At 73.8% G+C, this 228,011-nt stretch carries 212 protein-coding genes and 1 tRNA gene (1 of these 213 cut by a window edge); 94 read left to right on the forward strand and 119 right to left on the reverse strand.

Going from position 1 to position 228,011, the window contains the following annotated elements:
- Positions 1-147: the 5' end (the start) of an SDR family NAD(P)-dependent oxidoreductase gene (locus FHR78_RS05040; RefSeq protein ID WP_166759348.1), read on the reverse strand. The gene continues 645 nt to the left of window position 1, outside the view; the window shows 147 of its 792 coding nt (coding positions 1-147); its start codon is at positions 145-147; its stop codon lies beyond the left edge, outside the window.
- 85 nt (positions 148-232) lie between these two features.
- Between FHR78_RS05040 and FHR78_RS05045 the strand changes: the two genes are divergently transcribed.
- The 4 genes from FHR78_RS05045 to FHR78_RS05060 all read left to right on the forward strand — a co-directional run bounded on the left by FHR78_RS05045 (position 233) and on the right by FHR78_RS05060 (position 4,766).
- Positions 233-1,054, forward strand: coding sequence for a hypothetical protein (locus tag FHR78_RS05045; protein ID WP_166759349.1), 822 nt, complete (start codon positions 233-235; stop codon positions 1,052-1,054).
- Positions 1,051-3,450, forward strand: coding sequence for an SDR family oxidoreductase (locus FHR78_RS05050; RefSeq protein WP_166759350.1), 2,400 nt, complete (start codon positions 1,051-1,053; stop codon positions 3,448-3,450). The genes FHR78_RS05045 and FHR78_RS05050 overlap by 4 nt, the downstream gene beginning before the upstream one ends.
- Positions 3,451-3,472: 22 nt before the next feature.
- Positions 3,473-4,300 (forward strand): ferritin-like domain-containing protein, encoded by an 828-nt coding sequence (locus FHR78_RS05055; protein WP_166759351.1) that lies wholly within the window; start codon positions 3,473-3,475, stop codon positions 4,298-4,300.
- Between the two features lie 118 nt (positions 4,301-4,418).
- A complete protein-coding gene (locus FHR78_RS05060; RefSeq protein ID WP_123546825.1) occupies positions 4,419-4,766 on the forward strand; it encodes a helix-turn-helix domain-containing protein in 348 nt (115 codons plus the stop codon).
- A 46-nt stretch (positions 4,767-4,812) separates the two neighbouring features.
- On the opposite strand, the gene FHR78_RS05065 is transcribed toward FHR78_RS05060, so the two are convergent.
- The 5 genes from FHR78_RS05065 to FHR78_RS05085 all read right to left on the reverse strand — a co-directional run bounded on the left by FHR78_RS05065 (position 4,813) and on the right by FHR78_RS05085 (position 9,613).
- Positions 4,813-5,151: a hypothetical protein gene (locus FHR78_RS05065; protein ID WP_166759352.1), complete on the reverse strand. Its 339-nt coding sequence runs from the start codon at positions 5,149-5,151 to the stop codon at positions 4,813-4,815.
- A gap of 651 nt (positions 5,152-5,802) precedes the next feature.
- Complete coding sequence (locus FHR78_RS05070; protein WP_166759353.1) at positions 5,803-7,011, reverse strand: GAF domain-containing protein; 1,209 nt, start codon at positions 7,009-7,011, stop codon at positions 5,803-5,805.
- A gap of 125 nt (positions 7,012-7,136) precedes the next feature.
- On the reverse strand, positions 7,137-7,775 hold the full coding sequence (locus FHR78_RS05075; RefSeq protein ID WP_166759354.1) for a hypothetical protein: 639 nt from the start codon (positions 7,773-7,775) through the stop codon (positions 7,137-7,139).
- 146 nt (positions 7,776-7,921) lie between these two features.
- On the reverse strand, positions 7,922-8,500 hold the full coding sequence (locus FHR78_RS05080; RefSeq protein ID WP_166759355.1) for a type 1 glutamine amidotransferase domain-containing protein: 579 nt from the start codon (positions 8,498-8,500) through the stop codon (positions 7,922-7,924).
- Between the two features lie 150 nt (positions 8,501-8,650).
- Entirely contained in the window at positions 8,651-9,613 is a 963-nt protein-coding gene (locus FHR78_RS05085; RefSeq protein ID WP_166759356.1) for a sugar-binding transcriptional regulator, read from the reverse strand.
- Positions 9,614-9,747: 134 nt separating this feature from the next.
- Here FHR78_RS05085 and FHR78_RS05090 point away from each other — a divergent pair, with 134 nt between their 5' ends.
- Together FHR78_RS05090 and FHR78_RS05095 are read left to right on the forward strand one after the other, a co-directional pair.
- Positions 9,748-11,505: a glycerol-3-phosphate dehydrogenase/oxidase gene (locus FHR78_RS05090; protein ID WP_166759357.1), complete on the forward strand. Its 1,758-nt coding sequence runs from the start codon at positions 9,748-9,750 to the stop codon at positions 11,503-11,505.
- A gap of 248 nt (positions 11,506-11,753) precedes the next feature.
- Positions 11,754-12,500 (forward strand): GntR family transcriptional regulator, encoded by a 747-nt coding sequence (locus FHR78_RS05095; protein WP_166759358.1) that lies wholly within the window; start codon positions 11,754-11,756, stop codon positions 12,498-12,500.
- A 13-nt stretch (positions 12,501-12,513) separates the two neighbouring features.
- Here FHR78_RS05095 and FHR78_RS05100 read toward each other — a convergent pair whose 3' ends face one another.
- The 4 genes from FHR78_RS05100 to FHR78_RS05115 form a co-directional block, all read right to left on the reverse strand.
- Positions 12,514-13,554, reverse strand: coding sequence for a hemolysin family protein (locus FHR78_RS05100; RefSeq protein ID WP_166759359.1), 1,041 nt, complete (start codon positions 13,552-13,554; stop codon positions 12,514-12,516).
- Positions 13,551-14,999 carry a hemolysin family protein gene (locus tag FHR78_RS05105; RefSeq protein ID WP_166759360.1) on the reverse strand — a complete coding sequence of 483 codons (1,449 nt, stop codon included), beginning with the start codon at positions 14,997-14,999 and terminating at the stop codon, positions 13,551-13,553. Before FHR78_RS05105 ends, FHR78_RS05100 begins: the two co-directional genes overlap by 4 nt.
- Before the next feature lie 174 nt (positions 15,000-15,173).
- Entirely contained in the window at positions 15,174-15,413 is a 240-nt protein-coding gene (locus FHR78_RS05110; protein WP_166759361.1) for a helix-turn-helix domain-containing protein, read from the reverse strand.
- A 3-nt stretch (positions 15,414-15,416) separates the two neighbouring features.
- A complete protein-coding gene (locus tag FHR78_RS05115; protein ID WP_166759362.1) occupies positions 15,417-16,100 on the reverse strand; it encodes a hypothetical protein in 684 nt (227 codons plus the stop codon).
- A 122-nt stretch (positions 16,101-16,222) separates the two neighbouring features.
- Between FHR78_RS05115 and FHR78_RS05120 the strand changes: the two genes are divergently transcribed.
- Positions 16,223-17,017, forward strand: coding sequence for a hypothetical protein (locus FHR78_RS05120; protein WP_166759363.1), 795 nt, complete (start codon positions 16,223-16,225; stop codon positions 17,015-17,017).
- A gap of 54 nt (positions 17,018-17,071) precedes the next feature.
- Here FHR78_RS05120 and FHR78_RS05125 read toward each other — a convergent pair whose 3' ends face one another.
- From FHR78_RS05125 to FHR78_RS05140, 4 genes are all read right to left on the reverse strand, one after another.
- Complete coding sequence (locus FHR78_RS05125; protein WP_166759364.1) at positions 17,072-17,383, reverse strand: putative quinol monooxygenase; 312 nt, start codon at positions 17,381-17,383, stop codon at positions 17,072-17,074.
- A 325-nt stretch (positions 17,384-17,708) separates the two neighbouring features.
- Entirely contained in the window at positions 17,709-17,987 is a 279-nt protein-coding gene (locus FHR78_RS05130) for a GlsB/YeaQ/YmgE family stress response membrane protein (RefSeq protein WP_166759365.1), read from the reverse strand.
- Positions 17,988-18,091: 104 nt separating this feature from the next.
- Positions 18,092-18,916, reverse strand: coding sequence for an ammonia-dependent NAD(+) synthetase (gene nadE / locus FHR78_RS05135; RefSeq protein ID WP_166759366.1), 825 nt, complete (start codon positions 18,914-18,916; stop codon positions 18,092-18,094).
- A gap of 209 nt (positions 18,917-19,125) precedes the next feature.
- Entirely contained in the window at positions 19,126-19,908 is a 783-nt protein-coding gene (locus FHR78_RS05140; protein ID WP_243862009.1) for an esterase/lipase family protein, read from the reverse strand.
- Positions 19,909-19,998: 90 nt separating this feature from the next.
- Here FHR78_RS05140 and FHR78_RS05145 point away from each other — a divergent pair, with 90 nt between their 5' ends.
- From FHR78_RS05145 to FHR78_RS05155, 3 genes are all read left to right on the forward strand, one after another.
- The gene (locus FHR78_RS05145; RefSeq protein ID WP_166759367.1) at positions 19,999-20,967 is read left to right on the forward strand and encodes a helix-turn-helix transcriptional regulator; all 969 of its coding nucleotides are present in this window, start codon (positions 19,999-20,001) and stop codon (positions 20,965-20,967) included.
- A 94-nt stretch (positions 20,968-21,061) separates the two neighbouring features.
- Positions 21,062-21,502, forward strand: coding sequence for a hypothetical protein (locus FHR78_RS05150; RefSeq protein WP_166759368.1), 441 nt, complete (start codon positions 21,062-21,064; stop codon positions 21,500-21,502).
- 165 nt (positions 21,503-21,667) lie between these two features.
- Positions 21,668-22,984: an MFS transporter gene (locus tag FHR78_RS05155; RefSeq protein WP_166759369.1), complete on the forward strand. Its 1,317-nt coding sequence runs from the start codon at positions 21,668-21,670 to the stop codon at positions 22,982-22,984.
- 401 nt (positions 22,985-23,385) lie between these two features.
- On the opposite strand, the gene FHR78_RS05160 is transcribed toward FHR78_RS05155, so the two are convergent.
- Complete coding sequence (locus FHR78_RS05160) at positions 23,386-23,961, reverse strand: TetR family transcriptional regulator (RefSeq protein ID WP_166759370.1); 576 nt, start codon at positions 23,959-23,961, stop codon at positions 23,386-23,388.
- A gap of 135 nt (positions 23,962-24,096) precedes the next feature.
- On the opposite strand from FHR78_RS05160, the gene FHR78_RS05165 reads away from it, so the two are divergent.
- Both FHR78_RS05165 and FHR78_RS05170 read left to right on the forward strand, forming a co-directional pair.
- Positions 24,097-24,993 (forward strand): SDR family oxidoreductase, encoded by an 897-nt coding sequence (locus FHR78_RS05165; protein WP_166759371.1) that lies wholly within the window; start codon positions 24,097-24,099, stop codon positions 24,991-24,993.
- Between the two features lie 182 nt (positions 24,994-25,175).
- Positions 25,176-26,012: an alpha/beta fold hydrolase gene (locus tag FHR78_RS05170; RefSeq protein WP_166759372.1), complete on the forward strand. Its 837-nt coding sequence runs from the start codon at positions 25,176-25,178 to the stop codon at positions 26,010-26,012.
- Positions 26,013-26,104: 92 nt separating this feature from the next.
- On the opposite strand, the gene FHR78_RS05175 is transcribed toward FHR78_RS05170, so the two are convergent.
- From FHR78_RS05175 to FHR78_RS05190, 4 genes are all read right to left on the reverse strand, one after another.
- The gene (locus tag FHR78_RS05175) at positions 26,105-26,632 is read right to left on the reverse strand and encodes a hypothetical protein (RefSeq protein ID WP_166759373.1); all 528 of its coding nucleotides are present in this window, start codon (positions 26,630-26,632) and stop codon (positions 26,105-26,107) included.
- A gap of 135 nt (positions 26,633-26,767) precedes the next feature.
- The gene (locus tag FHR78_RS05180) at positions 26,768-27,655 is read right to left on the reverse strand and encodes an NAD-dependent epimerase/dehydratase family protein (protein ID WP_166759374.1); all 888 of its coding nucleotides are present in this window, start codon (positions 27,653-27,655) and stop codon (positions 26,768-26,770) included.
- Positions 27,656-27,775: 120 nt separating this feature from the next.
- Positions 27,776-28,975, reverse strand: a complete 1,200-nt coding sequence (locus tag FHR78_RS05185) for an ATP-binding protein (protein WP_166759375.1) — start codon at positions 28,973-28,975, stop codon at positions 27,776-27,778.
- 90 nt (positions 28,976-29,065) lie between these two features.
- Complete coding sequence (locus tag FHR78_RS05190) at positions 29,066-30,151, reverse strand: AraC family transcriptional regulator (RefSeq protein WP_166759376.1); 1,086 nt, start codon at positions 30,149-30,151, stop codon at positions 29,066-29,068.
- A 312-nt stretch (positions 30,152-30,463) separates the two neighbouring features.
- On the opposite strand from FHR78_RS05190, the gene FHR78_RS05195 reads away from it, so the two are divergent.
- Entirely contained in the window at positions 30,464-31,849 is a 1,386-nt protein-coding gene (locus FHR78_RS05195) for a protein kinase domain-containing protein (protein ID WP_243862010.1), read from the forward strand.
- A gap of 78 nt (positions 31,850-31,927) precedes the next feature.
- Here the strand turns inward: FHR78_RS05195 and FHR78_RS05200 are convergent, their stop codons facing one another.
- Positions 31,928-32,422 carry a MarR family winged helix-turn-helix transcriptional regulator gene (locus FHR78_RS05200; RefSeq protein ID WP_243862011.1) on the reverse strand — a complete coding sequence of 165 codons (495 nt, stop codon included), beginning with the start codon at positions 32,420-32,422 and terminating at the stop codon, positions 31,928-31,930.
- Positions 32,423-32,477: 55 nt separating this feature from the next.
- Between FHR78_RS05200 and FHR78_RS05205 the strand changes: the two genes are divergently transcribed.
- Both FHR78_RS05205 and FHR78_RS05210 read left to right on the forward strand, forming a co-directional pair.
- Positions 32,478-33,665: an FAD-dependent monooxygenase gene (locus FHR78_RS05205; protein WP_166759377.1), complete on the forward strand. Its 1,188-nt coding sequence runs from the start codon at positions 32,478-32,480 to the stop codon at positions 33,663-33,665.
- Positions 33,666-33,759: 94 nt separating this feature from the next.
- Complete coding sequence (locus FHR78_RS05210) at positions 33,760-34,527, forward strand: CorA family divalent cation transporter (RefSeq protein WP_208392757.1); 768 nt, start codon at positions 33,760-33,762, stop codon at positions 34,525-34,527.
- A 19-nt stretch (positions 34,528-34,546) separates the two neighbouring features.
- Here the strand turns inward: FHR78_RS05210 and FHR78_RS05215 are convergent, their stop codons facing one another.
- Genes FHR78_RS05215 through FHR78_RS05235 form a run of 5 tightly spaced genes read right to left on the reverse strand, consistent with a single transcriptional unit; the run spans position 34,547 to position 41,606 of the window.
- On the reverse strand, positions 34,547-37,048 hold the full coding sequence (locus FHR78_RS05215; protein ID WP_166759378.1) for a DUF4118 domain-containing protein: 2,502 nt from the start codon (positions 37,046-37,048) through the stop codon (positions 34,547-34,549).
- On the reverse strand, positions 37,048-37,653 hold the full coding sequence (kdpC, locus tag FHR78_RS05220) for a potassium-transporting ATPase subunit KdpC (protein WP_166759379.1): 606 nt from the start codon (positions 37,651-37,653) through the stop codon (positions 37,048-37,050). The genes FHR78_RS05215 and kdpC overlap by 1 nt, the downstream gene beginning before the upstream one ends.
- Before the next feature lie 28 nt (positions 37,654-37,681).
- Positions 37,682-39,841 carry a potassium-transporting ATPase subunit KdpB gene (kdpB, locus tag FHR78_RS05225; RefSeq protein ID WP_166759380.1) on the reverse strand — a complete coding sequence of 720 codons (2,160 nt, stop codon included), beginning with the start codon at positions 39,839-39,841 and terminating at the stop codon, positions 37,682-37,684.
- A 2-nt stretch (positions 39,842-39,843) separates the two neighbouring features.
- The gene (gene kdpA / locus FHR78_RS05230; protein ID WP_166759381.1) at positions 39,844-41,517 is read right to left on the reverse strand and encodes a potassium-transporting ATPase subunit KdpA; all 1,674 of its coding nucleotides are present in this window, start codon (positions 41,515-41,517) and stop codon (positions 39,844-39,846) included.
- Entirely contained in the window at positions 41,517-41,606 is a 90-nt protein-coding gene (locus FHR78_RS05235) for a potassium-transporting ATPase subunit F (protein WP_166759382.1), read from the reverse strand. Before FHR78_RS05235 ends, kdpA begins: the two co-directional genes overlap by 1 nt.
- Before the next feature lie 471 nt (positions 41,607-42,077).
- On the opposite strand from FHR78_RS05235, the gene FHR78_RS05240 reads away from it, so the two are divergent.
- Positions 42,078-42,626, forward strand: coding sequence for a hypothetical protein (locus FHR78_RS05240; RefSeq protein ID WP_166759383.1), 549 nt, complete (start codon positions 42,078-42,080; stop codon positions 42,624-42,626).
- Positions 42,627-42,714: 88 nt separating this feature from the next.
- Here the strand turns inward: FHR78_RS05240 and FHR78_RS05245 are convergent, their stop codons facing one another.
- On the reverse strand, positions 42,715-43,776 hold the full coding sequence (locus tag FHR78_RS05245; protein ID WP_166759384.1) for a YdcF family protein: 1,062 nt from the start codon (positions 43,774-43,776) through the stop codon (positions 42,715-42,717).
- A 99-nt stretch (positions 43,777-43,875) separates the two neighbouring features.
- On the opposite strand from FHR78_RS05245, the gene FHR78_RS05250 reads away from it, so the two are divergent.
- On the forward strand, positions 43,876-44,520 hold the full coding sequence (locus FHR78_RS05250; RefSeq protein ID WP_166759385.1) for a TetR/AcrR family transcriptional regulator: 645 nt from the start codon (positions 43,876-43,878) through the stop codon (positions 44,518-44,520).
- A 58-nt stretch (positions 44,521-44,578) separates the two neighbouring features.
- Here FHR78_RS05250 and FHR78_RS05255 read toward each other — a convergent pair whose 3' ends face one another.
- Together FHR78_RS05255 and FHR78_RS05260 are read right to left on the reverse strand one after the other, a co-directional pair.
- A complete protein-coding gene (locus FHR78_RS05255; RefSeq protein WP_347878058.1) occupies positions 44,579-45,583 on the reverse strand; it encodes an alpha/beta hydrolase in 1,005 nt (334 codons plus the stop codon).
- A complete protein-coding gene (locus FHR78_RS05260) occupies positions 45,576-47,162 on the reverse strand; it encodes an MFS transporter (RefSeq protein ID WP_347878059.1) in 1,587 nt (528 codons plus the stop codon). The genes FHR78_RS05255 and FHR78_RS05260 overlap by 8 nt, the downstream gene beginning before the upstream one ends.
- Before the next feature lie 264 nt (positions 47,163-47,426).
- Here FHR78_RS05260 and FHR78_RS05265 point away from each other — a divergent pair, with 264 nt between their 5' ends.
- The 4 genes from FHR78_RS05265 (at position 47,427) to FHR78_RS05280 (ending at position 49,745) form a co-directional block, all read left to right on the forward strand.
- Complete coding sequence (locus FHR78_RS05265; protein ID WP_166759386.1) at positions 47,427-48,005, forward strand: hypothetical protein; 579 nt, start codon at positions 47,427-47,429, stop codon at positions 48,003-48,005.
- Positions 48,002-48,547: a sigma-70 family RNA polymerase sigma factor gene (locus FHR78_RS05270; RefSeq protein ID WP_166759387.1), complete on the forward strand. Its 546-nt coding sequence runs from the start codon at positions 48,002-48,004 to the stop codon at positions 48,545-48,547. Before FHR78_RS05265 ends, FHR78_RS05270 begins: the two co-directional genes overlap by 4 nt.
- A gap of 76 nt (positions 48,548-48,623) precedes the next feature.
- Entirely contained in the window at positions 48,624-49,187 is a 564-nt protein-coding gene (locus tag FHR78_RS05275) for a GrpB family protein (protein ID WP_166759388.1), read from the forward strand.
- A 60-nt stretch (positions 49,188-49,247) separates the two neighbouring features.
- Positions 49,248-49,745: a hypothetical protein gene (locus FHR78_RS05280; protein ID WP_166759389.1), complete on the forward strand. Its 498-nt coding sequence runs from the start codon at positions 49,248-49,250 to the stop codon at positions 49,743-49,745.
- A gap of 18 nt (positions 49,746-49,763) precedes the next feature.
- Here the strand turns inward: FHR78_RS05280 and FHR78_RS05285 are convergent, their stop codons facing one another.
- From FHR78_RS05285 to FHR78_RS05305, 5 genes are all read right to left on the reverse strand, one after another.
- On the reverse strand, positions 49,764-50,615 hold the full coding sequence (locus FHR78_RS05285) for a hypothetical protein (protein WP_166759390.1): 852 nt from the start codon (positions 50,613-50,615) through the stop codon (positions 49,764-49,766).
- Complete coding sequence (locus FHR78_RS05290) at positions 50,612-51,166, reverse strand: GNAT family N-acetyltransferase (RefSeq protein WP_166759391.1); 555 nt, start codon at positions 51,164-51,166, stop codon at positions 50,612-50,614. The genes FHR78_RS05285 and FHR78_RS05290 overlap by 4 nt, the downstream gene beginning before the upstream one ends.
- Positions 51,163-51,666, reverse strand: a complete 504-nt coding sequence (locus tag FHR78_RS05295; protein WP_166759392.1) for a YbaK/EbsC family protein — start codon at positions 51,664-51,666, stop codon at positions 51,163-51,165. Before FHR78_RS05295 ends, FHR78_RS05290 begins: the two co-directional genes overlap by 4 nt.
- Positions 51,656-52,210 (reverse strand): helix-turn-helix domain-containing protein, encoded by a 555-nt coding sequence (locus FHR78_RS05300; RefSeq protein WP_166759393.1) that lies wholly within the window; start codon positions 52,208-52,210, stop codon positions 51,656-51,658. The genes FHR78_RS05295 and FHR78_RS05300 overlap by 11 nt, the downstream gene beginning before the upstream one ends.
- 101 nt (positions 52,211-52,311) lie before the next feature.
- The gene (locus FHR78_RS05305; protein WP_166759394.1) at positions 52,312-53,595 is read right to left on the reverse strand and encodes an MFS transporter; all 1,284 of its coding nucleotides are present in this window, start codon (positions 53,593-53,595) and stop codon (positions 52,312-52,314) included.
- A gap of 63 nt (positions 53,596-53,658) precedes the next feature.
- On the opposite strand from FHR78_RS05305, the gene FHR78_RS05310 reads away from it, so the two are divergent.
- On the forward strand, positions 53,659-54,252 hold the full coding sequence (locus FHR78_RS05310) for a CGNR zinc finger domain-containing protein (protein WP_166759395.1): 594 nt from the start codon (positions 53,659-53,661) through the stop codon (positions 54,250-54,252).
- A gap of 30 nt (positions 54,253-54,282) precedes the next feature.
- Here FHR78_RS05310 and FHR78_RS05315 read toward each other — a convergent pair whose 3' ends face one another.
- The 7 genes from FHR78_RS05315 to FHR78_RS05345 all read right to left on the reverse strand — a co-directional run bounded on the left by FHR78_RS05315 (position 54,283) and on the right by FHR78_RS05345 (position 61,314).
- Entirely contained in the window at positions 54,283-55,530 is a 1,248-nt protein-coding gene (locus tag FHR78_RS05315) for a hypothetical protein (protein ID WP_166759396.1), read from the reverse strand.
- Between the two features lie 52 nt (positions 55,531-55,582).
- A complete protein-coding gene (locus FHR78_RS05320) occupies positions 55,583-56,113 on the reverse strand; it encodes an RNA polymerase sigma factor (RefSeq protein ID WP_208392990.1) in 531 nt (176 codons plus the stop codon).
- A 103-nt stretch (positions 56,114-56,216) separates the two neighbouring features.
- Complete coding sequence (locus FHR78_RS05325; RefSeq protein ID WP_166759398.1) at positions 56,217-58,316, reverse strand: acyltransferase family protein; 2,100 nt, start codon at positions 58,314-58,316, stop codon at positions 56,217-56,219.
- A 159-nt stretch (positions 58,317-58,475) separates the two neighbouring features.
- Positions 58,476-58,811: a DUF3140 domain-containing protein gene (locus FHR78_RS05330; protein ID WP_166759399.1), complete on the reverse strand. Its 336-nt coding sequence runs from the start codon at positions 58,809-58,811 to the stop codon at positions 58,476-58,478.
- Between the two features lie 52 nt (positions 58,812-58,863).
- Positions 58,864-60,390: a SulP family inorganic anion transporter gene (locus FHR78_RS05335; RefSeq protein ID WP_166759400.1), complete on the reverse strand. Its 1,527-nt coding sequence runs from the start codon at positions 60,388-60,390 to the stop codon at positions 58,864-58,866.
- A 154-nt stretch (positions 60,391-60,544) separates the two neighbouring features.
- Positions 60,545-60,910 carry a DoxX family protein gene (locus FHR78_RS05340; protein WP_166759401.1) on the reverse strand — a complete coding sequence of 122 codons (366 nt, stop codon included), beginning with the start codon at positions 60,908-60,910 and terminating at the stop codon, positions 60,545-60,547.
- The gene (locus FHR78_RS05345; RefSeq protein ID WP_208392758.1) at positions 60,907-61,314 is read right to left on the reverse strand and encodes a nuclear transport factor 2 family protein; all 408 of its coding nucleotides are present in this window, start codon (positions 61,312-61,314) and stop codon (positions 60,907-60,909) included. Before FHR78_RS05345 ends, FHR78_RS05340 begins: the two co-directional genes overlap by 4 nt.
- Positions 61,315-61,438: 124 nt before the next feature.
- Between FHR78_RS05345 and FHR78_RS05350 the strand changes: the two genes are divergently transcribed.
- Complete coding sequence (locus tag FHR78_RS05350; RefSeq protein ID WP_166759402.1) at positions 61,439-62,035, forward strand: TetR family transcriptional regulator; 597 nt, start codon at positions 61,439-61,441, stop codon at positions 62,033-62,035.
- Between the two features lie 55 nt (positions 62,036-62,090).
- Here the strand turns inward: FHR78_RS05350 and FHR78_RS05355 are convergent, their stop codons facing one another.
- Together FHR78_RS05355 and FHR78_RS05360 are read right to left on the reverse strand one after the other, a co-directional pair.
- The gene (locus FHR78_RS05355) at positions 62,091-63,158 is read right to left on the reverse strand and encodes a spore photoproduct lyase family protein (RefSeq protein WP_347878060.1); all 1,068 of its coding nucleotides are present in this window, start codon (positions 63,156-63,158) and stop codon (positions 62,091-62,093) included.
- A 114-nt stretch (positions 63,159-63,272) separates the two neighbouring features.
- Entirely contained in the window at positions 63,273-63,692 is a 420-nt protein-coding gene (locus FHR78_RS05360; protein WP_166759403.1) for a winged helix-turn-helix transcriptional regulator, read from the reverse strand.
- A 116-nt stretch (positions 63,693-63,808) separates the two neighbouring features.
- Between FHR78_RS05360 and FHR78_RS05365 the strand changes: the two genes are divergently transcribed.
- On the forward strand, positions 63,809-64,675 hold the full coding sequence (locus FHR78_RS05365; RefSeq protein ID WP_166759404.1) for an oxidoreductase: 867 nt from the start codon (positions 63,809-63,811) through the stop codon (positions 64,673-64,675).
- Between the two features lie 51 nt (positions 64,676-64,726).
- On the opposite strand, the gene FHR78_RS05370 is transcribed toward FHR78_RS05365, so the two are convergent.
- Positions 64,727-65,548 (reverse strand): AraC family transcriptional regulator, encoded by an 822-nt coding sequence (locus tag FHR78_RS05370; RefSeq protein WP_166759405.1) that lies wholly within the window; start codon positions 65,546-65,548, stop codon positions 64,727-64,729.
- Positions 65,549-65,597: 49 nt separating this feature from the next.
- On the opposite strand from FHR78_RS05370, the gene FHR78_RS05375 reads away from it, so the two are divergent.
- Both FHR78_RS05375 and FHR78_RS05380 read left to right on the forward strand, forming a co-directional pair.
- On the forward strand, positions 65,598-66,020 hold the full coding sequence (locus FHR78_RS05375) for a DUF2000 domain-containing protein (RefSeq protein ID WP_166759406.1): 423 nt from the start codon (positions 65,598-65,600) through the stop codon (positions 66,018-66,020).
- Positions 66,021-66,278: 258 nt separating this feature from the next.
- Complete coding sequence (locus tag FHR78_RS05380; protein ID WP_166759407.1) at positions 66,279-66,419, forward strand: hypothetical protein; 141 nt, start codon at positions 66,279-66,281, stop codon at positions 66,417-66,419.
- 26 nt (positions 66,420-66,445) lie between these two features.
- Here FHR78_RS05380 and FHR78_RS05385 read toward each other — a convergent pair whose 3' ends face one another.
- Entirely contained in the window at positions 66,446-66,916 is a 471-nt protein-coding gene (locus tag FHR78_RS05385; protein ID WP_166759408.1) for a MarR family winged helix-turn-helix transcriptional regulator, read from the reverse strand.
- A 133-nt stretch (positions 66,917-67,049) separates the two neighbouring features.
- Between FHR78_RS05385 and FHR78_RS05390 the strand changes: the two genes are divergently transcribed.
- Positions 67,050-67,808 (forward strand): SDR family NAD(P)-dependent oxidoreductase, encoded by a 759-nt coding sequence (locus FHR78_RS05390; RefSeq protein WP_347878061.1) that lies wholly within the window; start codon positions 67,050-67,052, stop codon positions 67,806-67,808.
- Positions 67,809-67,865: 57 nt separating this feature from the next.
- On the opposite strand, the gene FHR78_RS05395 is transcribed toward FHR78_RS05390, so the two are convergent.
- Positions 67,866-68,453, reverse strand: a complete 588-nt coding sequence (locus FHR78_RS05395; protein ID WP_166759410.1) for a DUF1349 domain-containing protein — start codon at positions 68,451-68,453, stop codon at positions 67,866-67,868.
- A 24-nt stretch (positions 68,454-68,477) separates the two neighbouring features.
- Between FHR78_RS05395 and FHR78_RS05400 the strand changes: the two genes are divergently transcribed.
- From FHR78_RS05400 to FHR78_RS05415, 4 genes are all read left to right on the forward strand, one after another.
- Complete coding sequence (locus FHR78_RS05400; RefSeq protein ID WP_166759411.1) at positions 68,478-69,071, forward strand: sugar O-acetyltransferase; 594 nt, start codon at positions 68,478-68,480, stop codon at positions 69,069-69,071.
- Positions 69,068-69,649, forward strand: coding sequence for a TetR family transcriptional regulator (locus tag FHR78_RS05405; RefSeq protein WP_166759412.1), 582 nt, complete (start codon positions 69,068-69,070; stop codon positions 69,647-69,649). Before FHR78_RS05400 ends, FHR78_RS05405 begins: the two co-directional genes overlap by 4 nt.
- 110 nt (positions 69,650-69,759) lie before the next feature.
- A complete protein-coding gene (locus tag FHR78_RS05410) occupies positions 69,760-69,933 on the forward strand; it encodes a hypothetical protein (RefSeq protein ID WP_166759413.1) in 174 nt (57 codons plus the stop codon).
- 116 nt (positions 69,934-70,049) lie between these two features.
- On the forward strand, positions 70,050-70,256 hold the full coding sequence (locus tag FHR78_RS05415) for a hypothetical protein (protein WP_166759414.1): 207 nt from the start codon (positions 70,050-70,052) through the stop codon (positions 70,254-70,256).
- A 29-nt stretch (positions 70,257-70,285) separates the two neighbouring features.
- Here the strand turns inward: FHR78_RS05415 and FHR78_RS05420 are convergent, their stop codons facing one another.
- On the reverse strand, positions 70,286-70,717 hold the full coding sequence (locus tag FHR78_RS05420) for a VOC family protein (protein WP_208392759.1): 432 nt from the start codon (positions 70,715-70,717) through the stop codon (positions 70,286-70,288).
- Between the two features lie 48 nt (positions 70,718-70,765).
- Here FHR78_RS05420 and FHR78_RS05425 point away from each other — a divergent pair, with 48 nt between their 5' ends.
- The 3 genes from FHR78_RS05425 to FHR78_RS05435 all read left to right on the forward strand — a co-directional run bounded on the left by FHR78_RS05425 (position 70,766) and on the right by FHR78_RS05435 (position 73,634).
- Positions 70,766-71,167, forward strand: coding sequence for a hypothetical protein (locus tag FHR78_RS05425; RefSeq protein ID WP_166759416.1), 402 nt, complete (start codon positions 70,766-70,768; stop codon positions 71,165-71,167).
- A gap of 211 nt (positions 71,168-71,378) precedes the next feature.
- Positions 71,379-72,875 carry an amidase gene (locus FHR78_RS05430; RefSeq protein WP_166759417.1) on the forward strand — a complete coding sequence of 499 codons (1,497 nt, stop codon included), beginning with the start codon at positions 71,379-71,381 and terminating at the stop codon, positions 72,873-72,875.
- Positions 72,876-72,971: 96 nt separating this feature from the next.
- On the forward strand, positions 72,972-73,634 hold the full coding sequence (locus FHR78_RS05435) for a TetR/AcrR family transcriptional regulator (protein WP_166759418.1): 663 nt from the start codon (positions 72,972-72,974) through the stop codon (positions 73,632-73,634).
- 90 nt (positions 73,635-73,724) lie between these two features.
- On the opposite strand, the gene FHR78_RS05440 is transcribed toward FHR78_RS05435, so the two are convergent.
- The 3 genes from FHR78_RS05440 to FHR78_RS05450 all read right to left on the reverse strand — a co-directional run bounded on the left by FHR78_RS05440 (position 73,725) and on the right by FHR78_RS05450 (position 76,089).
- Complete coding sequence (locus FHR78_RS05440) at positions 73,725-74,273, reverse strand: hypothetical protein (RefSeq protein WP_166759419.1); 549 nt, start codon at positions 74,271-74,273, stop codon at positions 73,725-73,727.
- Between the two features lie 110 nt (positions 74,274-74,383).
- Positions 74,384-74,611, reverse strand: coding sequence for a hypothetical protein (locus tag FHR78_RS14825; protein ID WP_208392760.1), 228 nt, complete (start codon positions 74,609-74,611; stop codon positions 74,384-74,386).
- A 734-nt stretch (positions 74,612-75,345) separates the two neighbouring features.
- On the reverse strand, positions 75,346-76,089 hold the full coding sequence (locus FHR78_RS05450) for an SDR family NAD(P)-dependent oxidoreductase (RefSeq protein ID WP_166759420.1): 744 nt from the start codon (positions 76,087-76,089) through the stop codon (positions 75,346-75,348).
- 77 nt (positions 76,090-76,166) lie between these two features.
- On the opposite strand from FHR78_RS05450, the gene FHR78_RS05455 reads away from it, so the two are divergent.
- A complete protein-coding gene (locus tag FHR78_RS05455) occupies positions 76,167-76,766 on the forward strand; it encodes a TetR family transcriptional regulator (protein ID WP_166759421.1) in 600 nt (199 codons plus the stop codon).
- A gap of 308 nt (positions 76,767-77,074) precedes the next feature.
- Here the strand turns inward: FHR78_RS05455 and FHR78_RS05460 are convergent, their stop codons facing one another.
- A complete protein-coding gene (locus FHR78_RS05460) occupies positions 77,075-77,977 on the reverse strand; it encodes an alpha/beta hydrolase fold domain-containing protein (RefSeq protein WP_166759422.1) in 903 nt (300 codons plus the stop codon).
- Positions 77,978-78,225: 248 nt separating this feature from the next.
- Positions 78,226-78,822 carry a TetR/AcrR family transcriptional regulator gene (locus FHR78_RS05465; RefSeq protein WP_166759423.1) on the reverse strand — a complete coding sequence of 199 codons (597 nt, stop codon included), beginning with the start codon at positions 78,820-78,822 and terminating at the stop codon, positions 78,226-78,228.
- Positions 78,823-78,877: 55 nt separating this feature from the next.
- Between FHR78_RS05465 and FHR78_RS05470 the strand changes: the two genes are divergently transcribed.
- Positions 78,878-79,657 carry an oxidoreductase gene (locus FHR78_RS05470; RefSeq protein ID WP_166759735.1) on the forward strand — a complete coding sequence of 260 codons (780 nt, stop codon included), beginning with the start codon at positions 78,878-78,880 and terminating at the stop codon, positions 79,655-79,657.
- 117 nt (positions 79,658-79,774) lie between these two features.
- A complete protein-coding gene (locus FHR78_RS05475; protein ID WP_166759424.1) occupies positions 79,775-80,539 on the forward strand; it encodes an SDR family NAD(P)-dependent oxidoreductase in 765 nt (254 codons plus the stop codon).
- Positions 80,540-80,705: 166 nt separating this feature from the next.
- Here the strand turns inward: FHR78_RS05475 and FHR78_RS05480 are convergent, their stop codons facing one another.
- Entirely contained in the window at positions 80,706-81,284 is a 579-nt protein-coding gene (locus FHR78_RS05480) for a TetR/AcrR family transcriptional regulator (RefSeq protein WP_166759425.1), read from the reverse strand.
- Positions 81,285-81,383: 99 nt separating this feature from the next.
- On the opposite strand from FHR78_RS05480, the gene FHR78_RS05485 reads away from it, so the two are divergent.
- Positions 81,384-82,265: an NAD-dependent epimerase/dehydratase family protein gene (locus FHR78_RS05485; protein ID WP_166759426.1), complete on the forward strand. Its 882-nt coding sequence runs from the start codon at positions 81,384-81,386 to the stop codon at positions 82,263-82,265.
- 79 nt (positions 82,266-82,344) lie between these two features.
- Here FHR78_RS05485 and FHR78_RS05490 read toward each other — a convergent pair whose 3' ends face one another.
- Entirely contained in the window at positions 82,345-82,812 is a 468-nt protein-coding gene (locus FHR78_RS05490; RefSeq protein ID WP_166759427.1) for a hypothetical protein, read from the reverse strand.
- A gap of 368 nt (positions 82,813-83,180) precedes the next feature.
- Between FHR78_RS05490 and FHR78_RS05495 the strand changes: the two genes are divergently transcribed.
- Positions 83,181-83,981, forward strand: coding sequence for an alpha/beta hydrolase (locus FHR78_RS05495; protein ID WP_166759428.1), 801 nt, complete (start codon positions 83,181-83,183; stop codon positions 83,979-83,981).
- Positions 83,982-84,214: 233 nt separating this feature from the next.
- On the opposite strand, the gene FHR78_RS15065 is transcribed toward FHR78_RS05495, so the two are convergent.
- The gene (locus tag FHR78_RS15065) at positions 84,215-84,715 is read right to left on the reverse strand and encodes a VanZ family protein (protein ID WP_166759429.1); all 501 of its coding nucleotides are present in this window, start codon (positions 84,713-84,715) and stop codon (positions 84,215-84,217) included.
- On the reverse strand, positions 84,712-85,428 hold the full coding sequence (locus tag FHR78_RS05505; RefSeq protein WP_166759430.1) for a TetR/AcrR family transcriptional regulator: 717 nt from the start codon (positions 85,426-85,428) through the stop codon (positions 84,712-84,714). Before FHR78_RS05505 ends, FHR78_RS15065 begins: the two co-directional genes overlap by 4 nt.
- A gap of 95 nt (positions 85,429-85,523) precedes the next feature.
- Between FHR78_RS05505 and FHR78_RS05510 the strand changes: the two genes are divergently transcribed.
- From FHR78_RS05510 to FHR78_RS05520, 3 genes are read left to right on the forward strand one after another with little or no spacing between them, the layout of a single operon-like run.
- A complete protein-coding gene (locus FHR78_RS05510; protein ID WP_166759431.1) occupies positions 85,524-86,264 on the forward strand; it encodes an SDR family oxidoreductase in 741 nt (246 codons plus the stop codon).
- On the forward strand, positions 86,264-87,166 hold the full coding sequence (locus tag FHR78_RS05515; RefSeq protein ID WP_166759432.1) for an SDR family oxidoreductase: 903 nt from the start codon (positions 86,264-86,266) through the stop codon (positions 87,164-87,166). The genes FHR78_RS05510 and FHR78_RS05515 overlap by 1 nt, the downstream gene beginning before the upstream one ends.
- A gap of 38 nt (positions 87,167-87,204) precedes the next feature.
- Positions 87,205-87,411: a tautomerase family protein gene (locus tag FHR78_RS05520; RefSeq protein WP_166759433.1), complete on the forward strand. Its 207-nt coding sequence runs from the start codon at positions 87,205-87,207 to the stop codon at positions 87,409-87,411.
- A 95-nt stretch (positions 87,412-87,506) separates the two neighbouring features.
- Here the strand turns inward: FHR78_RS05520 and FHR78_RS05525 are convergent, their stop codons facing one another.
- Positions 87,507-88,133, reverse strand: coding sequence for a TetR/AcrR family transcriptional regulator (locus tag FHR78_RS05525; protein ID WP_166759434.1), 627 nt, complete (start codon positions 88,131-88,133; stop codon positions 87,507-87,509).
- 51 nt (positions 88,134-88,184) lie between these two features.
- Between FHR78_RS05525 and FHR78_RS05530 the strand changes: the two genes are divergently transcribed.
- Both FHR78_RS05530 and FHR78_RS05535 read left to right on the forward strand, forming a co-directional pair.
- Positions 88,185-89,063 carry an SDR family NAD(P)-dependent oxidoreductase gene (locus FHR78_RS05530; RefSeq protein ID WP_166759435.1) on the forward strand — a complete coding sequence of 293 codons (879 nt, stop codon included), beginning with the start codon at positions 88,185-88,187 and terminating at the stop codon, positions 89,061-89,063.
- Entirely contained in the window at positions 89,060-90,004 is a 945-nt protein-coding gene (locus FHR78_RS05535; RefSeq protein WP_166759436.1) for a hypothetical protein, read from the forward strand. The genes FHR78_RS05530 and FHR78_RS05535 overlap by 4 nt, the downstream gene beginning before the upstream one ends.
- Positions 90,005-90,160: 156 nt before the next feature.
- Here the strand turns inward: FHR78_RS05535 and FHR78_RS05540 are convergent, their stop codons facing one another.
- Positions 90,161-91,123 (reverse strand): LacI family DNA-binding transcriptional regulator, encoded by a 963-nt coding sequence (locus FHR78_RS05540; protein ID WP_166759437.1) that lies wholly within the window; start codon positions 91,121-91,123, stop codon positions 90,161-90,163.
- A 243-nt stretch (positions 91,124-91,366) separates the two neighbouring features.
- On the opposite strand from FHR78_RS05540, the gene FHR78_RS05545 reads away from it, so the two are divergent.
- The 8 genes from FHR78_RS05545 (at position 91,367) to FHR78_RS05580 (ending at position 99,231) form a co-directional block, all read left to right on the forward strand.
- Positions 91,367-92,191: an ABC transporter permease gene (locus FHR78_RS05545; RefSeq protein ID WP_347878062.1), complete on the forward strand. Its 825-nt coding sequence runs from the start codon at positions 91,367-91,369 to the stop codon at positions 92,189-92,191.
- Entirely contained in the window at positions 92,188-93,135 is a 948-nt protein-coding gene (locus FHR78_RS05550; RefSeq protein ID WP_347878063.1) for an ABC transporter permease, read from the forward strand. Before FHR78_RS05545 ends, FHR78_RS05550 begins: the two co-directional genes overlap by 4 nt.
- Complete coding sequence (locus FHR78_RS05555; RefSeq protein ID WP_347878064.1) at positions 93,132-94,268, forward strand: ABC transporter ATP-binding protein; 1,137 nt, start codon at positions 93,132-93,134, stop codon at positions 94,266-94,268. The genes FHR78_RS05550 and FHR78_RS05555 overlap by 4 nt, the downstream gene beginning before the upstream one ends.
- A gap of 143 nt (positions 94,269-94,411) precedes the next feature.
- Positions 94,412-95,485, forward strand: coding sequence for an extracellular solute-binding protein (locus FHR78_RS05560; RefSeq protein WP_166759439.1), 1,074 nt, complete (start codon positions 94,412-94,414; stop codon positions 95,483-95,485).
- Positions 95,485-96,684: an adenosine deaminase family protein gene (locus tag FHR78_RS05565; RefSeq protein WP_243862012.1), complete on the forward strand. Its 1,200-nt coding sequence runs from the start codon at positions 95,485-95,487 to the stop codon at positions 96,682-96,684. The genes FHR78_RS05560 and FHR78_RS05565 overlap by 1 nt, the downstream gene beginning before the upstream one ends.
- A 176-nt stretch (positions 96,685-96,860) precedes the next feature.
- Positions 96,861-97,109, forward strand: a complete 249-nt coding sequence (locus FHR78_RS05570) for a zinc-ribbon domain-containing protein (protein WP_166759440.1) — start codon at positions 96,861-96,863, stop codon at positions 97,107-97,109.
- Between the two features lie 216 nt (positions 97,110-97,325).
- Positions 97,326-97,928: a TetR/AcrR family transcriptional regulator gene (locus tag FHR78_RS05575; RefSeq protein ID WP_166759441.1), complete on the forward strand. Its 603-nt coding sequence runs from the start codon at positions 97,326-97,328 to the stop codon at positions 97,926-97,928.
- A gap of 1,021 nt (positions 97,929-98,949) precedes the next feature.
- A complete protein-coding gene (locus FHR78_RS05580) occupies positions 98,950-99,231 on the forward strand; it encodes a hypothetical protein (protein WP_166759442.1) in 282 nt (93 codons plus the stop codon).
- Positions 99,232-99,472: 241 nt separating this feature from the next.
- Here the strand turns inward: FHR78_RS05580 and FHR78_RS05585 are convergent, their stop codons facing one another.
- The 5 genes from FHR78_RS05585 to FHR78_RS05605 form a co-directional block, all read right to left on the reverse strand.
- Complete coding sequence (locus tag FHR78_RS05585) at positions 99,473-99,697, reverse strand: hypothetical protein (RefSeq protein WP_166759443.1); 225 nt, start codon at positions 99,695-99,697, stop codon at positions 99,473-99,475.
- 177 nt (positions 99,698-99,874) lie between these two features.
- Entirely contained in the window at positions 99,875-101,467 is a 1,593-nt protein-coding gene (locus FHR78_RS05590) for a cryptochrome/photolyase family protein (protein ID WP_166759444.1), read from the reverse strand.
- A gap of 420 nt (positions 101,468-101,887) precedes the next feature.
- Positions 101,888-103,963 carry a Fe(3+)-hydroxamate ABC transporter permease FhuB gene (locus FHR78_RS05595; protein ID WP_166759445.1) on the reverse strand — a complete coding sequence of 692 codons (2,076 nt, stop codon included), beginning with the start codon at positions 103,961-103,963 and terminating at the stop codon, positions 101,888-101,890.
- Positions 103,964-103,967: 4 nt separating this feature from the next.
- A complete protein-coding gene (locus tag FHR78_RS05600; protein WP_166759446.1) occupies positions 103,968-104,954 on the reverse strand; it encodes an iron-siderophore ABC transporter substrate-binding protein in 987 nt (328 codons plus the stop codon).
- Positions 104,951-105,979 carry an ABC transporter ATP-binding protein gene (locus FHR78_RS05605; protein WP_347878065.1) on the reverse strand — a complete coding sequence of 343 codons (1,029 nt, stop codon included), beginning with the start codon at positions 105,977-105,979 and terminating at the stop codon, positions 104,951-104,953. Before FHR78_RS05605 ends, FHR78_RS05600 begins: the two co-directional genes overlap by 4 nt.
- Before the next feature lie 231 nt (positions 105,980-106,210).
- Here FHR78_RS05605 and FHR78_RS05610 point away from each other — a divergent pair, with 231 nt between their 5' ends.
- The 14 genes from FHR78_RS05610 to FHR78_RS05675 all read left to right on the forward strand — a co-directional run bounded on the left by FHR78_RS05610 (position 106,211) and on the right by FHR78_RS05675 (position 122,700).
- Entirely contained in the window at positions 106,211-107,545 is a 1,335-nt protein-coding gene (locus FHR78_RS05610) for a hypothetical protein (protein ID WP_166759447.1), read from the forward strand.
- A 65-nt stretch (positions 107,546-107,610) separates the two neighbouring features.
- Positions 107,611-108,705, forward strand: a complete 1,095-nt coding sequence (locus FHR78_RS05615; RefSeq protein WP_166759448.1) for a VanZ family protein — start codon at positions 107,611-107,613, stop codon at positions 108,703-108,705.
- Between the two features lie 227 nt (positions 108,706-108,932).
- Positions 108,933-112,676 (forward strand): Ig-like domain-containing protein, encoded by a 3,744-nt coding sequence (locus tag FHR78_RS05620; RefSeq protein ID WP_166759449.1) that lies wholly within the window; start codon positions 108,933-108,935, stop codon positions 112,674-112,676.
- A 113-nt stretch (positions 112,677-112,789) separates the two neighbouring features.
- Positions 112,790-114,178, forward strand: coding sequence for a hemolysin family protein (locus FHR78_RS05625; protein WP_166759450.1), 1,389 nt, complete (start codon positions 112,790-112,792; stop codon positions 114,176-114,178).
- Between the two features lie 464 nt (positions 114,179-114,642).
- Positions 114,643-114,786: a hypothetical protein gene (locus FHR78_RS05630; RefSeq protein ID WP_166759451.1), complete on the forward strand. Its 144-nt coding sequence runs from the start codon at positions 114,643-114,645 to the stop codon at positions 114,784-114,786.
- Positions 114,787-114,883: 97 nt separating this feature from the next.
- Positions 114,884-115,186, forward strand: a complete 303-nt coding sequence (locus FHR78_RS05635) for a hypothetical protein (RefSeq protein WP_166759452.1) — start codon at positions 114,884-114,886, stop codon at positions 115,184-115,186.
- 162 nt (positions 115,187-115,348) lie between these two features.
- Entirely contained in the window at positions 115,349-115,816 is a 468-nt protein-coding gene (locus FHR78_RS05640; protein WP_166759453.1) for a MarR family winged helix-turn-helix transcriptional regulator, read from the forward strand.
- A 101-nt stretch (positions 115,817-115,917) separates the two neighbouring features.
- Positions 115,918-117,570: a serine/threonine-protein kinase gene (locus FHR78_RS05645; RefSeq protein WP_166759454.1), complete on the forward strand. Its 1,653-nt coding sequence runs from the start codon at positions 115,918-115,920 to the stop codon at positions 117,568-117,570.
- Between the two features lie 149 nt (positions 117,571-117,719).
- Complete coding sequence (locus tag FHR78_RS05650; RefSeq protein WP_166759455.1) at positions 117,720-117,866, forward strand: hypothetical protein; 147 nt, start codon at positions 117,720-117,722, stop codon at positions 117,864-117,866.
- A gap of 204 nt (positions 117,867-118,070) precedes the next feature.
- Positions 118,071-118,721 carry a hypothetical protein gene (locus tag FHR78_RS05655; protein WP_166759456.1) on the forward strand — a complete coding sequence of 217 codons (651 nt, stop codon included), beginning with the start codon at positions 118,071-118,073 and terminating at the stop codon, positions 118,719-118,721.
- The gene (locus FHR78_RS05660; RefSeq protein ID WP_166759457.1) at positions 118,703-119,632 is read left to right on the forward strand and encodes a signal peptidase I; all 930 of its coding nucleotides are present in this window, start codon (positions 118,703-118,705) and stop codon (positions 119,630-119,632) included. Before FHR78_RS05655 ends, FHR78_RS05660 begins: the two co-directional genes overlap by 19 nt.
- On the forward strand, positions 119,629-121,017 hold the full coding sequence (locus FHR78_RS05665; RefSeq protein WP_166759458.1) for a hypothetical protein: 1,389 nt from the start codon (positions 119,629-119,631) through the stop codon (positions 121,015-121,017). The genes FHR78_RS05660 and FHR78_RS05665 overlap by 4 nt, the downstream gene beginning before the upstream one ends.
- A gap of 242 nt (positions 121,018-121,259) precedes the next feature.
- Positions 121,260-121,715 (forward strand): SRPBCC family protein, encoded by a 456-nt coding sequence (locus FHR78_RS05670; protein WP_166759459.1) that lies wholly within the window; start codon positions 121,260-121,262, stop codon positions 121,713-121,715.
- Between the two features lie 322 nt (positions 121,716-122,037).
- Positions 122,038-122,700 (forward strand): biliverdin-producing heme oxygenase, encoded by a 663-nt coding sequence (locus tag FHR78_RS05675; RefSeq protein ID WP_166759460.1) that lies wholly within the window; start codon positions 122,038-122,040, stop codon positions 122,698-122,700.
- A 30-nt stretch (positions 122,701-122,730) separates the two neighbouring features.
- Here FHR78_RS05675 and FHR78_RS05680 read toward each other — a convergent pair whose 3' ends face one another.
- The 5 genes from FHR78_RS05680 to FHR78_RS05700 all read right to left on the reverse strand — a co-directional run bounded on the left by FHR78_RS05680 (position 122,731) and on the right by FHR78_RS05700 (position 128,365).
- Complete coding sequence (locus FHR78_RS05680; RefSeq protein ID WP_347878066.1) at positions 122,731-123,723, reverse strand: carbohydrate ABC transporter permease; 993 nt, start codon at positions 123,721-123,723, stop codon at positions 122,731-122,733.
- On the reverse strand, positions 123,720-124,670 hold the full coding sequence (locus FHR78_RS05685; protein ID WP_166759461.1) for a carbohydrate ABC transporter permease: 951 nt from the start codon (positions 124,668-124,670) through the stop codon (positions 123,720-123,722). The genes FHR78_RS05680 and FHR78_RS05685 overlap by 4 nt, the downstream gene beginning before the upstream one ends.
- A gap of 9 nt (positions 124,671-124,679) precedes the next feature.
- Positions 124,680-125,999 carry an ABC transporter substrate-binding protein gene (locus tag FHR78_RS05690; protein ID WP_166759462.1) on the reverse strand — a complete coding sequence of 440 codons (1,320 nt, stop codon included), beginning with the start codon at positions 125,997-125,999 and terminating at the stop codon, positions 124,680-124,682.
- Between the two features lie 20 nt (positions 126,000-126,019).
- Positions 126,020-127,303 (reverse strand): Gfo/Idh/MocA family protein, encoded by a 1,284-nt coding sequence (locus FHR78_RS05695; protein ID WP_166759463.1) that lies wholly within the window; start codon positions 127,301-127,303, stop codon positions 126,020-126,022.
- 270 nt (positions 127,304-127,573) lie between these two features.
- On the reverse strand, positions 127,574-128,365 hold the full coding sequence (locus FHR78_RS05700) for a DeoR family transcriptional regulator (RefSeq protein ID WP_166759464.1): 792 nt from the start codon (positions 128,363-128,365) through the stop codon (positions 127,574-127,576).
- Positions 128,366-128,506: 141 nt separating this feature from the next.
- On the opposite strand from FHR78_RS05700, the gene FHR78_RS05705 reads away from it, so the two are divergent.
- Positions 128,507-129,469 (forward strand): ROK family protein, encoded by a 963-nt coding sequence (locus FHR78_RS05705; RefSeq protein WP_166759465.1) that lies wholly within the window; start codon positions 128,507-128,509, stop codon positions 129,467-129,469.
- Positions 129,466-130,599 (forward strand): N-acetylglucosamine-6-phosphate deacetylase, encoded by a 1,134-nt coding sequence (gene nagA / locus FHR78_RS05710; RefSeq protein WP_166759466.1) that lies wholly within the window; start codon positions 129,466-129,468, stop codon positions 130,597-130,599. The genes FHR78_RS05705 and nagA overlap by 4 nt, the downstream gene beginning before the upstream one ends.
- Before the next feature lie 89 nt (positions 130,600-130,688).
- Here the strand turns inward: nagA and FHR78_RS05715 are convergent, their stop codons facing one another.
- The 9 genes from FHR78_RS05715 to FHR78_RS05755 are packed head-to-tail and all read right to left on the reverse strand — an operon-like array spanning position 130,689 to position 140,498.
- The gene (locus FHR78_RS05715; RefSeq protein WP_166759467.1) at positions 130,689-132,191 is read right to left on the reverse strand and encodes a glycoside hydrolase family 36 protein; all 1,503 of its coding nucleotides are present in this window, start codon (positions 132,189-132,191) and stop codon (positions 130,689-130,691) included.
- Positions 132,192-132,245: 54 nt separating this feature from the next.
- Positions 132,246-133,175, reverse strand: coding sequence for a PfkB family carbohydrate kinase (locus FHR78_RS05720; protein ID WP_166759468.1), 930 nt, complete (start codon positions 133,173-133,175; stop codon positions 132,246-132,248).
- On the reverse strand, positions 133,172-134,125 hold the full coding sequence (locus tag FHR78_RS05725) for a carbohydrate kinase family protein (protein ID WP_166759469.1): 954 nt from the start codon (positions 134,123-134,125) through the stop codon (positions 133,172-133,174). The genes FHR78_RS05720 and FHR78_RS05725 overlap by 4 nt, the downstream gene beginning before the upstream one ends.
- Positions 134,122-135,027 carry a carbohydrate ABC transporter permease gene (locus FHR78_RS05730; protein WP_166759470.1) on the reverse strand — a complete coding sequence of 302 codons (906 nt, stop codon included), beginning with the start codon at positions 135,025-135,027 and terminating at the stop codon, positions 134,122-134,124. Before FHR78_RS05730 ends, FHR78_RS05725 begins: the two co-directional genes overlap by 4 nt.
- Positions 135,024-135,992, reverse strand: a complete 969-nt coding sequence (locus tag FHR78_RS05735) for an ABC transporter permease subunit (protein WP_166759471.1) — start codon at positions 135,990-135,992, stop codon at positions 135,024-135,026. Before FHR78_RS05735 ends, FHR78_RS05730 begins: the two co-directional genes overlap by 4 nt.
- Positions 135,989-137,368 (reverse strand): ABC transporter substrate-binding protein, encoded by a 1,380-nt coding sequence (locus tag FHR78_RS05740; protein ID WP_166759472.1) that lies wholly within the window; start codon positions 137,366-137,368, stop codon positions 135,989-135,991. Before FHR78_RS05740 ends, FHR78_RS05735 begins: the two co-directional genes overlap by 4 nt.
- A gap of 42 nt (positions 137,369-137,410) precedes the next feature.
- Entirely contained in the window at positions 137,411-138,289 is an 879-nt protein-coding gene (locus FHR78_RS05745; RefSeq protein ID WP_166759473.1) for an SIS domain-containing protein, read from the reverse strand.
- Between the two features lie 20 nt (positions 138,290-138,309).
- Positions 138,310-139,185 (reverse strand): class II fructose-bisphosphate aldolase, encoded by an 876-nt coding sequence (locus tag FHR78_RS05750; protein WP_166759474.1) that lies wholly within the window; start codon positions 139,183-139,185, stop codon positions 138,310-138,312.
- Complete coding sequence (locus FHR78_RS05755) at positions 139,182-140,498, reverse strand: alpha-glucosidase/alpha-galactosidase (protein WP_166759475.1); 1,317 nt, start codon at positions 140,496-140,498, stop codon at positions 139,182-139,184. The genes FHR78_RS05750 and FHR78_RS05755 overlap by 4 nt, the downstream gene beginning before the upstream one ends.
- 199 nt (positions 140,499-140,697) lie before the next feature.
- On the opposite strand from FHR78_RS05755, the gene FHR78_RS15570 reads away from it, so the two are divergent.
- From FHR78_RS15570 to FHR78_RS05775, 4 genes are all read left to right on the forward strand, one after another.
- Positions 140,698-141,672 (forward strand): helix-turn-helix domain-containing protein, encoded by a 975-nt coding sequence (locus tag FHR78_RS15570; protein ID WP_166759476.1) that lies wholly within the window; start codon positions 140,698-140,700, stop codon positions 141,670-141,672.
- 33 nt (positions 141,673-141,705) lie between these two features.
- Entirely contained in the window at positions 141,706-142,278 is a 573-nt protein-coding gene (locus tag FHR78_RS05765) for a hypothetical protein (RefSeq protein ID WP_166759477.1), read from the forward strand.
- Positions 142,279-142,288: 10 nt separating this feature from the next.
- Positions 142,289-143,098 (forward strand): alpha/beta fold hydrolase, encoded by an 810-nt coding sequence (locus FHR78_RS05770; protein WP_166759478.1) that lies wholly within the window; start codon positions 142,289-142,291, stop codon positions 143,096-143,098.
- Positions 143,099-143,183: 85 nt separating this feature from the next.
- On the forward strand, positions 143,184-143,615 hold the full coding sequence (locus FHR78_RS05775) for a BLUF domain-containing protein (RefSeq protein WP_166759479.1): 432 nt from the start codon (positions 143,184-143,186) through the stop codon (positions 143,613-143,615).
- 48 nt (positions 143,616-143,663) lie between these two features.
- Here the strand turns inward: FHR78_RS05775 and FHR78_RS05780 are convergent, their stop codons facing one another.
- A complete protein-coding gene (locus FHR78_RS05780) occupies positions 143,664-143,861 on the reverse strand; it encodes a hypothetical protein (protein ID WP_166759480.1) in 198 nt (65 codons plus the stop codon).
- Positions 143,862-143,923: 62 nt separating this feature from the next.
- The gene (locus FHR78_RS15575) at positions 143,924-144,937 is read right to left on the reverse strand and encodes a helix-turn-helix domain-containing protein (RefSeq protein WP_166759481.1); all 1,014 of its coding nucleotides are present in this window, start codon (positions 144,935-144,937) and stop codon (positions 143,924-143,926) included.
- Positions 144,938-145,318: 381 nt separating this feature from the next.
- On the opposite strand from FHR78_RS15575, the gene FHR78_RS05790 reads away from it, so the two are divergent.
- Positions 145,319-150,475, forward strand: a complete 5,157-nt coding sequence (locus tag FHR78_RS05790) for a glycoside hydrolase family 3 N-terminal domain-containing protein (RefSeq protein ID WP_166759482.1) — start codon at positions 145,319-145,321, stop codon at positions 150,473-150,475.
- A gap of 288 nt (positions 150,476-150,763) precedes the next feature.
- Positions 150,764-151,471, forward strand: a complete 708-nt coding sequence (locus tag FHR78_RS05795; protein ID WP_166759483.1) for a hypothetical protein — start codon at positions 150,764-150,766, stop codon at positions 151,469-151,471.
- A gap of 274 nt (positions 151,472-151,745) precedes the next feature.
- Here FHR78_RS05795 and aztD read toward each other — a convergent pair whose 3' ends face one another.
- The 4 genes from aztD to aztB form a co-directional block, all read right to left on the reverse strand.
- The gene (gene aztD / locus FHR78_RS05800) at positions 151,746-153,104 is read right to left on the reverse strand and encodes a zinc metallochaperone AztD (RefSeq protein WP_208392761.1); all 1,359 of its coding nucleotides are present in this window, start codon (positions 153,102-153,104) and stop codon (positions 151,746-151,748) included.
- Between the two features lie 40 nt (positions 153,105-153,144).
- Positions 153,145-154,083, reverse strand: a complete 939-nt coding sequence (gene aztC / locus FHR78_RS05805) for a zinc ABC transporter substrate-binding protein AztC (protein ID WP_347878067.1) — start codon at positions 154,081-154,083, stop codon at positions 153,145-153,147.
- A 107-nt stretch (positions 154,084-154,190) separates the two neighbouring features.
- Positions 154,191-155,558, reverse strand: coding sequence for an ABC transporter (locus tag FHR78_RS05810; RefSeq protein ID WP_166759485.1), 1,368 nt, complete (start codon positions 155,556-155,558; stop codon positions 154,191-154,193).
- Positions 155,555-156,565 carry a zinc ABC transporter permease AztB gene (gene aztB / locus FHR78_RS05815; RefSeq protein ID WP_166759486.1) on the reverse strand — a complete coding sequence of 337 codons (1,011 nt, stop codon included), beginning with the start codon at positions 156,563-156,565 and terminating at the stop codon, positions 155,555-155,557. The genes FHR78_RS05810 and aztB overlap by 4 nt, the downstream gene beginning before the upstream one ends.
- Before the next feature lie 44 nt (positions 156,566-156,609).
- Between aztB and aztA the strand changes: the two genes are divergently transcribed.
- Both aztA and FHR78_RS05825 read left to right on the forward strand, forming a co-directional pair.
- On the forward strand, positions 156,610-157,296 hold the full coding sequence (gene aztA / locus FHR78_RS05820) for a zinc ABC transporter ATP-binding protein AztA (protein WP_166759487.1): 687 nt from the start codon (positions 156,610-156,612) through the stop codon (positions 157,294-157,296).
- Between the two features lie 23 nt (positions 157,297-157,319).
- Positions 157,320-157,739 carry an ASCH domain-containing protein gene (locus FHR78_RS05825; protein ID WP_166759488.1) on the forward strand — a complete coding sequence of 140 codons (420 nt, stop codon included), beginning with the start codon at positions 157,320-157,322 and terminating at the stop codon, positions 157,737-157,739.
- 429 nt (positions 157,740-158,168) lie between these two features.
- Here the strand turns inward: FHR78_RS05825 and deoC are convergent, their stop codons facing one another.
- From deoC to FHR78_RS05855, 6 genes are all read right to left on the reverse strand, one after another.
- Positions 158,169-158,867, reverse strand: a complete 699-nt coding sequence (deoC, locus tag FHR78_RS05830; protein ID WP_166759489.1) for a deoxyribose-phosphate aldolase — start codon at positions 158,865-158,867, stop codon at positions 158,169-158,171.
- Positions 158,864-160,483 carry a GMC family oxidoreductase gene (locus FHR78_RS05835; protein WP_208392762.1) on the reverse strand — a complete coding sequence of 540 codons (1,620 nt, stop codon included), beginning with the start codon at positions 160,481-160,483 and terminating at the stop codon, positions 158,864-158,866. The genes deoC and FHR78_RS05835 overlap by 4 nt, the downstream gene beginning before the upstream one ends.
- Positions 160,480-161,862 carry an alpha/beta hydrolase gene (locus tag FHR78_RS05840; RefSeq protein WP_166759490.1) on the reverse strand — a complete coding sequence of 461 codons (1,383 nt, stop codon included), beginning with the start codon at positions 161,860-161,862 and terminating at the stop codon, positions 160,480-160,482. Before FHR78_RS05840 ends, FHR78_RS05835 begins: the two co-directional genes overlap by 4 nt.
- A 245-nt stretch (positions 161,863-162,107) precedes the next feature.
- Complete coding sequence (locus FHR78_RS05845; RefSeq protein WP_166759491.1) at positions 162,108-164,729, reverse strand: MMPL family transporter; 2,622 nt, start codon at positions 164,727-164,729, stop codon at positions 162,108-162,110.
- Positions 164,730-164,839: 110 nt separating this feature from the next.
- Positions 164,840-165,505 (reverse strand): helix-turn-helix domain-containing protein, encoded by a 666-nt coding sequence (locus FHR78_RS05850; protein ID WP_166759492.1) that lies wholly within the window; start codon positions 165,503-165,505, stop codon positions 164,840-164,842.
- Between the two features lie 95 nt (positions 165,506-165,600).
- Entirely contained in the window at positions 165,601-168,075 is a 2,475-nt protein-coding gene (locus tag FHR78_RS05855; protein WP_208392763.1) for an excinuclease ABC subunit UvrA, read from the reverse strand.
- Between the two features lie 236 nt (positions 168,076-168,311).
- Here FHR78_RS05855 and FHR78_RS15580 point away from each other — a divergent pair, with 236 nt between their 5' ends.
- The 3 genes from FHR78_RS15580 (at position 168,312) to FHR78_RS05870 (ending at position 171,646) form a co-directional block, all read left to right on the forward strand.
- Positions 168,312-169,565, forward strand: coding sequence for a GAF domain-containing protein (locus FHR78_RS15580; protein ID WP_166759494.1), 1,254 nt, complete (start codon positions 168,312-168,314; stop codon positions 169,563-169,565).
- Positions 169,566-169,680: 115 nt separating this feature from the next.
- Positions 169,681-170,439 (forward strand): L,D-transpeptidase family protein, encoded by a 759-nt coding sequence (locus FHR78_RS05865; RefSeq protein WP_166759495.1) that lies wholly within the window; start codon positions 169,681-169,683, stop codon positions 170,437-170,439.
- A 61-nt stretch (positions 170,440-170,500) separates the two neighbouring features.
- Positions 170,501-171,646, forward strand: coding sequence for a hypothetical protein (locus FHR78_RS05870; protein ID WP_166759496.1), 1,146 nt, complete (start codon positions 170,501-170,503; stop codon positions 171,644-171,646).
- 47 nt (positions 171,647-171,693) lie between these two features.
- Here the strand turns inward: FHR78_RS05870 and FHR78_RS05875 are convergent, their stop codons facing one another.
- From FHR78_RS05875 to FHR78_RS15375, 4 genes are read right to left on the reverse strand one after another with little or no spacing between them, the layout of a single operon-like run.
- On the reverse strand, positions 171,694-172,059 hold the full coding sequence (locus FHR78_RS05875) for a hypothetical protein (protein WP_166759497.1): 366 nt from the start codon (positions 172,057-172,059) through the stop codon (positions 171,694-171,696).
- Positions 172,056-173,213: a serine hydrolase gene (locus FHR78_RS05880; RefSeq protein WP_166759498.1), complete on the reverse strand. Its 1,158-nt coding sequence runs from the start codon at positions 173,211-173,213 to the stop codon at positions 172,056-172,058. Before FHR78_RS05880 ends, FHR78_RS05875 begins: the two co-directional genes overlap by 4 nt.
- Positions 173,210-173,788, reverse strand: coding sequence for a winged helix-turn-helix domain-containing protein (locus FHR78_RS05885; RefSeq protein ID WP_208392764.1), 579 nt, complete (start codon positions 173,786-173,788; stop codon positions 173,210-173,212). The genes FHR78_RS05880 and FHR78_RS05885 overlap by 4 nt, the downstream gene beginning before the upstream one ends.
- 59 nt (positions 173,789-173,847) lie before the next feature.
- Entirely contained in the window at positions 173,848-174,051 is a 204-nt protein-coding gene (locus FHR78_RS15375; protein WP_347878068.1) for a DUF4287 domain-containing protein, read from the reverse strand.
- A gap of 175 nt (positions 174,052-174,226) precedes the next feature.
- Here FHR78_RS15375 and FHR78_RS05895 point away from each other — a divergent pair, with 175 nt between their 5' ends.
- Positions 174,227-174,511, forward strand: a complete 285-nt coding sequence (locus FHR78_RS05895; protein WP_166759499.1) for a hypothetical protein — start codon at positions 174,227-174,229, stop codon at positions 174,509-174,511.
- 121 nt (positions 174,512-174,632) lie between these two features.
- On the opposite strand, the gene FHR78_RS05900 is transcribed toward FHR78_RS05895, so the two are convergent.
- The 7 genes from FHR78_RS05900 to FHR78_RS05930 form a co-directional block, all read right to left on the reverse strand.
- Positions 174,633-175,328, reverse strand: a complete 696-nt coding sequence (locus tag FHR78_RS05900) for a DUF2071 domain-containing protein (RefSeq protein WP_166759500.1) — start codon at positions 175,326-175,328, stop codon at positions 174,633-174,635.
- Between the two features lie 182 nt (positions 175,329-175,510).
- Positions 175,511-176,311 carry a glucose 1-dehydrogenase gene (locus FHR78_RS05905; protein WP_166759501.1) on the reverse strand — a complete coding sequence of 267 codons (801 nt, stop codon included), beginning with the start codon at positions 176,309-176,311 and terminating at the stop codon, positions 175,511-175,513.
- A gap of 154 nt (positions 176,312-176,465) precedes the next feature.
- Positions 176,466-177,203: an SDR family NAD(P)-dependent oxidoreductase gene (locus FHR78_RS05910; protein ID WP_166759502.1), complete on the reverse strand. Its 738-nt coding sequence runs from the start codon at positions 177,201-177,203 to the stop codon at positions 176,466-176,468.
- Between the two features lie 105 nt (positions 177,204-177,308).
- Positions 177,309-178,388 (reverse strand): family 43 glycosylhydrolase, encoded by a 1,080-nt coding sequence (locus FHR78_RS05915; RefSeq protein ID WP_166759503.1) that lies wholly within the window; start codon positions 178,386-178,388, stop codon positions 177,309-177,311.
- 103 nt (positions 178,389-178,491) lie between these two features.
- Positions 178,492-179,403, reverse strand: coding sequence for a carbohydrate ABC transporter permease (locus tag FHR78_RS05920; RefSeq protein ID WP_166759744.1), 912 nt, complete (start codon positions 179,401-179,403; stop codon positions 178,492-178,494).
- The gene (locus FHR78_RS05925; protein ID WP_166759504.1) at positions 179,403-180,338 is read right to left on the reverse strand and encodes an ABC transporter permease subunit; all 936 of its coding nucleotides are present in this window, start codon (positions 180,336-180,338) and stop codon (positions 179,403-179,405) included. Before FHR78_RS05925 ends, FHR78_RS05920 begins: the two co-directional genes overlap by 1 nt.
- Complete coding sequence (locus FHR78_RS05930) at positions 180,331-181,644, reverse strand: ABC transporter substrate-binding protein (RefSeq protein WP_166759505.1); 1,314 nt, start codon at positions 181,642-181,644, stop codon at positions 180,331-180,333. The genes FHR78_RS05925 and FHR78_RS05930 overlap by 8 nt, the downstream gene beginning before the upstream one ends.
- A 153-nt stretch (positions 181,645-181,797) precedes the next feature.
- Between FHR78_RS05930 and FHR78_RS05935 the strand changes: the two genes are divergently transcribed.
- From FHR78_RS05935 to FHR78_RS05945, 3 genes are read left to right on the forward strand one after another with little or no spacing between them, the layout of a single operon-like run.
- Positions 181,798-182,820, forward strand: coding sequence for a LacI family DNA-binding transcriptional regulator (locus FHR78_RS05935; protein ID WP_166759506.1), 1,023 nt, complete (start codon positions 181,798-181,800; stop codon positions 182,818-182,820).
- Positions 182,821-182,855: 35 nt separating this feature from the next.
- Entirely contained in the window at positions 182,856-184,730 is a 1,875-nt protein-coding gene (locus FHR78_RS05940; RefSeq protein ID WP_347878069.1) for a glycoside hydrolase family 2 protein, read from the forward strand.
- Between the two features lie 39 nt (positions 184,731-184,769).
- Positions 184,770-186,239: a hypothetical protein gene (locus FHR78_RS05945; protein ID WP_166759507.1), complete on the forward strand. Its 1,470-nt coding sequence runs from the start codon at positions 184,770-184,772 to the stop codon at positions 186,237-186,239.
- A gap of 39 nt (positions 186,240-186,278) precedes the next feature.
- On the opposite strand, the gene FHR78_RS05950 is transcribed toward FHR78_RS05945, so the two are convergent.
- The 4 genes from FHR78_RS05950 to FHR78_RS05965 form a co-directional block, all read right to left on the reverse strand.
- Positions 186,279-188,639 carry a glycoside hydrolase family 3 N-terminal domain-containing protein gene (locus FHR78_RS05950; RefSeq protein ID WP_243862228.1) on the reverse strand — a complete coding sequence of 787 codons (2,361 nt, stop codon included), beginning with the start codon at positions 188,637-188,639 and terminating at the stop codon, positions 186,279-186,281.
- 122 nt (positions 188,640-188,761) lie between these two features.
- Positions 188,762-189,697, reverse strand: coding sequence for a carbohydrate ABC transporter permease (locus tag FHR78_RS05955; protein ID WP_166759508.1), 936 nt, complete (start codon positions 189,695-189,697; stop codon positions 188,762-188,764).
- Entirely contained in the window at positions 189,694-190,716 is a 1,023-nt protein-coding gene (locus FHR78_RS05960) for a carbohydrate ABC transporter permease (protein WP_166759509.1), read from the reverse strand. Before FHR78_RS05960 ends, FHR78_RS05955 begins: the two co-directional genes overlap by 4 nt.
- A 10-nt stretch (positions 190,717-190,726) precedes the next feature.
- Positions 190,727-192,016, reverse strand: coding sequence for an ABC transporter substrate-binding protein (locus FHR78_RS05965; protein ID WP_166759510.1), 1,290 nt, complete (start codon positions 192,014-192,016; stop codon positions 190,727-190,729).
- Positions 192,017-192,162: 146 nt separating this feature from the next.
- On the opposite strand from FHR78_RS05965, the gene FHR78_RS05970 reads away from it, so the two are divergent.
- A complete protein-coding gene (locus tag FHR78_RS05970) occupies positions 192,163-193,182 on the forward strand; it encodes a substrate-binding domain-containing protein (protein ID WP_166759511.1) in 1,020 nt (339 codons plus the stop codon).
- A gap of 479 nt (positions 193,183-193,661) precedes the next feature.
- On the opposite strand, the gene FHR78_RS05975 is transcribed toward FHR78_RS05970, so the two are convergent.
- Entirely contained in the window at positions 193,662-193,931 is a 270-nt protein-coding gene (locus FHR78_RS05975) for a GlsB/YeaQ/YmgE family stress response membrane protein (protein ID WP_166759512.1), read from the reverse strand.
- A 187-nt stretch (positions 193,932-194,118) separates the two neighbouring features.
- On the opposite strand from FHR78_RS05975, the gene FHR78_RS05980 reads away from it, so the two are divergent.
- Both FHR78_RS05980 and FHR78_RS05985 read left to right on the forward strand, forming a co-directional pair.
- Positions 194,119-194,865 carry a phosphatase PAP2 family protein gene (locus FHR78_RS05980; RefSeq protein WP_166759513.1) on the forward strand — a complete coding sequence of 249 codons (747 nt, stop codon included), beginning with the start codon at positions 194,119-194,121 and terminating at the stop codon, positions 194,863-194,865.
- A gap of 341 nt (positions 194,866-195,206) precedes the next feature.
- Positions 195,207-195,620 carry a hypothetical protein gene (locus tag FHR78_RS05985; protein WP_166759514.1) on the forward strand — a complete coding sequence of 138 codons (414 nt, stop codon included), beginning with the start codon at positions 195,207-195,209 and terminating at the stop codon, positions 195,618-195,620.
- A gap of 16 nt (positions 195,621-195,636) precedes the next feature.
- Here the strand turns inward: FHR78_RS05985 and FHR78_RS05990 are convergent, their stop codons facing one another.
- From FHR78_RS05990 to FHR78_RS06000, 3 genes are all read right to left on the reverse strand, one after another.
- Positions 195,637-196,788: an AI-2E family transporter gene (locus FHR78_RS05990; protein WP_166759515.1), complete on the reverse strand. Its 1,152-nt coding sequence runs from the start codon at positions 196,786-196,788 to the stop codon at positions 195,637-195,639.
- Between the two features lie 16 nt (positions 196,789-196,804).
- Positions 196,805-197,464, reverse strand: a complete 660-nt coding sequence (locus FHR78_RS05995; protein WP_166759516.1) for a hypothetical protein — start codon at positions 197,462-197,464, stop codon at positions 196,805-196,807.
- 273 nt (positions 197,465-197,737) lie between these two features.
- On the reverse strand, positions 197,738-204,592 hold the full coding sequence (locus tag FHR78_RS06000; RefSeq protein ID WP_166759517.1) for an IPT/TIG domain-containing protein: 6,855 nt from the start codon (positions 204,590-204,592) through the stop codon (positions 197,738-197,740).
- Between the two features lie 356 nt (positions 204,593-204,948).
- Here FHR78_RS06000 and FHR78_RS06005 point away from each other — a divergent pair, with 356 nt between their 5' ends.
- A complete protein-coding gene (locus FHR78_RS06005; protein ID WP_347878070.1) occupies positions 204,949-206,196 on the forward strand; it encodes an NAD(P)-binding domain-containing protein in 1,248 nt (415 codons plus the stop codon).
- 54 nt (positions 206,197-206,250) lie between these two features.
- Here FHR78_RS06005 and FHR78_RS06010 read toward each other — a convergent pair whose 3' ends face one another.
- Positions 206,251-207,936 (reverse strand): FAD-dependent oxidoreductase, encoded by a 1,686-nt coding sequence (locus tag FHR78_RS06010; protein ID WP_243862015.1) that lies wholly within the window; start codon positions 207,934-207,936, stop codon positions 206,251-206,253.
- Positions 207,937-207,997: 61 nt separating this feature from the next.
- On the opposite strand from FHR78_RS06010, the gene FHR78_RS06015 reads away from it, so the two are divergent.
- The gene (locus FHR78_RS06015) at positions 207,998-208,168 is read left to right on the forward strand and encodes a hypothetical protein (protein WP_166759518.1); all 171 of its coding nucleotides are present in this window, start codon (positions 207,998-208,000) and stop codon (positions 208,166-208,168) included.
- A 10-nt stretch (positions 208,169-208,178) separates the two neighbouring features.
- On the opposite strand, the gene FHR78_RS06020 is transcribed toward FHR78_RS06015, so the two are convergent.
- Complete coding sequence (locus tag FHR78_RS06020; RefSeq protein ID WP_166759519.1) at positions 208,179-210,080, reverse strand: ABC transporter ATP-binding protein; 1,902 nt, start codon at positions 210,078-210,080, stop codon at positions 208,179-208,181.
- 113 nt (positions 210,081-210,193) lie between these two features.
- Here FHR78_RS06020 and FHR78_RS06025 point away from each other — a divergent pair, with 113 nt between their 5' ends.
- Together FHR78_RS06025 and FHR78_RS06030 are read left to right on the forward strand one after the other, a co-directional pair.
- Positions 210,194-210,460: a hypothetical protein gene (locus tag FHR78_RS06025; protein WP_166759520.1), complete on the forward strand. Its 267-nt coding sequence runs from the start codon at positions 210,194-210,196 to the stop codon at positions 210,458-210,460.
- A gap of 2 nt (positions 210,461-210,462) precedes the next feature.
- Complete coding sequence (locus FHR78_RS06030; RefSeq protein WP_166759521.1) at positions 210,463-210,873, forward strand: hypothetical protein; 411 nt, start codon at positions 210,463-210,465, stop codon at positions 210,871-210,873.
- Positions 210,874-211,049: 176 nt separating this feature from the next.
- Here FHR78_RS06030 and FHR78_RS06035 read toward each other — a convergent pair whose 3' ends face one another.
- The 8 genes from FHR78_RS06035 to FHR78_RS06070 all read right to left on the reverse strand — a co-directional run bounded on the left by FHR78_RS06035 (position 211,050) and on the right by FHR78_RS06070 (position 222,730).
- Positions 211,050-212,060, reverse strand: a complete 1,011-nt coding sequence (locus FHR78_RS06035; RefSeq protein ID WP_166759522.1) for a glycosyl hydrolase — start codon at positions 212,058-212,060, stop codon at positions 211,050-211,052.
- Complete coding sequence (locus tag FHR78_RS06040; RefSeq protein WP_166759523.1) at positions 212,057-214,984, reverse strand: carbohydrate binding domain-containing protein; 2,928 nt, start codon at positions 214,982-214,984, stop codon at positions 212,057-212,059. Before FHR78_RS06040 ends, FHR78_RS06035 begins: the two co-directional genes overlap by 4 nt.
- Before the next feature lie 60 nt (positions 214,985-215,044).
- A complete protein-coding gene (locus FHR78_RS06045) occupies positions 215,045-216,013 on the reverse strand; it encodes an ROK family protein (RefSeq protein ID WP_166759524.1) in 969 nt (322 codons plus the stop codon).
- A 2-nt stretch (positions 216,014-216,015) separates the two neighbouring features.
- Positions 216,016-218,514, reverse strand: coding sequence for a glycoside hydrolase family 2 protein (locus FHR78_RS06050; protein ID WP_166759525.1), 2,499 nt, complete (start codon positions 218,512-218,514; stop codon positions 216,016-216,018).
- Complete coding sequence (locus FHR78_RS06055) at positions 218,511-219,368, reverse strand: carbohydrate ABC transporter permease (protein WP_347878071.1); 858 nt, start codon at positions 219,366-219,368, stop codon at positions 218,511-218,513. Before FHR78_RS06055 ends, FHR78_RS06050 begins: the two co-directional genes overlap by 4 nt.
- On the reverse strand, positions 219,365-220,333 hold the full coding sequence (locus FHR78_RS06060; RefSeq protein ID WP_166759526.1) for a carbohydrate ABC transporter permease: 969 nt from the start codon (positions 220,331-220,333) through the stop codon (positions 219,365-219,367). Before FHR78_RS06060 ends, FHR78_RS06055 begins: the two co-directional genes overlap by 4 nt.
- A complete protein-coding gene (locus FHR78_RS06065; protein ID WP_166759527.1) occupies positions 220,330-221,625 on the reverse strand; it encodes an ABC transporter substrate-binding protein in 1,296 nt (431 codons plus the stop codon). The genes FHR78_RS06060 and FHR78_RS06065 overlap by 4 nt, the downstream gene beginning before the upstream one ends.
- Positions 221,626-221,824: 199 nt before the next feature.
- The gene (locus FHR78_RS06070) at positions 221,825-222,730 is read right to left on the reverse strand and encodes a LacI family DNA-binding transcriptional regulator (protein WP_166759528.1); all 906 of its coding nucleotides are present in this window, start codon (positions 222,728-222,730) and stop codon (positions 221,825-221,827) included.
- 114 nt (positions 222,731-222,844) lie between these two features.
- Between FHR78_RS06070 and FHR78_RS06075 the strand changes: the two genes are divergently transcribed.
- The gene (locus FHR78_RS06075) at positions 222,845-224,074 is read left to right on the forward strand and encodes an ROK family protein (RefSeq protein ID WP_166759529.1); all 1,230 of its coding nucleotides are present in this window, start codon (positions 222,845-222,847) and stop codon (positions 224,072-224,074) included.
- A 253-nt stretch (positions 224,075-224,327) separates the two neighbouring features.
- Here the strand turns inward: FHR78_RS06075 and FHR78_RS06080 are convergent.
- Together FHR78_RS06080 and FHR78_RS06085 are read right to left on the reverse strand one after the other, a co-directional pair.
- A tRNA-Arg gene (locus FHR78_RS06080) sits at positions 224,328-224,400 on the reverse strand.
- 267 nt (positions 224,401-224,667) lie between these two features.
- Entirely contained in the window at positions 224,668-224,955 is a 288-nt protein-coding gene (locus FHR78_RS06085) for a hypothetical protein (protein ID WP_166759530.1), read from the reverse strand.
- Between the two features lie 229 nt (positions 224,956-225,184).
- Between FHR78_RS06085 and FHR78_RS06090 the strand changes: the two genes are divergently transcribed.
- The 3 genes from FHR78_RS06090 (at position 225,185) to FHR78_RS06100 (ending at position 227,751) form a co-directional block, all read left to right on the forward strand.
- Positions 225,185-225,802: a hypothetical protein gene (locus tag FHR78_RS06090; RefSeq protein ID WP_166759531.1), complete on the forward strand. Its 618-nt coding sequence runs from the start codon at positions 225,185-225,187 to the stop codon at positions 225,800-225,802.
- Between the two features lie 103 nt (positions 225,803-225,905).
- Complete coding sequence (locus tag FHR78_RS06095; RefSeq protein WP_166759532.1) at positions 225,906-226,787, forward strand: phosphatase PAP2 family protein; 882 nt, start codon at positions 225,906-225,908, stop codon at positions 226,785-226,787.
- Between the two features lie 100 nt (positions 226,788-226,887).
- Positions 226,888-227,751, forward strand: a complete 864-nt coding sequence (locus FHR78_RS06100; protein ID WP_166759533.1) for a DUF429 domain-containing protein — start codon at positions 226,888-226,890, stop codon at positions 227,749-227,751.
- The last annotated feature ends 260 nt before the right edge of the window (positions 227,752-228,011 follow it).

Genomic DNA, 228,011 nt, shown 5'->3' on the forward strand with positions numbered 1-228,011 from the left:
GCCGAGGGCCCTCAGCTCGAGGGCGGTCCGGTCGAGTCGGGCGGCGTCGCGGGCGACGAGGACGAGGTCCCAGCCGCGGGCGGCGAGTTGACGGGCGAATTCGGCACCGATGCCGGACGTGCCCCCGGTGACGAGCGCTGTTGCCATGACGCTTACGATACGGTCTTGTCGGGAATCCGCGTGCATCGTGCCCCGATCACCACCGCCACGAGGTCCCTGGAGGAACACAGCCATGACGACCGCTCGCGACCCCTACGACTCGGGCGCCTTCGACATCCGCGCGTTCACCCTCACCGCCCAGGGCACGCTGCGTCCCGAGCTCGACCTCGCCCCCTTCGCGACCGCACCGGTGGGCGCCGACGAGCTGCGCCTCCTGCGGCACCTCGGCCGCCTCGAGAGCGCGACCATGGAGCACCTCCGCAACCTGCTCGTCACGGCCACCCACAAGGACGCCCGCGTCACCGCATTCCTCGTCACCTGGGCCTTCGAGAAGTTCTGGATCGCCGACGCGATCGACGCCGTGCTCGAGGCGAACGGCGAGCCGCGCCTCAAGGACGTCGAGGAGGGGCCCCGCCGACACAGCGCCGGCGAGGCCGTCGAGCGGCGCGGCCCGATCACGCGCGCCGTCGAGGCGATCGGACGCGGCGTGCCGATCGTGGCCGTCCACATGACCACCGGACTCGTCGACGAGTGGGTCATGGCGCACGCCTACGACGTCCTCGTCGAGCGGGCCGGCCACCCCGCGCTGACCGCGGTCGTCGAGCGCCTCCGCACCGTCAAGGCGCGGCACGAGGAGTTCTTCGACGTCGAGGCCCGCTGGCGCCTCGAGGACTCGGCCCGCGCCGTCAAGCAGACCCGCGCCTCCTTGTCGACGGCGGTCTGGCCCCTCGGCGCCGTCGAGCGCGCCGACGCCGAGCGCACCTTCTTCGACGCCGCGGTGTGGGGCGGCGCCGAGGGCCACCTGCGCGCGGACGCCGTCGGCGACCGCGTCGCCTCCCTGCCCGGACTCGACGCCTCCGTGGGCGCCGCCGTGACACGAAAGCTCACCGCATGACCGCCTCCGTCCCCTCGTCCGTGCCGGGCTCGACCGAGACGAGCCTCGGCTCGTCGCACGTGCTGCTGACCGGCGGCACCGGGTTCGTCGGGCAGGCGATCCTCGAGCGCCTGCTGTCGTCGCACCCCGACACGACCGTCACGCTGCTGATCCGGCCCAAGGCCGGCACCTCGGCGCTCGCGCGCCTGCGCCACCTGCTCAAGAAGCCCGTCTTCGCGTCGTGGCGCGAACGCGTCGGGGCCGACGAGGTCGAGCGCGCCCTCACCGAGCGGCTGCGCGTCGTCGAGAGCGGCCTCGGCTCGCTGCCGGCGCTGCCCCGCGACCTCGACGTCGTCATCCACAGCGCCTCGACCGTGTCGTTCGACCCGCCCATCGACCAGGCCTTCGACACGAACGTCGGCGGGGCCGTCGGCCTCTACGAGGCGCTCGTCGCGGCGGGCGGCGACCCGCACGTCGTGCACGTGTCGACCGCGTACGTCGGCGGCATCCGCAAGGGCGTGTTCCCCGAGGCCGCGCTGCGGCACGACGTCGACTGGCGGGCCGAGCACGCCGCTGCGCGCGACGCCCGCGCCCGCGTCGAAGCGGCGTCGCGGCAGCCCGAGACGCTGCGCAGGTTCCTCGCCGAGGGCCGGGCCGGACACGGCAAGACCGGACCGCAGGCGGTCGCGGCCGCAGCCGAGGAGGCGCGGGTCGCCTGGGTGGCCGCCCGTCTCGTCGACTACGGGCGCACCCGCGCCGAGACCCTCGGCTGGACCGACGTCTACACGCTGACGAAGGCGTTCGCCGAGCGCGCGGCCGAGCAGCTCTGGGCCGCCGAGGGGCACCGCCTGTCGGTGGTCCGCCCCGCGATCGTCGAGAGCGCGCTGCGCCACCCCTACCCGGGCTGGATCGACGGCTTCAAGGTCGCCGACCCGCTGATCATGTCGTACGCCCGGGGCCTGCTGCCCGAGTTCCCCGGGGTGCCCGACAGCGTGCTCGACATCGTGCCGGTGGACTACGTGGTGAACGTGATCCTGGCCGTCGCGGCCAACCCGGCCGGCGCCTCCTCGGCCTCGACGTCCTCCGCTGAGTCCGGTGCCGGTGCGAGTGCCGGTGCCGCCGTCGCCCCCGAGCCGCAGTACTTCCACGTCGCGTCGGGCAACAGCAACCCGTTCCCGATCCTGCGGATGTTCGACAACCTCAAGACGTTCTTCACGGCGAACCCGCTGCCGCGCGACGAGCACACGAGCATCCCAGTGCCGACCTGGGACTTCCCCGGCGTGCGCAAGGTCGAGGGCGCCATCCGCACCGCGCAGCGCGCCAACGACTGGCGCGAGCGCGTGCTCGTGCGGCTGCCGTCGACGACGCGCACCCGCACGGCCCTCACCGACGTGCAGACGCGCCGGGCCGACCTCGAGTCGCTGCAGAGCCTCACCGACCTGTACCGCCACTACGTGCAGTCCGAGATCATCTTCGACGACCGCCGCACGCGCGCGCTGCACGACGGCCTGCCCGCCGGGTCGCCGGCCGACATCGGCTTCGACGTGACCGACATCGACTGGGAGGACTACTTCCAGACCGTGCACTTCCCGTCGATCACCGCGATGACGCGCGCCTTCTCGGTGCGGCCCGCCGCGGCCGGGGCCGTGCTCGACACCCGCGCCCTGCCGCAGCGCACCGACGTCGTGGCCGTCTTCGACCTCGAGGGCACCGTGCTCGACTCGAACATCGTCGAGCAGTACCTCTGGGTGCGCTCGAACGGGTTCCGCAAGGCGGCCTGGCCGGCCGAGGTCGCGTCGCTGCTCACCGGGCTGCCGGCCTACCTGCGGGCCGAGGGGCGCGACCGCGGCGAGTTCATCCGGGCGTTCCTGCGGCGCTACGCCGGCATGCCGGTCTCGCGGCTGCAGGGCGTCGTGCGCTCGGCGGGCTACGCCGAGACCGTGCGGCGGCACACCCTGCCCGAGGCCCTCGCCCGCATCGCCGAGCACCGCGCCGCCGGGCACCGCACGGTGCTCGTCACGGGCTCGATCGGCACGCTGGCGACCCCCATCGCGCACCTCTTCGACGAGGTCGTCGCGAGCACGATGCACCAGCGCGACGGGGTCCTGACCGGCTACCTCGCCCAGCCGCCGCTCGTCGACGAGGCCCGAGCGGCCTGGCTCGCCCAGTGGGCCCTCGAAGAGGGCGTCGACCTCTCGGGTTCGTACGGGTACGGTGACAGCCACGCCGACCTGGCGTGGCTGGAGATGCTCGGCAACCCGTCTGCCGTCAACCCCGACGCCAATCTCGCCCGCGAAGCGCTCCGAAGAAGATGGAGCATCCGAGATTGGTCGCGTGCCCGCGGTTCGTCCGCGTCCGGCTCGACGACGGCCCCCGCCGTCGGCACCACCCCGAAAGGAGAAGGAGACAGGGCCTAGCGCCCGAGCCTCCTGACGCCACATGGCCTTCGACATCGACAAGTTCGCCGCCACCAGCGAGCGCATCACCTGGGACGACCTCGACCTGGACCACTTCAAGGAGAACCCGCTCAGCCCGGACTCCCTCCGCACGCTGCGCTACATGGCCGACGTCGAGTACCACACCGTCTGCTACACCCGCGACCTGCTGACGACGCCCTCGCACAAGGAGGGCGACGTCTCGACCTTCATGACCATGTGGAACCGCGAGGAGTTCTGGCACGGCGAGGCCCTCGCCGCCATCCTCGAGGTGCACGGCGAGAAGGTCGACTACGACCAGCTCCGCGCGAACCGCCTCAAGCTCGGCTGGCGCGACAAGCTCGACCCGGTCAAGCAGGGCCTGCTCGGCAAGTTCGTCGGCTCCGACTTCGTCGCCGTGCACATGTCGTGGGGCGCCGCCAACGAGTACAGCGCCGTCGCCGCCTACAAGCGCATGGCCGCCCTCGAGAAGGACCCGGTGCTGGCCGAGCTGCTCGTCCGCATCGCCCGCCAGGAGTCGCGCCACGTCGCCTTCTACGTCTCGCAGGCCCGTGAGCGGCTGCTCAAGAGCAAGAAGGCGCAGAAGCTGACGCGGTTCCTGCTGCAGAAGGTCTGGGCACCCGTCGGCTCGTCGATCATGGAGCTCGACGACGTCAAGTTCGTCTTCGGCCAGCTGATGAGCGGCGAGGAGGGCCGCAAGGCCGCCGAGAAGCTCGACGCGAACATCTCGAACCTGCCCGGCATGTCGGGCCTGACGATCTTCCAGAAGGCGCTCGACGGGCTCGGCGTCACGCACGGGCCCGCCACGGGCGGCTCCGTCAGCGTCGCCTGAGGCGTGCGCTGAGGCGTCGCCGGGCGGCCGGTGCCGCCCGGCCGCTCCGGTGCCGCACGGCCGCTCCGTTAGTCTTGGGCGGTCGGGCACCCGGCCGACGAGCGAGAGGCGACACCACGTGAAGACGAGCCACCTGCGGCACTTCCTCGTCGCGGCCGAGGTGCTGCACTTCCCCGTCGCGGCCGACAAGCTCGGCATCTCGCGGCAGAAGCTCGAGTCGTCGATCGAGGCGCTCGAGCTCGAGTTCGGGCAGAAGCTCTTCGACCGCGACGCCTCGCCGTACCGTCTCACCAAGGCGGGACGCGCCGCCGTCGTGGTCGCCGAGGAGGAGCTGGCCAGCCCCTCGACCCCGCCCGCCCCGCCTGCTCCCCCGGCCGGCGGCAAGGCGAAGGCGTCCAAGGGCAAGGGACGCACCCCGGCCGTCAAGGGCCAGCCCAAGCCGTTCAAGAAGCGCCAGGGGCGCTAGGGGCTCCACGCGCCGGGGGCGTCGGCGACTCAGGGCGCCGAGGGCGCTAGGGAGTCTGCGGGCCGGCCTCGGCCCACCATTCGGCGTACCGGGTGTTCTCCGCCATGCGGCGGGTCTCGTCGGGGGCGTCGTCGTCCCACCACACCGGTCCGCGTTCGCCCAGGGCCGTCTTCGCGGTGTCGACGCGGGCCCGGGCGGCCTCGCGGGCCTCGGGATCGTCGTCGGCGAGCGCGGTCTTCTTCGCGCGGCGCGCCTCCATCAGCTCGTGCACCAGCTCGGCCCGGCGCTCCTCGGGCAGCGACGGGTCGGTGCGCCGCCAGAGCCGCCCGCGGACGACGAGGTAGCGGCCGTCGGGGGTGACGAGGGGTGCGGATGCGTCGGCCATCGGGCCAGTCTGCCTCGTGCCCCGCGTCGAGGACTCAGGCGACGACGCCGCGCGCCTGCCCGGGCCCGGCCCGCGCCGCGCTGACGCGCCGCCGCCACCTGACTGCTCGACGCACGAGCGCCCGAGCGGCCGCGGCGCTCGGCGACCGCGGAGCGGGCGCCGCGAGCGCGTCGACGGATCAGGTCCGCGCGGGGCCCCCGGCCCCGCACCGACGCGGCCGAGCCGCACGTCCGCGACGCCCGCACCTGAGTCCTCGACACCGCCGCGTCCCGCGGCGCACGACCGGCAAGCGGAGCGAGCGCCGCGCGGCGACCGCAGAGCGGGCGACGGGCGCGTCGACGGATCAGGTACGCGCGGCTCCGAGCCCCGCACCGGCGCGGCCGAGCCTCACGGCCGCGACGCCCACACCTGAGACCTCGACGCCGTCGCGTCCCGCGGCGCGCGACCGGCGGGCGGCGGCACGCGGCACGCGGCGACCGCGGAGCGGGCGACGGACGCGTCGACGAGTCAGGTACGCGCGGCTCCCGACCCCGCACCGACGCGGCCGCGCGGGACGGCCGCGACGCCCGCACCTGAGTCCTCGACGCCGTCGCGCCGCGCGAGCGCCGGGTACCGAGCGCGCGCGCGACCGCGCCGCGCCAGCGGCCGCGCTCAGCGCCCCGTCGGCACGGCCCGCAGCTCGCGCTGCACCTGCAGCGCCAGCTCGCGCAGCAGCACCAGGTCGACGCTCTCGGCGCTGCGCGGCTCGGCGTCGACCACGCAGAGCGCGCCGATGCGCACGCCGTCCGGGCTCTCGACGGGGTGCCCGGCGTAGAACCGCACGCTCGGGTGCGAGACGAAGCGGTCGTCGCGCCAGGCGTCGGGCACGACCATGGGGGCGCCGCTGCGCACGGTCTGCGAGCAGAACGACGTCGCGATCGGCACCTCCACCTGCGACGACCCCGCGACGGACTTGTTCCAGTGCCGTCCGTCGTCGATGAGCGAGAACGCCGCGCCCTGGGCCCCGAGCAGCACGCGCGCCCGCTCGACGATGTCGTCGAACCGCTTCTCGGCGGGGGTGTCGAGCAGGCCGAGCGCCCGCACGGCGGCGATGCGGCGCTCGTCGGTCTGGGGCGCCTCCCGGGCGCGCCGGGCGGTGCTGCCCGCCGCCAGGGCGACGTCGACGAGCGGCGCCAGCACGTCGGCGAGCACGGCGGCCCAGGCCGCGTACGGCACGGAGGCGCGGGGCGGCTCGCCGACGCCCTCGGGCGCGGCGGCGGGCGGGGGCGGCGAGACGACGCGCACCCGGGCCCGCGGGGCGCAGACGGCCTCGGTCAGCGCGTTGAGCGACCGGGCGTGCCGGTCGACGACGCCGCCGCAGCGCATCGTGAACTTGGGGATCGAGCTCGGCGGCTGGATGCCCGTGACGACGATCTCGCAGAACGGGTCGACCGCCTCCTCGAGGGCGTCGAGCAGGGCCGTGAGCCCGGCCGACCAGCGCGCCCGCGACACGAGCCGCAGGGCGTCGCTCGCGCCGAGCACGACGACCACGGCGTCGAGGCCGGCGAGGTCGTGACCGTCCAGCAAGGAGGCGGCGGTCGCGACGGTCACGTCGGGGTCGGCCAGTGCCGTGACGTCGGCGCCGCGCCCGGTGCGGGCCGACAGGGCACGCGCCAGGGTGCCCGGCAGCGCGAGGTCGTGGCTGCGCACGCCCCAGCCCACGGCCGGTCCGTTGCCGAGCACGAGCACGCGGTCCGGGTCGGTGCCGGCGGCGTGGCCAACGGGGTGGTCGTCGGGGCGGGGCGTCGACAGCAGCTCGTCGACGACCCGGTAGCGCGCGCGCACCCACGCCCGGACGAGCGGCAGGGGCAGACGAGGCATGCAGGGGCTCCGACCCGGATCACGGGGTGGTCGAGGGGGAACCGGGCGGGGGCGTCCGGACGGGTACGTCGAGGATGCCCGCGACCGGCCGCGGGGGCAAGCCCCCGCACGGGGGAAGGACGACCCTAGGAGGCGGTCGGGGCCCCGCTGCCGCCCGACGCCTCGCGCGGGCGCGACGCCGCGCGTTCCCCGAGCGCCGCCAGGTCGTCGCCCAGCCCGGCCAGCCGCTCGTCGCGTGCCTCCGCGTAGGCGGCGTCGACGACGACCGCGGCCGCCCGGACCCGCGAGACCACGGCGTCGCCCACGTCGCCCCAGGCGCGGGCGACCGCGGCCTGGACGATGTCGTCGACGTACTCGTCGTCGTCCCGCAGGGCGTCGAGGCGATCGGCCACGGCGACGTAGGTCTTCTCGCGGAACCACAGCGTCTCGTCGTCGCCCTTGCGGTAGTCGTGCTGGTGCCGCGACCGGCCCTTCGACCTCAGGGCCTTCGCCCGCGCGGCCCCGATGCGGGTGTTCTGGTAGCGCTGCTCCTCGGCGAGCCGGTGCAGGGTGCGGCGCACCGAGGCGGCGGTCTCGTCGTGGTCGAAGACGTCGTCGTCGCGCAGGGCCCTGACCACGATGCGGTTCGCGACGGACACGACGGCGGCGGCACGGGCGATGAGCAGGCCCTCGCCGGTCGCGCGCTCGAGGGCCGCCGGGTCGACGGGCGCCGGGTCGGCGGAGGAGCCGGGCCCGCCGCCGCCGCGCGTGCTCCGCCACCTCACGGTGCCTCCCCCGCTGCTGCCGCTGCCATGGCGTCGCTCCTCGTCCCGGGCCGTCCTGACACGGCGCTCCCCCGATTAAAGACCCGGTGCCGGGACCGCGCCGGGCCGGCGGTCCCGGCACCGGGTCGTGCCCGAGGCGGGGAGGGTCAGCCCTGGCTGTCGCCCGCGGTCGAGAGGGCGTCGCGGATGCCGCCGACGAAGTCGTCGAGGTCGTCGGGGTCGCGCGAGGTGACGAGGGTGAAGCCGCCCTCGACGTCGGTGACGACCGAGCGGTCCACCCACGAGCCGCCCGCGTTCGAGGCGTCCGTCTTGAGGGAGGCGAACGAGGTGAGCTCCTTGCCCTTCAGCAGGTCCGCCTCCACCAGGAGCCAGGGCCCGTGGCAGATCGCGGCGACGGGGCTGCCGGCCGACGCGAACGCCTTGACCAGCGAGACGGCCGTCGCGTCCTGGCGGATCGTGTCGGCGTTGATGGTGCCGCCGGGCACGAGCAGCAGGTCGAAGTCGGCGGCGTCGACCTCGTCGATGGTGGTGTCGGGACGGACGGTCTCGCCCGGGTCCTTGTCGCCGACCAGGGTCTGGATCGGCTCGGTCGACTGGGCGGCGACGACGACGGTGGCGCCGCTGTCGCGCAGGGCACGGACGGGCACGACGAGCTCGTCCTGCTCGACGCCGTAGTTGGTGACGACCGCGAGCACGCGGCGTCCGGTCAGATCGGTGGTGGCCATGGGGCTCTCCTCCTCCGGGCCCGCGGTGCGGGCCGATCGATGTCGAGACCCGGTCTACGCCTCGCCCCTGGAGGCACTCTCGGCCAGGTGTCCCCCGGCCGCCGGCCGCGCCCACCGGCCCCGCACGGACCCGGTCGTCGGCCCCGCCGCTCAGCGGGCGAGCAGCGCCCGCGCGGTGCCCTCGTCGAGGATCAGGTCGGTCGCGAGCCCCGCGGCCAGGGCGCCGCGCACCCCGGCGACCTTCGCCTCGCCGGCGACCACGCAGACCCTTCGCGGCGCACGGCGGATCGTCTCGAGGTCGGGCCCGGTGCCCCGGGCGTTCATCGCGATGTCGGCCGACGAGCCGTCCTCGCGGTAGAAGACGGTCGCCACGTCGCCGACGACCCCGTCGCGGTCGAGGCTCACCTGGTCGCTCTTCTCGAGGTAGCCGCCCGACCACACGTGGCTGGGCACCCGGGCGTCGCGCGAGCCGACGCCGAACACGACGAGGTCCATCGACGACTGCAGCTCGAGCACGCGCTTGGTGCTGCTCTCGCGCCACAGCGCCCGCTTCGTCGCCGGGTCGTCGAAGAACGCCGGCACGGGGAACTGCTGCACCGCGGCCGAGTAGGCGGCCCCGAACCGCCGCAGGATCTCGCTCGCGTACTCGATGCCCGTGGTGCGCGTGTTGGCGGCGCCGTTGAGCTGCACGACGACCGAGTTGTGCGTCGCCCGGGGCACGAGCGACCGGCTGACGGCGCTCAGGGTCGCGCCCCACGCCACGCCGATCACCATGTTCGAGTCGACGTAGGGCGTGATGGTGCGCGCCGCCGAGAGCGCCACGCGCTCGAGCCGGTCGACGTCGCTGATCTGGTCGGGCACCGGCACGACGTGCGCGACGACGCCGAAGCGGTCGTGCAGGGCGGCCGCCGACCGCGTCGCCTGGTCGAGGGGCGACTTGATCTGGATCTCGACGAGGCCCGTCTCGCGGGCGGCCTTGAGGAGGCGGGACACCGACGATCGGGACGTGTTCAGCTCGGAGGCGATCGCCTCCATCGTCAGGTCCTGCATGTAGTACAGGTGCGCCGCCCGCAGGGCGTCGTGGGTCTTCTCGGACGTCGTCGTCTCGGCCATCCGGCACCTCCGTGCACATCTGTGCAGATACGTTGCACCCTCGTCGGGAGGGGTCGATCATGGATGTTACCGGCCCGAGCACCCGGCGCACCTCCCCACCGCTCGTCGAAACGCAACGGGAAAGAAGCTCCACTGTGACCGAGTCGAAGAAGACAGGGACGATGCGCGCCAACGTGTCACGCATCGCCGACCGCCCCCACGCCCAGGTGCTGATCGTCGGAGGGGGCATCAACGGCATCGCCACGTTCCGCGACCTCGCCCTCCAGGGCGTCGACGTCGTCCTGGTCGAGCGCGCCGACTACGCCTCGGGCGCCTCCGCGGCCTCGTCGCACATGATCCACGGCGGCATCCGCTACCTCGAGAACGGCGAGTTCCGCCTCGTCCGCGAGAGCGTGGAGGAGCGCAACGGCCTCCTCAAGATCGCCCCCCACTACGTCAAGCCGCTGCAGACGACGATGCCGATCTTCTCGACGTTCTCGGGCATCCTCAACGCCCCGCTGCGCATGCTCACGCACAAGCAGCGCAGCACGAAGGAGCGCGGCGCGCTGCTCATCAAGGTCGGCATGACCATGTACGACTCGTTCTCGCGCGACGGCGGCTCGGTGCCCCGGCACCGGTTCCTCGGCCGCAAGGCCGCGTTGGCCGAGATGCCCCGCCTGAACAAGGACCTCAAGTACACCGGCACCTACTACGACGCATCGGTGCACGAGCCCGAGCGCCTCGCGCTCGACGTGCTCAAGGACGGCCTCGCCGCCGGCGACAACGCCCGCAGCGCGAACTACCTCGAGGCCGCCGGCACCGCCGACGGCGGCGTGGTGCTGCGCGACGTCGTCTCGGGCGCCGAGTTCACCGTCACGGCCGACGTCGTGGTCAACGCCTCCGGCCCCTGGACCGACCTCACGAACGCGGCGCTCGGCACCGAGTCGCAGTACATGGGCGGCACCAAGGGCTCGCACATCGTCGTCGACAGCCCCGAGCTGCTCGAGGCGACCAACGGCCGTGAGATTTTCTTCGAGAACGACGACGGACGCATCGTGCTCATCTACCCGCTGAAGGGCCGCGTGCTGATCGGCACGACCGACCTCGAGGCGGACATGAGCGAGCCCGCGATCTGCACCGAGGAGGAGGTGGACTACTTCTTCGACCTGGTGAAGCACGTCTACCCCGACATCGAGATCACGCGCGACCACATCGTGTACCGCTACTCGGGCGTGCGCCCGCTGCCGAAGCACGACGACCTCGCCGCCGGCTTCGTGTCGCGCGACTACCGCATCGTCGAGACCGAGATCGCCGAGCTGCCCACGACGAAGGTGCTGAGCCTCGTCGGCGGCAAGTGGACGACGTTCCGCGCCCTCTCCGCGCACCTCTCGACCGAGGCGACCACCCGCCTCGGCGTGACGCGCACGGTCGACACCGCGGGCATGCCCATCGGCGGCGGCAAGGACTTCCCGACCACCGACGCGGCCCGCACCACCTGGGTCGCGGCGCACGCCGACGGCCTGAGCAGCGAGCACGTCGACCGCCTGCTGACGCGCTACGGCACCCGTGCCGCCAGCGTCATCGAGGTGCTGCTCGACCAGCCCTCCGAGCCGCTCGCGAGCGACCCGGGCCTGACGACGGCCGAGATCGCCTACTTCGCCGAGCACGAGGACGCGGTGCACCTCGCCGACGTCGTGCTGCGCCGCACGAACCTCGCGTTCGTGGGCGGGGTGACGATCGAGCTGCTGAGCGAGATCGCCGACGTGCTCGCCTCGTCGCTCGGCTGGACCGCCGACGAGCGCGAGGCCGAGATCGAGGCGACCCTCGACGTGCTGCGCACGTCGCACGGCGTCGAGGTCTCGTCGCAGCACGTGCCGAGCGGCACGCCCGCCGTGGGGACCCCCGCCGCGTAGGAGGCGCCTCCCGGCCCTCCCGCCCGCGTCGCGTCCCCGAGGGGGCCCGTCGCACGACCGCACCGGACCCGCCCGCCCCGCCAGGGGCAGGGCGGGTCTCGTGCGTCCGCGGGCGCGCCTGCCCGCGTCGCCCGGCACCTGCATTCCAGAACATCACTTCCAGTGTTCCACGTACTTCATCAGGAACAGTCCGTTATCGTGGTCGATCACCCGTGCCTCCCCCCAGACCACGACGAACGGAGCCGCCCTTGCCCGTCCCCACCCCCGCGTCCCCGCCGCCCACCGAACGCCGGCTGCTGCGCGACACCGTCCGTGCGCGCATCCGCGAGGCGATCCTCGACGGCACCCTCGAGCCCGGCGAGCGGCTGCACGACGACGAGCTCGTGGCCTGGCTGCAGGTGTCCCGCACGCCGATCCGCGAGGCGCTGAGCGACCTCGTCCGGGCCGGGCTGGTCGAGATGGCCCCGAACCGCTGGACGCGGGTGGCGACCCCCGACCCGAGCCAGGCCGTCGAGGCCGTGCAGACGCTCGGCGTGCTGTTCGGCGGGGCGGTGCGCCTCGCCGTCCCGCGCCTCCCCGCCCTCGTCGTCCGGCAGGTCACGACGGCGATCGACACCTGCGTCGACGACGTCGCCCGCGAGGACGGCCCCGCGCTGAACGAGCACGCCATCGCGCTGTTCGACACGTACGTCGAGCACTGCGGCAACATCGCCCTGCAGCGGGTCTGCCGCGACGTCACCGACGGGCTGGCCTACGCCCTGCGCGTGCCCGACATCGTGCAGCTGCTCGCCTGGGACGACATGGCCGACTCGCTCACGGCCCTGCGCGCCGCGACCCTCGACCGCGACCCGATCGGCGCCGAGCTCGCGGCCGAGGCCCTGCACCAGCTGCCGGGCGCCCGCCCGGCCTCCTCCGAGGCGGGGGCCGCGTCGGCGGACGAGGCGACCGACCCGATCAGGGCGACCGGCTCGACCAGGGCGACACGCGCCTCCTGAGCCCGGCCGTGCCCTAGACGGTCGTGGCGTCGTCGACCTCGCCGACCAGCTCCTCGATGATGTCCTCGAGGAAGAGAACGCCGGTCGTCTCGCCCATCACCGACACCGCGCGGGCGACGTGCGCCCCGCTGCGGCGCATCGACGCCAGGGCGTCCTCGAGGTCGGCGTCGTGCGGCACGGCGCCCAGCCGACGCACCCGCTTCGCCGGCACCGGCGCGTCGAGCGCCTCGGCCGACGTGAGGTCGAGCACGTCCTTGAGGTGCAGGTAGCCGGTCGGCTGCCCGTCGCCGTCGGTCAGCACGTACCGCGAGTAGCCGTGCTCGGCGACGGCGAGCTGCACGTCGCGCGGGGTCGCCCCCGGCGCGAGGCGCACCATCTCGTCGACGGGCACCTCGACGTCGCGCACCTTGCGGGTCGTGAACTCGAACGCGGCCGAGAGGGTGCCCGAGGCGTCGCTGAGCACGCCCTCGCGCGTCGACTGCTGCACGATCGTGGCGACCTCGTCGAGCGTGTACGTGCTCGTCGCCTCGTCCTTCGGCTCGACCCTGAAGAGCCGCAGCACCGCGTTCGCGATGCCGTTGAGCGACCAGATGACGGGCTTGAACACGGTGGCCACGAACACCAGCGGAGGCGCGAGCAGCAGCGCCGCCCGGTCCGGGACCGAGAACGACAGGTTCTTCGGGATCATCTCGCCGACGACCACGTGCAGGAACGTCACGAGCACGAGCGCGATCACGAACGCGACGACGCCGATGGCCTCGGGCGAGAGGGGCGTCGCGGCCAGCGGGATCTCGAGCAGGTGGTGGATCGCCGGCTCGGACACGTTCAGGATGACCAGCGAGCAGACGGTGATGCCGAGCTGGCTCGTCGCGAGCATCAGCGTCGCGTGCTCCATCGCCCACAGCGTCGTCTTCGCGGCCTTGCTGCCGGCCTCGGCCCGCGGCTCGATCTGCGACCGACGGGCCGAGATGACGGCGAACTCGGCGCCGACGAAGAAGCCGTTGACGACCAGCAGCACGATCAGCCACAGGATCCCGGGCAGGTACTCGTTCATCGGTCCAGGTCCTCTCGCAGGGCGGCCACGACCCGGTCGTGGTCGGTGGGGGCCGTCGCGGCGGCAGGGCCGTCGACCGCCGCACGGTCGGCGGCTGCGGCTGCGGCAGGGGCGGAGGCGGCGGCAGGGGCGCCGGAGGCGGTCGGCAGCTCGGCCGCGGACGGCACGAACCGCAGGCGCTCGAGCCGCTGCCCGACCACGCGCTCGACGCGCAGCGTGCCGCCGCCGACCTCGACCTCGTCGCCCACCTCGGGCAGGCGGTCGAGCTGCTCGGTGACGAAGCCCGCGACGGTCTCGTAGTCGCCGTCGTCGGGCACGCGGACCGCGGCGCGGTCCCACAGCTCGTCGGGGCGGAGCGACGCGTCGAACACGACGGTGCCCGACGAGCGGACGATGCCGGCACGCGCCCGGTCGTGCTCGTCCTCGAGCTCGCCGACCAGCTCCTCGACGAGGTCCTCGAGGGTGACCAGCCCGGCGGTGCCGCCGAACTCGTCGGCGACGACCGCGATCTGGAACCCCTCGCGGCGCAGCAGTCCGAGCAGCGTGTCGACGCCCATCGACTCGGGCACGAACCGCGCGTCGGAGGCGAGGTCGCGGGCGGAGGCCGCGGCCCGGCGCTCGGGAGCCAGCGCGAAGGCCTGCTTGACGTGCACGACGCCGACGATGTCGTCGCTGTCGTCGCCGATCACGGGGAACCGCGAGAAGCCGCTCGCGAGGGCCGTCTCGACGACGTCCGCCGCGCTGTCGGTGGCCCGGACCGTCGTCATCCGCACGCGGGGCGTCATGACGTCGACGGCCGCGTGCTCGGAGAACCTCAGGGTGCGTCCCAGCAGGGTCGCGTGGTCGGCGTCCAGCATGCCCTCGAGCGCGGACCGGCGCACCAGCGAGCTGAGCTCCTCGGCCGACCGGGAGCCGGACAGCTCCTCCTTCGGCTCGATGCCCATCCGGCGGATGGCCGCGTTCGCCGTGCCGTTGAACGCCACGATGACCGGCTTGAACACGGTCGTGAAGACCGTCATGAACGGCACCACGGCCTTGGCGGTCGCCAGCGGCAGGGCCAGCGCGAAGTTCTTCGGCACGAGCTCGCCGATCACCATCGAGAAGAGGGTGGCGATCACGATGCCCGTCACGGCGCCCACCACGGGCACGACCGCGGCCGGCACGCCGAGGTCCTGCAGCGGCGACGAGAGCAGCGAGCTGATCGCGGGCTCGAAGGTGTAGCCGGTGAGCAGCGTCGTCAGGGTGATGCCGAGCTGGGCCCCCGAGAGGTGCGTCGAGGTGATGCGGAGCGCCGAGATCGTCGGCGCGAGGCGCTTCTCGCCGCGGGCCTGTCGGGCCTCGAGGTCGCCGCGGTCGAGGTTCACGAGCGCGAACTCGGACGCGACGAAGAAGCCGGTGCCGACGGTCAGGACCAGACCGACGGCGAGCATGGCCCACTCGTTCATCGAGCCCCTCCTCGCTGGTCGACGACGCACGGGGGCGTCGGGGCGCGGAGGGGCACGGGCATGTGAGAGGGAGGGTCGTCCATGCGGCGAGGATAAGGAGGCGAGCCGCACCTTGGCTGGGAACGTGCAGGCCGTGCACGCGCCCCGACCCGTGCCCGCTCCGTGCCCGTTCCCCTAGGCGCGGACCAACAGCTCGCCCACCTCGCAGTCGAGGGCGTCGCAGATCGCCACGAGGGTGCTGAACCGGATCGCCCTGGCCCGGTCGTTCTTGAGCACCGAGAGGTTGACGACGCTGACGCCGACGAGCTCGCTCAGCCGCGCCAGGGTCAGGCCCCGCTCGGCGAGCAGCTCGTCGAGGCGGCAGTGCACCCCGCCCGGGTCGTCGCCCCCGGACTCGGACGCGTCTCGCGCCACCGGTCAGACCAGCCCGTCGGTGTCGCGCTGCAGGCGCTCGCCGACCTCGAAGGCGGCCGCCACCAGCGCGAGGCCCAGGCCGACGAGCCAGGGGGTCGGGCTGAACGTCGCGGCGACGGGGAAGACGTCGAGGCGGCCCAGCTGGTCGACGACGGAGAAGGCCCCGGCCGCCCCGACGGCCTGGCTCGCGGCCCCGCCGACCAGCAGGGCCAGGGCGGCGCCGGCGACGGACCAGGTGGCCGCCCGCCGGAACGGGCGGCCGACGAGCAGCGCCCGCCCCAGCATCGCCGCGCACAGGGCGACGGCCACGTGCGTCAGGGCCCCGAGGAGGTGCGCGAGGGCGAGGACCAGGACGGTGCCCGAGCCGAGCCCCGCGACGGAGACGACGGCCGTCGGGAACCGGGCCGCCTCGACGACGGCGCCGCCGCCTCCTGCGCCCTCGACGCCGGGGACGGCGGCGGCGCCGTCCGCGGTGAGGAGCTCGACGGTCGTCGTGCTCGCGCCCAGCCGGGCCACGAGGTCGACGACGCCGACGCCGAGGGCGACGGCTGCGTAGGCGAGGGCGAGCACCGTCACGGCGAGGACGGCGCCTCGTTCGAGGCGGGCGGCCCGGTCGGGTCGGTCAGGTCGGGCTGATCGGTCGGCCCGGGCAGGCGCGCGGTCGGGCTCGGAGCGGGAGGCGGCCATGGTGGCTCCTATCGATGATCGATATGCACGAGCCTCGACCATATCGATGATCGACATGCTCCGCAACGGTGGCCGTCGGCGGGAGCCTCTACGCTGGGAGCCGATCGATCGGAGACACCACGGTGACTGACATGAGCCTCCGGCTGCCGACCCGGCGCTTCCGCGCCGTCTTCGCGCTGGGCCCGCGCCACGCGGCGACCCTGCCGCTGCCGACCTCGCTCGGCAAACCCAACCTCTTCGGCGAGTGGGACGACGAGACCGAGCTCACCAGCCTCTACGTCGGCTTCGGCACCGGTCAGGTGCACCTCGACGCCCTCGACGGCGGCGGGGCCGAGCACCACTTCCACGACGCCGCGGGCGACGACACCGACACGAGCCCGTGGGGCCCCGGCGACACCGCCCAGGTCGTGGCCTGGTCGACCGCCCTGCTCACCGACGTGCAGGCGCTGATGCCGGGCCTCGTCGACGACGTCGACGACGCCGCCGCGTGGCACGACTCGGGCTTCGACCTCTGGGTGTGCGAGGTCGAGGAGCCCACGCACCTCGACCTGGTCGAGGTCGACATCGAGGGCGAGCTGCTGACCCTGCCCTGGCTCGGCGCCGGGCACGTCGAGCACGACCACGTCGAGGAGGCGCCCGACGACGAGCGCGAGCACCCGATCGCGCTGCTCTGGGCGGCCGACGAGCTGCGCACGCCCGACCGCCCGATCGCCGAGGCGTGGCTGCGGCCGGGCACCGAGCAGACCGTCACGCGAGCGCTGCCCGGCGTCGACTGGACCGCGGTCGGCATGCCCGCCGACGAGGTGCTCTCGTGGCTCGAGGGCATCTACCTGAACCACCACGTGCTGCCCGACCCGGCCGGCACGATCCTCACGGGCGTGCTCGAGCGCCTGGGCGGCATCGACGGGATCGACTAGCCCGACCCGGGCCCGGACGCCCGGGCTCGGACCAGCTCGCCCGGGCGGCCCGACTCAGACCAGGTCGCCCGATTCGGACAGCGACGGCTCCTCGGGGCCGGTGAGCTGGAAGTCGTGCACCTCTCGGTGCCGCACCTCCGCCTCCTCCTCGTCGGAGGGGCCTGCGCCGCGGAAGTCGTCGAGCGCCTGCTGCGACACCCACCGCTCGGCCACGTTGACGCGGCTCGGGTCGACGATGTCGGGCGAGAGCGCGTAGTCGAGGCAGCCGGGCGCGTCGCGGCCGGCCTCGACGAGGCTGACGGAGGAGGCGAGGTAGTCGTCGCGCAGTTCGGGGTCGACGAGCAGGTGTCCGGTCACGATGATCATGGCTGCGAGTCAACACCGCACGACCGACGCCCGCGGGGTGTCCCTCGTCGTTCAGGAGCCCGCGTCCTGATCCGTGCTCCCGGGGGGACGCCGAGTCCTGAGTCGTGCACGACTCAGGACCGGCGGCGCCCGTGTTCCTGCATGGTGCGAGCTCCGTCGACGGCGGGTGTTCCGGGCCGAGGGCGGGTCGGCGGCGACCCGCCCTCGGCCCGGAAGACCCGCCCTCGGCGCCAGCGCGCGCGGCACGAGCCGCGCCGCGCGCGCAGCACGAGGGCCCCACGACGGTGCGTCGTGGGGCCCTCGTGAGGCGTGGTGCGGGTCGCGACTAGCGGCGAGCCGTGCGGCCGCCGCGCACCTTGAGGTAGATGACGAGGACGATGATCGCCCCGATGATCGAGCCGATGATGCCCGACGTCTGGAAGAAGCCGTCGGGGTTGCGGCCGGGGAACAGCAGGTAGCCGAGGAACCCGCCGACGAACGAGCCGATGACGCCCAGGAGGATCGTCATGGGGATCGAGATGTCCTGCTTGCCGGGCACGACCAGGCGGGCGACGGCGCCGGCGATGAGGCCGATCACGACGAGGCTGACGATGAGACCGATCATGGTGTTCTCCTTGCTGTTCCGTGCCCCAGCGGCACGTGGGAACGGCCGGGTCGGCCGCGACCCCAGGCAACCACTCGGGGCCGGTCGGCGTCACATCTCGGTCGTCAGCTGCGCCACCACTCGTCGACCGGGCTCGCCGGCACGCGCCGCTTGTGCTCGGTCGCGAGGTAGCGCGCCTCGATCAGCTCGGCGATCGCGTCGTCGACGTCGTGGCCCTCGAGGTAGTCGTCGATGTCGGCGTAGGTGAGGCCGAGGTTGGCCTCGTCGGTCTGGCCGGGGGTCTCGTCGAGCAGGTCGGCGGTCGGCGCCTTCTCGTACAGCCGGGCCGGGGCGCCGAGGTGGGCGAGCAGCGCCTTGCCCTGGCGCTTGCTGAGGCCGGTCAGCGGCACGAGGTCGACGCCACCGTCGCCGTACTTGGTGAAGAAGCCCGTGAGCGCCTCGGCGGCGTGGTCGGTGCCGACGACGAGCATGCCGCGCTCGCCCGCGATCGCGTACTGCGCGACCATGCGGGTGCGGGCCTTGACGTTGCCCTTGGCGAAGTCGCTGAGGGGGGCGCCGGTGGCCTCGAGGACGTCCTGGGCGGTGCCGTCGACGCCGTGCTGGATGTTGACGGTCAGCCCCTCGGCGCCGTCGATGAAGCGCAGGGCGAGCTGTGCGTCGTCCTCGTCGGCCTGCACCTTGTACGGCATGCGCACGGTGACGAGCTCGGCCGACCCGCCGTCGCGGCGGACGCCCTCGACCGCGAGCTGGCAGAGCCGCCCGGCGAGCGTGCTGTCCTGGCCGCCGCTGATGGCGAGCACGAACCCGGCGGCACCGGTGGTCTCGAGGTAGTCGCGGAGGAACGCGACCCGGCCCTCGACCTCGGCGGCCGGGTCGATCTCGGGACGGACGGCGAGCTCGGAGATGATGGTGGCCTGCAGCGCTCTCATGCGACGACTCTAGCCACGTGCCGTGCCCGGGGCACCTGCCGCCGCGACCTCGCCCGAGGTCGTGCGCCCGACTACTTCGACGTCGACAGAGCGGCGAACGCGGCGACGGTCAGCACGAGGCCGACGAGGGTGATCGCGCTGACGAGTCCGATGAAGAATTCGGCCATGGGTGGCTCCTGCCGGTCGAGGTGACGTGTCGGTCCATCCTCTCAGACGCCTCCTGGACGTGGCTCCCCGTCGCCGCGCGCCTCCGCGCCCCCGTCAGCCCCGGGCGCCGGCCGACCGGCCACCGCGAGCACCGTCGCGATGGTGCGCGGGTGGGCCAGCACGCGGAAGTGCCCGCCCGTCGGCAGCTGCACGTTGTCGGCGCCGACGAGCACGCTGCTCTCGGGGATGTGCGGGTCGAACTCGCCGTAGATCGACGTGATGCGCGCGTTGACGGCCTCGTCGCGCGAGAGCAGCAGGGTCGTCGCGTCCCGCGGCGAGAACGCCCGCAGGCTGGGCAGCAGCAGCCAGGGCGCCCAGCGCGAGCCGCTGAACGGCGTGCAGACGGCGACCATCCGGTCGACCCGGCGGGTGTCGTCGAGCAGGGCCATCAGGTACTTGCCGATCAGCCCGCCCTTGCTGTGCGCGACGACGACGACGTCGTGCAGGTCGTGCTCGACGACGTAGGCGGCCACGTCGCGGGCCGTCGCCTCGACCGGTCGCCCGTTGCGGCCGAGCGAGTCGAGCACGTGCACGGGGTGCCCCTCGTCGTGCACCCGGGCGATGAGGGGGCGCAGGAACGCCCACGTCTCCCAGATGCCGGGCAGCACCAGCACGGGTCGCCCGTCGCCCGACAGGTAGTCGTCGGCCCCGCGCGGCGAGACGACGGCCCGCAGCTGCCACCACGCGGCGAAGGCGTAGTCCTGCAGCCACCACGCGCCGTGGCGCAGCAGGCGGCGGAGCGGGCGGCGAGGGGGCCGAGGAGGCGCGGGGAGGTCGTGCGACATGGTCCCTGCAGGGTAGGGGGCCGGGTCGCGGCTGTCCGCGAGCGGTGCCGGGGAGGTGCGACGCGCCTCCTGCGTGTGAGGATGTGGCCGATGGACGAGCGCGACGAGACCGGGGCGGCACCGCCGGCGTTCCGTCGCGCCGTGCACGGCGACGACCTCGACGGGGCCCGCGACCTCTACGAGGCGCAGTACCCGGGCGAGGGCTTCCGGCTCGAGCGGCTCGACCACCCGTTCGAGTACCGCTACGCGGCCGTCGGCGACGACGACGTCTCGCTGCGCACCTCCGAGTTCCGCGGGTCGGCGCGCGGCACGGCCGACGCCGTGCCCGAGTACGTCGTCTCGTGGCTCGTCGAGGGCCGGGGCGTGGTCGACGTCGGCCGGGACGAGGTGGCGCTGCAGCCGCTCGTGCCCCGCGTCGCGCCGACCCGCGCGTACGCCTTCGACTTCGCCGACTACCGGCAGCGGCTCGTGCACGTCAGCGCGGCCCACCTCGAGCGGCTGGCCGTCGAGCGCGGCGACGTCGCCGCGGGGCCCGTGCAGTTCTTCCACGCCGCTCCCCTCGCCGAGACGGCGCTGCGGCGGTGGCGGACGGTCGTGTCCGAGACGACGCCCGTGCTGCTCGACCTGGCCGCGACCCCGCTCGAGCGGTCCGAGGCGGGGCGGCGGCTGGCCCTGGCCGTGCTCGACGCGTTCCCGCACGAGACCGGCCAGGCCGCCCCCGCGGTGCTCGCCGCCGGGTCGCGGCGCCTGGCCCGCGCCGTCGAGTACCTGCACGCGCACGCCCACGAGCCGATCGGCGTGACGGAGGTCGCCGCGGCCGCCGACCTGAGCGTCCGGGGGCTGCAGGTGGCCCTGCAGCGCACCTTCGACCTGAGCCCGACCGAGCTGCTGCGGCAGATCCGGCTCGACCGGGTCCGGGCCGATCTCGAGGCGGCGACGCCCGAGACGACGACGGTGTCGGCGGTCGCCCGGCACTGGGGCTTCAGCCACCTCGGGCGCTTCTCGGCGGTGTACCGCGACCGCTTCGGCGAGCAGCCGAGCGCGACGCTGCGGGGCTGACGCAGCGCTGCCGCCGGCCGGGCCGCCGGTCGGGGCCGCCTGCCAGGGGCGCGCCGAGCGGGCGGGCGAGGCCGAGTGGTGGCAACGTGGCAGGGTGACCGACTACGCCGAGACCCCAGACACCACCCGACCCGGACGCGGACGGACGGGCACCGTCGACGACGCGTCGCACGCGACCCAGCCGGGCGGACGCGACCTCATGGGCCCCGTCGAGAACCTGACCCGCATCATGTGGACCGGCACGCTCTGGTTCGCCGCCGCCGTGGTGGCCGTCGCGCTCGCCCTCGGCGCCGTGCTCGTGTCCGGCTGGCGACCGGACGTGCTGTCGACGCCGGTCGAGACGCTCTTCTGGGTCGGCGCCTCCGTCGTCGCCCTCAGCCTGGGCCTGATCGGCTGGTCGGGCTGCCCGATCCTCGAGGTGAGCGTGCCCGTCGCCGACCGCAACAAGACCCGCACCATGCAGCTCGGCACGCTGAGCTTCCTGGTGGGGTCGGCCGCGGCGATGCTCGCGGTGCTGCTCGGGCCGGCCGCCTAGGCGCCGCGCGCGGGGAGGCGCCCGCGCAGAGGTGCTCAGGCAGAGGTGCTCGCGCGGACGCCTCGGCGGGCCCGGTCGTTGCGGCCGAGGCTCGCAGCCGGATAGCATCGGCCTGCGATCGAATCGATTCGATCGGCACCGCTCCCCCACCAGAGAGACCGATCGATGACGACGTCCCCCCGGACCGGCCAGCCCGCCGCACCCGACCACGAGACGCGACGCGCCCGCCTCGCCGTCGCCCTGCTGTTCTTGACGAACGGCGCCCTGATCTCGAACCTGCTGCCGCGCTACCCCGCCATCAAGGACGCCCTCGACCTGTCGAACGCGACCTTCGGACTGGCCGTCGCGGCCGGCCCCGTCGGTGCGATCGTCGCCGGGCTCGCGGCCAGCTGGCTGATCCGCCGGTTCCGCTCGTCGCGCGTCGCTGTGGTCGGAACGGTCGTGGCCGCCGCCGTCGTGCTGCTCGCCGGGGTCTCGCCGGTCGGCGCCCTCTTCGCGGCCGCCCTCTTCGTCGTGGGAGCGCTCGACGCCATCGTCGACGTGGCGCAGAACTCGCACGGCCTGCGCGTCCAGCGGCGGTACGGCCGGTCGATCCTCAACTCGTTCCACGCCATCTGGAGCGTCGGCGCCGTCGTCGGCGGCTTGATGGGCGGCGCCGCCGCCGGCCTGGGCGTGCCGCTCGGCGTGCACCTCGCGGTCTCGGGCGTCCTCTTCGCCGTCGTCGCGATCGTCTCCTACCGCCTGATGCTGCGCGGCCCCGAACCCGTCGCAGAGCTCGAGGAGGCGCCCGGCACGCCCGCCGAGGGGGTCGCGTCGTCGTCCCCGTCCGCCCCGGTGCCGGTGGCGGGCGTCGACGACCGGACCGACGCCTCCTCGGGGCCCGACCGGGCCGAGGCCGGGGCCAGCGTGCGTCGCGGAGCGGTGCGGCTGGGCACGTGGGGCGTGCTGCTGGCGCTCGTGCTCATCGCGGCGTCGGGCACCGTCGTCGAGGACGCGGGCAACACCTGGGCCGCGCTCTACCTCTCGGGGTCGCTCGGGGCCGGCGTCACCGTGGCCGCCCTCGGCTTCGTGGCGCTGCAGAGCGCCCAGTTCGTCGGACGGATCCTCGGCGACGGCCTCGTCGACCGCTTCGGCCAGCGCGCCGTCGCGCGGGTCGGCGGGGCGCTGGTGTTCGTCGGGATGGGACTGGCGCTCGCGTTCCCGACGATCGCGGGCACGATCGCCGGCTTCGCCCTGGCCGGCTTCGGCGTCGCGACGCTCATCCCCGCGGCCATGCACGCCGCGGACTCGCTGCCGGGGTTCCGTCCCGGCACCGGCCTGACGCTCGTCAGCTGGCTGATGCGGCTCGGGTTCCTCGCCGCGCCTCCGCTGATCGGAGCGGTCGCCGACGTGAGCTCGCTGCGGGTCGGGCTGCTGCTCATCCCCGCGGTGGGGCTCGTGGTGCTCGCGCTGTCGGGGGTGCTCGCGGGTCGCAAGCGGTAGCAGCGCGGGCTGTCCGGCGGGCGGGTCGCCGCTTCGACCCGTCCGTCGCCGTCCGCGCGACCGCTCAGCGGCAAATGCCGACCAACGGGGCCCGGAACGCGCCGCCGCAAATGCCGACCAACGGGGCCCGACAGGCGCTGCAACCGTCGGAAAAGCACGTATTGCACGCACACCGGTCGGCATTTGCCACGAGCAAGCGCCCCGCCCCGACCCATCCCGCCGCGCGGGCTGCACATGCCGACCGATGCGCCCCCGTAGGCGCTTCAACTCTCGGAAAAGTAGGTATTGCACGCGCAACGGTCGGCATTTGCGGAACCGACGTCGTGGCACGGGCGGCACACCGAGGAGGCGCGGGGCGGCGCGCCGAGGAGGCGCGGGTCGGCACGCCGAGGAGGCGCGGCTCAGCGACCGGGCGCGCTCGCGACCCGGGCCAGCTCGCCGTGCACGAGCGACGCCAGCTCGGCGAACGGGCGGGTCTCGCCCTCGGCGATCCAGAGGCCGAAGGCGACCCCGAACACGGTGAGGCACGACTGGCCGGCGAGCGACGCCGCGGGCTCGGGCACCCCGCGGTCGGCGAACGCCGCCGCGACGTCGCGCGCCAGGCCGGCGAGCTTGAGCAGCTCGCGCTCCTGCAGCGCGGGGTGGGCGTCGATGACGGCCTGACGGCGACGCGACCACGCACGACGGTCGTCGGGGAAGAACTCGCCGGCGCCGCGCAGGGCCGCCGAGACCAGGTCGGCCGGGGACGCGTCCTCGGGGGCGGCGTCGACCCCTGCCGTGAAGCGCTCGGCCAGCACGTGCTGCCCCTCGAAGAGCACCTCGCGCTTGTCGGTGAAGTGGCGGAAGAACGTGCGCTCGGTGACGCCCGCCGCGGCGGCGATGCCGGAGGCGGTCGTCTCGTCGAACCCCTGGCTCACGAAGAGCTGGAGGGCGGCGGCCTGCAGCCGTTCCCTCGTGCCGGGTTCCCATCGAGCCATGGGGCGAGCCTAGCGGCGCACCCCGGGGATGACAGCGACTGTCATCAGGTGTAGCGTGACGACCAGGCTACGTCAGCCGCTGACATCACAGGAGGCGCCCGAGGCGCCCCGGTCAGGACACAGGAGGAGAACACCATGCGCGTCTTCGTCACCGGAGCATCCGGCTGGATCGGCTCGGCAGCCGTCGACGAGCTGCTGGCCGACGGCCACCAGGTCGTCGGCCTCGCCCGCTCGGACTCGTCCGCGGCGTCGCTCGAGCACCGCGGCGCCGTCGTGCGACGCGGCGACCTCGACGACCTCGACGGCCTCCGGGCCGCGGCCGCCGACTCCGACGCCGTGCTGCACCTCGCCAACAAGCACGACTGGTCGGACATGGCCGCCTCGAACCGGGCCGAGCGCCGTGCCGTCGAGACGATGCTCGGCGAGCTCGCGGGCTCCGACCGCCCGTTCCTGCTCGCGTCGGGGCTCGCCGGGCTCGCCCAGGGCCGCCGCTCCACCGAGGACGACCGCTCGCCGCACAGCGGCCCGGACGCGCCCCGCGGCGGCACCGAGGCGCTCGCCCTCGAGCACGCCGACCAGGGCGTGCGCACCGTGAGCCTGCGCTTCTCCCCCACCGTCCACGGCACGGGCGACCAGGGCTTCGTCGCCCTGCTCGCCGCCGTGGCCCGCGAGCGCGGCGTCTCGGCCTGGATCGGCGACGGGTCGGCACGCTGGCCCGCCGTGCACCGGTCCGACGCCGCCCGGCTCGTCGCGGACGCCCTGGGCGCCGCCACCCCCGGGCTCGTGCTCCACGCCGCGGCCGAGGAGGGGGTCCCGACCCGGGCGATCGCCGAGGCGCTCGGCGAGGCCCTCGGCCTGCCCTCGACGTCGGTGGCGCCCGCCGACGCCGGCGAGCACTTCGGGTGGATCGGCGGCTTCTTCGGCCTCGACATGCCGGCGGGGTCGGAGGCGACGCGCCGCCTCCTCGGCTGGTCGCCCACCGGACCGACGCTGCTCGACGACATCGCCGGGGGCGCGTACACGACGGCGTGAGCGGCGCGGGCGTCGGCCGGTCCGCCCTGGCCGGCCGGCGCCTCCTGCGATCTCCGCCGGGGCCGTGGCGGCCATCGTCGTCCGCAGAGCGAACGGGGGACGAGACCCGACGGCAAACCACAGGGAGGCGCGGGTACGAACGAGAGGAGAGGCCGCAGGCGCGGCCGAGGAAGGCAGGAACCATGACCGAGATCACCGCCCACCACGGGCTCTTCAAGGACACGAACCTCCACGTCGACGACACCGGCGGATCGGGCCGCACCGTCGTGCTCATCCACGGCTGGCCGCTCTCCGGCGAGTCGTGGAGCAAGCAGGTGCCCGCGTTCGTCGAGGCCGGCTACCGCGTCGTCACCTACGACCGCCGTGGCTTCGGTCGCAGCGACAAGCCGAAGACCGGCTACGACTACGACCACCTCACCGAAGATCTGCACACCGTCCTCACCGAGCTCGACCTGCAGGACGTCACGCTCGTCGGCTTCTCGATGGGCGGCGGCGAGGTCGCGCGCTACTTCACGAAGTACGGCACCGAGCGCCTGCACAGCGTCGTCTTCGCGTCGGCCGTGCCCCCGTACCTCATGAAGACCGACGACAACCCGGACGGCCCCCTCACGAAGGAGGCGGCGGCCGACATGACCGCGGGCCTCACCAAGGACGAGGACGCGTTCTACGACGAGTTCACCACCGGCTTCTTCTCGGTCGACGGCGACCTCAAGGTGTCGGAGGCGGACCGCCAGGACGCGCTGCGCCTCGCGAAGCAGGCGAACAAGGCCGCGGCCCTCGAGGCCATGGCGTCGTTCGCGAACACCGACTTCCGCGACGACCTGACCAAGGTCACCGTGCCCACGCTCGTCATCCACGGCGACGGCGACGCCACCGTGCCCTTCGAGGGCTCGGGCGCCCGCACCCACGCGGCGATCCCCGGCTCGCAGCTGCACGTGATCGCCGGTGCCCCGCACGGCGCGAACGTCAGCGACGCCGACGAGTTCAACCGCGTGGTGCTGGAGTTCCTCGCGCGCTAGTCCGCCCCGTCACGACGCCCCCCGGGCCCGTGCCGCACCTCCGACCGGACGGTGCCGCGCGGGCCGGGGGGCGTCGTGCGTGGCGTCGCCGGCTAGAACTCGACGGGCGGGCGGTCCATCGTCGCGACGCCCGACGAGATGCCGATGATGACGGCGATCGCGCCGCCGAGCACGCTGAGCCCGAGGAACAGCCACAGCGGGGCGGCGCTCCCGCCCACGCGACGCCGCACCACCACCGAGCGCCCGATCAGGTAGATCAGCACGCCGAGGATCGACCAGGCCCAGTGGAACGGCCGCTCGACCCCGCGCTGCCGCAGGGTGCGACGGTCGAGCCACGAGAGCACGACGAGCGCGACGCCCACGACGACGCTGACGACGAGCGACAGGGTGAAGTCGCCGCCCGTCACGCCCGTGCTGCCGGGGGCGACCAGCTCGACGGACCGCCGGATCTCGATCGCCGAGAAGACGGCGGTCACGATCGGCGACAGGGCGAGGGCGAGCACGTACGGCGTCGCGGTGAGCTGCTGGCCCGGGACGGGCGGTCGCGGCTCCGCCGCCGGAGCTGAGGAGGCGGTGGTCGCGTCACCGACGGATCGGTCGTCTCGCTGCGGATCGGTCACGGTGTCCCCCTCGTGGTCGTCGCCGGCTCGGGACGTGCCCGGGCCGGTCGCCCGCACGTCGGCGTGCCGGGCTCGTCCACCCACCCTAGGGGCGCCTCCTCGGCCGCTGCGAGGGAGGGCGGAGCGGGCGGGACGTCAGCGCTGCGGGAGACGCCGGCCGTCGGTGTCGAGGTGGTCGCGCCAGGAGCGCGTCGGGGTCCAGCCGAGCAGGCGTCGCGCCTTCGCGGTCGAGATGCCCGAGGCGTCGACGCGGTCGAGCTCGCGCAGCTCGACCTGGTCGCCGTGGTGCGCGCGCAGCGTGGCCGCGAAGTCGTGGCCGCCGGCGTTGTCCGCCGCGGCGACGTAGAACACCTCGTGGCCGGGCAGGTCCGACTCGGCCGCGAGCAGCAGCGCGTCGGCCAGGTCGTCGGAGTCGACGTAGCTGCCGAAGTTCGCGCTGGTGGGCGACGCCTCGCGCACCTGCGGGCCGAGGTTCTCCTCGTAGTTGCCGTCGTCGTGCACCGTGCTGGGACGGATGGAGATGGCACGGAGGTCCGACCTGCGGACCGCCGCGTCCATCAGCTGCTCGCCGAAGGCCTTGGAGAGGGCGTACGGGTCCTGCGGGTGCAGCGGGTGCTCCTCGTCGACCGGGACGTAGTCGGGCAGGAACGGCCGCTCCGGGAAGAAGTTGCCGACGATGCTCTCGCTCGACACGTTGACGAAGCGCGGCACGCCGAACCGGACCGCCGCCTCCACCAGGTTGAAGGTCGACATGAGGTTCGTCTGGAACACGACGTGCGCGGGGTTGCCGGTGGGCTGCGGGATGGCCGCGACGTGGACGACGGCGTCCGCGCCCGCGACGACCGCGAAGGCGGAGCCCGCGTCGGTCAGGTCGGCCATCTGGTAGCGGCCCGGCACGACCTCGCCCGCGTCGAAGACGGGACGCACCAGGTCCACGCCGAGCACGTCGTGGCCCGCCTCGACGAACCGCCGGACGGCGGCCCGGCCGACCTTGCCGCGCGACCCCGTGATGACGACCTTCATGGTGGTTCCCCTCGACGAGCGGCCGCGCCGACGCCGGCCGAGGTGCCGGGTCGTCCGCTGAGCCGACGTGCGCGACGCTACCCCGTGGCGCGTGCGGCGGGCGGGGCCGGGCGCCTCGCCTCAGCGCGCGAGGTCGCCCGCGGCGTCGAGGTCGTCGCGGTTCCGGTCGACGTAGGCCGACATGCCCGGCACGGTGTAGGCGATGCGGCCGTGCTCGGGTGCGTAGACGAGGCCCTTGCCGATGAGCGCCGCCCGGTAGGGGCCGAGGCTGCTCGGCAGGAGGCTCATCCTCCGGGCGACGTCGATCGTGGCGGACGACGCGTCGCCGTCCGCGGCCATCGCGAGTAGCAGGCGCCGCTCGGACCGCGTGGCCCGCTCCCATCGCGACCGGAAGAAACCCGCGTCGAGCTGTTCAGTCCCGAACTGGACCGCCGCCAGGGCGTCGGCGTCCGTGATGACGCGGCCCGCCGCGAGGTTCCACGCGGTCTGGCCGAACTCCTGGATGAAGTACGGATAGCCGCCCGTGGCGTCGAGCAGGCGCTCGAGCGCCTCGGGCTCGTACTCGGCACCGAGCCGTTCCGCGGGCTCACGGAGCGCGTCGGCGGCGTCCGCCCGGGCGAGCTTGCCGAGAGGGCGGTAGTTGAACAGCCGCTCGGCGTACGACCGCGTCTCCGTCAGCACCCGAGGAAGATCGGGCAGACCCGCCGCGACGACGTAGAAGGGCCAGTCGCGCTGGTTGGCGACGTGCTGTGCCGCGATGAGCGCCCCCATGGTCTCGGCGTCGAGATCCTGCATCTCGTCGACGAAGACGCAGAACGCACGCCGCTTCTCGCCCAGGGCGGACGCCACGTCCTCGACGAGCTCGAGCAGGTCGACCTCGACGTCGCCGGAGTCGGCTCGACCCGCGTTGACGCCGATGCCCAGCTCGATGCTCGTCGCTCCGATCTTCGCGTTGAAGGAGGAGATCGTGCCCAGGGCGTCGCGCAGCCGCCCGGTGAGCGTCGTCCTCGTGAGCTTGCGGGCAGCGACCACGAGTTCCCGGGCCAGTGCACGCCGGACCGTCGTCGCTCCGCGCTCGTCTCGCCGGGCCTCCAGCCGCACGGTGAGCCAGCCGGCCGCTTCCGCCCGTGCGTGCATCTCGTTGAGCAAGACCGTCTTGCCGACGCCACGGAGCCCCGTCAGGACGATCCCCCGATCGCCCATCCCGTGCTCCACACGGCGTGCCAAGGTCTCGAAGGCCTGCAGCTCGGCACCTCGGCCGACGAGCTGCGGCGGTCGACGACCCGAACCGGGACTGTAGGGGTTCTCCTCCGGAAGCATGTAGTGAAAGATAGACGAAGATTGAATAAATCCAATCCTGGGCTAGATGTCGCTACATGTCGGCCTCGCGAGGGCTCGAATCCCCTGGCCTCAGCGGGCGAGGGTGTCGCGGGGGTACTCGCCGAAGCGGGCGGCGTACGCCGCCGAGAAGCGGCCGAGGTTGCCGAAGCCCCAGCGTCGCGCGACCTCCGAGACGAGGGTCGTGCCCGGCTCGCCGGCGAGGAGGTCGAGCCTGGCCCGGTCGAGGCGCACGGTGCGGACGTAGTTGGTCGGGCTCGAGCCGAGGTGCTCGCTCATCTGCAGCTGCAGGGTGCGGGGGTGCATGTCGGCCGCGGCGGCGATGTCGCGCGACGTGATGGCCTGGTCGACGTAGGCGTGCACGTACTCGGCCGCCAGCCGCAGCCGGCGGGTGCGCTCGGTCCGCAGCTCGGGCGGCACGTCGACGGCGCGCCACGGGAACAGGTCGAGCAGGGCCTCGACCAGCTCGGTCTGGGCCTCGAGGCGCTCCGCGGCCGGCGTCGTCGGGCTGACGATCCGGGGCGTCACCGCGTCGAGGGTCGTCCGCCACGCGGCGAGCGCGTCGTCGCCGGGCACGGCGGCGTAGTCGAAGACGATCCGCTGCGGGCCGGCTCCGTGGCGACGGGCCGCGACCCCCTCGAGGAACTCGGCGTCGATCTGCACGATGCTGTGGCGGTGCGGCGTCATCGAGAACGAGTACGACGTCTCGGTCGGCGTGAGGAACGGCCGCCCGGCGACGCTGCGCAGCTGGCCGTGCGGGTACTCGATGGTGCACGACCCCATCGGGAACCACGACACCGAGTAGTCGCGCGACCACGGGATGACGCCCTGCAGGTGGCCGAGGAACGTGCCCGTCTGCAGGCTCAGCCGGCGGTCGCCCGCGGTGGCGAAGCGGAACGAGAACTCGTCGGCCCCGCGCCGCGCACGGAAGTGGCGACCGTCGAGAGCGGCCTCGAGCTGCGCCCGCGCCTCCTCCATGTCGTTGCCCGACCACGCGTCGCGCGAGAAGGCGTCGAGCGCCGGGGCGGAGTCGGCCTCGGCCGCGCCGTCCACCTCGACGGCAGCGCCCGTGGCAGCCTCGGCGTCGGGGGTCTCGACGGCGACGGCGGCCTCGACGGCGGCGGCGTGTGCGTCGGTGCGGATGTCGGTGTTCGTCATGGTGCTCTCCTGGCCTTCCTCGTTCCCTGCACGGCGCGCTGGTGAGACGCAGCCGCACAGATCAGACGGCGCGAGGGCGTCGATCGTCACGGACCGCAGGGCACGAGTTCGCCGTCAAGGATGCACCATCCCCGCCGCGAAGTCCCTACCCCCGTCCACGGGGGTGGCCACGGGCCGCGGCGCCCCGTCCACGGACCGGCCGAGTCGGGCGTCGGGCCGGTACTCTGTCCCTCACAGCCGCGCGCGTCGTCGACGTGGCGCCCCCGCCCGCACCGGCATCGAGCACCCTGCCCCGGCACCGAGAACGAGGACATGATGACACCGCCCGGCGACGGCGATGCAGCCGAGTCCCTCCTCAACGACCGGTACCGGCTCGGCGAGGTCATCGGCCGCGGCGGCATGGCCGTGGTGCACCGCGCGTGGGACGAGTCGCTCGACCGGCCCGTCGCGGTCAAGCTGTTCCACCCCGGCCTCGTCGACATCGCCCGCCAGGAGGCCGAGCAGGGCGTGCTCGCGTCGCTCGACCACCACAACCTGGTCAGCCTGCTCGATGCCGGCGTCGCCCACTCGCAGGCCGGGCCGCAGCGCTTCATCGTCATGGCCCTCGTCCCCGGCCAGGACCTCGAGGAGCGGCTCGCCGCGGGCCCCCTCGCCGCCCAGCACATCGCCGAGATCGGCTACGACATGGCCGAGGCGCTCGACTACGTGCACGGCCACGGGGTCGTGCACCGCGACATCAAGCCGTCGAACATCCTTCTGGTCGACTACGGCAACCACAGCGACCGGGCCCGCGCCGCGCTGACCGACTTCGGCATCGCCCTCTCCGACGGCGTCGAGCGCCTCACGGCCGACGGCATGACGACCGGCACGGCCGCCTACCTCAGCCCCGAGCAGGCGCGCGGCGCCGAGGTCGGGCCCGCCAGCGACGTCTACGCGCTCGGGCTCGTGCTGCTGCAGTGCTTCACGCGTCGGCGCGAGTTCCCCGGCTCGCTCGTCGAGTCGGCCATCGCCCGGCTCTCGCGCGACCCCGTCATCCCCGAGCCCCTGCCGGCCCACTGGCGGCGTGCGCTGAGCGCCATGACCGCCCAGGACCCGGCGGCCCGCCCCGCCGGGGCCGAGCTCGTGGCCCTGCTGCGCGACGTCGTCATCGCCGAGACCCCCGCCGGAGGCGCGGCGGGCGAGGTCGGCACGACCGCCGGCACCGAGGCGGTCGAGTCCCCCGTGCCCGAGACCTTCGACTCGCTGCCCGAGGAGGCGCTCGAGCGCGTGACCGCGATGGCCGCGCGCCTGCTCGGGGCACCCATCGCCCTGGTCAACGTCCGCGACGAGGACAGGGTGTGGTCGCACACCCACCTCGACGACGGCGTCGACGACTCGGCCCGGGCGCTCTCGTTCAACTGGGGCTCGACGCTGCCCTCGGTGCCCGTCGTCATCGCCGACGGCCTCGCGCACCCCGACATGCGCGAGAGCCCGCTCGTCACCGGCCCCCTCGGCGTGCGGTCGTACGTCAGCGTGCCCCTGACCCGGCACGACGGCCAGACGATCGGCACCCTCTCGGTGCTCGACGTCGTGCCGCGCGAGGTCACCGAGGCCGAGCTCGCGAACCTCGCCGACCTCGCCGCCCTGGCCGTGACGCAGCTCGAGCTGCGCCAGGAGTCGCTGCGCAGCACGAGCGACTCGCTCTCGCTCGGCGACTGAGGGGCTCCGCCCCGGCCGACGCGCCACCCGGGGCCGCCCCGGGCCGCCCCGGGGCCTGGCCTCCAGGCCCGGCGGGCGTCAGGCGCGCTCCTCCCGCAGGCGGGCCGAGCCGCCGGCCGCCGCCGCGACCATGCGCCGCAGGAACGCCGTCGCCGCCTGCAGCTCGGCGGGCTCGGCGTCGTGCAGCACGGCGGCGATCTCGGTGCTCGACGTCGCCATGAACCCGCGGGCGCGCTCCTGCGCCGCCGCCGTCGGGCGCAGCGTCACCCGCCGCCGGTCGGTGTGCTCGCGGCTCCGCTCGAGCAGGCCCGCGGCCTCGAGGCGGTCGACGAGGACGGTGACGGAGCCGGACGTCATGCCGATGCGCTGGCCGAGCCGGGCCGGCGAGAGCGGGTCGCCGGCGGACGCCGCCCAGAGCACCTGGCCGAGCGCGTGGGCGTCGGTCGTGGGCAGGGCCATCCAGGTCGCCATGTGCTGGTTGAGCTCGGCGAAGGCCACGGCCCAGTCGCGCAGGGCCTCCATCACCTCGACCTCGGGTGCCTGCCACGAGGCCTCGAACACGTCGGTCATCATTCTCCTTCATTGTGCAGTAGCTTTACTCTAAAGCTTATCCGATCGAGGAGAACCCATGAAGAAGCGCACCGCAGTCGTCTCCGGAGCCAGCATCGCAGGACTGTCCACGGCCTGGTGGCTGCGACGGACCGGATGGGACGTGACGGTGCTCGAGCGCGCCGAGGCGTTCCGGGACGGCGGCCAGAACGTCGACGTCCGCGGCGTCGCCCGCGACGTCCTCCGCCGGATGGACCTGTTCGACGCGGTCGCGGCCCGGAACACCACCGAGACGGGGACGGTCCTCGTCGACGCCCGGGGCGAGGTGACCGCCGAGCTGCCGTCCGACGGCGTCGGCGGGGCGACCGCCGAGCTCGAGATCCTCCGCGGCGACCTCGCCCGCACCCTGCTCGACCACCTGCCCGACGGGGTCGACCTCGTCTACGGCGACCCCATCGCCGCGGTCGACGACGAGGCCGACGGCGTGACGATCACGACCGCCTCCGGGCGGCGGACGACGGCCGACCTGCTCGTCGTCGCCGAGGGAGTCCGCTCGCGCACCCGCGGCCTCGTCTTCGGCGCGGACGAGGTCGACGTCCGCGACCTCGGCGTCACGATGGTGTTCGGCACGATCCCCCGGACCGAGCGGGACGACGACCGCTGGCGCTGGCACAACTCCCTGCGCGGACGCCAGATCCACCTGCGGCCCGACCCCTACGGGACGATCCGCGCGATCCTGGCCTACTCCCCCGGCGACGACGTCCTCGGCCTCTCCCGCGAGCAGACGCTGGCCGTCGTCCGCGAGCGCTACGCCGACGCCGGCTGGGAGGCGCCCCGCGTGCTCGACGCGCTCGAGACGTCGCCCGACGTCTACGTCGACCAGCTGCAGCAGGTGCGCATGCGCACCTGGCACCGCGGGCACGTCGTGGCGGCCGGCGACGCCGGGTGGTGCGTCACGCCCATGGGAGGCGGGGGCGCCTCCCTCGCCCTGACCGCCGGCTACGTGCTGGCGGCCCAGCTGGCCGGCCACCAGGACCAGGAGGCGGCGCTCGCGGCCTACGAGACCTGGATGCGGCCGCTCGTCGACGACGTCCAGGACCTGCCGCGCGGGCTCACCGCCTTCGCGTACCCGCAGACGCGGGCGGGCCTCGCCGCCCGCGGCGTCGCGGACAAGGTGATGACGTCGCGCCTGCTTCGCCCCGTCGCCGCGACGCTGACCCAGGTCGCCGAGACCGATCGCGAGCTGCCGGCCCTCGACCTCGCCTGAGGCGGCGCACGGGTCCCGTGAGGACCGGGCCGATCGGCGCACGGATCCCGTGAGGACCGGCGGTCGACGCCGTGGCGACCGCTAGACACGGCCCATGACCACCGCCCCGCCCGCGCACGTCGCACCGCGCCTCCCCCTCGTCCGCGTCCTCGACACGGGTCGGCTCGACGTCGTCGACCACGACGCGCCCCTCGCCCCCGGCCTCGGGGCCGAGGGCCGGCGGGCGGCCATGCGGGCGCACCTCGGCGTCGTGCTCGCGGCCTACGACGACGTGCTGGAGGCGGTGGCCACGCGGGTGGACGAGGTCGAGGACGGCCTGCTCGACGAGCGCACGGAGTCGTTCCGGCCGCTGCACGCCGCCCTGCGCGACGTGGCCGTCGTGCAGCGCTGCCTGCGCCGCGTGGGCCACTACGTCGCGGAGCACGACGCCCTGGCGGACGCCTCGTCGCTCCGGCCCACGGCGGTCCCGACGCGCAGCGGGGAGGCGGTCCGCTGGGCGGACCTGACCGACCGGGCGGCGTCGCTGCGCGCCGCCCTGCGCGACGCGCTGACCATCCACGCCGCCGTCGAGACCGAGCGCCAGAACGACGAGCTGCGTCGCCTGTCGGAGGCGAGCCTCGCCCTGGGCAGGGAGACGCGCGACGTCTCGCGGACCGGGGTCCGCCGGGCCGAGGAGAGCAAGACCATCTCGTCGTGGGCGGCCATCCTCTTCGCCCCGACCCTGATCGGCACCGTCTACGGCATGAACTTCGAGCACATGCCCGAGCTCGGCTGGGTCGGCGGCTACCCCCTGGCGGTGGGCGCGATGCTGGCCATGGGGGTCGGCCTCTGGCTGGCCTTCCGCCGCAAGGGCTGGCTCTGACCGCGGCGACGCAGCCCGCTCACGCCGCGCCTCCTTCGGCCCCGTCGGCCACCGCCCGCAGCGAGACGACCATCGTCAGGCCGCCGCCGGGGGTCTCCTCGGCGGCCAGGGTGCCGCCCATGCCCTCGGTGAACCCCTTGGCGATGGCGAGTCCGAGCCCGAGGCCGGCGGTGTTGTCGGTGTCGCCGAGGCGCTGGAACGGCACGAAGACGAGGTCGAGCCGGTCCGGGCTGATGCCGGGGCCGCGGTCGGCCACCCGGATCTCGACGACGTCGCCGAAGGTGCTCGCCGAGAGGCGCACGGGCACGTCGACCGGGGCGTGCTTGACGGCGTTGTCGAGCAGGTTCACGAGCACCCGCTGCAGCAGGACGGGGTCGGCGTCGACCCGGGGCACGTCGTCGGCGATCTGCAGGTCGGTCCGGCCCGGGCCCGCCTGCAGCTCGTCGACCGCCGCGAAGAGGACGTCGTCGACGTCGAGCGCCTGACGGGACACGGCGAGGGCGCCGGCCTGCACCCGGCTGACGTCGAGGAGGTTCGTGACGAGCGCCGAGAGCGCGTCGAGGCTCTCGTGGGCGGTGCTGAGCAGCTCGTCGCGGTCGCGGTCGTCCCAGACCACGTCGCGCTGCTGCAGCCCGGTCACCGCGGCCGTCGCGGAGGCCAGGGGCCGCCGGAGGTCGTGCCCGACGGCGGCGAGCAGCGCGGTCCGCACCCGGTCGACCTGGGCCATGGGACCGGCCGAGTCGGCCGTGGCCGAGAGGGCCTTGTGCTCGAGGGCCGTCGCGACCTGCGCCGCGATGACGGCGAGCAGGCGCCGCTCGGACGCGGCCATCGGCGGGCCGGTCAGCTCGAGGCGGGCCGTCTCCCCCGCCGCGACGACCGTCGTCTGCTCGCCCGTCCCGGGCACGCCGACGGAGTCGACGACGGTGCCGTCCTGGTCGACGACGGCGACCGACCGCAGCCGGAACGCGTCCTGGGCCCGCGACAGCAGGGCGTGCAGCGCGTCCTGGCCGCGGATCACCCCGCCCGCGACGGCCGCGAGCAGCTCGGACTCCGCCGCCGCACGCGCGGCCGACCGCGACCGCCGGGCGGCCTGGTCGACGACGTAGCTGACGAGCAGCGCGATGACGACGTAGAGCAGCAGCGTCAGCAGGTGCAGCGGGCGGCCCACGGTGATGCTGTCGTAGGGCTCGACGAAGAAGTAGTCGAGGGTGACCCCCGAGAGCACCGCGGCGAAGAGCGCGGGCCAGATGCCGCCGACCAGGGCCACGACGACGACGAGCAGCTGGTAGACGAGCACGTCGCTGGTCAGCGACTCGTCGCCGCGCGACATCAGCAGCAGCCAGGTGACCACGGGCCCGAGCACCACGGCGAGCGCCGACCCCAGGAGGCGGCGGCGGAGCGTGAGGGCGCCGCCGGCCCGCGGCAGGGTGAAGCGCCCTCCGGCGGCGGCGTGCGTGACGATGTGCACGTCGATGTCGCCCGACTCACGGACGACCGTGGAGCCGATGCCGGGGCCGGTGAGCGCCGCCGCGACCCGGCTGCGCCGGCTGACCCCGATGACCAGCTGGGAGGCGTTGGTCGCCCTCGCGAACTGGACCAGCGCCTCCGGGACGTCGCCTCCCACGACCTGGTGGTAGGTGCCGCCGAGCTTCTCGGTGAGGGCTCGCTGGGCGGAGAGGGCGCCCGGGTGCGCCTCGCGCAGGCCGTCCTGCGCGATGACGTGCACGACGAGGAGCTCGCCGCCGGACGACCGGGCGGCGATGCGGGCCCCGCGACGGATCAGCGTCTCGCCCTCGGGGCCGCCGGTGAGGGCGACGACGACGCGCTCGCGCGCCTCCCACGCACTGTCGATGCCCTTCTCGACGCGGTAGGCCCGGAGGGCGCTGTCGACCTCGTCGGCGAGCCACAGCAGGGCCAGCTCGCGCAGGGCCGTGAGGTTGCCGAGGCGGAAGTAGTTCGACAGGGCCGCGTCGATCCGGGCCGCCGGGTAGACGTTGCCCTCGGCGAGCCGGTCGCGCAGGGCCTGCGGGGCGAGGTCGACGACCTCGATCTGGTCGGCGCCGCGCAGCACCCCGTCGGGCACGGTCTCGCGCTGCGCGGCGCCCGTGATCTTCTCGACGACGTCGGCGAGCGACTCGATGTGCTGCACGTTGACCGTCGAGACGACGCTGATGCCCGCGTCGAGGAGCACCTGGACGTCCTGCCAGCGCTTCTGCCGGGCGGAGCCGGGGGCGTTGCTGTGGGCGAGCTCGTCGACGAGGGCAAGGTCGGGCCGACGGGCGAGGACGGCGTCGACGTCCATCTCGGTCAGCTCGACGCCGCGGTGCAGGGTGGTCGTCCGCGGGACGACCTCGAGGTCGCCGAGCATCGCGGCCGTGGCCTGGCGACCGTGGGTCTCGACGACGGCGACGACCACGTCCTTGCCCTCGCGGGCGAGCCGGGCGCCCTCCTCGAGCATCGTGTACGTCTTGCCGACGCCGGGGGCGGCGCCGAGGAGCACCCGGAGCCGCCCCCGTCGCATCAGCGGGCCGTCTCGGCCAGGGCCGCGTTCAGCTCGAGCACGTTCACCGTGAGCTCGCCCAGGTAGCCGAGGTCACGGCCCTGGGTGTGCTCGGCGACGAGCGCCTCGACGTCCGCCACGGGCAGGTCGCGCGCGGCGGCGACGCGCTCGACCTGGATCCGGGCGTACTCGGGGCTGATGTGGGGGTCGAGTCCCGAGGCGGACGCCGTGAGGGCGTCGACGGGGACGTCCTCCGGGGCGACGCCGTCGCTCTCGGCGATCGCGGCCCGACGCTCCTCGACGGCGGCGACCAGGTCGTCGTTCTCCGGCCCGAGGTTGCTGCCGCTCGAGGCGGAGGCGTCCCAGCCGTCGCCGGCGGCCGAGGGCCGCGGCTGGAACCACTCGGGCAGGGCGGCGCCGTCGGCGTCGGAGAACGACTGCCCGATGAGCGAGCTGCCGACGGTCTCGCCGCCGACGACGACGGGCGAGCCGTCGGCCCGGCCGCCGAGGGCGAGCTGCCCGATGCCGGTGACGACGGCCGTGTAGGCGACGCCGAGGAGGACGGTGAAGACGAGCATCGCGCGGAGGGCGACGCCGTGCTGGCGGAGGAGGGTGCGTGTGTCCATGGTCTCTTTCTCGTTCCCTGGTCGCCGGCTAGAAGCCGGGGATGACGCTGACGACGAGGTCGATGATCTTGATGCCGACGAACGGGGCGACGACGCCGCCGAGTCCGTAGACGAGGAGGTTGCGCGACAGGATCGACGACGCGGAGGCCGCCCGGTACTTCACGCCGCGCAGGGCGAGCGGGATGAGCACCACGATGACGAGCGCGTTGAAGACGATCGCCGACAGGATCGCGGAGGCGGGCGAGCTGAGCTGCATGACGTTCAGCAGGCCGAGCCCCGGGAACACCCCGGCGAACATGGCCGGGATGATGGCGAAGTACTTCGCCACGTCGTTCGCGATCGAGAAGGTGGTGAGGGCGCCGCGGGTGATGAGCAGCTGCTTGCCGATGCGGACGATGTCGATCAGCTTGGTCGGGTCGCTGTCGAGGTCGACCATGTTGCCGGCCTCCTTCGCGGCCGACGTGCCGGTGTTCATCGCGACGCCGACGTCGGCCTGGGCGAGCGCGGGGGCGTCGTTGGTGCCGTCGCCGGTCATCGCGACCAGCGCGCCGCCCTCCTGCTCGCGGCGGATCAGGGCGAGCTTGTCCTCGGGCGTGGCCTCGGCGAGGTAGTCGTCGACGCCGGCCTCGGCGGCGATCGCCTTGGCCGTGAGGGGGTTGTCGCCGGTGATCATCACCGTGCGGATGCCCATCGTGCGCAGCTCGGCGAAGCGCTCGCGCAGCCCCGTCTTGACGACGTCCTTGAGGTAGACGACGCCGAGCACGCGGGCCTCGGCGGACGCGCTCTTCATCGCGACGACGAGGGGCGTGCCCCCGGCGTTGGAGATCTCGTCGATGCGGGCCTGCAGCTCGTCGTGCTCGCTGCTGGCGAGGCGGCGGTCCTCCTCGACCCAGGCGATGACGGAGGCGCCGGCGCCCTTGCGGATCTGGGTGCCGTCGGGCAGGTCGAGGCCGGACATGCGGGTCTGCGCGGTGAACGGGACGATCTCGCCCTGCAGGCCGGCGGCCTCGTGCCAGCCCGTCGTGAGGGCCAGGTCGACGATCGACTTGCCCTCGGGCGTGGGGTCGCTGAGCGACGACGTCGCGGCGGCGTCGACGAGCTCGCCGCGGGCGACGCCGTCGAGGGGCGTGAACTCGGCGGCCTGGCGGTTGCCGTAGGTGATCGTGCCGGTCTTGTCGAGCAGCAGGGTCGTCACGTCGCCGGCGGCCTCGACGGCTCGGCCCGACATGGCGAGCACGTTGCGCTGCACGAGGCGGTCCATGCCGGCGATGCCGATCGCGCTCAGCAGGGCGCCGATCGTCGTCGGGATCAGGCAGACGAGCAGGGCGATCAGCACCGGGATGCTCACCGAGGCGTCGCTGTAGGCGGCGATCGGGTTCAGCGTCAGCGTGACGACCACGAAGACGATCGACAGGCTCGCGAGCAGGATGTTCAGCGCGATCTCGTTCGGGGTCTTCTGGCGCGAGGCGCCCTCGACGAGGCGGATCATCCGGTCGACGAAGGTCTCGCCGGGCTTGCTCGTGACGCGGACGACGACGCGGTCGGACAGCACGCGGGTGCCGCCGGTGACGGCGCTGCGGTCGCCGCCCGACTCGCGGATCACCGGGGCGGACTCGCCCGTGATGGCCGACTCGTCGACGCTCGCGATGCCCCAGACGATGTCGCCGTCGCCGGGGATCAGCTCGCCGGCGGTCACGACGACGACGTCGCCGAGGACGAGGTCGGCCGACGAGACCGCCTCCGTGGAGGCGCGCTCGGCCGAGGCGTCCGAGGTCGCGTCCCACCCGCTGACCCGCCGTGCGGTCGTGCTGGTGCGGGTGGCCTTGAGGCTCTCGGCCTGGGCCTTGCCGCGGCCCTCGGCGACGGACTCGGCGAGGTTCGCGAAGACCACGGTGAGCCACAGCCAGACGGCGATGGCCCAGGTGAACGACCCGGGGACGGGCGAGCCGCCCGAGGTCCCGGGACCGGTGAAGAGGCCCGCGACCGCGAGGATCGTCGTGTAGGCCGCGCCCACCTCGACGATGAACATGACGGGGTTGTGCCACATCTCGCGGGGATCGAGCTTGCGCAGCGCGCCCGGCAGGGCGGCGGCGAGCTGGGCGGCGCTGAACGCGCCGCCGCGGTCCGTGGGGGCCTGCTCGCGCTCGCCCTCTCGGTCGGTGGTGGGTGTGTCGGTGGAGACGGACATGGTCACTGCAGCCCTTCGGCGAGCGGTCCCAGTGCGAGCACGGGGAAGTAGGTCAGCGCGGTGATGATCACGGACACGCCGGTGAGGAGGCCCACGAACTGCGGGCGGTGGGTGGGCAGGGTGCCCGCGGTGGCGGGCACGGTGTCCTGGGCGGCGAACGAGCCGGCGAGGGCGAGCACGAGCACGATCGGGATGAACCGTCCGAGCAGCATCGCGACGCCGAGGGTCGTGTTGAACCAGGGCGTGTTCGCCGTGAGCCCGGCGAAGGCGGAGCCGTTGTTGTTGGCGGCCGACGTGAAGGCGTAGAGCACCTCGCTGAAGCCGTGCAGGCCGGGGTTCCAGATCGACGTGCCCTCGACGTCGGCGCGCACCGCCGGGACGGCGAAGCTCAGCGCCGTGAAGGCGAGCACGATCGTCGGCGTCACGAGGATGTAGAGGCTCGCGAGCTTGATCTCGCGGGGCCCGATCTTCTTGCCGAGGTACTCGGGCGTGCGGCCGACGAGCAGGCCGGCGATGAACACGGTGATGACCGCGAGCACGAGCATGCCGTAGAGGCCGGAGCCGACGCCGCCCGGGGCGATCTCGCCGAGCATCATGTTCAGCATCGCCATCATGCCGCCGAGCGCCGTGTACGAGTCGTGCATCGAGTTGACGGCGCCCGTCGAGGTGAGCGTCGAGGTGGAGCCGAACAGGGTCGAGCCCCAGATGCCGAACCGCGCCTCCTTGCCCTCCATGGCGCCGCCGGCGAGCTGGGTGGCCGTGCCGGCGCCCCGCAGCTCGAACCAGGTCATCGCGCTGAGCGAGACGGCGAAGATCGTCGTCATGACCGCCGCGATCGCGACGCCCTGCTTCGTCGAGCCGACCATGCGGCCGAACGTGCGGGGCAGCGAGAACGGGATGACGAGCATGAGCAGCACCTGGAACACGTTCGTCCAGGCGGCGGGGTTCTCGAAGGGGTGGGCGCTGTTGGCGTTGAAGAAGCCGCCGCCGTTCGTGCCCAGCAGCTTGATCGCCTCCTGCGAGGCCACCGGGCCGCCCGGGACGGTCGCGCTGCCGCCCGTGAGCGTCGCGACGTCGGTGAAGCCGGCGAAGTTCTGCACGACGCCGCCGGCGATGAGCACGACGGCCGAGGCCACGGCGAGGGGCAGCAGCAGACGCGTCACCGACCGGGTCAGGTCGACCCAGAAGTTGCCGAGCGTGCCGCTGCGGGCCCGGGCGAGGCCGCGGATCAGGGCCACCGCGACCGCGATGCCCACGGCGGCCGAGACGAAGTTCTGCACGACGAGGCCGAGCACCTGCACGGCGTAGCCCATCGTCACGTCGGGCGAGTACGACTGCCAGTTCGTGTTCGCCACGAACGAGGCGGCGGTGTTGAACGAGAGCCCCTCCGGGACGGCGGGGAACCCGAGCGAATACGGCAGGAACGCCTGGAGGCGCTGGATCGCGTAGACGAGGAGGACGCCGACCAGCGAGAACGCCAGCACGCCGCGCAGGTACGCGGGCCAGGACTGCTCGGAGGTCGAGTCGACGCCGATCAGGCGGTAGAAGCCGCGCTCGACGCGGGCGTCCCCCGCGGTCGTGAACACCCGCGCCATGTGGTCGCCCAGGGGGCGGTACACGACGACGAGGACGACGACGACGGTGAGGACCTGGAGGATGCCGAAGAGGGCGTCCATCAGAAGCGCTCGGGCTTCACGAGCGCGTACACGAGGTACGCGAGAGCGGCCACGGCGAGGACGACCGCGCCGATGCTGAGGACGATCACAGCTTCTCGACCCCCTTCGCCACGAGGGTGACCACTGCGAACACAGCGATGACGGCGAGCACGTACACGATGTCGAGCACTACGACTCCAAGGAGAACGACCGACGGGCCTCACGGCCCGGTGCCCGTCGTGGGCACAGCGAGTCAGTAGACACCTCACGGGGCGGGCGCCCGAGGGTCCTCACGGTCTGCTCACGGCGGGAGGCGCGTTCCTCACGGAGCCCACACGCCCACGGTGCCCGGACGCCCTCGGAGCCCCCGCGCCGGTCGGGTCGAGCCCCCGCCCGACGGGATCGTCGACCCCGACCCTTCCGTCCAGGCCGGGCGGAGCGTAACATGTCACGCACGACGCACCGGCAGCACCGGTGCGGACGGCGCTCCTCCGGATCGGGGGCGCACTGCTGAGCCGGGAGCCGACGCTCCCGACAACCCGAGCCTCTCGTGGTACTCGTCCGCACAGAACGGAACGCTCATGCACCTCCCCCAGAAGCCCCTCGTCCCCGTCGCCCTCGCCACCCTCGTCCTCGCCGGGGGCATCGCGTCCGCGGCACCGGCCTCCGCGGCGCCCGCGCTCGCGCCGACCGTCCTCACCTGCCAGGGCAGCGAGACGGACAGCTACTCGCCCGCCCTGACGAACACGCCGACGACCGTCGCGGTCACCTCCCGCGCCCAGCACACCTGTCTCGGCCTCAGCTCCCCCGCCGTGACCAAGGCCGCGATCGCGTTCCCGATCACCCAGACCGGGTACTCGTGCACCAGCGTCCTCCGCAGCGGCGACGGCTCGTCCGTCATCGACTGGGGCGGCGGCCGCACGAGCACGTTCCGCTTCTCCGGCGTCGTGAACGTCGCCGACGGGACGCTCGTGACGACGCAGACCGGCACCATCGCCTCCGGCCTCTTCGCCGGGTCGGTCGCGGTGCGGGTCATCACCGGGCCGCAGCTGGGCGTGCTCGAGTGCGCCGGGCAGGGCGTCTCGGTCCGGACCGGCACGTCGGTCCTGACCGTCGGCGGGCTCGGCTGAGGCCAGGCCGACGACGCGGGGCGGGCGGCGGTCGTCGCCCGCCCCGTGTCGTCGCCCGCCCCGCGCGGTCGTCGCCCGCCCCGTGTGGTCAGCGCAGCACGCCCGGGATCGTCCACAGCCCGGTGATGCGCAGCGCGTCGTGGGCGATGCCGGCCCGTTCGCGCAGGTCCGCCGCCGGCAGGGACGCCACCTCGCCGCGGTCGTCGACGGGGAACAGCCGCACCGTGGGCCGCCGTCGGTCGGGCCAGACCCGTTCTTCGAGGTCGAGGGCGAGGTCGACCAGGGTGGCCGCGCGACGCATGTGGGAGGCGCTGGTCACGAGGGCGAGGTCGGTCACGCCCCGCTCCAGCACGATCCCGGTGCTCTCGAGGGCGTTCTCGACCGTGTTCGTCGACGCCGCCTCCTCGACCACCCGGTCGGGGTCGACGCCGCGGTCGACCAGCCACCCGGCCATGGCGTGCGCCTCGGTCGTCCCGTGTCGGCCGTTGCCCCCGCTGGTGACGACGACGGTGTCGGGACCCACGATCCGGAGCACCCCGTCGAGGCGGGGCTGGAGGGCCGGCCCCGGCTCGGCCCGGTCGTCGAGGAGGGCACCGAGCACCACGACGGCCTCGGGCAGCGCAGCCCCGGGCGGAGCGTCCGCAGACGGTGCGCCCGCGGCCGGTGCGCCCGCGGGCCAGGCGGCCGGGGCCGCCCCGGTGCCGGTCGCCGCGAGGTGTCGAGCGAGCCGGTCGAGGAACGGTCGGTCGTGGTCGTGGTCGTGGTCGCGGTCGTGGCCCTGCCCCGGGTCGCCCACGCCACGCGCGTCGAGCGCCGTGTCGAGGGCGGCCGCCGCACGCGCCGCCGAGCGGGCCTCGCCCGGGAGCTCGTCGCCGAGCCGCAGCAGGCGGTCGCGCACGGCGTCGAGGTCGCCCGACATCCAGAGCAGGTGCACCGACGCCCAGGCGGCCGCGGGGTCGAGGGGGTCGCTCCGTCGCGCTCGGCGCACCAGCCCGGCGGCCTCGTCGAGCTCGCGCTCGAGCACAGCGGCGGCCGCGGCCACGAGGAGGTCCCGTCGACGATCGCCCGTCAGGTGCGGCACGGTCGACCCCTTCGGCCCCGGGAGGGGCCCGCTCGCGTCGGGGCCTTCGCCGCGGGACCGTCGTGTCATGTCCGGAATGCTATCCGCAGCATGCGACACGGCGACAGGGGCCCGCGCCGCCCGAACGGGGAGTAGAGGCGGGCGGCCCGGATCTGGTCGGATGAGGCAGTGACCGACATGCCCGAACTGCCGCAAGACACCCTCCCCCTCAGCCAGGACACCGAGACGAGGGTGCGCATCGTGCGGGCCGTCATCGCCGCGTTCCGCACCCGGGCGTTCCACGAGACCGACTTCGCCGTGGTCGCCGACCTCGCCGACCTGCCCCTCGAGACCGTCCGGGGCTTCTTCCCCCGGTGGGACGGCCTCGTCATGGCGGCCGTCGACCGCTGGAACGCCGAGCGCATGGCCCCCGTCGTCCCCCTGCTGCACGCCCACGGCACCGTCCGGTTCCTCCGCGGCATCGTCGAGCAGAACGTCCAGGACCCGTCGCTCATGCGCCTCCTCACGTCGCTCCTGAACGTCGCCGCGACCCCCGGCCACCCGATGGCCCCGACCCTGCAGCACGAGTGGCACAAGTTCCACGCCCTCGTGCTGCAGGGGCTCGTCACCGACATCGACCTCGGCCGCGAGCCCGCGACCATGCAGCCCGAGCGCGGCGCCGAGCAGCTCATCGCCCTCTACGAGGGCCTCCAGATGCAGTCGATGGTGCGGCCGCGGATGGACCTGCTGGCCTCGTACGACCGAGCCGTGACGCGCCTCCGCGCCGGCTGGTCGCAGGACTACGTCGAGCAGGTCTGGGACCTCACCGCCTAGTCCGCGACGCCGGGCGCCGGGGCCGGCCGCCGCCTCCTGGTGGCCGACCCGCGCCTCCTCAGGGCCGGTCCGACGAGCCGAGGAGGCGGCCGGTCCACTCCCGCAGGGCACGCGCGGCCCTGCGGGACGGCGTCGCGTCCGGCAGCATGCTCGCCGAGCCGTGGAACGCGCCCGGCCACACGTGCAGCTCGGCCTGCACCCCGGCCGCCCACAGCGCGCTCGCCCACGCGACGGTCTCGTCGCGGAACACCTCCGCGCTGCCGCAGTCGACGTACGCGGGCGGCAGGCCGGCGAGGTCCGTCGCCCGGGCCGGTGCCGCGTAGTCCGAGACGTCGTCGCCGCCGCGCCGCTCGCCGAGGTAGGCGTCCCACGCGAAGCGGGTCATCGCCCGGTCGGCCACGCCCACGCCGTCGAACTGCCGCGTCGAGACCGTCGCGTCGCGGTCGTCCAGCATCGGGCTCACCAGCACCTGCCCGAGCACCGCGGGGCCCTGCCGGTCGCGGGCCAGGAGGGCGAGGCCCGCGGCGAGCCCGGCTCCCGCGCTCTGGCCGACGAGCAGCAGGCGCTCCGGGTCGACGCCGAGCTCGGCGGCGTGCTCGGCCGTCCAGACCAGGCCCGCCCAGCAGTCCTCCACGGGGTACGGGTCGGGGTGCTCGGGGGCGAGGCGGTAGTCGGGGCTGACGAGGACGACGTCGTGCACGAGCAGCCACTCGTCGTACGACTCGAGGTTGCCGAGGTGGTGGCCGAACATCATCCCGCCGCCGTGGATCGCGTACGCGCACGCCGCCGTGCCCGTGCGGCCGATGCGCTGGACGACGGCCAGGGCGATCGGGTCGCCACGGTGCCCGGGCACGGTGACGCTGCGCCGTTCGAGGCCGCGGGCGCGCAGCCCGTCGTCGAGCTCGGCCTCCGACATCTCGAGCTGTCGCATCCGGGGCAGCATCTCGGCCGTGAGGGCCGGGCGGCCGCGCTCGTCCATGGCGGCGAGGAACGGCGCGAGCTCGGGGTCGAAGGGCGGGCGGGGCTGGGTCTGGGTCCGGGGCTGGGTCTGGGCGTCAGGCACGGGAGGTCTCCTCGGTGGGCACGGCCGGGCTGGTGCCGGCGGGGGTTGTCGGGGCGGTGGGGGCGGTGGGGGCGAGGGCGACGGGAACGCCGGCCGGATCAGGCGCGTCCGGGTCGGCTGCGCCGGGCGCGTCCGCGCGGGCCCGCCGCATGCCGACGACGACGAGCAGGGCGGCGACGGCGGCGAGGCCGAGCCCGGCGACGGTGAGCGCGTCCTGGAACGACGCGAGGCGATCGGCGGTCCATGGGCTCGTGGCGATGCTGCCGGTCACGAGGGCGGCGACGATCGTCCCCGCGGCGGCGACGGCGGCCCCGCCGGCGAGCTCGCTCGACGTGTCGACGAGCGCGGCCCCGACCGAGGTGCGGTCGGCAGGCAGGCCGGTCAGCACGGAGGCGCCCGCGACGACGCCGACGACGCGCATCCCGGCGGCCACGAGCACGAGCGCGACGAGCACCCAGCCGTACCCGTGCCGCCCCAGGGCGCCGAAGACGGCGAGCCCGGACACGACGGCGAGCGAGCTCGTCCAGGCGGCCCGGCCGAGGCCGACCCGTCGCACGAACGGGCCGACGAACCGGCCTCCCGCGAGCAGCACGACCACCTGCGGCAGGGTCCCCACCGCGGCGAGCGCCGGCGGCCAGCCCCAGGCGAACTGCAGCTGCAGCGTCACGAGGTACGACAGCCCGGCGACGGCGAGGCCCGCCGCCGCCTTGAACGCCAGGCCGCTCGACACCAGCGGGCGCGCCAGCAGCGGCAGGTCGACGAGCGGGTGCCGCGCCGAGCGCTCGCGGACGACGAAGGCGGCCGCGCCGGCGACCGTCGCCGCCACGCAGAGCCAGCCCCACGAGGAGGCGCCGCCCGACTGCACGAGGACGGTCGGCGTCACGAGGGCCCCCGTCACGGCGACGGCCCCGAGGAGGCCCCCGACGACGTCGACGGGCTCGCGGCGCAGGTCGTCGGGCTCGTCGCGCGCCACGCCGAGCCGGATGCCGACGACGGCCAGCAGGGCGACGGGCACGTCGGCGAGCAGGAGCACCTGCCAGGGCGCGACGGCGAGCACGAGCCCGCCGACCGTCGGCCCGACGGCGAGGCCGACGAGCCCGGCGGTCGAGATGACGGTGAGCGCCCGGACCCGGAGCCCCTCGTCGTCGAACAGCCGGAACGCCAGGGCCATCGAGCCCGGCGTGGTCATGGCGGCGGCGACGCCCGTCGCGACGCGCACGGCGACGAGCTCGCCGGTCGTCGTCACCCCGACGGTCGCGACGCTCGCGAGCGCCAGCAGCACGAGCCCGACGAGCATGACGCGGCGGCGACCGACGCGGTCGGCGACGGCGCCGAAGAGCAGCATGAGGCCGCCGAAGGCGACCGAGTAGCCGCCCGACACCCACTGCAGGCCGCCGGACGACGACCCGAGGTCGCGCCCGATCGTCGGCAGCGCGACGTTGAGCACGGACGTGTCGAGCATCTCGAACAGGAACACCGCGGACAGTCCGGCGAGGGCCGCCCAGGCGTCGGAGAGACGAGGAGGCGCGTCACCGGCGGGCGGGCGCCGGCGGCGGACGAGAGAGGGGCTGAGGGACACGGGGACGCACTCCTTCGAGGGAAGAAGTGGCGACTCGTTCGATGCCGCGTGCGGGTGCGTCCCGCCGAGCGGGACGCCTTTTACCTCAGTGGTCGTGACTGTACACGGTCCGCGGGCCCCGGTCGACCGGTGCATCGGCGGCGGCCGGAGAGCGGCGGCGCGCAGGGCGGGCCGGGCCGCCCGTCGTCACCGGCGGTGCAACGCTGGGGCCTCGACCGGCCATGTCCCGGGCAGACGACCCACCCAGCGAACGGCGGACCCACCATGACCACGACGGACCTCGACGAGCTCCTCGACGCGAGCAGGCCTGCGACGGCGGCCGACGACCCGCGCATCACGGCGCTGCTCGCCCCCTTGTCGGCGGCGGCCCGCGACGCCGCCGCCGAGCCGGCCACCACGAGGGTGCCGGGCCGGCGACGGGCGAGCCTGCCGTTGGTCGCCGTCGCACTGGGCGGCTCCCTGCTGCTCGGCGCCGGCGCGCTCGTCGAGGGCCTGCAGCCGGACCACCAGGCCCACGCCGAGATCGTGTTCGTCCTCCCGGGCGACCCGTTCGTCGACGACGGCGTCGGGGCGCCCGCGCGGTGCACGGCCGTGCTGCTGTTCGACGTCGTCGACGACGGCGCACACGAGCAGGAGGCGGTCGAGACCGCCGTCGCGAGTCGCGACTGGTCCGCCCTCGGGTCGCAGCTGGCCGACGTCGTGCGGCAGGGCCGGGGCGAGGCCGGCCTCGGCGCGGACGTCGTTGACGCCCTCGACGCCGGCCTGCGCTCGGCCCTCGACCCCGCGCTCGTCGGGACCGCCCGGTACGGCGGCGTCGCGCTGACCTGCGGAGGGGCGGCGTGAGCCCGGGTCGCGGCACCCTGCAGCCGGGGCGACCCGGCGATCTCGAGGCGCACGCGACCGCCGTGGTCGAGGCGACCTCGCGGGACGTCCTCGGGTACTTCCTCCGCCGGGTCGGCCCGCCCGAGGACGCCGCCGACCTGCTCGGCGAGACCCTGCTGGTCGTCTGGCGGCGCGTCGACCACCTCCCCGCCGACCCCCTCGAGGCCCGCCTGTGGATGTTCGGGATCGCGCGCCGCGTCCTCTCCACCCACCGTCGTTCCGGGGCCCGCCGGGTGGCCCTGGCCGATCGGCTCCGGGGCGAGATCGAGGCGCAGGGAGCGGCGGTCGTCGAGCCGCCGGACGCCGCCCACCCGGTGCGCGCGCTGCTGCTCGAGCTGAGCCCGCTCGACCAGGAGATCATCCGCCTCGTGCACTGGGAGGGCTTCGCGCTCGTCGACGTCGCGCGGGTCCTCGACGCGAAGCCGGCCACGGTCCGCAGCCGGTACGCCCGCGCCCGGGCCGCGCTCCGGCGCGGGCTCGACGAGCAGGAGCGCCGCACCTGACGGGGTCGGTCCTTGCCCGGAGGGCGTGCGCGGGATACGTTCGTGGGCTGCCCGTCCGGACCGAAGGGACCACCTGATGACCACCGAGCGACAGCGACGCCGGCCCGACGTGACGACCGTCGAGCTCGTGGGCGGCCCCGAGCCGCTGCGCGTCCGGCTGCACGACCACGACCCCCGTTGGGCCGAGGCCTACCGCGAGCACCGGGCGACGATCCTCCGCGCCCTCGCCGGTCACGACGTCGACGTCGAGCACATCGGCTCGACGGCCGTGCCGGGCCTCGCGGCGAAGCCGATCGTCGACGTCGTCGTCGCGGTCGCCGACGTCACCGCCGAGGAGGACTACCTCGACCAGCTGCTGGCGGCGGGCTACGTGCTGCGGGTGCGCGAGCCCGGTCACCGTCTCGTCCGCACGCCGGGCCGTGACGTGCACATCCACGTCTACGACCGGGGCGCCTCCGCCGTGTCCGACTACCTCCTGCTGCGCGACCACCTCCGTGCCGACGCCGCGGACCGCGCCCTCTACGGCGACGTGAAGAAGGAGCTGATGACCCGTCGGTGGGACGACATGAACGCCTACTCCGACGCCAAGGACGAGGTCATCGCTGCCATCAAGCAGCGCGCCCGGGCCGCGCGGGCGTGACCGCGGCGCACGGGCGACCCTGCTCCCTAGGCTGACCCCGAACGGACGAGAGGGACGTCGATGACGACATCACGAGCACGCGGAACGGCCATCGTGGCGGTGCTGGTCGGCCTGGTCGCGCTGACCGGCTGCACCGGCACCGGAGGAGGCGGTGGTGACGACGCCCCGCCGGCGGCTGCCACCACCGGCGGCGACGCGAGCGACGCGTCGACGGCCGCGTTCCCCGAGGCCGACACCAGCGCCTCCTTCACCTGTGGCCAGGTCTCCGCGTACGTGAGCGTCATCTTCGGCGCGTCGACCGACCGGGACGCCGGAGCGCTGGACGACGGCGGCTACCGCGCCCGGGTCGACGGCGCCGGCGAGCTGCTGGGCTACCTCGGCTCGGACGACCCGAAGATCGCGACGGCGCTCTCGGAGCTCACGGCGCTCAGCCGGGACGGCGAGACCCTCGACCCGACGACGGAGAGCTGGGAGGCCGCGCGTGGCGCCGTCGCCGACGCCTGCGAGGCGGCGGGGTCGCCGCTCGTGCTCAGCGCGCCCCGGTCCGCCGGCGGCTGACGCCGTCAGGCCGGCCCGCTAGCCGGCGCCGTCCTCCCAGGCCGAGAAGAGCTCGTCCGAGACGCGCGCGACGTGGGCACGCGCCTCGGCGTCGGTCCACGTCATGACCTCCCTCGCCGCGTCGGGGGTCGAGGCCCGGGGCCCGACGACCTGGTCGGCCAGCCAGTAGCCGGCCCGAGGCGGGACGCCGGGGGCGGGTCGCAGGTCGAAGAGCGACTCGAGCTCGCGGTCGGATCCGGTCTCGGCTCCCCGGACGAGCGCGGCGATGCGGTGCCGTGCCGCTCGACAGTCGGCCGCCCACCCGGGGTGCGCCTGGTCGAACCAGAAGCACTCGGAGTCGGACGCGTCGGTCACGACCATCCGCGACACGGCCAGGGCGACCCCCTCGGCGACGAGCCGCCCCGCGAAGGCGCCCGTGTCGAAGGTCGGGCTGAGGCGCCGGTGGACGACGTGGGCCGCCTCGTGCGCGGCGAGCACGACGTCGCCCGGTGAGTCGTCGAGGTGCTCCAGGGCGATGAAGAGGGCGGGCTCCCCCTCGAGGTCCGCGACCCACCCGTTCGCGCTGTGTCCGCCGACGAGCATGACCAGGGGGATGTCGAGATCGGCCAGGCCGAGCCGCCTCAGCCGCCGGCTCACCGTGGCGACGGCCCGCGACGTCTCCCGCTCGCGGCGGCGGACGACGGCCGCCTGTGCCTCGACGAGCCCCGCCGCCGTCGGGATCGCGGCGCGGTCGCCCCACGCGGAGTAGTACACGGCGAAGATCTCGGGGTGCGCCGCCTCGTACACGTCGACCCAGGCGGCGTCGCGCTCCGGTCCGGCCCGGTGCCGGAGCAGGGCGAGGTACTCGGGGACCGTCGATCGCTCGGTCACCGACGTGCTCCCCCGGACGAGCTCGATCCGCGCGGAGCCGTCGACCCGTCCCGTGCGTCGCGGGCGCCCCGCACGTAGTGGTCGAGGCCCTCGTGGTGGCCCTGCGGCTCGAAGGAGCGGCGGGTCAGGGCCCGGACGGAGGCCGCGTTGTCGGGCGCGACGCGGGCAGAGAGCGGGAGCGGGCCGTAGAGACCGGCCACCGCCTCCAGCGCCCGGTCGAGCATCGCGCCGGCGACGCCTCGTCCCCAGTGCGGAGGGGCGACCCAGTAGCCGACCTCGACGGAGTGCTCGCGACGCGTCGTGACGAACAGGCCCACCTCACGCCCCTCCTCCTCGTCGTCCTCCCCCGCCGCCTCGACGGCGACGAACCAGCGGGCGGCACCGACCTCGTCGGTCGGATCGCGACGCAGGGCGGGACGCGAACGGTCGGCGATCTGCTCGGCGCTCCACGGCCGGCCGTCGCCGACGAAGCGGGTCACGCGCTCGTCGCGCGCCAGCGCCGCGACGAAGGCGAGGTCGGCGGCGTCGAACGGCCTGAGCCGGAGTGTCACGAGGCCGCGTCGTCGTGCGCCGCGACGCGGACGAGCCGTCCGCCCGTGACCGCGGTCAGCTGCTCGACGGTCAGCGGCACGACGGTGTGCGGGGTGCCGGCCGCGGCCCAGACCGTGTCGTAGGCGCTCAGCGCCCGGTCGACCACGGTCCGCACGGGTGCGGGGTGCCCCACCGGGGCGACGCCGCCGATGGCCTGGCCCGTGACCGCCCGGACCTGCTTCGCCGTCGCCATCTCGACGCTGGTCGCCGCGAGCTCGTCGGCGAGGACGTCCGTGTCGACGCGGTGACGCCCGCTGGTCATGACGAGCACGGGCTCGCCGTCCGCGACGAAGAGCAGGCTGCTCGCGATCGCGCCGAGCTCGCACCCGAGCGCGGCGGCCGCCTCCACGGCCGTCCGGGTGGAGTCGGGCAGCTCGTGGACGCGCGCGGTCACGCCCGCGTCGGCCAGGTGCTGTCGGACGATCCGGCTGCGCTCCGGCAGCTGCTGGTCATCGGTCATGGTGGGTCGCTCCTCCGTCGGGCGTGGCGTGGTCGGGGTAGTGCATGAGCAGGACGACGTGGGCGGGGTCGCCCCGCGCCTCGAACCGGTGCGGCACGTCGCCCGGGTAGCGGAGGCTCTCGCCCTCGCCCAGCTCTCGTCCGCCGTCGGCCGGGCCGACCACGACCCGGCCGCTGATCACGGTGACGGTCTCCTCGACGCCGGCGGCGTGGGCGGCCGAGTCCTGCCGCCCGGGCGAGACCGTCGCCCGGTACACCTCGACGAGGCCGGGGCCGAGCGCCCGGCGGTCGAGCAGCACGGCACTGACGGACGCCCCGGCCACGGGCGGGCCGTCGCCGCCGGCCCGGTCGGGCCAGAGAGCGCCGAGGGGCGCGTCGAGCGCGGTCGTGAGGGCGAACAACGTGTCGAGGCGGGCGCCGCGGCGGTCGTTCTCGAGCTCGGAGATGGTGCCCTTGCCGACCCCGCTGAGGCGCGCGAGCTCGGACAGCGACACCCCGCGGGCGTCGCGGAGCTGCCGCAGCCTCGACCCTGTCGTCCCGTCCACACACGCCTCCGTTCTGGTAACAGAACGCTAGCCGTTCCCCACGGCGCCTCGCAAGGGCAGGTGAGCCCGCGGACGCGGCGGAGCCCCTGCCCGCCCGACCGCTACGGGCCGACCTGGCCGGCGTGAGCGGCGAGGAGGCGCGGGTCGCCCACCCGCCGGAGGGGCGACGCGACCACCCACACGACGGTGAGCAGCGTGCCGGCGCACCCCAGCGCGATGCCGGCGCGGGTGCCGAGGGCCTCGCCGACGAGGCCCCCGACGGCGGCGCCGACGGCGATGACCCCGTACGAGAGCCACCGCATGGTGGCGTTGACCCGCCCGAGCAGGTGGTCGGGGGTGCGGAGCTGTCGGAGCGTCAGCGCGACCACGCTCGAGAGCGACGTCCCCGCGCCGTTGACGGCGAAGACGACGACGAGCACGGCGACGACGACGGGCACCGTCCACGACGCGTCGACGAGGGGCAGCGCGGCGAGGGCGACGCACTCGGCCGCCGCGCAGCCGACCATGACGGGCCCGGCACCGAGCCGACGCACCGCCGCGGGCGCGGCCGCGGCGCCGAGGACGGCGCCCACGGCGCCGAGGCTGAAGACGAGTCCGAGGTGGCCCGCGGTGAGGTGCAGCTCGCGGACGGCGTGCACCGTGAAGAGGACCATGATCCACTGCGCGAATAGGTTGTAGATGCCGGCGAAGCCGACCAGGGAGACGAGGTAGGGGTCGCGCCGGACGAACCGCAGCCCGTCGACGAGGTCGCGGGCGACGCTCCTGCCCGTGGGGACCGGAGGCTCCTCCGGCGTCGCGATGCCGACGAGCGCGACGGCCGAGACCACGTAGGTGACGGCGTGCGCCAGCAACGCCCACGGGGCGCCCGCCGCCTGGACGAGCAGCCCGGCGAGGCCGGGGCCGCCGATCTCGGCCGCCGACGCCGTCGCCTGCAGCCGGCCGTTGGCCTTCTCGAGCTGGTCGCGGCCGGCGACCGTGGGCAGGAAGGACTGGTAGCCGACCTCGAAGACGACGGTGAAGGCGCCGAGCAGGCCCACCAGGCAGACGAGGGCGGGCAAGGTCAGGGCGCCGGAGGAGGCGAGGGCCACGACGACGAGGGTGAGGGCCGCCCGGGCGACGTCGGCCGTGACGAGCAGCGGGCGGCGGCGGCGCCTGTCGACCAGCACCCCGAGGGGCAGGGCGAGCAGCAGGAAGGGCACCCACCGGGCCGCGCCGAGGAGGCCGACCTCGGCCGCCGACGCCCCGAGCACCAGGACCGCGAGGAACGGGACGGCGAGCTCGCTGATCTGGCCCCCGACGGCCGACGCCCCCTGGGCGGTCCAGAAGCGGGCGAAGTCCGGGCCCAGCCGCCTCGGCGTGGCACTAACGGGTTCAGAGGGGTTCACGCATTAGACACTGGCATGAGCCCGCTAATGGCGCAACGGGTGTCCACGCATTAGCATCGAGACATGACCGAGCCGGACGCACGACCGCGGTTCCCCGAGGTCGGCGGGCACCCGGCCTTCGACCTCGTCGACACGGTGCACTGGCGCCTGGACGAGAGCCGCGCGATCGAGACGCTCACCTCGTTCGCGGACGTCGTCGCGTGGTGCCTGCAGCGAGGGGCCCTGGGCGCCGATCCGGCGGACCTCGAGCGCCTCGCCCGCGAGGACCCCGCCGCGGCCGCGCGGGAGCACGACGCCGTCGTCGCCCTGCGCGAGGCGGTCTACGAGGCCGTCTTCGAGGCGTCGGCGTCCGCGGTCGAGCTGATCGCGCGCGAGCACGTCGCGGCGCTCAGCCGGTCGACGCTCGTCGCCGACGCCGTCTCGTCGACCTGGTCCTGGCGCGCGCCCGACGACCTCTCGGGGCCCCGCACGGTGGTCGCCTTCGCCGCGCACGACCTGCTCACGTCCGACCTCGGCGCCGCCCGCCAGTGCGGCGACGACGCCTGCGGCTGGGTCTACCTGGACACGTCCCCGCGTCACAACCGGGTCTGGTGCACGGCCGCGGGGTGCGGCAACCGCAACCGGGTGGCACGGCACCAGGCCAGGAAGAAGGCCTGAGCCAGGTCGGGCCGCCCGGCGGAGCGGCCCTCACCGCGCGGCGATGAGGGACTCCGCGACGACCGTGAGGACGTCCGACCGCTCCGGGGGGACGGCGTTCGAGTAGCCCACCTGCAACCACGAATCGTCGACGAGCACGTCCAGCCAGCAGCTCTCCCCCTCGGCCGTCGAGCACCGCAGGGTCGCCGCCTCGGCGCCGGCCACCTCCGTCGGCGTCGCCGACTCGGCCGTGTCGCCGAACGCGCCGGGCGCGGCCTCCCAGGCCCAGCGTGCCCCGGGAGCGATGCCGACGTCGACCGAGGCCAGGTCTCCCTCGGGCCTCGTGACGCCGTCGGGCACCGCCCACCGGCACCCGAAGGCGTCGCTCTGCGTCTCCTGGATCGCGTCCCGCGACCCGGGCAGCAGGTCGATCGGGGCGTCCGCGACGTTCGGCGACGACAGCAGCACGCTCATCGGCGTGGTCGTCACGAGCGTCGAGCACGAGTCGGTCGGCGTCCACCGCGACGCGGCGTCGGGACGCACCCAGGCCGGTGCCGGCGTGGCCGGCCCCACGACGTCGGCCACCCGCTGGAGGTGCGCCGTCAGGAGCGACGTGACGTCGCCTCCCAGCTCGGGCGTCTCGGTGAACTGCAGCTCGACCCAGAAGTCGCCCGCGACGAGTCCGCCCTCGCAGAGCGAGTACTCGGGGGTGCAGAGCAGGGAGGAGGAGTCGCCGACGCCCGGGTCGGCCGCGCCGGCGGCCCGACGCTCGGCCAGCCGCGCGCTGCCGGTGTCGACGTCGGGCGAGACGCTGAGGTTCAGGGTGGCCGTGCCCGTGTCGCTCGACGACGTCCACCAGCACGTCGTCACGCCGGCCTGTCGCTGCGCGGCCTCGTCGGGCCGGTACACCTGCTCGAGCAGGTCGAGGCCCTCGGGGGCGCGGAGCAGCGAGGTCACCGCCGTCTGCTCGCCGAGGGCGTCGCAGCCCAGGTCGAGGGCCGGCGAGGGCGTCCCGCCGACGGGCGGGCTCGACGGGGTGGAGGTGGGCACGGGGGCAGGGCTCGCCGTCGGGGTCGGCGGCGGGGCCTGTGACACGACCGAGGTCGGCTCGGGCTGTGCCTGTCCGACGAAGGGCGAGGGGATGAGGCCCAGGGCCACCCCGCCGCTGGCCGCGCCGACGGCGACGAGCGCCACGAGCGCGCCGGCCCCGCCGAACAGACGGCGCCTGTGCGCACGGGCGGCGGCGTGCTGCTCGTGCTCCAGCCGCGTGAGGACGGCGGTCTTCTCCTGGACGACCATGCGGGTCGTCTCGTCCGCGGACGGCGGCACCGCCCTCCACTCGCCACGCTCGTCATCGACGCTCATCGTCGATCACCGCCTTCCGGAGTCGGGTTCGGGTGCGCATCACGCGCTGCTTCACGGCGCCGACGCTGAGGCCGACGGCGTCGGCCACGTCGGCGTAGGGCCGCCCCTCGACGAGGCAGAGCTCGCAGACGCGGCGGTCGGTCTCGGACAGCAGGTCGATCTCGGCCATCACGAAACGGAGGCGGTCGCGCGCCTCCGCGGGGTCGGCGGGAGCGGCGAGGTCGTCGTCGAGCTCCTCGGCGAGGTGGCGGCCGTTCTTGCGGTTCAGGTTCAGCGCGTGGTTGCGGCAGGTCACCAGCAGCCACGGCAGCAGCGACTCGACGGCGGCCAGCGTCTCGGCCCGGCGCCAGAGCGTGAGGAACGTGTCCTGCACGACCTCCTCGACGTCCATCCGCCGCGACGTGATCGCCCAGGCGTACCTGTTCACCGCCGGCGCGTGCCGGTCCATCACGGCCGACAACGCCCGCGTGTCTCCGCCGACCACCCGCCTCAGCAAGGCCTGGTCGGACTCCGTCATGATCTCCACGTGGACCCCCTCACCTGAGTGATGTCGCGGAACGGCCGAAGGTCACGAACTCGTCGGGCCGGAGTCGCAGGGCCGGAGTCGCCGGGCACGGCGGCTAGCGGCCGGCGAGCGCGTCCTCCACGCCCCGCTGCAGCATCGGCGCCAGGGTGCGGGCGTAGGTCGAGGTGACGTGGCCCGGGTCGCGGTAGACGAGCACGTCGCCGATCACCGGCGGGCACGAGCCGTCCTGGCAGAAGTACCTCGAGAGGTCGACGAGGTGCGCGCCCGGCAGGCCGCGGACCGCGTCCGGCTGGCCGTCGAAGGCGCGGAACGCGGTCTCCTCGGGCACGGCGCACTCGGCGCCGGCCGACGCCCCGCTGCGGTCGACGCAGGTGAGGTAGTCCGGCTTGGTCTCGGGGTTGTCGCGCACGGCGACCACGGGCGTGCCCCGGGCGACGACGGGAGCCCAGGCGGCCTCGAAGCCCCTGACCGCCTCCTCCTTCGCGTCCGTGCCGTCGCCCGGGGCGATCGGGCTCGCCGCGGAGGCGCTGGTGAGGACGACGTCGTAGGCCTCGCCGGTGGCGAGGTGCTGCGCGAGCGAGCGCTTCCAGGTCTCGCAGTCGTCGACCCACGACGGCGACTCGACCTGCTGCGCGCCGGTCCAGATGCACCCGGTCTTGCCGATGACGTCCACCTGCCACCCGGCGGTGCGGGACAGCCACCGCACGGCGGAGAGGTACTGGTTGCTGTGCGAGTCGCCGACGAGCGCCACGCGCAGCGTCGGCTCGCCCTCGGGCTGCTCGGTGCAGATCTTGAGCTCGACCTCGCCGTTGCGGCTCCAGCACTCGGGCGAGTTGACGTCGTCCGCGCGTGCGTTGCCCGTGTCCGGGTAGACCTCGCCCGTGAGCTCGGGGTTCTCGCACCCGGGGTCATCGACCACGGCCGCGCCGAGGCAGGCCACGTCGCCCGCGACGACCTCGTCGAGACGGGCCTGGTACTGCTGCTGCCTGTCGGCCACGTGGGCGGTCACGACGAGCGCCGCGACGAGGACGGGCGCCATGGCGACGGCCGTGCCGACGAGGGTCCACCGCGACGGCAGGGCCGACAGCCGGCGCGACCCGCGGACCGGATCTTCGACGAAGCGCTTGGTCAGCGCCGCGAGGACGAGGGACGCGAGGAGGAGCGCGAGGTTGCCCAGCAGGGTCTCGCGGCTCGTGACCACGAACGGGACGATGACGATGAGCGGCCAGTGCCACAGGTAGAGGCCGTACGACACGTCGCCCAGCCACTGCACCGGAGCCAGCCGCGTCACGCCGCCGGGGGCCCACCGGTCGGTCGGGTCGCCGGCCCAGAGCACGAGCACCGTGGCGGCGACCGGCAGCAGGGCCGCCCAGCCGGGGAACGCCGTCTCGGAGTCGAAGGCCAGGAACGTGCCCGCGATGCCCGCGAGGCCGAGCCACGACGCGGCCGCCCGGAGCCGCGACCGGCCCTCGCGCCGCACGAGGACGAGCGCCAGCACGCCGCCCGCCGCGAACTCCCACGCCCTGGTCGGGGTCACGAAGTAGGCGGGACCGGGATCGGTCGCGGTGAGGTGCACGCACCAGGCGAAGGAGGCGGCCAGGACGACGACGAGGGGCGCGGCCAGGACGCGGCGCGAGACGGGCGCCGCCGGCTCGACGCCGCCGCGACGGCCGCGACGTGCCCGGCTGGCCAGCCACCACGTGGCCGCCAGCAGGAGCGGCCACACCAGGTAGAACTGCTCTTCGACCGACAGCGACCAGTAGTGCTGGGCCGGGCTCGGGTCGTTCGTCTGCCGGAGGTAGTCGACCGAGTCGCCGGCCAGCACCCAGTTCTGCACGTAGAGGGCCGACCCGGCGATCTCGCGGAAGAACTGCTGCCAGTACCGCTCGGGCACGGCGACGAGGACGGCGACGGCCGTCGCCGTCAGGACGAGCAGGCCCGCCGGCAGGAGGCGTCGGGCCCGCCGGGCCCAGAACCGGCCGAGCCGGACGCGACCCGTCGCCGCCAGCTCACGGGCGAGGTGGCCCGTGATGAGGAACCCGGAGATGACGAAGAAGACGTCGACGCCGACGAACCCCCCGGGAAGTCGACCGGGCCAGAGGTGCCAGGTGACGACGCCCAGGACGGCGAGCGCGCGCAGCGCCTGGATCTCGGGCGCCCGGGTGGATCCGGGGCGCGGGGAGGCAGGGTGCATGTGCGGGCAGTCGTCTCGGCGGGAGCCGCGCCGGGCGAGCCGGGCAGGTCAGGTCGGTCAGGGCGTCGATGGTGCGATCGCGAGGATCACTCGCTGGAGTGAAGCCTAGGCGAGGCCACCGACACGTCCGTCCACCCCGCGGGGCACGGCCGGGCCCGGTCAGCCCTTCTCGGGATCGTGGCCCCAGTTCATCAACGACCACCGCCACGCGGTGTCGGTGACGTCGCCGGAGGGGCGCTGCGACGAGTGGCGCGCGACGTAGCCGACGACCTTGCGCATGTGGTCGTGGTCGGCGTCCGTCAGGTCGGCCTTCTTCTTCCGCAGGATCTCGACGATGCGGCGACCGCTCCGGTGTCCCGTCGACTCGTGGCCCGCCTCCTTCTGGCCGACGTCGCGGGAGTGGTCCGTCTCGAGCCACTCCTCGATCTCGCCGGCCGTCATGTTGACCGCCTGGGCGAACTCGTCCCGCGTCTCGGCGTCGTCCTTCGTGCTCATGGGGAGGACCGTACCCCTCGTCGCGCCCCCGTGACCCCGGGCGGAGGTGGTGCTAGTGACCGCCGCCGAGGGTGCCCGCGAGGCGGCCGTGCACGGCTGCGCTGGGGGCGTTCATGCCCTCGATGCGCGCGTGCTTGCCGTGCCGCTCGTACTTGGTCGTGATCGCGTCGAGGGCGGCGACGGTGGAGGCGTCCCAGACGTGCGACCCGGAGAGGTCGATGACGACCGCCTCGGGGTCGCCGGCGTAGTCGAACTGGGTGGTGAGCTCGTTGCTCGAGGCGAAGAACAGGGCCCCGGTGACGGTGTAGCGCGCCTCCTCGACTCCGTCCGTGGTGGCGGTGAGGGTGCGGTCGACGGTCGCGAGGTGGGCGACCCGGCGGGCGAAGACGACCATGGCCGCGACGACCCCGACCACGACGCCGATCGCGAGGTTGTGCGTCACGACCACGACCACGACGGTCAGGACCATGACGACGGTCTCGCCCAGGGGCATGCGCCTCAGGGTCGAGGGCCGGATGCTGTGCCAGTCGAACGTGCCGACGCTGACCATGACCATGACGGCCACGAGCGCGGCCATCGGGATGACGGCGACGACGTCGCCGAGGCCCACGACGAGCACCAGCAGGAACACCCCGGCCATGAACGTCGAGATGCGGGTCCGGGCGCCGGAGGCCCTGACGTTGATCATCGTCTGGCCGATCATCGCGCAGCCGCCCATGCCGCCGAAGAAGCCGGAGAGGATGTTCGCGCCGCCCTGGCCGAGGGTCTCGCGCTTCTTGCGGCTCGGCGTGTCGGTGATGTCGTCGACGAGCTTCGCCGTCATGAGCGACTCGAGGATGCCGACGAGCGCCATCGCGAGGGCGTAGGGGGCGATGATCGCGAACGTCTCGCCCGTGAACGGCACGGACGGCAGGAACAGGCTGGGGAGGCTGTCGGGCAGCTCGCCCTCGTCTCCCACCGTCGGGACGGCGATCGCCGCCACGACGGTCGCCGCGGTGAGGAGCACGATCGCGACGAGCGGCGCGGGGACCACGGTCGACAGCCGCGGCAGGAAGACCATGATCGCGATGCCGATCGCGACGAGCGGGTAGACGACCCAGGGCACGTCGACGAGGTTCGGCAGCTGTGCGGTGAAGATGAGGATCGCGAGGGCGTTCACGAAGCCGACCATGACGCTGCGGGGCACGAAGCGCATGAGCCTCGCGATGCCGACCAGGCCGAGGACCAGCTGGAACACGCCGGCGAGGATCACGGTGGCGATGAAGTAATCGAGCCCGTGCTCGCGGGCGACCGGGGCGATGACGAGCGCGATCGCGCCGGTCGCGGCCGTGATCATCGCGGGCCGGCCGCCGAGGAACGCGATGGACACGGCCATCACGAACGAGGAGAACAGCCCGACACGGGGGTCGACCCCGGCGATGATCGAGAACGAGATGGCCTCGGGGATGAGGGCGAGGGCGACGACCAGGCCGGCGACGACCTCGCGGCTGAGGGTCTTCGGGTGGCGGAGGGCGCTGAGGACGGTGGGCCCGTCGTGCGGCGGGGGCTGCACGACGGAGGCGGTGGCGGCGATGGGCATGGGGGTGCTCCGTTCGAGAGGCGGACGGCGGTCCGCGAGGGTGAGGTCGGGGGCGCGTCGTCGCGCGTGCCGGTCGCAGAGGACTCGGCTGGAGATCGGGGCCCGAGGGCACCCCCGACTCTACCCTCACGTGAGGGTAGAGTCCACCGGCGCCTCAGGACACGGCGACCGCCGCGAGGACCGTCGAGCCGAGGGTGACGACGGCCAGGGCGAGCTGGACGACGGCGGGCTCCCGGCGCCGCAGGTGGACGACGACGGCTCCCGCCATCAGGACGGTCAGGCACGCGCCGGCGACGGGGCTGAGCACCTCGGCGACGCCCAGGGCGACGGGCAGCACGAGCCCGACCGCACCGAGCACCTCGGCCAGCCCGAGGAGCTTGACGACAGGCAGAGGGACGCTCTCGGTCCAGCCCATGCCTGCGGCCTGCAGAGCCGACCGCGGGCGGACGACCTTCGTCGCCCCCGCCCCGGCGTAGAGCACGGCGACAAGGCCGGCGACGATCCAGAACGCGGCGGTCATGACGCGCTGCCCGCGGGGACGATGACCCGGCGCGCGATGCGCCACCCGGCTGGTCCCCGCCGCACGACGTCGTGGTTCACGACGACGCCCACCGTGTTGTCTCTCATCAGCATCAGGCCCTTCGAGTCGACCAGCGCCTCCTCGTCCCCTCCCCGGGCGATGACGACGTTCGTCACCAGGTGGGCGACGGGGCCGTGGGCGCCCATCTGGCGCGCGGCCTCGCGCGCTCCGTCGATGCCGTGGACGACGGGCATCCCCAGCGCGCTCATGTCGTAGACGACGTCGGCCGTGAAGACGGCGTCGATCTCGTCCAGCCTGCCGTCGTCGAAGACGTGCCCCACCAGGCTCAGCGTCTCGGCGATGTCCATGCGGTCCTCGGTGTCCATGCGGTCCTCGGTGTCCATGTCGTTCCTCTCGGTCGCGCCGGCCCGAGCGAGCCGACGTCGAAATGGTACCGCGTTCCATCTGGAACGCAAGCCCACACGGGTTCGGGTACGCGAACGGACCCGATCCGATAGCGTTGGGGGCATGACGGACGCCCTCTCCCTGGTGGAGCGCAAACAGGAGGCGGCCCGCGGGCGCATCGAGCGCGCGGCCGCCGAGCTGTTCGACGAGCGCGGCTTCGACGGCGTCTCCGTGTCGGACATCGCCGAGCGGGCCGAGGTGGGTCGGACCACGTTCTTCCGGCACTTCACGGACAAGCAAGAGGTCGTCTTCGCCCGGGAGCGCGCGATCCTCGACTCGCTGACCGTCGACGCCCTCGGGCCGGTGCCGTCCGGTCGTCGCTCCGCGAGCGACGCCGTGAGGGCCCTGCAGCCGGTCGTCCTCGAGATCTGTGCCCGCGTCAGCGAGGACGCGGAGGAGTACCGGCGACACGAACGGCTGGTCCGGGACAACGTCGTGCTGCAGGGTCGCAGCGCGGCCAAGGCCCAGGTCGTCGCCGGCCGGCTCCGCTCGCTGCTGGTGGACGCGGGGTGGGACGACGAGGTCGCGAGCTTCGCCGGCCAGATCGCCGTGGCCTGCTACGCGACCGCCCAGGCGGCCTCCCCCGCGCCCGAGGCCGTCGTCGCGGCGACCCGCGCCGCGTTCGAGCAGGCCCTGGCCCTCGGCACGGAGGCGCGCTGACGCCGTGACGCCCGGCCGCCCGCCGGGCTGGGCAGGCTGAGCGGGTTCGGCAAGCTCAGAACGCGTACCGGATGCGGCACCACGGCGCGACCTCGCGGACGAGCGCCGTCAGCGCGGCGACCCCCTCGGCCTTGAGGTCGCGGCGGTACCGGACGTTCTCGGCCCCGTTCTGCGAGATCTTGGCCTCCTGCAGGCGGGGCTGCCAGATCAGCTCCTCGCCCTTCGGGTGCCACAGCTCGTTGACCTCGTGCAGCGCGGCGTTGTGCGTGAGGAAGATCACCTCGGCGGCGGCCTGCGCCTTGGCGGCGGGCGACAGGACGTCGTCGAGCTGCTGCAGCAGGAGGCGCCAGTCGGCCAGCCAGGTCGGCGTCATGACCACGGGCGAGAAGTTGAGGTGCACCTCCCACCCGGCCTCGACGAAGTCGTCGATCGCCGCGATCCGCTCGGCCATCGGGCTCGTGCGCAGGTCGGTCACCTTCGCCGTCTCGGCCGGCATCAGCGAGAAGCGGATGCGCGACCGACCTCGGGGATCCCAGTCGAGCAGGTCGCGGTTCACCCACTTGGTCGCGAACGACGCCTTGGCCGTCGGCGTCATGCGGAACAGGTCGCAGAGGTCGCGCACGTTGTCGCTGATCGCGGCGTCGACGGAGCAGTCGCTGTTCTCGCCGATGTCGTAGACCCAGGCGTCGGGGTCGCACTGGTTCGGCTCGGGCTTGGGGCCCTGCGCGTGGACGTGCCGGGCGACGTGACGGCCGATCTGCTCGATGTTGGTGAAGACCGTGACGGGGTTGCTGTAGCCCTTGCGCCGCGGGACGTAGCAGTAGACGCAGGCCATGGCGCAGCCGTTCGCGAGCGACGGGGCGATGAAGTCGGCGGAACGCCCGTTGGGGCGCGTGACGAGGCTCTTCTTCTCGCCGAGCACGAGCGCCTCGGTCTTGATGCGCACCCACCGTCGGGCGTTCGCCTCGTCGCCGTGCAGCTCGGGGATGCGCCAGTGCGACTCGACCGGAACCACGGTGGCCTCGGGCCACTGCGCCAGCACGTCCTGCCCGCGGGGCGACGCGGCGGCCGCGGGCTCGGCGTAGATGCGCCGCACGTCGAGCAGGCGCGAGGAGGACGTCACGGACCCAGTGTCGCCGACACCACCGACACCGGCGGGCCCGGGTGGCCCGGCAGCCCCGGCTGGCCCGTCCGCCCCGGCCAGGCGCCCCGGCGCGGTGCGCCCCGCCCGCCCCGCTCAGGAGGCGTCGAACCGCTCGCGGTTGGCGGCGACCGCGTCGCGGTGGGCCTCGGACCAGGCCTTCAGCTGCCGCACCGTCCGGTGCAGCGAGAGCCCGAGATCGGTCAGCTCGTACGTCACCGTGACCGGGACGGTGGCCGTCGCGGTGCGGGTGACCAGGCCGTCCCGCGTGAGCGACCGCAGGGTCTGCGACAGCATCTTCGGGCTGACGCCGGCGAGCACGCGGGCGAGCTCGGAGTACCGCATCGGGCGGGGATCCCCGTCGCAGTCGGGCCCGCTGCCGAGCGCGGACAGCACGAGCGTCACCCACTTGCCGGACACCTGCGCCAGGAGCTGCTGGCTCGGGCAGGCGGCCAGGAACGCGTCGTAGCGCATCTTCTCCGTGGCCTTGCGGTCTGCTGCGGTCGTCGTCGCCATGTCCCCTCCGAGGGTATCTACGCACTTCTGGGTAACTACTTCCGCACGGGAAGCACCTCCTCCAAGGTGGTGCACGACACGACGTTCCACAAGACGAAGAGGCGACGATGACCGACATGACCACCCCCTCCCTGCCCGGCGGCAGCTGGACCCTGGGCGACCGGACCGTGACCCGCTTCGGGTACGGCGCGATGCAGCTCGCCGGCCCCTGGGTCATGGGCCCGCCCCGCGACCACGAGGCCGCCCTCGCCGTCCTCCGTGCCGCCGTCGCCGGCGGCGTCACGCACATCGACACCGCCGAGACCTACGGGCCCCGCGTCGTCAACGAGCTCGTCCGCGAGGCCCTGCACCCGTACGCCGACGACCTGGTCATCGCCACGAAGGCCGGAGGTCGCCGGGACGGGCAGGGCGGGTGGCCGTCGGCGCGGAGGCCCGACGAGCTGCGCGCCCAGATCGACGACAACCTCGAGACCCTCGGGGTCGACGCGCTCGACCTCGTGCACCTGCGTCTCGGCGACGCCGAGGGCCCGGTGCAGGAACCGGTCGCCGAGGCCGTCGAGACGCTCGTCGACCTGCAGCGGCAGGGCGTCGTCCGGCACCTCGGGGTCAGCAACGCCACCGCGGAGCAGGTCGCGGAGGCGCAGTCGATCGCCCCGATCGTGTCGGTGCAGAACAGGTACAACCTCGCCGACCGCCGGGACGACGACCTCGTCGACCGCCTCGCCGACGAGGGCGTCGCCTACATCCCGTTCTTCCCCCTCGGCGGGTTCACCCCGCTGCAGTCCGACGCCCTGTCGGGCGTCGCCGCCCGGCTCGGCTCGACTCCCCTCTCGGTCGCCCTCGCCTGGCTGCTGCACCGCTCCCCGAACATCCTCCTGATCCCGGGGACCTCGTCGGTCGACCACCTGCGCGAGAACGTCGCGGGCGCCGGGCTCGCCCTCTCCGAGTCCGACCTGCGCGAGCTCGACCGCATCGGCCGCTGAGCCAGGAGGCGCCCCCCGCGGCCGCGTCGGCGTCCTGCCAGGCCCGTGCGGTCAGCCGTCGCGCCGGTGGCCCACGGCGTCGCCCCGGCGCACGTCGGCCGCCGAGGCGAAGCGCCCCGGCGTGGTCCCGAGCACGCGACGGAAGTGCCGGGTGAGGTGGGACTGGTCGTGGAAGCCCGCCGCGACGGCGACGTAGGCGGGGCCCACGCCGTCGAGCAGGAGCCAGCGGGCGAGGTCGACCCGACGGCTCGTCAGGTAGCGGTGCGGCGCGAGGCCGTAGGTCGTCGAGAACGACCGCGAGAGGTGCGCCGGGTGCGCGCCGAGCACCCTGCCCGCCTCGGCGAGCGTCACGCCCTGGACGAGGTCGCTCTCGAGCAGGTCGCGCAGACGACGCGCCAAGGAGGCGTCGCGCACGGGAGGCGCCCCCTCCGACCCAGCCCCCACCTGTCCGGCCAGGGCGAGGAGGGCCGCCTCGGCCGCGAGCTCCTCTCCCGTCGCGGCCAGGGCGCGGTGCACCCGGCGCGTCCCGGCCAGCAGATCGGCCCGGCCGGGACGGTCGACCGTGGCGCCGGTGAGCACCTCGGGAGCCCAGGACGCGTCGAGGTACGCGACGCGCTTGCGGAAGCCCGTGGCGCCCGGGGCCGCGCGACCGTCGTGGGCGACACCGGGCGGCAGCAGGGTCGCCGACGTCGCGTCGGCGATCCGTCGACGACCGCCGAGGTCGTAGACGACGGCCCCCTCGTCGACGAGCATGAGGGCCCAGTCGGCATGGGAGTGCGCCGGGTAGGCGTGGTCGGTCATCCGGGCGTGCAGCACCTCGCGCACCCCGGGCACCGAGGGGTGCCAGGCGCGCAACGAGACCGTGTCCGTCATGCGAGGAACGTACAAGACGAGGGACCCGGCGTCATCCGATGATCGAGGCATGACCGATGAGCCCGTCCGATTCCCGACCCGCGTCGCCCTGGTGCTGCGCGACGACCTCGAGCCCTGGCAGGTGGCTAACGTCGCCGCGTTCCTCGCGAGCGGCGTCGCCGCCGACCCGGCGCTGGCCGGCGAGCCCTACGTCGACGCCGACGGCACGACCTACGCCGCCCTGCTCGGCCAGCCGGTCGTCGTGCTGCAGGGCGATCGCGACGTGCTGCGGGGCGTCCGTTCGCGAGCCGTCGCGCGCGAGCTCCTCACCGCCGTCTTCGACGCCGGCATGTTCGCCACCGGCCACGACGCGGCGAACCGCGAGGTCGTCGCCAGCGCGCCGGGCGACGAGCTCGACCTCGTGGGCGTCGCGGTCCACGGGCCCAAGAACCAGGTCGACCGCGTCGTCAAGGGCGTCGGTCGCCACCGCTGACGCGAGGGCGTGGGAGGCCACGGGACGCAGGCGCGCCGCACCCCCGTGACCCCCGCCTCCTCGTCTCTTCTGCAGGTCGTCCACGGCCCAGGACCAGTCGTCGTCGCCGTTCGTGGGCGAGGACCGGACCCGCGGCACGATGCGTCCGACCGGACGCCGCGTCGTGCCCCCCAGAGCTGTTCCGCGGGACCGACCCCGTTGATCCCCTTCATAGGGGCGCCCATTAAGTTCAGCCCGAGACCCACCGGGAGGACGACAGTGGACGACGAGCACCGACAGCCCCATGATCCGCGAGACGACGACCCCTCGGGTCGTCGCGTCCACTGGGTGCCGCTCGCCGGCGCCGTGGCCATCGCGGTGGTCGGCATCGGCGGGCTCGCGCTCTTCGACGCCGTGTAGTCCGCCGACCTGGTCGGCCTCCTGGTTCAGCCCTGCGTCGGCGCCCAGACCCGGTCCGGGCCGGCCGCCTCCGCGATCAACCGGCTGAGCCGGCCGAGATCGTGGGCCTGCCGCGGCGAGAGGGCGTCGAAGACGATCCTGCGGACGAGCTCTTCGTGACCCGGCGCGGCCGCCTGGACCCGGTCGTGTCCGGCCGCCGTGAGGACCCCGAGCGTCGTCCGACCGTCATCGGCGTCGGCGACCCGGGTGACGAGACAGTCCTTCTCCAGCCGCGTGACGGCTCGCGACAGGCGCGAGAGGGTGCAGCTGGCGTAGCCGGCAAGCGTCTTGAGCTTCAGCGTGCGGCCGGGTGCGGTGTCGAGGGCGTAGAGCAGGCCGTACTCGAAGTGCGTGAGGCCGGCGTCGCGCTGCAGCTGCGCGTCGAGTGCTGCGGGGAGGCGCTCCAGCACGGTGGCGAGCGCCGACCACGTGGCCGTCTCGTCGTCGCTCAGCGTCATGGCTCGATGCTATCCCATGACTTGCCTGAGCAACTGATTCCCCCTATCGTCGGTTGCTCGAGCAAGCAAATGGAGCCGTCGGCTCCGGGACGGACGCACCATGGACCTGCACCTGCACGACACGAGGGCATTCGTGAGCGGCTCGACCGCCGGCATCGGCTACGCGATCGCCGCCGCCCTCGCCGCCGAGGGGGCCTCGGTGGTCCTCAACGGCCGGACCGAGGAACGAGTGCAGGAGGCGGTGGCGAGGCTGCGTGCAGACCGGCCCGGCGCGATCGTCACGGGCATCGCTGCCGACTTCGCGGACCGCGCCTCCGTCACCGCCCTGGTCGACGAGCTCGGCGACGTCGACGTGCTCGTCAACAACGTCGGCACGTTCGAGCTCGCCCCGTTCGAGAGCATCGACGACGCGACGTGGCAGCGGTTCTTCGAGGTGAACGTCATGAGCGGCGTGCGCCTCTCCCGAGCCCTGCTCCCCGGGATGCTCGACCGTGGGCGAGGCAGGGTGCTGTTCGTGAGCAGCGAGTCCGGCGTCTCCGTGCCGGCCGACATGGTCCACTACGGCGCGACCAAGGCCGCGATGATCGCCCTGTCCAACGGCCTCGCGAAGACGACGCGCGGCACGGCCGTCACCGTCAACGCCGTCCTCGGAGGCCCGACCTGGTCGGACGGGGTCGCCGCCTCGGTGTCCGCCATCGCAGCGGCACAGGGCGCCCCGGTCGACGCCGTCCGCGATGCCGTCATCGGCCGGAACACCACGACGCTGCTCGAGCGCTTCCTCGAGCCCGACGAGATCGCCTCGCTCTGCGCCTACCTCGCCAGTCCCCTGGCCTCCGCCACGAACGGCGCAGCGCTGCGAGCCGACGGAGGCGTCCTGACGACGACCCTCTAGCGCCCCGTCACCGCTCCGGCGTCGTCAGCCGTGGACCACGCAGACCGGTCCCCCGCATCAGCCCTCGGGGTGCAGGCCCGCGTCGGCGGGACCGGTCCGCCACGCGGTGAACAGCACGGTGAGGCCCTCTCGCGACGGCGCGCAGCACATCGGGCCCGCGGCCACCGTCGCCGCGGGGTCGAGCGGCGCCACCCGGACCAGGCGCCACGGCTCGTCGTCGACCCGGGCACGCACCGTCAGGGCGTCGCCGGAGCGGCTGGCGCGCATCGTGACGAGCCGGCCGCGCCACTCCGGGACGGGCGACAGCGACCAGTCGGACATGCCGCGGGTGACCACGGCGCCCAGGCTGTCCTCCCCGTCGCTGCGCTCGACCCCGGCCTTGGTCCAGGTGGCGTCGTCGACCTTGACGAAGACGCCCGCCTGGTCGAACTGCGCCGTGAAGTCGAGACGGAACGACACCTCCACCGCGGTGTCCTGCGCGAGCGGGGCGAGGAGCGCGTGCTCGGTGTCGTGGACGAAGCCGTACGACGTCGTGCGCCAGGCGTCGCTGCCCTCGACGGCGGTGACGCGCATGCCGTCGTCGGCGACGTTCACGTGGGCGGGCGCGGTCGTCCAAGTGCCGGAGCTCCAGTCGATGTCGTTCATGTGTACGAGCGTACGCTCGGACACATGACCACCGACCACTTCGCCGGAGACGACCGCAGCAACCGAGAGAGGATGCTCGCCGGTGACCCGTACATCGCCGACGACCCCGAGAGCGCTCGCCTGGCCCAGCGGGCCGTGCGGCTCGCCGACGCCTACCACCGCGCCGCCGTCGAGGACGAGGCCGCGGCCCGCCCGCTGCTCGACGAGCTGCTCGGGTCGCTCGGCCCGGACGCCTTCGTCAAGCCGCCCCTGTACGTCGACTACGGGGAGAACATCCGCATCGGCGCCCGCACGTTCGTCAACTACGGCCTCACCGCCCTCGACGTCGCCGCGATCACCATCGGCGACGACTGCCAGATCGGCCCGAACGTGCAGCTGCTCACCCCGACGCACCCGGTCGAGCCGGGTCCGCGCCGGGACAAGCTCGAGGCCGCCCGGCCGATCACCATCGGCGACAACGTCTGGCTCGGCGGCGGCGTGATCGTCTGCCCCGGCGTCTCCATCGGCGACGACAGCGTCGTCGGGGCCGGCTCGGTCGTGACCCGGGACGTCCCGGCCGGCGTGGTCGCCGTCGGCAACCCCGCGAGGGTCGTGCGCGACGTCTCGGCGAGACCGTGACGACCTCCGTCGCCGGGCGGACGCCGCGCCGCAACGACCCCCACCGGCGCGAGCGCATCGTCGAGGCGTGCCTCGACGTCATCTCCGACGTCGGGGTCGCGGGGACCACCCATCGCCGCGTCGCGTCCGCGGCAGACGTCCCCCTCGGCTCGATGACCTACCACTTCGACGGCATGGACGACCTGCTCCGTGCGGCGTTCACCCTGTTCGCCGACCGCGTCGCAGCACGGATGGAACACCGGCTGCGAGACGCCGCCACCGCCGAGGAGGCCCAGGCAGCGGTGGTGGCCGCCGTCCTGCACGACGTGGTCGGCACGCACGGCGACCTCGTGCTCACCCACGAGCTCTACACGCTCGCGGCCCGCCGCCCCGAGTACCGCACGATCACCCGGACCTGGATGGCTCGGAGCCGGGCAGCCCTCGAGCAGCACGTCGACCCCGCCACCGCCCGCATGCTCGACGCCCTCGTCGAGGGGCTCACGATCCACCGCGCCCTCGACCCCGACCCGCCCGGCGAGGCCTTCGTCGTCGAGGCCGTGGGGCGGGTGCTCGGCCAGGACCACGAACCTGAGCGGTAGCGCGGGGCAGGCTGCCGGCGCCTCTCTCGTAGTCTTGATCTCGACCGGTCCGGGCATCACCTTCGCGGAGGGGCTGCCGGCCCCGTTCGTTCCCGTGCAGAGAGGACTCCATGGCCTTCGGTCTGACCCTGGTCATCGTCGGTGCCCTCGGCGTCGTCGGCGGCATCTGGCTCGCCCTGGACAAGCGCGCGGCGAGCATCGTCGGCGGCGTCGTCATCGCCCTGCTCTCCCTCGCCCCGGTCCTCGTCGGGGCGGCCTTCCTCGCCTGGGACACGTCCCGCTGACGGTCCGCGCGCAGGAGGACCGGCTCACCCGACGCCCCGCCTCGTAGGACTCTCAGAGGAGTCGAACGTCGGGGATCGAGGGCGCCACTCCATGGTGCGCATGACACGATCGCGAGATGAGCCGTCTACGTCGCGCGAGCCTCGCCTCCTCGATGCTGTGCATGCTCGTCCTCGCGGCCGGTCTCGTCTACGCGGCCACCGCCTCCCCGCCGACGTTCACCTCCGGAGTCCTGTTCCTCGGAGCGGCAGGCGCTCTCGTCCTCGTCGCTCTCGTGCTGCTGTGCCTCGATCTCGTCGTCGTTCGGACGCGCGGGCGGAGGTGATGGGTCAGCTGGGCGCCGGGGGCATCCGTTCAACGAGCAACCGGTCGACGCCCGGTCGACGACTGGAACCGGACCAGGTAGCCGTCCGGGTCCTGGACGAGGAACTGCTGCACACCGGCCTCCTCATCCCCGATGCGGTACCACTTCGTCTCCGGCGGCAGGAACAGCTCCACGCCGGCGTCGGCCAACACGACCGCCAGGGCGGCGCTGTCGGGAACGGCGATCTGGAAGTTCACTCCTCGCCCCCAGGGGCGCTCGAGAGGACCGGTGACCCAGTTCCGACCGACGCCGACCTGCTCGAGCATGAGGTGCGCCGAGCCGAGGACCACGTACGCGAACCGCTCGTCCGGCCGTGACCAGGCGACGGTGAAGCCGCACAGTTCACACCAGAATGCGAGGCTCCGATCGAGATCGGCGACGAGCAGCTCGGGGACGAGCGCGGGCTCCAGGGCATCGTTCACACGCTCATCGTCGCACCCACGTGGCGCTCGGGGACCTAGCATCAGTCGATGGAGGAGGCGGCGGGGTCACGGATCAGCGAGCGGCGGCACGGGGCCGAGGTGGCCGCCTTCTGGTCGCTCACGGTGCTGGGCGCGGCGGTCATGTGCGCCGCGTGGACGTGGCTGGGCCTGGCCTCGACGGAACAGGTGACGGAGTCGGCCAAGGCGCCTCCGGGTGACACCTCGACCGAGGGACTGTTCGTGATGATCGGCGTCGTGCCGCTCGTGCTCGCCCACCTGCTCGGGCTCGTCATCCTGCGGGCCGTGGCGCCGCGCGGGCGCGACGCGCCAGGCGCGCGATGGGCCGTGGCAGCCGCGGCGGTCCTCGCCACATCGGCGATCGGCCTTGCCGTTGCGCTGTCCGTCAGCGGTGGGCTCCTCCTCACCCCCGGCGGCGGCTACACGCCGTAGGGGACCACAGCGCCGAGCCCACTCCGGCGCCCGGTCGGCGATCAGGCACGGCGACGGGCACCGCTGCCTCCTTCAGGGACCGCGCCTCCGTCGGCGCGCTCGAGGTCGCCCTGTCCCAGAGCGTCGACGACGCGACCGGCCAGCGAGGCACTTGCCTGCTAACGTTTCTGTGTTAGCGCCCAATGGGCGACCCCGACACAGAGGAGCAACCATGTCCGTCCAGAAGCCGACGTCGCTGCAGATCGCCGACCTCGCGACACAGATCGGCTACACCGACATCGCCGAGGCTCCCGAGGAGTACACCGCGATGATCTCCGGCATGGTCGGCGTCCTCGACGCCCTCGACGCCATCCCGGAGCCCGAGGTCCTCGTCAGCCGCGACGCCGTCGACTACACGGTCCCCACCGCCGAGGAAGACCCGCACCACGCATGGGAAGTCCGTACGTCGATCCCGGGCGCAGACTCAGGTCTGCTCTCCGGAGTCCGACTGGGCGTGAAGGACAGCATCCTGGTCGCAGGTGTGCCCATGCGCAACGGTTCCCAGGAGCTCGCGTCCTTCGTGCCGAACGAGGACGCGACCGTCGTGACCCGTGCCCTCGACGCCGGCGCCGAGGTCGTCGGCAAGACCACGAACGAGTACTTCTGCATGTCCGGCGGAAGCCACACCGCCGCGACGGGCGTCGTGCACAACCCCCACCGCATGGGGCACTCCTCGGGCGGCTCCTCGAGCGGGAGCGCCGTCGCCCTCGTGACCGGCGACGCGGACATGGCCTTCGGCGCCGACCAGGCCGGCTCGATCCGCATGCCCGCCTCCTGGTCCGGGGTCGTGGGCCTCAAGCCCACGTACGGCCTGGTTCCCTACACCGGCATCGCCACCCTCGACGGCTACTTCGACCACGTCGGCCCGATGACCCGCACCGTCGCCGACAACGCCCGGCTCCTCACCGTCATCGCAGGCTCCGACGGCATCGACTTCCGTCAGAAGGACATCGTCGTCGGCGACTACCTGAGCCGCATCGACGACGGCGTCGAGGGCCTGAAGATCGGAGTCCTCAGCGAGGGCTTCGGCACCGAGAACGCCGAGGCCGAGGTCGACGAGACGGTCCGCGACACCGTCGAGGCCCTCCGCCAGCAGGGCGCGATCGTCGAGGAGGTCTCCATCCCGCTGCACTCGCTCGGAGGCGCGCTGTGGACCGCGATCGCGATCGAGGGCATGGCCGAGACGGTGCTCCGCAACCAGGGCCTCGGCTTCGGCCGCCCCGACCACTACCCGGTCGACATGATGCAGCACCTGTTCGACCACAAGGGCGACGCCGATGCGCACCCCGCCAACGTGCGCCTGTTCACCCTTGTCGGGAAGTACGTCGACCAGCAGGCCGGCCGACTCCACTACGCCAAGGCCGTCAACCGCGCCCGCACCCTCCGCGCCGCCTACGACGCGGAGCTCGCGCGCTTCGACGTGCTGGTCACCCCGACCACCCCGCAGACCGCCCGCCCGCTCCCCGACCCGGACCACGGCGCCGGTGCAGCGATCGGCGCCTCGATCGAGATGTCGACGAACACGACCCCGTTCAACATCACGCACCACCCCGCGATCAGCGTCCCGTGCGGCACCGTCGGCGGGCTGCCGGTTGGCATCCAGCTGATCGCGAAGCACTTCGACGAGGCGACCCTGTTCCAGGTCGGGCAGGCGATCGAGAACCTCTGACGCCTCTGAGCCGGTGGGATCATGGTCTGCAGCCACGATCCCGCCGGCTCTGCTGTCCCCCGACACGAAAGGCACGCGTTGACTCGCTCTGAGGAGATGCGCATCCGCATCCTCGACACGGCGCACGACCTCCTGAACGCCGAAGGTCGCGACGCTGTGACCACGCGCGCGTTGACGTCGGCCCTCCACATCCAGGCGCCCACGATCTACCGGATCTTCGGCGACAAGCAAGGACTCCTCGACCAGGTCGCGCTCCACGGTTTCTCCGCACACCTCGCGACCTGGACCGGGTGGACGCCCGGCGCCGATCCCGTCGATTCCCTCCGTCAAGGGTGGGACATGCACATCGACTGGGGGCTGCTCCACCCGCAGGTGTACTCGATCGCCTACGGCCAGCCACGCACGGGCACCTCGTCCCCGGCCGCCGACGCGATCGACGCGATCCTCAGGACCCAGATCGAGGTCGCCGCGAAGGACGGCCTGCTGACGGTCCCCGTCTCCGACGCCGTCAGCATGATGCGCGCGACCGGGGTGGGAGTGGTGTTCACGCTCCTCGCGATGCCTGACGACTCCCGCGACATGACGTTGTCCACGCGAGCTCGCGAAGCGACGATGGCCGCGATCTTCACCGAGCCGGTCGATCGCGGGGACCGGGACGGCGCCGCGATGCAGCTCAGGCACCAGCTCGAGGACACCACCGCGCTCACGCAGAACGAACGCGCGCTCTTCGGCGACTGGCTCGACCGCCTCGCGAAGTGAGCAGCTAGCGAGAGACGGCTCCCCTGGGCGTCGGCGGCCGAGCCCCCACCCGACGACGGACGAGCCAGCGTGGTCGCCGTCGTCGATCAGCTACCGGGTCGAGGGCAAGCCGACCCGATCGCGGGATCCTGAGGGGCGTCGGCCACGTCGCGCCGGCGACCCGAAGCTGTGCTCCGTGGCCGCAGCCACGAGGCCGCCGACGATGGCGGCACCGATGGTGTAGACGGCCTCGCCAGGTGTCGTCGCGAGTGTCGACAGCGCGTGTGCGGGCATCCACGCCAGGCCACCCGAGACGACGCTCCCCACGGCGCCGACCGCCAGTACGCGTGTCGGGTGTCTCGCACGCCGCACGAGGTGATGGGTCGAGAGCGCGACTGCCGCGGTGAGCGTGCCGATCAGGAAACCGAACACCAGACCGCGGACCCCGAAGTCGACCACGAAGATGAGCCACAGGAAAGCCGCCGTCGACCCCGAACCGAGACTGAGGCTGCCGTGCCAGGCGAGCAGGAGGTAGCCCACGTCGATCCCGATGTAGAGCGGAACGCCCAGCAGCCCGCCGGCGACCATTCCTCTGAGGATGAAGTAGCTCGCTGCCGACCGGGGCCGGCGAGCGCCGTCGGCCTGAGGACCAGCGTCCATCAGCACTCCTCGCCCTCCGCTCGCGGCGACGCCATCACGCCGGGCGCCTCGTCGAACAGCACGATAGACGGTCGAGGGGACGATGCCCAGACCCCTGTCCGGGACGTGGCCTACAGGCCGGTGGCCTCCCGAGAGGGCAGTCGGGAGCCGACCTCGACGGAGGATCGCCCGACGGGTGACCCTCGATCGAGGAGGCGTTCGCTGAGGGCCCAGAGTCGGCGGGGGTCATCAGGGTCGAGCATCGCCGAGTTGGCCTCTGCGGGGATGCTGTCGGCGGTCACCAGGCGCACCTCGTCGTCGATGGGCGCGACGTCGCGGTAGCGCTCGGCTTGGGGCATCGCCACGATGATCCACATCGTTTACCGAGTCCGCAGGCCTAAGCGCTCTGCGTGAGGTTCTCGCATGTTCTCGAGACGAGTGACCACCCCAGTAGCAACGCGATGTCGACCGTCCAGGAGTGTGACCTGACCGCCTGTAGCGACGTGCAGCGGGGCGTCTACACCCGAGACGAAAAAGAGATCGACGGCACCTGAAGCCCCCTGCCCGGACGCCCAGACACAGCGTGCGGACCCGAGCAGAACACCTTCAGGCGTAGCTTTTCCAGATTGAAAGTCGGGGGGACCTGAGCCAAACCAGACCATGGGTCTGTAGGTGATGTCTGCTGGGACGGGGTCGCGTCCCCCTTCGGATCGCGGCAGCCATCGGATGTCGGCCCGGACGCGAAAGGCCGGCAAGTCTGTCCGTGGTCGCATGAGCCGAATCTAGGCCAAGAGTGTCACCAAGATGGAGCGGATCGACGCGGAGCTCGCAGTCGCGAGAAGCAATCTGGACTATCTCCTCTGCGGACACGGAGTCATGCCAGGGTGAAGCGTCCCGTCCCGGGTCGGCGGTTCACGGCCGTCGGCCTCCCAACACTGTGGCCACGTTTCGTCGTCATGGAGGTTCGCAATGCGGACCGCTGACCGATCCCCCACCGGGCATCCCCCGCCGACGGGCCCACCTTCCCGCCGAGCAAGTCCGGCAGGCCCCTCGGCGCCCTTACATCTCACTTGCAGCGGAGAAGGAGTCTCGGTCAGACTGCGATGCGACCGCCGTCGACGGGCAGGACAGCGCCGTGCACGAACGAGGCCGCGTCCGTGGCGAGGAACACGATCGCCTCGGCGACCTCGGCTGCCGTGCCGGGGCGTCCGGCCGGGCCGGCCGCTGCAAGCTGGTCGAGGGCCTCACCCATCGCGGCCGTCCCCTCGGTGCGGGTCGGACCAGGGCTCACTGCGTTCACGCGCACCCCCGACGGACCGAACTCCGCAGCCCACGACTTCGTCAAGAGCACCAGAGCGGCCTTGCTGGCCCCGTAGATGCCCATGCCAGCCGCCCCGAACTCCGCGACCATCGTCGTCACGTTCACCACGGCCCCCTCACCTCGCTCTGCCATCGCCGGAGCGAGGGCGGCGACGAGGAAATAGGGCGCCTTCACGTTGATGCCGACGACGTCGTCGAAGCCCTGCTCGGTCGTCTCGGCAGTCGGTCCGAACGGGAAGATGCCGGCGCTGTTGACGAGCACGTCCACGCGGCCCCCGCCGAGCTCCGTCGCGCGGGCTGCGAGCTCACGAGCCCCAGCCTCGTCACGCAGGTCGGCGGCGACGAAGTCCGCGCTCCCCCCGGCTTCGCGGATGCCCTGCACGACAGCGTCTCCGCGCTCGGCGTCCCGTCCGGAGACGACGACATGGTGGCCTCGCGCTGCGAGCTGCTCAGCCGTGGCCCGGCCGATCCCGCTGGTGGCTCCGGTGACGAGGGCGATCTTCTGGTCAGTGGTCATGACGACATCCTTATCTGAACAGTTCTGTTCGGGTTTGTGTCGTTGACTGTACAGAGCTGTTCAGTAAGAATGCAAGTGTGACCACAGCACCTGCTCCCCAGACCCGCAAACGACCCGCGAGGCAGCGGGCCGTCGCGTCGGCGGATCGCCTCTTCTACGAGAGGGGCGTCCACGCGGTCGGAGTCGACCAGATCACGGAGGACGCCGGCATCTCGAAGGCGTCTTTGTACACGCACTTCCGCACCAAGGACGACCTCGTCGTGAACTACCTCGTCGGGCGGAGCGACGCCTGGCAGGAGCACGTCGAGGCCGAGTTGCCGAAGCGCGCCACCACACCGGGCGACAGGGCTGTCGCCGTCTTCGACCTCCTCGGGGAGTGGTTCGACGAGCCCGGCTACCGCGGATGCCCGTTCATCAACGTCGAGGCCGAGTTCGGCCACGACCACCCCTCGCACGATGTGACCCTCGCGCACCGCACCTGGGTGCGCGAGCTCTTCACCTCACTTCTCCGTGAGGCCGACGTCGACGAACCAGAACTCGGCGCACTCGAGCTGTGCCTGCTGTACGACGGAGCGATGGCTTGTGCGCAAGCCGATCCCAGCCGCCCCTGGGCACAAGCCGCCGGCCGAACAGCTCGACGCATCGTTGCCCGGCCAGGAACACCGGCCAGCAAGTAGCCGAAGCCACGATCAGAGAGCCGTGCGCTCGCGTTCCCGCTAGGGCGTCGACTACTGGACCCACCCCCGACTTAGCGCGTGATGGTGGCGAATGCTTCGTTGAGGAGCTGCCCAACGGGTGTTGCGCCGTCGCGGCGCGACAGCGCCGCGTGGACGAAGGCCTGGTCGCTTCGTCGTGTGACCCAGCCAAGGGTGTCCGACAGAGGATCGGTCACCGAACGACGACGGAGGCTAGCCACTCCCCCGCAGCTACGGGCCGCCGGCTGTCTCGATAAGTCATTCCGAAAGTGATCTCGGCGACCAATGGGCTACTGAGGCACGTCCCGCGCGCCGGACGTCGCCAGGAACGTGGCCATCCGATCCAGTGCGTCGCTGATGACCGGTCGGTCGCGCCCGGCGATGAAGTCGTGGTCAGCGCCGGGGTACTCGTTGTACTCGACGCGCGTACCCGCGGCTCGGAGCGTGGCGGCGAGTGCTGCGCCTTCCGGGGCGAGGGTGTCGTTCGAGCCGGTGAGGATCAGCGTCGGCGGCAGCACCCTGGCCAGGGTGTCATCGAACAGGGGCGACGCCAGGGGCTCGCGACGACGAGCGACGTCCGGGAAGTACGCCCACCCGACGAAGCGCTGCACGAACGGACTGATCGCTGGGCGCCGAATGCTCGAGGTCCGATCCGTTCGAGTGACGTCGATGACGGGGACGACGAGGGCGAGGGCTTGAGGGCCGGGTAGGCCGGCCCTGCGCAGTTGCTGACACACGTTGATCGCCAGCTTCGCTCCCGCGCTGACCCCGGACAGCGCGAGGGCAGCACCGTCCCAGTTCTGGTCGTCCGCGTTCTGTACCCACCGGGCGACGTCGAGCATCTGCTCCTCCGCAACCGGGTACTGCACCCGGGGTGCTGTGTCGTAGTCGGGCAAAACGACCGTCAGGCCGGACTCCACGGCGAGGTGACGGGCGATGTGGAGATCCTGCTCCGGGTAGCGGTTCACGAACCCGCCGCCGTGCATGTGCATCACCACTGGTGCACTCGACGCTCTGGGCCCCGGGCGTTGCACGAGGACTCGCACCGTGCCATGCCGTGTGGGAACGTACTCCGTCGTCGGATTCGGAAGGCGCTCGACGCCGGTGGTCAGACCGGTAGGCGCCTTGGCCTTGATGCGGGAACCGAGCTGCGCGAGTGACCAGAACAGCGGCTGGAAGGTGCGAACGACCACGCCTCACCGTAGCGATCAACCGTGAACACCAGCCTGCGACCTCGTCGCAAACACCGGCAGGTCACCGCGCTCGGATCGCACCGGCGACAAAGGGGAACAGGTCAATCAAGACGTCTCGACAGCACGACGACGACGGACCGACTGCGCCGACCGACGACTCCTGCGCGACTGCACGCCTCAGGATGCCTCGGTAGGTCAGTCCAAGACGCATCTCGGTGAGGGACGCCCTTCCGGGCCTTGCCTCGACGTCAGCGATCATCTCCCGTGAGGACGTCGACGGAGATACTGGCAATCGCTGCGTCGGCGATACGGTTCCGGGTGGCCGGGTCGACCCCGGCTTTCGCGAGTGCTTCCAGACCACGGTGCGTCGTCAGGATGAGGCCACCCAGGGCCACCGCGTCCGCCTCCAGATCGACGAGTCCGGCGCGCTGCGCCTGTTCCACGAGCTGCCGGCAGCTGTCGAGCAGGGTGTCGTACGCGGCTCGAGAACGAGCGGCGATGTCTTCATCCTCGGAGGCGAGTTCAGCGGTCCCCTTCGCAAGGAGGCAGCCGTGACCACTCGTGATCTCCGGTGAGTGCAACCAGGCCCGCAAACGGAGGAGCGCTTCATCCTCCGGACCGTCGATGCGGGCGGCGGCCATCGCGTCAGACCCTGCGCAGTAGTCGTCGAACACGCGCTGAAACAGGGTGTGCTTGTCGCCGAACGCCCCGTACAAGCTGCCCTTGCTCAAACCGGTGGCCTGCGACAGGTCATCCACGGAAGTTCCGTGGTAGCCGGTCTCCGTGAACTGCTGACGGGCGGCGTCGAGCACGTCGCTCTCGTCGAACTTCCTCGGCCTTGCCATGGATCAATCATACACCGTTCTGGACAAACGGTCCAGAACAGGTATTGTGGACCGCATGTTCAGAACTAGTACAGCCCCAGACCCTTCCGAATTTGCCCGAAAGCGCGTCGTCGTCACCGGCGGCTCCCGCGGCATCGGAGCAGCCATCGTCCAGCGCTTCCTCGACGGCGGCGCGAGCGTCGTGACTACCGCGCGAACCGCCACCGACGAGAGCCCGGCGGGTGCGACCTTCATCCAGGGTGACGTCAGCAGCAACGACGGCGTCCAGGCTTTCGCCACGGCCGCCCTCGACTCCCTCGGCGGTGTCGACGTCATCATCAACAACGCTGGCGCAGCCCGCGCTCACCTCGGCGGAATCGGGTCCATCCCGGACGAGGAATGGATCGATGCCCTCAACCTCAACTACCTCTCCGCCGTCCGCCTCACCGGCGCTCTCTTGCCCGCCCTCCGCGCTGCCGGCGCCGGCAGCGCGGTCGTCAACATCTCTTCCGGTGCCGCAGTCACCCCGCAGGGCCCGATGGCGCACTACGGTGCCGCGAAGGCCGCCCTCGCCGCCTACGGCAAGGCGCTCGCCTCCGAACTCGCCCCAGCCGGCATCCGGGTCACCACCGTCACTCCCGGCAACGTCCTCACCCCGGGCGCCGACGCTCTCCGTCAGACGATCGCCGACGCGATGGGGGTGCCCCTCGAAGCGACGACCGCGGGCGTTCCCCTCGGCCGCCCCGGCGATCCGCGCGATGTCGCCGAAGCGGTGGCGTACCTGGCCTCCGACCGCGCCCAATGGGTCACCGGCGCGAACCTCGTCGTCGACGGCGGCGAACTCCCCACCTTCTGACACGTCCGGACCCTCACCGGTCCGACGACCTCCCGGCCGGAGGTGCAGGGCTCGACCCGCACCTCCGGCCTCCCTCCGCACGAGAACTTCGGGGCACCGCCCCGCGAAAGGCATCCGATGAACACCACCTCCACCACCGGCCGCCTCGCCGGTCGACGCGCCCTGGTCACCGGTGCATCCCGCGGCATCGGCGCGGCCATCGCCCGAGCCCTCGCTGCCGACGGCGCGTCCATCGTCATCACCTACTGGTCCTCTGCCGATGCCGCCGACGAGCTCGTCCGGGGCATCCGCAACGCCGGCGGCCAGGCCGAAGCGATCCGCGCAGACGCTGGCGATGCCGCAGACGCCGTCCGCAGCGTCCAGCGCGCAGTGGAGATCTTGGGCGGCCTCGACATCGTCGTCCCGAACGCTGCCACCGCATGGAACGAAGCCTTCGAAGACGCCAGCGCCGAGCACATCGAGAAGACCCTCGACCTCAACCTCCGCGGGCCCGCGTACACCGTCCAGGAAGCGCTCCGACACATCAGCGACGAGGGCCGCATCATCCTGATCAGCTCGCTCAGCGCGCAGATCAGTCCGTTCCCCGGCCAGACGGTCTACGGAATGAGCAAGGCCGCGCTCACCGCCCTCGGCCGGGGCCTCGCCCGAGACTTGGGCGCCACCGGCAGCAAGGTCACCGTGAATGTGATCCAGCCCGGCCCGATCGACACCGACGGCAACCCCGCCTCGAGCGACTTCGCACCCGTCATGTCCGCCCTCACCACCCTCGGCCGGTACGGCACACCCAACGAGGTCGGCAACCTCGTCGCCTGGCTCGCCTCCGAGCAGTCCTCCTACATCACCGGCAGCGTCATCAACATCGACGGAGGTGTCACCGCCTAGACAGGACGGGGTTTCACTCCCCGACGGCCAGCCTGATGACCGATCATCTGTTCGGACTCCTGCTCCGGCGGCGAGGACCCCATACATGCACGGAGGTCGAGCGCCGTGTCCCGGGGGTGCGTGAACGACTCGTCCAGACCGAGCCGGAACGGCTTTTCGTAGCGGTTCAGGCGAGCGATGCCGCGGCGCTGCGCAGACCCTCGAGTGCCGTCAACGCGTGAGGCGCGAGCCCTGCGTCCTCGGACCCGTCGCCGTCCGACCACCGGGCGTAACCCTGCTTGAAGGCCAGCACGCCCATCTCGCTCGCGAGGTGCGCCGTCGCCTCGGGGACTCCGCGAGCCTGGAGGGCCGCGGTCATCGCCGCTGCCATGCCGACGCTCTTGAGCGCGTCCCGCTCCTGCAGCTCGCTGCTTGCCGCGACGGCTGCCTTCAAGCGGGGGCCGAGGGCGCGGTTGCGCGGCCCCATCTCGGCGGAGGCGCGCTCGAGCCCGACGGCGACGGCCTCGAGAGGGGTCGCGTCGACGGGTGCTTCGGTGATGCCGTCCGCCAAGAGCTTGCTGAGGCTCTCCTGTCCGGCGACGAGCAGCTCGCGCTTGTCGGGGAAGTGACGGAAGAACGTGCTCTTGGTGACCCCGGCCCGTTCGCTGATCTGGGCCACCGTGGTGTCGTCGTAGCCGCGCTCGACGAACAGGTCGACGGCCGCGACGACGAGCCGCTCACGCGCTCCCGGTTCCCATCTGGACATGAGGCCATCCTATGTGATGCGACAGTTGTCCCGTCAGAGGTGCTACGGTGACGGGACATGAGTCCCATCAGGGGCCGGTCGACCCAAGAGGAGCACCCCATGCACGTTTTCGTCACCGGAGGAACGGGCACCATCGGCACCCCCGTCGTCGCCGAGCTGCTGGCCAACGGCCACACCGTCGTCGGACTGGCTCGCTCGGAGGCTTCCGCGGCAGCACTGGAGAAGGCTGGCGCGACGACGATCCGGGGAGGCCTCGCTGACCTCGACGCGCTCCGCGAAGGCGCTGCGCAGGCGGACGGCGTCATCAGCCTGGCCTTCGGCAGCGACTACAGCACCGCCGATGCCTTGACGCTGAGCATCGCCGAAGAGGCGACCGCAATGAGCACCCTCGGCGAGGCCCTCGTCGGCACCGACAAGCCGTACGTCGTCGTCTCGGGCACGCCGTCGGCTGCCGGTCGGCCGTCCATCGAGTCCGACCCGCTGCCCCACGAGGGGCCGGTGGCTGGCCGGGCGCTGTCGGTCGAGGCTGCCCTGGCCCTGTCGTCACGCGGCGTCCGCTCGTCCGCCGTGCGGATGCCGCGCACCGTCCACGAGGACGGCAGGGGCGGGTTCGCCGGCCTGCTCGCGCAGGCGGCCCGTGCCGCCGGAGTCGCCGGCTATCCCGGCACCGGTACCCAGCGCTGGCCAGCCGTGCACGCCCGTGATGCCGCGGTGCTGTTCAGGCTCGCGCTCGAGAAGGCTCCGGCCGGGACCGCCTGGCACGCCGTGGCCGACGAAGGCGACGCCGTGATCGACATCGCGACGGTCGTCGGGCGTCGCCTCCGCCTGCCGGTGGAGCAGGTCCCGGACGAGACGTTCGGACCGTTCGGTCCGATCTTCGCAGCCGACCAGCCGTCGTCGAGCGCGTACACACGAGAGGCGCTCGGCTGGAAGCCGGCACACCCCAGCCTCCTCGCCGACCTGGAGAACCTCCAGCCCTAGACCCAGCGCGAGGCGCCCGGCAAGGCATCCTCTATCGGGCGCCTAGCTCCCATTGCTCGACTGTCTGACAGCCACCCCGCTAGTAGGCGGCGGCTATGGGGCCGGTGAGCGGGCTGAAGGATGGACGCGGCAGCCTCGTCCACCGCATGACGCGACGGACTCCCGTGATGACCGTGACTTCTCCGAAGTCGATTCGCCGGCGGGCGATCCTGTCTCGCTCGTCGACAACCAGCGTGGTTCGGAAGGCAGGGTCCTCGACATGCTCGAACGTCACGAGCAACAAGTGATCCCCAACCCGCTGCACGAGCACCGGAGTGAAACTCTCCCTGGCGCGCCCCCACCAGCGCAAGCACTCAGGCACGGCCATGGAGATAGCCGGCGGCAATGACCGCTCGAAAGGGAACTCGACCGGCCCATCCACGCTGTGAAGCACGCCGTCCTCGAACCACTGCTCGGAGCCGCCTTCACGCTGCAGCGACCATGAACAGGTCGCCTCGCCGAGCGTGAATGCGAACTGCCAGATGCTGCCACCACGCTCTTGATGCACGCCCCGGACTTCTATGGGCCCCCGCCACCGTGGCATCGCGAGTTCCTTGGCCAGAGCGAGCCCTTCCGCGTGCCTGAGGACTTGATCGAGTCGCATCTCACCACGCTGACACATGCAGCAGCGAGCGTGGCAGCAACCGAGTATTTCTCCCGATTCAGAAATAGTCACCCGCCCCCATCACCGATCCCCTATCGGACGCTTCTGACAGGCTCGGATGCTTCTCGCGGAGGACGACACCGGCGCACCGACCTGGTCCACTAGTCCCATGACTAACAGCACCACGCGAGCTCATTCCGTGCAGTGGCGACACTCGCTCGAGGCCGGACACCATGCGATCAACTGAGCCCGCTCGCGTCGCGTCGAAGACCATGAACGAGCCCGACGAAAGGGTCCCCCTTCGCTGGTACGAACCGGCAGCTGGCGTGGGAAGGGTCGCAGGCCCCACCCTGCTCTGGCTGCATGGCGGTGGCTTCTTCCGAGGCAGCCTGGACCAACCCGAAGCACATGACGTCGCTGGGGCGCTCGCACGGCAGGGACTCGCTGTGGCCACCGCGGGCTACCGCTTGGCGCCTCCACCCGGCTTGGGCTGGGTCAAATCACGGGCGGGACGTGCGCGAGGGCGATTCCCGCTACCACTGGACGATGTCCTCACGGCGTACCGCGAAGTAAGTGCTCGATCTCCAGAAGGGGTGATTCTCGGTGGAGCAAGTGCCGGCGCATGCCTCGCCGCCGCCGCGACCCTTCGTGCCATGGATGAGGGCCTCTGCCCGAGAGGCGCCGTCTTCGTCTACGGCTTCTTCCACCCCAAGCATCCCCGAGCGCGAGACCCCCGTCAGCGATCTCGACGCCACCGCCGAGTCACTCACGCGCCATGGGCGTTGGACGTGATGAACCGCAACTACGCCGGATCGAAAGGCTCGCTGACAGACCGCCTCGCCTTCCCTGGCGGCCATGAACTCGGCCACTTCCCGCGCACTCTCGTCGTCAACGCTGAGCACGACAACATGCGCGCATCCGGGGACCTCTTTGCCGCCGAACTCGGCGCCGCGAGAATCGACCTGGAGCACCACGTCCTCCCTGGCACGCGGCACGCATTCCTGAACAGGCCCGCCCTCGACGAATTCGCCACGGCGATCTCCATGATCCGTGCATGGAGCCACGACAGTTGAGGTGCGCCGATCTTGCCGCTGTCTCGGGCTGACCGGACCACGACGAGACCGGTCATCGATCCCCTATCGAACACTCATAGGGAGCCGTACTAGGTCCTTCCTACATCGAGCGCCCTCACTTGCAGAAGAAAGACCATCATCCTCACCGTGGCCGATGAGCCCCTGCTCATCGCGCCCAGATCGCCAGTCGGCGTGTAGGCCACTGGTCGGGTGCACCGCTGGTGGCCAGTGGCTCACCCGGAGACCGCGATGGTCCTGCGGCGCCGCTCGAGCGCGCAGATGACAAGAGCGATGACCGCGCCCAGGACCGCCCCTACGGTGTTCATGAACCAGTCGTTCGTGTCGCACCGGCGACCGAGGACGGGCGCAAGGGCCTGTACGACTTCGATGACGGCGGAGAGGGCGACCGCACCGGTGAGGACCGCGAGCGGCCGGCTCGTCGCCGTCCCGAGGAAGAGCACGAGCGGCAGCAGCATCGCGACGTTGGCGAGCGTGTCGATGCCCTGGAACGGGACGCTGAACTGCACGGTGCAGGTGACACCGCCGGGCCGAGCCCCGTCGGGCAGCAGGGTCAGGACGAGCACCGCGACGACTGCGACAGCCGAGAGGCCGAGGAGGACACGCCGGAGCCGGAGCCGGTGCAGGACCCAGGCGAGCAGGGTGGCGGCCGCGACGGCGACCCAGAAGCCGATGCGGACGAGGGGCGCGTGTTCGACGAGGAACGTGGAGATCACCGGGGGCCGTCGCTTTCTCGGTCGAGGCGCGTGAGCCAGACGTTCATGAGCGCGGACTCCTCGGGGAGGAGGGCGCCAGGCCCGCCCTCGGCGAGCTGCGCACGGAGCTGCCGCCGGGCGGCTGTGGCGGCGTCGAACGACGCCGGCGGGGAACCCGCGACGAGGACGGCACCGAGGACGGCGTCGCGGAGCGCGTCGGCGACCGCATTCGCCTGTGGCGCGGTACGCACGGTCGTCATCTCGTCGAGGGCGAGCCCGACGTTGGCCGCCAAGATCATCCCCGATGCGACGTCGATCTCGAGACGGAGTAGCCCCGCGGCCGCGCACCGAGAGAGCGTCCGCTCGAGCAGCGCCCTCACACCGTCCGCTGCGCGACCGCCCGCCCAGGGTCGCGGCGCGAACATCAGGCGATAGAGGGCGGGGTTCTCCCTCGCGAAATCGAGGTGATCACCCCAGCCGCGGCGCAGGTCCGCCGCCGGGTCGTCGGTGGCCTCGAGCTCGGCCTTGCGGGCGGCGTAGCGCTGCAGGCCCGTCTCGGCCAGGGCGTCGAGTAGTCCCCGCTTGTCGCCGAACACCCGATACAGCACCGGCTGGGTCACACCGACGGCCTCACAGACCGCTCGCGTGGCGATCTCGCCGTCGGACGCGGCGACCAGTTGTTCCTCGGCCGCCGCGAGCAGCGCGCTCCGGAGGTCGTCGTCGGATCGGGTCATGCCCCCAGCCTAGAGCACTTGCTATCGCTTGTCGTATCTGTGATAGTTCTTGCGTATCGACGAAACCGTCAACCAATAGCAACGAAAGGCACATCATGAGCACCGATCCCCAGCGCGTCGCCGTCGTCACGGGTGGCTCCCGCGGCATCGGCCGCGCCATCTCTACCCGACTCTCCCGCGACGGGTTCACCGTCGTCGTCGCATCAGCCAGCGGGGGCGCCGCGGCCGCCGCGACCATCGACGAGATCGAGAGCGTCGGCGGCCATGCCGTCGCCATGCAGGCCGACGTCGCCGACGAGCACGCCGTGGCGGCGATCTTCGACAGGGTCGCGAACGACTTCGGGGGCGTCGACGTCGTGGTGCACTCGGCCGGACGCCTCGGCTTGTCGACCATCGCCGAGCAGGACCTCGACGCCCTCGACGACCTGCACAGGACGAACGTCCGCGGCACCTTCGTCGTCGCACAGCAGGCAGCACGTCGACTGCGCTCCGGGGGTGCCTTCGTCGGCATGTCGACCTCCGTCGTCGGAACGCAGTTCCCCACCTACGGCGCCTACGTCGCGAGCAAGAGCGCGGTCGAGGGAATGGCGCTGATCCTCGCGAAGGAGCTCCGTGGCCGGGACGTCACGGTGAACGTGGTCGCTCCGGGCCCGACCGCGACGGAGCTGTTCCTCGACGGCAAGACGCAGGAGCAGATCGACGCCCTGGCCAAGGTCCCGCCGCTCGAGCGCCTCGGCACCCCGGAGGACATCGCCGGCGTGGTGGCGTTCCTCGCCGGGCCGGACGGGCGCTGGGTGAACGGCCAGACCATCCGTGTCAACGGTGGCATGGTCTGATGACAGGGCCACTGGTCATCCTCGTCACCGGTGCCTCCACAGGATTCGGTCGACTCACGGCAGAGTCGCTGGCACGCGCGGGCCACGTCGTCGCGGCGGGCATGCGCGCCGCCCACGGGAGGAACGCGGCTCATCGCGACGCCCTGGCCGACCTCGCCTCTCGTGAGGGGCTGACGCTCGGCGCCGTCGAGCTCGACGTCCAGTCGCAGGAATCCGTGGACGCTGCGGTCGACACCGTCATCAGGGCGTACGGCCGCATCGACGTCGTCGTGCAGAACGCCGGCCACATGGCCTTCGGCGCCGCCGAGGCTTTCACGCCGGAACAGTTCGCGCATCTGTACGACGTCAACGTGGTCGGCGGCCACCGGGTAGCCCGCGCCGTCTTGCCGCACATGCGCTCCCAGCGCTCTGGCTTCGTCGTGTGGGTGGGCAGCTCCTCGACCCGCGGCGGGCACCCTCCGTTCCTCGCTCCGTACTTCGCCGCCAAGGCCGGCATGGACGCTCTCGCCGAGAGCTACGCGGCCGAGACGATCCGCTTCGGCATCGACGGCTCGATCGTCGTCCCCGGAGCGTTCACCTCGGGCACGAACCACTTCACCAACGCCTCCACCCCGGCGGACGAGGCGCGGGTGACCGACCACGACGCCGAGTACGGTGCGCTCCGCCGCGAGCTGACCGATCGCCTCGCCGCGATCGTGCCGCCCGAGGCCGACGTGCAGGACGTCGCCGACGAGATCGTGCGCCTGGTCGGCCTGCCCCGGGGGACGCGCCCGTTCCGGTCACACGTCGACCCGTCCCGCGACGGCAGCGAAGTCGTGTCCGCGGTCGCCGACCGCGTCCGTGCCGAGTTCTACCGCCGCGTCGGCATCGAGGACCTTTTGCCCTCGAACGCCGCCCTCTGACCCCCGGAACGTCCGGGCCACCACCGAAAGGAACCACCATGCCCTTCGCCAACCTCAAGGTCCCCGCGGACACCCTCACCGCCGAGTCCAAGAAGAAGCTGCAGGACGCCGTCACGGACGCCATCGTCGACGTCTACGGAGAACGAGCACGCCCGACGACCCTCGTCATCCTCGACGAGGTCGCCGACGGCGGCTGGATGCTCGGCGGCACCATCCTCGACGAAGCGATGCTCGGCCGCGTCTAGTACCGCATGTCACAGGATGAGGGGCCCGGGCGACCGGGCCCCTCATCGCGATCGCGGCACCGGGCCTGCCGCGACTCGAGCGCGCGGGTCCCGGTTCACCCGTCGGGGGCAGTGACCGGCCCCTGGGCGGCTGTGCCGAGCTGCTGTTCGATCTGCGGCAGGAGCGCCCGCACCGCCGCGACGACGACTTCGTCCACGCGATCCTCGGGGAGCCGGCCGGTGGCCGTCAACGCACTGATGCCTTCCGTCGTCGCCGCGACCAGGAACGGCATCGGACCCATCGACTCCGGACTGCGCTCTCCGAGCAACTCTGCGCCCAGTGCGAAGAAGCGCTCGGCCGAAGACTGCGCCCCGGGGTCGCGCGCTGCATCCGTACCGTCGTCGGTCGACGCGAACATCAGCTGCATCAGGGGGCCGTTGCGCTGCGCGAAGCGAGCATGAGCGCGGATGTACTCCGTGAGCCGGCGCTCGAGGGTGCCCATCTGCCGCGCAGCCTCGAGATAGCGATGCAGCTCGTCGAAGCCGTCCGCGGCGATCGCGGCGAGGACGGCATCTCGGTCACGGAAGTGACGGAGCGGCGCACCATGGCTGACGCCGACGCGGCGCGCGAGCTCCCGCACCGTCACCGCCTGTTGCCCCTCCTCGATCAGGAGCGCGCGCCCTTCTCGCACCAGCTCCTCACGCAGCGATCCATGGTGATAGGAGCGTGCCTGCTGTGCCATCCCGTCAGTGTAGACGTTGACAACAATGTGGCCACTGTCTACATTGGGGGCATGGACGACACCAGAGCAGGCAAAGCACCGACCAACGAGACCGTCATCATCACCGGCGGCACCAGCGGCATCGGCCGAGCGACCGCGATCGCCCTGGCCGAGTCCGGATCACGCATCATCCTCGCCGTCCGGAACCAGGAGAAGGGGCGAGCCGTGGCAGCGACCCTCCCCGGCGCTCCGGGGATGCACCGCGTCCTGCCACTCGACCTCGCGCGGCTCGAGACGGTGCCGGACTTCGCAGACCGGATCGACGAACCCATCGCCGTCCTCGTCAACAACGCAGGCGTCGAGTCGAAGGACCTGCAGCGGACGGCCGACGGTCACGAGCTCCAGTTCGGCACGAACCACCTGGGGCACTTCCTCCTGACGACGCTGCTCCTGCCGCACATCACCGACCGCGTCGTCACCGTAGCTTCCCAGGCGGAACGCATGGCTCGACTCGACCTGGACGACCTCGATTGGCATCGACGCCCGTACCATGCGAGCCGGGCGTACGCGGACTCCAAACTCGCCAACCTGCTGTTCACGTCGGAGCTGGACCGGCGGCTGCAGACGTCGGGCTCTCGAGTGCGGGCGCTGGCCGCCCACCCGGGGTTGGTCAAGACAGCCATCTACGAGCGGCCGGCCGGTCAGCGCCCCAACCTCTGGGACCGGCTCGTCCCGATCTTGGGGCAGGAGCCGGAAGACGGTGCGCTGCCGTCGCTGCTCGCCGCCTCCGCCGACCTCCCCGGCGGCACCTTCGTCGGACCGCAGCGGATGATGCACATGCGAGGCGGGGCCGAGGTGATCAGCCAGTCGAAGCAGGCACGGAACCCGGAGACCGCAGCGAGACTCTGGTCCATCTCCGAGCGGATGACGGCAGCGGGTACCCACCCGTGAGCCTCGTCCAGGACCGTCCCCGCGCACTCTGGTCCGGCGTACGCGGATGGCACCGCCCGCTCGTCGCCTTCACCACAGTGATGTGCCTCTGGGCTGTGGTGTGCCTCGTCGGGCTGATCCTCGATCCGCGGACATCGGCAGGAGACCCGATCTGGGCCAAACCTCTCAAGTTCTCGATCTCCCTCGCGCTCTACGCGATCACCCTCGCGTGGATGCTCTCGATGGTGCAGCGGCCCGTCCTGCGTCGGATAGGTCGGTGGGCCGGAACCATCGGCGCAGCCGCGTCCCTCCTGGAGATCGTCGTCATCTCGATCCAAGTGATCCGCGGCGTGGGAAGCCACTTCAACGTCTCGACTCCGACGAACCAGCTCTTCTACCAGCTCATGGCCGGTGGGGTCACTCTCATGTACTGCGCGACACTGGTCATCGGAGCCTTTCTGGCCGTGTTCTCCCGGATCGAGGACAGGGCGCTGGCGTGGTCCCTGAGGCTCGGACTGATCATCGCCCTGGTCGGCCTGTCCGTGGGCTTCCTCATGGTGATCCCCACCGCGGCCCAGCTAGCCGACCCGACATCGTCGACCTACGGCTCCCACTCCGTCGGCGGCGACGACGCGACCGGCGGCATCTTCTTCCTCGGCTGGAACACCGCTCACGGAGATCTGCGCGTGTCGCACTTCATCGGCATGCACGCACTACAGGTCCTGCCGATCCTCGCGATCGCACTCCCCCGGACACTCCGTGAAGCTGATCGGCTCCGCATCGTCGTCGTGGCCGGAGCGACGTACGCTGCTGTCACCGCGATCGCCCTGTGGCAGGCGCTGCGTGGACGATCGGTCATCGACCCCGACGGTCTGACGATCGCCGCGGTCGGGGTCACCATCGCCCTGGCTGGCATCAGCGTCCTGACCATCGCCACAGGCCGACGTCACCCGCACATGTAGCACCAGAGCCCAGGAGAACGGCGCGCCGATGTCGACAGGATCAACGTCGCACTCGACGAGGGCCCTCCCTTCTCACCAGGGCTCGGCTGTCAGGACGTGTCCTCGTCGTACCCGACCGGGCCCGGGTCACCGCGGCAGCCGGACCCGGCGCGCGGCTCAGGCCACGCCGGGCCAGCGCACGGGGACGGGGAGGCGACGCTGCGGGGCCTCCGCACCCGCGCCTCCTCGGCCCTCGACCATGTCGAGCAGCATGCTGGTCGCGGCGCGGCCGAGCTCGTCGCCGTCGACGTCGATCGCCGGGACGTCGACGAGACCGAGCGAGTCGACGACCATGCGCTCCGAGCTGACGACGACACGCGAGGAGGCGGGACGGCTCCCCAGCGCGAACATCAGCCCCAGCCCGATCGCGGTCGCGTACGGGACGACGGCGGTCGCCCGCGCGTCGAGCACGGCGGGCAGCACGGACACCCCCGCCGCGAACGTCGACGGGAAGGGCCCCAGCCGCACCAGCTCCGCACGGCCGTGGGCGGCACGGCTGACGGCCTCGATGCGCTGCGCGTCCTGCCACGACCCCTCGGGGCCTCCGACGTAGACGACCCGCTCGTGGCCCTCGTCGACGAGGCGCGACACGAGCGAGCCGAAGGCCGCGGCCGTGTCGGCGACGACCGACGCGATGCCGGCGACCTCACGGTCGACGAGCACCGTCGGCTTCGAGGAGGCGGCGGCCGCGACGACCTCGTCGGGCCCGCGGGGCGCCACCACGATGAACCCGTCGACCTGGGCCGAGAGCCGCTCGAAGGCGACGAGCTCGTCGGCGTGGGCCAACGGGTGCACGGCCACCGTGAGCTGCACGTCGTGCTCGCCGGCCAGGGCCTGCGCCCCGGCGATCACGGGCGTGAAGTAGGCGTTGTCGAGCGTCGGCACGACAAGGGCGACGAGCCCGCTGCGTCCCCGCGCGAGCTGGCGCGCGGCGCGGTTCGCGACGAAGCCGAGCTGCCGGGCGGCGGCCAGCACCCGGGCCGACGTGTCGGGCAGCACGAGCTCGGGACGGCTGAGGGCCCGGGAGGCGGTCGCCTTGGAGACCCCCGCGAGGGCGGCGACGTCGGCCAGTGTCGACATGGTGCGTCCCCTCCGTCGTCGTGCCTGCAGCGAGCCTAGGGGCACGGCCGGACGACGTTTCACACGATCGTTACACGCGGTGGTCGACCTGCCCCCGGAGGCACCCTAGGGTTGATGAGACCGGTTGCACAACCGGTTGCACCGCCTCCTCGACCCCCCTGCTCCGCCCTCGTCGGCGTCGCCGCGGGCGTCGTCGGGGCACCCGTACGACCGTCGTACCCCGACCGCCACGAAAGGCTCGTCGTGACCACTCGCAAGACCGCCCTGCTGCTGTTGCTGCCCGGGCTCGCCTTCCTGCTCGTCGGGTTCCTCGTCCCGTCGCTGGCGATGCTCGTCGCCCCTCCCGGCGTGGGCACGGGCGAGGTGGTCGCCCGCGTCGGCCAGATGCTGACCGACCCGTACGACCTGCGCATCATCGGCCGCACCGTGGGGCTCGGCCTCATCGTCACAGTGGTCTGCATCGTGCTCGGGTTCCCGATCGCCTACCTGCTCGCACGGTCGACGTCGCGCTGGTCGAGCGTGCTGCTCGCGCTCGCCATCTTCCCGCTGCTGCTCAGCAACGTCGTCCGCACCTTCGGGTGGCTCGTCGTGCTCGGCTCGCAGGGCGCGATCGGCAAGCTGCTCGTCGGCCTCGGCCTCGTCGACCGGGCGCCGCAGCTGCTCTACACCGAGCTCGCGATCGTGCTCGGCCTCACCCAGCTGTTCCTGCCGCTCGCGATCATCTCGTGCTACTCCGCCGTCGCCCAGGTCGACGCCGGCCTCGACGACGCCGCACGGGGCCTCGGCGCGAGCCGTTCCCGCACCTTCTGGGGCATCGTCGTGCCGCTGTCGAGCCCGGGCATCGTCGTCGCGGCGACCCTCGTCTTCGCCGGCTCCGTCACCGCGTACACGACCCCGTACCTGCTCGGCGGGTCGAGCCAGCGCATGCTCAGCACCCAGCTCTTCTCCTACTCGAGCGTCACCATCGACTGGGCCGGCGCCTCCGCCACCGCCCTGGTGATGACCGTGCTCGTCTTCGTCGTCTCGGGCCTCGCGTCGCTCGTCGCCCGCAAGGGAGCCACCCAGTGAGCCAGACCGACAGCCAGGCCCCCGCGCTGCCCGGCGGACCCGACCAGACCGACGGCCAGGCCCGCGCGCTGCCCGACGGACCCGACCGTCCCGGCCAGGGCGGCCGACCGGCCCGGTCGCGCCGCCCCGCCCGCTCGGTCCGGACGCCCCGCACCGGCAAGCCCGTCGCCAGCACCCTCGCGGTCGCCGGCTACGTCGTCATGATCGTGCCGATCCTGTTCGTCGTCGCCACGGCGTTCACGGGCGGCCGCACGCTGACGTTCCCGCCGCAGGGCCTGTCGCTGCAGTGGTTCGAGAAGGCCGTGGCCTACGAGCCCTTCACGGGCGCGCTCGTCTCGAGCCTCCAGCTCGCGGTGCTCGCCACCCTCATCGCGCTCGCCGTCGGCGTGCCGGTCACCCTCGCGATCCACCGAGGCCGCCTGCCCGGGCGCGGGCTGATCGAGGGCATGTTCCTGTCGCCGCTGATCGTGCCCGAGCTCGTCGTCGGCCTCGCGCTCTACCAGCAGCTGATGATCGGCTTCGGGCTCGCGAACTCGACCACACTGCTGATCGGCCACACCGCGCTGATGATGCCGTACGCGGTCAGGGTGACCGGCGCCTCCCTCGCCCTCGCCGACCCCTCGCTCGAGGAGGCCGCCCGCGGACTCGGCGCCGGCCCCGTCCGCGCGTTCTTCACCGTCACGCTGCCGATGCTGCGACCGGGCATCTTCTCGGCCGCGCTGCTGAGCTTCGTCACCTCGTTCAACAACGTCCCCCTGTCGCTGCTGCTGCAGAGCCGCGACTTCCGCACCCTGCCGGTCACGATGCTCGACTACGTGCAGCAGAGCTACGACCCCATGGTCGCCGCCATGGCCACGCTGATCCTCGTGGCCACCGTCGTCGTCGCCGTGGTCGCCGAGCGCACCGTCGGCTTCGCCCAGATCTTCGGAGGCATCAACAAGTGAGCACCACGGACCCCGCCGGCACCGGCACCGACGCCCGCCCCGCCGACGCGCGCCCCGCCGGCACCACGGCCGCCGGCCGCGCCGCCGACCACGGCGCCGACCACGCCGCCGACCGTCCCGCCGCCGAGCTGCGCGGTGTCAGCCAGGTCTTCGGCGACTTCACCGCCGTCGACGGCGTCGACCTGTCGATCCGCCGCGGCGCGCTGACGACCCTGCTCGGCCCCTCCGGCTGCGGCAAGACGACGACGCTGCGCATGCTCGCGGGCTACTCGGCGCCGACGAGCGGCACGATCCTCATCGACGGCGAGGACGCCACCCGCACCCCGCCCGAGAAGCGCGGCCTCGGCATGGTGTTCCAGTCGTACGCGCTGTTCCCGCACCTGTCGGTCGCCGAGAACGTCGGCTACGGCCTGAAGCTGCGCCGCGTGCCCGCCGACGAGCGCGCCCGCCGCGTCGCCGAGACGCTCGACCTCGTCGGCCTCGGCCACCTCGCCGGCAGCAAGCCCAAGAAGCTCTCGGGCGGCCAGCAGCAGCGCGTCGCCCTGGCCCGCGCCATCGCGATCCGCCCGAAGCTGCTGCTGCTCGACGAGCCGCTCTCGAACCTCGACGCCCGTCTCCGCGTGCAGATGCGCGCCGAGATCCGCCGCATCCAGCACGAGACCGGCCTCACCGTCGTGCTCGTCACCCACGACCAGGACGAGGCCCTCGAGATGAGCGACGACATGGTGCTGATGCGCGCCGGTCGCATCATGCAGCAGGGCGCCCCGCAGAGCGTGTTCCCGGCGCCCGCGAACCGCTTCGTCGCCGAGTTCCTCGGCTACGAGAACTTCGTCTCGGCCGCCGACGGCACCTCGCTCACCGTGCGGCCCGAGCACCTCGTCGTCGAGGGGAGCGAAGGAGGCGCGGGTCGGCCGGCAGCATCGCCGGCGGGCGGCCTGCACCTCACGGGCACCGTCACCGACGTCGCGTACCGCGGCGTCGACCAGCTGGTCACCGTGGCCGCGATCGACGACTCGGGCGCCCGCGTGCGCCTCGTCTCCGACGTGCGCGCCACCGGCACCTCGTCGCTCGCGCCGGGCGACGACGTCGCCGTGACCGCGCCGGCGTCCCGGCTCGTGGCGCTGGCCGACTGAGCCGAGCCGCGCCTCCTTCACATCTTGACCACCGCCTCCTCGTCCGCCTGGCCGGGAGAGGCGCGCCGCACCTCCTCGCTCTCCCGCACCGCACCTCCTCCGCCCTGCCCCGGCCGCCCCGGCCGTCGTCGAAAGGACCACCCATGACCCGCACCGCCCGCACGCGACCGCTGGCCCTCGCCGCCGGCCTCGCCGTCACCGCCGTCGTGCTCGCCGGCTGCTCGTCGAGCGACTCGTCGTCGTCCGACGCCGAGACGATCGTCGTCAGCACGTTCCCGTTCGGGGTCGAGGAGTTCCAGGAGGCGGTGGTCGACCCGTTCACCGAGGCCACCGGCATCCAGGTCGAGATCGAGACCGGCTCGAACGCCGACCGCCTGTCGAAGCTGCAGCTCGCCGACGGCGACCCCGGCGTCGACGTCATGCTGATCAGCGACTACTACGCCGCGCTCGGCCAGGAGGACGACCTGTTCCAGCAGGTCGACGCCGCCGCCGTGCCGAACCTCGAGACGATCGCCGACTTCGCCACCGAGGACTCCTACGTCGGCCCGGCCTACAGCTACCAGCTCAACGGCACGCTCTACTCGACCGACGAGCTCGACGCCGACGAGGCCGCCGACTGGTCGCTGTACGGCGACCCGGCCTACGAGGGACGCGTCGCGCTTCCCGACATCTCGGTGACCGCCGGCCAGCTGATGGTCTCGGGCGTCGCCTCCGAGCACGGCGACGGCCCCTACGACATCGACGCCGCCCTCGACCAGCTCGGCGAGTGGTCGCCGAACGTGCTGCAGTTCTACAGCTCGTCGACCGAGGTCACGAACCTGCTGACCCAGGGCGAGATCGTCGCCGCCGACGCCCTCAGCGGCTTCGCCACCGACCTCGTCGCCTCGGGCGAGCCCGTCGCCTGGACCCCGCCCGCGACCGGCAAGTACATGGCCACGAACCGCGCCATGATCCCCACCGGGGCCGAGAACGTCGACGGCGCCGCCCAGTTCGTCGACTACCTGCTGTCGGCCGAGGCCCAGTCGTCGTCCGCCGAGATCGTCGGCGACCTGCCGGTGAACCCCGACGCGACCATCCCCTCCACGATCCAGGACGTGGTCGGCGACATCGCCGCCGACCCGATCGCCGCGGGCTACTCGACGCTCGACCCGACCGAGCTCGTCCCCACGCGCGCCGACTGGGTCGACCGCTTCGCCCGCGAGGTCACGTCGCGCTGATGAGCTCCTCCACACAGGACCGGACGGCCGAGGAGGCGCGGGCCTTGTCCCCGGCAGCGGCGAGCGATCCCGGCACGGCGGCGGGCGCCTCCCTGCCGGGGTGGTACCTCGACCGCATGCCGAAGACCGATCTGCACTGCCACCTGATCGGCACCGTGCGGGCCTCGACCTTCGCCGAGCTCGCCCGGCGCGAGGGGCTCGCCCTGCCCGACGAGCCCGAGCGGATCTTCGCCGACATCAACTCGCTGCCGCCCGACCCGGCGCTCTACCGCGACACGCGCATCCCCGTGCCGCAGGGGCGCAGCGCCGACGAGCCCGAGGTGTCGTACTCGCTGTTCCAGGCGTCGAACTGGGTCGTCGAGGTGCTGCGCGACGCCGACGACCTGACGCGCATCACCTACGAGGCCTTCGAGGAGGCGCACCGCACCAGCGGGACCCGTCACCTCGAGCTGTTCTTCGACGCCGTCCCGCCGCATCTCGAGTCGCTCGGCTACGCCGGGTCCGTCGAGGCGTACGCCGAGGGCATCCGGCTGGCGGAGCGCGACTTCGGCATGACGGGCCGGATGATCCAGGGCATCGACCGCAGCAGGTCGGGCGAGCACGCGCTCGCCCTCGTGCAGCAGGTCGTCGACCACCCGCACGAGTACGTCGCCGGGATCGGCCTCGACAACCTCGAGACCTCGGGCCCGCCCGAGCGCTTCGTCGACGCCTACCGGCTCGCCGGCGAGGCGGGGCTCGGGCGCACCGCCCACTCGTCGGAGCACGCGCCGACCGCGGCCAACACCGTCACCTGCCTCGACCAGCTGGGCTGCGACCGGATCGACCACGGGTACTACGTGCTCGAGGACGACGAGGTCGTGGCGCGCGTGCGCGACGAGCAGGTCGCGTTCACCGTCGTCTCGACCACGTCGCGCCGGTCGTGGCGGCCGTGGCGACGCGCGTCCATCGCCGCCATGCTCGACGCCGGCCTGAACGTCGTGCCCGCGTCGGACGACCCGGGCATGTTCCCGACGTCGCTCGCCCAGGAGTACCGCATCGTGTCCGAGCAGATCGGCGCGACCGCCGACCAGGTGCGCGGCATGGCCCTCGCCGGGGTCGACGCGTCGTGGCTGCCCGCCGCCGAGAAGCGGGCGCTGCGCGACCGGTTCGTCGCCGAGCTCGACGCGCTCGACTCGGAGCTGGGGTCGGTCGCGGGCTGAGGGTGCTCGGTGCCGGGTGCCGGGGTCGGTGGCGGGTCGGGTCCCGGGGTCGGGGTCGCCGGGGTCGGGGGCTTGGTGCGTTCCGGGGCGTCGGGGTCGGGGGCTTCGGGCGTCCCGGGGGCGTCGGGCGCGTCGTGGCTGGACGTCGGCCGCGACGCCCCCGCTAGCGTCGAGGGATGTTCCTGCTCTTCGGCACCTCCGCACGCCAGGCCCTGCTGACCGTCGTCGTCTTCGCCTGCCGCTTCTGCGGCCAGGCCGTCGACCAGCAGGTGGTCCGGCGCTCGACCCGCGTCACCCTGTTCTTCGTGCCGCTGCTGACCGTGTCGAAGCGGTACCACGTGCAGTGCACCAACTGCGGCGGCGTCACCGACCTCACCCGACAGCAGGCGGAGCACGCCCAGGAGTGGGCGGCGCGACGGGGCTGAGGGGCGGGTCGTCCTCGGGGTCTGGACCCGCGCCTCCTCGGGTGTCCTCGGGGTCGGGGGCGCGCCTCCTCGGGGTCTGCCGCTCCCCGTGGCACCTGTGTTGGGGGCGTGGAGGGTCTGGTCGGGACCGGTCCGCTGCCCCAAGCTTGGGGGGACGGACGACAGGCGGGACTCACCGACCCGCCGCGGCCCCAGCCCAGCCACCGAGGAGATCGCGTGAGCACCATCACCGCGCACCACGAACCGAGCGCCTTCGAGACCAGCGTCGCCGACCGCAAGCGCATCGTCGCCGCGACCGTGGAGGCGCTCGACGTCTTCGGCCTCGCCTCCACCGACATCGCCGCCGTCGCCCGGGTCGCCGACATGTCGCCGACCTGCGTCGAGCGGCACTTCCCCTCGTGGGAGGGCCTCGTGCTCGCCGCCGTCGACCGCTGGAACCTCGACCGCTTCGAGCAGGTCGCCCGCGAGACCGCCGGCAGCGCGACCCTCGGCTTCATGCGCGGGCTCGTCGCCCACAGCAGCGCGCACCGCGGGCTGTCGCGCACCCTCATGACGTTCTCGATCGGGTCGTCCGACGCGGCCGACCTCACGGGGCGGTTCGTGCGCGACAGCTACCGCGACTTCCACGCGATGGTGCTGCAGGGGCTTCTCTTCGACCTCTCGCAGGGCGACGTGCCGGCCGGCACGGACGTCGCGGCGCTCGCGCCGACCGTCGTCAGCCTGTACATGGGGCTGCAGCTGCAGATGCTCCTGCAGCCGGACGTCGACGTCGTCGTCGCCTTCGACCTCGGGCTCGAGGGGCTGACGCGCGGCTGGTGACCCTGGCTGTCGCCGTCATTCAGGAACCTGCGTCCTGATCCCCGCGAGGGAGGGAGGCGGAGTCCTGATCCGTGCACGGCTCAGGAACCCGCCGGGCCGCCTTCCTGGATGCTGCGAGCGCGTCGAGCTCTCAGGAGACGGCTGCGGGCGCGGTTGCTCGTTCCGGGGCAAGCCGGGGCGCGGCGACGAGTGCACCTGAACGGTCGACGCGCCCGCACGGGAAGTACGGCCGCCGCCTGCCGGCTCCATCTCTCGACGGCCCGGACCACCCCGACGCGTCGAGGTCTCAGGAGAGAACGGCCGACGCACCTTCCAGCGCAGGGTCGCCCGGGGCGCGGCGACAAGCACACCTGAACCGTCGACGCGCCCGAACGGAAAGTACGGCCGCCACACGGCGGTCCTCGTTCTCGGCGACCCTGACCTCCCCGACGCGTCGAAGTCTCAGGCGGCAGCGACAGACGCACCTCCCGGCGCAGGGCGGCCCGGGGCGCCGGGACGAGCACACCTGAATGGTCAACGCGCACGCTCGGGGAGTACCTCGCCGCACCGTTTGCCCGATGTCTCGACGGCCCGGAACACGTCGACGCGTCGAGGTCTCAGGACACGGCGGCCGACGCACCCGCCTGACCCCTGCAGACCTCGGGCGCGGCGACGAGCACACCTGAATCGCCGACAGCCCTGCTGCGCCGCGCGGCGCGGGCGCCCGCCCCGACGCGTCGAGGACTCAGGAGACGGCGGCGGGCGCAGCCGCCTGACCCCGAGCAGCCCTGGGCGCCGGACGAGGACACCTGAGACGTCGACGCGTCGGCCGCGCCTCGGGGCGCGAGGGCCCGCGCCCGCGTCGAGGACTCAGGTGACGGCGGCGGGCGCGCCGCCAGGCGGAGGGGGGACCGCCGCACCGCGACGGACGCGCCTGAGACCTCGACCCCGGAGAGCGACGTCGAGCCACGGGCCGGGCCGGCTGGCGACGGCGGACAGCCGAGATGGGCGCGGGAGGCGGTCGACGTGTCAGGCTCGGGGCATGCGCATCGACGAATGGTGGTCCGAGCTCGTCCCCTCGACCCGGCAGTGGCTGATCGACAACGCGGGCGAGGCCGTCCCCGCCTGGGTGCTGGAGCAGATCACCGCCGTCACCGGCGAGCCGTCGGCCGACGACGACTGGGCCGCCGACGTCGACGCCGACGAGTTCTACCTGTCCGACGAGGCCACCGACTGGATCGAGGCCGCGGGCAACGACGAGCTCGGCGACCTCGACGACAGCGACCTCGTCGGCGACGACGAGGCAGGCACCCCCGCCGGCTGAGCCGACGCGTCGGGCCAGCCTGGGCCGTGCACTCACTGCGCCGCCGCGGGGAGCACGGGGTCACGCGGGCACAGGCGCAGGGGCCGCCGACGCACTCAGAACGCCGACGCATTCCGAGGCACAGCAGAGCCAGAGGTCGCCGGCGCGCTCAGAACGGTGGTGCGCTCAGGGGGCCAACAGACCCAGCGCGCTCAGATCGCTGACGAGCCCAGGGCGCCGACGCACCACGGCCGCGAGGTGCTCAGAGGGGCGAGAGCTGCTCGTCCTCGAGGGCGTCGAGCAGCACGCGCGGAGCCGGGGCGACCCCGACGGCCCCGAGGGCTCCGCCGAGGTGGTCGGCGGTGCGACGTGCGAACGAACGGCGAGCCGAGGCAGCGAGAGCGCGGCGCTCGGCGGCGGCCTCCCACACCCCGGGATCGGTCACGTCGTCGACGAACAGGGGGCGGCGTCGTTCGGCGTCGCTCATCAGGGCCTCCTCGGGGTCGCATCGGGTCTGCAGCATGTTCGCAGCCCGAGGCCCCCGGGTGGGAATCGAGACGGCCCCCACTTGTGGTCACCTCGCTCACCGGCCTCGGCGGAGGCGGCGGGTCCGACGACCGCGACCCCGAGGAGGCGCGGCGCACGACACGCAGGAGGCGACCGGTCAGGGAGTCGTGCGCGCCGCCTCCTGCGCGACCACCTCGTCGAGGTCGTCGAGCCGGCGGAGCCCCTGCAGCGGGCGCATCATGCGCGGGTTGCCCTGCAGCGCGGGCTCGGCCCGGTCGAGGAACGCCCAGTAGCCCGCCGTGAACGGGCACGCCTTCGGCCCCAGCCGCACGGTCGGCGAGAACGGGCACGACTCGCAGTGGTCGCTCATCGAGTGGATGTAGCGGCCGCCGGCGGCGTAGGGCTTGGTGGCGACCACTCCCCCGTCGGCGTGCTGCGACATGCCGACGATGTTCGCCGGCATGACCCACTCGGTGCCGTCGACGAAGACGTCGGTGAACCAGTCGGTCAGGTCGGCCGGCCGGTAGCCGCGCTGCAGCGCCCAGTTGCCGAGGATCATCAGCCGCTGGATGTGGTGGGTCCAGCCGTGCTGGTGCACCGTCTCGAACGTGCTGCGCAGGCACTCGGCCTGCACCTCGGACGCGTCGACCTCCAGCCACCAGCGCGGCAGCGGCTCGGTCGCCGCGAGCGCGTTGTTGTCGACGGTGTACGACTCGCCGAGGTGCCAGTAGAGGTGCCAGACGTAGTCGCGCCAACCGGCGACCTGCCGGACGAAGCCCTCGACGCTCGCGAGGGGCGCACCTCCGGACGCGTGGGCCTCGAGCACGCGCTCGATCACCCGTCGCGGGTCGAGCACCCCGAGGTTCATCGGCACGCTGAGGAGGGAGTGCGACATCGTCCAGTCGTTCGAGAGCATCGCGTCCTCGAAGGGGCCGAAGTCGTCGAGGCGGGTGACGACGAAGTCCTCGAGGGCGGCCTCGGCCTCGGCGGGCGTGACGGCGAACCGTCGACGGTCGTCGGCCCCGACGAACACGACGTCGCCTACGGCGGCCCAGGCGTCGAGGTCGGCCCGGACGGTGTCGTCGACCCCGTCTTCGTCGGGCCAGACCGGGTCGGGCTGACCCAGCGTCGTCGCCCCCTTCGGCGGCGGGTTGCGGTTCTGCTCGTCGAGGCTGAACTTGCCGCCGGCCGGGCCGTCGCCCTCGATCAGCCAGTCCTCGCGGCGTCGGACGGTCTCGTAGTGGTTCTCCATCAGGAGGCGCCCCGTGCGTGCGGCGGCCCAGGTCGCGAAGTCCTCTTCGCTGGTCACGAAGCCGCGGCTCGGCAGCACGCGCACGTCGCGGCCCTCGCGGCGGACGGCACGCCGCAGCTGCCGGTCGGGCGGGTCGACGACCTCGAACGGACCGAGCCCGGCGGCGTCGTCGAGCACCTCGTCGAGGGTCCCGACCTGCACGTGGGTGGCCCGGTCGCCGAGCGCGGCGACCCGATGCCGCAGGGCGGACAGCCAGAGGTGCGCCTTCGCGCGGTGCATGGGCCGCCGCGTGAAGAACTCGCGCGCCTCGACCACGACGACCGGGCCGCCGTCGTCGAACTCGTCGCCGTACTGCCCTGGGAGGATGAGCCGTGCGCGCGGCCCGTCGTCGCCGGCGGCGGAGCCTCGAGCAGCCGCAGGGGCGTCAGGTGCGGGGGCGGGGGCGGGGGCAGGGGCGGGGCCGGGAGCGGGGGCGTCGGCGTGCGGCGTCTCGGACATGCCCGGAACCTACGCCCGGCCACCGACACCGGCCCCGGCCCCAGCCCCGGGCGGGGGCGAGTGGTCGGACATGGTCGTTCGCGGGGGCGGGAAGGCCACCACGGGACCACTCGGCCCCGAGCCGGCCGGAGTCGGCCGTGAGCAGGCGTGAGAGGCCGAGAACGGTCGTTCCCGGGGGCGGGAGGGTCGAATTCGGGCCTCTCGGCACAGCGAGCCGGGCCCAGCCAGCCGGCGCGAGTGGTCGTCAGTCGTCGTTCCCGGGGGCGGGAGGGTCGGATCGGGACCTCTCGCCGCGGCCAGCTAGCTAATCGGCCAGGGCGAGTGGTCGGTAAAGGTCGTTCCCGGGGGCGGGAAGAGCACCACGGGACCACTCGGCCCCCGGGCCGACCGGCCGGGCCGGCCAGCCGGCAGGCCCGGCCCCTACCGCCCGGCCCGCCCCCGCCACAGCAGCCACACGAAGTACGGCGTCCCGATCACCGCGGTCAGCAGCCCCGCGCCGAGCTGGGCCGGCGCGATGACGGTGCGGCCGAGCACGTCGGCGAGGCCGACGAGGGCCGCGCCGAGCACGACGGCCACGGGCAGCACGCGGGCGTGCCGCGCCCCGACGAGCGAGCGCGCGGCGTGCGGGGCGACGAGCCCCACGAACCCGACGACGCCGACGGCGGACACCGCCGTCGCGGTGAGCAGCACCGCGACCGAGAGGAACAGCAGGCGCGACCGCGACAGCGAGACCCCGAGCAGCCGCGGGGTGTCGTCGTCGAGCGCGACGAGGTCGAGCTGCCGGTGCCGGGCGGCCGCGACCGCGAGGGCGGCGACCAGCACCGCGGCCACGGGCGCCGAGTCGGAGAACGACCGGCCGTAGGTCGACCCCGACAGCCAGGTCAGCGCCTTGGCACCGTCGAACGGGTCGGTCAGCACGATCAGCAGGCTGATCGACGCGGCGGTCGCGGCGGCGACCCCGACGCCGACGAGCACCAGGCGGTCCTGCGGGAACCCCCCGCGCGCCGCGAGGCCGAACACGACGACGGCCGCGACGACGGCCCCCGCGAACGCCGAGCCGGCCACGCCCCACCCCGAGACGGCGGGCAGGGTCGTCACGGCGACGACGGCGCCGAGCCCGGCCCCGCCCGAGACGCCGAGGATGCTCGGCTCCGCCAGCGGGTTGCGCGTGACCGCCTGCACGAGCCCGCCGGCGAGGGCGAGCGCCGCGCCGGCGAGCAGCGCGGCCACGACCCGCGGCACGCGCGTGTCGAGCACGTAGGTGACGACGGGCCCCGCCCGCCCGGACAGCCAGTTCGCGACGTCGCCGAGCAGCAGCACCGCGTCGCCGAGCAGCACGCCCGCGACGGCCACCCCGGCCACGGCGACGACGAGCAGCGCGACCACGACCGCGAAGCGCCGGCGCGAGACGACCCGCTGCCGCTCGGCGGGGGCGGACCCGCCGCGGTCCTGCGCCCGGACGGCGAGCACCACGAGCACCACCGCTCCCACGATCGAGGTGACGATGCCGGTGGGCACCTGCACCGACGCGTCCGCGCCGACGACGGCGCGCAGCAGCACGTCCGACGCGAGCACGACGGCCGCGCCCGCGAGGCCCGCGAGCGAGACGAACGCCCAGGTGCGGCGAACGCTCGGCACGAGCCGGCGCAGCGGCCGCACGAAGGCGGGAGCGCAGAGGCCGACGAAGCCGATCGGCCCGGCGACGGTGACCGCGCCGGCCGAGAGCAGCACCGACGCGACGACGGCGACGACGCGGGTGGTGCGCACGTCGACCCCGACGCTGCGGGCGGCGTCGTCGCCGAGGCCGAGGGCGTCGAGGCGCCGCGTCATGAGCAGCACGACGACGAGGCCGACGAGCACGACGGGCGTCATCTGCGCCACCGACGAGAAGCCGTTCTGCCCGATGCTGCCCTGCCCCCACTGGTACAGCCCGGCGGTCTCTCGCGGGAACAGCAGCAGCAGCGCGCTCGTCACGCTGGCCAGCCCGAGCGCGAGGGCGCTGCCCGCGAGCACGAGCCGCACCGACCCCGAGCCGAGCCCCGACAGCGCGAGCACCACGCCGGCCGCGACCAGCCCGCCGACGAAGGCCACCCCCGAGGAGGCGACCAGCGGCAGCGACAGGCCCGTCACCGAGGCCACGGCGAGCGCCGCGTACGCCCCCGCGTTCACGGCGAGGGTGTCGGGCGAGGCGAGCACGTTGCGGCTCACCGTCTGCAGCGCCGCCCCGGCCGCGCCGAGCGCGACCCCGACGAGCAGGCCGGCGGCCGTGCGCGGCAGCCGCGACGCGACGACGACGGAGGCGTCGCCCGCCGTGGCCGAGCCGGTCAGGGCCCGCCACACCTCGCGCGGGCCGACCGCCGCGGTGCCCTGCGTGAGGTCGACGAGGGCGAGGAGCACGACGACGGCCGCCAGCGCGACGACGACGGCCACGGCACCGCGGCCGGCACGGGGCGGGGCGGCGACCCGCACCTCCTGCCGGTCTGCGGTGACGGTCACCGGGTCAGGCCGTCAGCGTCTCGACGAGGGCGTCGACGTAGGCGGTCATCGAGGCGGGCCCGCCGAAGACCCAGACGCCGTCGGGCAGGCGGTGCACGTCGCCCGACTGCACGAACGGGAGCGACTGCCAGACGGCGTTCGTCGAGAGGGTGTCGGCGAAGGGGTCGCCGTCGACGGCGTTCGAGAAGTAGAGGAACTGCGTGTCGGCGGGCAGCGCCGTGAGGCCCTCGACGTCGGTCGAGGCGAGGCCGTAGGCCGGGTCGCCCTCGAGGTCCCACGCGTTGACGAGGCCGAGCTCGGTCGTCACGTCGCTGATCAGCGAGCCGGGCGCGTAGGGCCGGATGCTCACCTGGCCGGCGTCGACGTAGCCGTCGGCGAAGGCGAAGCGGGTGCCGTCGAGCCCGGCGTCGGCCAGGGCCTGGGTGCCGTCGGCGATCGCCTGCCGGAACTCGGCGAGCACCGCGTCGGCCTGGTCGGTCGTGCCGGTCGCGGTCGCGATCATCTCGAGGTTGGCCTGCATCTGGCCGAGCTGGTCGGCGGCGTTCGCGGACTCGACCTGCAGCACGGGCGCGATGTCGCGCAGCTGCTCGACCGCGTCGTCCGGCAGGTCGGTGGTCGCGACGATCAGGTCGGGAGCCAAGGAGGCGACGGTCTCGACGCTGGGCTCGCCGCGGGTCCCGATGTCGGTCGGCTCCCCGGTGAGCGGCACGGCCGACGACCACGCCTCGTAGCCGGCGACGTCGGCGACGCCCATGGGCTCGACGCCGAGCGAGACGAGGTCGCCGACGACGTTCCACTCGGTGCCGACGACCTTCGTCGCCGGGCCGTCGAGGCTGACCTCGGTGCCCGTGCCGTCGGTCAGGGTGATGCGCTCGCCCGAGGCGGTGTCGCTGCCGGGGTCCGCCTCCTCGGTGGTGCCGCAGCCCGCGAGCACGAGGGCCGCCGAGGCGGCGAGGGCGGTGACGGCGAGGACGCGTCGTCTGGTGGTCATGGCAGGAGCCTCTCGGTTCTGGTGTGGTGTCGGGCGACCGCGCGGGTGCGGAGCCGGCCGGTGGCGGGGTCGGTGTCGACCTCGATGTCGATGCCCCAGACCTCGGAGAGCAGGTCGGGGGTCAGCACCTCGGCGGGCGTGCCGGTCGCCCGGACGCGGCCCTCGTGCAGCAGCACGACGGTGTCGGCGAGCGCCGCGGCCTGGTCGAGGTCGTGCAGCACGACGCCGACGGCGATGCGGGACTCGTCGGCGAGGTCGCGGACCAGGTCGAGCAGCTCGACCTGGTAGCGGAGGTCGAGGTAGGTGGTGGGCTCGTCGAGCAGCAGCACCCCGGTCTGCTGGGCGAGGCAGCTGGCGAGCCAGACGCGCTGCAGCTGCCCGCCCGAGAGCTGGTCGACCCCGCGGTCGGCCAGGCCGGCCACGCCGGTCAGCCGGAGGGCCTGGTCGACGGCGACCGCACCTCCTGCGTCTCCCCTGCCCCACCGGCCGCGGTGCGGGTGGCGGCCGAACTCGACGACGTCGCGGACGCTGAGGCCGCTCGGCACCGGGCGGCCCTGGGTGAGCAGCGCGACGTGGCGGGCGAAGTCGCGCACCGAGAGGGCGAGGCCGTCGGCGGGGCCGGTGGCCGGGCCGGTGGCCGGGCCGGGCTCGTCCTGCCGCTCGGGCGACGGGCTCGGTTCGAGCGACAGCGTGCCGGCCCGGGCCCGCTGCAGCCGCGCGGCGGTGCGCAGCAACGTCGACTTGCCGCTGCCGTTGGGGCCGACGAGGGCGGTGACGCGACCGGGGCGCAGCTCGAGGCGGGCGTCGTGGACGACGTCGGCGGCGCCGTACGCGACCGAGACCCCGTCGGCGACGAGCGCGGTGGGCGCGGCCTGCGCCGTGGGCGTGGCCTGCGCGGCGGGCGCGGCCTGCGCGGCGGGCGCGGCCTGCCCGGCGGGCGCGGCCTGCCCGGCGGGCGCGGTCGCCGCGACGGCGGGCAGGGCCGAGGAGGCGGGCGGCGCGAGGGCTGCGTCGAGTGAGGTCACGAGAACTGAGGTTAGCCTCACCTTAGTGACCCACCGCAACCCCGATGGCTCGACGCCGAGACAGGAGGGCCCGTCGTCCCCCGCGTCGGACGGGACGGGGGACGTGTCGGCAACGATCCGGTCACGGGGCCTGCGCTGACCCGCTCTGGGGTCACGACGGCCGCCGCCGCGCCCCCTAGGGTCGGCGGGACGGCGCCCGCTCGAGGCGCCCAGCTCCCGGGGACGAACGCCATGACCGCACCGCACCGCATCCGATCGACCGTGGGCGCCGCCGCCCTCGCCACCGCGCTCGTCCTCGTGCCCGGCGCCGCCTTCGCGGACGACGCCGTCGCGCCGTCGCCGTCGCCCTCGGCCGCGCCCGTCGTCACGGACGGCGCCGCCCCGGCCGCCGCCGACCAGGCGCCCGCCGAGGGAGCCGGCACCGGGTCCGCCCCCGCGGCCCCGGCCGCCGAGACGCCCGCGACCACGCCGTCGGCCGACCCGTCGGCCGTGCCCTCGAACACCGCCGTCGGCACCCGCCCCGCGCCCGAGGCGGCCCCGGCCGCGCAGGCGCCGGCGAACGCCGCCGCCGACGCGTCGCCCCGAGGAGGCGGAACGGTCGTCGTGCAGGACCCGGTCGTCGACCCCCTCGTCGAGGCCTACCCCGCCGTCGCCCACCCCGGGTCGTCGTTCAGCGCCTGGGTCGAGGGCTTCACCCCCGGCGACCCGGTGTCGGCACGCGTCGACGGCCCCGCCGTCTCGAAGGGCGACGTCTTCACGATCTACCCGAGCCAGGCCCCGTTCGTCTTCGACGCGTCGGGATCGACGTCGTTCGAGGTCGAGGTGCCGGCCGACCTGGCCCTGGGCACGCTGACCCTGACCGTGAGCGACGCCCACGGCACCACCAGCGCCGCCGAGATCGCCGTCGCCGAGCAGATGGCGGCGCCCGTGCTCGTCGCGCCGACCGGCGCCACGGCCGGCGTCGTCGCCGTGTCGGGCTCGGGCGGGACGCCCGGCACCGCCGCGGTCGTCGCGGTCGGCCTGCCCGACGACCTGCAGGAGGGCTTCGGCTACGGCTTCGGCTCCACCGGCTCCTCCGCTCGCTCGTCGGCCTCGGTCGTGACCACGGCCGAGCAGGCCGCCGACCCCGACGAGGACTTCTACGACGTCGACCCGGTCGAGTTCGAGGCGGACCAGGGCTACGCCGTGGCCCTCGTGCCCGTCGCCGACGACGGCACCTTCACGGCCCGCTTCGTGCTGCCCGAGGGCGACTTCGGCGCGACCGCCGCCCTCGTCGACACGACGACCGGCGACACGTCGGCCACGGCCGACGTCGTGACCTTCGCGGTGACCGCCGCCGCCGCGGCACCCGCGGCGACCCCGGTCTCGCCGGCGGCCGCTCCCGTGAACACGGTGGTCGCGACGCGCGCCGCCGGCAGCGGCGGGGGCCTCGCCTACACGGGCTCCGAGACCACGGCCCCGATCGCCGTGGGCGCGGCCCTGCTGCTGCTCGGCGCCGTCCTCGCCGTCGGCGCGCGCCTCCGTCGTCGCTCGCGGATCGCGGCCGCACCGGCCGACCGCAGCTGACCCGACGGCCTGCCCGGCCGGTCGCCCGGCCGGGCAGGCCGCCTAGAACGTGACATGCTACGGGCATGGCCGTCGCCTCCAACGCCGTCATCGCCCTCGTGCTCGGCTCCGTCCTCGCGGTGGTCGGTCTCGTGCCCTGGGCCGCCGTCCAGTACCGACGCCGGGGCGAGCTCGGCCTCGGCAACGCCCTGCTGGCCTTCGCGGCCGTCGTCTACGCCCTCGCCCTGGTGACGTACACGCTCTTGCCGCTGCCGGGGACGACCGACGCCGCCGTGCTCTGCAGCCCGGCACCGGCACCGCAGCTGCACCCGTTCGAGTTCGTCCGGGACATCGCGAAGGAGGGCGGGGTGACGGGCCCCCGCTCGCTGCTCGGCAACCGCGCCGTGGCCCAGGTCGCCCTCAACGTCGCGCTCTTCGTGCCGCTCGGCATGCTCGTGGCGCACTTCACACGAGGCCGGACGGGGTCGCGCCGTCGGCGCCTCGCGGGCGTCGTGGCCGGGACGCTCGCCGGTGCCGCGATCTCGCTGCTGATCGAGCTGACGCAGCTCACCGGCGACTGGTTCCTGTTCCCCTGCGCCTACCGGCTCTTCGACGTCGACGACCTGCTCGCGAACACCGCGGGGGCCCTGCTCGGCACGGCCGTCGCGCCCGTGCTGCTGCTGCTCGGCCGCCCCGGCGCCGATCCCGACCGGGACGACGCGCGCCCGGTCACGGTGCGCCGTCGGGCGTTCGGCATGGCCTGCGACCTGCTGGCGATCCTGCTGACGGGCGGCGGGCTCAGCTCGGTCGTCAGCATCGGGCTCGCCGTCGCCGAGCGCGACCCCGCGTCCGGCGTCGGCGTGGTGCTCCTCGCGGCGGCCCCGCTCGTCGCCCCCGCCGCCCAGCTCGTCCTCGTGCTCACGACGGGCCGCACGCTCGGCGAGATCGTCACCCGGCTGCGGCCCGAGCCGAGGCCGTCGGCCGGGCAGCGCCTCGTCCGCTGGGCGCTCGGCTCGGGCGGCTGGGCGCTCGCGTCGGCGCTCTCGTCGACGTCGGCCGTCGCCGCAGCCGTGGCCGTCGTGCTCGCCGTCGGAGCCGTCGTGGGGGTGTGGGCCACCCGCGACCGGCGGGGCTTCGCGAACGCCGTCGCGCGGCTCGGGGTCGTGGACGAGCGCACCTGACGCCGACCCCGGGGCCAGCTCGACGACCGCAGCGGGAGCACCCTGGCCGGGACGCGGGCGGACCCGCCGAGTCCCCCTCACTGGGGACCGCGGGGTCCCCCGACCCGGCGCTACCGTCGGAGGGTCGCACCCGAGCGACCACCCACCCGACCTGAGCCGACCCCGTGTCGGCTCAGCAGCGGCCTGCCCTCGAGGGCACGTCGCTGCGCCCTGATCAGGAGACCCGCGTGACCGCAGCACACCGAGCAAGGACCCGACCACCGATCAAGAGATGGATCGCCGCGACCACGGCGGTCGTCCTCGCCACCGGCACCGCCGCGCTCGTCGCGCCCACGGTCGCCTCCGCCGCCGAGCCGTTCCCGGCCTCGGGCCTCTACGCGACGCAGCAGAACACGTCGAACATCGTCTCGGTCGACCGGACCACCGGCACGGCCACGACCGTGCTCGTCGTCCCCACCCCCGAGGGCGGGACCGCCCCCACGGGGCTGAACCAGATCGGCCTCTCCGGCGACGGCACCATGGTGTTCCTGACGAACGCGAGCAACATCTACCAGTACTCGACCAAGAGCGAGAAGTGGAAGGTCACCCCGCGCCCGGCCGACCCCTCGGTGCCCTTGACGATGGGCGGCGTCGACCCGAAGAGCGGACGCTACTTCTTCGGCGGCCAGTCGAACGGCACCGTCTTCACCTTCACCTCGTACGACCCCGTCACGAGCGCGGTCGCCACCCCGGCCGTCAGGGTGACGGCCCCCAACCCGCCCGGCAACAACGGCGACCTCGCCTTCGACCGCCAGGGCAACCTCTACTTCATCTCGAGCACCCCGTCGACCGTGAGCCCCGGCACGGCGCAGCTCTACCGCGTCGACGCCGCCGACCTCGCCGGCGGCAACACGGACGCGAAGCCCGTCGGCCCCTCCATCTCGACCACCGGCGCCCTCAACTCGCTCGCCTTCGGCGACGACGGCTACCTCTACATCGCCGGATCGGGCCAGAACGGGTTCCTCAAGGTGAACCCGGTCACCGGCGACAGGCTCGACACGAAGACCGTCAGCGTGTCCATCAGCGACCTCGGCTCGCGCGCCGCACCCTCGACCGGCCAGGTCGAGGCCGCCTTCTCGGGCGGTCGCCACGACGGGGACGACCAGTTCACCGTGACCCTCGGCGGCGGCGGCATCACCGGGAACAACTCGGCGACGACCACGCCCGCCGGCGACCCCGCCACCGCGGGGCCCATCATCCTGCTGCCCGGGCAGGAGTACACGGTCACCCAGACGGCGGGCAACGCGACCACCGACCCGGCCGACTACACGACGTCGTACACCTGCACCAACCTCGTCGACGGCACCACCGTCTCCGAGGGCAAGGGCTCGTCCGCGACGTTCACCGTGCCTGCGGCCGGCGGCGACGTGAAGTGCTCCTTCGCCAACCCGCTGAAGCCCGTCGTCGTCGACTCGGCCTCGTCGGGCAACCGCCAGGGTCAGCCCGTCACGGTGGACGTGCTGAAGGGCGCCACGGGCGACCCCGACCCGAGCACGCTCGCCCTGACCGCCCCCGCCGTCTCGGGCTCGACGCTCAGCGGCGACGCCCGCACCCTCACCGTGCCCGGCGAGGGCGTCTGGACCGTCGACCCCGCCACCGGCGCGGTCACCTTCACGCCCGAGAAGGGCACGACCCGCAACCCGACCCCGGTGACCTACACGGTCAGCGACGCCGCGGGCGGTCGCGCCTCGGGCCAGGTCGCCGTGAGCTACCTCGGGGTGGCGCAGGACGACGCCGTGACGACGCCGCAGGGCACGGCCGTGACCATCGACCCGCTGCGCAACGACGAGGGCACCTTCGACGCCACGTCGGTCGTGTTCCCCGCAGCCGGTCAGCCGGCAGGCGCCGTCGTCTCCGACGGCGGCCGCACCCTCACCGTGCCGGGGCAGGGCGTCTGGACGGCCGACCCCCGCACCGGTGCGGTCACCGTCGCTCCCGACGCGCAGCTGCGCGGCGACGCGACCCCGGTCACCTACCGCGTCTCGGACGCGGACGGCACCCCGTCGACCGCGACGATCACCGTCACTGTGACGGCCGTCGGCCCCGTGGCCCTCTCCGACACCGGCAGCACCGGCCAGAACACGCCGGTCACCGTCGACGTCCTGGCGAACGACCGTCCCGGCGTCGTCGGCGGCACCCCGCTCGACCGCGGCTCCGTCGTCTTCCCGTCCGCCGGTCAGCCCGCCGGCGCCGTCGTCGCCGACGACGGTCGCACCCTGACCGTCCCCGGCGACGGCGTCTACACGATCGACCCGAGCACGGGCGCGATCACCCTCACCCCGCAGGACGGCTTCGCCGGCACCGCGGCCCCGGTCGCGTACCAGGTGTCGGACACCGGCGGGGAGACGGCCACCGCGTCGTTCACCGTCGCCGTCGACGCCGTGGCCCCGGTCGCCGAGAACGACGCGGCGACCACGCCGCAGGGTTCGCCCGTCACGGTCGACGTGCTCGCCACCGACGCCCCGGGCAACCCGATGACGCCCCTCGACCGGACCTCGGTGGTCTTCGCGGCAGCCGGCCAGCCCAAGGGCGCCGTGCTCTCGGACGACGGCCGCTCGCTGATCGTCCCCGACCAGGGCTCGTGGACGATCGACGGGCGGACGGGCGAGGTCGCCTTCACTCCGATGGCCTCGTTCCGCGGCGAGGCGACGCCGGTCTCTTACCGCGTGTCCGACGTCGACGGCAGCACCGCCACCGCTTGGGTGCTGGTGACCGTCACCGCGGTCGGCCCGCAGGCCGCCGGCGACGACGCCTCGACGGAGCAGAACACGCCCGTCGCGGTCGACGTCACGACGAACGACCGCCCCGGCGTCGCCGGGGGCACCCCCGTCGACCCGGCGACCGTCGTCTTCCCCGACGCCGGTCAGCCCGTCGGCGCCGTCGTCTCTGCCGGGGACCGCGCCCTGACGGTGCCCGGTGAGGGCACCTGGACGGTCGACCGCACCACCGGCGTCGTCACCTTCACGCCCGAGCAGGGCTTCACCGGCACCACCTCGCCCGTGACCTACCAGGTCTCGGACCAGGGAGGCGAGACCGCGACGGCCCCCGTCACGGTCACCGTCGCCGCCGTGGCCCCGACTGCGGCGCCCGACGCCGCCACCACGCCGGCCGGCACCCCCGTGACGGTCGACCCGCTGCGGAACGACGTCGCGGGCAACGCGGCGACGCCCATCGACGTGACGAGCGTCCGCCTGGTCGACCCCTCGGGCGCCCTCGTGGCCACCCTCGTCGTCGCCGGCCAGGGCACGTTCTCGGTCGACACGACGACCGGGGCGATCACCTTCGCGCCGGAGGCCGGCTTCTCGGGCGACGCCACGGCGCCGTACGCGATCGCCGACGTCGACGGCGGCACCAGCGCCTCCACGGTCACGGTGACCGTGGGCACGCCGCCGACGACCGTGGCCGACCGCACCACCACCCGGCCGGGCACGCCCGTCACGGTGGACGTCGCGGGCAACGACGGCCCCGGCTCGTCGCCCCTCGACCCGGGCTCGGTCCGGCTCGTGGACCCCGCCACCGGCACGCTCGTCACCACGGTGACGGTGCCCGGCGAGGGCACCTACGAGGTGGGGACCGACGGCCGCGTCACCTTCACCCCGGAGCCCGGCTCCACCGGCACCGCGACGATCACCTACTCGGTGGCCGGCGAGGACGGCAGCCGCGCGACCGGCGAGCTGACGATCACGGTGGAGGCGGCACCCGCCGACCCGGCACCGGCCGACCCCCAGCCCGGCACGCAGCCCGGCACGCCGGCGTCGCCCGCCTCGCCGGACGCCCCCACGGCCCCGTCGGCACCGGCGTCGCCCGTCGAGAGCGCCCTCGCGTTCACCGGCTCGGACGGCGTGCTGCAGGCCGCCCTGGCCGCGGTCGCGCTGATGCTGGCCGGCGTCACGGTCGTCGTCGTGCGTCGTCGCCGCGGCACCGAGAGCTGATCCGCTCCGCACCCTGAGGGGCCGGGCACGCCGCGCGCGTGCCCGGCCCCTCGTCCGTGCACCCCGTGCACGTTCGAGGCTATCTCTCGGCGGCCCTCGACACACTCGTCCGCATGGACTCGGACACCCTCGTCAACATCGGCCTCGTCGTGCTCTTCGTGCTGGTCGGCGGGGTGTTCGCGGGCACGGAGATGGCGATCGTGACGCTGCGGGACAGCCAGGTGCGGGCCCTCGAAGCCAGCGGCGAGCGCGGCCGCAAGATCGGGCAGCTCGTCCGCAACCCCAACACGTTCCTGTCGGCGGTGCAGATCGGCGTCACCCTCGCGGGCTTCTTCTCGTCGGCGTACGGCGCCTCGACGATCGCCCCCGACCTGGTGCCCGGCCTCGTCGCCCTGGGCCTCACCGAGGCCACGGCCTCGACCGTGGCGCTGATCGGCATGACCCTCGTGGTCGCGTACCTCTCGCTCGTCTTCGGCGAGCTCGTGCCGAAGCGCCTCGCGATGCAGAAGTCGGTCGCCTTCACGAAGGCGCTCGCACCGCCGCTGAACGCCCTGGCCCGGCTGATGAGGCCGCTCATCTGGCTGCTGTCCGTGTCGACGAACGCCGTGGGGCGCCTCCTCGGGCTCGACCCCGACCAGAAGGAGGACGAGGTCTCGGCCGACGAGGTGCGCGACATCATCTCGAACACGAGCGAGATCGACCGCGACAGCCGCAGCATCCTCGCCGACGTGCTCGACGCCGACGACCGCCGTGTCGCCGAGGTGATGCGTCCGCGGCCCGACGTCTCGTTCCTCAGCGGCGACTCGTCCGTCTCCGACGGCTACCGCGACGTGCTCGCGCTGCCGCACTCGCGGTACCCCGTCGTCGGCACCAGCCGGGACGACGTGCTCGGCTTCGTGCACGTGCGCGACCTCATGGCGTCCGTCCCCGCGGCCGGCGGCGACGGCGCGACCACGGTCGCCGAGATCACCCGTCCGATCCTCGCCCTGCCCGGCACGACGAAGGTGCTCGGCGCCCTGAGCACCATGCGCGACGAGGGCCACCAGATCGCGGTCGTCATCGACGAGTACGGCGGCACCGACGGCATCGTCACCCTCGAGGACCTGCTCGAGGAGCTCGTCGGCGAGATCTACGACGAGTACGACACCGCCGACCGCGGCGAAGGCGTGCTGGAGGCGGGCGAGACCCGAGAGGTCGAGGGCGGCCTGATCGTCGAGGAGCTCGAGGAGGAGACCGGCGTCTCGCTGCCGGACGGCCCCTACGAGACCGTCGGCGGCTACGTGTTCGACGCCCTCGGCCGCCTCGCCGTCGTCGGCGACACCATCGCCGTCGACGGGGCGACGCTCGAGGTCGTGCGCATGGAGGGCTACCGGATCGCCGCGGTGCGCGTGACGCCGCTCGAGCACCACGCCGAGCCGCCGACGGCCGCCTCGGCCGCCCTGCCCGCCCCGCGCGAGGACGCCGGGGCGAGCGCCGTCGACACGGGCGACCAGAGAAGGTAGCTCCTCGTGCGGGGCGGTGACAAGCCCCCGTGGTGCGGCGCCGGGGTCCCCGTAGCCTCGGACCACCGCAGCGCCCCGGGGTGACCGACCCGAACCTCCGCCCCCGCCCGACCGCTGCGCAGCCCCGAGGCCCCCTGAACGGTCCCGGGACGATCGAGCCCCCTCCCCCGGTGAGCCCCCTCCCGGCGGAGGGGGCTCGCTGCGTCCGCGCGCGGCCGACAGGGCCGCAGGTCGTTCGAGCCCCTGCGGATATCCGATCTGCGAACTCGCTAGTCGGTCTAATTAGATGAACTAGCGAGATCGTGTAACTATCTTCGTGTACCGATTCACGGCGGTACGAGGGCCTCGAGAGAGGCGCTCACGGGGTCTCGCACGAGATCCCCACGGGGCCTCGCGAGGGGCTCCGGGACCCGAACGAACATGCACCTCGAGGGCAGCGCAGGGCTGCCAGGAACGAGCAGGACATGAACACCCCGCAGCACTCCCCCTTCTCCGAGATCCGCGACGCGGACCGCCAGGTGACGCTCTTCGTCGTCGCCACCTCGGCCCTCGCCGCGTGCGGCACCCTCATCGCCGGCATGCTCGTCGCGATGGGCGCCGGCGCATGAGCGCCTCGACCGTCCCGGCCGCCGACGCCGCCCACCACCTCCTCGCCGAGACCCAGCCGCTCGACCTCGCCGACCTGTTCGACACCGAGGTCGTCCGATGAGCCTCGACCTGCGCGGTCTGTCGCACGAGGGCCTCGTCGCCGCCGTCGCCGGCCGCCTCGCCGCCCCGTCCCAGCTGACGGCCGCCGAGCTCGACAGCTTCTACGTGCGCGACCGCTCGGTGCCCGCCGTCCGCATCGAGACTTACCCGCGTCGCCGTCGCGTCCGCGACGTCGTCGCCTCGATGGCCGAGTCCGTCGCCGCGGCCACGGGCCCTGCCGAGGTCAGCTACGCGAGCTTCTTCGTCGACCCCGAGTCGGTCCGCCCGGCCGTGCAGCGCGAGATGGCGGTGGCGTCGTGACCTTCGCGGCCCGCATCCTGCTGAGCACCCCGACCGACCACGTCGCGTACTTCGACACCACCATCGACGACGACGACCTGGACTGAGCCCCACGGCTCGACCGGCACCACCGCCACCCCCGTCCACCCCGACGACCTGATCACTCAGAGGACACGACCCCGCATGCCGCAGAAGATCCAGGCCGCACGCCTGCACGCCTCGCTCGAGGCCTGGCGCATCACCGAGCAGCGCCTCGACCGCACGGTCTCGTCGGCGGGGGCCCTGCCCCGCACCGAGCGCGACGCCCTCGCCCTCGTGCTCGCCGCGGAGCAGACCGACGAGCCCATGACGCCGAGCGGCCTCGCCACGACGCTGGGCTTCTCGTCGCCCGCGGTGTCGAACCTGCTGCACCGGCTGCAGGACGCCGGGCTCGTGGTCTGCACCCCCGACCCCTCGGACGGGCGCCGCAAGATCGTGACGACGACCGAGGCCGGCCGCGACGCCTGCGACACCGTCACGAGCGCCCCGCACGTGCGCCGGTTCCTGATGGACGTCCCCGCCGACCAGGCCGCCGCCGTGAGCGCGTTCCTGGACGGGCTCAGCTCGGTGATCGCGCAGCAGCAGACCGGCGCGCCCACGAGCGCCCGCTAGCCGCCCTCGGCCACGCGCGCCGTCCGGCCCCCTGCCCCCAGCGGGCAGGGGGCCGTCGTGCGTCGCGACCCGGAGCCCCCGCCGCCCGGTAGCCTCGGGGCATGGACGACCGGGACGACGACGCGACCGTGGACGACCGACACGACCCCCGCCTCCTCGCCGGCCGGTACCTGCTCGGCGACACGCTGGGCCGAGGCGGCATGTCGACGGTGCACCGCGCGCACGACCAGCTGCTCGGGCGCACCGTCGCCGTCAAGGTGCTCAGCGCCCAGGGCTCCGACCCCGCCGAGGTCCAGCGGGCACAGAACGAGGTCGCCGTGCTCGCCTCGCTCAGCCACCCCGCCCTCGTCACCCTCTACGACGCCGACGTCGCTCCCCGCAGCGGGCCCGCCTGGCTGGCGATGGAGCTCGTCGACGGCCCCTCCCTCTCGGGCCGCCTGCACGAGGGGCCCCTCGACCCGACCGAGGTCGGGCAGATGCTCGTCGACCTGGCCGGCGCGCTGCACGTCGTCCAGTCGGCCGGCATCGTGCACCGCGACGTCAAGCCGAGCAACGTGCTGCTCGCCCCCTCGCCCGTGCCGGGACGCCGCTGGTCGCCGAAGCTGGCCGACTTCGGCATCGCGTCGCTGGTCGACTCGACCCGCGTGACGGCCACCGGCGCCGTCGTCGGGACGGCCGCCTACCTGAGCCCCGAGCAGGCGCTCGGCACCCGGGTCGGGCCCGCGTCCGACGTCTACTCGCTCGGGCTCGTCGTGCTCGAGGCGCTGACCGGCGAGCGCGCGTTCCCCGGCTCGATGATCGAGTCGCTCACCGGGCGCCTGCACCGCGACCCCTCCGTGCCCGACGCGCTCGGGCCGGAGTGGGCGTCGGTGCTGCGCGCCATGACCGCGCGCGAGACCGAGGCACGACCGACGGCGCTGGAGGTGCTCACGCGCGCGGAGGCGCTGGCCGCCGGGGGCGGACACGCCGACGACGCCCGCACCGGCGCCGCCACGGTGCTCATGCCGAGCGCGGGCGGCGACGCCCCGACGCGTCGGATGCCGGCGGCGGCCGCCGGCGCGGCCGGCGTGGCCGGAGCCGCCGGGGCCGGGGCGGCGCTCGGCTGGGCGGACTCCGCCGCCGCGACCGAGCGCTTCTCCGCCGTCGACGGGACGGGCGCCGGCTCCGGTGCCGGCACGGGCGCAGGAGGCGGCTCGACGACCGACGAGCCCGAGCGGCGCAGCCGACGCGGCGTCGTCGTCGCCGGTCTCGTGGCGCTCGCCCTGGGCGCCGCCGCCGCGGTCGGCTTCGCCGTGACCCAGGGCGGCGACGAGCCCACGGCCCCGGCGACGAGCGACTCCCCCGCCCCGGCCGAGACCGCGCCCGCGGCGACCGAGCCCGCCGACACCACCTCTCCGTCGACCGAGGACGAGCCGGCGCCGGCGCCCTCGACGTCCGAGCCCGCCGACGAGCCGAGCTCGGCCGACCCGGCGCCGGTCGAGAGCGACCCGGTCGAGGAGCCCGAGCCGAGCCAGCCCGAAGAGCCGACGCAGCCGGAGGCGCCGGGCAACGGCAACGGCGGCGGCAACGGCAACGGCGGTGCGGGCAACGGCGGTGCGGGCACGGGCGGCACGGGCACCGACGGCGCGGGCACGGGCGGCCCGGGCAAGGGCTCCGGTGCGGACGACGTCGGGGCCGGTCCGGGCGGCGCCGGGACCGAGGTCGACCTCGGCAGCCTGACCGACGGCCCGGGAGGCGGTCCGAAGGCAGGCTGAGCAGGCCCCGGGAGCTGCCGGGCACCTCCTCGGCTCTGCAGCCCTGGCCGCAGAACGAAGTCGGCGGTGGCGACAGGTGCGCCGTGCCGACCAGGGGGGCATGCTGGGCGCGCCTCGAGCGGTCGAGGCGCCGACCGGAGGGAGCCCTGATGACGTACCCCGACCCCGACCAGGGCGACCTGCCCTCGCTCGGCGACACCGACCGACGGGTGACGCTGCTCGTCGTGGTCGCGTCCGCCCTGGCCGTCCTCGGCACGGCGACCGCCGGCCTGCTCACGGTGCTGGGCCTGCTCTAGCCGACGTGCAGGGCCGACCTCAGGGTCGCCCGGGCCAGGTCCCCGTCCCCGAACTGGGGCGTCCTCACTTCTGCGGACATCGATAGCCTCGTATCGACCGGTGGAGGATCAGTCGTCACCGTCGTGGGGGCCGCTGGGAATCGGCACGTCACGGCCGCGCCGGTCGCGACCGTGACCGACCGACCCGACCGAAAGACCGATCACATGGCCTCCTCGTCCCACCGCGCCCGTGCGCGCCTCCGCACGACTCCCCTCGCCGTCGTCACCGGCCTCGCCGCCGCCGTGCTCATGGCCCTGACGATGTCCGGCACGCTCTCGGCGTTCACCGCGAGCATCGCGAACGCGAACAACACCGCCACGACCGGCACCCTCCTCATGCGCGAGGTCGGCACCCCGGGCGCCACCTGCTACAGCAACGGCGCCGACAAGGCGTCCGTGTCGAGCACCGGCAACACGGCGACCTGCACGTCGAACAACAAGTTCGGCAACGGCGCGCTCACGCCGGGGGCGACCCGCAACGTCGCCGTCAGCGTGTTCAACGACGGCACCCTCCCCGCGACCGGGTTCACCCTCGCGAGCACCGGCGCCTGCGTCTCGGGCAAGACCGGTGACACCAGCGGCACGGCGACCGACATCTGCAGCAAGATCACGCTCGTCCTCACGCAGGGCGGCACCACCCTCTACACGGGCACCCTGGCCGAGCTCGGCGCCCGGACCGCCACGATCGACCTCGCCGCCGTCCCGGCGGGCGCGAAGGCGGACTTCGGCTTCGCGGTGACGCTCGCGAGCACGGCCGGCAACGACTACCAGGGCCTCACCGCCACGGTGCCGCTCAAGTGGACCTTCACCGGCTGACCCCGTCGACGACCGCGTCCGCGCCCACCACGGCCGCGGCGCCGTCGTCGGCGCGGCGCGGACCCCGCCGCCGCGACGTGCTGCTCGTCGCCGGCGCCGTCCTCGCCCTCGGGCTGCTCGTCGCGCTGGCCGTGCTGCACCTGACCGGCGCCCGCACCTTCGTGGTGCGCACCGCCTCCATGGGCACGGCCGCCCCCGTCGGCAGCCTCGTGGTGACGACCCCCGTCACGGTCGACGAGCTCCGGGCGGGGGACGTCGTGACGTTCACCCCGCCCGGACGCACCGGCACGACCTTCACCCACCGCGTCGTCGACGTCGACGCGACGGGCGTCGCCACCCGCGGCGACGCGAACCAGTCCGACGACCCCTGGCGGCTGGGCGACGCCGACCTCGTCGGGCGCGCGGCCGTGCTGCTGCCCGGCGTCGGGTGGCTCGCCCGGGCGCTGCCCTGGCTCGTCGTCGGCGGCGTCGCGCTCTGGGCCGTCACCCTGCTCGTGCCGTCGCGCACGCACCGCTCGGCCCTGCGGGTCGTCGGCTCGACCGTCGTGGTCGCCGCGGTCTCGGCGGCCCTGCGTCCCTTCACCGCGGCGACCGTGCTCTGGACCACCGCCTCCGACGACGGCCTCGGCGGGGCCGCCACCGTCGTCTCGACGGGGCTCCTGCCGTCGCGCCTGGCCGTCGAGCACGGCTCGTCGGTCGTGCTCGCCTCGGGCGAGGTCGGCACGCTCGACCTGCCCGCGCTCTCGGCCGACGGCCCCGCCGGCGGCGGCTTCGTCGTCTCGATCGCCCCGCACCTGCCGCCCCTCGGCTGGCTCGTCTTCGCCCTCGTCTGCTGCCTGCCCCTGCTCTGGTGCCTGCTCGTCGGGCTCGCCCCGCAGGGCGCCCCCGGCCGACGATCGGCCGCGTCGTGACCGGCCGCACCGCCGGCCGCCGCCCCCCGACCGGGCGCCTCGTGCCGTCCCGCGTCGTGACCGGCCCGCTCACGACCCGGCGCCTCCTCGTCGTCGTCCTGCTGCTGACCGCCCTCGTGGCCGGGCTCTGGACGGCCAGCCCCACCTCCGGCGCGTTCACCGCCGCGGTGCAGAGCACCACGAACACGGCCACGACGGCCGCGTCGTTCGGCCGCACCACGAACGCCCTGCCCTACCGCTCGAGCTTCGCGGGCGGCGCCGCCGACTGGACGACCTACGGCGGCTGCTGGCAGACGATGACGCCGAACGACTTCGGCATGTACTACGAGACCTGCGGCAACGACCAGGCGGGCGCCGCGCCCAAGGCCGTCACGGGCAGCCCCGAGTGGACGAACTACACCCTGCAGGCCGACGTCAAGCTCGACACCGGCAAGCAGGTGGGCCTGCTGGCGCGGGTCAGCGACCCCTCCCCCGGACTCGACGAGCACAACGGCTACTGGGCCTACGTCACCTCCACCGGCAAGCTCGAGCTGGGGCGCATGACCAAGGGGTCGTACCAGTTCCTCCGCTCGGTCGACGTGCCCAGCGGCATCGCGTACAACACCTGGTACCACCTCGTCGTGCAGGTGCGCGGCTGCAACATCACGGTCTCGCAGAGCACGGTGGGCTCCGGCGGCCCGGGCGCCGTCACGTCGTTCCGGCACTTCGACGAGGGCTGCAGCGCCGTGCACCAGAAGGGCATGGTCGGGCTGCGCGAGTTCGAGGGCACCGGAGCCTGGCGCTTCGTCACGGTGACGGACGGGTCGACCGCCGTGTCGCCTCCCCTGGCGACGTGGAACACCCCCTGGGCGACGGGGGCCTCGCCGTCGTTCACCACCTACGGCGGCGGCTGGACCAACGACGCCACCGCCGAGACGTACTCCAACACGCAGTCGGGCAAGGGCGACAAGTCCGTCGAGACGTCGCAGACCTGGGGCGACCTGTCGCTGACCGGCGAGGTGCGGTTCAACGCCCAGTCGGCGAACTACCTCGACGCCGGCTTCAACGTCCGGGTGCGCAACCCCGGCGTCGGCACCGACAAGCTCGACGGCTACTACGGCGGCATCTCGAGCACGTCGCTGATCATCGGCAAGCACGTCGGCGGCACCTGGCGGCAGTTCGCCCGGGTGCCGCTCGCCGCGACCGTGCCGCAGGGCCAGTGGCAGCACCTCACGGTCGAGGTGGTCGGCTGCACCCTCACGGCGACCGCGCAGGCGTCGTCGGGCGGGCCGCAGACCACCGTGTCGTACGCCGACACCGGCTGCGACACGACGCCGGGCAACGTCGGCGTGCGCACGCTCGCGATCCCCGCGTCGTTCCGCAGCATGGCCGTCACGCCGCGCTAGCCGGGGCCGAGGAGGCGCGGGTCGACAGGGCCGAGGAGGCGCGGGTCGCGAGGGCGAGTACGCTGCCTGCCCGCCGCCGCGGCCGGGGGACGCCGCGTCACCCGCCACCTGACCATCGCCCCTGCACGTGGCCCCACCCGGCCCGCGCCTCCTACCGTCTACTGCGGCGGGTCTGAGTCCAAGAGGGGCGTGGGCCCCTCAGGGGCTCACCTGCCCCGCGACACAGACCAGAGGAGAACACCATGGCACAGGCCATCGAGACCATCGACGTCGACGTCCCCGTCCGCACCGCGTACGACCAGTGGACCCAGTTCGAGGAGTTCCCGAAGTTCCTCGACGAGGTCGAGTCCATCACGCAGACGACCCCCACCCTCACGGTGTGGAAGGTCAAGGTCGGCCCCGTGGAGAAGACCTTCGAGGCGGAGATCACCGAGCAGCACCCCGACGAGCGCGTCGCCTGGACGAGCACCGGCGGCGAGGTCGACCACGCCGGCGTCGTCACGTTCCACAAGCTGAGCGACACCGAGACGCGCGTCACCGTGCAGATCGACTGGACCACCGACGGCCTGCTCGAGAAGCTCGGCGCGGCGATCGGCTCCGACGGACGCGCCATCAAGAAGGACCTCGCGAACTTCAAGCAGTACATCGAGTCGAAGGGCCAGGCCGACGGCGCCTGGCGCGGCGACGTGCAGGCGTAGCCCGCACCCGCGGGCCTCGGCCCGCACCCCCGGCGGCCCCCGCTCCTCCCCGAGGAGCGGGGGCCGTCGTCGTCCCCGCCCGCCCCTCGCTGCCCCTGCTCTCTCTCCTCATTCAGGAATATGCGTCCTGATCCCCGCCAGGACCGGAGCCGGGATCCTGGACCGTGCACCGTTCAGGACCTCGCACCCGCGACTTCCTGAACGACGAGAGAGCGACGAGACAGGGCGACGACACAGGGGGCTTGCGCAGGTAAGGCTGACCTAAGTACGGTTCAGGGACGGGTGGTCGACCGACCGCCCGATCCGAGCATCGGAGTCCGCCGTGGCCCACGACGTCGTCCCCTTCTCGGAGCTGCTGCGGGCCCGCACGAACAGCCGGCACGGCACCAGCAGCGGCGCCGACTTCATGACCGACCTGCTGCGCGGCACCTGCGACGTCGACGACTACGCGCAGCTCGTGGCGCAGTACTGGTTCGTGTACCGCGCGCTCGAGGGTGCGGCCCGGGCCATGGCCGACCACCCCGTCGCCGCCCCGTTCGTCACGACGGGCGCGACCCGGCTGCCCGCGCTCGAGTCCGACCTCGAGTTCCTGCTCGGCGACGCCTGGCGCGACCGCGTCGTCGCCCTGCCCGCCACCCGCGCCTACGTCGAGCGGCTCGACACCGTCGCCGCCGCCTCGGCGGGAGCGTTCGTCGCGCACCACTACACGCGCTACCTCGGCGACCTGTCGTGCGGCCGCTTCATCAGCACGCTGCTGCAGAAGCACTACGGCTTCGACGTCAACGGCGTCGGCTTCTACGTCTTCGCCGAGGTCGCCGACCCGGCCTGCTTCCGCGCCACGTACCGCGAGCAGCTCGACGCCGCCCCGTGGTCCGACGACGACAAGGAGGCGGTGGTCGCCGAGGTCACGCTGGCCCACTCGCTGGACACCCGCCTCCTCGACGGCCTCGAGGTCGACCGCCGCGCACGCCGCGCCGCGGCCTGACCAGCCCGCCCGAGCCCGCCCGCGTCGCCCCTACTTCAGCCCCGAGGTCGCCAGCCCGTCGATGACGCGCCGCTGCAGCACGACGAACGCGATCAGCACGGGCGCCATCGCCAGCAGGCTCGCGGCCATCACCACGGGGTAGTCGGTCGTCTTGTCGCCGATCAGCGTCGCGAGCCCGGCCGAGAGCGGCATGCGGTCGCTGTAGGTCGAGACGACGAGCGGCCAGAGCAGCTCGTTCCACGACCAGAGCACCGTCGTGATCGCGAGCACGCTGATCGACGGCACCGCGAGCGGCAGCATGACCCGCCAGAACACCTGGAACGGGTTCGCCCCGTCGAGGCGGGCCGCCTCCTCGAGCTCGGCGGGCAGGGCCAGGAACGCCGTGCGCATCAGGAACGTGCCGAACGCGCTGAACAGGCCCGGCGCCACGATGCCGGCGACGGTGTCGAGCCAGCCCAGCTCCTGCACGATCTGGTACTGCGAGATCAGGTACACCTGCGACGGCACCATGAGGATCGACAGGATGACGGCCAGCAGCACCCCGCTGCCCCGGAACCTCATGCGCGCGAACGCGTACCCGGCGAGGGTGCAGAGCACGATCTGGGCGACGGTGCGCACGACCGTCACGACGACGCTGGTGCGCAGCTGGTCGAGGAACGGCAGTCGCTCGAACACGGCGACGTAGTTCTGCCACTGCAGCTCGGCCGGCCAGAGGTTCGGCGTGACGCTCTGCACCTCGGCGTTGGTCGACAGCGACATGATGATCTGCCACAAGAAGGGGAACGCCATCAGGAACCCGCCGACGCCCAGCACGAGGTGGGGCACGACGTGCGACCGCCCTCGGCGACCGGGACGACCCGAGGAGGCGCGGCGTGCGCGCGCGGGACCGCCGGCGCCGGGTGCGCGCCCGGCCCGCGCCTCCTGCGGGGTCGCCGTCGCCGCGAGCGCGGCCGGCGTCGTGGACAGGGTCTGGGGATCGCTGAGCACGGCCGCGGAGCGGACCGGTGCGGCTCGGTCGGTCACGACTGCACCCACTTCTTCTGGAGACGGAACTGGAGGAGGGTGACGAGGCCGATCAGCACGAAGATGAACATGGCGATCGCTGCCGCGTAGCCCTTGTCGTTGGCGATGAAGCCCTGCTGGTAGAAGAAGTAGACGAGCGACAGGCTCTTCGGCAGCACGGGGTTCTGGCTGCCGAGGATCGCGAACTGCAGGTCGAAGAGCTGGAAGCTCGAGATGATCGTGATGATGAGCACGAAGAAGATGCTCGGCGTGAGCAGGGGCACGGTCACCGATCGGAACTGGCGCCACGGCGTGGCCCCGTCGAGCTCGGCCGCCTCGTACAGCTCGGGCGGCACCGCCTTGAGGCCGGCGCCGAGGATGATCATCGCGAAGCCCAGCGACGACCACAGCCCCACGACGGCGACGGCGACGATCGCGGCGCCGGGGGTCGAGATCCAGTACGGCCCCTCGATGCCGACCCGGCCGAGCAGGTAGTTGAGCACGCCGAAGTCGCCGTTGAAGATGATGCGCCAGACCATGGCGATGGCCGTCGGCATGGCGACGTAGGGCAGGAAGAACAGCACGCGGTAGAACGAGGCGAAGCGCAGCCCGGGGGTGTTGAGCAGGCTGGCGAGCCACACCGCGAGCGGCACGCCGAGCAGCACGATGCCCGTGTAGATCAGCGTGTTGCCTAGCGCCGTCCAGAGCTGGGGGTCGACGACGAGCCGGGCGTAGTTCGCCAGGCCGGTGAACGTCGAGCCGCCGAAGACGCCCCAGCTCGTGAACGAGTAGTACGCGGTCTGCAGCACCGGCCAGACGAAGAAGACGAGGATGCCGGCCGCGAGCGGCGACACGAACACCCACGGCCAGGCGCCGTCCCGCTGCAGCACACGGCGCCGGGGCGCCGGGGGCGTGGTCGCGGCGGGGACAGCGGGCGTCCTCGTCGGGGTGGTCGTGTCGTGGCTCATCGGCGCTGCCTATTCCTTCTCGAGCAGCGCGGTCATGCGCTCGCCGAGCGACGAGGCGACGTCGGCGACGGGCTCGTCGCCGCTGAAGGCGCCCGGCAGGTCGGCGTTCTCGAGGGCGTTCCACGCGGCGGCGTTCTTCGACACGGGCAGCGGCCGCGCGTAGTCGACGGCGTCGAGGAACACCTGCAGGTCGCGGTCGGGGGCGCTGTCGACGAAGCCCTGCTGGGTGTCGGCGAAGGCGGGGATCACGGCGCCCATGTCGCCCTGCTGCTGCTGCGCCTCCTCGCCGGCGAGGTAGACCTGCAGCGCCTGCGCCGCCTGCTTCTCCTTGCTGCCGGACGAGACGACGTTCGAGACGCCGTGGATGACGGTGGCCTGCTCCTCGCCCGCGGGCAGGGGCAGCACGTCGGTGGTGCCGGAGACGGGAGAGTCGGTGACGGCGGCGTTCAGCCAGCTGCCGCCCCAGTACATGGCGAGCTTGCCCGAGGTGAACCACTGGTCGGCGGGCGTGTCGGTGAGCTGCTGGATGCTCGGCGAGCCGCCGGACGCGATGAGGTCGGTCCAGAACTGCAGGCCCTCCTCCGCCTCCGGGGTGTCGTAGCCCGAGGCCTTCCCGTCGTCGGCGACGACCTCGCCGCCGGCCTGGAAGATGGTGTCGTAGTAGGTGGTCTGGCCGTCCATGCCGCCGGCTCCGCCGTAGGCGCCCTCGGCGGACAGCGCCTCGGAGATCGTCGCGGCCGTCTCCTGGAAGTCGTCCCAGGTCCAGTCCGCCTCGGGCAGGGGCACGCCGGCCTGCTCGAAGAGCGCCTCGTTGACCCAGACGCCGATCGTGTCCATGTCCTTCGGCACGCCGTACTGCACATCGTCGAGCGAGTAGAGGTCGACGAGCGCCTCGGGGTAGTCGGCCGTGTCGATGTCGCCGGCCTCGACGGCGCCGGTGATCGGCTCGATCTTGCCGTTGCTCGCGTAGAGCTGGAAGTTCGGGCCGTTGAGCCAGAACAGGTCGGGCAGGCTGTCGCTCGACGCCTGGGTCTGCAGCTTCGTGAAGTAGTCGGCGTACGGCGTCACGTTCACGCTGACGTCGATGTCGGGGTAGAGCTCGGCGAAGCCGTCGAGGTTCGCCTCGATCGCCTCGACCTGGGCCTGGTCCCAGACGCCGTAGGTGATCGACGCGGAGAGGTCGCTCGGCGCCGCCTCGTAGGGGGCGGCCTCGGCGGGGCCGCTGGCCGAGCTGCAGCCGGCGGCCACGAGGGCGACGCCGACCGCGGCGGCGGTGACGGAGAGACGGCGGCGGACGCCGCCACGGGGGGCGAGGGAGGGTCGAGGCATCGGGTCGTCCTTTCGGTCCGTCAGAGCGCGACGGGGTCGGGTGCAGCAGAGGAGGCGGCAGGGGCGGAACGGGTCGGGCGCGGCACCGCGGCGGGTGCGGCGGGCGCGGTCAGGCGGGCGAAGTGCTCGAGGACGGCGTCCGGCAGCGGCGGCACGTCGCGGGGCGTCGAGCCGTCGCGCAGCGACTCCGCGGCGAGCGACCCCGCGGCCACGGCGGCGCGGGCGGCGACCGGCGACAGGCTCGGCAGCACGCCCCGGGCGACGAAGGCGACGAACTCGGCGACGGCGGCGAGGTCGGCGTCGGCGTGGCCGGCCTCGACCCCGTCGATCGGGTACTCGACGTCGCCGGCGACCTGCCAGTCGTGGCGACGGTTCCAGACCTTGACGACTCCCCCGCCGGTGTCGCCCACGTTCTCGAGCCGCCCCTCCGTGCCGACGACGGTGTAGTTGCGCCAGTAGTCGGGCGTGAAGTGGCACTGCTGGTAGCTCGCCACGACGCCGTTGCCGAGCGTCATCATCATCATCGAGACGTCCTCGACGTCGACGACCGGGTTCAGGCCGGTCGCCGACGCCGGGGGCCAGTTGTCGAACGAGAACCAGTCGTCGACGGTCTCGCCGGGGCGCTCGCGACGGTCGTCGACGTCGCCGTAGACCATCAGGTCGCCCATCCCGACGACGCGCTCCGTGAAGGCGCCGGCGAGCAGGTGCACCACGTCGATGTCGTGGCTGGCCTTCTGCAGCAGCAGCGTGCCCGTCTGCGAGCGGTCGGCGTGCCAGTCCTTGAAGTAGTAGTCGCCGCCGTTGCCGACGAAGTGCCGCACCCAGATGGTCTTCACCTCGCCGATCTCGCCGCGCGCGATCACGTCGTGCATCAGCCGCACGACGGCGGCGTGCCGGAAGTTGTGCCCGACGTAGAGCGGGGTGCCGGTCTCGGCCGCGACGCCGAGGATGGCGTCGGCGTCGGCGACGCTGGTCGCCAACGGCTTCTCGAGGTAGACCGCGACGCCGGCGCGCAACAGGTCGGTCGCGATCGTCGCGTGGGTGGCGTCGGGGGTCGTCACGATCGCGGCGTCGACGAGGCCGACGAGCTCGTGGTGCGAGGCGACGACGGCCACGCCGGGGAACTGGGCGGCGGCACGGTCGCGGCCGTCGGCGGTGGTGTCCGCGGCGGCGACGAGCACGGCGGCCTCGCCGGAGGCGGCCACGTGGTGGGCGATGTAGGCACGCTGGCCCACCCCCACGACGCCGACGCACAGCGGCGCGGACGCGGCGGCGGGGGCCTGCTCTGCGGTGGGACTGGTCATCGTGTCATCGCTCCTTTGCGTGAACATGATTCGAATGTAGTCGAAACGATCACGAAACGACAATAAGACGCGTCAACGATCAGCGGTAGGCCCCGTGGCCAGAGTTCACACGGAAGAAACACGCCGGGCAGGGCGCCGGGCGGCAACGGGGGGCGCCGGGCGACGAAGGCGGCGCGGCGGGGCGCCGGCCGGCGGCGGGGGCGCGCCCGCCCGCGACGCGCCCGGCGTACGCGCCGGACAGGGCGGAGGGACGCCCGGGACCCGCGGTCGTCAGGCGGTCGCGACGACCACCTCGACGCCCGCGGCGTCGAGCTCGCGGCGCAGCTCGAGCTCGACGGGCACGTCGGTGACGAGCACGTCGACGGCCGAGAGCGGCGCGATGCGCGCGAAGGTCGAGCGGCCGAGCTTGGTGCTGTCGGCCACGACGACGACCTTCTTCGCGACGGACGCGAACTGACGGCTGACGTCGGCCTCGCCCTCGTGCACGGTCGTCGCGCCGAAGCGGGCGGTGAGGCCGTCGACCCCGAGCACGGCCACGTCGAGGGCCATCTCGGCCAGCGACGCCGTCACCATGGGCCCGACCAGCTCGTACGACTGCCGCCGCGAGACCCCGCCGGTGACGACGATCTTGACGTGCGGCCGCACCGACAGCTCGTAGGCGATGTTGAGGGCGTTGGTCACGATGGTCACGCCGTCGTCGCCCTCGCCGCGGACGAAGCGCTCGCTCCGGCCGAGCTCGCGGGCGACCTCGCTCGTGGTCGTGCCCCCGTTGACGCCGACCGTGTCGCTCACCTGGATCAGCGCCGCCGTCGCCCGGGCGATCGCCACCTTGGCCTCGGCCTGGCGGGCGATCTTGTACTGCAGCGGCAGCTCGTAGCCGCTGCCGAGGGCCGCCGCGCCGCCGTGGGTGCGCGTGATCAGGCGCTGGCTCGCGAGCGTCGAGAGGTCGCGGCGGGCCGTCGCGGCCGAGATGTCGAGGGCCTCGCCGATCTCGGCGATGGACACGTTGCCGCGCTCGCTGACGAGCTCGAGGAGGGCGTTGAGGCGCTGCTGCTGGGTCACGGGTCTCTCCTGGAACGATGCCGGGTGCCGGGTCCACCGATCATAGTGATCGTCGGGCAGGATGATCGGAAGTGAGCGATCTCGAGCAGATCGCTCACGCCGGCGCCTCGACGGCGACCGGCTCACCGCGAGAGGACCGCCATGACCACCCCTCCCCCGGGCACCGACGTGCCCCGTGTGCTCGGCGTCGACGTCGGCGGCACCACCGTCAAGGCCCGCCTCGTCGAGACCGGCCCCGGCGGCCGCGCCCTCTGGGAGCGCCGCGTCCCCACCCCGCGCGGCGACGCCGACGGCCGCCGCACCGTCGCCGCGGTCGTCGAGCTCGTCGACGCCGCCCGCGACCAGGGCCGGCTCGACGCCGTCGGCCTGGTCGTGCCGGGCATCGTCGACGACGAGGCGGGCACGGCGGTCGCCTCCGTGAACCTGGGCTGGCGGGACGTGCCGCTCCGTGCGCTGCTCGAGCGCGCCTCCTCGCTGCCCGTCGGCTTCGGCCAGGACGTGCGTGCCGGAGCCCTCGCCGAGGCGGCCACGGGCGCCGGGGCCGGGTCGGCCGGCGGGCTCGCCTTCGTGCCCGTCGGCACCGGCCTCGCCTCGGCCTTCGTCGAGCACGGCGGCGCGCTCGTGTCGGGCGGCTGGGCCGGCGAGATCGGCCAGGTGGTGCTCACCTCGGGCCCGCTGGCCGGGCTGCGGGTCGAGGACGTCGCCTCGGCGGGCGGCCTCGCCCGACGGGCGGGCGCGGAGAACGCCCTGGCCGTGGTCGAGCGCGTGCGGGCCGGCGACCCGGACGCGACCGCGGCGTGGCACGACCTGGTCGTCGTGCTCGCCGACTGCCTCACCTGGATCACGGCCGTCGCCGCCCCCACCACGCTCGTCGTCGGCGGCGGCCTCGCCGGCGCCGGGTCGCTGCTGTTCGACCCGCTCGGCGCGGCCCTCGACGAGCGTCTCGCCCACTCGCGCCGCCCCGCGCTCGTCCCGGCCGTGCACGGCGACGGCGCCGCGATGGTGGGCGCCGCCCTGCTCGCCGAGCAGGCGCTGCGAACCGCAGGGTCGCCCGCCGCCACCACGTCGCCCGCGGCCACCGCGACCGCAGGAGGCGCGGCGTGAGCACGCAGGTCCTCCGCGTCGACCGCCTGGTCACCGCCGACGCCGACGTCGGCCCCGGCTGGCTGGCCCTGCGCGACGGCCACGTGCTCGACCGCGGCGCGGGAGCCCCGCCGACTGACCTCGCCGCCCTGCCCCCCGAGCACGTCGCAGGCACGGTCGTGCCCGGCTTCGTCGACCAGCACGTGCACGGCGCCCTCGGCGTCGACTTCGGCACCGCCGACGCGGACGGGGCCCGGCGGGCCGCCGCCCACCACCACCGGGCGGGCTCGACCCGGCTGGTCGCCTCCGTGGCCACCGCGTCGGCCGCGTCGCTCACGCGCGCCCTCGGGGTGCTCGCGCCGCTCGTCGACGAGGGCGTGCTCGACGGCGTCCACCTCGAGGGCCCGTGGCTCTCCGAGGCCCGCCGCGGCGCCCACGACCCCGGCCTGCTGCGCGGCCCCGAGCCCGCCGAGGTCGAGTCGCTGCTCGAGGCCGCCGCCGGCGCCCTGCGCGTGGTGACGCTCGCCCCCGAGCTGCCGGGGGCGGTCGACGCGGTCCGCCGTCTCGTCGCCGCGGGCGTCGTGGTCGCCCTGGGCCACTCGGACTGCACGGCCGAGCAGGCGCACGCCGCGGCCGACGCGGGCGCCACGGTCGTCACCCACGTCTACAACGGCATGCGCCCGTTGCACCACCGCGAGCCGGGCCTGGCCGGGGCCGCGCTGACCGACGACCGCCTCGCCGTCGAGCTGATCCTGGACGGCCAGCACGTCTCGCGCGACGCCGCCGAGATCGCCCGCCGCGCCTCCTCGGGCCGACTCGTGCTCGTGTCGGACGCCATGGCCGCGACCGGGTGGTCCGACGGCCGCTACGAGATCGCCGGGTCGCAGGTGGTCGTCGCCGACGGCGTCGCGATGCTCGCCGACGGCTCGTCGCTCGCGGGCAGCACCGGCACCGTGGGCGCCGGCGTCGCCCGCCTGCTCGGCGAGCACGACGTGGGCCTGCAGGAGGCGGTGCGCGCGTCGTCCGCGACGGCCGCGGCCACCCTGGGGCTGGCCGGGGCGGGCCTCGCGCCCGGCGACCGGGCCGACCTCGTCGTGCTCGACGAGGCCGGCGTGGTCGACAGGGTCATGCGCCAGGGCCGCTGGGTCTGAGGCCGGCGCGGCCCGCGATCACGGCCGGCGGGCCCGCCAGGCCCCGCGGGCCGGCGCGGCCCCGCGGCCCGGCAGCCCGGCAGCCCGGCTCAGCCGGCGACGGCGGTCGGCTCGGGCTCGTACCCGCCCGTGACGACGGCCGTGAGATCGACCTCGCGGCCGTCGACGACGAAGCGGTGCCGCCCCACGTGCTCGACCGTCGGCTTCTCGGACAGCCACGCGGCCAGCTCCTCGCGCTCGGCCTCCGTGAGCCACGCCATCGGGTCGGACGTCGAGCGGAACTCGAGCACCGCGGCGGTGTCGCGCAGCAGCTCGCGCTCGGGCTCGCCGAGCAGACTGCGCGCGCTGCGGAAGTACACCGAGTCGGGGTCGACCTCGTAGAGCCCCTTCATCCAGGCCCGGTTCACCGACTGGACGATCGAGTTGAGGGCGCCGGCGCCGGAGGGGTCGCGGGGGCGCTCGGCGTTGTCCCAGACCGCCGCCGTGTCCGGCCCGACCCGGGCGCCGTCGAGCACGCCCACGGACGGGATCATCGGCACGCCGCAGCCGAGCAGGTAGGTGTCGTCGCCCACGACGTCGCGGATGTGCTGCAGGGCGTCGCGGTAGGCGACCTCGCGGTGCACGTCGGCGCTGCGCCGCCCGGTCACCGCCCCGGCGTACATGAAGTCGAGCTTGAGGTAGCTGAAGCCCCAGCCGGTGACGCGCTCGAAGACCTCGCGGAGGTGGTCGCGCACCTCCTGCTGCGTCGTGTCGAGGGCGTAGTAGTGCGAGCCCCAGTTGTGGCCGGCGACGAGCGGCCGCCCGTCGTCGCCCTGCACCATGAGGTCGGGGCGGGTGCGCGCGATCTCCGAGCCGGGCAGGGCGATCAGCGGCGCGAGCCACAGCCCGGGCCGGAACCCCCGTGCGGCGATGCCCTCGGCGGTGGCCTGCATGCCCGACGGGAAGTCGGGCCCGGCCGTCCAGTCGCCGACGATCGGCTCCCAGCCGTCGTCTATCTGGAACACGTCGACCGGCTGCCCCTCGAGGTCGGCGACCGTGCGGGCGACGAGCCCCTCGTCGATCGACTCGAAGAACGAGTACCAGCTGCTCCAGACCGTGCCCGCGCGGCGCGTGCGGCGGCCGAGGCGCTCCGAGACGAGGCGCGCGTAGTCGGCGAACACCTCGAGCTCGGGGCCGAAGGCCACGAACCACTCGGCGAGGTCCTGCTCGCTGCGGCCCCAGAGCACGTCGCGGTCGGCCCCGACGCGCGGGGTGCCGAGGCCGAGGCTGCCGACGAGCAGCACGCGGCCGTCGGGCGCGGCGACCGCCCCGACGGCGCTGCCCGAGTGGGCGTGCGGCGTCTCGACGGCGGCGTCGTCGGCGGTGAGCAGGCGCTCGGGGCTGTCCTTGATGCCGATGGTCTCGCCGTCGGTCCTGGCCCAGCCGCTGGGGCTCCACGAGTTCCAGCCGTGCCGGTAGAACTCGGTGTCGCCGAACGGGTGCAGCACCGCGAGCGGGCCGGCGGGCACGATCCAGCCGGTGTCGGTGCGCACGGGAGGCGCGGTCACGTTGGCGGCGAAGGTCGCGTCGCCGAAGTCGAAGGTGAACTGCATGGGGGTCTCTCTGTCGCGGTGGTCGATCGGGGAGGGGGGTCGGGCGGGCCCGGGTCAGGCGGGCACGACGCGCACGAGGTCGGCGATCTCGCGCGCCCGGCCGGGGTCGAGCACGGCCGCGCCCGGCACCTCGGCGTTCGCGGCGCCGGCCCCGGTCGCCGCGGCCAGGGCACGGTCGAGCGGCAGCCCCGCGTCGAGGGCGGCGACGAGCCCGCCGAGGAACGAGTCGCCGCTGCCGACGGGGTGCGTCCCCGCGGTGGTCGGCAGGGCGACGCGCCAGCGGCCGTGGTCGTCGGCGCCGAGGCAGCCCGCGGCTCCGTCGGTGACGACCACGGTGCCGTGCGTGCGCGCCCGCAGCCCGTCGACCAGCGTCGCGAGCTCGGCGTCGGCGGGCTCGTCGAGGGCGGCGCACGCCTCCTCGCGGTTGATCTTGAGCAGGTCGACGCGGGTGCCCGCGTCGAGCAGTCGGCGCAGGGGCTCGCCGTGGGTGTCGAGGGCGAGCCGGGCCGAGGAGGCTCGGGCCAGGTCGACGAGGCGCGGCAGCGCCCTGCCCCCGTCGCCCGGCGGCATGCTGCCCGACGCCGCGAGCCACGCCCCGGGCGCCAGCGCCGCCTCGAGCTCGCCGAGCACGGCGTCGACGACGGCGGCCGACACGGGGACGGCGTGCTCGTAGACCTCGGTCAGGTCGCCGGCCGCGGTCGACGCGATCGAGACGCAGACGCGGGTCTCGGCGTCGTCGGCCACGGGCGCGGCCGCGACGCCGTCGGCGCGCAGCAGCTCGGCCACGAGGTCGCCGATGCGGCCGCCGAGCACGGGCACGGCCCGCACCTCGGCGCCGAGCGACGAGGCGGCCCGGGCCATGTTGAGGGCCTTGCCCCCGGCGACCCGGCGCACCAGCGCGGGCCGGTGCGGGCGGCCCGGCACCAGCTCGTCGACCACGTACGTCGTGTCGAGCGCGGGGCTCAGGGCGGCGACGAGGATCACGCGTCGACCCGGGCGAGGTCGTCACGGGTCGCCTGCGCCCCGGTGCCGCCGGCGGCGCGGGTCGAGAGCGAGCCGGCCGTGGTGGCCCAGCGCAGCCGCTCGACCTCGTCGTCGACGCCGGCGGTCCACGCCGCGAGGTAGCCCGCGTCGAAGCTGTCGCCGGCGCCGGTGGTGTCGACGACGTCGAGCACGAGGCCGGGGTGCTGCACGACGGGGCCGCCGGCCCGCAGGGACCAGCCGCCGTCGCGTCCGGCCTTGACGACGAGGGCGGGCCCGAGGGCGGCGACCGCCGCCGCGGCCGCGCGCTCGCCCTGCTCTGCCGGGGCGCCGAGCACGGCGCCGACGGCGAGCAGCTCCTCCCGGTTGGGCAAGAAGAGGTCGACGTGGGGCAGGGCCTCGCGCAGCCCCTGCCACCGGCCGGCCGGGTCCCAGTTCGTGTCGAGGCTGACGGTCGTGCCCGCGGCGCGCAGCTCGGCGAACAGGGCCGGCAGCTCGGCGGCGAGGCCCGGCAGCAGGAACCACGAGGCGACGTGCACGTGGCCGAAGGGCCGGCCGGCGCGCCGGGCGCCGTCGAGGGCCGCCCGCACGTCGGCGACCGCGACGTCGGTCATCGCCCCGGTGTCGGTGAGGATGGAGCGGTCGTGCGGGGCGGAGAGGATCACCGAGAGACCGGTCGCCCGGCCCGGGACGACCCGGACGGCCGTGGTGTCGACGCCCCCGTCGCGCAGGCGGTCGAGCGTGACCCGCCCGAAGTCGTCGTCGCCGACGCAGGCCACGAGGGCGGTGTCGACCCCGAGCCGGGCGAGGCCGTGCGCGACGATCCCGGCCGAGCTGCCGAGCACGAGGCGGCTCGACTCGAGCAGCTGTTCCTCCTGCCCGAACCGCGGCACGACGTCGCCGGTGAGCACGAGGTCGAGGTTGGCGTCGCCGACGACGAGGACGCGGGTCATCCCTTCAGCCCCGAGAACGTCATGGTCGCCACGAACTGCTTCTGCGCGACGAGGAAGAACGCGATGAGCGGCAGGGTCGCGACGACGTTGCCGGCCATGAGCAGGCTCCAGTCGGTGCGCCGGTTGCCCTGGAAGTTCGTGAGGCCGAGCTGCAGCGTGAACGCCTGGTCGTCGTTGATGGCGATCAGCGGCCAGACGAGGTCGTTCCACGAGCCGAGCAGCGTGAAGATCGCGAGCGTCGCGAGGGCCGGGCGGGCCAGGGGCAGCACGATGCGGAAGAACACCTGCACCCGCGTGCAGCCGTCGATCATGCCGGCCTCCTCGAGCTCGGCGGGCAGCGAGAGGAAGAACTGCCGCATGAGGAAGATGCCGAACGCCGAGGCGAGCCACGGCACGATCGCCGCGCCGAGGGTGTCGATCAGCCCTACCCGGGCGAAGAGCACGTAGGTGGGGATCATCAGCAGCTGGGTCGGGATCATGATCGTGGCGAGCACGGCGAGGAACCCGATGTCGCGCCCCGGGAACCTCAGCCGCGCGAAGCCGTAGCCGGCCAGCGAGCAGAGCACGAGGTGCGAGGCGATGGCGACGACCGAGACGACGGCCGTGTTCGCGAGCCAGTGCAGGATGTCCGACTCGGCGAACAGCCGCTCGTAGCCCGCCGTCGTGAGCGACGACGGGAAGAACGCGCGGGGGAACGTGTTGATCTCGCTCGCCGGCGTGACCGAGGTGAGGAACATCTCGACGAACGGCACGAGGAACACGACCGCGACGGGCAACAGCAGGAGGTGCCAGGCGCTGAACGGCAGGCCTCGCCTCCTCCGGGCCGGGGGCGCGGGCGGCGTGGTCACCGACTCGGCGGTGTCGAGGGGGCGGCGCGGCAGCACCGGGGCGTCGACGCTCATCGGGTCTCCTGTTCTCTCGCGGCAGCGCGGCGCTGCTGCACGGTGACGATCACGGTGGCGATCAGGGTGACGAAGAAGAGGCCGTACGCGACGGCGGAGCCGTAGCCGAAGTCGAGCTCGCGGAACGCCGTCTGCCAGAGGTAGTAGACGATCGTCTCGGTCGCGTTCAGGGGGCCTCCGCGCGTCGTCGTGTAGACGAGGTCGAAGAGCTGGACCGCCTGCAGCGTCATGTAGATCGCGACGAACGTCGTGACGGGCCGCAGCTGCGGCCAGACCACGGCCCAGAAGATCTGCCACGGGCCCGCGCCGTCGATGCGCGCGGCCTCGACGACGTCGCCGGGCACGTCCTGCAGGGCGGCGAGGTAGATCACCGTCGTGAAGGCGGCCTGGCCCCAGAGCGACATGATCGCGATGACGACCATGGCCTGGTGCGGGTCCTCGAGCCAGCCCTGCTGCGGCAGGTGGAGCACCCGCATGAGGTTGTTCATCAGCCCGAACTGCGGGTTGAAGAGGTAGGTGGTGAGGATGCCGGTCGCGGCGGCGGACGCCACGAACGGCACGAAGATCGCCGTGCGGTAGAGGCCGACGAAGCGGATGCGGCGGTTGAGGGCCACGGCCAGGAACAGGCCGACGAGCACGACCGAGGGCACGAACAGGGCGGTGTAGAGCACGGTGTGCACGACCGCCGCGCCGAGGTCGGCGTCGCCGACGAGCTCGACGTAGTTGTCGGCGCCCACGAACTCGGGGGTGCTGAAGCCGTCCCACTCCTGGAGGGAGAGGAGGAGCGCCCACAGCGCCGGGAAGATCGACAGGCCCAGCACGATGACGAGGGCGGGGGCGACGAACCCCCAGCCGCCGAGGCGGGAGCCGAGCCGACGACCGGACCGCGCCGGTGCCGGTGCCTGCTCCGCGCCTCCTCGGGTCTCGACGGGAGACGGCCTCGGCGGCGTCGCGGTGGCGCTCACCGGTCGCCCAGCGCCTCGTCGGAGTCGTCGGCGGCCCGCCGCAGGGCCTCCTCGGGCTCGCCCTTCCCCTGCAGCACCTCGGACACCGCCTGGCCCACCGCGGTCGACACGTCGACGTAGCCCGGCACCGTCGGACGGGCGTGCACGGCGTTCTCGGCGTTCGCCTGCATGACGTCGAGACCGGGCAGCTCGGCCGCCTTGGCCTGGAACTCGGGGCTGTCGGCCTCGCTCGAGCGCAGCGGCAGGTTGCCGTACTCGACGTTGAAGCGGAGGTCCTGCTCGGCCGAGGTCAGCCACTCGGCGAACTCGTACGACCAGTAGGCGCGGTTCGCGTCCTGGTGGTCGAAGAGGGCCCACACGTCGGGGCCCGAGACGGTCTGGTGGTCGCCGTCGGTGCCCGGCAGCTCGACGACGCCGTACTTCGTGCCGGCGAGCTTCAGGTCGTTGAGCTGCCAGGGGCCCGAGGTGATCATGCCGACCCGGTCGCTCGCGAACAAGGGGCCGAACTTGGTGTCGGTCTGGTCGAGGTAGACGCTCTCGTCGTCGACAGCCATGTCGCGCAGCAGGGTCAGCGCCTCGACGCCGGCCTCGCCGTCGAAGGTGGCCTCGGTGCCGTCCTCGCTGAGGATCTCGCCGCCGTTCTGCCACAGGTGCGGCCAGAGCTGCCAGGTGGTCTCCTCGCTGCCGGACACCGAGTACGCGTAGCCGTAGGTGTTCGTCGAGGGGTCGGTCAGCTGGTCGGCCGCCGCGCGGAAGTCGTCCCAGGTCCAGTCGGACGTCGGGTAGGCGACGCCCGCCTCGTCGAAGACGGTCTCGTTGTACAGCAGGCTGATGTTGTCGACGACCGCCGGGAACCCGATGGTGCGGTCGCCGGTCGGCTGCACGGTCTTGCGGGCCGCCTCCGGGAACTCCTCCCACGCCACGTCGGCCTCGGCGACCTGGTCGCTGATGTCGAGGGTGCGGCCCGACTTCTCCAGCTGGCTCGCCCACGAGCCGAACGCGTACGAGATGTCGGGGTAGGTGCCCCCGGCGAACGAGGCCGACAGCTTCTGCAGCAGCTGCTCGGTGGACGAGGCGCCGGGCGACAGCTTCAGCGTGACGTTGGGGTGCTCGGCCATGAACTCCTGCGCCAGGTCGTCGAGCAGCTGGCCCGCCGCGTCGTCCTGCCCCGTCCACATCGTGATCTCGACGTCGGCGGACTCGTCGAGGGTCGACGACCCCGCCGACGCGCAGCCGGCGAGGGTGCCGGCCGCCGTGACGAGGGCGACGCCGAGCGCGAGGCCCCGCCGCAGCCGCGGACCGGGACCGCCCCTGCGTCGGGCGTGGCCGGCGGCGGCCGTGCGGGCGGCGGTGGTCGTGTGCGAGAGGAAGGACATCGTCGTGCTCCGTTCGGGTGGGGGTCGGGGGGTCGGGCGTCGTCAGCCGAGGATGACCGAGCGGGTCAGGTGCCGGGGCGTGTCGGGGTTCAGCCCGCGGCTCTCGGCGAGCGCGACGGCGAGGCGCTGGGCCTCGGCGAGCTGCACGAGGGGGTCGCGGTCGTCGGACACGACGGTGGCGCCGACGGCCTCGATGTCGGCGACGAGCTGCGGCTCGACCGGGCCCATGACCCAGACGAGCGAGCGCTCGCCCGCGACCGCGATCGGGCCGTGGCGGTAGTCGAGCAGCGGGTACGACTCCGACCAGGCCTGGGCGGCCTCGCGGACCTTGAGGGCCGCCTCCTGCGCCAGGCCGTGGGTCCAGCCGCTGCCGAGGTAGACGAAGTGGTCGTACCGGGTCACGTCGTGGGCGAAGGGCAGGGCGAGGGAGGCGCGCCCCTGCTCGACGAGGCCGCTCACGTCGTAGCCGTACACGGTGCGCGCCGCGGCGAGCAGCGTGGTCGGGAAGCGCGTCTGCACGACGCTCTGCTCGTCGGCCCAGCCGAGCACGAGGGTGTCGGACACGAGGTCGTCGACGGGCTTGCCCCCGACGGCGACGATCGCCACCTTCGTCGTGGCCGGGTCGGCGGCCCGGAGCGCGTCGAGGATCTCGGTGGTGGTGCCCGAGCGGGTGATCGCGACGATGCGGTCGTACCGGCGGCCGGGTCGCCACTCGCTGGCGTAGGCGGCGTCGGTCTCGCCGAGGCCGGCCTGCTCGCGCAGGTGCGCCAGCGACTCGGCGACGAACGCCGACGTGCCGCAGCCGAGGAACAGCACGCGCTCCCCCGGCAGGCCGAAGAAGGTGCTGGCGGCGGGTGCCTCGGCGATGGCCCTGGCCCAGGTGTCGGGCTGGCTGAGGATCTCGGTGGTCGTGAGGCTCATGGTGGTCCTTTCGAGGTTCCTCAGCGGCCGCGGGCGGCGACGGAGGCGGTGGTCGGGGAGATGACGGAGCAGAAGGAGGCGACGGCGTCGGCCAGCGCGTCGCGGCCGGGTCGGCCGTAGCGGCGCGGGTCGGTCAGGGCGGCGTCGCCGGCGAGCGCGGTGCGCACGGCGGAGGTCCAGGCGATGTTGAGGGCCGTGCCGACGTTGATCTTGCGGACGCCGGCGTCGACGGCCGCGCGGATCAGGTCGTCCGGCACGCCCGACGACCCGTGCAGCACGAGGGGCACGGGCACGGCGTCGGCCAGGCGACGGACGAGCTCGAGGTCGAGCGACGCCGAGCGGTCGGCCATGGCGTGCGACGAGCCGACCGCGACGGCGAGCCCGTCGACGCCGGTGGCGGCGACGAACGACGCCGCCTCGTCCGGGTCGGTGCGCACCCCGGGGGCGTGGGCGCCGTCCTTGCCGCCGACGGCGCCGAGCTCGGCCTCGACCCAGAGGCCCGCGGCTCGGGCCCGGCGCGCGACGTCGGTCGTGACGGCGACGTTCTCGTCGTACGGCAGGGTCGAGGCGTCGATCATCACCGAGCCGATCCCGGCCGCGGGGCCGAGCGCGATGGTCTCGTCGACCAGGTCGGCGTCCTCGACGTGGTCGAGGTGGATCGACACCCCGACCGAGGCGGCGACGGCCAGCTCGCGGCAGGCGGCCACGAGGGGCCGCAGCCCGCCGTGGTAGCGCACGGCGTTCTCGCTGAGCTGCAGCAGCACGTCGGTGCCGGCGCGCTCGGCGCCGAGCACGATGCCCTCGGCGTGCTCGAGGCCGATCACGTTGAAGCTCGGCACCGCGCTGCGTCGGTCGACGGCCGCTGCGACGAGCTCGGCGGTGGTGACGGCGGTCACAGGGCCGACGCCGGCAGGCGCTCGCGCAGGGGCTCGGGCAGCAGGTCGCCGTGCGCCTCGACGAGCTCGTCGCAGAGCTGCCAGATCTGCTCGGGGGTCAGGGTCGAGCTCGCGTTCGGGTCGACGAGCACCGCCTGGCGCAGGAGGCGGGGGTCGCCGGTGCGCATCGCCTCGACCGTCAGCTCGGCCACCGACACGTAGGGGCGGTTGACGGCGGCGCACTGCACCGGCAGCGAGCCCATGGCGACGGGGCGGATGCCCTCGGGGCCCACGAGCGTGGGCACCTCGACCACGGCGCCCTGGGGCAGGTTGTGGATCAGGCCCGCGTTGGGCACGTTGGCGTGGATCTCGCGCTCGGTGCCCGTCACGAGCGAGTGGATGACCTGCGGGGCGTACTCGGCGGCGCCGGCCTCGATGGCGAGGTCCGCCCCCGTGCGGAGCGCCTCCTGGGCACGGTGGTACTCGGCGACGTTCTCGTCGCTGATGCCCAGGTACTCCATGGGGCGCAGCCGGAACCGCTCGACCTGCTCGGGCGAGCGGAGGAACCACGACAGGTACTCGGACGAGTGCTCGCTCGTCTCGGTCGGGTAGTAGCCGACGCGGCGGAACATCTCGACGCGCACGCGACGCTGCAGCTCGGGGTCGTCGGCGATGACCTGCTCGAGCACGGGGTAGAGGTCGCGCCCCTCGTGGGTCCACTCGAGCAGCCAGCTCTGGTGGTTCACGCCGGCGGCGCGGTGCACGGTCTCGTCGACGGGCACGCCGACCAGCTCGGCGAGGTCGTGGGCGGTCCAGTAGACGCTGTGGCAGAGGCCGAGCGCCCGGACGTCGGGCGCGACGACCGAGGCCCACCAGATGTTCATGGCCATCGGGTTCGTGTAGTTCAGCAGCACGGCGTCGGGGCAGAGCTCGCGCATGTCGGCCGTGAGGGCCGAGAGGAACGGGAACGTGCGCAGCGCGCGGAACACGCCGCCGACGCCGGTGGTGTCGCCGATCGTCTGGAGCAGGCCGTGCCGGGCCGGGATCTCGAGGTCGCGGCGGGTGGCCTCGACGCCGCCGATCTGCACCATGTCGATGACGAAGTCGGCACCGGCGAGGGCCTCGCGGCGGTCGAGGTGGGCGGTCACCGTGACGGGGCGCCCGAACCGCTCGACCAGCTGGCGGGCGGTGCCCTCGGCGACGTCGAGTCGCTGGGGGTCGATGTCGTGCAGGGCCACGTGCAGGGGGCCGAGGTCGTCGAAGCCGAGCAGGTCGGCGATCAGCTGCCGGGTGAAGACGACGCTGCCTGCACCCATGAACGCGATTCGTGTCATGGGCACGATCATGATCGATCTTGCGCGATAGTGCAACCAAACGCTCATAGCGCGTCGGTTTCGCTCACCTCTGGGCGATGGTGGACCCCCGGTCTCGGCCGCGCAGCGAGGGGCCGGGCAGCCGTCGAGCGAGAATGTCGGTGGCCTGTGGCATCGTCGTCGGCGGTCTGCCCAGACCCTGGCGAGCGAGAGGAGCACCGTGGCGCCCAGCACCTCCGAGCCCCTCGCCGTGCCCCCGCACAGCCGCTCCGTCGACCACGGCCGCGACCTGCACGAGGTGCTGCTGCGGCGTGCCGACCACCACAGCGGCCGGCGCTTCGACGCCCACCCCTCCGACGCGCCGTTCGCGTACCGCTACGTGACGGCCGGCGACGACCGGGTCGCCCTGCAGACCTCCCTCTTCACCGGGCACATGGCCGGCGAGATCCCTTTCCCCCGCGAGCACTTCGTCATGTGGTTCCGCCGGGGCGGCGCCGAGGTGCGACGGCGCGGGGTGCCGCACCGCACCGACGGCTCGACCCCGTTCCTCATCCCCGCCGAGGACGACTTCGCCTTCGAGTTCGAGCCCCGGCAGAGCCACCTGCTGCGGCTGGGGCCGGGGTTCCTCGAGCAGACCGCCGCCGAGCTGCACGGCGGCCCTGCCCAGCGCGTCGCCTTCGACCTGTCGGCCGAGCCGTCGTCCGCGGCCGTCGCCGACTGGCGCAGCGTGATGGCCGGGGCGACGGAGGCGCTGGTCGGCGAGCTCGTCCCGCCGCTGCTGCGCCTCGAGGCCCAGCTGAGCACGGCCCGGGCCGTGCTGCGCACCTGGCGCTGGCAGGCCGTCGACGTGCCCCGGTCGCTCCGCACCCCGAAGACGGTGCGCGTGCGGCACGCCGTCGAGTACCTGCACGCCCACGCCGCCGAGGCGGTCACCCCGTCCGACGTCGCGGCCGCCGTCGGCCTGCACACCCGCAGCCTGCAGCTCGCGATGAGCGAGCACCTCGGCACCACGCCGTCGGCGTACCTGCGCCAGGTGCGCCTCGACCGCGTGCGCGACGACCTGCGCGCCGCGTCGCCCGACGACACGACCGTGGCCGAGGTCGCCCGCCGCTGGGGCTTCGGCAACCTCGGCCGGTTCTCGGGCACCTACGCCGAGCGCTGGGGCGAGTACCCCCGCGACACCCTGGCGCGCTGACCGCGGCCGGGCCCGTCCCGCTACCGTGGGGCCATGTCCACCCGCCTCGTCCGGCCGGTCCCGCTGCGCCGTGTCGTCCCCTGGTGGCTGGTCGCCGCCGCCGTGGTCTCGCTCGCCGTCATCGTCGTCGTCCAGCAAGGCCACACCGCGGTCGGCGCGTTCTGGGGGCCGTGCATCGGCCTCGTGATCCGCGACCGCCTCGACGACGCCGCGAAGCGGTCGGAGGAGGGGCGGGACACCTCACGGGCGAGCCTGGTGGGCCGGGCCTGGGTCGAGCCCGTCGTCGGTGTCCTCCTCGGGACGTTCGTCGTCGGCCTCTCGATGCTCGCCGCCGCCGTCTTCGACGGCGTGAGCGCCGCCCGCCTCGGGACCGGCGTCGCTCTCTGCACCGGCGGCGCCCTCGGCTGCGCCGTGCTCGTGCTCGTCGGTCACCGCCGGCTCCGTCGCCGCGAGGCGGAGGCGGCGGAGGCGGCCGAGGCGACCGACGCGACCGACGACGGCACGGCCGAGGCCGCCGACACGGCCGTCACGACCGAGGCGGCCGCCGACGGCACGGCCGCCGAGCCCCGTGCCGGCGAGCCCCGTGCCGACGAGCCCCGCCCCTAGGCTCGGGCTCGTGGACCCGACGACGGAGACGACCCGACAGCTCACCACCGACGACGGCACGACCATCGCCTACACGGTGTCCCCCGGCGCCGAGCCGGCCGTCGTCGTGCTGCACGGCCTCGCCGGCAGCAGCCGCGAGTTCGCCCCGACCGCCCGGGCGCTGGCCGGGCGCAGGGTCGTCCTCGTCGACCAGCGCGGTCACGGCGCGAGCACGACCCGGCCCGCCGACACCTCGCGCGAGGCGTTCACGGCCGACGTCGTCGCCGTCCTCGAGGCCGAGACGAGCGAGCCGGCCGACCTCGTCGGCCAGTCGATGGGCGCCCACACCGCGATGCTCGTCGCCGCCGCGCGACCCGACCTCGTGCGCCGCCTCGTGCTGCTCGAGGGCGACCAGGGCGGCGGCAGCCCCGAGGAGCACGCGGCCCTCGGCGACTTCTTCCGCAGCTGGGCCGTGCCCTTCGCCGACCGGGCGACCGCCGCCTCCTCACTGGGTGACGGACCGCTCGCACGGGCCTGGGCGGACGACCTCGAGGAGGCGCCCGACGGGCTGCGTCCGCGCTTCGACGCCGACGTCGTGCAGGCGACCATCGAGGCCGTCGGCACCCCGCGCTGGGCCGAGTGGGAGAGCGTCACGGCGCCGGTGCTCGTCGTGTACGCCGACGGCGGCATGTTCACCGCCGAGCAGCAGGACGAGTTCGTGCGGCGCGGCCGCGACGTCCGCCGCGTCGACCTGCACGACGCGTCGCACGACGCGCACCTCGACGCGACCGACCAGTGGATCGACGCCCTGCGCGCCTTCGTCGAGGCCGACGAGGTCTGACCCGGCGGCCTGCGCCGCCCCCGCATTGGGGCGTGACGGCGGGGTGCGGGTGGGGCAGGCTCGACTGACCCTCCGGAAGGCCCCCATGCTCTCGATCGTCTACACCAGCGTCGCCCGTGTCCGCCCCAGCGACGGCGACCTCGCCACCCTGCTCATGAACAGCCGCGCCAACAACCGGCGGCTCGGCCTCTCGGGCTACCTGATGCACAAGGAGGGGCGGTTCGTCCAGGTGCTGGAGGGTCCCGCCGACGTTGTCCAGGCCCGGTACGACGTCATCGCGGCCGACCCGCGGCACAGCGACGTCACCGTGCTGCTGCGCGAGCCGATCGACGAGCGTCGCTTCGCCGACTGGTCGATGGGCTACCGCCCCACCACCGACGAGCAGGCCGAGGCGATCCCCGGCTACGCCGACGTCTCGGGCGCGGCCCTCGACGAGGCCCGCAGCCGGCCCGGCCTCGAGCCGCAGGTCCGGGCGCTGCTCGACTGGTTCCGCGAGCCGACGCGCGCCCGGGCCTGAGCCCGGGGCGCGTCGGGACGGGACCGGCGCCGGGCCGGACGCCGGGGGCTAGACGTCCGCCTGGGCGTCGTGCTGGCCGGCGCGCTCGCGCACGTCGTCGTCACGGTCGCCCGTGCCGCCGCCGTCGCGGTGGTCGGCGTCGGCCTGGTCCGACAGGCCGTCGGCCTTCTCGTCGGCCGTCGCCTCCTCGGCGCCGTCCATCATCGGGCTGGTCATGGTCTCGTCGGGCTCGTCTCGCGATGTCATGTCGCGGACCGTACGCCCGCCCGCCGCGAGCGCGCCCCGAGCCCCCTGTGAGGCCTGCCCGGTCAGGGGCGGGCGAGCGTGTCGCGGGGGTACTCGCCGAACCGCTCGGCGTACCAGCCGGAGAACCGGCCCAGGTTGCCGAACCCCCAGCGGCGGGCGACGTCCGAGACGAGCACGTCGGACGGGTCGGCGGGCAGCAGGTCCTGTCGGGCACGGTCGAGGCGGATGTGCCTCAGGTAGCCGGTGGGGCTCGTGCCGAGGTGCTCCTGCATCATCTGCTGCAGCGTGCGTGTGTGCACGCCGGCGGCGGCGGCGACGTCGGCGGGCACGATGGCCTGGCCCGCGTGGGCGTGCAGGTAGTCGACGGCCCGTCGCAGCCGGTCGAGGGACTCGCGTCCGCGGGCGCGCGGCACGGCGACCGCACGCCACGGGAACAGGTCGAGCATCAGCCGCGCGACGGCGACCTGGGCCGTGTGCCGCGCGAGGAACGGGGTGTCCGGCCCGACGATCAGGGGCGTCGCCTCGACCATGAGCGCGCGCCAGGCCGCGAGCGCCCCGTCGACGAGCACGGCGCCCGGCACGAAGGCGACGTGCCTCGACGGCCCGTCGTGCCGCTCCGTGGCGATGTCCTCGACGAACGACGGGTCGGCGCGCACCGTCCACCGGCGGTACGGGGTCGCCGTGAAGGCGACCGAGCGCTCGGCGGGCACGAGCACGGGCCGGGAGCCGGCGTTCGTCAGCGATCCGCCGGGATGGTCGACGGTGACCTCGCCGGCCTCGAACCACGACACGGCGTGGTCGAGGCGCCACGGGATGCAGCCCGTCAGGTGCGCCGAGAACGTGCTGGTCTCGAGGCGCATGCGCGAGTCGCCGGCCGACGCGTGCCGGAACGAGAACGCCCCGCCCGCGCGACGCCCCCGGAACAGCAGGCCCTCGTGGACCGCCTCGGCGCTGTGGCACGCCTCGTCGAGGTCGTCGCTCGCGGACGTGACCCGCTCGAAGGCGAGGTCGCCCGGGGTGTCGTCGCTCGGGGCGTCGACGCGCGGGGGCGCGCCGGTCGTGGCCGGGGTCGTCACGGTGGTTCTCCTGATCGTCCGTCACCTCGCGCTGGTGGGGCGCGGGGACGACCGTGGACGGCCGTCCTCATTACGACGAGCGCGGGACGCGGAATGTCACGGATCGGTTCACGGCGTGCACGTTCCCGCCTGTCGGCGGGGTGCCTCGACCGGTCTGGGACCCGGGACCGGTGACCGAGGACGACCTCGGACCGCCCGCCTCCTCCGATCGCCGTCCCGCTCTTGTCTCGGCACCGCCTGTGTGAATACGATGAGCCGATCCGCCCCTGGCCCCCGTTCGCGGGGTCGGCGAGGGCGGCCCTGTCTCGCGACAGCGCGAGGGCACGACGCCGTGTCCCCGACCGCTGTCTCGCGTCGCCTCGTGATTACAAGGGAGTGATCGTGGCCGTTGGTCCTGTCCGCACTGGTTCGCCTCGCCCGGCCGGCCGTCGCCCCGGGGAGGCCCGCGACCGTCGTCGCGGCGGCCTGCTCGGCGCCGCCGCGCTGACCGCCGTCTCGGCCCTGCTGCTCTCCGGCCTGCCGGCCGTGGCCGCCTCCGCCGCGCCGATCGACCTCGCCCGCCTCGGCTCCGTCACCGCGTCGGCCACGCAGTCCGACAAGGACGGCACGTTCCCCGCCGAGGCCCTGATCGACGGCGACTCGACCACCCGCTGGGCCAGCGGCAACGGCCCCGACGAGGACGTGGAGTTCACCGCCTCGGCGACGGTCGACCTCGGCGGCGTCTCGCGCGTCGACGCGGTCGGCATCGACTGGGAGGCGTCGTACGCGGCGAGCTACCAGATCCAGACCACGCAGGGCGACCCCGCCGACGACGCGAGCTGGACCACCGCCGCGACGGTGACCAGCGACGGTCGCCGCGACGACGAGACGCTCGCGACGCCCGTCGAGGCGCGGTACGTGCGCATCGCCATGCTGACGCGCGCCCCCGCCACCTGGGACGCCGCGCGCCCGCACTGGTACGGCTACTCGGCCTACGGCCTCCAGGTCTTCGGCGAGGCCCTCGACCGTGCCGTCACCCTCGACCGGTCGACGGCCACCGTCGCCGCCGGCCAGACCCTCACCGCCGGGCTCAGCCTCACGGGCACGAGCACCGAGCCGGTCACCGCCCGCGTCCGGTCGACGGGCGGCACCGCCGTCGCCGGCACGGACTACGTGGGCCTCGACGAGGAAGTGACGTTCGCGCCCGGCGCGACCACCGCCTCCGTCGACCTGGTCACCCTCTCGACGGGCGGCCTCAGCCCCCGCAAGACCGTCGAGCTGACGCTGTCCGACCCGAGCGAGCCCGTCGTCGTCGGCGCGCGCCCGACGCTCACCGTGACCCTCACCCCCACCGGCGACGTGCCGAACGTCGGCGCCACGACCGTCGTCGACGACTTCGAGGGCGACGTGCCCGCGGGCTACTTCGGCTGGGGCGCGAGCACCGCCGTCACGCCAACGCTGACCACCGTCGCCGCCGAGCGCGAGGGCTCGACCGGGGCGAAGGCGCTCAGCGCCGTCGTCGCCGGCCCGACGACCGAGGCCGACTGGTTCGGCCTCTCGCACGACACCCCCGCGACCGACTGGAGCGACCAGGACGGCTTCTCGTTCTGGTTCAAGGGCAACGACACCGGCAGGCTGCTCCGCTACGAGCTGAAGAACGGCAACGACCACCTCTTCGAGCAGACCGTCGTCGACGACAGCACCGACTGGAAGCAGGTCCGCGTGCTCTTCGCCGACCTGCGCGCCAAGGGCGCCGCGGACAGCGACGCCCGCTTCGACCCCTCCGCCTCGACCGGCTTCGCCGTCACCCTGACCGGCGTCGGCCCCGGCACCTGGCTGTTCGACGACGTCGCCCTGTTCGAGCGCGCGACGATGATCGAGGACTTCGAGGGCGAGGTGCCGCTCACCGACGGCTCCGCGCCCGAGGGCTTCTTCACCTGGGGCTCGCCCGACCCGCTCGCGCCGACGATCACCCGCGAGGTGACGGTGCAGGAGCGCGACGGCCGCGCCGACAACCACGTGCTCAGCGGCCGGTACTCGATCCCGTCGGGCGGCTACGGCGGCCTCAGCCACGACCTCGCCGACAGCCAGGACTGGTCCAGCTACCAGGGCCTGCGGTTCTGGTGGTACGCCTCCCAGGCCAACAACCCCGCCTCGCCCACCGCGGGCGCCGACGTCAAGGTCGAGATCAAGGACGGCGACCCGGCCGGCGGCGGCGACACCGCCGAGACCAGCGAGCTCTGGGCGGCCACGTTCAAGGACAACTGGGGCAGCAGCACCAGCCGCTGGAAGCTCGTCGAGCTGCCGTTCTCGTCGTTCACGCCCTCGGGCTACCAGCCGGGCGACGCCGCCACCACGAACGGCACGCTCGACCTGACGGCCGCGTTCGGCTACTCGATCACCTTCACCCCGGGCACGCCCGCGCCCGTCGGCTGGGCGATCGACGACACCCAGATCTGGGGCACCCCGGCCACCGCCGCGTCGGTCACGGTCGCCTCGCCGCAGGACGTCTGGCTCGTCGACGCGGGGCAGACCGCCGACGTCGCGCTGACGCTGTCGACCGCGGGCGACGAGCCGCTCACCTCGGACGTCGTCGTCGACTGGGCGACCGCCGACGGCACCGCGGTCGAGGGCGTCGACTACGACGCGGCCTCGGGCACGGCGACGTTCCCGGCCGGCTCGCCCTCGGGGACGGTGCAGACGGTCGGCGTGACGACCCGCGCCTCCTCGGGTCCGGCCGAGTCGAGGCAGCTGCAGGTGACGCTCGCGTCGACCACGGCGAAGGTCGGCGACGGCCCCCGCGTCGTCATCGGGGCGCACGACCTGCCCTACCTCGACGCGTCGCTGCCGACCGCCGACCGCGTCGCCGACCTGCTGGGCCGCATGACCCTCGAGGAGAAGGTCGGGCAGATGGCGCAGGCCGAGCGCCTCGGCCTCACGTCGACGAGCGACATCAGCGACCGCGCGCTCGGCTCGCTGCTGAGCGGCGGCGGCTCGGTGCCCGAGGGCAACACCGCCGTGGCCTGGGCCGACATGGTCGACGGCTACCAGCGCGAGGCCCTCTCGACGCGCCTGCAGATCCCGATGATCTACGGCGTCGACGCCGTGCACGGCCACAGCAACGTGGTCGGGGCGACGATCTTCCCGCACAACACCGGCCTCGGCGCGACCCGCGACCCGGCCCTCGTCGAGCAGATCGCCCAGGTCACCGCGAAGGAGGTGCGCGCCACCGGCGTGCCGTGGACCTTCGCGCCCTGCCTCTGCGTCTCGCGCGACGAGCGCTGGGGCCGCAGCTACGAGTCGTTCGGCGAGGACCCCGACCTGGTGCGCACCTTCGCCGCGCCCTCGGTGACCGGCCTGCAGGGCGACGACCCGACCGACATCGGCGGGGCCGACGAGGTGCTCGCGACCGCGAAGCACTGGGCCGGCGACGGCGGCACGAGCTACGACGAGTCGGTGGTCGGCACCGGGGCGTACCCGATCGACCAGGGCGTCACCCACGCCGACTCGCTCGAGGACTTCACCCGCCTGCACGTCGACCCCTACCTGCCGGCCCTCGAGGCCGGGGTGGGCACGATCATGCCGTCGTACTCGGCGGTCGACCTCGGCGACGGCCCCGTGCGGATGCACGAGAACGGCGCCCTGAACACCGACCTGCTGAAGGGCGACCTCGGCTTCGGCGGGTTCCTCATCAGCGACTGGGAGGGCATCGACAAGCTGCCCGGCGGCACCTACTCCCAGAAGGCCGTCCGCTCGGTGAACGCCGGGCTCGACATGGCGATGGCGCCCTACAACTACGGCGACTTCATCGACAGCATCGTCGCCGCCGTGCGCAAGGGCGACGTCACGCAGGCACGGGTCGACGACGCCGTGCGGCGCATCCTCACGCAGAAGTTCGACCTGAACCTGTTCGAGCAGCCCTTCGCCGACCGCACCAACGTCGACGGCGTCGGCAGCGCCGAGGACAGGGCGGTGGCCCGCCGGGCCGCGGCCGAGTCGCAGGTGCTGCTGAAGAACGACGGAGGCGCGCTGCCGCTCGCGAAGGAGGACGCGGACCTCTACGTGGCCGGCTCCACCGCCGACGACCTCGGCCGTCAGATGGGCGGCTGGACGATCAGCTGGCAGGGCGGGTCGGGCGACACGACGACCGGCACGAGCATCGCCGAGGGCATCCGCCAGGTCGCTCCCGACGCGACCGTCACCGTCAGCCCCGGGGCCACCGAGCCGATCCGGACCGACCAGACCGGCGTCGTGGTCGTCGGCGAGCGGCCGTACGCCGAGGGTCAGGGCGACGTCGGCAACAACGGCTCGAGCCTGTCGCTCACGCCGGACGACCAGGCGATCGTCGAGAAGGTGTGCGCCGCGACCGAGTCGTGCGTCGTGCTCGTCGTCTCGGGCCGGCCGCAGCTGCTCGGCGACGTCGTCGGCCTCGCCGACGCCGTGGTCGCGTCGTCGCTGCCCGGCTCGGAGGGCGCCGGCGTGGCCGACGCGCTGTTCGGCGTCCGGCCCTTCGCCGGGCGGCTGCCCGTCACCTGGGCGGCCGATGCCGACCAGGTGCCGATCAACGTGGGCGACGCCGACTACGAACCGCTGTACCCGTACGGCTGGGGACTGCGCACCGACGGTGCGCGCGACCGGCTGGAGGCGCTGGTCGCCTCCCTGCCCGCCGGCGCGGCCCGCGACGCGGTGCAGGAGGTGCTCGACGGCGACGTCTGGGCAGCCGACGGGACCGTGACGGACGACGGCACGGAGCGCCTCCTGCGGCTCCTGCTGGAGGCGGCGGCCCCGTTCACGGGGACCGACCTCGCCGCGATGGGCCCCGCCGACGACCTCGTCTCGGTCGCGCGCGACCTCGCGCAGGCCGCGATGGTGGACGGCACGGCGGCCACGGGGTCGGCGGCGCTGTCGGCCGAGGCCGAGAACGCGCTGCAGCGGGGGCTGCCCGACGTGGCGCTCGCACGCCTCGCCGCAGTGCTCGGCATCGACCTCGGCGTCGTCGAGTCGGCGAAGACGATCGTGCCGGGCACGCTCTCGCCCGCCTCGGCGCGGCCGGGCGACACCGTGTCGATCACGGCGACGGGCTTCGTCGCGGGCGAGCCGCTCGCCGGGACGGTCTTCTCCGAGCCGCAGTCGATCGGCGACGCCGAGGCCACCGTGGCGGGGGTGGGCGTGCTCCGGTTCGTCGTGCCGGCCGACCTCGAGCCGGGAGCGCACGTGGTCGAGCTCGAGGGCGCCGGGCAGATCGCCCGGGCCACGCTGACCGTGCTCGCGGCGGCCGCGCCGGGCGAGCCCGGCGGGGGCGACCCGGGCACGGGCGACCCGGGCGCGGGCACGCCGGGCGGCGGTTTGCCGGGTGCCGGCACGCCGGGCGGCTCGGGCGCTCCGGGCGCCGGAGCGGGCGGCTCGGGGTCGGGCGGCGCGGTCGCCGTGGCGGCGGGCCGGGACGGCCTCGCCTTCACCGGCTCGGACGCCTGGGTCGGCATCGCCGGCACGGCCGTGCTGCTGATCGCGCTCGGGGCGTGGCTGACGCTGCGCCGTCGCCGCCCCGGCGCCGAGTAGCCCGGGCGGCTGCCCGCCGGCGCCGGCGCCCCTCCCCCCGCACCCCGGAGTGGACGATGAACCCCGTAACGACGGGGTGCATCGTCCACTCCGGGGTGTTCCGCATCCGCACACCGCCGGCGCAGACGGGGGCACGCGAGGCGGACGCAGCGAAGGAGGCGGCAGGTGCGTCCCGGGGGCGCGCCCACCGCCTCCTAGATCACGGTCAGGTAACGCACCAAACCCATCCAGCATCGGCGGCGAACCCCTGTCAACTCCCCACCGGGAACCACAGACAAGGAGAACCCCATGAACATCTCACGCAAGACCATCACCAAGTCCGCCTTCGGCATCGTCGCCTCCGGCGCCCTGATCTTCAGCCTCGCCGCCTGCTCCTCCAGCGACGCCGGCTCGACCTCGTCGTCCTCCGCCGCCCCGTCGTCGTCGTCGTCGGCCGCGTCCACCGAGCCCCTGGCCTCGCTCCCCGACCTCTCCGGCGGCGTCGACACCCAGGTCGCCGTCGACGCGTCCTTCGTCGAGGCCCTCGGCACCCTCGGCCTCACCCCCGGAGTCGTCGGCACCGCCGCCTTCGACAGCACCACCGGCACCTTCTCCTTCCCCATCACCGGCGGCAACGTCGATTACTACGACCCCTCCAGCGACGTCCGCCCCTACGTCCAGGGCGAGATCGACCACGACGGCTCCGGCCTGTCGCTGACCGCCGCCGACGGCACCGTCGTCGAGCTCACCGACTTCCGCATCGACCCGGGCGAGAGCAAGCTCTACGGCACCGTCACCGCCAACGGCGAAGTCGCAGCCGAGGGCGCCTACCTGTTCAACCTCTACGGCGGCACCCTCAAGCCCCTCCAGATGGAGGGCACCAACGCCGTCCTCGAGGGCACCACCGTGCACATCAGCCCCGACGCGGCCGCGCTGCTGAACCAGACCTTCAACACCGACGCCGTCCAGGACGAGATGCTCGTCGGCGTCGCGAAGATCACCGTCGCCACCGAGTAGGGCCTTCCCGGCTCGAACGGCGACGACACCGGCCCCGACCCTGCACGAGGGCCGGTGTTCCCGGTGGGGCCCCGTCCCGCGCTCACGCGCGGGGCGGGGTTCTCGCACGTCCGGGGGCGGCTGTCGCGACCGTTCAGGAGGTGCCGACCCGCGCCTCCTGAACGAGGAGAGCCCCCCGCCCCACGCGCAGGTGAGAGGCCGCAGATCGACGCTCCCCCGACGGGGAAGGTCGATCTGCGGCCTCTCGCCGTGCCGGCGACGCCGGCGACGCCGGCTAGCCGGTGACCACCGCGATCTCGTTGGCCTCGACGCCGAGGTCGGCCGTGGCCGTCACCTCGCCGGTCGCGACGTCGACCGCGTGGATCGCGCCCGCCGCGGGGTCGGTCACCCACGCCGTGTCGCCGACGACCGACAGGCTCGAGTGCGAGTCCTGCCACTCGGCGGGCCCCTCCCAGGCGTCGATCACCGGGTACGAGGCGCCGAACGAGCCCGTCGCGACGTCGAGCAGGTGCAGCGCCCCGTCGGTGCCGAGCACGAGCGCGTCGTCGTCGGCGGTGCGGCCGACGCCCTTCCACGTGTAGGAGACGCCCGCGGGCAGGTCCAGCACCTGCGAGGTCGCCGCCGCGGTGTCGACCTTCGTGAGCTGCGTCAGCTCGTACCCCTCCGAGTCCGGGTCGCTGTTGTAGTCGCCCAGCATGACGGACGACGAGTCGGTCACGTAGGCGTTGCCGGTGCGGCCGTACTCGTCCGCCGCGGCGATCTTCGTGAAGGCGCCGTCGTCGTAGAGCAGCACGCCGTCGCTGCAGCCGAACACCGCCACCTCGTCGGCCGTGGTGCCCTCGCCGTGCACGGACGGGCACTCCTCGCTGCGGGCGGTCTCCTGCCCCTCGGCGTCGAGGGCGCGCACGCCGACCCGCGACTCCGAGTCGCCGATCGTCGTGAGCAGGGTGCCGTCCTCGAGCTCGATCGACACGCCGTGGTGCGCCTCGGGCGACGAGATCGTCTCGGTCGCGGGCAGCTCGCCGGTCTCGGAGACGTCGAGCAGGTCGGCCGTCTCGAACACGGTCGTGTCGCCGGTGCCGTCCGAGAACAGGATCGTCTTGTCGCCGTGCCGCACGACGTGGCCGGGCGTCGGCGCCTCGAAGACGAGGTCGGTGAGCTCGGGCTCGGCGACGTGGTGCGTGCCGCCGGTCGTCCAGGCCCCGGTGTCGAGCACCCGGAACCCCTCCTCGGTCGAGACGAGCACGTGGCGTCCGTCGCCGGCCGGGTTCACCCGGTTGAAGCCGGCCAGCTCGACGTCGGCCACGGTCTCGAGGGTCGTCGCGTCGAGCACGAGCACCCCGCCGTCGTAGGTGGCCGCGATGCGGGGCTGCGCCGAGGAGGCGGTGGTCGCGCCGTTCCCGGAGGCCGCGCCGGCCGCGTCGTCGGCACCCGCGCCTCCTGCGCCTGCCGTGCCTCCCGTGCCTGCCGTGCCGGAGCACGCCGTGAGGGCGAGCGCGGCGGAGGCGGCGAGCGCGAGGCCGGCGAGGGTCGTCGCGCGGCGTCGCGGGGCGGGCTGGCGCGGGGTCTGCTGTCGCGGGGTCTGCTGTCGCGGGGTCTGGGGCTGGGTCCGGGTCTGGTGTCGCTGTGTCATGTGGTCCGTTTCCGTGTCGTGTTCGGGTGGGGGTGGCCGGTCAGGGAGACAGGCCGGTCGCGATGAGCTGCCCGTTCGAGCGCATCATCTCGAGGTAGGTCTCGGCTCCCCCGCCGGGGGCGCTGAGCGATTCGGTGTGCAGGGCGACGACGTCGACCTCGACGTCGGCCTCGTCGGCGAGCACCTGCACCAGGCGGTCGGGCTGGGAGGCGTCGGCGAAGATCGTCGCGACCCCCGCCTCCTCGATCGCCTCGGTGAGCCCGGCGAGGTCGGACGCGCTCGGCGCGGCCAGCGTCGTGCCGCTCGGCAGCACGGCCCCGACCACCCGGAACCCGTAGCGCTCGGCCAGGTAGCCGAAGACGTGGTGGTTCGTCACGAGCGCGCGGCGCTCGGCCGGGATCGCGCCGAAGCTCGCCTCGAGGTCGGCGTCGAGCTGCACGAGCTGCTGTCGGTAGGAGGCGGCGGCCGCCTCGAGCGCACCGGCGTCGAGGCCGTCGACCTGCGTCGCCAGCTCGTGCTCGAGCCCGTCGACGACGTCGAGCACGCGCGCCGGGTCGGTCCAGAAGTGCGGGTCGGGCTCGCCCTCGGCGTCGCCCTCCGCGTAGGCGAGGGGCTCGATGAGGTCGCCGGCCTCGACGACGGGGACGCCCGCCGCGGCCGCGGAGTCGACGTGCTGCCGCAGCCCCTCCTCGAGGCCGAGGCCGTTCGCGACGACCAGGTCGGCCTCGCGCAGGTCGGCGGCCTCGCGGGCCGAGATCTCGACGCTGTGCGGGTCGGCTCCCGGGGGCATGAGCGTGACGACCTCGGCCTGGTCGCCGACCAGCTCGCCGACGACGTCGCCGAGGATGTTCGTCGTCACGACGACGCGCGGGGCGGCGGTGTCGGTGGTGCCGGTGGTGCCGGTGCGTGCGCCGCCGGTGTCGTCGCCGAGGGCGGAGCAGCCGACGGCGACGAGCAGCAGCGCGGCCGCGGTCGTCACGGCTGCGGCACCCCGGAGTGGACGATGAACCCCGGAACGACGGGGTGCATCGTCCACTTCGGGGTGCGAGAGGCGGGCGGCGGCGCGCGGGGCCCGGCGGGCGGCGCTCATCGGCCCGTCTCCACGACGAGGCGGCCCGGCAGCGACAGCGTGCGGGCGACCCGCGCCGAGTCGGCGTGGTCGATCTCGTGCACGACCCCGGCCGACGGCGAGTTCAGGTAGCTGCGCGAGGCGTCGACCTCGAGCACGACGCCCGCGGGCAGCTCGGGCCCGTCGGCGCCGGCGACGAGGTCGGCGGCGACGAGCGGCTCGGTCTGCGCCACGACGCCCTGGGGCGAGAGCACGACGACGCGGCCCGAGGCGTCGACGGCGACCACGGTGCCGTCGGCGTCGCCGACCGCCGTCGCCCGCAGCAGCGGCTCGGGAGTCTCGATCAGGGTCCAGGCGCGGGCACGCGTGTCGAGCAGCCAGGCTCCCCGGTCCCCCGCGACGGAGGCGACGGCCGGGCGACCGGGACGGGCGGCGAACGAGGTGGCCGCCTCCGAGGCGGTCGGCGCCGCGTCGGCCGGGTACGGGATCCGCTCGAGCTCGGCGTGGCCGGCCGCGTCGACGGTCGCGAGCACGGCGCCGTCGGAGCAGCCGACGACCACGCCGACCCGGGTCGCTGCCGCGCCCCGCAGGTCGGGGCAAGGGGCCTCGAGGCCGTCGACCGGCTCGCCGTCGGCGGTCGTGACGACGACCGTGTCGGCGCGGCGCCGCGGCCCGTCGGCGCCCGCGGGCCCGTCCGTGACGCTTCCGTCCGTGGCGCTCCCGCGGACGACGCTCGCCACCACGTGGTCGCCGAGCGGCACGAGCACGCCGTCGTGCGGCGTCCCCTCGACGCGGCCGACCTCGTCCACCTCGCCGTCGGCCAGGGCGTCGCCGTCGAGCACGAGCCCCGTGCCCGTGGTCGGCCAGAAGGCGGCGGTGAGGGAGGCGCTGGAGGCGACCCGCACCTCCTGCGCTCCGTCGTCGGAGGACGGGACGGCGTCGCCGGTCTCGACGTCGAGGTCCCCGGGCTCGGCGACGACCCGCGGCTCGGCGAGGTAGTAGTGCGAGTGGTCGCCGTGGGGCACCGTCCAGGCGCCTCCGTCGACGATCGTGAGCGCGCCGTCCGGGCCGGCCGCGAAGAGGTGGCGACCGTCGGTGGCGAGCGAGGAGGCGTCGCCGAGCGCACCTCCCGACGCGAGCTCGACGGTCTCGCCGGTGGCGGGGTCGAGGGCCGTGAGCACGTCGCCGTCGAGGGCGACGAGGCGGAGCTGCGGCTCCTGGAGCTCACGGGCCCCCTCGACGTACCCGTGCGGCACGGCGGTCTCGTCGGCGGAGGCGGCGTCGTCGGGTCCGGTGCCGGCACGGGTGCCGTCCGCGCTGCAGGCCGTGAGGGCGAGCAGGGCGGCGAGGGCGGCGGGCAGCAGGGCTGTGGTTCGTCTGGTCACGGGTGCGAGGGCTCTTCCTGTCGGGCGGAGGGGGCGGGGTCGGGGCGCGTGGAGGGCGCAGGGCCGCGGGCGAGGTGCATCGCGGTAGAGCGCACAGCGGTCGAGCGCTCGGCGGTCTTGCGCACGGCTGTCGACCGCACGGCTGTCGACCGCACGGCGCCTGCGCGCCCGGGCGTCGAGGCCGAGGAGGCGCGGCCCGAGACCACGGCACGCGCCGCGGCCGACAGCCCGGCCAGCCCCACCGCGCACGCGGCGATGCTCGCGCCGGCCGCCGTCGAGGCGTGCCACGAGACGAGCAGCCCGAGGAACACGGCGACGGCGCCCACCCCGGCGGCGGCGGCCATCGTGGTGGGGATGCGACGGGTCCACCGGGCTGCGGCGACCGCCGGGGCGAGCAGCAGCCCCACGACGAGCAGGCTGCCCACCGCCTGGTACGACGCGACGACGACGAGCGTCACGAGGCCGACGAGCACGACGTGGGCCACGCCGGGGCGCAGGCCTGAGGTGCTCGCGACGCGCGGGTCGAAGGCGAGCGCGACGAAGGGGCGGTGGAACGCGGCCGTGACCGCCACGCCCACGACGACGGCGACCGCGATGGAGACGAGGTCGTCCTGGTCGACGGCGAGGACGTCGCCGAACAGCACGGCGGTGAGGTCGGTCGCGAACGAGCGCGACCGTGACACGATCACGACGCCGACGCTGAGCATCGCGACGTAGAGCAGGCCGATCGCGGTGTCGGGCGAGACCCGCGAGCGGCGCGTGACGAGGCCGACGCCGGCCGTCATCATGGCGGCGCTGACGGCCGCGCCGAGCACGGCGGGGAGCCCCACGAGGGAGGCGACGGCCACCCCCGGCAGGACCCCGTGCGCCATCGCCTCGCCGAGGAACGCCGTGCCGCGGACGACGACCCAGGTGCCGACGACGCCGCAGAGCACGGCGACGAGCACGCCGCCGACGAGGGCTCGGAGCATGAACGCGGTGCTGAACGGGTCGAGGAGGAAGGCCACGAGGCACGACCATACATGAAAACGATTATCAGTATGATCTAGCCATGGACACCGCCGCCGACCCTGCTCCGCCCTCGCTCGACGTCGCCGCACCGGCCTCGGGGACGCTCGCGCGCCTCCTCGGGGTGACCGCCCGACACGACGGCCACACGGCCCTCGACACCGTCGACCTCGACGTGCGGCGGGGTCGGCTGACGGTGCTCGTCGGCCCGAACGGCTCGGGCAAGTCGACCCTGCTCGGCGTGCTCGCGGGCACGCACCGCGACCTGGCGGGGCAGGTGGAGCTGCCCGCCCCCGGGTCGACCGCGGTCGTCGTGCAGCGCAGCGCGGTCACCGAGCGCCTGCCGATCACGGTCCGCGAGACGGTCGCGATGGGGCGCTGGGCGTCGCTCGGGCCGTGGCGGCCGCTGCGCCGGAGGGACCGCGCCGTCGTCGACGAGTGCCTCGAGGCGCTCGACGTCGCCGACCTCGCCCGGCGGCCGCTCGCGGCGTTGTCGGGCGGGCAGCGGCAACGCGTGCTCGTCGCGCAGGGGCTGGCACGGCGAGCCGACCTGCTGCTGCTCGACGAGCCGACCGCCGGGGTGGACGCCGCGGCGACGGCGCTCATCCGGGCCGCGGTCGCCGCCGAGCTCGCCCGGGGAGCCACGGTGGTCGAGGCCACCCACGACCACGAGCTCCGCGGGCCCGGGGTCGACGTCGTGCACCTGGTCGACGGCCGCCGCGTCGCGTGAGCGGCGGGTGCTTGGATGGCCCGATGACGCCGGACCTGCCGCCCGACCTCCCGCCCGTCGAGTTCGCGTTCCCCGGGCCCCTGCGCGACGCGATCGTCGCCGCGGTCCTGGCGGGCGACAAGACGTCGACGAGCTCGCTGCTCCGCGAGTACGAGCGGGCCGACGAACCGCTGCCGGCCGTCGGCGACCGGGGCGTCGTGCTCGACTCCGAAGGAGGCGCGGTGGCGGTCATCGAGACCACCGCCGTCAGCGTCGTCCCCCTGCACGCGGTCGACCTCGACCACGCCGTCGCGGAGGGCGAGGGCTACGCCGACGTCGCCGCCTGGCGCCGGGGCCACGAGCGCTTCTGGCGGTCGGACGAGATGCGCGCCGAGCTCGGCGACGGGTTCGAGCTCGACGACGACACGCAGGTCGTGCTCGAGCGGTTCGCGGTGGTCCGGTGACGCGCGGCGTCGCTGCGCCGCGACACCCCGGACGCCGCACCACACCCCGATCGATCCGGGTGTCGTGCGGCACACGGGGTGTCGCGCGGCCATGAGCTCGCCGGACGATCCCGCCGGCGTGCGGGGCACGGGGTGCCGCGCAGCGCGCTGGCCGATCTTGCTCGCAGCGCGTCGGGCACGACCAGCCGCCCCTGACACCGCCGAGTGAACGGAACACCGCCGAATTACGCCGTGTTCCGTTCACTCGGCGGTGTCGAAGCGGGGTCGGAGCGTGGGGCGCGGCGGTGGCCGACGCGTGCAGCCGCGCGGCGAGCACGACCGCGCGGCGGGCACGGCGGCGCGACGGCGCGACGTGCGGCGGGCGCCGCGCGAACGACGGACGCCCCGCCGCCGGGTCGGCAGCGGGGCGTCTCGACGACGACGCGTCGGCTAGTACGAACCGGACCCCGTGGAGGCGGCACCCGCGCCGCCGAGCAGCGCCCGCGACCCCGAGACGCCCAGCCGCGTGGCTCCCGCGGCGACGTAGGCCTGCGCGTCGGCCAGGCTGCGGACGCCGCCCGACGCCTTGACGCCGAGGCGTCCGCCGACGGTCTCGGCCATCAGCCGGACCGCGTGCTCGGACGCGCCCCCGGCCGGGTGGAAGCCCGTCGACGTCTTGACGAAGTCGGCACCGGCCGACTCGGCCGCACGGCACGCGCCGACGATCGCGTCGTCGCTCAGCGCGGCCGACTCGATGATGACCTTGAGCACCGTCGGGGCGGGCACGGCCTGGCGGACGGCGGCGATGTCCTCCTCGATCGAGGCGAAGTCGCCCGCGACCGCGGCGCCGACGTCGATGACCATGTCGACCTCGTCCGCGCCGGAGCGCACGGCCTCGGCGGCCTCGGCGGCCTTGACGGCGGAGGTGTGCTTGCCGCTGGGGAACCCGGCGACCACGGCGACCTTGAGGTCGGAGCCCTCGGGCAGCACCAGAGGCAGCATCGACGGCGAGACGCACACCGAGTAGGTGCCGAGCTCGATCGCCTCGGCCACCAGGGCGTCGACGTCGGCACGGGTGGCCTCGGGCTTGAGCAGGGTGTGGTCGATGAGGCGCGCCACGTCGGCGCTGGTCAGGGTCGTCTCGGTCATGACACCAGGGTACGGCGGTCGGCCGACTCGGACTGCGCGTCGGCGGCGCCCGCCGTCGCGGAGGCGGTCGGGTGCTGCGCCAGGAACCGATCGGCCGTGCGCAGCGACATCGCCATCTGCAGCAGCGCCGGGTTGGCGACGACCGCGCTGGGGAACGTCGAGTTGTCGCACACCCACAGGTTGGGCACGTCGAAGCTGCGCCCGTCGGGGTCGACGACGGCCTGGGTCGGGTCGTCGCCCATGCGGCAGGTGCCCAGCGTGTGGGCGGTGCGGGCCAGGACGCGGATGTCGGTGCCGCCGGCGGCCTCGACGATCGACGTCATGGTGCGGACGGCGTGCTCGTCGATGGCCTGCTCGTTCGGGCCGGCCGTGAACGAGATGCGGGCCTTCGGCACGCCCACCTCGTCGAGCTCGTCGGAGAGCACCAGACGGTTGTCGTCGCTCGGCAGGCACTCGGCGTTGATGCCGATGCCGGCGAGGTGACGGTAGCCGCCGACGACGTCGGCGAGCTCGTCGCCCCACAGGCCGCCGCCGCGCACGAGCGTGGTCGCGAGCGTCAGCGGGGGCACCCCGAGGCTCTGGATGAGGTAGCCGCCGACGAAGTCGGCGTCGGCCGGCGCCCGCAGGTCTTCGGTGATGATCGACGACGGGTAGCCGCGGTGGCCGCGCATCTCGCCCTCGAAGGTGGCCCAGACCTGGGTCGCGCCGTGGCACATGAAGTTGCGGCCGACCTGGCCGCTGCTGTTGGCCAGGCCCGTGTGCAGCAGCAGGCGCGGGGTCTCGACTCCGCCGGCGCAGAGGAACAGCGCCGCGGTGCGCTGACGGTGCTCGACCCCGTCGTGCACGTAGACGACCGCCGTGACCTCGCCGTGCTCGTCGACGTCGATGCCGGTCACCGTCGAGTCGGGCCGGATCTCGGCCCCGTGCGCGACCGCGCTCGGCAGGTACGTGACGTCCATGCTGACCTTGGCGCCGTTGCGGCAGCCCTGGTGGCAGCTGCCGCAGCTGACGCAGGCGTGGCGCAGGCCCACGTGCTCCTGCTGGTGGTCGTGCGTGATGAGCGCCTCGGGCGCGTCGGCGGTGCGGATGCCGACGGCGTCGCAGCCGCGGACCATCATGTCGGCGGCGGCGTTGCGCCCGGCGGGCGGGTACTCGTAGCGCCGCGAAGGATCCCACGGGTAGTCGCTCGGGCCGGAGACGCCGACGAAGGCCTCGACCTGCTCGATGTAGCCGGTCACCTCGGCGGAGTCGACGGGCCAGTCGACGCCCTGGCCGGTCTCGCTCTTGAGGTGCAGGTCGCGCTCGTCCGGGCGCGGCACGAAGGCGCCCCAGTGCAGGGTGGAGCCGCCGACGCCCTTGCCCGAGTTGTTCGGGCCGAAGGCGTTCGGGTCGTCGCCGTCGCTGAGGCGCTCGTCCATCCAGTTGATGGCGGTGCCGGCGTCCTCGTCGTTCGTGAACTGCTCGGGGTCGAAGTTCGGCCCCGCCTCGATCGCGACGACGCGCAGGCCCGCCGCGGCCAGCTTCGCCAACAGGGGCGCGCCTCCCGCGCCGGTGCCCACGACGACGGCGTCCACGATCTCGTCGTGGCCGTAGGTGGTCATGCCGTCGAGCTTCATCGTGTTGCCTCCATGGTCGGTTCCCAGGCTTCTCGGGCATCGGCGGCCAGCAGCTGGAAGCCCTGGAAGCGCGGCCCGTCGCCGCCGTTCGCGTAGCCGTCGTAGCCGATGCGCGACATCGTCGCGGGGTGCGAGAGCCAGGTGCGCACGAGGTCGACCCGGCAGTCCTCGAACCAGAGGGTCATCTGCTCGGCGGTGAAGTCGTCTGCTCGGGGCTCGTGCTCGCCGGCGATGACCGCCGTGACGAGGGCGTCCTGCTCGGCCCGCGGGAGGTCGCCGAAGCCGGCCAGCTCGTCGAGCCCGCGGCGGTACGCCTCGGGGTCGGGCGGCAGGGCGGCGTTGCGCCAGCCGTCGCCGCGGCCGGAGCCGACCTGGGCGTCGACCCGGGCGGCGAGGTCGATCGCCTGCCGCGGCTCGGGCGCCCGCTGCGGCACGACGCGGTCGCTCAGCTCGCGGAGGGTCTGGAGCTGCGCCTCGTCGAGCGCGACGGGGCGGTAGCGGGGGTCGTCGGCGAGGACGCGACGGGCGTGCAGCGCCCGCGTCTGGGTGCTGACGCGCGAGGAGGCGAGGGTGCGGACCACGTCGACGGGCACGACCGGGCCGGTGCCGGCCTCGTCGCGCCAGAACGCGCGGATCGCCTCGGCGACCTCGTCGGGGCGCTCGAGCGGCAGGAGGTGCCCGGCACCCTCGAGGACCTGCACGCGGGCCCGCGGGTAGACCGGCCCGTTGAGCTGGCGCTGTGCCGACTCGCCGAGGTCGCCGTCGCTGCCGCCGGCGAGGACGACGGCGGGCACGTCGAGCACGCCGACCGTCGCGGACCAGTCTTCGCGGCTGCCGCGGTCGAACCACGCCGTCCAGGCCTCGGCCGAGGCGCGCTGCACGTCGGCGACCGCGACGGAGTCGGACGCCGGGTCGAGCGGCGCCCCCACGTTGGCGTCGACGAACGACCGGGCCGACCCGGCGTCGAGCGCGCCGCCGTCGGCCATGGCGCGCTTCTCGGCGCGGTCGTCGTCGCTCATCGGCTCGGGCGTCGGGGGCGACGCCGCGAGCAGCACGACGCCGCTCAGGCCGAACAGGCCGTGCTCGCCGGCGAGGGCCCGCGACGCCACGACCGACGCGACCTTGCCGCCCATGCTGTGGCCGACGAGCAGCCAGCGGGCGGGCGCGTGGCGCCGCACCTTGCGCACGACGAGCGCGGCCATGTCGGCCACCGAGACGCCGGAGGCGGCGCTCGCGTCGCCGAAGCCGGGCAGGTCGAGCGCGACCACGTCGGCCGTGTCGGCGAGCCGGGCGGCGACGCCGTCGAACTCGCGCGCGCTCATGCCGAGGGCGTGCAGGAAGAAGATCGTCGGACGGGCGGGGTCGACGGCAGTGGTCATGGGTGGCTCCTCGCAGGGCCTCGGCGCGGTGCCCCCGGACGGCGGGGGCTCGACGGACACTACGAGGCACCGCCGACACTACGAACGCGCGGCTGACCGGCCTCCCAGCGGGCGCCTCCTCGCGGGGTACGTCCCGCGGGTCGAGGGCGGGCGTTCCGGGCCGAGGGCGGGTGGCCGCCGACCCGCCCTCGGCCCGGAATACCCGCCCTCGACCGAGACGCCCGGGCCGCGGCCCGGGGCCCGGGTCACGCCCGGTGGACGCCGTCCCCGTGGTGCCGGGTCGCCGTGTCGGCGTCGACCGGGGCGTCGGCCGCCACGTGCGAGACGTGCCCGTGCGCGTGCCCGTCGCCCTCGCCCTCGCCCGCCCCGTGCCCCGCGCCGTCGCCGGCCGGCTGCGAGCGCTCGAGCGACGCGCCCTCCACGTCGACGTCGGGCAGGATGCGGTCGAGCCACTTCGGCAGCCACCAGGCGGCGTCGCCGAGCAGGTGCATCACCGCGGGGATGAGCAGCAGGCGCACGACGAACGCGTCGACGAGCACGCCGAGGGCGAGCCCCAGGCCGATCGACTGGATCATCACGGAGTTCGAGAACACGAAGCCCGAGAACACCGCCGCCATGATCAGCGCCGCCGCGATGACGACGGTGCGTCCGGCGTGCACGCCGCGCTGCACGGCGAGGCGCGCCGGCGACCCGTGGGCGTACGACTCGCGCATGCCGCTGACGAGGAACAGCTGGTAGTCCATCGCGAGCCCGAAGAGCACGCCGACCATGAGGATCGGCAGGAAGCTCAGGATGGGCCCGGGGTCGTGCACGCCGAAGACGGGCGCGAGCCAGCCCCACTGGAACACCGCCGTCACGCCGCCGAACGCGGCGAACAGCGAGAGCACGAACCCGAGGGTCGCCGTCACCGGCACGAGGATCGACCGGAACACGAACACCAGGATGATCAGCGACAGGCCGACGACGACGAGCAGGTACAGCGGCAGGGCCGCGGCGAGCTTCTCGCTGACGTCGATGTTGCCCGAAGCGTTGCCGGCCACGCCGAGCGACGAGACGCCCTCGACGTCGAGCGCGCGCAGGTCGCGCACGAGCTGCTCGGTCGACTCGGCGGTCGGCCCGCCCTCGGGCACGACCTGGAACGCGAGCAGGGTGTCGTCGTCGGACGCGCCGATCGGGGCGATGGCGGCGACGTCGTCCTGCGCGGCCAGCTCGGTGCCGACGCGCACCTGCTCGGCGACGAGCTCGTCGTCCGACACGGCCTGGTCGAGGTCGGCGACCACGAGCAGCGGCCCGTTGACGCCGGCGCCGAACTTGTCCTCGACGATCTTGTAGGCCTTGTAGGCGCTCGAGTCGACGGGCTCGGACGACCCGGCGGGCAGGCCGAGGCGCATCGACAGCGCGGGGATCGCGATGATCAGCAGCACCGCCACGCCGGCGACGAGCGTGAGCACGGCACGACCGGTGCCCATGGGCTTCGACGGCACCTTCACGGCACCGGTGCGGCCGACGGCCGCGCGCGCCTTCTTGGTGAGGATGCGCGGGCCGACGAGGCGCAGCAGCGCCGGGGTCAGCGTGATGGCGATGAGGATGGCGACGAAGACGCAGACCGCGCCGACGGTGCCCATCAGGCCGAGGAACGGGATGCCCGTCAGGTTCAGCGCGAGCAGCGCGATGAGCACGGTCGAGCCGGCGAAGACGACCGCGTTGCCCGACGTGCCGTTGGCCAGCCCGATCGACTCGTGCAGCGGCACGCCCGCCTTGAGCTGCGTGCGGTGCCGGTTGAGGATGAACAGCGAGTAGTCGATGCCGACCGCCAGGCCGAGCATCACCCCCAGCACCGGCGTGACCGAGAGCATCTCGACGGCGCCCGAGAGCGACAGCGAGGCGAGCACGCCGACCCCGACGCCGATCAGGGCGTTGAGCAGGGGCAGGCCGGCGCCGATCAGGGTGCCGAGCATGACGAAGAGCACGATCGCGGCGATGACGACGCCCGCGACCTCGCCCGGGCCGAGGATCTCGGGGATGGTGGCGGCGATGTCGTTCGAGACCTCGACCTCGACGCCCGCGATGTCCGCGTCCTCGAGGTGGGCGACCACCGCCTCCTTCGCCTCGCTGGGCACGAGGTTCAGCGCCTTGTCGAACTGGATGGTGGCGACGGCCGTGGTGCCGTCCTCGGAGACCTGGCGGATGCCGGACGAGAGGGCGAGCAGCGAGGCGCCGTCCTCGAGGGTCGACTCCTGCGTCTCGAGCTCGGTGCGGCTCGAGTCGAGCGTGGCCTGCTGGGCGTCGAGCTGCTGCTGGCCCGCGGTGATCTGGGCCTGCTGGGCGTCGAGCTGCGCCTGGGCGACCGCGAGCTGGCCGGCGGCCTCGGCCTGGGCACGGGCCGCGTCGAGCTGCTGCTGGCCGGCGGTCAGCTGGGCCTGCGCGGCGTCGATCTGCTGCTGGCCGGACTCGAGCTGGGCACGGCCGGCGCTGATCTGCTGGCGGCCCGACTCGATCTGCGTCTGCTGGTCGGCGAGCTGCGCCTGGGTGGCGAACGGGTCGACCGTGGCCTTGACGTCGTCGAGCTCGGTCGTGCTGTCGAGCAGGTCGACGACGTCGGCCTGCTGGTCGGCGGTGAACGCGCTGTCGTCGCTCGTCGTGAAGACGACCGACCCGGTGCCGCCGCTCGCCTGCGGGAACTTCTCGGCGAGCTGGTCGGAGACCTCCTGCGTCTTCGTGCCGGGGATGCTCACGGCCGAGGTGAGCGTGCCGCCGAAGAGGGCGAACGAGCCGCCGGCGAGGCCGAGCACGACGACCCACGCGGCGATCACCACCCAGGCGCGTCGGGCCGCGAGCCGGCCGAGTCGGTAGAGCAGGGATGCCATGTGGTCGTCCTCCAGGTGGTGCGGTGGTGCGGTGCGGTGGGCCGGTGGTCGGTCCGGGGGGAGCCTCGCGTCGCGTCGTCGAGAAGGAGGTGGGGGTCGGGTCGGGCGGGTCAGGCGGCCGGTGGGGAGGCGGTCGGCGCGTAGCCGGTGCGCACGCTCGTCACGAGGCGGTCGAGCAGCTCGGCCCAGACGGCCCGGCCCTCGGCGTCGAGGGCGCCGTCGGTACGGCGGACCCAGTGCTCGGCGATCACGGCGATGCCGTGCAGCAGCGAGCTGACGAGCAGCTCGACGTCGAGCTGGTCGACGTCGATGCTGCGGCGGGCGGCGTCGGCGGCGAGGTGCTCGGTGGCGCGCGAGAAGACGTCCTGCACGCCCTTGTTGGCGCCGTTCGCCTCGGCGTCGCCGTCGAGCACGCGCCAGAGGTAGGCGACGACCGCGGGCAGGTCGATGCTGCGCAGCGCGAGCACCACCTCGTCGAACAAGGAGGAGCGGGTGCCGGCCGCGGCCGTGGTCGCGACGGCCGTCGTGGCCGCCCGGAACTCGTCGATCGCGTCGGTGAGCGCCGCGGTGCAGAGCGTCATCACGACCTCGTCGAGGCCGGCGAAGTGGTTGAAGATCGTGCGGCGCGACACGTCGGCGCGCTCGGCCAGCTCGTCGACGCCGAACCGCGGGGCGCCCCGCTCGGCGATCAGCGCGTCGGCGGCGTCGAGGATCGCCTGACGGTGCCGGGCCTTGAGGGCGGCGCGGCGGTCCGGGGCGGGAGCGGTCGAGGGCACCTGCCTACACTAAGTGCAGCGACGCACTCGGTGCACGCCCGCCAGGTGGGGAATAGCTGGGAGATGCGCGGGGCATGCCCGCACCCGCCGCGACCTCAGCGCCCGAGCGCGCGCGCCAGGTACGGCGCCGTCCGGCTCTCGGCCGAGGCGGCGACGTCGCGCGGCGAGCCCGTGGCGACGACCTGCCCGCCCGCGTCTCCCCCGCCCGGTCCGAGGTCGATCACGTGGTCGGCCGCGGCGACGACGTCCATCGCGTGCTCGACCACGACGACCGTGCTGCCGGCGTCGACGAGCCGCTGCAGCTGCGCCACGAGCAGCTCGACGTCGGCGGGGTGCAGGCCGGTCGTCGGCTCGTCGAGCAGGTAGAGGGTGTGGCCGCCGCGCATGCGCTGCAGCTCGGTGGCGAGCTTGATGCGCTGCGCCTCGCCGCCCGACAGCTCGGGCGCCGGCTGCCCCAGCCGCAGGTAGCCGAGGCCGACCTGGCGCAGCGTCGACAGCGCGCGGGAGGCGGCCGGCACGTCGGCGAGGAACCCCTCGGCCTCGTCGACGGTCATGCCGAGCACGTCGGCGATGGTCGCCCCGTGCCAGGTCACCTCGAGGGTCTCGGCGGTGTACCGGGCGCCGTGGCACTCGGGGCAGGGCGCCCAGCTGCCGGGCAGGAACAGCAGCTCGACCGTGACCGAGCCCTCGCCCTGGCAGACCTCGCACCGGCCGCCGACCACGTTGAACGAGAAGCGCCCCGCGCCCCAGCCGCGGGCCCTGGCCTCGTCGGTGGCCGCGAAGGAGGCGCGGACCGCGTCGAACAGGCCGGTGTAGGTCGCGAGGTTCGAGCGCGGGGTGCGCCCGATGGGAGCCTGGTCGACCTGCACGACGCGGTCGACGAGCGGGTGCTCGGTGGCCCGCTCGGCGAGCACGCCGCCGACCAGGCTCGACTTGCCGGAGCCGGAGACGCCCGTGACGGCGGTGAGCACCCCGAGGGGCACGTCGACGTCGAGGGCCCGGAGGTTGTGACGGGCGACGTCGCGCAGCTCGAGCCACGCGGTCGGGACGCGGGCGGCGCTCTCGGCCGAGCGCGCCTCCTCGGCCCCCGCGTCGCCGCGGGCAGACGCGCCGCGAGCGGAGAGGAACCGCCGGGTGACCGACGCCTCGACGTCGGCCAGCCCCGCGACGGGCCCGCTGTAGAGCACCTCGCCGCCGCCGGAGCCGGCGCCCGGCCCCACGTCGACGACCCAGTCGGCCCGCCGCACGATCTCCATGTCGTGCTCGACGACGAAGACGCTGTTGCCGCCGGCGCGCAGGGCCTCGAGCACCTCGACGAGCGACTCGGCGTCGGCGGGGTGCAGCCCCGCGCTCGGCTCGTCGAGCACGTAGACGACGCCGAACAGGCCGCTGCGCAGCTGGGTGGCGATGCGCAGCCGCTGCATCTCGCCCGGGGACAGCGTCGGGGTCGCCCGGTCGAGGCTGAGGTAGCCGAGCCCGAGGCCGGTGAGCACCTCGACGCGGGACAGCAGGTCGCGGGCGATCGTGACCGCCACCTCCGTCCGCTCGCCCGACGACGCGCGCGACGTCGCCGCCGTCGCCGTCGTGAGCTCGGCGGTGGGCCGCAGCACGTGGGCGACCTCCGACAGCGGCAGCCCGTTCAGCTCGGCGATCGTGCGGCCCGCGAAGGTCACGGCGAGCGCCGCCCGCGTGAGCCCGGTGCCGCCGCAGAGCGAGCAGGGCCCGGACTCGACGTACTGCAGCACCTTGGTGCGCTGCGTCTCGCTCTGCGAGTCGGCGAGGGTGTGCAGCACGAAGGCGCGGGCGCTCCAGAACCGGCCCTTGTACGGCTTGGCCACGCGGTCGCGCTGCGGCACGACCTCGACGACGGGCTGCTCGTCGGTGAAGAGCAGCCAGTCGCGGTCGGCCTTCGGCAGCTCGCGCCACGGCCGGTCGATGTCGTGGCCGAGCACGGCCGTGACGTCACGCAGGTTCTTGCCCTGCCAGGCCCCCGGCCAGGCGGCGATGGCGCCCTCGCGGATGCTCAGGGAGTCGTCGTGCACGGCGGACGCCTCGGTGACCTCGTGCGCGGTGCCGAGGCCGTGGCAGCGCGGGCAGGCGCCGGCGACGGTGTTCGGCGAGAACGAGTCCGACTCGAGGCGCTCGGCGCCCTCGGGGTAGCTGCCGGCGCGCGACCAGAGCATGCGCGTCGAGTTCGACAGCGTGGTGAGGGTGCCGACGGTCGAGCGCGAGCTGGGGGCGCCGCGCCGCTGCTGCAGGGCGACGGCGGGCGGCAGGCCGGTGATCGAGTCGACGTGCGGGGTGCCGCCCTGGGCGATGAGCCGGCGGGCGTAGGGGGCGACCGACTCGAGGAACCGGCGCTGCGCCTCGGCGAAGACCGTCCCGAACGCGAGCGACGACTTGCCCGAGCCGGAGACGCCGGTGAACGCGACGATGCGGTCGCGGGGCACGTCGACGTCGACGTCGCGGAGGTTGTTCTCGCGGGCGCCGCGCACGCGCACGAAGCCGTCGGGGAGCTCGCCGGGGTCGACGGCGGGGGACGAGGAGGTGCGGGTGCGGGAGGCGGGCATCCGGGCGATGGTAGGCGGTGCGGCCGACACCGGTGCGCCCCTGCCCGGCAGCTCGCTGCGAGAGAGGCGGACAGCCTTGTCTGCCCGGCCCGCCCTGGCTACCGTGGGAGGGCGGCGCCGTGCTGGCGCCGCCCGCGAGGCAGCACCGCTGCACACCGGATCGCGGGCTCCGCCGGATCAGGGAGGCACGCGATGGCCAGGACGAGGCCCGCCGACACGACCGACCGGGCCGCCCCGTGAACGCCGCCGGCCGCCTCCTCCGCTCCCCCGCCTCCGCCGCGCGCCTGGCCCTGCTCTCGGCCCGCGCGACCTCGACGCCGCGGCCCCACGACGTGCCGTTCGGCGCGGGCGCCGGCGTCGACCCCGACCGGGTGCTCGTCGTCGGCACCGGCCCCGCGGTCGGCTGGGGCACCACCTCGCACGAGCTCGCGCTGCCGGGCAGGGTCTCGCGGCGGCTGGCCCGCCGCACGGGACGCGGCTCGCACGTGGCCGTCCTCGCGGAGCCCAGCCACCGCCTCCCCGCGATCCGCGACGCCCTCGACAGCGTGTTCCTCGAGAACTGGGACGTCGTCGTCGTCACCGTCGGCGCGGCCGACGCCGTCCGCCTGCGCTCGCCGCGGGCCTGGGCCCGTGACCTCGACGCCCTGCTCACCTCGCTCGTGCCGCGCCTGCGGCCGTGCGCCCGCGTGGTGGTCGCGTCGGCCCCGCTCGACGACGCGCTGAGCGCCTTCGGGCTGCGCGCCTCGCCCTCGGCCGAGCACCACGCGCGGCTGCTGCGCGACGTCGCCGACCAGGTCTGCGGCGAGCACGCGCGCGTCACCCACCTGGCGCTGCCCGCCGTGCCGTCCGCGTCGCCCGCGACCCCCGCGGCCGGGCCCGGTGCCGCCGCGCACCCGGGGTCCGTGCCCGTCGGCGTCGACGACCCCGTCGAGCGGCTCTACGACGCGTGGGCCGAGGCCGTCACCGAGCACGTGGCCCCGCTGCTGCACGCCCAGCGGGCGCGCGTCGACTCGCCGCAGCGGGCCCGGAGCGCCCCGCAGGACGAGCGCACCCGCCTCGAGGCCATCGCCGCCTCCGGCCTCGTGCAGCCCGAGCCGGAGGCCGCCTTCCGCGAGATCGCGGACCGTGCCCGGGCGGCGTTCGCGACCGACGGGGCCGCGTTCGACCTCGTGCTCGACGACCACCAGTGGGCCGTCGTGAGCACGCTCGGGTCGAGCCGTGCCCTGCCGCTCAGCGAGTCGTTCTGCGCCACGACGATCCGCTCGGACGAGCCGTTCATCGTCGCCGACGCCTGGCAGGAGGGGCTCGACGTGCCCCGCACCGACATCCGCTTCTACGCGGGCTGGCCGGTGCACACCTTCGACGGCACCCGCATCGGGGCCCTCTGCGTCTTCGACCCGCGGCCCCGCGACGTCGCCGACCTGGCCGTCGAGACCCTGCGCGAGTTCGCCCTCGACATCGAGCGCGAGCTGCAGCGGCGGGTCGCGTAGGAGGCGCGGGTCGGCTCCCCGACGCCCGCCCGGCACCCGGTCGCGCGCCTCCCGCGTCCCGTGGCGGGCGCCCGCCGCCCCATGCCGAGCGTTCGTCACGTCCTAGACTGACCCCGTGCTCCGTCGCCTCGTCCCCGTCACCGCCGTCGTCCTCTCCGCCGTGCTGCTCGCCGGGTGCTCCGCGCCCGAGGACGAGCCCGAGCGCCCGACCCCGACGGCGAGCGCGACGCCGTCGGCCAGCGCACCGGCCCCCACGCCGACGCTGAGCGCCGACCCCGCCGTGCCCACGTCGTCGACGATCGCCAGCGCGACCGGCGGCTCGGTCGAGGTGCACGACGGCCCCGACGGCGCCGTCGTGACGACGCTGTCGAACCCCCAGCCCAGCGGAGCGCCGCTCGTCCTGCTCGTGGTCGGCCAGGAGGGCGACTGGGTGAACGTCGCCCTCGCCCAGCGGCCGAACGGCAGCACGGGCTGGGTGCCGGCCTCCGCGGTGTCCCTGACCACCACCTCCTACTCTCTCGTCGCGTCGACGAGCACCAACACCCTCGTGCTGTACGACGCCGGGGTCGAGAAGAAGTCGTTCTCGGTCGCCACCGGCACGGGCGGCACCCCCACGCCGACCGGCTCGTTCTACCTGACCGAGCTGCTCGCGCCCACGAACCAGGGCTACGGCCCCTACGCGTACGGCCTCTCAGCCTTCTCGGACGCGCTGAACTCGTTCGGCGGCGGCCCGGGCCAGATCGGCCTGCACGGCACGGACGACGAGTCGAGCATCGGCCAGGCCGCGAGCCACGGCTGCATCCGGCTCTCGAACGCCGACATCAGCGAGCTCGCGGGCATGCTGCCGCTCGGGACGCCCATCACCATCACCTAGCGCGGGCCGGGGCCCCTGCTCTCGCAGGGACGCGCCACGTCACATCTGATATGTTCCGCGCATGACTGCGAAGAGAGCCCGTCGGTCCCCCTGGCGCATCGTCCGTCGAGTCGTCGGCGGCGCCCTCGTCCTCGCCCTGGTCGTGGTCGCCGGCGTCGTGACCTGGCGCCTGGTCGGCCCGTCGCCCGACAGCTGGGAGGCGATGGACGACCTCGACCACGAGGTCCTCACCCAGCTCGCCGAGCAGTACGAGGTCACCGCGGCCGATCCTGCGGCGATCTGGACCGCCTCCTACCGGTACGAGGACCAGCCCGTGGTGCTCCTGCACGTCGCCACGACGGGCGCCCTCGACTGGTCGTACGCGATCCTCGTCAACATGAGCGGCGTCGTCGACACCTCGGGCATGGCGCACGTCACCGTGCCCGATGCACCGCTGCTGGACGACGTCGTGGTCAGCAAGCGCTTCGGCGTCGGCGACTGGAAGGCCCACCTGCCCGGCAACTTCTCGGTGAAGCAGATCGACGGCGTCGAGGTGCTGGTGATGCGGTACACCGACGAGCTGCTCGCCGACGGGCCGGGCAACGGCCAGTCGTTCCCGGCGTTCCTGTTGCACGAGAACTTCCACGTCACCGTGCAGGGCGTCGAGGTGGCCCCGCGCTCCGGGCCGCGGTGGGACTTCGACGCCGGCGGGTTCCTCGAGGACTACCCGCACACCGACGACCACCGCAGCCTGCTGCGCGCCGAGCTGTCCGTCCTCGACGAGATGATGGCGACGACCGACCCGACCGAGCTGAGGTCGCTCGCGACGGACTTCGCCGTGCTGCGGCAGGAACGCCTCGCCCGCTGGCCCCAGCTCGCGCCCACGAACGACATCGAAGCGATCGAGGGCTCGGCGACCTACGTCGAGAAGCGCTACGACATCGCCGGCGACGCCGCCGCCAAGCCGACCATCAGCTTCGTCGAGGGCATCGACACCTACTGGGACGACCCCGAGCAGCAGCGCCTCTGGACCCGCGACCTCATGTACAGCACGGGCGCGTTCCTCGAGCTCGCGCTCGACCGGCTCGACGTCGGCTGGAAGACGGCGGCCGAGCCCGCCCCCGTGGGCAGCTCCACCACCCCGTTCGACAGCCTGGCCGCGGCGGTCGGGGTCGAGGGGCGCCCCGACCCCGCGACCCTCCAGGCGGTCCTCGACCGTCACCCGTGAGCCGCGTCGTGGGCGTCGGGCACGTCAGAGCGTGAGGGGCGGGCCCGTCAGAGGACGACGAGCACGACGACCACGGCGGCCGCCACGGCGACCTCGAGCACCGCGTCGACGAGCACGCGACGACGCGACCGGCCCGGCCGGAGCCACGGCAGGCCCGGCCAGCGCAGCACCGCCCCGGACACGCCGGCGGCGACGAGCAGCACCGGCAGCAGCCAGAGCGCCACGGGCACCGAGCTCCACGGCGCGAGCTGGTGCAGCACCACGAGGGCAACGACCGAGGCGAGCGCCCCGGTGAGCAGGTCGACGCGGCTCCGCGAGCGGAGCGCCGCCCTGTCCGCCCAGGCCGACACCGCGAACGACCCGGTCACGACCAGCACGACGAGGCCGACCACCACCGCGGACAGCGCGGTCACGAGGCGTCCTCGAGCAAGGCGAAGGCGAGGTCGTCGAGGCTGACGGCCGAGCTGCTCAGCACGACCACGGCGCGGTCCGCGTCGCGGTCGAAGCCGACGAAGCTCGCGTAGCCCCCGGTCATCCCGTTGTGCCAGGTCACCGGGCCGGCGTCGCCCTCGCCCGGGGTCGTCTGCCAGGCCCAGCCGATCTCGCCCCCGCCGTCGCCCGCCTCGACGAGCGGCTCGGTGGCGATGCCGCCGGGTGCCCGCTCGTCGCGCTGGGCGACCGTGTAGGTCAGCATGTCGTCGAGGGTCGAGCGGACGCCGCCCGCGGGTCCGTAGGCGTGCAGGGTCCACGCGTCGGCGTGCCGGCCGGCGGCGGTGACGCCCGTCGGGGCGCCCGGGCGCAGCCCCTCGGGGTCGCCCGGCGCGTACGTGTCGACCAGGCCGAGCGGCTCGGCCACGCGGTCGGCGACGAGCTGCTCCCACGGGGTGTCGGCCGCCGCGGCGAGCGCCTGGCCGAGCAGGGCCATGCCGAAGTTCGAGTACGCGTAGGGGTGCTGGTCGTCGACCGTGGACCGCGACGCCCGGTCGACGAGCGTCTCGACGTCGTCGGTGTACGGATCGGCACCGGTCAGGTTCGCGAGCAGCACGCGTCCTGTGAAGGACAGGTCGGCGGGCAGCCGCGGCAGTCCGCCGTGCTGCGTCGCGAGCTGCTCCAGGGTGATCGACGCGGCGTCGCCCGTGACCCCGAGCGTCTCGCCGAGGGTGCTGTCGCGCTGCACCTCGCCCCGCTGCAGGGCGAGGGCGTACAGGGAGGCGGTGATCGTCTTCGTCACCGACCCGATCTCGAACTCGGCGGCGCCCGGGCCCGTGGCCGTGCCGAACTCGGCGCGGGTCACCTCGTCGCCGTCGACGACCGCGACGGCGAGCCGGTCGTGGGCCCCGGCGGGCAGGCCGTCGCGCACCCGCTCGATCAGCGCCGGGTCGCCGGTCGTCTCGGTCGAGAGCGACGGGGGCCGCGGGACAGCGCCGGCTCCGACGCCGAGCACGGCCACGCCGGCGAGGACGGCGACGGCGACACGGCGGCGGCTGCGGATGCGGCTGCTGTCCGCGCGCGTCGCGGGGCCCGCAGGCGTCGCGGGCCTCTCAGGGGTCGCCTCCGGCCCCCTCACGACGCCCGCCCCGTCGCCCCGAGCACCACGAGCAGCGGCACGACGCGCTCGGGCGGCACCGCGTAGCGGCCGCGGCCGGCGGCCACGAGCCAGCCGGTCGCGACGAGTTGGCCGAGGTGGTGGTACAGCTGCCCGGTCGAGCCCAGCCCGCCCTCGGCCGAGATCTGCGCGACCGTGTCGGCGCCTCCCACGACCGCCTGCAGCAGGCCGAGGCGCGTCGCGTTGCCCAGGGCCGCCAGCGACGGGGCCGACTGCGCCCAGTCGGCGGCGAGCAGGCCGTCGGTCGGCAGGGTGATCTGCCAGTCGACGGGCCCGGCCGGCACGGCGACCGAGCCGGCGAAGACGACGCCCCCGGGCGGGTCGAGGCGCTGCTTGACGCCGTCGAGCACCCAGAAGACGTCGGCGGACGAGGGGGCGGCAGGAGCCGAGGAGGCGGGGGACGGGTCGGCGGGACGGCCGGCGGCGAGGCTCTGCTCGAGAGCGTCGAGGCGGGCCAGGGCCCCGGCGAGGGAGTCGCGCAGCTCGTCGAGCTCGCCTCGGAGGGGGTCGGTGACGCCGGGGTCGGATGCGGTCATTCCTCCACTCTAGCTAGAATCACCGAATGATTCCGCAACTCTGGAGTGCCGCGAGGCGCTCAGGGGTGCGACGTTCCCTGCGACCGCACGTGGGCCACGATCGCGGTCGCGTGGCCGTGCCCGAGTCCGTGCTCGGCCTTGAGCCACGACACGATCTCGCCGTGTCGAGAGACCGGGGCGGCACGCACCACGGCGAACCAGTGCTCCATCGGCTGCCCGTAGGTCTTCTCGATCGACGGGAAGTAGCTGGCAGGACCCTTCACCCTCGCGGAAGGCGTCCCTCCGCCGTTCCCGGCCGGCCCCGAACTCGCGCCTGCATCCGCGTCCACCACGGGGGCTCCTCTCGACGCGACCATCATGGCGCGGAGCCCGTCTCCGCACCAGGCCTGCCGCCCCCGCCTGGCAGGGGCCCCGGGGCCGGGGCGTACGCTCGCGCCCATGACCAACGACGATCGCAGCACGACTCCGTCCGACGCGACGACGGACACCGACGACCCCACGAACGACTTCCCGCGCAGCGAGGAGACGACCGACGAGATGCAGTCGTCGCCCGTCTCCGACTCCCCCGCGGTCGACGACGACATCGACGAGGACGCCGTCCAGACCCTGCCGGGCACCGGCGGCCCCGACGACGTCGGCACCGTGGAGGTCGACCCCGCCGACCTGAACATGTCGGGCGACTCGATCCCCGGGCACCCCAAGCCGGGCCCGCCCAAGCACTAGCACCGGCGTCGGCCGCCGCTCCCGCGGCCAGCTCCGTCGAGACCCCTCGGGACCGCCGAGATCGCCGTGCACGCACGGCGGCGGACGCGGCACCGAGGGGTCTCGTCGCGCCCGGAGCCCGTCAGCCGCGCGAGTACCGCACCACGACGCCGGGCGACCATGTCGTGAGGTCGGGCTCGCGGTCGACCAGCCCGGGCAGGCCCGCGGCCGCCAGCAGCTCGTCGTCCAGCCGGGTCACAGTCGCGGCGCGCAGCGGCCAGGGCTCGTGGGCGCGACGCCACCAGCGGGTCGATCCGAAGGAGGCGGCGTGCACGCCCCAGCGCTCGGTCAAGAACTCGCGGGCGGGGCTCGGGGCGACCGCCTCGTCGGTCGGGGCGACGCGCACGAGGCTGCCCGCGCCTCCTCGGTGCCGCTGCGTGCGGTGGGCGACGTCGCCCGGACGCACCCGGGAGCCCGCCCGCGCCCACACGTAGGGCAGGCCGATCGTGCGCGCCGCGAGCACGGCAGGGAGGTGCTGCGTGTCGATGGAGCGGTAGGCGATGCCCTGCCGACCTCGGGCGTCGACGGTCGCGATCTGCACCACGATCTCGGTCATCGTGCCGAGCCGTCCGAGCCGGGGCAGCGGCGGCACCGTGCTGTCGACGAAGCGGTAGGCCACGAGGCTCGTCCACGCCGCGCCGTCGTGCTCGTCGGGCCGCGTGCCGGGCGGCACGAGCGGGGCGACCCGGTCGGGCTCGACCCGCCAGTGCAGGCCGACCACCTCGCGCCAGTCGTGCTGCGTGACGGGACGGTGCGGCAGGGGCGGGGCGGCGGACACGGGTCCGTTCTACGCCGCCGCGCCTCCCGGCGGTCGAGGGCGGGCGTTCCGGACCGAGGGCGGGTCGGCGCGGACCCGCCCTCGAGCCGGAAGACCCGCCCTCGAGCAGGCACGGAGGCGCGGGTCGCGCGGCCGGGAGCGGGTGCGGCCGGGCGACGGCGCAGGCTCGCCGGCCGGGCGGGTCAGTACTTCGCGGACTGCCCGCCGTCGATCGGAACGACGGCGGCGTTGACGTAGGCGGCGTCGTCCGAGAGCAGGAACGCGACGACCGACGCGATCTCGGGCGCCTCGCCGTAGCGCTTCGTCGGGTTGCCCTGGATGAACTCCTCGGCGGCGCCGCGGGGGTCGTCCGCGCTGATCTGCTTCATCGACGCCTCGACCATCGGGGTCCAGATGGCGCCGGGGGCGATCGCGTTGATGCGGATGCCGAACTGGCCGTACTCGACGGCCGAGTTGCGGGTCAGGCCGACGACGCCGTGCTTGGCGGCGGCGTAGCCGGACTGGTTGCCGACGCCGCGGATGCCGCCGACGCTGGCGGTGTTGACGACCATGCCGGAGCCCTGGCGGCGCATCACCGCGAGCACCTTCTCGAGGCCGAGGAACACGCCGCGCAGGTTGATGGCGACGACCTTGTCGAACTCGTCGGCGGTGAAGTCCTCGGTGAGGTTCTGGCGCCCCTCGATGCCGGCGTTGTTGAAGAAGCCGTCGATGCGGCCGAAGCGCTCGACGGTGGCGGACACGTACGAGTCGACCTCCGCCTCCTTCGACACGTCGGCGACGACCGTCAGCACCTCGGCGCCGGGCGTCGACGAGGTGACGGCCTCGACGCTGTCGGCGAGGCCCTTCTCGCTCACGTCGACGAGGGCGAGCCGGGCGCCCTCGGCCGCGAGGCGGACGGCGGCGGCACGGCCGAGGCCGGAGCCCCCGCCCGTGATGAGGACGACCTTGTCGGTGAAGCGGGCGGTGGTGGCTGAGGTGGTCACGGGAGTCTCCTGACTTCGACGATGAAGGGCTCGGAGCGGTGCGGTGCGGCGAGTCCCGACTCCATGCAACCGCACGAAGTCGGCGTCCAGGCTACACCTGTCGCCATGCGCGTCGCCCGTTGCCTAGGCGCCGTCCGGGGTCAGGAGCCCCCGGTCAGCGCTCGGGGAGCGCCACCCCGGTCGCCTGCTCGAGGGCGGCGAGCAGGTCGTCCTGGAACGCCTCGTCGAGCGCCGCCGCCTCGGGCTGCTGGCGCCGGTCGTGGTGCCAGTGCGCGCCGCTGACGTCGGACTCGGGCCCCTCGCCCACGGCCAGCCGGTCCTGCGTGCGGTGGCCGAGCTCGAAGTCGTCCGGGGCGGACGGGCCGCCCATCTTGGTCGCCACCCAGCCGGGGTCGACGGAGGCGGTGAACAGGCCGGGCGAGCGGCGCGCGACCGCGGCCGACAGGGCCGTGACCAGCAGCTTGCTGTCGGCGTAGGTGCCGGTGGCGCGGTCGCCCGTCCAGTCGATGCTGTCGAGCGAGGCGGTGCCGCTGCGGTGCATGCCGCTGCTGAGGTACACGTGCCGCGTCGGGTGCTCGAGCAGGGCGGTGAGCAGGTAGGGGGCGACCACGTTGACCGGGATCAGCGGCGCGCCCGAGTAGACGCCCGCGTTGTGCACGACGGCATCGAGCGCCCGGCCCTCGTTCAGCTCGCGAGCGGCTCGGAGGACGTCGTCGCGCACCCCGAAGTCGGCGACGAGCAGGCCCGCGCCCCGCTCGACGAGCTCGGCCACCGCCTCCCTGCGCTGCTCGCCCCGGACGTGCACGACGACGTCGTGCCCCTGGTCGAGGAGGGCGGCGGAGGAGCCGTGCCCGAGGCCGTCGGAGGAACCGGTGACGAGGAGGTGTGCCATGCGTCCCATGATGCACCCGGCCCCCGTCGGGGGGCGGTCGAGGACGGACCCGGGCCGGGGAGACGGCGCGGGCGGGACCACGTGCCCCGCCCGCGCCTCCTCAGCTCAGCAGCGCTGCTGCAGCGCCTCGTCGTAGCCCGCGGAGCCGGTCGGGGTGCCGAAGGCCGGTGTCCCGTCCGCGGCCCAGGGCACCGGCTGCGCGAAGACCTTGCGGTCGTCCCAGCCGTCGGCCGACGAGGTCTTCGCGTGGTAGACGTTCCAGTTGACGCCGTTCGCCCCGGGCACCGGGATCGACTCGCCGCCGGGGCCGTACACGCCGCCGCCCGACGAGAAGACCGGGCCGCGCTTCGTGTAGGACAGGTAGGTCGTCAGGTCGCCGCCCTTGTAGACGAGCATGCCGAGCGCGTACGACGAGGTCCACGAGGCGTTCGCGTTGTACACGATCGACAGGGTGCCGTTCGGGCTGATCCAGGCCTCAGGGCCCTCCATGATCGCCTGCCGGCTCGTCTCCCAGGTCTGGTCCGGGTTGCCGATGAGGCGGCGGTGGTCCTGGTCGATGTGCAGCGGGTCGCTCATGTGGGCGATGTAGATCTGCTGCGGCGCCCGGCCGCCGTTGCCCGTGGGCGTGCCCGACCAGAGCATCCACCAGCTGTCCTGGTAGCGGAACACAGTGCCGTCGATGGCCCACTGGTCGGTCGAGTCGGCGATCTTGCCGGCGAACGACCACGTGCCGAGCGGGTCCTGGCTGTTCGCCGTGATGGCGAACATGCGGTGGGTGTCGTTCGTCGCGTCGAACGAGCCGCGCTCGGTCGCGGCGGCGTAGTAGACGATCCACCGGCCGTCGAGGTACTCGAGCTCGGGCGCCCAGGTCTGGGCGCTGTGGTCCGTGCCGGTCGGCGCGGTGAAGATCGTGCGCGCCGTCGCGGTCGAGAGCCCGCCGAGGGTGCGGGACGCCTTCAGCGAGATGGACCTCGCCCCGTCGGACTGGGCGAGGTAGTAGACCCCGCCGCGGTACCAGACGGAGGGGTCGGCGCCGTTCGAGATCGGGTTGGCGAGGGTGCACGCGGCGGCGGCCTCAGCGGGGGCGCCCGGCGCCGTCGCGAGGGGCACGGCGAGCCCGACGGCGAGGAGCAGGGCTCCCGCGCCGGCGAGCGCCGCTCGGATGATCCTGGGTCGTGTCTTCATGGTGGGCCCGCCTCCTCGCGGGCGTGCCCCGGTCTCCGTCGACCGGGGCGGACCTGCCCGACGACGGGCAGGCACGCTCCCCCGGGCCCGTGGGCCCGGGTCGTCAGCCCTTCACGCCCGAGGCCGCGACGCTGTCGACGATCTGACGCTGGGCGAGGGTGAAGAGCACCAGCACGGGCACCGAGGCGATGACCGCCCCCGCCATCACGATGCCGAAGTGGGTCGAGTAGGCGCCCGACAGCACGGAGAGCCCGGGCTGCAGGGTGAGGTTCTCGGGGCTGAGCAGCACGTAGACCGGCCAGAGGAAGTCGTTCCAGTTCGACAGGAAGCTCAGCACGGCGAGGGTCGCGAGGGCAGGGCGGGACAACGGGATGACGATCTGCGCGAAGATGCGGAGGTCGCCGGCGCCGTCGAGACGGGCCGCCTCCTCGATCTCGGTCGGGAGCCCGACGAAGAACTGCCGGAGGAAGAAGATGCCGAACGCGCCGGCCGAGCCGGGCACGGTGATCGCCCAGATGGTGTCGAGCCAGCCCAGGTTCTGCACGATGAGGTAGTTCGGGATGAGGAAGATGACCGGCGGCACGAGCAGGGTCGCGACGATCATGCCGAAGACGACCTTCTTGCCGCGGAACTCGAGCCGCGCCAGCGCGTAGGCGCCGAGCGAGGCCGTGACGAGGATGATCACGGTCTGCAGGGCACCGGCGGCGAGGCTGTTGAGGAACCAGCGGAAGATGGGCTGCTGCCCGCTCGACAGGGTCTGGTAGGCCTCGACGGTGAACGGGTCGGGGATCGGCGACGCCGGCCGGCTGATGGCATCGAAGTCGGTCTTGAACGAGGTCAGCACGATCCAGAGCAGGGGCAGCACGATGGCCAGCGTCATGATCGACAGCACCACGTAGAGGGCCGCCGTCGGCAGGCGGCGGTGCCACGGCCGGCGACGCGGCTCGGCCGTCGACGCCGGGACAGGGGGCTGCGGGGCGGCGGCGGGCAGGCGTTCGGGAGCGAGCTGCGTCATCACGCCTTCTCTCGTTGGATGCGGAAGTTGACGACGCTGATGACGGCCAGCACGGCGAAGAGCAGGTAGCTCATCGCCGAGGCGGCGCCCATGTTGCCCTGGGCGAGCCCCTGGTCGGCGATGTACATGATCGCAGAGCGCGTCTCGTTGCCCGGCCCGCCCTGGGTGAGCAGGAACGACTGGCCGAACATGTTGGCCGAGGCGAGGATCGTCGTCGTCGTGACGAAGACCATGACCGGCCGCAGCCCGGGCAGGGTGACCGAGGTGAACTTGCGCATCGTGCCTGCCCCGTCGAGCGAGGCCGCCTCGTAGAGGTCGGCGTTGATGCCCTTGAGGCCGGCGAGCAGGATGACCGTGTTGAGGCCCGCCGTCCACCAGATGGTCACGCCGACGAGCGAGAACCAGGCCCAGGGCACGTCTACCGTCCACGGGGTCCGGTCGGGCAGGCCGACCAGGCCGAGGAGGTGGTTGACGACCCCGGCCTGCGGGTCGAGCAGGTACTTCCAGATGACGCCGATGACGGCGACGCCGAGCACGTACGGCGCGAAGAAGACGCCGCGGAACACGGTCGTGCCCTTGAGGTTCTGGTTCAGCAGGACTGCGGCGAGGAGCGGCACGACGATGAGGAGGGGCACGCTGAGCACCGTGAAGATGCCGGTCGCGCGCATGCTCGACCAGAAGTCGGCGAAGGTGAGCGACCCGGGGGTGACGAGGTCGAGGTAGTTCTGCAGCCCGACGAACGGGTGCACGGGCACCAGGGAGTTCCACCGGTGGAGGCTGATGACGAGGCCGTAGACGGCGGGCGCGACCACGAACACGGCGAAGAGCACGAGGAACGGGGCCAGGAACGCGTAGGCGGTGAGGTCGCGACGGGGCGCGCCCGGCCGCGCGGACCGTGAGGTCCGCGCGGCCGGGGTGAGGAGCGTGTCAGCCACCGTAGGTCTGCGCGTTCTGCTCCAGGATCTTGTCGACCTTCGTCGCCGCGTCGTCGAGGGCGTCCTGCGGCGACTTCTTGCCGAGCACGGCCTCGCCGACCGCGGTGGTGATCTCGGCCGACGCGGCGCTGATGCCGGGCGAGACCGTCTCGTAGTGGGCGTAGGGCAGCTGCTCGAGGAACGGCGCCAGGTTCGGGTACTCCTCGACCAGCGCCGGGTCGTCGCGCACCTCGTTGGCCGCGGGCAGCTCGCCGGTCTCGGCCCAGCCGGCCGAGTTGTCGTTCATCCACTTGACGAACGTCGCGGCGGCCGAGGTCTCGTCGGCGCTCTGCCCCTTGTTGCTCGGGAAGATCCAGTCGGTCGAGCTCGACCACACGGCCTTCTCGGTGCCGATCTGGGGCACGGGGGCGACCGAGAAGTCGACGTCCTGCAGCGCCTCGTTCGTGGTCTGCCAGACGCCGTTCCAGTTGTAGGCGTTCTCGCCCTTGACGAGGGCGTTGAAGTTGCCGTCCTGCGGCACGTTCTCGGGGCTGTAGCCCTTCTCGATCTGGTCGACCATGTGGGTCAGCGCCTTCACGCCCGCCTCGCTGTTGAAGGTCGCCTTCGTGACGTCGTCGTCGTAGAGGTCGCCGCCGAACTGCCAGAGGAGGCTCTGGAACTCGAAGGTGCCCGTGAACACGTAGCCGTCGACCCACTCGCCCTGGACCCCGGCCGCCTTGAGGGCCGCGAGGCTCGCCTCGTACGACTCGGCGTCGGTGGGGATCGTCGTGTCGACGCCGGCCGCCTTCAGCACGTCGTTGTTGACGTAGAGCCCCAGCGGGGTGACGCTCCACGGGATGCCGTACTGGGTGCCCTGGTACTGGTTGCCCTCGAAGAGCCCCTCGGGGAAGTCGTCGGCGGTGTAGCCGAGGCCGTCGACGATGTCGCCGCTGTCGAGCAGCAGCCCCTGGGCGGCGTACGTGGCGACGTCGTCGCCGTGCGCGACGGCGACGTCCGGCCCCTTGCCCGCCTTGATGGCAAGCGGCATCTTCGCGGCGATGTCGGCCCACTCCATCGGGACGCTCTTGACGACGATGTTGTCGTGCTCGCTGTTGAACTGCTCGACGAGCTCGGGGACGATCTTCGGCGCGGCGCCGCCGGTCCAGCCGTTCCAGAAGTCGATGGTCACCTTCGGGCCCGTGTAGTCGGCGCCCGAGACGCTGCCGGAGGAGTCGGACGCGCCGCCGGCGCTGCAGCCGGCGAGCGAGGCGCCGAGGCCCACGGTCGCGGCGACGGCGACCATCCGGGTGACGAGGGATCTGTTCATGGGGTGCTCTCCTTTGAGTACGACCACGCCGCCGTGCCGGAGCACGCTGTCGGCGACGGTGCCGTTGTTGGGTGATCGTATTTGTACAGCGCTGGAAACACGGCGTCAACCCCGTGCCCTAAGGTCGGGGACACCGATGCGAGGAGGTGAGCCATGGCGAGGGCCAGACTGCAGGACGTGGCCGAGGTCGCGGGCGTCTCGATGAAGACGGTGTCGAACGTCGTGCGCGGCTACGTGCACGTCTCGGCGAGCACGCGGGCCAAGGTGCAGCGCGCCATCGACGAGCTCGAGTACCGGCCGAACTCGACGGGCCGCAGCCTCGCGACGGGTCGCACCGGGCTGCTCGCCCTGGCGTTCAGCGACATCAGCATCCCCTACTACTCGGAGCTCGCCCGCTGCGTCTCCGACCTGGCGCGGCAGCGCGGGTACCGCCTGCTGCTCGAGCAGACCGACGGCACCCTCGACGCCGAGCGGGCGATCGTCTCCACGTCCGAGGCGGGCCTCGTCGACGGCGTGCTGTTCCAGCCGTCGGTGCTCGACTCGTCCGAGATCGCCCGGCACCGCGGCGACGTGCCCGTCGTGCTCCTCGGCGAGGCCAGGGCACCGCTGAGCGTGGACCACGTCATGATCGACAACGTGGCCGCCGCCCGCACGGTGACGCGCCACCTGGCGGATCTCGGCGCCCGGCGCATCGCGTTCCTCGGGCACGAGCGCACGGCGCTCAGCCCGACCTCGCGAGTGCGGCTCGAGGGCTACCAGGAGGGGCTCGAGGCCGAGGGCCTGCCGCTCGACATGGGCCTCGTCATCCCGAGCGCCGCCGTCTCGTCGGCGAGCGCCGCCGAGGCGGTGACCGCGGCCCTCGAGGCCGGCGTCCGCTTCGACGGGCTGGTCTGCCGCGACGACCTGGCGGCCATCGGCGCGCTCCGGGCCCTGGGCGACGCGGGCGTCCGCGTGCCGGACGACGTCGTGGTCACGGGCTGGGACGACGTCGCCATGGCCTCGTTCACCCAGCCGGGCCTCACGACGGTGCGGCCCGACCTCGTCGCGCTGACGACGAGGGCCCTCGACATGCTCGAGGAGCGCATCGCCGGCTTCGACGAGCTGGGCCGGCACGTGCTCGTCGACTTCGAGGTCGTCCACCGCGGCAGCGCCCCCGCGCTGCCCCTCCACGCCTGATTTACAGCGCTGGACATTTCCGGCACACTGTCCGCGTGACGACTTCACCGGGCGACGACGCCCCGACCCCGATCCGCGCCTCGCTGCAGGACGGCACCCACCCCCGGCCGCAGCTGCTCCGCCGCGACTGGACCGACCTCTCCGGCCCGTGGGGCTTCGCGGTCGACGACGACGACGTCGGCGAGCACGAGGGCTGGCACCGCCGCCCGGTCGGCCCGCGCTCCATCGAGGTGCCGTTCCCGCCCGAGTCCCCCGCGTCGGGCATCGGCGACACCGGGTTCCACCCCGTCGTCTGGTACTCGCGGTCGGTCAGCCGGGACGAGCTCGACCGGACCGGCCTCGACGAGGCCGCGCCGCGCCTCCTCGTGCACCTCGGCGCCGTCGACCACCGCGCCCGCGTCTGGCTCAACGGCGTGCTGCTCGGCGAGCACGAGGGCGGGCACACCCCGTTCACCCTCGACGCCACCGAGGCCCTCGACCCCGAGAGCGACGAGCAGCTGCTCGTCGTGCGCGCCGAGGACGACCCCTCGGACGTGACCCAGCCCCGCGGCAAGCAGGACTGGCGACTCGACCCGCACGTCATCTGGTACCACCGCACGACGGGCATCTGGCAGCCGGTCTGGCTCGAGGCGGTGCCCCGGACGTCGATCCGCTCGCTGACGTGGACCACCGACCTGCCGCACGCGACCGTGGGGCTCGACGTCGAGCTGCGCGGGCCCGTGCCCGCCGCGGGCCGCGTCGAGGTCGTCGTCTCGCACGACGGCCGCGAGCTGGCCCGGGCGGGCGTCGCCGTGTCGTCGCGGCACGTGCCCGTGCGGCTCGTGCTGCCCGACCAGCGCAACGGGCAGTCGTACGAGGAGCTGCTCTGGTCGCCCGAGTCGCCGACGCTGCTCGACGCGACGGTGACGCTGTCGCCGGCGGGCGCGCCGGACGCCGGAGGCGCGGGCGGCGCGGGAGCGGGCGCCGCGACCGACGTCGTCGCGTCGTACCTCGGCCTGCGCTCGGTCGCGGTCGCCGAGGGCGCCTTCGTGCTGAACGACCGCCCGTACCACGTGCGCAGCGTGCTCGCGCAGGGCTACTGGCCCGAGTCGCACCTGGCGGCCCCGAGCGCCGAGGCGCTGCGCGTCGAGGTCGAGCTGGTCAAGTCGCTCGGCTTCACGGCGGTGCGCGTGCACCAGAAGGTCGAGGACCCCCGGTTCCTCTGGTGGGCCGACCGCCTGGGGCTGCTGGTGTGGGGCGAGATGGCGGGCGCCTTCGAGTTCTCGCCGACCGCCGTCGCCCGCCTCGCCGCCGAGTGGACCGAGGCCGTGCGGCGCGACGTCTCGCACCCGTGCATCGTCACCTGGGTGCCGGTCAACGAGAGCTGGGGCGTGCAGCACATCGCGCACGACCCCGCGCAGCAGGCCTTCGCCCGGTCGATGGCCGACCTGACGCGGGCCCTCGACCCGTCCCGGCCGGTCGTCTCGAACGACGGCTGGGAGCACGTCGCGTCCGACATCGTCTCGGTGCACGACTACGAGGCGGACCCCGAGGTGCTCGCCGAGCGGTACGGAGCCGGGGAGGCGCGCCGCCGGCTGCTGGACGGCTTCGGCCCCGCAGGCCGCCGGGTCCTCCTGCCCGGCACGACGAGCCCCGACGCCCCCGTGATGCTCACCGAGTTCGGCGGCATCCGCTACGACACGTCGGAGGGCGGCACCGAGGGCGCCTGGGGCTACTCGAGCGCCGGCAGCCCTGAGCAGTTCGCCGAGCACCTCACCGGGGTGCTCGGGGCGGTGACGGCGAGCCCGTTCCTCGCCGGCTTCTGCTACACGCAGCTCACGGACACGCGGCAGGAGGCCAACGGCCTCCTCGACGAACGTCGCCGACCGAAGATCCCGGTCGAGGTCGTGCGGGCGGCCGTGCGCGGCTGACCCCCGGCGCGTGACGGGGGCGCTCGGTACGGTGGGGCCGTGCACCCCCTCGAGAAGACCGTCGTCGACCTCGCCCGCGCCGCGGCGGCCCGCGTGCCGTGGGACGGCCTGGACGCCGTGTTCGGCGAGGTCGCGGGCATCACGACCTGCCGCGTCTTCGTCTCGCACCCGCAGCACGGGCGCCGGCTCGTGCCCGCGCCGGCCGAGCTGCGCTCGACCTTCGTCGAGCTGCGCAACGAGACCGCCGACCCCGAGCGCGGCGCGTGGTTCGTCGCCTCCCTCCACATCAGCCGGCACCTCACCGGCGAGACGGTGCACGAGACGTTCACGTACGACCACGACGGCCGCCCGGCGTTCCTCGCCCACAGCGCCCGCGAGGGCGTGCGGCCGGTGCCGGCGCTCCCCTACGACACCGACTTCGTGCTCGACCTCGCCGACCACCCGCGGTCGCGCCGGCACACGCCGGCCTGGCTGGCGAGCGCGGTCCGCCGGCCGCAGACCCACGACGACGAGCTGCTCGAGCCGGGAGCGCGCGGCGAGGCGCGCCTCCTCGTCCGGCAGCTGGCGATGGACGTCGTCGACGCCCACCGCGGCGTGACGTGGTCGCGCGCCGACCACGAGTTCGTCGTCCTCGACCGGTGGGCCTCGGTCACGAGCAGCACCCTGCTGCAGGACGGCACGCTCTGGCAGGGCGGCCCGCTGCTGCCCGACCGGGCCGTCGACCTCGTGCGCGAGCTGCGCGAGACCACGACCGATCCGCAGCGGGGCGCGTGGCTGAGCGCCCTGTTCACGGTGCTGCCGGACGCCTCCTTCGACCTGCGCCTCAACGCCGACGTGCGGCCGTACACGAACGGGCCCGACCGCTGGCGCGCCCCCGAGCCCCCCGAGGCCGCGACGCCCGGCGACGCCGCCTGGGTCGCCGACCTCGAGACCCACCCCCGGGCGCCCGAGCACCTGCCCGCCTGGTGGGCCGCGGTCGTCGAGTCCGAGCGGCAGCGGGCCGAGCGGCACGCGTCGACCCCGTTCGCCGAGACGCGGATCGGCGCCGCCGTGGCGGCTCCCTCCCCGGGCCTGGCCCCGACGCTCGCGGACCTGGCCGACGAGCCCTCCTGGCGCGTGCTCTTCGCGTACGTCGAGCCGTGCCTGCTGCACGAGCTGCGCACGGGCTCGTGGGAGGCGCTCGACGAGCCCGACGAACGGTGGCTGTGGCCGCGCACCCTCGAGGCCCTCGTGCCCGTCGTGCTCGGCGACGTCGAGGACGCCCTGGCCCGCGACGGCCACCGGGTCGGGCTGCTCGCCGACGCCGCGGACGCCCTGGGACGGCACGGCCGCGGCCCGGCCGGCCTCGACGAGGTCCTCGCCGAGCCGGTCGACCGCGACGAGCCCGTCGGCCCCGACATGTCCGAGCCCGCGGACGAGCTCTTCTTCGCCCTCGGCGACGTGCTCGCCGAGGCGATCGGCGCCCAGGTCGACGCGAGGTTCCCCGGCGTGCGGGCCGAGCTCGGCTGAGCTCGACCGCACACCGGGCCCCCGACCCGCCTGCCGGCCTCAGCCGAGCTCGACCGCGACGCCCACCACGCGCTCGTCGTCGAGGCCGACGAGGTGCACCGGCCCGGTCAGGGCGACCTGCGCCTCCGTCTCGCGCCGGTCGCACGAGGCGCCGACCCAGAGGTCGACGGCGCCGGGCTCGACGACGCGGCGCATCCGACGGTCGCTGAACGCGAGGCGCGGGGTCGGCACGCGGAAGGCGACCCGCGCCTCCTGCCCCGGCTCGAGCGCGACCCGGGCGTAGCCGAGCAGCTGCGCCACCGGACGGGTCACCGAGGCGACGACGTCGTGGGCGTAGAGCTGCACCACGTCGGTGCCCGCCCGGGCGCCCGTGTTCCGCACCGTCACGGTCGCCGTGAACGCGCCTCCTGCGGGCACCTCGGCGGGCGCGCCGGACGCGTCGTCCGCGCCGCCTGCCCCGTCGGCGCCGCCCGTGACCGTGAGCTGCGACCGCTTGAAGGTCGTGTACGACAGGCCGTGGCCGAACGGCAGCACGGGCGTGCTGTCGGCGCTCGTGACCTCGCTGGGCCCGCCGAGCGGCGGGTGCAGGTACGAGAACGGCTGCGCCCCCGCCGAGCGCGGCAGCGAGACGGGCAGCCGGCCCGACGGCACGACGCTGCCCGAGAGCACGCCGGCGATCGCGGGCGCGCCCTCCTCCCCCGGGAAGAACGCCTGCACGACGGCCCCGGGAGCCCCGGGCCCCGAGATCGCCCAGCCGATCGCGTAGGGACGACCCGACAGCACGACCAGCACGACCGGCGTGCCGGTAGCGACGACCGCCTCCACGAGGTCGCGCTGCGCACCCGGCAGCTCCAGGCTCTCGACGTCGTTGCCCTCGCCGACGGTGCCCCGGCCGAAGAGCCCGGCGCGGTCGCCGACCACGACGACGGCGACGTCGGACGCGGTCGCCTCGCGGACGGCCTCGTCGATGCCGGACCGGTCGTCGCCCTCGACCTCGCAGCCGCGCACGACGACGAGCTCGGCGTCGGACAGCTCGGCCCGCAGCGCCTCGGCCACCGTCGGCACGGCGATGCCCGTGGGCACGCCGGGGTGGTGCGCCAGCACGTGGTTGACGAACGAGTAGCAGCCCATCAGCGCCTCGGTGCTGTCGGCGTTGGGGCCGATCAGCGCGACGCGGGCGGGCGCGGCGAGCGGCAGCGTGCCGTCGTTCGTGAGCAGCACGACCGACTCGTCGGCCAGGCGGCGCGCCACGGCGCGGTGCGCCGGGCTGTCGAGGTCGATCTCGGTCGGCGGGCCGTCCGGGGCGGCGTCGCCGTCGCGGCCGGCGTCGCGGGCAGCGTCGCGGTCACCGTCGCCGTCGCGGGCGGCCTCGCCGTCGTGGTCGCCGACGCCCTCGAGCAGGCCGAGGTCCTCCTTCTGCGTGAGCACCCGGGCGACCGCGAGGTCGACGAGCGACTCGTCGACCAGGCCGGCGCGCACGCGCTCGGCGAGCGGCGCCAGATAGGCGTCGCCGGTCGGCAGCTCGACGTCGATGCCGGCCCCGAGCGCCAGCGCGGCGGCCTCGCCGCGGTCGGCCGCGACGGCGTGCATCACCTCGAGGAACGCCACCGAGAAGTAGTCGGAGACGACGACGCCGTCGAAGCCCCACTCGCCGCGCAGCAGGTCGGTCAGGTGCTCGGGCGTCGACCCGACGGGCACGCCGTCGATCTCGGCGTACGAGTTCATCACCGAGCGCACCCCGCCGTCGCGCACCGCCATCTCGAACGGCGGCAGCAGCACGTCGGCCAGGTAGCGCGGCCCGACGTTCGCGGGCGCGTGGTTGCGGCCCGCGTCCGACAGCGAGTACCCGACGAAGTGCTTCAGCGTCGCGTGCACCCCCGCCGACTGGAGGCCGCGCACGTAGGCGGTGCCGATGGTGCCGACGACGTACGGGTCCTCGGCGATGCACTCGTCGACGCGTCCCCAGCGCGGGTCGCGGATCACGTCGAGCACCGGGGCGAGCCCCTGGTGCACGCCGAGCTCGCGCATCGAGCCGCCGATCAGGGCCGCCATCTCGTGCACGAGGTCGGGATCGAAGGAGGCGCCCCACGCGAGGGGCGTCGGGAACGTCGCGGCCTGCCACGCGGCGAGCCCCGTGAGGCACTCCTCGTGCACGATCGCCGGGATGCCGAGACGGGTCTCGGTGCGCAGGCGGCGCTGCTCCTCCCAGAGCCACGCGGCACGCTGCACCGGGTCGACCGGTCGCGTGCCGTAGACCCGCGTGAGGTGGCCGAGGCCGTGGGCCGTCGCGGCGTCGTAGTCGCCGTTGGGGGCCATGTCGCCCTGCATCGGCGCCACGGCGCCGCCGCCCTGGTCGACCCACCAGCCGACCAGCTGGGCGAGCTTCTCGTCGAGCGACATGTCGTCGAGGAGGCGGCGGACGCGGTCGCTGAGACCGACGCCGGTCCAGCGCGTGCCGGCCCCCGCCTCCTCGGGTCCGCCCTCGTCGCCGTGGCGACCGTCCGTGTGCTGCATCTCGATGGTCATCCCTTCACCGCCCCGGTCAGGCCGCCGACGATGCGGCGCTCGAACAGGCTGAAGAAGATCAGCGCGGGCAGCATCGACAGCGCCGTGAAGGCGAGCACCCTGGCCGTGTCGACCGAGTACTGCGACGAGAACGCCTGCACGCCGAGCGGCAGGGTGAACGTCGACGGGTCGTTGAGGATGAACAGCGGCAGCAGGTACGAGTTCCAGGCGCCGATGAAGGCGAGGATGCCGACCGTGATCACGCCGGGCAGCGACAGGCGCACCACCATGCGGAAGAAGAAGCCGAGGCGGCTGCAGCCGTCGATGAACGCGGCCTCCTCGATCTCGTCGGGGATGGCCCGCAGGAACGGCACGAGGATGATGATCGTCGTCGGCAGCGCGAACGCGATCTGCGGCAGGATCACCCCCGCGAGCGAGTTCGTCAGGCCGAGGTCGCGGATCACGAGGTAGAGCGGCGTGATCGCGACGGTCATCGGGAACATCAGCCCGGCGGCGAACAGGGCGTAGAGCACGCCGCGGCCCGCGAAGCGGTAGCGCGCCAGCACGTAGCTCGCGGCGAGGCCGAGGGCGACCGTGCCGATGGTGGTGACCCCGGCCGAGATCAGCGAGTTGCCGACCTGCCGCCAGAAGGTGCCGCCGGTGAGCACGTCGAGGTAGTTGCCGACCTGCCAGGGGCTGGGGAACCCGGAGGGGTCGGTCGTGATCTGCGCGTTGGTGCGGAAGCCGCCGAGCACGATGAACGCGACGGGCGCGAGCATCGCCACGATGACGACCACCGCGACCACGTACGCGACGCCGCGTCCGGGGTCGGCGATGCCGCGCCTCCTGCGGGTCGGTCGACCGGCGGTCGACCGGGGCGGACGCGACTGCGCGCCTCCGCCGTCGGGGCCCGCCGCGCCGCGGGGGCGAGCGGGCAGGGTGCTCGCGGTCATTTCTCGTCTCCTGAGGTGGTGAGGGCCCCGGCCGTGTCGCGACGCAGCACGAAGCGCTGGTAGACGAGGGCGACGACGAGCGAGATGAGGAACAGCACGACGGCGACGGCGTTGCCGTACCCGTAGCTGCCCGAGGTGCGGCCGTTCGCGACCATGTAGGTCGCCATGGTCGAGGTGCCGGCGGTCGCGGCGATGTACTGGCCCCAGATGATGTAGACGAGGTCGAACAGCTGCAGCGAGCCGATGATCGACAGGAACGCCCAGATGCGCAGGGTCGGGCCGAGCAGCGGCAGCGTGATGCGGCGCTGGATCTGCCACCAGGTGGCGCCGTCGATGGCCGCCGCCTCGCTGAGCTCCTCGGGCACGCCCTGGAGGCCGGCGAGGAACAGGATGACGGCGAAGCCGACGTACTTCCAGGTGATGATGACGAGCAGGGTCCAGATGGCGATGCTCGGATCGGCGAGCCAGTCCTGCGCGAGCGAGCCGAGCCCGATCTTGGTCAGCAGGTCGTTCACGGCGCCGCTGCCCTGGAGCATGAGGCTCCAGCCGGTGCCGACGACGACCTCGCTGATGACGTAGGGCACGAAGATCAGCACGCGGATCAGCGACTGGCCGCGCAGCTTGCGGTTGAGCAGCAGCGCCAGGCCGATGGCGACCGGCCCCTGCAGCACGAGCGAGAGCACGACGATGGTCGCGTTGTGCCGCAGCGCGTCGAGGAACGTCGTGTCCTGGAAGATCGTGAGGTAGTTGCGGAACCCGACGAAGTCGGTCGGGGCCCCGAAGCCGGACCAGCTGAAGAAGCCGTAGTAGGCGGCCATCACGATCGGGAAGACCACGAAGGCCAGGAAGACCACGAGGGCCGGCCCGACCAGCAGCGCGATCTCGAGGGCGCGCGCCCCACGGCCCTTCCGGGACACGGCCCGGGAGGCCGCCGGGGGCGACGCGAGTGCGTCGCCCCCGGCGGTGGCGTGGGGCCGCGACGGTGCGGCGGGCCGCACGGACGGTTCGCGGACGCTCACGGTCGGGCTCCTAGGCCTTCTTCGCGGCGGCGTCGACGGCGTCGACGAACTGCTCGGGAGTGCCGTCGCCCGAGAGCAGGTCGACCACGGCGACGTTCATCGCGTTGCCGACGTTGAGGCCGTAGACGGTGTCGAGCCACTGCGAGACGAAGGGAGCGTCGTTGTAGGCGCTGATGACGTCCTGCAGGTAGGGCTCGGTGACGGACTCCTGGGCGACCGTGTTGACCGGGGGCGCGTTGAAGGCCTTGTAGTAGGCCGTCTGCACGTCGGGGGTCGCGAGGTAGTTCAGGAAGTCGACGCACGAGTCGGGCGCGTCGGTCGAGCACGAGTACCCGTCGACGCCGCCCATGATGGCGCCGGGCTCACCGTCGCCGCCGTCGATCTCGGGGAACGGGAACCAGCCCAGGTCGGGCAGCGGCTTCGCGTCGGGGGTGAGCGAGGCGATGACGCCCGGGTCCCACGCGCCCATCAGCTCCATGCCGGCCTGCTTGTTGGCGATGAGGCCGGCCGAGCTGCCGGCGCCCTGCTGGGCGGCGGTGGTGAGGAAGCCCTCGTTGAAGGGCTCGGTGTCGCGGAAGTCGGCGAGGTCCTGCGCGGCGTCGACCCAGCAGGGGTCGCTGAAGTCGCGGTCGGCGGCGGCCTTCTCCAGGGTGTCGCTGCTGCAGTTGCGCAGGGCGAAGAAGAAGTACCAGTGGGCGGCGGGCCAGGCGTCCTTGCCGCCGAGGGCGACGGGCTGCGTGCCCGAGTCCTTGAGCGCGGTGACGGCGTCGTCGAGCTCGTCCATCGTCGTCGGGGGCGTCGTGATGCCCGCCGCCGAGAAGACGTCCTGGCTGTACCAGAACCCGCCGGGCAGCACGGCCACCGGCATCGAGTAGACCTTGCCGTCGATCGAGCCGGCGCCGAAGGTGCCCTCGCTGATGTCGGCGCGGGCGTCGTCCGAGATGCCGTCGGTGATGTCCTTGACCTGGCCGGCCTTGACCATGGCGTCGAGCTTGCCGCCGCCGCGCTGCAGGAACACGTCGGGGGCGTCGCCCGAGTTGAGGGCCGTCTGCAGCTTGCTGTCGAAGTCCTCGTTCTGCACGGTCTGGACGTCGATCTTCACGTCCGGGTTGGCCTCGGTGAAGTCGGCCGCGGCCTTGACCCAGAAGTCCTGGCCGGGGCCGGTGGTCGAGTTCTGCCACAGGGTGAGGGTGCCGTCGTCGGAACCCCCGGATCCGCCTGCGCTGCAGCCGGTCAGGAGTCCTGCTCCCATGAGCAGGGCTGCGGACCCTGCCAGGAGTCGTCGGGTCGTCGTCGTCATCGTTGCCACCTGTTCCTCGTCGTTGAGCGGCCGTGGTCGGCCTGTGACGCAGCGCTCCGATGTGCTGCGTCGGACAAGTGTCAGAAAGTCGAGGAGGAGTGTCAAACGTTTTCGAAAAGCTTTTCGACGGGTCTAGGCTCGCGCTCGTGAACGCCCGCCCCACGATCCACGACGTCGCCGCCGCCGCCGGCGTGTCGATGGCGACGGTGTCGAAGGCGGTCAACGGCCGCTACGGCGTCTCGCCCGAGACCGTCGCCCGGGTCATGGCCGTCGTCGACGCGCTCGGCTACGAGTCGAGCCTGGTCGCGAGCAGCATGCGCGCCCGGCGCACAGGCGTCATCGGCGTGCTCGTCGCCGACTTCGAGCCGTTCAGCTCGGAGGTGCTCAAGGGCGTCGGCACCGCCGTGCGGCAGCTCGGCGCCGAGTACGACCTGCTCGCCTACAGCGGCGCGCACCACGGCGGCGCCGACGGCTGGGAGCGCCGCTCGCTCAGCCGCCTCAGCGGCACCCTCATCGACGGGGCGATCCTCGTCACGCCCTCGGTGCTCACCACGCCGGCGAGCGTGCCGGTGGTCGCCGTCGACCCGCACAAGGGGCGCGCCGACCTGCCCAGCGTCGAGGCCGACAGCCGAGGAGGCGCGGTGCAGGCGGTCGAGCACCTCGTCTCCCTGGGGCACCGGCGCATCGGGTTCCTCGCGGGTCGGCCCGACCTGCGCTCCGCGTCGCTGCGCGAGGCCGGCTACGCCCTCGCGCTCCGCTCGGCCGGCATCACGCGCGATCCGTCGCTGACCCGCGACGGCGACTTCGAGATGGGCGCGGCGCGCCGCGCCGCCCGGGCCCTGCTCGAGGGGGCCGCGGCCGACCGGCCGACCGCTGTGTTCGCCGCCAACGACCTCTCGGCGATCGCCGTGCTGCGCACGGCCCACGAGCTCGGGCTGCGGGTGCCCGACGACCTCAGCGTCGTCGGCTTCGACGACATCCCCGAGGCGTCGCGCGAACAGCCCGCGCTCACGACGGTGCGGCAGCCGATGCACCGGCTCGGCACCGTCGCCACGACGATGCTCTTCACGCTGCTCGAGGGCGGCGCGATCGCCCAGCCCGAGGTGCAGCTGCCGACCAAGCTCGTCGTGCGCGGGACGACGGGGCCGGTGCCCGCCGGCCGGTGAGGGGTGCGCCGCCGGACGGCCGGGTGCGGGTCGGGCCGTGTGCTCTCGTCGTTCAGGAAGCCGCGAGGCCCGGGTTCCTGATCGCTGCACGATTCAGGACGCCCGCGTCCTGAACTGTGCGACTCAGGACGCACGTTCCTGAACGAGGGAGCGCAGGAGGTGCGGGTCGGGTCGGCCGGATCAGGTGGGACCGCGTCGGACGGGAGGGGCGGGAGCGGCTGGCGGGCACTCCGTCGGGGACGATGCCCGCGCCTCCTCGGGGACGGTGCCCGCGGCTCCTCGTGTTCGACGGCCGCACCGCTTGCTCTCGTCGTTCAGGAAGTCTCGGGCCCGAGTTCCTGATCGGTGCACGGTTCAGGATGCTCGCGTCCTGAACTGCGCGACTCAGGACGCGCGTTCCTGAACGAGGAGAGAAGGAGGGGGGACGGCGAAGGCCCCCGCCGCAGTGCGACGGGGGCCTTCGGGTGCTGCGGGTCGGGTCAGCGCTTGGCGCCGCGACGACCGGTGATGAAGCCCCAGATGAGCAGGACGACGATGGCGCCGACGATGGCGATGAGCCAGCTCTGGATGGAGAAGAAGCCCTCGTAGCCGATGCCGAACACGGCGCCGCCGATCCAGCCGCCGATGAGGGCACCGATGACGCCCAGGACGAGCGTGGCGAGCCATCCGCCGCCCTGACGGCCGGGGAGGATGAGCTTGGCGATGGCGCCGGCGATGAGGCCGAGGAGGATGAAGGCGATGAAGCTCATGGTGAGCCCTTTCTGAAGATGGTGAGGGGCCGCCGCCGGGTAAGGCGACCCGAGGTCGACCACCAGCTTGCTCCCAGTTCGGCGCTTTGTCCGGAATCAGTCAGGAACACCCCCTTGTGCCCCGTCCCGCCGAGGGCTAAAGAGGCGGTCCGGACACCCAGGCCGACGTGACGCCTACGGTGGATCGGTGCCCGCTTCCGACCACCGCACCGACCCCCGGGCCGGCACGCGCACCCGCGCGCTGGCCCGCCGCCTGGGTCCGCGCCGGGCGCTCGCCCTCGTCCTGCTGGTCGGGCTCGCGGTCGTGCTCGCCGCCTCCTCGTGGGTCTCGGGCCTCTACGTCGCCGTCACCGACGACGAGAGCGTCGCGCTGCTCGACGAGCCGACGCTGCGCCTCGCGACGCAGGTCCGCTCCCCCGGGCTCGACGACGCCGTGACAGCGTGGACGACCGCCGCCGGGGTCTGGGGGCTGCCCGCGCTCGCCCTCGTCGTGGTGGTCGTGCTCGCCCTGCGCGACCGGTCGTGGCTGCCCGTCGTCCTCGGGCTCGCGGCCGGCGGCGGCTCGGTGCTGATGACCCTCGTGGGCAAGCAGCTGGTCGGCCGCGACCGCCCCCCGCTGTCGGACGCCGTGCCGCCGTACGAGACGTCGGCGTCGTTCCCCTCCGGGCACACGCTGAACGCCACGGTCGTCGTCGGGATCGTCGCCTGGCTGCTGGTGCAGCGCCAGACGCGGCGCTGCCTGCGGGTGCTGACGGTCGCCTCCTCGGCGCTGCTCGCCCTGTCGATCGGGCTCAGCCGCGTGTACCTCGGCCACCACTGGCTCACGGACGTGCTCGCCGGCTGGCTGCTCGCCGCCGCGTGGCTGACGGTCGTGGTCGTCGCGCACCGGGCGTGGCTGCTGGGCCGGGAGGCCGCGGACGAGCCGAGCCCCTAGGAGGCCCGTGCGTCGACGCTGACGCAGGAGCCGTGCCGAGAGTCGGGTGGGTCTCTCGGCGTCCGTCGGAGTTTCGGGCCCTCGACGGTGCGCGGCCGCGAGCCGCGCCGGGTGCCTAGGGACACCCGGGCATGTGTTCGGAGCCGATCCCTCCCCCGTTTGGGTCACACGACGACGGGATCGCCCCGGCGCCGTCGGCAGGGTCACGAGGAGGCGCGTCCAGGGTCCCGAGGAGGCGCGCGCGACGAGCCCAGGAGGCGCGCGTCACCCGCCGAGGAGGCGCCCCCTGCGAGCACGCACGCCTCGCGCGGAGCATGCTGGAGCCCTACCGAGGGGGACCCGTGAAGTACATCGTCTACGGCGAGAACCGCGTGATGACCGGCGACGCGATCGCCGAGGCCGTCATCGCCTACGCCGCGGCGCTCGGCCAGAACGGCACGACCGACATCGTCGACGTGCCCACCAGCGACGAGCACGGCACGGCCACCACCGCCGAGCTGCTGCTCGGCCCCGCCAGCCAGCTCATGATCGAGAGCGCCCCCGACGACGAGCTCGAGCCCGAGGACGACGCCCTCGTGGCCGAGCTCGTGCGCCGTGCCGCCGCCGTGGGCGGGGCCCGCTTTGTCGACGCCGCCTCGGCCGACTCGGTCGACCAGGACCAGCACGAGGCGCACTCGGCCGCCCGCGGGGCGGTGCGTCCCGGCGCGCCCGAGCCGCGCACGTCGCGCGACGACGAGGGCGACCGGCCCGCCTGAGGCACCTGCCGGGCGACTAGACGCGCTGCTGCCGCGGCACGACGACGCGCTCGAACACGACCACGCCCGCGGTCGCGACCGGGATGGCGACGAGGGCCCCGAGCACGCCGCCGAGGGCTCCCCCGCCGAACGCCGCGACGATGACGAGCGCGCCCGGCACGGCCACGGCCTTCGACATGACCCGCGGCGTGAGCACGTAGGCCTCGACCTGGGCGTAGACGAGCAGCACGACGCCGACGACGATCGCCGTGACGGGCGACACCGTGAGGGTCGCGACGACGATGATCGCGTAGGCGACGACCGTCCCGACGACGGGGATCAGCGCGCCGAGGAACGCGAGGGTGGCGAAGAGCACCGGCACCGGCCCGCCCGCGATGCTGAGCACGACGAAGACGAACACCGCGTTGACCGCGGCGAGCGCCACCTGCCCGGCGACGTAGCGGCCGACCGAGAGGAAGATCTCGTCCGCGATGTCCATCACGCGCTCGCGGTGGCTCTTGGGGACGGCACGGCTCAGCGACCGGAGCATCTGGGGCAGGGTCACCGCGAAGTACAGCGTGAGGATCGCCACGATGACGACCGCCGTGATGCCGTTCGTGATGCCCTGGCCGACGGCGAGCAGGCCGCCGCCGAGGGCGAGCAGCTGGTCCGGGTCGAGCAGGTACGAGCTGATGCCCGCGACGGCGTCGTCGACGTCGATCTCGAGCCCGAGCGTCTCGACGGCCTGCTGCACCCACGGCTGCCGGGAGGCGTCCTGCAGCGCCGCGGGCGCGGTGCGGATCACGTGCCCGACCTGCTCGACGAGCGCCGGGACGACGAGGGAGAGGATGCCGGCCACCGCGCCGACGACGAGCACGACGGTGACGACGACGCCGACCCACCGGGGCGCCCCGGCACGGGCGAGGCGACGCACCACCGGCTCGAAGGCCAGGGCGAGGAAGAACGCGAGGCCGATGTAGACGATGACCGTCGAGAGGGCCATCAGGGTGACGATGATGCCGACCCCGAGCCCGCCGCCGAGCGTCGCGATCAGGCCGAAGCGGAACGCCCCCGACCGGGCCTGGGGGCGGGGCGGGACGTCGCCCGTGGGGGCCGTGACGACGCGGCCGGGACCGCCGGTGGACGTCGTCGAGCGGCGCACGCGGCGCGCCTGGTGGGAGAGGGGCATTCGTCCATCCTGGCGCTCAGGGGCGCGGGAGGGCCGACGAGGCCGCGGCACCCTCCCGGCGGAGCCCGACGACGAGCCAGGTGACCGCCGCGACGAGCAGGGTCACGACGACGAGCACCTGGACGCCGACGGACGCCCAGCCGCCGCCGATCGAGAGCACCAGCGAGAGCCCCGCGGCGGTCGAGAACAGCAGCACCCGCACCAGCGCGACGACGGCCCACGGGACGAGCGCCCGGCCCGCGACGCCCGGCAGCCCGCCGGAGCGCGCGGCGAGGACCGCCCCCACGAGGGCGGCGACGGCGCCGACCACCGAGAGCACCACGACGAGCGCCGCGACGGGACGCGACGCGAACGCCGCGCCCGTCGGCAGGGCGACGACGACGCCGACGACCAGCTGGAGCACGGCCGCCGCACGCAGGGCGATCCGCCCCGCCGACGAGCCGACGCAGATGCCGCGCCGACCGCCCACGAGCCAGAGCGCGGCCGACGACGCGAGCACGGCGACGAGGCTCAGCACGGCGGGCACGACGGCGAGGGACGTCCCCACCGACGCTGCGTACGCGACGGGGAGGCGCACCGCCGTGACCAGCGCCGCCAGGCCGAGCAGCGCCCCGGCGGCGACGAGCGCCCGGCGGTCGAGTGAGGCGTACGGCGGGCGGGTCACGGGATCGCTCATGCCCCGACGCTACCGACGGACCGTCCTGTGCGCGACCCGCCCGCCCGTGGACCCGGTCGCCCCACCCCCACCCGCGCCTCCGTCGCTCCCTCGTTCAGGAACACGGGTCCTGAGTCGCGCGGTTCAGGACTCGGATGTCCTGGATCGTGCAGCACTCAGGAGCGCGGGGCCGCGGCTTCCTGAATGATGAGAGCGCCTTGCACGGCTCGCGGAGACGAGGAGGTGCCCGTCCGGCCAGGCCGGACGGGCACCTCCTGCATTCTGCCGAGCGGGTCAGCGGCGGCGCGACCTCCTCCGCAGGGTGAGGAGCCCGCCGGCCGCCATCAGCAGCAGCGCGGCGAGCAGCACCGGGGCGGTGTCGCTGCCCGTGAAGGCGAGGGCGTCGCCGCCCGCCGTGCCGGTCCGGTAGCCGCTCGTGACCGAGCCGGCCCCGCCCGAGCCGCCGGCCCCGGCGCCGCCGGTGCCGCCGACCCCGCCCGCACCAGGCGTTCCCGCACCAGGCGTTCCCGCACCGGGCGTGCCCGCGCCGGGTCCGCCCACGGCGGGCATGTCGACGTCGAACGTCACGGGCTCGGACGCCGCCGACTGCACGCCGTCGGGGCCGGTCTGCGTCGCCGTCAGCGTGTACTCGCCCTCGGGCAGGCCGCCGAGCGGCGAGCAGGCCCAGGTGCCGTCGGCCGCGACCACCGTGGTGCAGAGGACCCGGGCGCGCAGGAACACGCGGATCGTGTACCCCGGCGTCCCCGTGCCGGTGATGACGGGGTCGTCCGTGGTGACGACCTGTCCGGGCACCGGCGACGTGATCTCGGGGACCGCGTCGGGGTCGGCGACGACGAACGGCAGCGGCGCGCTGGTGCCGCCGGGGCTCGTCACCGTGACGGTCGTCGTGCCGGCCGGTCCGGCCGGGGTGACGAACGTCAGCGTCGTGCCGTCGGGCGAGATGGTCGTCGGCGTGATCGGGCCCGAGCCGCCGACCTGGACGGTCGAGCCGGGCGTGAACCCGGTGCCCGTCACGGTCACGACGGTGCCGCCCTCGATCGAGCCCGAAGGAGGCGTCAGCCCGGTCAGCACCGGAGCGCTCGCGGGCGCGGCCACGTACGTGAACGTCACCGGGGCGCTCGTGCCCGCGCCGCTGGTCACCGTCACGGGGACGCTGCCGGGGGCGTGGGCCGGGCTCGGGAACGTCAGCGACGTCCCGTCCGCGCTGATCGCCGTGGGCGTGATCGGCGCCCCGCCGTCGACCGAGACCGTCGAGCCGGGCGCGAAGCCGGTGCCCGTGATCGTCACCGCCGTGCCGCCGCCGGCCGGTCCCTGGGCGGGAGCGATCGTCGTGGGCACGGGCGCCCCGGCGGGGGCCGCCAGGTAGGTGAAGGTCAGCGGCGCACTGGTGCCGCCGTCGGTCGTCACGGTCACGGGCACGCCGCCGGCCGCGTGGGCCGGGGTCGTGACCGTCAGCGACGTGCCGTTCGCGGCGACCGACGTCGGCGTCAGGGGGGCGCCTCCGTCGATCGACACGGTGGTCGCGCCGGGACGGAAGCCCGCGCCGCGGACCACCACGACGGTGCCGCCGCCGACCGGGCCCTCGGCGGGCGTCAGCGAGGCCAGCACGGGGGCGCCGACCGGCGGGGCCGCGTAGGTGAACGGCAGCGGCTCGGAGGTGCCCGCCCCGCTGGTCACCGTGACCTGCACGGTGCCCGCGGCGTGCGCCGGGGTCGCGAAGGTCAGCGACGTGCCGTCGGCCGAGACCGCCGTCGGCGTGATCGGGCCCGAGCCGTCGACCGAGACCGTCGAGCCGGTCGTGAACCCGGTGCCCGAGACCGTGACGGCGGTGCCGCCCCCGGCGGGGCCGGTCGTCGGCGACAGGGTCGTGAGCACGGGCGCGCCGGCCGGGGGCGCCTGGTAGGTGAACGGCACGGTGCCGCTCGTGCCGGCCGGGCTGGTCACCGACACGTCCGCCGTGCCCGCGGCGCCGGCCGGCGTCGTGAACGTCAGCGCGGTGCCGTCGGTCGCGACCGTGTCGGGCCGGATGCCCGACGCGCCGCCGACCGTGACCGTCGAGTCGCCGGTGAAGCCGGTGCCCGTGACCGTGACGGTGGTGCCGCCTCCTGCGGGTCCGGCGGTCGGCGACAGGCTCGTCACCACCGGGGCGACGGCGGGCGGCGCCTGGTAGGTGAAGGTGAGCGGCGCGCTCGTGCCCGTCGCGTTCGTCACCGTCACCGTCACCTCGCCGGCCGGGGCCGGCGGGGTCGTGACGGTGAGCTGGGTGCCGTCCTGCGAGAGGGTGCCGACGAGGCCGGTCGCGTCGCCGATCGTGATCGTCGACCCGGGCGTGAAGCCGGTGCCCGTGAGCGTCACCGGGGTGCCGCCCGCGACCGGTCCCGCGGCGGGCGCGATGCCGGTCAGCACGGGAGACCCCACGGGAGGCGCCAGGTAGGTGAACTCGAGCGGTGCGCTCGTGCCCAGCACGCCGGTCACCGTGACCGGAGCGTCGCCCGCGGCGCCGGGAGGCGTCGTGAAGGTCAGCTCGGTGCCGTCGGCCGAGAGCTCGTCGGGCTCGATGCCCGTCGTGCCGCCGACCGTGACCGTCGAGCCCGGGAAGAAGCCCGTGCCCGTGACCACGACGCGCGTGCCGCCGCCCGCGGGGCCGGACTCGGGCGTGAGCGACGTCAGCACCGGGGCGCCGAACGGGGCCGCCTCGTAGGTGAAGGTCAGCGGCGCGCTCGTGCCCCCGTCGGTGGTGACGGTGACCGGCACGTCCCCGGCCGCGTTCGGCGGGGTCGTGACCGTGATCTCGGTGCCGTCGTCCGAGACGGCGTCGGGCACGATGCCCGCCGTCGCGCCGATCGTGACCGTCGAGCCGGCCGTGAAGCCGGTGCCCGCGATCGTCAGCGTGGTGCCGCCGGCGGCCGGGCCCGAGTCGGGCGACAGCGTCGCCAGCACGGGGGCCGTGACCGGCGCCGCGAGGTAGGTGAAGGTCAGCGGCGCGCCCGTGCCGCCGGCGGTCGTGACGGTCACGGGCACGGTGCCCGCGACGTTCGGCGGGGTGGTGAACCGCAGCTGCGTGCCGTCGGCCGACACGGCGTCGGGCACGACGCCCGCCGCCGCGCCGATCGTGACCGTCGAGCCGGCCGCGAAGCCGGAGCCCGTGATCGTCACCGGGGTGCCGCCGCCGGCCGGGCCCTCGACGGGGTCGAGGCCCGAGAGGACGGGGGCGCCGGCCGGCGGCGCGGTGTAGGTGAAGGCGAGCGGGGCGCTGGTCCCCGCGGCGTCGGTCACCGTCACCGTCACCGTGCCCACGGCGCCCGGGGGCGTCGTGAAGCTCAGCTCGGTGCCGTCGTCGGACACCGCGTCGGGCTCGAGGCCCGTCGTGTCGCCGATGGTGACGGTCGAGTCGTCGGTGAAGCCGGTGCCGGTCAGGGTCACCGGGGTGCCGCCTCCCGCCGGACCCTCGTCGGGGTCGATGGCGGTCAGCACGGGCGCGCCGGCCGGGGCCGGCAGGTAGGTGAACGGCACGGCGGCGCTGGTGCCGGCGCCGTTCGTCACCGTGATGCCCGTCGTGCCCGCGGCGTTCGCGGGGGTGGTGAAGACCAGCTCGGTGCCGTCGTCGGAGATCGCGTCGGGGCGGATGCCCGTCGCGGCGCCGATCGACACCGTCGAGCCGGGCTCGAAGGCCGAGCCCGCGACCCTGACGACGGTGCCGCCGCCGACCGGGCCCTCGGCAGGCGTGGCCGAGATGAGCACGGGGGCGTCGGCCGGGGCCGGCAGGTACGTGAACGCCAGCGGCGCGCTCGTGCCGGCGAGGCTCGTCACCGTCACGGACACCGGACCGGCGGGGTTCGCCGGCGTGGTGAACGTCAGGGTCGTGCCCGCGGGGTCGATCGCGTCGGCCGCGAGGCCGGCCGTGTCGCCGATGGTCACGGTCGAGCCGGGCAGGAACCCCGTGCCGGTCAGCGTGACGACCGTGCGTCCGCCCGCCGGCCCCTCGACGGGGTCGATGGCCGTCAGCACGGGGGCACCCGCAGGAGGCGCGGTGTACGTGAACGGGAGGGGCGCGGAGGTGCCCCCCTCGGTCGTCACGGTGACGGCGACGTCGCCCGCGGCGTGCGGCGGCGTCGTGAACACCAGGCTCGTGCCGTCGGGCGCGACCTCGTCGGGGACGAGGCCGGCGACGCCGTCGATCGCGACCGTCGAGCCCGCGGTGAAGCCGGTGCCGGTGACGGTGACGGGGGTGCCGCCTCCTGCCGGTCCCTGGGCCGGGTCGAGAGCGTCCAGCACGGGCGCGGTCGGCGGGGCGGGCAGGTACTCGAAGGCGAGCGGGGCGGACGTGCCGCCCGCGGTCGTCACCGTGACCTGGACCGGTCCGGCGACGTGCGCCGGCGTCGTGAACGTCAGCGACGTGCCGTCGGCGGCGAGCGCCGTCGGCGTGATCGGCAGCGAGCCGTCGACCGAGACCGTCGAGCCCGCGACGAAGCCGGTGCCGGTGACCGTGACGGGGGTGCCGCCTCCTGCGGGCCCCTGGGCGGGGTCGATCGTCAGGAGCACGGGCGCCGTCGGCGGAGCCGGGAGGTACTCGAAGTCGAGCGGCTCGGACGTGCCGCCCGGGGTCGTCACCGTGACGGGGACCGTGCCGGCGACGTGCGCCGGGGTCGTGAACGTCAGCTCGGTGCCGTCGTCGGCGATCGCGTCGGGCGTGATGGGCAGCGAGCCGTCGACCGAGACCGTCGAGCCGTCGACGAAGCCGGTGCCGGTCACGGTGACGGGGGTGCCGCCTCCGGCCGGGCCCTGGGCCGGGTCGAGCTCGTCGAGCACCGGAGCGGTCGGCGGCGCGGGCAGGTACTCGAAGTCGAGCGGGGCGGAGGTGCCGCCGCCGTTCGTCACCGTGACCGGGGCCGTGCCGGCGACGTGCGCCGGGGTCGTGAACGTCAGCGACGTGCCGTCGGCGGCGATCGCGTCGGGCGTGATCGGCAGCGAGCCGTCGACCGAGACCGTCGAGCCCGCGGTGAAGGCGGTGCCGGTGATGGTGACGGGGGTGCCGCCTCCTGCGGGGCCCTGGGTCGGGTCGATCGTCAGCAGCACGGGCGCCGCGAGGGGAGGCGCGAGGTACGTGAACGTCTGCGGTGCGGAGGTGCCCGCGCCGTTGGCGACCGTGACCGCGACCGGGCCCGGGTCGTGCGCGGGCGTGACGAAGGTCAGCGCGGTGCCGGTGAGCGTGTCGGGCGTGATCGGGGCGGACCCGTCGACCGAGACCGTCGAGCCGGCGGTGAAGCCGGTGCCGGTGAGCGTGACGGGGGTGCCGCCTCCCGCAGGCCCCTGGACGGGGTCGATGCCGGTGAGCACGGGCGAGCCCTGCGGGGCCGGCTGGTAGGTGAAGGTCTGCGGCGCGCTCGTGCCGCCGCGGGTCGTCACCGTGACGGGGGCTCCGCCGAGGGCGTGGGCCGGCGTGGTGAAGGTCAGCGTCGTGCCGTCGCCGGCGACGGCGTCGGGCGTGATCGGGGCGGAGCCGTCGACCGAGACGGTCGCGTCGGCCAGGAACCCGGTGCCCGTCACGGTGACGGGGGTGCCGCCGCCGACGGGGCCCTGTGCGGGCGCGAGGCCCGTGATCGCGGGGACCGGGAGGTAGGTGAAGGTCTGCGGGGCACTCGTCCCGACCGGGGTCGTCACCCGCACCGCCACGGGGCCGGGCGTCGCGGACGCCGGCGTCGTGAAGGTCAGCGACGTGCCGTCGGCCGAGACGGCCGTGGGGGCGACGGGGGCGGAGCCGCCGACGGTGACCGTCGAGTCGTCCGTGAAGGCCGAGCCGGTGAGGGTCACGGACGTGCCGCCCGCGACCGGGCCCTCGACGGGCGTGATGCCGGTCACCGTGGGCGCGGCGAGCGGGCCGGCGTTCGGCCCGACCGAGGCGGTGGCCAGGTCGACGGCGGTGTCGGCCGAGAGGCCGCCGAGCAGCCCGACGCGGAGGGCGCGCTGCGTGAAGACGCCGCCCGCCGTGGTCCGGTCGTTGGCGCGCAGCGAGACGACGCCGGTCAGGGCCGTCGCGAGCGGGGTGATCACGGTCGCGCCGAGACCGGACACGGCCGTGTTCACGGGCGCCACCACCGTGGCGATGGCCGGGTTCAGCACGATCGCGAGGGTGGCGAGCGGCACGGGCACGCGGGCGCCGAACGCGTTCACGGTGACGGTGATCCCGTTGATGCTGTTCGTCAGCTGCGTCACGAGGCCCTGCAGGGCGGTCGTGATCGCGGGGAGCAGCTGCGTGGTGAGGGCCCGGGTGACGTACGGGGCCAGCTCGGTGCCCGGCGGGAGGGAGTTGATGCTCACCCCCTGCGTCGCGAGCACCGTGGGGACGTCGACCGTGATCGCGCCCGTCTGCAGGTTCGCGGTGATCGACCCGTCGGCGCTCGTCACGGTGGTGAGCGAGTTGCCGAGGGTGGTCAGGTTCGGCACGCCGGTGACCTGCGCGGTCGGGCCGACCAGGTTCGTGATCGCCGCGGGCAGGGCGTCCACCGTGGGCTGCAGGCCCGTGAGCGTCGCCCGCAGGCCGTTGACCGTCGTCGCGAGCGCCGGGCTGGTGAGGCTCAGGTCGAGGTCGGCGATCCGGTACGCGCCCGTCTGGGCGCCGTTCGGCCCGGCGGCCTGCGAGGCCGTCGCCGAGAGCGCGCCCGTCGTGACGCGGAGGTTCTGCAGCGCCTGCGTGTTCGCGAGGCGGCTGAGGTTGAGGCTGGCGTTCGCCGCGGGCACGCCGCCCTGGCCGCCGACGCCGATCGCTCCGGTGTTCGTGACGGCCCCGGAGGCGGCGGTCGAGCTGCCGTTCGCGCTCGCCTGCGCGTATTGGCCCACGGCGCCCACCGACAGCAGGCCGTTCGGGCCGAGCAGCTGGATGCCGCCGCCCAGGTCGGCGCGGGCCGCGTTCAGCACGGTCACGTCGAGGGGCGACGACTGCGTGACCGGAGTCGCCTGCCCCGTGTTGACCGCGGACGCGGGCTGCAGGGCGAGCACGAGGCCGAGGTCGAGGCCGAGCGCCGTCCCGTCGAGGAACCTCCCCTCGCCGATCGAGGCCGCCGGGGCGGCCGTGGCGGGGGCTGCGGCGAGCACGCTGCCGCCGATCCCGAGCAGTGCGGCCGTGAGCACGGCCACCCCCTGCCTCGCCCTGGAGTGGTGACGGTTCGCGGTCTGTGGCCCTTTTCCGGCGCGCGCGAGTGCTTCAGTCCTCATGGACTCGCTCCTGATCCTTCGTGGCAGCGATGGTCGGTGTCCGGACGACGGATGGTTGGGCCGTCGCAGCGGACTCGCTACGCGGCCGAGACTAGGACATTCCGGCGAGGATCGCTCACCTCGATTCGCCGTCATGTCCCCCGATGCGGCCGGTCTGCCCCCGGACTGGGGGTGGGCGCGCGTCGGCCCGGGGCGAGGTCGAGCACGAGGAGGCGCGCGCGGCACGGTCGTGCCGGTCCCGGTCTCGCAGGCCCCCGCCGTAGCGTGGACACGTGCACTCCCTCGACGGCCTCGGCCACGCCACGGTCACCGTCGTGGGGGCAGGCCAGGCCGGGCTGTCCGCGGCGCACCACCTGCGCCTCCGCGGGTTCGCGCCGGCCGAGGGCGGGGCTCGTCGCGCAGCGGCTGATCCGTCACGGGACGGAGCACCGCCCACCATCGCTGATCCGTCACGAGACGGAACACCACCCGCCCTCGCTGATCCGTCACGAGACGGAGCGCCACCCACCGTCGCTGATCCGTCACGGGACGGAGCAGCGCCCACCGTCGTCGTCGTGGACGCGGGCGAGGCCCCCGGAGGCGCGTGGCGGCACCGCTGGGAGTCGCTGCGGATGGCGACCGTCAACGGCATCTTCGACCTGCCCGGCATGCCGCTGCCCCCCGTCGACCCCACCGAGCCGAGCCGCGACGCCGTGCCGCGGTACTTCGCGGCGTACGAGGAGGCGGAGGGCCTGCAGGTGCACCGCCCCGTGCACGTCACCTCGGTCGAGGCCGTCGACGACGACCCGGCCGGCGAGCTCCGCGTGGCGAGCACCGCCGGCAGCTGGACGACCTCGGCGCTCGTGAACGCGACCGGCACCTGGGACGAGCCCGTGCTGCCCGACGTGCCGGGCGCCTCCTCGTTCTCGGGTCGGCAGCTGCACACCCGGGAGTACGTCTCGGCGGCCGAGTTCGCGGGGCAGCGGGTCGCCGTCGTCGGCGGCGGCATCTCGGCCGTGCAGCTGCTCGACGAGATCAGCCGCGTGGCGACGACGCTCTGGTACACGCGGCGCGAGCCGGTGTTCCTCGACCACGAGTTCACGTCGGGGTCGGACGGCGTCGACGTCGAGCGGCGGGTCGCCGAGGACGCGGCCCTCGGCCGTCCGTCGCGCAGCATCGTCTCGTACACGGGGCTGATCTGGACCGGCTACGCGCGCGCCGCCCGGCGGCGGGGCGCGCTCGAGCGGCGTCCGATGTTCACGGCGATGGGGCCGCGGCACGTCGTCGAGGCCGACGGCGGGGCGACGAGCGTCGACGCGGTGCTCTGGGCGACGGGGTTCCGGCCGAGCATCCGGCACCTCGACGGGCTCGACCTGCGCGGTCCGCTCGGCGGCGTGCCGCTCGACGGGACCCGCGCGGCACGCGACCGGCGCGTCCACCTGATCGGCTACGGGCCGTCGCAGTCGACGGTGGGGGCGAACCGGGCCGGGCGGGCGGCCGCCCGCGAGGTGGCGCGCGACCAGCTCGGGCCGCGCGGCTGACGGGCGCGGCGGCGGCGGGCGCGGCGACGGGCGCGGCGGCGGGCGTTCCCGGAGTCAGTCCCGGGCGAGCCGGAACCGCTCCGGCGCGGGCGTGCCCGTCGCGACACCGGCGAGCAGCTCGCCGAAGACGGCCCCGAACTTGAAGCCGTGCCCCGAGAACCCCGTCGCGATCGTGACGGAGCCGACGCGGTCGAGCACCGGGTCCTCGGTCGGTGTCGTGTCGTAGAGGCAGCTGATCGGGGCGAGCGTCGCGACGTCGACGCCGGGCACCCACGCGGCCACGTAGTCGCGCAGCACGGCCTGCCCTGCGGAGCCCGGCTCGTCGAGCCGCGCGTCGGGGTGAACCTCGCGGCCGGTGCCGTGCGTGCCGACCTTGACGCCCTCGCCGGGGGTGAGCAGCCCGTAGATCGTGCTGACGCGCTGCCTCAGCGCGGGGTCGGTCGGGTGGTGGACGAAGCTCGGCCAGGCGTCGTCCGGCAGCTCCGTCGCGAAGTGGGCGGGCTCCTCCTGCGTGACCGTGACCGGGGGCAGCGACAGCCCTGCACGGCGCACGAGGTCGCCGGCGAGGTACCGCGCCCAGGAGCCGACCGCGAGCACGACGCTCGTCGACACGACGACCGAGGAGGCGCCTCCTGCGTCCTCGAGACGGAGCACGACGTCGTCCCCCTCCGTCTCGATCCCGGCCACGGGGGTGTCGAAGCGCAGCTCGGCGCCCGCGGCCGCGGCGCTGTCGAGCAGCGCCTCGATCGCGTCGGCGGACCGGACCCGACCGGCCTCGGCGTGGGCGAGCACGCTCGTGTCGAAGCGGAGCCCGGGCCAGCGCTCGGCGGCCTCGTCGGGGGTCAGGCGCTCGTGGGCGACGCCGCCGCGGACCAGCGCGGCCTGGATCTCGTCGAGCACGGCGGGGTCGCCGTGGTCGAGGGCCCCGGTCTGGTCGAGCAGCACGCGGCCGGTCTCGGCCTCGAGGGCGCGCCAGGCCGTGATCGCCTCGCCGGTGAGGGCGACCCAGTCGTCGGCGGTGTAGCCCCGCCGGTAGATGCGGCTCGCGCCGTGGGACGAGCCGCGGTCGTGACCGCGCCCGAACTGCTCGACGAGCAGCACGCGCGCGCCCCGGCGGGACAGGGCCCGGGCCGTGGCGGCGCCGATGACGCCGGCCCCGACGACGACGTGGTCCCAGCGTGCGGGGGCGTCGGGGGCGGGGGCGTCGTCGGCGTCGGCGGGCACGGGGCTCCTCGTGGTCGGGGCGTCGGGGTCGAGGTCCCGGTCGGGGTCGGCGGGGTCGGAGTCGGCCATCGTGCCCGTAGCGTCCGGCACGACGCCGACTGTCGGCGACTCCTCCACGACCGGCTCGGTGTCGAGCAGCACGTGCGTGACCAGCACGGCGAGCGCGCTGAGCCCGCCCGTCCAGAGGGCGATCGCGAGGATCGTCGGCTGCGGGGCGTCCGGGTCGTCGAAGAGCTCGAGCTGGGACGCGCAGACGATCACGGTCGACATCACGACGACGCCGGCGGGCAGGGCCGCCCGCAGGCCGGAGCCCGGCCGCCCGTTGCGGAACGCGGCGTCGAGCAGCCAGAAGACGCCGAACGCGGGGAGGCCCCCCACCACGGCCGCGCCGAACGGCGTGGCCACGATGGCCACCAGGAACAGCACCACCAGCGCCACCGGCGCCCCGAGGCCCACCAGCAGCCCCACCACCACGGCGTGCGTCGCCGCCATGGCGACCGGCCTCTCTCTGCTCATGTCGCGCCTCCCCTGCCACCAGGGTACTGACCGGCCGGCGCGGTCCGAGAGAGAATCCACCGTGGGCATCTTCGTCGTCATCATCGCCTTGTCGCTCGTCGGCATCGTCGTCAGCATCCGCACGATGCGCGACCTCGAGGCCGTCAGCCTGGCCGTGGGGCTCGTCTCCACGCTGGTGTGCGTCGTGATGTTGCTCGCCGGGATCGTGGGCTTCCTGTGGTGGGCCTCCTGACCGCGGGCGGCTAGGGCCCGCCCAGCGGCTCCTCGTCGGGCGCGACGTCCTTCTGCACCGCGAACTGGGTCCGGTGCAGCTCTTCGTAGCGGCCGGCCGCGGCCAGCAGCTCGTCGTGCGTGCCTCGCTCGACGATCGAGCCGTCCTCCACGACCAGGATCAGGTCGGCGCTCCGGATCGTCGAGAGGCGGTGCGCGATGACCATCGCCGTCCGTCCCTCGAGCGCCTCGCTGAGGGCCGCCTGCACGGCGGCCTCCGACGTCGAGTCGAGCGCCGCGGTCGCCTCGTCGAGGATGACGACGCGCGGCTGGGCGAGCAGGAGGCGCGCGATCGTCATGCGCTGGCGCTCGCCTCCCGAGAGCCGGTAGCCGCGCTCCCCCACCATCGTGTCGAGCTGGTCCGGCAGCGACCGGACGAGCGGCTCGAGCCGCGCACGGCGGACGGCGTCCCACACCTCGCCCTCGGTCGCCTCCGGCCTGGCGAGGCGCAGGTTGCTGAGGATGGTCTCGTGGAACAGGTGGCCGTCCTGCGTCACCATGCCCAGGGTGTGCCGCATGGAGGCGAAGGTGACGTCGCGCACGTCCGCGCCGGCGAGGCGCACGGCCCCGCCGTCGACGTCGTACAGACGCGAGAGCAGCTGGGCGATGGTCGACTTGCCGGCACCGGACGTGCCGACGAGGGCGACCGTCTGCCCCGGCTCGATGCGGAACGAGACGCCGTGCAGCACCTCGTCGCCGCCTCTGGTGTCGAGGGTGAAGACCTCCTCGAGGGACGCGAGGGACACCTTGTCGGCGGACGGGTACGCGAAGCGGACGTCGTCGAACTCCACGCTCACCGGGCCGTCGGGAACGGTGGTGGCGTCGGGCGCCTCCTGGATGAGGGGCTCGAGGTCGAGCACCTCGAAGACGCGCTCGAAGCTGACCACCGCGCTCATGATCTCGACCCGGGCGTTCGCGAGACCGGTCAGGGGCACGTACAGGCGGGTGAGGAGGAGCGCCAGCGTGACGACCTCTCCGGTGTCCAGCTGACCGGCGAGGGCGAGGAACCCGCCGAGACCGTAGACCAGCGCGAGGGCGAGGGCGGAGACGAACGTCAACGCGGTGACGAAGACGAACTGCAGCAGGGCGCTGCGGACCCCGATGTCCCGGACACGGGCCGCCCGGACGCGGAACTCCTCCGCCTCCTCGTCGGGACGGCCGAACAGCTTGACGAGGGTGGCGCCCGGCGCCGAGAAGCGCTCGGTCATCTGCGTGCTCATCGCGGAGTTGTGGTCGGCGGCCTCGCGGCGCAGGGCGGCGAGACGGCTGCCCATGCGCCGTGCGGGCACCAGGAAGAGAGGGAGCATGACCACGGCCAGCACCGTCACGAGCCAGGAGGTGCCGAGCATGACGACCAGGGTGAGGACCAGCGCGACGACGTTGGTGACGACGCCCGACAGGGTGCCGCTGAAGGCCTGCTGGGCGCCGATGACGTCGTTGTTGAGGCGGCTGACCAGCGCACCCGTGCGGGTGCGGGTGAAGAACGCGATCGGCATCTTCTGCACGTGGTCGAAGACGGCCGTGCGGAGGTCGAGGATCACGCCCTCGCCGATCCGCGCCGAGAACCAGCGCGTCGCGAGCGAGACGCCGGCGTCGGCCACGGCCACGACCGCGATGAGGACGGCGAGCCGGACGATCGTCGAGACCTCGCCCCGGGCGACGATGACGTCGACCACGCGGCCGGCCAGCACCGGCGTCGCGACGGCGAGGAAGGCCCCCACCACGGAGAGCGCGATGAAGACGACGAGCTTCGACCGGTAGGGCACCGCGAACGTCATGATGCGCCGCACGGACTCCCGCGAGATGCCGTGCCGGCCGTCCCTCGCGGACGAGATCTTGTAGAGCGAGCTCCAGGCCGCGCCTTCCATGCTCATGGCAGTTCCTTCCGTGCACCGTGCGTGCAGGCCAGACTCGCAGACCCGCGGCCCTTGAGGCGCACATCGCCTCGACGTACGGTGGAAGGGTCGACGAGCACGGAGGGGTGACCATGAACCAGAAGACGACGCCGAAGCGGGGGCGGCTCCGGCTGCAGCGGCCGACGTTCCGCGGCTCCTCCGTCGGCTGGGGCCTCGCCTCCGTCCTCTGGCTGTCCTGCGCCGTCCCCGCGGTCGTCCGCGTCGTGCACTTCGGGGGCACGTCGCCCGGCGGCGCCGTGCTCCTGGCAGCCCTCGTCGTCGCGTCGGCGGTCTGCGTCATCGGGACGGTGTCGACGATGAGGCACCCTCGCCCGGCACCTCCCGCGGTCGACTCGTGACGATGGCGGGGGCAGAAGGACATGACGACGAGGCCCAGCCTTCTGACGGGCCTTCCCGGACGGAGGTCTACTTCCTGTACGGAGCGGAGTACGCGCAGAAGCGCAACCGATTCCGCGGCATGATCCCCGACGAGCTGCGTCTGCGGCTCCCGCTCGTCCACATGATGGAGGGGACCTACAGGATGGCCGTCGACGAGAACCACGGCTACGACCGGGCGAAGTTCGTCGAGCTGTACGCCGAGCTCCGACGACGAGGAGTGCTGCGTCCTTTCAGCGAGAGCGAGAAGGACGCCGTCCGCGAGCTCGAAGCTCTCGGCCACCAGCTGGGTGGCTCCGACTCAGAGTTCGACGCCATCGACCTCGGACGACTGCGCGAGGTCTACCCTCCGGCCAGCACCGACCCGATCGTCTGACCGGCTCCGGTCGAGGTCAGCCACAGCGCACGCTCTCGTGCGGTCGCGCGCCGACCTGACGACGGTCTCGACGCGTGGAGAAGCGTCCGGCCATATGATGCCAGGCCGGCACTGCCGGAGGGTGCCGGCGCAGCCCGCACCAGCACCCTCCTGCTCCCTGCCGTCGCCCGTCCCGCCTAGGGGATGGCGACGTCCCCCTGGTGCAGGACGCGGGGGTTCGCGTAGGTGTCCTTGATCGCCTGTGGCGTGTTCGCGGACTCGAGCTGCTCCGACCAGTGCATGAACCAGGTCCAGTTCGGCTGCGCGGCCAGCTGCGCCGACGTGGGCATCTTGCCGACCTCGCCCAGGGCGATCGGCTTGCCCGCCGCGATCGACTGCATCGTCTGGTACTCGGCTGCGCTCGGGAACGCCTTGTACCAGGCGTCCAGCGTGACGACGTCGACGTACGAGCTGCCCGGGTAGTAGCCGGCCAGTCCCCCGGCCGGGTTGTCCTGCACGTTCCAGGCCCAGATGAGGTTCGTCATGCCCTTCGTGCCGGCCAGGTAGTCGCGGGTGATCTGGTAGAGCTTCGCGGAGCCGGCCGATCCCGAACGCCCGCCCCACCAGGCCCACTGCTCGTTCATCTCGTGCAGCGGGCGGAAGACGGCGGGCACGCCCGCGTCCTTCAGCTGCTGCAGGTAGGGGACGACCTCGTCGAGTCGCGACTTCCAGGCCGAGTTCAACGCCGTGCCGTTCGTGGTCAGCTGCGACCACTGCGCGTCGGTCAGGTTCGCGTTGACGTCGTTCCACGAGCACGACGAGCCGACCGTCGGCGGGCAGACGTGCCACGTGAGCGAGACGAGCGCCCCGTTCTTCCACTCGGTCTTGGCCTGGTCGACGACCCGCTGCCGGTTCGCCACGTCGGAGGCGGCGAAGAGGAAGTCCCCGCCCCACAGCGCCGGGTAGACCCCGGTGATGTCCTTGACGCGCTGGGTGTACTGGCTCGGCTGCCCGGCGGGCTCCTTGTTGTGCTGCCCGCTGATGATCTTCTGGCCCTTGATGCTCGCCAGGTAGTTCAGCACCGTGCTCTTGCCGGTCGGGCTGAACGCCTCCGCCGGGGTCGCCGCGGGGGCACCCACGGCGAGGACCCCCGCCAGGAGGAACGCGACGCCGGCCCCGAGGGCGGTGCGCTTCGGACGTGTGGTCATGATGCTTCTCCTCGCTCGACCACCGAGGTGGTCGTCGGTGCGAGCCGACGTCGTCGTGCGGCTCGGAGTGCGACGGCACCGGCGATGACCGATGCCAGGGCGGCCAGGGCGAGCGCCGTGGTCGAGGTCGAGCCGGTGGAGGCGAGACCTGTGGAGGCGGTGGTCGCGGAGGCCGGGACGGTGCCGGTCCCGCTGACGGGCACCGCGCCTCCTGGACCGGACCCCGGACCTGCGCCCGGTCCGGCACCGCCGCCGGGCGTGCCGGGCGTGCCGGGCGTGCCCGGCGTGCCGGGCGTGCCGGGCGTGCCCGGATCGACGGGCACGACGGCGGCAGGGTCGACCGTCGTGACGACGTCGTCCACGAGCAGCTCGCCCGCGCCGTCGCCCCCGAGGTAGAAGGCGAGCTGCGTCACGGTCGACGGGTCGAGCACGGCGTCGCCGGCCCAGGCGGGTGGCGCGAACGCACTGAAGGGCACGTCGATCCGCTGCCAGCCCTCCCCCTCGACCGCGAGGGTGGTCTCGAAGTACGAGCCTCCCGCCACGATCTGCACGGTCACGTCGTCACCGGCCGGGGCGCGCAGCGAGAGCGAGAGGCCGGTGTAGCCCCACCAGTCCTGCGGCTCGGCGAGGGTGCGGACGACTCCCGCGTAGCCGGGGCCCGCGAGGTCGTAGGCGAACCGGCCCGCCTGGGAGCCCGTGGACGGGTTCTCGCCGAGGGTGGGCGTCACGGCTCCGCCGCCCGTGTTGCGCACATAGGTGGCGGCGAGCGCCGCGTCGTCGGCGTACTCCTCGAAGTCCTCGACCGCGAGCGCCTCCGTCGGGAGCGGACGCGTGGCGAAGGACGCCGTCGTGGGCACCGACGTCGTGGTGCCGACGCCGTTCACGGCCTCGATCGACCACCGGTACGTCGTGCCGGGCACGAGCGTGACGTCGGGCCGGTACGACGTGCCGGTCAGGCCGCCGGCCGGCGCCACGACCGTGCCCGTGGGGTCCGTGAGCGCGAAGCGGTAGTACGCGGCGTCCGCCGCGGCCGTCCAGGTGAAGTCCGGCGTCGAGGTGGTGCCCGTCGTCCCGTCGAGGGGCGCCTGCAGCGAGAACGCGCCGGGCGCCGTGGTGGGGTCGACGGCCGCGGACCGCAGCGTGGCCCGCGTGAGGTGCGCGTCCCCGGTCAGCACGACCCGGACGTGGTCGCCGGCGAGGCCGTCGGCGACGACCGAGCCCTCGTCGGTGACGACCGTGGCGGCGGGCGCCCAGGTGCTGCCGTCCGCGCTCGTCTCGACGCGGGCGGCGGCAGGCTCGTCGACCCGGAACTCGGCACGGGTGAGCCCGGCACGCTGCCAGGCCACCGTGCCGGACGTGCCGTCCGTCGCGACGACGGACCCTCCGTCGGGGTCGGCCGCGACCGTCACGCCGTCGTGCGCGGACGAGAGGCGCCAGTCCTGCACGGGGTCGACGAGCACGTCGCCGCCGTCCGGACGGACGACGTCGGACGCGGGTCCGCTCGTCCCCGTGCCGTCGAGCGCCCGGACCCGGTAGGAGGCGCCGGCCGGGGACTCGATGTCGGTGACGGTCCCGGCGGACGCGCCCAGCGCCTCCTCGGTGACGGTCGTCCACGGCTGGTCGGCGACCTGCCGCTCGACGACGTAGCCGGCGGCGCCGGCCGTCCCGCGCCAGGTGACGGTCGAGATGCCCTGGGCTCGCTGCACGCTCGTCACGAGGGGAGCCTCGAGGGGAAGATCGGGCAGCACGACGCCGACGTCGCGGGCGTACTGGCGGATCGCCTCGGCCCGCGACTCCTCGGACGGCGTCCCGCCGGGCAGGTGGAGGGTGAACCCGTCGTCGTGGGGCACGAGGCCGGCGCGGTCGTCGTGGCCGAAGAGCGACCAGGCGAACATCCCCGAGACGGCCGGGTCCTGGGCGAGCGGGCCCAGCAGTGCCGGCGTCGCCGCGGTCGAGGCGTACTCGCCGGCGATGTAGACCTTCCCGGCGGCGGTGACGGTCGCCGCGTCGGTCGAGACCCGGGCGGCCGTCGGCGGGTAGTAGTGGACGTCGACGATGTCGAGCGCCGTCGCCGCGAGGGTGTCGGGGTCGATGTCGAACCGTCGGCCGGCGGCGACGAGCTGCGACGGGGCCTGTCGCTTGATGTGGGCGACCTGGGCGTCGATCCACGGGAGGGTCATGCCCTCGAGCTCGTTGCCGAGCTCCCACGCCATGATGGTCGGGTCCTCGGCGTAGGGGACGCCGGTCAGCGCGTTGGTGCGCCCGACGACGTGGTCGACGTAGTCCTGGTACGCGGCGATCGCCCGCGGGTCCGTGTAGAAGTCGGCGGACTCGAGGCCCAGGGGCGTCGTGAAGTCGCGGTGGCCGCCGTGGTAGTACTCCCACTCGTCGGTGAGCGGCAGGATCAGCCGGATGCCGAGCGACCCGGCGTACGCGACGGCGAAGTCGATCGTGGCGAAGGCGTCGTCGTCGTACTCGCCCAGGCTCGGCATCAGCGCGAGCGTGTTCGCGTCGTCCTGGCCGGTCGAGGTGCCCATGTGCGATCGGACGACGGTGATGCCGGCACGGTGGGCCGAGTCGAGGGTGTCCTTGATGCGGAAGACGGTGGGGTAGTCGACCCCTCCGACGTTCTCGTCGAGGCCGAGCCAGTAGATGTTGGCCCCGCTGGCCCTGAAGGTCTCTCCTCCGAGCTGGAGGCGCGAGGCGTCCCGGGTGACGAACTCGGTGTTCTGCGTGGTCCACTCCGCGCGGGGCGCGGCGGACGCGGCCTCCGCCTGGTGCGGCGTGAGGGGTGCGAGCGAGCCCAGCAGGACGCCCGTGGCGACCACGGCGCACACGCGGATCGACCGCGTCCGCGGCGGTCTCGGGGTCGTGCGGGACGGATGGTCGCGGCTGGGGACGCTGGTGGCGGTCGGTGTCGTCATCGGTGCTCAGGCTCCTTCGGCTGTGCGGTGATCACGGCGGCCCGGTCGGGCCGCCCTGTGTCAGGTGGTGCTGACCAGCCGCCGCGTGTCGACCCGGTTCGGGTCGACCATGTCGGGGCGGTGGACGAGTGCTGCGGCTCCCAGCAAGGGAGCGGCGGATCCGAGGGCGGCCGGGACGACGAGTACCTCGGCGGCGTAGGCGAGCACGGTGGCTCGACGGGCCGCCCGGCGCACCAGGTCGACGTAGTCGGGCACGACCCCCGCGAAGCCGCCGCCGACGGCGACCGCGTCCAGGTCGAGCAGCGTGCTCGTGCTGGCGATCGCCTGGCCGACGGCGGCGGCGGACCGGTGGACGGCCGCCCAGGCGGTCGGCTCTCCGGCGGCGCACGACCGGGCGAGGTCCTCTCCCGAGGTCCCGGCCCAGCCGTGCCTCCGGGCCCAGCGGACCGTGCTCGTCCCCGACGCGACGGCCTCGAGCGTCGTCGAGTCGGCGTCCCCGTCTTCCCCTCCGAAGCCCGCGACGTGGATCTGGCCGATGTGACCGGCGTTCCCCGTCCTGCCCGACACCAGGGCTCCGCCGACGACCATCCCGCCGCCGACCCCGGTCGAGACCACCATGGACATCGAGTTCGCGAGCCCGGCGGTCGCTCCGAGCCAGTGCTCGGCGAGGGCGATGCAGGTGCCGTCCAGGCGCAGCCGGACCGGCAGGGCCGGGAGGCGCCCCTCGACTTCTCGGCGCAGGTCGAACCCGGCGAGGACGGGCAGGTTCTTCGGGCTCACCGTGCCCGCGACGAGGTCGACGGGGCCGGCCGAGCCGATGCCGGCCCCCCGCAGCTCGCCGCCGGCCGGGAGGGCGGCCAGGGCGCCGTCGACCACGGTGCCGACGGCGTCCCGCAGCTCGGCCCGCGAGGCCGCCGCGCCCGTGGCGGCGCGCATCCGGCTGCCCGCGACGACCTGCCCGCCCTCGTCGACGAGGGCGGCCTCGACCTTGGTGCCGCCCAGGTCGACGGCCAGCGCGAGCCTCGACACCGTCAGGCCCAGTCGACGACGAGCTGGTTCGACGTGCGCAGCACGCTCGCCGAGGTCAGCTGGTCGGGGGTGAGGTCGGCCTCGCTGGTCACGCGGAACGTGACGGACTCCCCGGGGAGCAGGGTGACCATCATGTCGTCGACGACGGCGTCCACGTCGACCTTGTCGACGAGCAGCGTCACGTCGCGAGCCAAGGAGGCGCTGGTCACCACGACGTCGTAGCCTCCGTCGACCGCGGTCACGGCCGTCGTCAGCTCGGCGGCGGTGAGGCCCGAGTCGCGCTGCTCGACCGGGAACCACAGCCCCCGCTCGGCGCCGACCGTGGCGACGACCAGCTCGCGGGCGGGATCGCCGGGGGCGGCGACCTCGGCGGGGATCGCGACCGTGGTGGTGGTGCGGGCGTCGAGCGCCAGGTCGACCGTCGCGGAGGCGAGCACCTCGCCCTCGTAGGAGAGCCTCTGCAGGACGACCTGCGCCTCCCACGCCTCGGGCGAGTCGTTCGAGACGGCGGCGACGAGGTCGTCGCCGCGCGGCTGGATCGTGACGAGGCGGTCGGCGTAGACGTGCTTCAGCGCGTAGAGCAGCGGCTTGGCGCGGCCGTAGCCGTCGACGGCGGCCCAGGAGGTGACCGGCCAGCAGTCGTTCAGCTGCCAGACGATCGACCCCATCGTGGTGGGGCTCCACGACCGCCAGTGCTCGATGGCGAAGGCGACGGCGTTCGCCTGGTTCAGCGACATGGCCCAGTGCCAGTCCTCGGTGTCGTCGGGCAGCGGGAGGTGCGCGACGAGGCCGTCGGTCAGCTTGTCGTTGCCGTCGGTCGCCTTCTGGTGCCAGATCATGCCGGGCGACTCGGGCGTCAGGGGCGAGTCGGAGATCGACTGCCGGATGGTCGACCAGGTCGCGGGGCCCTGCCAGCCGAACTCGGCGACGAAGCGGGGCACGGTGTCGCGGTAGTGCGGGTAGTCGACGCGGTTCCACAGCTCCCACAGGTGCACCGAGCCGTGCTCGATCTCGTTCGCCGGTCGGTCGGGGTCGCCCGACCAGGGGCTGCCGGGCGTGTAGGACCGCTCGGGGTCGAGCTCGGCGACGAGGCGCGGCAGCAGGTCGAGGTAGTAGCCGAGGCCCCAGGTGCGACCCTGGAGGCGCTTCTCCCAGCCCCACTCCTCGAAGCCCCAGATGTTCTCGTTGTTGCCGTTCCAGAGCACGAGGCTCGGGTGGGACATGAGGCGCGTCACGTTGTCGCGGACCTCGGCCTCGACCTCGCCGCGCAGCGGCTCCTCCTCGGCGTAGGAGGCGCAGGCGAAGAGGAAGTCCTGCCACGTCATGATGCCGCGCTCGTCGCACAGCTCGTAGAAGTCGTCGGACTCGTAGTAGCCGCCGCCCCAGACGCGCAGCAGGTTCATGTTCGCGAACTCGGCCTGGTCGAGGCGGGCGGCGACGCGGTCGCGGGTGACGCGGGTGACGAAGGCGTCGTCGGGGATCCAGTTCGCGCCCCTCGTCCAGACCGGCTGCCCGTTGACGACGACCCGGAAGCTGGTGCCCTCGGAGTCAGGCTCGAGCTCGACGACGACCGTGCGGAAGCCGATGCGGGTCGACCAGGCGGCTGCGGGCCGGTCGTCGACGACGAGGTCGACGGCGAGGTCGTAGAGGACGGCGTCGCCGTGGCCGCGGGGCCACCAGAGCGCGACGTCGGCGACGTCGAGGTCGACGACGGCCTCGGTCGCCCCCGGGGCGACGTCGAGGCTCGCCGTCGCGGCCTCGAGCCCGTCGGGGCTCGTCACGAGGCCGGAGACCGCCACCGCGGCGTCGGAGCCGGCCGCCCTCTCGATCGTGACGTGGGCGCGGACGTGGCCCGCGCCTCCGTCGGTCGTCACGACGGGGCGGACGCTGTCGACGCGGGCGCCCGACCAGGAGTGCAGGGTGACGGGCTTGTGGATGCCCGAGGAGGCGGCGTCGAGGCCCCAGTCCCAGCCGAAGTTGCAGGCGGCCTTGCGGATGGCGTTGAAGGGGTGGAAGTAGGTGTGCGGCCGGTAGCCGATGTCGAGGCTGGCCTGGTCGGCGTAGGCGACGGGCGAGGCGAAGTGGACGACGAGGTCGTTGTCGCCGTCGACGAGCACCGCGTCGGCCGGGAGGCGGTAGGTGCGGTGCTGGTTGACGGTGCGTGCCAGCTCGGTGCCGTTGAGGGTGACCGTGGCGACGGTGTCGAGGCCCTCGAATACGAGGTCGTGGCGGTCGTGGCCGTCGGGGCTCCACGAGAACGTGGTGCGGTACTCCCAGTCGCTCTCGCCGATCCAGGTGACCTTCTGCTCGTTGCGGTCGAGGTACGGGTCGGGGATGAGGCCGGCGGCGAGGAGGTCGGTGTGGACGAGGCCGGGCACCGTCGCGGGGACGGTCGCCTCGGCGATCTCGGCGGGCACCGGGCCGCGGGTCGAGCGGACGGACCAGCCGTCGTGCAGCGGGCGGCGGGTCTCGGTCGCGGTGGTGGGGAGGGTGGTGGTCACTTGGTGGCTCCTGCCGTGAGGCCGTTGTAGATGTATCGCTGGAGGAAGAGGAAGGCGACGAGGGTGGGCACGATCACGAGCAGGGTGCCTGCCGCGATGACCTCCCACTGCGCGCCGAAGGGGCCCATGAAGCGGAACAGGGAGGTCGAGATGACGCCGAGGTCCTGCGAGGGCATGTAGAGGAACGGGATGTAGAACTCGTTGTAGACCGCGATGCCCTTGATGATGACCACCGTCGCGACGGCCGGCTTGAGCAGCGGCAGCACGATCCGCCAGTAGACGGTGAAGCGGCTCGCGCCGTCGAGCATCGCGGCCTCGTCGAGCGAGACGGGGATCGACTGCATGAACTGCAGGAAGATGTAGATCGCGACGATGTCGGTCCCCATGAAGATGAGGATCGCCGCGCCCCGGGTGTTGAAGAGGTCGAGGGCGCTGATCACCTGGAAGGTCGCGACCTGCGTCGTGACCGACGGCACGAGGGTCGCGAGCAGGAACCCCCCGAGCACGAGCTTGCGGCCGCGGAAGCGGAACCGGTCGATGGCGTAGGCGGCCATCGTGCCGATCAGGATGGTCCCGACGACGGACACGACGAGGATGATCCCCGTGTTGACGAAGCCCATCAGCATGCCGCCCTGCGTGAAGGCGGTGACGAAGTTGTCGAGGTTGAGCCAGTCGCCGGGCGGGGTGAGCGGGGTCGTGGTCCGGTACTCCTCGTCCGTCTTGAACGCGAGCATGACGATGGTGACGAGCGGGACGAGGGCCGCGAGGCACGCGAGCACGAGGCTGACGTACTTGACGGTCGTCCCGGTGCGGGCGAGGGCGCGCGAGCGGGTGGGCGACGCGGTGGCGGTCACGAGGCGTCCTCCTTCTTCTCGTCGGGGAACAGCAGCCGCTGCACCGCGGTGATGACGAGCACGATGACGAGCAGGACCACGGCCATGGCGGAGGCGAGGCCCACCTTCGAGAAGCGGAACGCGGTGTCGACGGTCTGGATGACGAACGTCTCCGACCCGTTGGCGCCTCCGGTCATGATGTACGGCATCTCGAAGGCCGAGAGGGCGCCGGCGATCGCGAGGATGAACGACAGGCCGAGGATGCGTCGGATGCTGGGCACGATGATGTAGAGGAACTTGTGCCACGACGTCGCGCCGTCGAGGTCGGCCGCCTCGTACTGCTCGGACGGCACCGACTGGATCGCGCCCAGGAAGAGCACGAAGTTCAGGCCCATGTAGCGCCAGACGCTCGTGGCGGCGAGCGAGGTGTTGACGACGCCGGGGTCGCCGAGCCACTGCGGGGTGTCCTCGACGCCGACCAGGGCGGCGAGGGCGTCGAGGGTGCCGCCGGGGCGGAAGAAGTAGAGGAAGACGAGCCCGATCGCGACCCCGTTGATGAGGTACGGGAAGAAGATGATCCCCTTGAACAGGTTCGAGAAGCGGGTCTTGAAGCTGAGGAGGGTCGCGAAGTACAGGGCCAGGACGAGCTGGGCGACGGCGCCGGCCAGGTAGAAGAGGCTGACGAAGAAGACCTGGAAGATCTCGGGCCGGGTGAAGATCTCGACGAAGTTCTCGAGGCCGACGAACTCCTTGACGGGCGACAGGCCGTCCCAGTCGGTGACGCTGTACCAGAGCAGGTTCGCGACCGGCACGTAGGTAAGGACGACGAGGAACGCCAGCGGCACGACGAGGAAGAGCCACGGGGTGACGCGCAGGCCGCGACGGCCCACGCGCCCGGCCGGGCCGGCGCCGGGGCGGGTGCCCCGGCGCCGGCCGTCGTCGGTGACGGTCGCCGCGACCTCGGGAGGCGAGGCGAGCTGGGTCATTCGGAGACCTTCTCCTGCGCCGCGGCCCAGCGGTCGTTGAGGTCGGAGAAGAACGAGTCCTCGTCGCCGTCGGCGGCGCCGCGGGCGGTGTCGATCAGCTTCTGGCGGTAGGTGTTGCCGAAGATGTCGATCTCCGCCTCGTTGGCGATGTCGGTGAGCAGCGCCTCCTTGCCGACCGGGTCCGGAGCCAGCTCGAGGTACTGGACGTCGAGGGCGCTGAAGTCCGAGAGGGTGTCGGGCTCGGGGTCGCTCTTGACGGGGCTGATGGCTCCCTGGCTCTCGGCGTAGCCGGACTCGTTCGTGAACCAGTCGACCCAGGCCTTCGCGGTCGCCTTGTTGTCGCTGTTCTTGCTGACGCCGAGCACCTTGTCGCTGGCCGTCACCGAGGTGAACTGCCCGTCGACCTGCCAGGGCATCGGCCAGAAGCCGATGTCGTCACGCGAGGCGCCGGCGGCCTCGGCGGCGTCCTGCATCTGGCTGACGGCCCACGAGCCGAGCACCATCGAGCCGATCTTGCCCTGGGCGAGGAGGTTCTTGGACTCCTCCCAGTTGGTCGTGGTCGGGTCGGCCTCGCTGAGGCCGGCCTCGACGGTCTGGAACAGCAGGTCGTCGATCTTGTACTGGTCGGTCCCCTCGGTCCAGGGGGCGTCGTCCTCGGCCATCTCCATGCGGACCTCGGGGCCCTGGGTGGCGCCGAGGTTGCCCTCGATCGTCGCCAGCGGCCAGCCGTCGGCGTAGTTCGTGTAGTAGGGGTCGGCGTCGGTCTGGTCGCGGATGGCCTGCAGGTCGGTGAGGTACTCCTCCTGCGTGGTCGGGGCCTCGGTGACGCCGGCGTCGGCCCAGACCTTCTTGTTGACGACCATGCCCATGGCCGAGCCGAAGGTCGAGATGCCGTAGACCTGGCCGTCGTAGGCGCCCGCGTCGACGAAGCGGTACTTCTCGCTCATCTCGTCGACCGTGCCGAGGGGCTCGAAGAAGCTCGAGTACTGGTCCTTCGTGACGTTCGAGCTGGGGATGAGCAGCACGTCGCCGTAGTCCTTCGAGTTCAGGCGGATCTTGACGTCGCCCTCGTAGTCGGTCAGCGCCTCGAACTTCACGCTCGTGCCCGGGTACTCGGCCTCGAACGTCTTCGCGTAGTCGGCGAACGTCGTGTCGACGAGGTCGGTGCGGTTGGTGAGCACGGTGATCTCGCCCGAGGGGTCGCCGTCGTCGTTGGACGCCGACGAGCAGCCGCTGAGGCTGATCGCGGTGAGCGAGACCATCGCCATGCCCATGAGTGCTGTCTTCTTCATGCGTGCGAACTCCTTCGTTCGTGGGTGCCGGCGAGGTGCCTCGGCCGTTCTGTCCGGCAGGTCTCGGCGGGTGCGAGCTGGTCGGGTGCCTCAGCTTCGCCCGCGGCGTCATGCCGTGTCAAGACTTTGATTATTAATTTATGCACTATTCGGAGGTGAGGAAAGGCGGGAGGGAGGGAGTGGTGCCGCCCGCTGAACGTCAGGGGGCGGGCGGGCCGGTCGTCGCCCGGGGCACGAAGACGATGGGCGGCGCCTCGAGGGTGGGCGGCTGCTGCCCGTCGAGCACGGCGAGGACCGTCTCGCCCACCATCTCGCCGATGCGCTGGACGTCGTGGCTGAGGGCGGAGAGCGGCGGCTCGGAGAGCTGGCACTGGGCCGAGTCGTCCCAGGCGACGAGCGAGAGGTCGCCGGGCACGCGGAGGCCGCGGCGTCGAGCCTCGGCGAGCCCGCCGAGCGCCATGAGGTCGTTGTCGAAGACGACCGCGGTCGGGTCGGCCGGGGCGGTCGGGTCGTCAAGGCCGGCCTGCGCGTCGAGGAGCGCCGAGAGGGCGCGTTCACCCGACTCGAACGAGTAGTCCCCCGTCATCGTCGACGCGGTCAGGCCCCGCTCCTCGCAGACCGCGATGAAGGTGTCCCGGCGCGCGACGGAGTGGGCGAGGCCCAGCGGTCCGCTGACGTGGGCGAGGCGGACGTGGCCCAGCGACGCCAGCGCGTCCACCGCCTCCTCGACGGCGACGTCGTCGTTCGTCCAGACGGCGGGGAGCCCGCTCGAGATGGCGGGCGACGAGACCGAGATCGCGGGCAGCTCGAGCTCGGCGACCAGGGACACCCGCGGGTCGTCCACGCTCAGGTCGACGAGCACCACGGCGTCCACGACGCCCCCGGCCGACCACCGGCGGCACAGGTCGAGCTCGGCCGCCCGGTCGGGAAGGACCCGCAGCAGCACGGCGTGCCCCCGCGGCCGCACGACCCGGTCGAGGCCGGCGGTCAGCTCGTGGAAGTACGGCTCGGCCCCGTAGATCTCGCTGGGACGCACCAGGGTCAGGCCGATCGGCCGCGGGAGGCGCGACGCACGGTCGCTCTCGGTCAGGGTCGCGTCTCGCATCGCCTCGTCCTCCTCGGCCCCGATCGTGGTGCCGTGCGCTCTCTCGTGACCGCTATCGTGTCACCGACGCGGGCGAGCACCAGACCGAGGCTCGCCCGAGGCGGGGAGGACGACGTGGCCAGACCCGAGTCCCCCGCCTCCGGACCGGGCAGTCGGGCACTCGTCGTCGACGTGATCCGCTCGTCCGGCCCGATCAGCAGGGTCGAGCTGACCTCGACCACGGGCCTCACCCAGCCGAGCATCTCGAACATCGTCCGCAAGCTGCTCGCCGAGGGCATCGTCCGCGAGAGCGGGCGGGTCGCCTCCGGCGGCGGCAAGCCCCGGACCCTCGTCGAGATCAACCCGGGCGCCCTGTACGCGGTGGGCGTCCAGCTCGGCTACGAGTCGATGACCTTCGTCGCCACGGGGGCCGGCGGCGGCATCGTCGCGCGACAGCTCGTCGACGGGGCGTCGCTCGACTCGCCCCACGAGGTCACCGACCGGCTCGTGGCGCAGTTCGACGCCTTCGTCGACGCCGCGGGCATCCCCCGGGCGTCGATCGCCGGGGTCGCCGTCGTCGCTCCCGGCCCGCTCTCGGCGGACCACGGCGCCATCCTCCGGTCGCCGACGCTGCGTCGGTGGGAGGGTTTCTCGCTCCGGGACAGCCTGGCCGAGCGCCTCGACGTGCCCGTGCTGATCGACAACGACGCCGCGGCCGCCGCCGTGGGCGAGTTCTGGACACGGCGGGTCGCCCGGACCGAGACCTTCGCCGGCGTCTACATGGGCACCGGGCTCGGGGCCGGCATCATCATCGACGGGGCCCTGTACCGCGGCGCGAGCTCGAACGCCGGCGAGCTGGGGCACATGTCCGTCGACCTCGACGGCGAGCCGTGCTTCTGCGGCAACCGCGGGTGCGCGGAGCGCTACGCGGCGCCGGCCGCCGTCCTGCTCCGGGCCCGCGAACGGTCGGGACGCCTGACGGGACTCGGGCTCGCCTTCGAGGAGGACACGGTCGCCCAGGACTTCGATCGTCTGGCCCGCGCCGCCGTGGGCGGCCATGCCGTCGCCGAGGACCTGATCGCCACGTCCGCCCGCTACCTCGCCGCCGCCGTCGTCTCGTTCGTCAACGTGCTCGACGTCGACCGGCTCGTCCTCGCCGGCCCCAGCATCGCGGTCGCCGGCTCGGTGTACGCCCGCGCCGTCCGCCAGCGACTCGCCGAGAGCGCCTTCGCCCGCCAGTCGCACGACGTCCGGGTCGAGCTGGCGACGAACCCGAGGGACTCGGCGGCGATCGGCGCGGCCGCCCTCGTCCTGCAGAGCTCGGTCGCCCCCGGCCACGGCCCGCAGCTGATCCGGCCCACCTGAGCCCGCGGCCCGACGGCTGCCCAGACGAAGAACGCCCCTTGCCTCGAAGGGCAGGGACCGTGCCGACGCACGCCCGAAGGCCGCAGCCGCCGGAGGCGGCCAGACGAGCACCCAGACGAAGAACGGCCCCTGCCGTGTAGGGCAGGGGCCATGCTGACGCGCGGCCAACGGCCGCAGCCGCCGGCAGGCGGCCAGACAAGCACCTCAGACGAGAAAAGGCCCTGCCGTGTTGGGCAGGGCCTTTCGAGTCGCGTGCGCCTGGAGGGACTCGAACCCCCAACCTTCTGATCCGTAGTCAGATGCTCTATCCATTGAGCTACAGGCGCATTTCTCCGGCCGATTGGCCAGAGGAAACACTACACGACCGGGGGCGTCCTCGCGAATCGAGCGCGCCTCCTCGATCGAGCCGCGCTCAGGTGTCGCGTCGGGGGCTCACTCCTGCCCCGAGGCACCGCCACGCGACACATGAGTCCCGGTGAGGGCGAGGAGTCGCCCCGGATGGTCGCCGCGCGTCCACGTAGGCGACCATCTGGGGCAGATCGAGGCCCGTGCACGGGCCCGATCGAGCCCGGGCCCGAGCCCGCGAACACGAGCTACGGCGCGCGCGGGCCCTCGTGGTCGTCGTCGCGGTCCTCGCGGCGGCCGAGCAGGTCGTCGACGTCCGCCGAGTCGACCGTGCCCGTGCGGTCGAGCACGTCGCCCGTCGCCTCGCGGCCGGTCAGGTGGTCGGGCTCGTCGTCCGTGCCGGGCGCGACGGGCTGCTCGACGTCTCCGTGGTTCTCGGTGCTGCCCGCCACGGGCACGTCGGCGCGGTCGCCGAACTCGGCGGTCTCGTCGGTGACGCCGCCCTGCTGGGGCTCGTTGCTGTTCGTGGTGCTCATCGAGCGCCTCCTCGTCTCGTGCCGACCGGGTCGGCAGCTGTGCGTCGATCATGCTCCGGCGACCTCCGCGCCTCCCAGGAGGAGCGCGTCCGAGCCCGGCGAGGAGCCCGGACACGAGGAGGCGCCGCCCGATGCCCCGAGACCACCGCCGGGTGACGGCGAGATGAGCCGCGGGTGAGCCTGCCCTCCCCGCACGAGGCTCGACGCCCGACCGTGCCAGGCTCAGGGCGTGGCCGACGGACGCAGCTGGATCAGGGAGCACGTGCTCGAGGCGCCGCGACGCCGCTCGTTGCTCTGGTGCTTCGTCGCGACGAGCCTGTTCTTCGGCGGGGCGATGGGGACGTTCCTGTCCGCGCTCGTCATGCCGCCGGAGCTCCCCGCCTCCTCCCGCGTCGCGGCGGGCGTCGCGATCGGGCTCTTCTCGGGGCTGGCCTTCGGCGCGTCCATGACCCTGTTCATCGCCTGGACCTGGTCGCAGCACGGAGGCGCGGACCAGGCCACCCGCATCGCCCGCGCCGTCAAGACGGGTCGCCTCCCCGACGGCGTGGACACGTCGACGTGGGACCCGATCCTGGCCCGCCAGGAGACGTGGGCCCGACGCGGGGCCTGGCTGTTCACCCTCGAGTTCGCCGTCTTCGCCGCGCTCAGCGCCTCCCTGCTCGCGCTCCCGCCGGACCCGGCGGACACGCTCACCCCCACCTGGCTGTTCTGGCTCGGGCTCGTCATGTTCGGCGTGCTGACCGTCGTCACCCCGTTCTCGAGCCTGCACCGCGCACGGCGCATCGTCGCGCTCCGCGCACAGCTCCGCGACGCCGGCCGCGCGCCCGTGGCACCCGTCGCACCGTGACCCCGGGGACCGGGCCGACCGCCTCCTGTGAGTGCTCCTGCACTCGACGCATCACCAGCCGGGTGTGAGGCGGCGCCCAGGAGGGGTGAGGTTTCATGGGGACGTGACCGCCGCCCCTGCTCTCTCGACCCCGACCGCCGTCCGGCGACACGGGTCGGGTCGGTGGATCGTCGCGGCGTCCGCCTCGGTCGTCGCCTTCGGCGGGGTCTACGTCATGGCCGTCCTCACCGAGACGGGCCAGTCCGTCGAGGACAGCATCCTCAGCTCGGTCGACGACGACCGCCTCCTCGGCTCCGGCTCCGCGCTCGACGCGATCTCGCCCGCGGCGCTCATGCTGCTCGTCGGCGTCACCATGCTCGTGGCGTTCCTCCGCCGTCGACCCGGTGCCGCGCTGCAGGCGGGCATCCTCATCGTCGGCGCCACCATCACGACGCAGGTGCTCAAGCAGGTCGTGCCGCGGCCCGACCTGACCGGCGACCTCTACGGCAACAGCTTCCCGAGCGGGCACACCACGATCGCGGTCGCCGCCCTGTTCGCCGTCATGACCGCGTTCGGGCGGCACGTGCGGCCCCTGGTGTTCCTCGTCGGCACGGCCTTCGCCGCCGTCGTCGCCGAGCAGACCGTCGCCTACGGCTGGCACCGGTCGAGCGACATCGTCGGCGCCTGCGCCGTCGCCCTGTTCTGGCTGGCCGCGGTGCGGTTCGCCGCCTCGCGCCTCGCCGGCCGGGCCCGCGGGCGCCTCCGCAGCCCCGCCGCCGCCGACGCGGTGGGGCCGAGGGCGTTCGCCGTCACCTCAGGGCTGCTCGGTCTTGCGCTCGTCGCCTGCCTCACCGTCTCGGGGCTCGTCTGGGGCATCGGCATCGGCAGCGACATGAGCCTCACGACCTCGACCGGCAGCGGCGTGCTGACGGGGGCGAGGCTCGCCGCCGCCGGGGTCGTGCTCGTCACGGCGTGGGTCGGCTGGAAGCTCGACCGGCGGCCGTGAGCCGGGCGTCGACGGGGCTCGTCGGTCGGGGCCGGCGTCCTCGGGCCCTAGAGCTGCAAGTCCGACGTCCTCGGGCTCGGCACGCGGCGGGCGGCGACTCGTGACCGACGAGCCCCGCTACCTCGGCGTCGACCTCGCCTGGCGCGACTCGACCCCGACCACGCCCGCGAACGAGACCGGCCTGGCCGTCGTCGACGCGCGCGGAGAGGTGCTCGACGCCGGCTGGGCGCGGGGCGTCGACGAGGTCGCGGAATGGGTGCTGCACTGGGCGACCCCCGGCTCGCACGTGGCGATCGACGCCCCCGTGCTGGTGCCGAACGCGACAGGCATGCGGCCGAGCGAACGGCTCGTGGGCCGGGCGTACGGCCGCTGGCACGTGTCGGCCAACGCCTCCAGCGCCTCCTTGCCGTGGCTGGGCGGCCGCACCCTCGGCGAGCGCCTCGCCGCCGCAGGGGCCGTCTGGGACGACGGTGTCGCCGCGGTGCCGGCCGACGCCGTGTCGTACTTCGAGTGCTACCCGTACACGACGCTCGTCGGGGCGGCCGAGCTCGGCTACGACGACCGCCGGCCGCGCTACAAGCGGCCCGACACGAGCCTCCCGAAGGAGGAGCGGCGCAGCGCCCGCGCGACCGCCTGCGACGACCTCATCACGCGTCTCGCCGCGCTCGACGTGGCGGATCCTCCGCTGAGGTTGGCCTCGCACCCGGTGTCGCGCCTCCTCATCGACGAGCCGTCGCCGCTGGTCGACCGGCCCTACAAGCACCGCGAGGACCTGCTCGACGCGCTCGTCTGCGCCTGGACCGCGTCGATGCGGGCCCGGCGCCCCGGGCGGATGCAGGTGCTCGGCGCCGCGTCCGAGCCCGACGCGCTCGGGAGGCGCGCGACGCTGATCGCGGCGGCCCGCGACTCGCAGCGGCTCGCGGAGCCCGAGGGCACCGTGCCCGTCGGCCGCGCCGCCCGCTGACGCGGCGCCGCCGGCCCGGGACTCGCACCCGGGCGACTCGGCGCCGCCCTCTCACCCCGGGCAGCTCGGCGCCGCTCTCGTACCCCGGGCGACTCGGCGCCGCCCTCTCACCCCGGGCAGCTCGGCGCCGCCCTCGCACCCCGAAGTGGGGGGGGGGGGCCCCCCACCCCCGGGGGGGGGGGCCCCGGGGGGGGGGGGGGGGGGGGCGCCCGGGGGGGGGGGGGGGGGGGCGGGGGGGCGGGGGGGGGGGCGGGGGGGCG

Source organism: Frigoribacterium faeni, assembly GCF_011761235.1.
Taxonomy (GTDB): domain Bacteria; phylum Actinomycetota; class Actinomycetes; order Actinomycetales; family Microbacteriaceae; genus Frigoribacterium; species Frigoribacterium faeni_A.

Bases quoted from the DNA above. Each gene is read 5' to 3' on its own strand.
- FHR78_RS05045 (WP_166759349.1), top strand. From the start codon at position 233: ATGACGACCGCTCGCGACCCCTACGACTCGGGCGCCTTCGACATCCGC.
- FHR78_RS05050 (WP_166759350.1), top strand. From the start codon at position 1,051: ATGACCGCCTCCGTCCCCTCGTCCGTGCCGGGCTCGACCGAGACGAGC.
- FHR78_RS05055 (WP_166759351.1), top strand. From the start codon at position 3,473: ATGGCCTTCGACATCGACAAGTTCGCCGCCACCAGCGAGCGCATCACC.
- FHR78_RS05065 (WP_166759352.1), bottom strand. From the start codon at position 5,151: ATGGCCGACGCATCCGCACCCCTCGTCACCCCCGACGGCCGCTACCTC.
- FHR78_RS05070 (WP_166759353.1), bottom strand. From the start codon at position 7,011: ATGCCTCGTCTGCCCCTGCCGCTCGTCCGGGCGTGGGTGCGCGCGCGC.
- FHR78_RS05080 (WP_166759355.1), bottom strand. From the start codon at position 8,500: ATGGCCACCACCGATCTGACCGGACGCCGCGTGCTCGCGGTCGTCACC.
- FHR78_RS05085 (WP_166759356.1), bottom strand. From the start codon at position 9,613: ATGGCCGAGACGACGACGTCCGAGAAGACCCACGACGCCCTGCGGGCG.
- FHR78_RS05100 (WP_166759359.1), bottom strand. From the start codon at position 13,554: ATGAACGAGTACCTGCCCGGGATCCTGTGGCTGATCGTGCTGCTGGTC.
- FHR78_RS05105 (WP_166759360.1), bottom strand. From the start codon at position 14,999: ATGAACGAGTGGGCCATGCTCGCCGTCGGTCTGGTCCTGACCGTCGGC.
- FHR78_RS05115 (WP_166759362.1), bottom strand. From the start codon at position 16,100: ATGGCCGCCTCCCGCTCCGAGCCCGACCGCGCGCCTGCCCGGGCCGAC.
- FHR78_RS05125 (WP_166759364.1), bottom strand. From the start codon at position 17,383: ATGATCATCGTGACCGGACACCTGCTCGTCGACCCCGAACTGCGCGAC.
- FHR78_RS05130 (WP_166759365.1), bottom strand. From the start codon at position 17,987: ATGATCGGTCTCATCGTCAGCCTCGTCGTGATCGGCCTCATCGCCGGC.
- nadE (WP_166759366.1), bottom strand. From the start codon at position 18,916: ATGAGAGCGCTGCAGGCCACCATCATCTCCGAGCTCGCCGTCCGTCCC.
- FHR78_RS05140 (WP_243862009.1), bottom strand. From the start codon at position 19,908: ATGTCGCACGACCTCCCCGCGCCTCCTCGGCCCCCTCGCCGCCCGCTC.
- FHR78_RS05145 (WP_166759367.1), top strand. From the start codon at position 19,999: ATGGACGAGCGCGACGAGACCGGGGCGGCACCGCCGGCGTTCCGTCGC.
- FHR78_RS05155 (WP_166759369.1), top strand. From the start codon at position 21,668: ATGACGACGTCCCCCCGGACCGGCCAGCCCGCCGCACCCGACCACGAG.
- FHR78_RS05160 (WP_166759370.1), bottom strand. From the start codon at position 23,961: ATGGCTCGATGGGAACCCGGCACGAGGGAACGGCTGCAGGCCGCCGCC.
- FHR78_RS05165 (WP_166759371.1), top strand. From the start codon at position 24,097: ATGCGCGTCTTCGTCACCGGAGCATCCGGCTGGATCGGCTCGGCAGCC.
- FHR78_RS05170 (WP_166759372.1), top strand. From the start codon at position 25,176: ATGACCGAGATCACCGCCCACCACGGGCTCTTCAAGGACACGAACCTC.
- FHR78_RS05180 (WP_166759374.1), bottom strand. From the start codon at position 27,655: ATGAAGGTCGTCATCACGGGGTCGCGCGGCAAGGTCGGCCGGGCCGCC.
- FHR78_RS05185 (WP_166759375.1), bottom strand. From the start codon at position 28,975: ATGCTTCCGGAGGAGAACCCCTACAGTCCCGGTTCGGGTCGTCGACCG.
- FHR78_RS05190 (WP_166759376.1), bottom strand. From the start codon at position 30,151: ATGACGAACACCGACATCCGCACCGACGCACACGCCGCCGCCGTCGAG.
- FHR78_RS05195 (WP_243862010.1), top strand. From the start codon at position 30,464: ATGATGACACCGCCCGGCGACGGCGATGCAGCCGAGTCCCTCCTCAAC.
- FHR78_RS05200 (WP_243862011.1), bottom strand. From the start codon at position 32,422: ATGATGACCGACGTGTTCGAGGCCTCGTGGCAGGCACCCGAGGTCGAG.
- FHR78_RS05205 (WP_166759377.1), top strand. From the start codon at position 32,478: ATGAAGAAGCGCACCGCAGTCGTCTCCGGAGCCAGCATCGCAGGACTG.
- FHR78_RS05210 (WP_208392757.1), top strand. From the start codon at position 33,760: ATGACCACCGCCCCGCCCGCGCACGTCGCACCGCGCCTCCCCCTCGTC.
- FHR78_RS05215 (WP_166759378.1), bottom strand. From the start codon at position 37,048: ATGCGACGGGGGCGGCTCCGGGTGCTCCTCGGCGCCGCCCCCGGCGTC.
- kdpC (WP_166759379.1), bottom strand. From the start codon at position 37,653: ATGGACACACGCACCCTCCTCCGCCAGCACGGCGTCGCCCTCCGCGCG.
- kdpB (WP_166759380.1), bottom strand. From the start codon at position 39,841: ATGTCCGTCTCCACCGACACACCCACCACCGACCGAGAGGGCGAGCGC.
- kdpA (WP_166759381.1), bottom strand. From the start codon at position 41,517: ATGGACGCCCTCTTCGGCATCCTCCAGGTCCTCACCGTCGTCGTCGTC.
- FHR78_RS05240 (WP_166759383.1), top strand. From the start codon at position 42,078: ATGCACCTCCCCCAGAAGCCCCTCGTCCCCGTCGCCCTCGCCACCCTC.
- FHR78_RS05245 (WP_166759384.1), bottom strand. From the start codon at position 43,776: ATGACACGACGGTCCCGCGGCGAAGGCCCCGACGCGAGCGGGCCCCTC.
- FHR78_RS05265 (WP_166759386.1), top strand. From the start codon at position 47,427: ATGACCACGACGGACCTCGACGAGCTCCTCGACGCGAGCAGGCCTGCG.
- FHR78_RS05275 (WP_166759388.1), top strand. From the start codon at position 48,624: ATGACCACCGAGCGACAGCGACGCCGGCCCGACGTGACGACCGTCGAG.
- FHR78_RS05280 (WP_166759389.1), top strand. From the start codon at position 49,248: ATGACGACATCACGAGCACGCGGAACGGCCATCGTGGCGGTGCTGGTC.
- FHR78_RS05295 (WP_166759392.1), bottom strand. From the start codon at position 51,666: ATGACCGATGACCAGCAGCTGCCGGAGCGCAGCCGGATCGTCCGACAG.
- FHR78_RS05310 (WP_166759395.1), top strand. From the start codon at position 53,659: ATGACCGAGCCGGACGCACGACCGCGGTTCCCCGAGGTCGGCGGGCAC.
- FHR78_RS05315 (WP_166759396.1), bottom strand. From the start codon at position 55,530: ATGGTCGTCCAGGAGAAGACCGCCGTCCTCACGCGGCTGGAGCACGAG.
- FHR78_RS05320 (WP_208392990.1), bottom strand. From the start codon at position 56,113: ATGACGGAGTCCGACCAGGCCTTGCTGAGGCGGGTGGTCGGCGGAGAC.
- FHR78_RS05325 (WP_166759398.1), bottom strand. From the start codon at position 58,316: ATGCACCCTGCCTCCCCGCGCCCCGGATCCACCCGGGCGCCCGAGATC.
- FHR78_RS05330 (WP_166759399.1), bottom strand. From the start codon at position 58,811: ATGAGCACGAAGGACGACGCCGAGACGCGGGACGAGTTCGCCCAGGCG.
- FHR78_RS05335 (WP_166759400.1), bottom strand. From the start codon at position 60,390: ATGCCCATCGCCGCCACCGCCTCCGTCGTGCAGCCCCCGCCGCACGAC.
- FHR78_RS05340 (WP_166759401.1), bottom strand. From the start codon at position 60,910: ATGACCGCCGCGTTCTGGATCGTCGCCGGCCTTGTCGCCGTGCTCTAC.
- FHR78_RS05345 (WP_208392758.1), bottom strand. From the start codon at position 61,314: ATGGACACCGAGGACCGCATGGACACCGAGGACCGCATGGACATCGCC.
- FHR78_RS05350 (WP_166759402.1), top strand. From the start codon at position 61,439: ATGACGGACGCCCTCTCCCTGGTGGAGCGCAAACAGGAGGCGGCCCGC.
- FHR78_RS05360 (WP_166759403.1), bottom strand. From the start codon at position 63,692: ATGGCGACGACGACCGCAGCAGACCGCAAGGCCACGGAGAAGATGCGC.
- FHR78_RS05365 (WP_166759404.1), top strand. From the start codon at position 63,809: ATGACCACCCCCTCCCTGCCCGGCGGCAGCTGGACCCTGGGCGACCGG.
- FHR78_RS05370 (WP_166759405.1), bottom strand. From the start codon at position 65,548: ATGACGGACACGGTCTCGTTGCGCGCCTGGCACCCCTCGGTGCCCGGG.
- FHR78_RS05375 (WP_166759406.1), top strand. From the start codon at position 65,598: ATGACCGATGAGCCCGTCCGATTCCCGACCCGCGTCGCCCTGGTGCTG.
- FHR78_RS05385 (WP_166759408.1), bottom strand. From the start codon at position 66,916: ATGACGCTGAGCGACGACGAGACGGCCACGTGGTCGGCGCTCGCCACC.
- FHR78_RS05395 (WP_166759410.1), bottom strand. From the start codon at position 68,453: ATGAACGACATCGACTGGAGCTCCGGCACTTGGACGACCGCGCCCGCC.
- FHR78_RS05400 (WP_166759411.1), top strand. From the start codon at position 68,478: ATGACCACCGACCACTTCGCCGGAGACGACCGCAGCAACCGAGAGAGG.
- FHR78_RS05410 (WP_166759413.1), top strand. From the start codon at position 69,760: ATGGCCTTCGGTCTGACCCTGGTCATCGTCGGTGCCCTCGGCGTCGTC.
- FHR78_RS05415 (WP_166759414.1), top strand. From the start codon at position 70,050: ATGAGCCGTCTACGTCGCGCGAGCCTCGCCTCCTCGATGCTGTGCATG.
- FHR78_RS05425 (WP_166759416.1), top strand. From the start codon at position 70,766: ATGGAGGAGGCGGCGGGGTCACGGATCAGCGAGCGGCGGCACGGGGCC.
- FHR78_RS05430 (WP_166759417.1), top strand. From the start codon at position 71,379: ATGTCCGTCCAGAAGCCGACGTCGCTGCAGATCGCCGACCTCGCGACA.
- FHR78_RS05435 (WP_166759418.1), top strand. From the start codon at position 72,972: ATGCGCATCCGCATCCTCGACACGGCGCACGACCTCCTGAACGCCGAA.
- FHR78_RS05440 (WP_166759419.1), bottom strand. From the start codon at position 74,273: ATGGACGCTGGTCCTCAGGCCGACGGCGCTCGCCGGCCCCGGTCGGCA.
- FHR78_RS14825 (WP_208392760.1), bottom strand. From the start codon at position 74,611: ATGCCCCAAGCCGAGCGCTACCGCGACGTCGCGCCCATCGACGACGAG.
- FHR78_RS05450 (WP_166759420.1), bottom strand. From the start codon at position 76,089: ATGACCACTGACCAGAAGATCGCCCTCGTCACCGGAGCCACCAGCGGG.
- FHR78_RS05465 (WP_166759423.1), bottom strand. From the start codon at position 78,822: ATGGCAAGGCCGAGGAAGTTCGACGAGAGCGACGTGCTCGACGCCGCC.
- FHR78_RS05470 (WP_166759735.1), top strand. From the start codon at position 78,878: ATGTTCAGAACTAGTACAGCCCCAGACCCTTCCGAATTTGCCCGAAAG.
- FHR78_RS05475 (WP_166759424.1), top strand. From the start codon at position 79,775: ATGAACACCACCTCCACCACCGGCCGCCTCGCCGGTCGACGCGCCCTG.
- FHR78_RS05480 (WP_166759425.1), bottom strand. From the start codon at position 81,284: ATGTCCAGATGGGAACCGGGAGCGCGTGAGCGGCTCGTCGTCGCGGCC.
- FHR78_RS05485 (WP_166759426.1), top strand. From the start codon at position 81,384: ATGCACGTTTTCGTCACCGGAGGAACGGGCACCATCGGCACCCCCGTC.
- FHR78_RS05495 (WP_166759428.1), top strand. From the start codon at position 83,181: ATGAACGAGCCCGACGAAAGGGTCCCCCTTCGCTGGTACGAACCGGCA.
- FHR78_RS05505 (WP_166759430.1), bottom strand. From the start codon at position 85,428: ATGACCCGATCCGACGACGACCTCCGGAGCGCGCTGCTCGCGGCGGCC.
- FHR78_RS05510 (WP_166759431.1), top strand. From the start codon at position 85,524: ATGAGCACCGATCCCCAGCGCGTCGCCGTCGTCACGGGTGGCTCCCGC.
- FHR78_RS05515 (WP_166759432.1), top strand. From the start codon at position 86,264: ATGACAGGGCCACTGGTCATCCTCGTCACCGGTGCCTCCACAGGATTC.
- FHR78_RS05520 (WP_166759433.1), top strand. From the start codon at position 87,205: ATGCCCTTCGCCAACCTCAAGGTCCCCGCGGACACCCTCACCGCCGAG.
- FHR78_RS05525 (WP_166759434.1), bottom strand. From the start codon at position 88,133: ATGGCACAGCAGGCACGCTCCTATCACCATGGATCGCTGCGTGAGGAG.
- FHR78_RS05530 (WP_166759435.1), top strand. From the start codon at position 88,185: ATGGACGACACCAGAGCAGGCAAAGCACCGACCAACGAGACCGTCATC.
- FHR78_RS05540 (WP_166759437.1), bottom strand. From the start codon at position 91,123: ATGTCGACACTGGCCGACGTCGCCGCCCTCGCGGGGGTCTCCAAGGCG.
- FHR78_RS05560 (WP_166759439.1), top strand. From the start codon at position 94,412: ATGACCCGCACCGCCCGCACGCGACCGCTGGCCCTCGCCGCCGGCCTC.
- FHR78_RS05565 (WP_243862012.1), top strand. From the start codon at position 95,485: ATGAGCTCCTCCACACAGGACCGGACGGCCGAGGAGGCGCGGGCCTTG.
- FHR78_RS05570 (WP_166759440.1), top strand. From the start codon at position 96,861: ATGTTCCTGCTCTTCGGCACCTCCGCACGCCAGGCCCTGCTGACCGTC.
- FHR78_RS05580 (WP_166759442.1), top strand. From the start codon at position 98,950: ATGCGCATCGACGAATGGTGGTCCGAGCTCGTCCCCTCGACCCGGCAG.
- FHR78_RS05585 (WP_166759443.1), bottom strand. From the start codon at position 99,697: ATGAGCGACGCCGAACGACGCCGCCCCCTGTTCGTCGACGACGTGACC.
- FHR78_RS05590 (WP_166759444.1), bottom strand. From the start codon at position 101,467: ATGTCCGAGACGCCGCACGCCGACGCCCCCGCTCCCGGCCCCGCCCCT.
- FHR78_RS05600 (WP_166759446.1), bottom strand. From the start codon at position 104,954: ATGACCACCAGACGACGCGTCCTCGCCGTCACCGCCCTCGCCGCCTCG.
- FHR78_RS05610 (WP_166759447.1), top strand. From the start codon at position 106,211: ATGACCGCACCGCACCGCATCCGATCGACCGTGGGCGCCGCCGCCCTC.
- FHR78_RS05615 (WP_166759448.1), top strand. From the start codon at position 107,611: ATGGCCGTCGCCTCCAACGCCGTCATCGCCCTCGTGCTCGGCTCCGTC.
- FHR78_RS05625 (WP_166759450.1), top strand. From the start codon at position 112,790: ATGGACTCGGACACCCTCGTCAACATCGGCCTCGTCGTGCTCTTCGTG.
- FHR78_RS05630 (WP_166759451.1), top strand. From the start codon at position 114,643: ATGAACACCCCGCAGCACTCCCCCTTCTCCGAGATCCGCGACGCGGAC.
- FHR78_RS05635 (WP_166759452.1), top strand. From the start codon at position 114,884: ATGAGCCTCGACCTGCGCGGTCTGTCGCACGAGGGCCTCGTCGCCGCC.
- FHR78_RS05640 (WP_166759453.1), top strand. From the start codon at position 115,349: ATGCCGCAGAAGATCCAGGCCGCACGCCTGCACGCCTCGCTCGAGGCC.
- FHR78_RS05645 (WP_166759454.1), top strand. From the start codon at position 115,918: ATGGACGACCGGGACGACGACGCGACCGTGGACGACCGACACGACCCC.
- FHR78_RS05650 (WP_166759455.1), top strand. From the start codon at position 117,720: ATGACGTACCCCGACCCCGACCAGGGCGACCTGCCCTCGCTCGGCGAC.
- FHR78_RS05655 (WP_166759456.1), top strand. From the start codon at position 118,071: ATGGCCTCCTCGTCCCACCGCGCCCGTGCGCGCCTCCGCACGACTCCC.
- FHR78_RS05670 (WP_166759459.1), top strand. From the start codon at position 121,260: ATGGCACAGGCCATCGAGACCATCGACGTCGACGTCCCCGTCCGCACC.
- FHR78_RS05685 (WP_166759461.1), bottom strand. From the start codon at position 124,670: ATGAGCCACGACACGACCACCCCGACGAGGACGCCCGCTGTCCCCGCC.
- FHR78_RS05690 (WP_166759462.1), bottom strand. From the start codon at position 125,999: ATGCCTCGACCCTCCCTCGCCCCCCGTGGCGGCGTCCGCCGCCGTCTC.
- FHR78_RS05695 (WP_166759463.1), bottom strand. From the start codon at position 127,303: ATGACCAGTCCCACCGCAGAGCAGGCCCCCGCCGCCGCGTCCGCGCCG.
- FHR78_RS05705 (WP_166759465.1), top strand. From the start codon at position 128,507: ATGACCACCCCTCCCCCGGGCACCGACGTGCCCCGTGTGCTCGGCGTC.
- FHR78_RS05715 (WP_166759467.1), bottom strand. From the start codon at position 132,191: ATGCAGTTCACCTTCGACTTCGGCGACGCGACCTTCGCCGCCAACGTG.
- FHR78_RS05725 (WP_166759469.1), bottom strand. From the start codon at position 134,125: ATGACCCGCGTCCTCGTCGTCGGCGACGCCAACCTCGACCTCGTGCTC.
- FHR78_RS05730 (WP_166759470.1), bottom strand. From the start codon at position 135,027: ATGAGCGTCGACGCCCCGGTGCTGCCGCGCCGCCCCCTCGACACCGCC.
- FHR78_RS05740 (WP_166759472.1), bottom strand. From the start codon at position 137,368: ATGTCCTTCCTCTCGCACACGACCACCGCCGCCCGCACGGCCGCCGCC.
- FHR78_RS05745 (WP_166759473.1), bottom strand. From the start codon at position 138,289: ATGAGCCTCACGACCACCGAGATCCTCAGCCAGCCCGACACCTGGGCC.
- FHR78_RS05755 (WP_166759475.1), bottom strand. From the start codon at position 140,498: ATGACACGAATCGCGTTCATGGGTGCAGGCAGCGTCGTCTTCACCCGG.
- FHR78_RS05765 (WP_166759477.1), top strand. From the start codon at position 141,706: ATGTCCACCCGCCTCGTCCGGCCGGTCCCGCTGCGCCGTGTCGTCCCC.
- FHR78_RS05775 (WP_166759479.1), top strand. From the start codon at position 143,184: ATGCTCTCGATCGTCTACACCAGCGTCGCCCGTGTCCGCCCCAGCGAC.
- FHR78_RS05780 (WP_166759480.1), bottom strand. From the start codon at position 143,861: ATGACATCGCGAGACGAGCCCGACGAGACCATGACCAGCCCGATGATG.
- FHR78_RS05795 (WP_166759483.1), top strand. From the start codon at position 150,764: ATGAACATCTCACGCAAGACCATCACCAAGTCCGCCTTCGGCATCGTC.
- aztD (WP_208392761.1), bottom strand. From the start codon at position 153,104: ATGACACAGCGACACCAGACCCGGACCCAGCCCCAGACCCCGCGACAG.
- aztA (WP_166759487.1), top strand. From the start codon at position 156,610: ATGGACACCGCCGCCGACCCTGCTCCGCCCTCGCTCGACGTCGCCGCA.
- FHR78_RS05825 (WP_166759488.1), top strand. From the start codon at position 157,320: ATGACGCCGGACCTGCCGCCCGACCTCCCGCCCGTCGAGTTCGCGTTC.
- deoC (WP_166759489.1), bottom strand. From the start codon at position 158,867: ATGACCGAGACGACCCTGACCAGCGCCGACGTGGCGCGCCTCATCGAC.
- FHR78_RS05835 (WP_208392762.1), bottom strand. From the start codon at position 160,483: ATGAAGCTCGACGGCATGACCACCTACGGCCACGACGAGATCGTGGAC.
- FHR78_RS05840 (WP_166759490.1), bottom strand. From the start codon at position 161,862: ATGACCACTGCCGTCGACCCCGCCCGTCCGACGATCTTCTTCCTGCAC.
- FHR78_RS05845 (WP_166759491.1), bottom strand. From the start codon at position 164,729: ATGGCATCCCTGCTCTACCGACTCGGCCGGCTCGCGGCCCGACGCGCC.
- FHR78_RS05855 (WP_208392763.1), bottom strand. From the start codon at position 168,075: ATGCCCGCCTCCCGCACCCGCACCTCCTCGTCCCCCGCCGTCGACCCC.
- FHR78_RS05870 (WP_166759496.1), top strand. From the start codon at position 170,501: ATGACTGCGAAGAGAGCCCGTCGGTCCCCCTGGCGCATCGTCCGTCGA.
- FHR78_RS05885 (WP_208392764.1), bottom strand. From the start codon at position 173,788: ATGACCGCATCCGACCCCGGCGTCACCGACCCCCTCCGAGGCGAGCTC.
- FHR78_RS05895 (WP_166759499.1), top strand. From the start codon at position 174,227: ATGACCAACGACGATCGCAGCACGACTCCGTCCGACGCGACGACGGAC.
- FHR78_RS05910 (WP_166759502.1), bottom strand. From the start codon at position 177,203: ATGGCACACCTCCTCGTCACCGGTTCCTCCGACGGCCTCGGGCACGGC.
- FHR78_RS05915 (WP_166759503.1), bottom strand. From the start codon at position 178,388: ATGAAGACACGACCCAGGATCATCCGAGCGGCGCTCGCCGGCGCGGGA.
- FHR78_RS05920 (WP_166759744.1), bottom strand. From the start codon at position 179,403: ATGACGCAGCTCGCTCCCGAACGCCTGCCCGCCGCCGCCCCGCAGCCC.
- FHR78_RS05930 (WP_166759505.1), bottom strand. From the start codon at position 181,644: ATGAACAGATCCCTCGTCACCCGGATGGTCGCCGTCGCCGCGACCGTG.
- FHR78_RS05935 (WP_166759506.1), top strand. From the start codon at position 181,798: ATGGCGAGGGCCAGACTGCAGGACGTGGCCGAGGTCGCGGGCGTCTCG.
- FHR78_RS05950 (WP_243862228.1), bottom strand. From the start codon at position 188,639: ATGTCGCTCGACGAGAAGCTCGCCCAGCTGGTCGGCTGGTGGGTCGAC.
- FHR78_RS05955 (WP_166759508.1), bottom strand. From the start codon at position 189,697: ATGACCGCGAGCACCCTGCCCGCTCGCCCCCGCGGCGCGGCGGGCCCC.
- FHR78_RS05965 (WP_166759510.1), bottom strand. From the start codon at position 192,016: ATGACGACGACGACCCGACGACTCCTGGCAGGGTCCGCAGCCCTGCTC.
- FHR78_RS05975 (WP_166759512.1), bottom strand. From the start codon at position 193,931: ATGAGCTTCATCGCCTTCATCCTCCTCGGCCTCATCGCCGGCGCCATC.
- FHR78_RS05990 (WP_166759515.1), bottom strand. From the start codon at position 196,788: ATGCCCCTCTCCCACCAGGCGCGCCGCGTGCGCCGCTCGACGACGTCC.
- FHR78_RS05995 (WP_166759516.1), bottom strand. From the start codon at position 197,464: ATGAGCGATCCCGTGACCCGCCCGCCGTACGCCTCACTCGACCGCCGG.
- FHR78_RS06010 (WP_243862015.1), bottom strand. From the start codon at position 207,936: ATGAGCAGAGAGAGGCCGGTCGCCATGGCGGCGACGCACGCCGTGGTG.
- FHR78_RS06020 (WP_166759519.1), bottom strand. From the start codon at position 210,080: ATGAGCATGGAAGGCGCGGCCTGGAGCTCGCTCTACAAGATCTCGTCC.
- FHR78_RS06025 (WP_166759520.1), top strand. From the start codon at position 210,194: ATGAACCAGAAGACGACGCCGAAGCGGGGGCGGCTCCGGCTGCAGCGG.
- FHR78_RS06030 (WP_166759521.1), top strand. From the start codon at position 210,463: ATGGCGGGGGCAGAAGGACATGACGACGAGGCCCAGCCTTCTGACGGG.
- FHR78_RS06035 (WP_166759522.1), bottom strand. From the start codon at position 212,060: ATGACCACACGTCCGAAGCGCACCGCCCTCGGGGCCGGCGTCGCGTTC.
- FHR78_RS06040 (WP_166759523.1), bottom strand. From the start codon at position 214,984: ATGACGACACCGACCGCCACCAGCGTCCCCAGCCGCGACCATCCGTCC.
- FHR78_RS06060 (WP_166759526.1), bottom strand. From the start codon at position 220,333: ATGACCCAGCTCGCCTCGCCTCCCGAGGTCGCGGCGACCGTCACCGAC.
- FHR78_RS06065 (WP_166759527.1), bottom strand. From the start codon at position 221,625: ATGAAGAAGACAGCACTCATGGGCATGGCGATGGTCTCGCTCACCGCG.
- FHR78_RS06070 (WP_166759528.1), bottom strand. From the start codon at position 222,730: ATGCGAGACGCGACCCTGACCGAGAGCGACCGTGCGTCGCGCCTCCCG.
- FHR78_RS06085 (WP_166759530.1), bottom strand. From the start codon at position 224,955: ATGAGCACCACGAACAGCAACGAGCCCCAGCAGGGCGGCGTCACCGAC.